165 protein-coding genes (1 of these 165 cut by a window edge) are annotated in these 167,540 nt (G+C 31.9%); 78 read left to right on the top strand and 87 right to left on the bottom strand.

Annotated elements, in window-relative coordinates:
* Both FHS04_RS11040 and FHS04_RS11035 read right to left on the bottom strand, forming a co-directional pair.
* On the bottom strand, positions 1–2,057 hold a 2,057-nt coding region (locus FHS04_RS11040), incomplete at its 3' end, for a PKD domain-containing protein (protein ID WP_183408375.1).
* Positions 2,058–2,092: 35 nt separating this feature from the next.
* Positions 2,093–2,566 (bottom strand): hypothetical protein, encoded by a 474-nt coding sequence (locus FHS04_RS11035; protein WP_106676810.1) that lies wholly within the window; start codon positions 2,564–2,566, stop codon positions 2,093–2,095.
* Positions 2,567–2,761: 195 nt separating this feature from the next.
* Between FHS04_RS11035 and folE the strand changes: the two genes are divergently transcribed.
* The 3 genes from folE to yidD are packed head-to-tail and all read left to right on the top strand — an operon-like array spanning position 2,762 to position 5,223.
* Positions 2,762–3,448, top strand: coding sequence for a GTP cyclohydrolase I FolE (folE, locus tag FHS04_RS11030; RefSeq protein ID WP_106676808.1), 687 nt, complete (start codon positions 2,762–2,764; stop codon positions 3,446–3,448).
* Between the two features lie 8 nt (positions 3,449–3,456).
* Positions 3,457–4,941, top strand: a complete 1,485-nt coding sequence (gene cysS, locus FHS04_RS11025; protein ID WP_106676806.1) for a cysteine--tRNA ligase — start codon at positions 3,457–3,459, stop codon at positions 4,939–4,941.
* A 42-nt stretch (positions 4,942–4,983) separates the two neighbouring features.
* Positions 4,984–5,223, top strand: coding sequence for a membrane protein insertion efficiency factor YidD (gene yidD, locus FHS04_RS11020; protein ID WP_027880160.1), 240 nt, complete (start codon positions 4,984–4,986; stop codon positions 5,221–5,223).
* 23 nt (positions 5,224–5,246) lie between these two features.
* Here the strand turns inward: yidD and FHS04_RS11015 are convergent, their stop codons facing one another.
* The 10 genes from FHS04_RS11015 to FHS04_RS10970 all read right to left on the bottom strand — a co-directional run bounded on the left by FHS04_RS11015 (position 5,247) and on the right by FHS04_RS10970 (position 18,122).
* Positions 5,247–5,762 carry a DUF192 domain-containing protein gene (locus FHS04_RS11015; protein ID WP_106676804.1) on the bottom strand — a complete coding sequence of 172 codons (516 nt, stop codon included), beginning with the start codon at positions 5,760–5,762 and terminating at the stop codon, positions 5,247–5,249.
* Positions 5,762–6,688: a prolipoprotein diacylglyceryl transferase gene (lgt, locus tag FHS04_RS11010; RefSeq protein ID WP_106676802.1), complete on the bottom strand. Its 927-nt coding sequence runs from the start codon at positions 6,686–6,688 to the stop codon at positions 5,762–5,764. Before lgt ends, FHS04_RS11015 begins: the two co-directional genes overlap by 1 nt.
* A 288-nt stretch (positions 6,689–6,976) precedes the next feature.
* On the bottom strand, positions 6,977–9,985 hold the full coding sequence (gene secDF, locus FHS04_RS11005) for a protein translocase subunit SecDF (RefSeq protein ID WP_106676800.1): 3,009 nt from the start codon (positions 9,983–9,985) through the stop codon (positions 6,977–6,979).
* A 128-nt stretch (positions 9,986–10,113) separates the two neighbouring features.
* Positions 10,114–10,740 (bottom strand): hypothetical protein, encoded by a 627-nt coding sequence (locus tag FHS04_RS11000; protein ID WP_106676798.1) that lies wholly within the window; start codon positions 10,738–10,740, stop codon positions 10,114–10,116.
* Between the two features lie 115 nt (positions 10,741–10,855).
* A complete protein-coding gene (locus FHS04_RS10995; RefSeq protein WP_181256100.1) occupies positions 10,856–11,509 on the bottom strand; it encodes a DUF4412 domain-containing protein in 654 nt (217 codons plus the stop codon).
* Between the two features lie 129 nt (positions 11,510–11,638).
* Positions 11,639–12,565, bottom strand: coding sequence for a malate dehydrogenase (gene mdh, locus FHS04_RS10990; RefSeq protein ID WP_027880166.1), 927 nt, complete (start codon positions 12,563–12,565; stop codon positions 11,639–11,641).
* 205 nt (positions 12,566–12,770) lie between these two features.
* Entirely contained in the window at positions 12,771–14,708 is a 1,938-nt protein-coding gene (gene gyrB, locus FHS04_RS10985) for a DNA topoisomerase (ATP-hydrolyzing) subunit B (RefSeq protein WP_027880167.1), read from the bottom strand.
* A gap of 317 nt (positions 14,709–15,025) precedes the next feature.
* Positions 15,026–16,690, bottom strand: a complete 1,665-nt coding sequence (gene asnB / locus FHS04_RS10980; protein WP_106676794.1) for an asparagine synthase B — start codon at positions 16,688–16,690, stop codon at positions 15,026–15,028.
* A gap of 186 nt (positions 16,691–16,876) precedes the next feature.
* Positions 16,877–17,425 (bottom strand): HNH endonuclease, encoded by a 549-nt coding sequence (locus FHS04_RS10975; protein WP_027880169.1) that lies wholly within the window; start codon positions 17,423–17,425, stop codon positions 16,877–16,879.
* A gap of 67 nt (positions 17,426–17,492) precedes the next feature.
* Entirely contained in the window at positions 17,493–18,122 is a 630-nt protein-coding gene (locus FHS04_RS10970; protein ID WP_106676792.1) for a 7-carboxy-7-deazaguanine synthase QueE, read from the bottom strand.
* 166 nt (positions 18,123–18,288) lie between these two features.
* Here FHS04_RS10970 and FHS04_RS10965 point away from each other — a divergent pair, with 166 nt between their 5' ends.
* From FHS04_RS10965 to rluF, 8 genes are all read left to right on the top strand, one after another.
* Positions 18,289–19,065: a hypothetical protein gene (locus tag FHS04_RS10965; RefSeq protein WP_106676790.1), complete on the top strand. Its 777-nt coding sequence runs from the start codon at positions 18,289–18,291 to the stop codon at positions 19,063–19,065.
* Between the two features lie 7 nt (positions 19,066–19,072).
* Positions 19,073–19,813: a hypothetical protein gene (locus FHS04_RS10960; protein WP_106676788.1), complete on the top strand. Its 741-nt coding sequence runs from the start codon at positions 19,073–19,075 to the stop codon at positions 19,811–19,813.
* 28 nt (positions 19,814–19,841) lie between these two features.
* Positions 19,842–20,534: a hypothetical protein gene (locus FHS04_RS10955; RefSeq protein ID WP_106676786.1), complete on the top strand. Its 693-nt coding sequence runs from the start codon at positions 19,842–19,844 to the stop codon at positions 20,532–20,534.
* Positions 20,535–20,620: 86 nt separating this feature from the next.
* The gene (locus FHS04_RS10950) at positions 20,621–22,138 is read left to right on the top strand and encodes a helicase HerA-like domain-containing protein (protein WP_106676784.1); all 1,518 of its coding nucleotides are present in this window, start codon (positions 20,621–20,623) and stop codon (positions 22,136–22,138) included.
* A gap of 15 nt (positions 22,139–22,153) precedes the next feature.
* The gene (locus tag FHS04_RS10945) at positions 22,154–22,705 is read left to right on the top strand and encodes a hypothetical protein (RefSeq protein ID WP_027880173.1); all 552 of its coding nucleotides are present in this window, start codon (positions 22,154–22,156) and stop codon (positions 22,703–22,705) included.
* Between the two features lie 55 nt (positions 22,706–22,760).
* Positions 22,761–23,135, top strand: coding sequence for a cupin domain-containing protein (locus tag FHS04_RS10940; protein ID WP_106676782.1), 375 nt, complete (start codon positions 22,761–22,763; stop codon positions 23,133–23,135).
* A 2-nt stretch (positions 23,136–23,137) separates the two neighbouring features.
* Positions 23,138–23,977 carry an alpha/beta hydrolase gene (locus tag FHS04_RS10935; RefSeq protein WP_221184978.1) on the top strand — a complete coding sequence of 280 codons (840 nt, stop codon included), beginning with the start codon at positions 23,138–23,140 and terminating at the stop codon, positions 23,975–23,977.
* 2 nt (positions 23,978–23,979) lie between these two features.
* Entirely contained in the window at positions 23,980–24,747 is a 768-nt protein-coding gene (rluF, locus tag FHS04_RS10930; RefSeq protein WP_106676780.1) for a 23S rRNA pseudouridine(2604) synthase RluF, read from the top strand.
* A 1-nt stretch (position 24,748) separates the two neighbouring features.
* On the opposite strand, the gene FHS04_RS10925 is transcribed toward rluF, so the two are convergent.
* From FHS04_RS10925 to FHS04_RS10910, 4 genes are all read right to left on the bottom strand, one after another.
* Entirely contained in the window at positions 24,749–25,444 is a 696-nt protein-coding gene (locus FHS04_RS10925; protein ID WP_106676778.1) for a YwaF family protein, read from the bottom strand.
* Between the two features lie 40 nt (positions 25,445–25,484).
* A complete protein-coding gene (locus FHS04_RS10920) occupies positions 25,485–26,375 on the bottom strand; it encodes a bifunctional 5,10-methylenetetrahydrofolate dehydrogenase/5,10-methenyltetrahydrofolate cyclohydrolase (protein WP_027880178.1) in 891 nt (296 codons plus the stop codon).
* 73 nt (positions 26,376–26,448) lie between these two features.
* Entirely contained in the window at positions 26,449–27,777 is a 1,329-nt protein-coding gene (gene ffh / locus FHS04_RS10915) for a signal recognition particle protein (protein WP_027880179.1), read from the bottom strand.
* A gap of 132 nt (positions 27,778–27,909) precedes the next feature.
* Entirely contained in the window at positions 27,910–30,306 is a 2,397-nt protein-coding gene (locus FHS04_RS10910) for a hypothetical protein (RefSeq protein ID WP_106676775.1), read from the bottom strand.
* A gap of 143 nt (positions 30,307–30,449) precedes the next feature.
* Between FHS04_RS10910 and FHS04_RS10905 the strand changes: the two genes are divergently transcribed.
* The 3 genes from FHS04_RS10905 to FHS04_RS10895 all read left to right on the top strand — a co-directional run bounded on the left by FHS04_RS10905 (position 30,450) and on the right by FHS04_RS10895 (position 34,212).
* Positions 30,450–30,965, top strand: a complete 516-nt coding sequence (locus FHS04_RS10905; protein ID WP_106676773.1) for an RNA polymerase sigma factor — start codon at positions 30,450–30,452, stop codon at positions 30,963–30,965.
* Positions 30,966–31,040: 75 nt separating this feature from the next.
* Positions 31,041–31,934 (top strand): FecR family protein, encoded by an 894-nt coding sequence (locus FHS04_RS10900; protein ID WP_106676771.1) that lies wholly within the window; start codon positions 31,041–31,043, stop codon positions 31,932–31,934.
* Positions 31,927–34,212, top strand: a complete 2,286-nt coding sequence (locus tag FHS04_RS10895) for a TonB-dependent receptor plug domain-containing protein (protein WP_106676769.1) — start codon at positions 31,927–31,929, stop codon at positions 34,210–34,212. The genes FHS04_RS10900 and FHS04_RS10895 overlap by 8 nt, the downstream gene beginning before the upstream one ends.
* 51 nt (positions 34,213–34,263) lie before the next feature.
* On the opposite strand, the gene FHS04_RS10890 is transcribed toward FHS04_RS10895, so the two are convergent.
* The 36 genes from FHS04_RS10890 to rpsL all read right to left on the bottom strand — a co-directional run bounded on the left by FHS04_RS10890 (position 34,264) and on the right by rpsL (position 56,624).
* Complete coding sequence (locus FHS04_RS10890) at positions 34,264–35,178, bottom strand: dimethylarginine dimethylaminohydrolase family protein (RefSeq protein WP_106676767.1); 915 nt, start codon at positions 35,176–35,178, stop codon at positions 34,264–34,266.
* A gap of 64 nt (positions 35,179–35,242) precedes the next feature.
* Entirely contained in the window at positions 35,243–36,529 is a 1,287-nt protein-coding gene (locus FHS04_RS10885; RefSeq protein WP_106676765.1) for a citrate synthase, read from the bottom strand.
* A 174-nt stretch (positions 36,530–36,703) separates the two neighbouring features.
* The gene (gene eno, locus FHS04_RS10880; protein WP_106676763.1) at positions 36,704–37,996 is read right to left on the bottom strand and encodes a phosphopyruvate hydratase; all 1,293 of its coding nucleotides are present in this window, start codon (positions 37,994–37,996) and stop codon (positions 36,704–36,706) included.
* Positions 37,997–38,142: 146 nt separating this feature from the next.
* Positions 38,143–39,249: a glutamine-hydrolyzing carbamoyl-phosphate synthase small subunit gene (gene carA / locus FHS04_RS10875; protein WP_106676761.1), complete on the bottom strand. Its 1,107-nt coding sequence runs from the start codon at positions 39,247–39,249 to the stop codon at positions 38,143–38,145.
* Positions 39,250–39,336: 87 nt separating this feature from the next.
* Positions 39,337–39,807, bottom strand: coding sequence for a 50S ribosomal protein L17 (gene rplQ, locus FHS04_RS10870; RefSeq protein ID WP_027880188.1), 471 nt, complete (start codon positions 39,805–39,807; stop codon positions 39,337–39,339).
* Positions 39,808–39,867: 60 nt separating this feature from the next.
* Positions 39,868–40,860, bottom strand: coding sequence for a DNA-directed RNA polymerase subunit alpha (locus FHS04_RS10865; RefSeq protein WP_027880189.1), 993 nt, complete (start codon positions 40,858–40,860; stop codon positions 39,868–39,870).
* 93 nt (positions 40,861–40,953) lie between these two features.
* Positions 40,954–41,559: a 30S ribosomal protein S4 gene (gene rpsD, locus FHS04_RS10860; RefSeq protein ID WP_027880190.1), complete on the bottom strand. Its 606-nt coding sequence runs from the start codon at positions 41,557–41,559 to the stop codon at positions 40,954–40,956.
* Between the two features lie 189 nt (positions 41,560–41,748).
* The gene (gene rpsK / locus FHS04_RS10855; protein WP_027880191.1) at positions 41,749–42,141 is read right to left on the bottom strand and encodes a 30S ribosomal protein S11; all 393 of its coding nucleotides are present in this window, start codon (positions 42,139–42,141) and stop codon (positions 41,749–41,751) included.
* 107 nt (positions 42,142–42,248) lie between these two features.
* On the bottom strand, positions 42,249–42,620 hold the full coding sequence (gene rpsM / locus FHS04_RS10850) for a 30S ribosomal protein S13 (protein ID WP_027880192.1): 372 nt from the start codon (positions 42,618–42,620) through the stop codon (positions 42,249–42,251).
* A 2-nt stretch (positions 42,621–42,622) separates the two neighbouring features.
* On the bottom strand, positions 42,623–42,739 hold the full coding sequence (gene ykgO / locus FHS04_RS10845) for a type B 50S ribosomal protein L36 (protein WP_010519235.1): 117 nt from the start codon (positions 42,737–42,739) through the stop codon (positions 42,623–42,625).
* A 4-nt stretch (positions 42,740–42,743) separates the two neighbouring features.
* Positions 42,744–42,959, bottom strand: a complete 216-nt coding sequence (infA, locus tag FHS04_RS10840) for a translation initiation factor IF-1 (RefSeq protein ID WP_007094967.1) — start codon at positions 42,957–42,959, stop codon at positions 42,744–42,746.
* Between the two features lie 10 nt (positions 42,960–42,969).
* Positions 42,970–44,319, bottom strand: a complete 1,350-nt coding sequence (gene secY / locus FHS04_RS10835) for a preprotein translocase subunit SecY (protein ID WP_027880193.1) — start codon at positions 44,317–44,319, stop codon at positions 42,970–42,972.
* Positions 44,320–44,332: 13 nt separating this feature from the next.
* Complete coding sequence (gene rplO, locus FHS04_RS10830; protein ID WP_027880194.1) at positions 44,333–44,785, bottom strand: 50S ribosomal protein L15; 453 nt, start codon at positions 44,783–44,785, stop codon at positions 44,333–44,335.
* 12 nt (positions 44,786–44,797) lie between these two features.
* A complete protein-coding gene (gene rpmD / locus FHS04_RS10825; protein ID WP_027880195.1) occupies positions 44,798–44,980 on the bottom strand; it encodes a 50S ribosomal protein L30 in 183 nt (60 codons plus the stop codon).
* 11 nt (positions 44,981–44,991) lie between these two features.
* On the bottom strand, positions 44,992–45,516 hold the full coding sequence (rpsE, locus tag FHS04_RS10820; RefSeq protein WP_027880196.1) for a 30S ribosomal protein S5: 525 nt from the start codon (positions 45,514–45,516) through the stop codon (positions 44,992–44,994).
* A 6-nt stretch (positions 45,517–45,522) separates the two neighbouring features.
* On the bottom strand, positions 45,523–45,879 hold the full coding sequence (gene rplR, locus FHS04_RS10815) for a 50S ribosomal protein L18 (RefSeq protein WP_027880197.1): 357 nt from the start codon (positions 45,877–45,879) through the stop codon (positions 45,523–45,525).
* Positions 45,880–45,889: 10 nt separating this feature from the next.
* Positions 45,890–46,432 carry a 50S ribosomal protein L6 gene (gene rplF / locus FHS04_RS10810; protein WP_027880198.1) on the bottom strand — a complete coding sequence of 181 codons (543 nt, stop codon included), beginning with the start codon at positions 46,430–46,432 and terminating at the stop codon, positions 45,890–45,892.
* Between the two features lie 19 nt (positions 46,433–46,451).
* Positions 46,452–46,850, bottom strand: coding sequence for a 30S ribosomal protein S8 (gene rpsH / locus FHS04_RS10805; protein WP_027880199.1), 399 nt, complete (start codon positions 46,848–46,850; stop codon positions 46,452–46,454).
* Between the two features lie 63 nt (positions 46,851–46,913).
* Positions 46,914–47,183: a 30S ribosomal protein S14 gene (rpsN, locus tag FHS04_RS10800; protein WP_027880200.1), complete on the bottom strand. Its 270-nt coding sequence runs from the start codon at positions 47,181–47,183 to the stop codon at positions 46,914–46,916.
* Positions 47,184–47,186: 3 nt separating this feature from the next.
* Entirely contained in the window at positions 47,187–47,738 is a 552-nt protein-coding gene (gene rplE / locus FHS04_RS10795; protein ID WP_027880201.1) for a 50S ribosomal protein L5, read from the bottom strand.
* A 2-nt stretch (positions 47,739–47,740) separates the two neighbouring features.
* Complete coding sequence (rplX, locus tag FHS04_RS10790; protein ID WP_027880202.1) at positions 47,741–48,052, bottom strand: 50S ribosomal protein L24; 312 nt, start codon at positions 48,050–48,052, stop codon at positions 47,741–47,743.
* Positions 48,053–48,064: 12 nt separating this feature from the next.
* Complete coding sequence (gene rplN / locus FHS04_RS10785) at positions 48,065–48,433, bottom strand: 50S ribosomal protein L14 (RefSeq protein ID WP_027880203.1); 369 nt, start codon at positions 48,431–48,433, stop codon at positions 48,065–48,067.
* A gap of 2 nt (positions 48,434–48,435) precedes the next feature.
* Positions 48,436–48,693, bottom strand: a complete 258-nt coding sequence (gene rpsQ, locus FHS04_RS10780; RefSeq protein ID WP_027880204.1) for a 30S ribosomal protein S17 — start codon at positions 48,691–48,693, stop codon at positions 48,436–48,438.
* A gap of 12 nt (positions 48,694–48,705) precedes the next feature.
* A complete protein-coding gene (gene rpmC / locus FHS04_RS10775; RefSeq protein WP_027880205.1) occupies positions 48,706–48,897 on the bottom strand; it encodes a 50S ribosomal protein L29 in 192 nt (63 codons plus the stop codon).
* Between the two features lie 12 nt (positions 48,898–48,909).
* Entirely contained in the window at positions 48,910–49,329 is a 420-nt protein-coding gene (gene rplP, locus FHS04_RS10770) for a 50S ribosomal protein L16 (RefSeq protein ID WP_027880206.1), read from the bottom strand.
* 20 nt (positions 49,330–49,349) lie between these two features.
* On the bottom strand, positions 49,350–50,069 hold the full coding sequence (gene rpsC / locus FHS04_RS10765) for a 30S ribosomal protein S3 (RefSeq protein ID WP_027880207.1): 720 nt from the start codon (positions 50,067–50,069) through the stop codon (positions 49,350–49,352).
* Between the two features lie 7 nt (positions 50,070–50,076).
* On the bottom strand, positions 50,077–50,484 hold the full coding sequence (gene rplV, locus FHS04_RS10760) for a 50S ribosomal protein L22 (RefSeq protein WP_027880208.1): 408 nt from the start codon (positions 50,482–50,484) through the stop codon (positions 50,077–50,079).
* 3 nt (positions 50,485–50,487) lie between these two features.
* Positions 50,488–50,766, bottom strand: coding sequence for a 30S ribosomal protein S19 (rpsS, locus tag FHS04_RS10755; RefSeq protein WP_027880209.1), 279 nt, complete (start codon positions 50,764–50,766; stop codon positions 50,488–50,490).
* Positions 50,767–50,772: 6 nt separating this feature from the next.
* Positions 50,773–51,597 carry a 50S ribosomal protein L2 gene (gene rplB / locus FHS04_RS10750; protein WP_027880210.1) on the bottom strand — a complete coding sequence of 275 codons (825 nt, stop codon included), beginning with the start codon at positions 51,595–51,597 and terminating at the stop codon, positions 50,773–50,775.
* A 10-nt stretch (positions 51,598–51,607) separates the two neighbouring features.
* Positions 51,608–51,898, bottom strand: a complete 291-nt coding sequence (rplW, locus tag FHS04_RS10745; RefSeq protein ID WP_027880211.1) for a 50S ribosomal protein L23 — start codon at positions 51,896–51,898, stop codon at positions 51,608–51,610.
* 8 nt (positions 51,899–51,906) lie between these two features.
* The gene (gene rplD, locus FHS04_RS10740) at positions 51,907–52,536 is read right to left on the bottom strand and encodes a 50S ribosomal protein L4 (protein ID WP_106676759.1); all 630 of its coding nucleotides are present in this window, start codon (positions 52,534–52,536) and stop codon (positions 51,907–51,909) included.
* Complete coding sequence (rplC, locus tag FHS04_RS10735) at positions 52,536–53,153, bottom strand: 50S ribosomal protein L3 (RefSeq protein ID WP_027880213.1); 618 nt, start codon at positions 53,151–53,153, stop codon at positions 52,536–52,538. Before rplC ends, rplD begins: the two co-directional genes overlap by 1 nt.
* A gap of 147 nt (positions 53,154–53,300) precedes the next feature.
* Positions 53,301–53,606 carry a 30S ribosomal protein S10 gene (gene rpsJ / locus FHS04_RS10730; RefSeq protein ID WP_010181931.1) on the bottom strand — a complete coding sequence of 102 codons (306 nt, stop codon included), beginning with the start codon at positions 53,604–53,606 and terminating at the stop codon, positions 53,301–53,303.
* Between the two features lie 11 nt (positions 53,607–53,617).
* The gene (gene fusA / locus FHS04_RS10725; protein ID WP_027880214.1) at positions 53,618–55,744 is read right to left on the bottom strand and encodes an elongation factor G; all 2,127 of its coding nucleotides are present in this window, start codon (positions 55,742–55,744) and stop codon (positions 53,618–53,620) included.
* A gap of 6 nt (positions 55,745–55,750) precedes the next feature.
* Entirely contained in the window at positions 55,751–56,227 is a 477-nt protein-coding gene (rpsG, locus tag FHS04_RS10720; RefSeq protein WP_027880215.1) for a 30S ribosomal protein S7, read from the bottom strand.
* A gap of 22 nt (positions 56,228–56,249) precedes the next feature.
* Positions 56,250–56,624, bottom strand: coding sequence for a 30S ribosomal protein S12 (gene rpsL, locus FHS04_RS10715; protein ID WP_008269190.1), 375 nt, complete (start codon positions 56,622–56,624; stop codon positions 56,250–56,252).
* Between the two features lie 220 nt (positions 56,625–56,844).
* On the opposite strand from rpsL, the gene FHS04_RS10710 reads away from it, so the two are divergent.
* The 5 genes from FHS04_RS10710 (at position 56,845) to rlmB (ending at position 65,076) form a co-directional block, all read left to right on the top strand.
* Positions 56,845–58,494, top strand: coding sequence for a ShlB/FhaC/HecB family hemolysin secretion/activation protein (locus FHS04_RS10710; RefSeq protein ID WP_106676757.1), 1,650 nt, complete (start codon positions 56,845–56,847; stop codon positions 58,492–58,494).
* A 118-nt stretch (positions 58,495–58,612) separates the two neighbouring features.
* Positions 58,613–61,915: a SusC/RagA family TonB-linked outer membrane protein gene (locus FHS04_RS10705; protein WP_106676755.1), complete on the top strand. Its 3,303-nt coding sequence runs from the start codon at positions 58,613–58,615 to the stop codon at positions 61,913–61,915.
* 16 nt (positions 61,916–61,931) lie between these two features.
* Complete coding sequence (locus FHS04_RS10700; protein ID WP_106676824.1) at positions 61,932–63,467, top strand: RagB/SusD family nutrient uptake outer membrane protein; 1,536 nt, start codon at positions 61,932–61,934, stop codon at positions 63,465–63,467.
* A 59-nt stretch (positions 63,468–63,526) separates the two neighbouring features.
* Positions 63,527–64,270, top strand: a complete 744-nt coding sequence (locus tag FHS04_RS10695; RefSeq protein ID WP_106676753.1) for a DUF1735 domain-containing protein — start codon at positions 63,527–63,529, stop codon at positions 64,268–64,270.
* Positions 64,271–64,341: 71 nt separating this feature from the next.
* Positions 64,342–65,076 carry a 23S rRNA (guanosine(2251)-2'-O)-methyltransferase RlmB gene (rlmB, locus tag FHS04_RS10690; RefSeq protein ID WP_106676751.1) on the top strand — a complete coding sequence of 245 codons (735 nt, stop codon included), beginning with the start codon at positions 64,342–64,344 and terminating at the stop codon, positions 65,074–65,076.
* On the opposite strand, the gene FHS04_RS10685 is transcribed toward rlmB, so the two are convergent.
* Positions 65,073–65,822, bottom strand: a complete 750-nt coding sequence (locus FHS04_RS10685; protein WP_106676749.1) for a rhomboid family intramembrane serine protease — start codon at positions 65,820–65,822, stop codon at positions 65,073–65,075. The genes rlmB and FHS04_RS10685 overlap by 4 nt on opposite strands.
* 274 nt (positions 65,823–66,096) lie before the next feature.
* Here FHS04_RS10685 and FHS04_RS10680 point away from each other — a divergent pair, with 274 nt between their 5' ends.
* Positions 66,097–67,374: a replication-associated recombination protein A gene (locus FHS04_RS10680; protein ID WP_106676747.1), complete on the top strand. Its 1,278-nt coding sequence runs from the start codon at positions 66,097–66,099 to the stop codon at positions 67,372–67,374.
* Between the two features lie 143 nt (positions 67,375–67,517).
* On the opposite strand, the gene FHS04_RS10675 is transcribed toward FHS04_RS10680, so the two are convergent.
* The 4 genes from FHS04_RS10675 to radC form a co-directional block, all read right to left on the bottom strand.
* Positions 67,518–68,312, bottom strand: coding sequence for a hypothetical protein (locus FHS04_RS10675; RefSeq protein WP_106676745.1), 795 nt, complete (start codon positions 68,310–68,312; stop codon positions 67,518–67,520).
* A 2-nt stretch (positions 68,313–68,314) separates the two neighbouring features.
* Complete coding sequence (locus FHS04_RS10670; protein ID WP_106676743.1) at positions 68,315–69,001, bottom strand: YjjG family noncanonical pyrimidine nucleotidase; 687 nt, start codon at positions 68,999–69,001, stop codon at positions 68,315–68,317.
* Entirely contained in the window at positions 68,991–70,292 is a 1,302-nt protein-coding gene (locus tag FHS04_RS10665) for a polysaccharide deacetylase family protein (protein ID WP_106676741.1), read from the bottom strand. The genes FHS04_RS10670 and FHS04_RS10665 overlap by 11 nt, the downstream gene beginning before the upstream one ends.
* A 90-nt stretch (positions 70,293–70,382) precedes the next feature.
* The gene (radC, locus tag FHS04_RS10660; protein ID WP_027880225.1) at positions 70,383–71,081 is read right to left on the bottom strand and encodes a RadC family protein; all 699 of its coding nucleotides are present in this window, start codon (positions 71,079–71,081) and stop codon (positions 70,383–70,385) included.
* A 63-nt stretch (positions 71,082–71,144) separates the two neighbouring features.
* Between radC and FHS04_RS10655 the strand changes: the two genes are divergently transcribed.
* The 4 genes from FHS04_RS10655 (at position 71,145) to FHS04_RS10640 (ending at position 74,068) form a co-directional block, all read left to right on the top strand.
* Entirely contained in the window at positions 71,145–71,597 is a 453-nt protein-coding gene (locus FHS04_RS10655; RefSeq protein ID WP_106676738.1) for a DUF1569 domain-containing protein, read from the top strand.
* Between the two features lie 107 nt (positions 71,598–71,704).
* The gene (locus FHS04_RS10650; protein ID WP_106676736.1) at positions 71,705–72,304 is read left to right on the top strand and encodes an FMN-binding negative transcriptional regulator; all 600 of its coding nucleotides are present in this window, start codon (positions 71,705–71,707) and stop codon (positions 72,302–72,304) included.
* Between the two features lie 4 nt (positions 72,305–72,308).
* Positions 72,309–72,668, top strand: coding sequence for a DUF1304 domain-containing protein (locus FHS04_RS10645; protein WP_106676734.1), 360 nt, complete (start codon positions 72,309–72,311; stop codon positions 72,666–72,668).
* 47 nt (positions 72,669–72,715) lie between these two features.
* Complete coding sequence (locus tag FHS04_RS10640) at positions 72,716–74,068, top strand: TrkH family potassium uptake protein (RefSeq protein ID WP_106676732.1); 1,353 nt, start codon at positions 72,716–72,718, stop codon at positions 74,066–74,068.
* A gap of 18 nt (positions 74,069–74,086) precedes the next feature.
* Here the strand turns inward: FHS04_RS10640 and FHS04_RS10635 are convergent, their stop codons facing one another.
* Positions 74,087–75,442 carry a UDP-N-acetylmuramate--L-alanine ligase gene (locus tag FHS04_RS10635; protein ID WP_106676730.1) on the bottom strand — a complete coding sequence of 452 codons (1,356 nt, stop codon included), beginning with the start codon at positions 75,440–75,442 and terminating at the stop codon, positions 74,087–74,089.
* A 166-nt stretch (positions 75,443–75,608) separates the two neighbouring features.
* Entirely contained in the window at positions 75,609–76,556 is a 948-nt protein-coding gene (locus FHS04_RS10630) for a tetratricopeptide repeat protein (protein WP_106676728.1), read from the bottom strand.
* A 177-nt stretch (positions 76,557–76,733) separates the two neighbouring features.
* On the opposite strand from FHS04_RS10630, the gene FHS04_RS10625 reads away from it, so the two are divergent.
* The gene (locus FHS04_RS10625) at positions 76,734–82,796 is read left to right on the top strand and encodes an alpha-2-macroglobulin family protein (protein WP_106676726.1); all 6,063 of its coding nucleotides are present in this window, start codon (positions 76,734–76,736) and stop codon (positions 82,794–82,796) included.
* A 61-nt stretch (positions 82,797–82,857) separates the two neighbouring features.
* On the opposite strand, the gene FHS04_RS10620 is transcribed toward FHS04_RS10625, so the two are convergent.
* The 3 genes from FHS04_RS10620 to FHS04_RS10610 all read right to left on the bottom strand — a co-directional run bounded on the left by FHS04_RS10620 (position 82,858) and on the right by FHS04_RS10610 (position 86,002).
* Positions 82,858–83,580: an SDR family oxidoreductase gene (locus FHS04_RS10620; protein ID WP_106676724.1), complete on the bottom strand. Its 723-nt coding sequence runs from the start codon at positions 83,578–83,580 to the stop codon at positions 82,858–82,860.
* 225 nt (positions 83,581–83,805) lie between these two features.
* Complete coding sequence (obgE, locus tag FHS04_RS10615) at positions 83,806–84,801, bottom strand: GTPase ObgE (RefSeq protein ID WP_106676722.1); 996 nt, start codon at positions 84,799–84,801, stop codon at positions 83,806–83,808.
* Positions 84,802–84,886: 85 nt separating this feature from the next.
* Positions 84,887–86,002, bottom strand: coding sequence for an adenylate kinase (locus FHS04_RS10610; protein WP_106676720.1), 1,116 nt, complete (start codon positions 86,000–86,002; stop codon positions 84,887–84,889).
* Positions 86,003–86,121: 119 nt separating this feature from the next.
* Between FHS04_RS10610 and FHS04_RS10605 the strand changes: the two genes are divergently transcribed.
* The 5 genes from FHS04_RS10605 to FHS04_RS10585 all read left to right on the top strand — a co-directional run bounded on the left by FHS04_RS10605 (position 86,122) and on the right by FHS04_RS10585 (position 91,088).
* On the top strand, positions 86,122–87,276 hold the full coding sequence (locus tag FHS04_RS10605) for a 5-(carboxyamino)imidazole ribonucleotide synthase (protein WP_106676718.1): 1,155 nt from the start codon (positions 86,122–86,124) through the stop codon (positions 87,274–87,276).
* A 1-nt stretch (position 87,277) separates the two neighbouring features.
* On the top strand, positions 87,278–87,763 hold the full coding sequence (gene purE / locus FHS04_RS10600; protein WP_106676716.1) for a 5-(carboxyamino)imidazole ribonucleotide mutase: 486 nt from the start codon (positions 87,278–87,280) through the stop codon (positions 87,761–87,763).
* A gap of 365 nt (positions 87,764–88,128) precedes the next feature.
* Entirely contained in the window at positions 88,129–90,159 is a 2,031-nt protein-coding gene (locus tag FHS04_RS10595) for a M3 family metallopeptidase (RefSeq protein ID WP_106676714.1), read from the top strand.
* A 119-nt stretch (positions 90,160–90,278) separates the two neighbouring features.
* A complete protein-coding gene (locus tag FHS04_RS10590) occupies positions 90,279–90,830 on the top strand; it encodes a sigma-70 family RNA polymerase sigma factor (RefSeq protein WP_106676712.1) in 552 nt (183 codons plus the stop codon).
* A 3-nt stretch (positions 90,831–90,833) separates the two neighbouring features.
* Complete coding sequence (locus FHS04_RS10585; protein ID WP_106676710.1) at positions 90,834–91,088, top strand: hypothetical protein; 255 nt, start codon at positions 90,834–90,836, stop codon at positions 91,086–91,088.
* Here FHS04_RS10585 and FHS04_RS10580 read toward each other — a convergent pair.
* Positions 91,068–91,895, bottom strand: coding sequence for a UbiA prenyltransferase family protein (locus FHS04_RS10580; protein WP_106676708.1), 828 nt, complete (start codon positions 91,893–91,895; stop codon positions 91,068–91,070). The two genes, FHS04_RS10585 and FHS04_RS10580, sit on opposite strands and share 21 nt — an antisense overlap.
* 174 nt (positions 91,896–92,069) lie before the next feature.
* On the opposite strand from FHS04_RS10580, the gene gcvP reads away from it, so the two are divergent.
* The 4 genes from gcvP to FHS04_RS10560 all read left to right on the top strand — a co-directional run bounded on the left by gcvP (position 92,070) and on the right by FHS04_RS10560 (position 97,487).
* Positions 92,070–94,919 (top strand): aminomethyl-transferring glycine dehydrogenase, encoded by a 2,850-nt coding sequence (gene gcvP / locus FHS04_RS10575; protein ID WP_106676706.1) that lies wholly within the window; start codon positions 92,070–92,072, stop codon positions 94,917–94,919.
* Between the two features lie 102 nt (positions 94,920–95,021).
* Entirely contained in the window at positions 95,022–96,080 is a 1,059-nt protein-coding gene (locus FHS04_RS10570; RefSeq protein ID WP_106676704.1) for a 3-oxoacyl-ACP synthase III family protein, read from the top strand.
* 23 nt (positions 96,081–96,103) lie between these two features.
* Positions 96,104–96,631, top strand: coding sequence for a class I SAM-dependent methyltransferase (locus FHS04_RS10565; RefSeq protein ID WP_106676702.1), 528 nt, complete (start codon positions 96,104–96,106; stop codon positions 96,629–96,631).
* A gap of 7 nt (positions 96,632–96,638) precedes the next feature.
* Positions 96,639–97,487: a glycosyltransferase gene (locus FHS04_RS10560; RefSeq protein WP_106676822.1), complete on the top strand. Its 849-nt coding sequence runs from the start codon at positions 96,639–96,641 to the stop codon at positions 97,485–97,487.
* Here FHS04_RS10560 and FHS04_RS10555 read toward each other — a convergent pair.
* The 3 genes from FHS04_RS10555 to FHS04_RS10545 all read right to left on the bottom strand — a co-directional run bounded on the left by FHS04_RS10555 (position 97,484) and on the right by FHS04_RS10545 (position 101,968).
* On the bottom strand, positions 97,484–98,296 hold the full coding sequence (locus FHS04_RS10555) for a DNA/RNA non-specific endonuclease (protein WP_106676699.1): 813 nt from the start codon (positions 98,294–98,296) through the stop codon (positions 97,484–97,486). The two genes, FHS04_RS10560 and FHS04_RS10555, sit on opposite strands and share 4 nt — an antisense overlap.
* A gap of 95 nt (positions 98,297–98,391) precedes the next feature.
* Positions 98,392–99,096, bottom strand: a complete 705-nt coding sequence (locus FHS04_RS10550; protein ID WP_106676697.1) for a hypothetical protein — start codon at positions 99,094–99,096, stop codon at positions 98,392–98,394.
* A gap of 235 nt (positions 99,097–99,331) precedes the next feature.
* On the bottom strand, positions 99,332–101,968 hold the full coding sequence (locus tag FHS04_RS10545) for a valine--tRNA ligase (protein WP_106676695.1): 2,637 nt from the start codon (positions 101,966–101,968) through the stop codon (positions 99,332–99,334).
* A gap of 184 nt (positions 101,969–102,152) precedes the next feature.
* Here FHS04_RS10545 and FHS04_RS10540 point away from each other — a divergent pair, with 184 nt between their 5' ends.
* Positions 102,153–102,578, top strand: a complete 426-nt coding sequence (locus FHS04_RS10540) for a DUF1573 domain-containing protein (RefSeq protein WP_027880253.1) — start codon at positions 102,153–102,155, stop codon at positions 102,576–102,578.
* Positions 102,579–102,627: 49 nt separating this feature from the next.
* Here FHS04_RS10540 and FHS04_RS10535 read toward each other — a convergent pair whose 3' ends face one another.
* A complete protein-coding gene (locus FHS04_RS10535; protein WP_036227443.1) occupies positions 102,628–103,965 on the bottom strand; it encodes an aspartyl protease family protein in 1,338 nt (445 codons plus the stop codon).
* A 127-nt stretch (positions 103,966–104,092) separates the two neighbouring features.
* Between FHS04_RS10535 and FHS04_RS10530 the strand changes: the two genes are divergently transcribed.
* From FHS04_RS10530 to FHS04_RS10485, 10 genes are all read left to right on the top strand, one after another.
* Positions 104,093–105,283 (top strand): pyridoxal phosphate-dependent aminotransferase, encoded by a 1,191-nt coding sequence (locus FHS04_RS10530; RefSeq protein ID WP_106676693.1) that lies wholly within the window; start codon positions 104,093–104,095, stop codon positions 105,281–105,283.
* Positions 105,283–106,296, top strand: coding sequence for a UDP-N-acetylmuramate dehydrogenase (gene murB, locus FHS04_RS10525; protein WP_106676691.1), 1,014 nt, complete (start codon positions 105,283–105,285; stop codon positions 106,294–106,296). The genes FHS04_RS10530 and murB overlap by 1 nt, the downstream gene beginning before the upstream one ends.
* A 46-nt stretch (positions 106,297–106,342) precedes the next feature.
* Positions 106,343–106,873 (top strand): RNA polymerase sigma factor, encoded by a 531-nt coding sequence (locus tag FHS04_RS10520; RefSeq protein WP_106676689.1) that lies wholly within the window; start codon positions 106,343–106,345, stop codon positions 106,871–106,873.
* 12 nt (positions 106,874–106,885) lie between these two features.
* A complete protein-coding gene (locus tag FHS04_RS10515) occupies positions 106,886–107,695 on the top strand; it encodes an anti-sigma factor (protein WP_106676687.1) in 810 nt (269 codons plus the stop codon).
* 111 nt (positions 107,696–107,806) lie between these two features.
* The gene (locus tag FHS04_RS10510) at positions 107,807–108,010 is read left to right on the top strand and encodes a hypothetical protein (protein WP_027880259.1); all 204 of its coding nucleotides are present in this window, start codon (positions 107,807–107,809) and stop codon (positions 108,008–108,010) included.
* A 6-nt stretch (positions 108,011–108,016) separates the two neighbouring features.
* Positions 108,017–109,132, top strand: a complete 1,116-nt coding sequence (locus FHS04_RS10505) for a glycosyltransferase (protein ID WP_106676685.1) — start codon at positions 108,017–108,019, stop codon at positions 109,130–109,132.
* Positions 109,123–109,668, top strand: a complete 546-nt coding sequence (locus FHS04_RS10500) for an RNA polymerase sigma factor (RefSeq protein ID WP_027880261.1) — start codon at positions 109,123–109,125, stop codon at positions 109,666–109,668. The genes FHS04_RS10505 and FHS04_RS10500 overlap by 10 nt, the downstream gene beginning before the upstream one ends.
* Before the next feature lie 103 nt (positions 109,669–109,771).
* Positions 109,772–110,650 carry a lipoyl synthase gene (lipA, locus tag FHS04_RS10495; protein WP_027880262.1) on the top strand — a complete coding sequence of 293 codons (879 nt, stop codon included), beginning with the start codon at positions 109,772–109,774 and terminating at the stop codon, positions 110,648–110,650.
* Complete coding sequence (gene gap / locus FHS04_RS10490; RefSeq protein WP_027880263.1) at positions 110,650–111,645, top strand: type I glyceraldehyde-3-phosphate dehydrogenase; 996 nt, start codon at positions 110,650–110,652, stop codon at positions 111,643–111,645. Before lipA ends, gap begins: the two co-directional genes overlap by 1 nt.
* A 46-nt stretch (positions 111,646–111,691) precedes the next feature.
* Positions 111,692–113,935 (top strand): ATP-binding protein, encoded by a 2,244-nt coding sequence (locus FHS04_RS10485; RefSeq protein ID WP_106676683.1) that lies wholly within the window; start codon positions 111,692–111,694, stop codon positions 113,933–113,935.
* Here the strand turns inward: FHS04_RS10485 and lpxK are convergent.
* Entirely contained in the window at positions 113,922–114,926 is a 1,005-nt protein-coding gene (gene lpxK / locus FHS04_RS10480; protein WP_106676681.1) for a tetraacyldisaccharide 4'-kinase, read from the bottom strand. The two genes, FHS04_RS10485 and lpxK, sit on opposite strands and share 14 nt — an antisense overlap.
* Before the next feature lie 90 nt (positions 114,927–115,016).
* Between lpxK and FHS04_RS10475 the strand changes: the two genes are divergently transcribed.
* The 3 genes from FHS04_RS10475 (at position 115,017) to msrA (ending at position 117,689) form a co-directional block, all read left to right on the top strand.
* Positions 115,017–116,111: a Nif3-like dinuclear metal center hexameric protein gene (locus tag FHS04_RS10475; RefSeq protein WP_106676679.1), complete on the top strand. Its 1,095-nt coding sequence runs from the start codon at positions 115,017–115,019 to the stop codon at positions 116,109–116,111.
* 3 nt (positions 116,112–116,114) lie between these two features.
* Positions 116,115–116,900 carry a zinc ribbon domain-containing protein gene (locus FHS04_RS10470; protein WP_106676677.1) on the top strand — a complete coding sequence of 262 codons (786 nt, stop codon included), beginning with the start codon at positions 116,115–116,117 and terminating at the stop codon, positions 116,898–116,900.
* 132 nt (positions 116,901–117,032) lie between these two features.
* Positions 117,033–117,689: a peptide-methionine (S)-S-oxide reductase MsrA gene (gene msrA / locus FHS04_RS10465; protein ID WP_106676674.1), complete on the top strand. Its 657-nt coding sequence runs from the start codon at positions 117,033–117,035 to the stop codon at positions 117,687–117,689.
* Here msrA and FHS04_RS10460 read toward each other — a convergent pair.
* Entirely contained in the window at positions 117,686–118,486 is an 801-nt protein-coding gene (locus FHS04_RS10460; RefSeq protein ID WP_106676672.1) for a class I SAM-dependent methyltransferase, read from the bottom strand. The two genes, msrA and FHS04_RS10460, sit on opposite strands and share 4 nt — an antisense overlap.
* An 89-nt stretch (positions 118,487–118,575) precedes the next feature.
* Between FHS04_RS10460 and FHS04_RS10455 the strand changes: the two genes are divergently transcribed.
* Positions 118,576–119,250, top strand: a complete 675-nt coding sequence (locus FHS04_RS10455) for a hypothetical protein (protein ID WP_106676670.1) — start codon at positions 118,576–118,578, stop codon at positions 119,248–119,250.
* Positions 119,251–119,376: 126 nt separating this feature from the next.
* Here FHS04_RS10455 and FHS04_RS10450 read toward each other — a convergent pair whose 3' ends face one another.
* Positions 119,377–120,762 carry a sensor histidine kinase gene (locus FHS04_RS10450; protein WP_106676668.1) on the bottom strand — a complete coding sequence of 462 codons (1,386 nt, stop codon included), beginning with the start codon at positions 120,760–120,762 and terminating at the stop codon, positions 119,377–119,379.
* A gap of 139 nt (positions 120,763–120,901) precedes the next feature.
* On the opposite strand from FHS04_RS10450, the gene kynU reads away from it, so the two are divergent.
* From kynU to FHS04_RS10400, 10 genes are all read left to right on the top strand, one after another.
* Positions 120,902–122,167, top strand: coding sequence for a kynureninase (kynU, locus tag FHS04_RS10445; protein WP_244906263.1), 1,266 nt, complete (start codon positions 120,902–120,904; stop codon positions 122,165–122,167).
* A complete protein-coding gene (locus FHS04_RS10440) occupies positions 122,168–122,518 on the top strand; it encodes a hypothetical protein (RefSeq protein WP_106676664.1) in 351 nt (116 codons plus the stop codon).
* Between the two features lie 26 nt (positions 122,519–122,544).
* Complete coding sequence (locus FHS04_RS10435) at positions 122,545–123,963, top strand: FAD-dependent oxidoreductase (RefSeq protein ID WP_106676662.1); 1,419 nt, start codon at positions 122,545–122,547, stop codon at positions 123,961–123,963.
* A 172-nt stretch (positions 123,964–124,135) separates the two neighbouring features.
* Positions 124,136–124,549, top strand: a complete 414-nt coding sequence (locus FHS04_RS10430; protein WP_106676660.1) for a RidA family protein — start codon at positions 124,136–124,138, stop codon at positions 124,547–124,549.
* A gap of 76 nt (positions 124,550–124,625) precedes the next feature.
* Complete coding sequence (locus tag FHS04_RS10425; protein ID WP_106676658.1) at positions 124,626–126,065, top strand: aldehyde dehydrogenase; 1,440 nt, start codon at positions 124,626–124,628, stop codon at positions 126,063–126,065.
* Positions 126,066–126,140: 75 nt separating this feature from the next.
* Complete coding sequence (locus FHS04_RS10420) at positions 126,141–126,923, top strand: SDR family oxidoreductase (protein ID WP_106676656.1); 783 nt, start codon at positions 126,141–126,143, stop codon at positions 126,921–126,923.
* 141 nt (positions 126,924–127,064) lie between these two features.
* Positions 127,065–127,556 carry a 3-hydroxyanthranilate 3,4-dioxygenase gene (locus tag FHS04_RS10415; protein ID WP_106676654.1) on the top strand — a complete coding sequence of 164 codons (492 nt, stop codon included), beginning with the start codon at positions 127,065–127,067 and terminating at the stop codon, positions 127,554–127,556.
* Between the two features lie 67 nt (positions 127,557–127,623).
* A complete protein-coding gene (locus tag FHS04_RS10410) occupies positions 127,624–128,709 on the top strand; it encodes an amidohydrolase family protein (RefSeq protein ID WP_027880277.1) in 1,086 nt (361 codons plus the stop codon).
* Entirely contained in the window at positions 128,709–129,350 is a 642-nt protein-coding gene (locus tag FHS04_RS10405) for an O-methyltransferase (protein ID WP_106676652.1), read from the top strand. The genes FHS04_RS10410 and FHS04_RS10405 overlap by 1 nt, the downstream gene beginning before the upstream one ends.
* A 5-nt stretch (positions 129,351–129,355) precedes the next feature.
* Positions 129,356–129,721, top strand: coding sequence for a nuclear transport factor 2 family protein (locus tag FHS04_RS10400; protein ID WP_106676650.1), 366 nt, complete (start codon positions 129,356–129,358; stop codon positions 129,719–129,721).
* Positions 129,722–129,770: 49 nt separating this feature from the next.
* Here FHS04_RS10400 and FHS04_RS10395 read toward each other — a convergent pair whose 3' ends face one another.
* From FHS04_RS10395 to FHS04_RS10385, 3 genes are all read right to left on the bottom strand, one after another.
* Entirely contained in the window at positions 129,771–131,291 is a 1,521-nt protein-coding gene (locus tag FHS04_RS10395) for a S8 family peptidase (protein WP_106676648.1), read from the bottom strand.
* Positions 131,292–131,550: 259 nt separating this feature from the next.
* On the bottom strand, positions 131,551–131,838 hold the full coding sequence (locus FHS04_RS10390) for a Sec-independent protein translocase subunit TatA/TatB (protein ID WP_036227460.1): 288 nt from the start codon (positions 131,836–131,838) through the stop codon (positions 131,551–131,553).
* Between the two features lie 32 nt (positions 131,839–131,870).
* The gene (locus FHS04_RS10385; RefSeq protein ID WP_106676646.1) at positions 131,871–132,839 is read right to left on the bottom strand and encodes a type I phosphomannose isomerase catalytic subunit; all 969 of its coding nucleotides are present in this window, start codon (positions 132,837–132,839) and stop codon (positions 131,871–131,873) included.
* Between the two features lie 115 nt (positions 132,840–132,954).
* On the opposite strand from FHS04_RS10385, the gene FHS04_RS10380 reads away from it, so the two are divergent.
* A complete protein-coding gene (locus FHS04_RS10380) occupies positions 132,955–134,718 on the top strand; it encodes an aromatic amino acid hydroxylase (protein WP_027880283.1) in 1,764 nt (587 codons plus the stop codon).
* Between the two features lies 1 nt (position 134,719).
* On the opposite strand, the gene FHS04_RS10375 is transcribed toward FHS04_RS10380, so the two are convergent.
* Positions 134,720–135,472 (bottom strand): enoyl-CoA hydratase/isomerase family protein, encoded by a 753-nt coding sequence (locus FHS04_RS10375; protein ID WP_106676644.1) that lies wholly within the window; start codon positions 135,470–135,472, stop codon positions 134,720–134,722.
* Between the two features lie 131 nt (positions 135,473–135,603).
* On the opposite strand from FHS04_RS10375, the gene FHS04_RS10370 reads away from it, so the two are divergent.
* Positions 135,604–135,915 (top strand): rhodanese-like domain-containing protein, encoded by a 312-nt coding sequence (locus FHS04_RS10370; RefSeq protein ID WP_106676642.1) that lies wholly within the window; start codon positions 135,604–135,606, stop codon positions 135,913–135,915.
* Here FHS04_RS10370 and FHS04_RS10365 read toward each other — a convergent pair.
* The 8 genes from FHS04_RS10365 to alaS form a co-directional block, all read right to left on the bottom strand.
* Complete coding sequence (locus FHS04_RS10365; RefSeq protein ID WP_106676640.1) at positions 135,910–136,509, bottom strand: DUF4230 domain-containing protein; 600 nt, start codon at positions 136,507–136,509, stop codon at positions 135,910–135,912. The two genes, FHS04_RS10370 and FHS04_RS10365, sit on opposite strands and share 6 nt — an antisense overlap.
* A gap of 323 nt (positions 136,510–136,832) precedes the next feature.
* A complete protein-coding gene (locus FHS04_RS10360; RefSeq protein ID WP_106676638.1) occupies positions 136,833–137,474 on the bottom strand; it encodes a response regulator in 642 nt (213 codons plus the stop codon).
* Between the two features lies 1 nt (position 137,475).
* On the bottom strand, positions 137,476–137,739 hold the full coding sequence (locus FHS04_RS10355; protein WP_106676636.1) for a hypothetical protein: 264 nt from the start codon (positions 137,737–137,739) through the stop codon (positions 137,476–137,478).
* A gap of 87 nt (positions 137,740–137,826) precedes the next feature.
* Positions 137,827–139,638 (bottom strand): ATP-binding protein, encoded by a 1,812-nt coding sequence (locus tag FHS04_RS10350; protein WP_106676634.1) that lies wholly within the window; start codon positions 139,636–139,638, stop codon positions 137,827–137,829.
* 147 nt (positions 139,639–139,785) lie between these two features.
* Positions 139,786–141,675, bottom strand: coding sequence for an outer membrane protein assembly factor BamB family protein (locus FHS04_RS10345; RefSeq protein ID WP_106676632.1), 1,890 nt, complete (start codon positions 141,673–141,675; stop codon positions 139,786–139,788).
* Between the two features lie 11 nt (positions 141,676–141,686).
* Positions 141,687–142,160 carry a YbjN domain-containing protein gene (locus FHS04_RS10340; RefSeq protein ID WP_027880291.1) on the bottom strand — a complete coding sequence of 158 codons (474 nt, stop codon included), beginning with the start codon at positions 142,158–142,160 and terminating at the stop codon, positions 141,687–141,689.
* A 77-nt stretch (positions 142,161–142,237) separates the two neighbouring features.
* Complete coding sequence (locus tag FHS04_RS10335) at positions 142,238–143,203, bottom strand: GSCFA domain-containing protein (protein ID WP_106676630.1); 966 nt, start codon at positions 143,201–143,203, stop codon at positions 142,238–142,240.
* 17 nt (positions 143,204–143,220) lie between these two features.
* Entirely contained in the window at positions 143,221–145,836 is a 2,616-nt protein-coding gene (gene alaS / locus FHS04_RS10330) for an alanine--tRNA ligase (RefSeq protein WP_106676628.1), read from the bottom strand.
* A 172-nt stretch (positions 145,837–146,008) separates the two neighbouring features.
* Here alaS and FHS04_RS10325 point away from each other — a divergent pair, with 172 nt between their 5' ends.
* From FHS04_RS10325 to FHS04_RS10300, 6 genes are all read left to right on the top strand, one after another.
* On the top strand, positions 146,009–146,980 hold the full coding sequence (locus FHS04_RS10325) for a M23 family metallopeptidase (RefSeq protein ID WP_027880294.1): 972 nt from the start codon (positions 146,009–146,011) through the stop codon (positions 146,978–146,980).
* Positions 146,980–147,309 (top strand): MerR family transcriptional regulator, encoded by a 330-nt coding sequence (locus tag FHS04_RS10320; protein ID WP_027880295.1) that lies wholly within the window; start codon positions 146,980–146,982, stop codon positions 147,307–147,309. The genes FHS04_RS10325 and FHS04_RS10320 overlap by 1 nt, the downstream gene beginning before the upstream one ends.
* Before the next feature lie 12 nt (positions 147,310–147,321).
* The gene (locus FHS04_RS10315) at positions 147,322–147,909 is read left to right on the top strand and encodes a LemA family protein (protein WP_106676626.1); all 588 of its coding nucleotides are present in this window, start codon (positions 147,322–147,324) and stop codon (positions 147,907–147,909) included.
* Positions 147,910–147,912: 3 nt separating this feature from the next.
* Positions 147,913–148,356, top strand: coding sequence for a TPM domain-containing protein (locus FHS04_RS10310; protein ID WP_106676624.1), 444 nt, complete (start codon positions 147,913–147,915; stop codon positions 148,354–148,356).
* Complete coding sequence (locus FHS04_RS10305; protein WP_106676621.1) at positions 148,353–149,186, top strand: TPM domain-containing protein; 834 nt, start codon at positions 148,353–148,355, stop codon at positions 149,184–149,186. Before FHS04_RS10310 ends, FHS04_RS10305 begins: the two co-directional genes overlap by 4 nt.
* A 92-nt stretch (positions 149,187–149,278) precedes the next feature.
* Positions 149,279–149,755 (top strand): TPM domain-containing protein, encoded by a 477-nt coding sequence (locus FHS04_RS10300; RefSeq protein WP_106676619.1) that lies wholly within the window; start codon positions 149,279–149,281, stop codon positions 149,753–149,755.
* Between the two features lie 158 nt (positions 149,756–149,913).
* Here the strand turns inward: FHS04_RS10300 and FHS04_RS10295 are convergent, their stop codons facing one another.
* Positions 149,914–152,697 carry an outer membrane beta-barrel protein gene (locus FHS04_RS10295; protein WP_106676820.1) on the bottom strand — a complete coding sequence of 928 codons (2,784 nt, stop codon included), beginning with the start codon at positions 152,695–152,697 and terminating at the stop codon, positions 149,914–149,916.
* Positions 152,698–152,812: 115 nt separating this feature from the next.
* Positions 152,813–154,120, bottom strand: coding sequence for a ribosome biogenesis GTPase Der (der, locus tag FHS04_RS10290; protein WP_027880301.1), 1,308 nt, complete (start codon positions 154,118–154,120; stop codon positions 152,813–152,815).
* A 110-nt stretch (positions 154,121–154,230) separates the two neighbouring features.
* Between der and FHS04_RS10285 the strand changes: the two genes are divergently transcribed.
* Positions 154,231–154,728 (top strand): GTP-binding protein, encoded by a 498-nt coding sequence (locus FHS04_RS10285; RefSeq protein WP_106676617.1) that lies wholly within the window; start codon positions 154,231–154,233, stop codon positions 154,726–154,728.
* A gap of 1 nt (position 154,729) precedes the next feature.
* On the opposite strand, the gene era is transcribed toward FHS04_RS10285, so the two are convergent.
* Together era and FHS04_RS10275 are read right to left on the bottom strand one after the other, a co-directional pair.
* The gene (gene era / locus FHS04_RS10280; protein WP_106676615.1) at positions 154,730–155,614 is read right to left on the bottom strand and encodes a GTPase Era; all 885 of its coding nucleotides are present in this window, start codon (positions 155,612–155,614) and stop codon (positions 154,730–154,732) included.
* A 27-nt stretch (positions 155,615–155,641) separates the two neighbouring features.
* Positions 155,642–156,100 (bottom strand): RNA methyltransferase, encoded by a 459-nt coding sequence (locus FHS04_RS10275; RefSeq protein ID WP_106676613.1) that lies wholly within the window; start codon positions 156,098–156,100, stop codon positions 155,642–155,644.
* Positions 156,101–156,691: 591 nt separating this feature from the next.
* Here FHS04_RS10275 and FHS04_RS10270 point away from each other — a divergent pair.
* From FHS04_RS10270 to FHS04_RS10225, 10 genes are all read left to right on the top strand, one after another.
* Positions 156,692–157,585, top strand: a complete 894-nt coding sequence (locus FHS04_RS10270) for a T9SS type A sorting domain-containing protein (protein ID WP_106676611.1) — start codon at positions 156,692–156,694, stop codon at positions 157,583–157,585.
* 331 nt (positions 157,586–157,916) lie between these two features.
* On the top strand, positions 157,917–158,501 hold the full coding sequence (locus FHS04_RS10265; protein ID WP_106676609.1) for a hypothetical protein: 585 nt from the start codon (positions 157,917–157,919) through the stop codon (positions 158,499–158,501).
* Positions 158,491–158,823 (top strand): hypothetical protein, encoded by a 333-nt coding sequence (locus tag FHS04_RS10260; RefSeq protein ID WP_106676607.1) that lies wholly within the window; start codon positions 158,491–158,493, stop codon positions 158,821–158,823. The genes FHS04_RS10265 and FHS04_RS10260 overlap by 11 nt, the downstream gene beginning before the upstream one ends.
* A gap of 201 nt (positions 158,824–159,024) precedes the next feature.
* Complete coding sequence (locus FHS04_RS10255; RefSeq protein ID WP_106676605.1) at positions 159,025–159,723, top strand: hypothetical protein; 699 nt, start codon at positions 159,025–159,027, stop codon at positions 159,721–159,723.
* Between the two features lie 173 nt (positions 159,724–159,896).
* Entirely contained in the window at positions 159,897–163,694 is a 3,798-nt protein-coding gene (locus tag FHS04_RS10250; RefSeq protein WP_106676603.1) for a hypothetical protein, read from the top strand.
* Between the two features lie 144 nt (positions 163,695–163,838).
* On the top strand, positions 163,839–164,567 hold the full coding sequence (locus FHS04_RS10245) for a hypothetical protein (RefSeq protein WP_106676601.1): 729 nt from the start codon (positions 163,839–163,841) through the stop codon (positions 164,565–164,567).
* Between the two features lie 118 nt (positions 164,568–164,685).
* Positions 164,686–165,816 carry a hypothetical protein gene (locus FHS04_RS10240; RefSeq protein ID WP_106676599.1) on the top strand — a complete coding sequence of 377 codons (1,131 nt, stop codon included), beginning with the start codon at positions 164,686–164,688 and terminating at the stop codon, positions 165,814–165,816.
* Between the two features lie 43 nt (positions 165,817–165,859).
* Positions 165,860–166,435 carry a hypothetical protein gene (locus tag FHS04_RS10235; RefSeq protein ID WP_106676597.1) on the top strand — a complete coding sequence of 192 codons (576 nt, stop codon included), beginning with the start codon at positions 165,860–165,862 and terminating at the stop codon, positions 166,433–166,435.
* A 91-nt stretch (positions 166,436–166,526) separates the two neighbouring features.
* Positions 166,527–166,955: a hypothetical protein gene (locus FHS04_RS10230; protein WP_106676595.1), complete on the top strand. Its 429-nt coding sequence runs from the start codon at positions 166,527–166,529 to the stop codon at positions 166,953–166,955.
* Between the two features lie 67 nt (positions 166,956–167,022).
* Positions 167,023–167,337: a hypothetical protein gene (locus FHS04_RS10225; RefSeq protein WP_146131286.1), complete on the top strand. Its 315-nt coding sequence runs from the start codon at positions 167,023–167,025 to the stop codon at positions 167,335–167,337.
* A gap of 16 nt (positions 167,338–167,353) precedes the next feature.
* Here the strand turns inward: FHS04_RS10225 and FHS04_RS10220 are convergent, their stop codons facing one another.
* A protein-coding gene (locus tag FHS04_RS10220; protein WP_106676591.1) for a hypothetical protein crosses the window boundary here: on the bottom strand, positions 167,354–167,540 show its end. 485 nt of this gene lie beyond the right edge of the window; 187 of the gene's 672 nt are visible here — the last part of the coding sequence; the start codon falls outside the window, past its right edge; the stop codon is at positions 167,354–167,356.

Below are 167,540 nucleotides of genomic sequence, written 5' to 3'. Positions count from 1 at the left end.
GGTCCGCCTACATAAGGACTCGTTAATGCGTTTGTGTCTGAATCTGCTTCTGCAAAACTATTATGATACGTCACTACATAATCTGAAGCTGGCTGTGTCCCTAATATTAATAGCGTCTGACTCTCTAAATCAAATGGCTCTACACCATCATTACTCGGATCATCACAAACTACCATATCTGACGCTGGATTGATTGTAGGTTGAGCTGTAATATTTAAAGTAAATGTTTCAGACTCATAACAACCTGTATTTAGATACTCTACTCTAACATAAATAGTTTGAGGATTACCTAAAGTAGCTGTTGTCGTATAAGTATCTGGTGTTGGTATTGGATTAGTATCAGCATCTGCGTCTGCCTGACTTTCATGATAAGTTATAACTAAATCTGAAGGGATTGCTGATGGCGCTAATATCGGAGTATCATTTTCTGTTAAATCAAAAATATAAGGTGGTGCTCCTGGATTACACATAAATAAATCATCTGGTTCTCCATTATCTACTTCTGGATAAACATCAATACAAACTGTCTCTGTATATTCACATCCAAAATCATTTAAAACTCTGTAAGTATAACAATGTTGACCAGGCGTAGAAGGCTGAACAGTAATATCGTTTCCTGACGTACTAACAATAGAAGGGTCTGAATCCCAAGCTTCTGATGTTGTTACTGGTGTAAAAGAATATTCTGGTGGTTGTAATGTAGGATCAAACTCTATACTCCATGAAAAAATATAACCATTATCAATTGATAAATTATCTATTATTTCTATACACCAATCTCCGTTTAAAGGACTTCCTAATAAGTCAGATAGATTTCCTTCAGGAAGATAAGTTCCTGGTGTAATAGAATTATTTGGAGGATTAGAACCAGCAGTAATTGTTGGTCCATTTTCTATAGTTACTGTCCCTGTACTAGAGAAACAGTAATCTGCACCTGTACCTGGTGTATTAGTTCCATCGTCATTTGCTCCTCCTAAATAAGTCCCATTACCTCCTGGGTAACCTTTAAGCACAGCTGTTTGACCATTTGGACTTATAATATTAATATCTAAATCTCCCATATAAGAATGCTCCATGTTAACACAAATTGCAACAATTTGATTTACATCCGTTAATGTTAATGAAGATTCGTAACAATCAACTGTTACACATGTTTGGTATGTTGCTCCTGAACCATCAGGTAAAAATGTTGTACCACTAACTGGCGGAGTACAATCATTAATAAATTCTACTTGATTTGCTACTCCCGTTAAGGTTACCTGTTCTCCAAAACATGCTGTTGAAGCAGAGGCTGCTGTACCTGTAAAGTCAGGCTCTGTACTTACTTGAATAACTTGATTGATTAAATTGGTATTACTACAACCTGATGGATCAGGATCTGTATTTGTATCTGTAACATTTAAATTCACAATATACACACCTGGATTAGGGTAAGAAAAAGTTGCTGTTTGACCAGAAACTGTATTTCCATCTCCTAAATCCCATTCGTACGTTGCTCCAGTACCATCTACAGAAAAGTTAGCACTTCCGTTTAATGTTATAGGATCTCCTGGACAAACTCTTATATATCCATCTCCATTTGGAGCTGGTGAAGATGAATCCAATTGCGAAACAATAGTTTGACATGGTTCATAACAAGATACATTTGCTTCCCAACCTGTTGTATTAGCAGAAGCATCTGATGTGAATTCGATAGTAAGACATCCTGTTGGATTGTTTGGTGTAGCAGAAACAAAACCTGGGTTTGCTGAAGCACCACCACCAGAGAATGTTCCAAAAGCATTTGCTGCTGTGCTATCGCCGTCATAAATCGTCATTTCATCAGTACCATTTTGGGTGCTAAAAGCAACAAAATCTAATTGTACCTGCTGTCCAGCAGTATCTGGACATATAGTTAATATAAAACTTTCATCATTAGCGTAGTTACCTGCACTTCCACCTGAATCATAAAATACGCCTCCACATTGACTTACAGTTGTGGTTTGCATAATTATGTCTTGAGAAAACACAAAGAAAACATTTAGTAATAGAGTTATAGTAAGTAAAAACTTTTTCATTTTGTAGTAGTTTGAAAGTAAAATCTAGCGACTAATTATTTTTTTAAATTTTGAGCCTTTATAACAATATAATATTGTGTATTATCAATTCTGTATATCGCAGAACCAACTTTAAAAAATTCTAAATTATATTTTAAAGGATTAAATGTGTTAATATCAAAAGATTGGTCTCTTTTAAGCTCTTTATTATAATTATTGAACAAACCAACCGTTGAAAGTAAAGTCACTTTACTTTTTGAATTATAATGAGGTAGCTTTGTAATTAATAATCTATTTCTTAATAAATGTTTTAAATCCTTAATTTTTTGTGGTCTACTCAAAACATATTTTTCTAATTTGTCTTGATAAACTTCTTCAAGCATCCCTAATTCTTTTGCAGTAAAAGGAGCTTCTAAATTATCTCCATATTTAACTGGCTGCGTTTTTAATTTTCTATTGTTTTGAGCATTAACGTTTTGCACAGTAAAAACAATCGCAAAAAAAGATATTAGCAATAATATACGTCTCATAGTATTTTCTGAAATAATAAATTAAGATGGAAAATTAAGAAATTTTTAATAAACATTATGTTAATTAAAGAATGTAATTTACTTTTCAATGCTATTAAGTTTAAAACTTGCTAATTATTAACTTTAATTAAACTATTAGATTTTAATAATTGATTATCTTTGCAAACTATTTTAAACATCACATTTTTTATATAAATGAAGATTGATAACTCTGTAGAAAACATAGACAATAATGATCCTATTGGCGAAAACCATATAGGCACAAGTCATGACACACCGCTTAGACCTGATGCTTTTGCAATTTCTGACAAAGAAAAAATAGAAAGTATAAAAAAAGACGTAACAAACATAATGAATACCCTAGGTTTAGACCTAACAGACGACAGTCTAAAAGGGACACCTAACCGTGTAGCAAAAATGTTTGTAAACGAAATTTTTGGTGGGTTAAACCCAGATAAAAAACCTAACGCATCAACATTTGATAACAAATATCAATATGGAGAAATGTTGGTTGAAAAAAACATCACTGTATACTCTACTTGCGAGCATCATTTGTTACCAATAGTAGGACGCGCTCATGTCGCTTACATTTCTAACGGAAGCGTAGTTGGGCTTTCTAAAATGAATCGTATTGTAGATTATTACTCAAAGCGACCACAAGTACAAGAACGTTTAACAATTCAAATAGTAAAAGAATTACAAGACGTTTTAGGCACAGAGGATGTAGCATGTGTTATTGATGCTAAGCATTTATGCGTAAACTCTAGAGGTATTAGAGATATTGAAAGTAGCACCGTAACTTCTGAGTTTGGAGGCGCTTTTAAAAACAAAGAAACTAAACGCGAATTTTTAGATTACATCAAATTAGAGACTAAATTTTAGTATCAATCATGCAACTTTACCAAAACCAAAATATTAAAATATACAACTCTTTAACAGGAGAAAAAGAACAATTTAAATCAATACATGAAGGTAGCGTTGGCATGTACGTTTGTGGACCAACCGTTTACAGCAATGTACACTTAGGTAACGTCAGAACATTTATGTCTTTTGATGTTATTTTTAGATATTTAAAATATTTAGGTTACAAAGTAAGATATGTACGAAATATTACAGATGCTGGACATTTAGAGAATGATGCAGATGTTGGTGAAGACCGTATTGCTAAAAAAGCACGTTTAGAAGAAATAGAACCTATGGAAGTTGTACAACGTTACACAGTAGATTTTCATAATATTCTAAATACTTTTAATTTTTTACCACCAAGTATAGAACCAACCGCAACAGGTCATATTATTGAGCAAATAGAACTTATTAAAACAATAATTGACAATGGTTTTGCTTATGAAGTAAATGGTTCTGTTTATTTTGATGTACACAAGTATAACGAAAGCAATGAATACGGCATTTTAAGTAAGCGTAAACTTGAAGATTTAATTCATAATACACGTGAACTTGACGGACAATCTGACAAGAAAAACCCTCAAGATTTTGCACTTTGGAAAAAAGCCGAACCTGCACATATTATGCGTTGGCCATCTCCTTGGAGCGATGGTTTTCCTGGTTGGCACTTAGAATGTACAGCAATGAGCACTAAATATTTAGGTGAACATTTTGATATACATGGTGGCGGAATGGATTTAAAATTCCCGCATCACGAGTGTGAAATTGCTCAAAATCAAGCAGCAAAAGGAAAATCACCAGTTAATTATTGGATGCATGCCAACATGTTAATCATGAATGGTAAAAAAATGGCAAAGTCTACTGGTAATTTTATTTTACCTAATGAAATTTTTACAGGCGACAATCCTCATATCACTAAAGCATTTACACCAAGTGTTGCTCGTTTCTTTATGTTACAAGCGCATTACAGAAGTGTTTTAGATTTTACAAACGATGGTTTATTAGCTTCAGAAAAAGGCTATAATAGATTAATGGAAGCTGTAAAATCTTTGTCAGAATTAAAAACTTCTGATAAAAGTAGCATCGATATTAATGCTTGGCAACAAAAGTGTTTTGAGGCAATGAATGACGATTTTAATACACCAATTTTAATCGCCAATCTATTTGAAGCCGTAAAATATATCAATCAAATAAAAGATGGTACAGTAACAATAACTAAAGAAGATTTAGAGACGCTTACAAAAACCATTAACGATTTCACTTTTGATATTTTAGGATTAAAAGATGATACTATTCAAACTAATACAGGTACTGACAAATTATCTGGCACAGTAGAGCTTTTAATAAAATTACGTCAAGAAGCAAGAGCTAATAAAGACTTTGCTTTGAGCGACAAAATTAGAGACGAATTAGCCGAAGTAGGCATAAAACTTAAAGATGGTAAAGACGGTACAACCTTTACTACAAATTAATATTAAATCCTCTCTACATGAGAGGATTTTTCATTTTTAACAATGAAAAAACTGATTATCAAACCTTTTTTATTTCTTATAAAAGTTTATCAAACTTTTATATCTCCATTTACACCAAATACATGTAGATACCAACCAACATGCTCACATTACACTAAAGAAGCTTTGATAACACATGGGTTAATAAAAGGTGGCTGGTTAAGTATAAAAAGAATTTTTAGCTGTCATCCTTTTGGTGGTAAAGGTTTTGATCCAGTACCTCCAAAAAAAGAAAAAGAATAACTACTCTATATAAAATTAACCTATTACTTAACAGGTATAGTATCTTTTACAATTCTATATTCGTAATAGTCCATTTTATCACCAACTTCAAGCAATAATTTTTCTGCAACACCAGCATTAACCTCTAATACAAATTGAGCTTTTGTTTGTGACGGTAAAGATGACTCATCAAAAGGTTGAGCGTTTTCTTGAAAACTAACAATACGCTTATTGTGATCTATAAAAATTAAATCTAAAGGAAAACGTGTGTTTTTCATGTAAAAACTACGTTCTCTCACATCAGGAAACACAAATAACATACCTTGGTTATCTTCCATTCCGTCGCGATACATTAAGCCTGTTTGGATTTGGTAAGGAGTTTTTGCTATCTCTATATCAAAGATTTTAATTATGGTATCTGTTGTACCTTTAAAGAAAGTTAGTTCTCCTTCTTTTTTAAATTCAACTTTAACTTGCTCTATTGTTTTCTTTTCTTCTTTACATGAAGTAATACAAATAGCAAAAACTATAATTACAATTAGTGGCTTGTAAAATCTCATTAGATATTAGTTTTTTTTGGTTTAAAAGTGAACATAAAATATAAGCCTATAATTATAAACGGAATACTTAATAATTGTCCTGTATTTAACAACCAATCTGCACGTTCTGGATTTTGGGCTTCTTTTACAAACTCTACAAAAAATCTTACTGTCCAAAGCAATACTAAAAACAGACCAAATAAGAAACCACGTTGTTCTCCTTTATTAGTTTTTAAATAAAAATATAACAGAATTAAAAACACAAAAATATAACTAAAAGACTCATATAACTGAGCAGCGTGGCGATACGGAACAGCTTCTAAAAGAGTGGCAAATTTTGGGTTATCTGTTACTGCTGCGTAAGCTTTTTTTACGTCTTGAATACCTGTTAGCTTTACAATTTCTGACTTGTGATAATAGTCTTGCACAAAGCGTACACCTAAGTTAGAGTCTGTTACTTTACCAATAATTTCTGAATTTATAAAATTACCTATTCTAATAAATATAGCTCCAGAAGCTACAGGTATTACAATACGATCTAAAATCCACATTAATGATTTGTATTTATATTTTTTACGGTATAAATACATACCTATAATAATACCTATTGCTGCACCGTGACTTGCTAACCCTTGAAAGCCTGTAAACTCGAATTCTGGTTTGGTGCGTATTGGTAGAAAAATGCTTAAAAAATCTTGACTAAATAGTTCTGGTTGGTAAAATATAACATGACCTAATCTTGCACCTAACATAGTAGCTAAAACTGTGTAAATAAATAAAGGATCAAGATATTCTAATTTTATTTTTTCGCGCTTAAAGATATAGCTCATTATTTTATGTCCTAAAACAAATGCTATAATCCACATTAAACTATAAAAATGAATTTTGAAGTTTCCTGCTATATCTATTCCTGTTATTGGATTCCAGTCAAATTTTAATGCGTACATACTATTTTTTTTGCGATTGTAAATATAGTATTTATGCTTTAGTTATAAATAGAATTAACGCAGGTTTATTAATTAATTGATTTTTAATTTATATTTATTAGGCTTAAGATTAAGTTGATCTATGCGTTAGGGATTGAGCTATTGTTGGAGCACATCTTTGATTGCGACTAGCGAAAGCCCGACGCACTTTTGCCCTAAAGCAAAAGTGGGTAACGCCCAAAGTAATTGCATAAAAAAAGCCTTTTTACTAATGCAAAAAGGCTTTTTTATTATTTGGAGTTTGAAGGACTATTTTACAACAGTCTCATCAATTACTTCTTCTTTCTTTTTTAAAGCGTCTGCTGCGCCTCCTTTTTTAGCAGTATCAAACATGATTGGTGTTGCGATAAATAATGATGAATATGTACCTACAATTACACCTACGATTAAGGCAAACATAAATCCTCTAATTGATTCGCCACCAAAAATAAAGATAGCTAATAACACTACTAATGTTGTTAAAGAGGTGTTTAATGTACGGCTTAATGTGCTGCTTAATGATTTGTCAATTACTTCTGTAAATGGCCAGTTGGTATGCTCGTTAAAGAACTCACGAATACGGTCAAATACTACCACGGTATCGTTTAACGAGTAACCGATTACGGTAAGAATTGCTGCAATAAATGCTTGATCAATTTCCATTGAGAATGGCATAAACTTGTATGTTAATGAGAATACACCTAATACAATAATAACATCATGGAAAACAGCCGCTACTGCACCAAGAGAGAATTGCCATCTTTTAAAACGGAATAAGATATATAAGAATACCACTACTAAAGATCCTAATACAGCCCAGAATGATGCTTGTTTAATATCATCTGCGATTGATGGACTTACTTTGTATTGATCCATAATTCCTATTTGCTTGTCTGCTTTAGAAAGGTCTTTAAACTCTTCAAAAGATTGACCGTTTAAATATGGCTGTAAAGCGTTATATAGTTTTTCTCTTACTTCTTCGTCTACTTCGTTAGCAGTTTCGTTAATCTTATATTTTGTAGAGATTTTTAAGTTATTCTCGTCTCCTACAGTTTTTACAGATGCACTTCCAAATACTTCTGGTGTTGCTAAAGCTTCTTCTACCTCAACAGCGCTAACTGGCTCTGCAAAACGTACTTGTGTTGTACGTCCTCCAACAAAGTCAATACCTTGATCTAACCCATTAGTAAATAAAGACCCTAAACTTGCAATTAATAAAGCTCCAGAAATAATATAAGCTACTTTACGCTTTTTAAGGAACTCGATATTAATGTTTCTGAACAAGTTTTTAGTTACACCTGTAGAGAAATCTAATTTCCCTCCTTTATTTACATACCAGTCAATTAATAATCTAGTAATAAAAATTGCTGTAAATAAAGATGTACCTATACCTATTAATAATGTAGTTGCAAAACCTTTAATTGGTCCTGTACCAAATACAAATAAGATTAATGCTGTTAAACCTGTAGTAATGTTAGCATCTAAGATTGACGATAAAGCATTACTAAATCCGTCATTAATTGCAGATTTTTGATCTTTACCTTTACTTAATTCTTCTCTAATACGTTCAAAAATAAGAACGTTAGCATCTACCGACATACCTATTGTTAATACGATACCAGCAATACCAGGTAACGTTAACACTGCACCAATACCCGATAAAATTCCGAAGATTAATAAGATATTGAATAACATTGCGATATCTGAGAATATACCAGCTTTACCGTAATAGAAAACCATCCATAATAATACTAACGCTAAAGCAATACCAAAAGACATTGTACCACTATCAATAGCTTCTTGTCCTAAAGATGGACCAACTATACTACTTTGAATAATATCTGCTTTTGCAGGTAATTTACCAGCACGTAAAACGTTAGCTAAATCTGTTGCTTCTCTTAAAGTAAAGTCTCCAGAAATTTCTGTACTTCCACCAGCAATTGCTCCGTTAGAAGCTGTAGGTGCAGAGTATACTGTGTTATCTAAAACTACTGCAATTTGACCTTGAGTTTTGTAAGCTTCTCCGGTCATTTCTTCCCAAATCTTAGCTCCTTTACTGTTCATTTGCATACTTACAACAACTTTGTTTGCTTGGTTGTAAGTTTGACGCGCGTCTGTAACTACTGCACCACTTAATGGTGGCTCTCCATCTCTGTTACCTTGTAAAACATATAAGTCTACAACTTCACTATCTTCTGCTACTTTACCAAATACAAATTTTGTGTAACGTAACTCTGCAGGTAATTTTGCTCTTACCTCTGGCATAGCTAAAAGTTTAGCTACCTGCTCTTTATCTTCTACTCTAACTTGTGCTAAAGTTGCCCCAAAACCAGGACCAACAAAAAGATCTAATAAAGGATTGCTTTCTACAACTGTTTCATCTTCTTCTCCTGTTAAGTCTGCAATAGCTTGCTCTTCTTCAGTCATCTCTTCTTCATCTGCAGTAGCTTGATCTGCTTTAGCTTCTCCTTCTTTTGCTTTCAACACTTCATTAGCATCAAGTAAAAATTGACTAAATAATTGAGAGTTTGAACCATACCAAAACTCTAATTGCGCTGTAGTTGTTATTAAATCTGTAGCTCTTTCTACATCTTTAACACCTGGTAATTCTAATAATACACGACCAGAGTTACCTAAACGTTGGATGTTTGGAGACGTTACACCAAACTCGTCAATACGCTTACGTAATACTTCAAAAGCAGAAACAATAGACTCGTCTATTTTTGTTTCTAAAACCACTTTAGTCTCGTCATCAGACATATTAAGATCAATCTCTCCTACTAAAGAACGTGTTGCAAAAATATCTGGAGATGCTAATTTTTTATCTCCTTTGATAGCGTCAAAAGCAACAAAGAAATCTTCTAAATATGTATTTTGGCTATTTTTCTGAATTTCATCTGCATCATCTAATGCTTTTCTAAAAGTTGGATCTGTACTTCCGTCTGCAAGACCAATTAAGATGTCTTTTACAGAAATTTGTAAGATAGCCTCTAAACCTCCTTTAAGGTCAAGACCTAACTTCATTGAGTTTTCTTTAACTCCAACGTAATCGCTTCCTAAGAAAACACTTTCTTTAGATGTTGCTAAAGAGTCTAAATATCTTGCTGCATATTCGTTTACTTTTGCGCTACGATCCTCTGCAGACGCATCTATTTTTTGTTCTGCTATCTGTGTAGCTTCGCTCTCTACCGCATTATTTTTAAATGTGAAAGACAGCTGGTAAATACTTACCAATCCAAATAAAACTGCAAATAGTTTTATTAATCCTTTGTTTTGCATTGTTTGTTAATTTTTGGTCAATTTTATAAATCGGGCAAATATAATTTTTCCCTTAATAATTGACAATTATAATGTTTAAAATGATTTTATTAAGCTGAAAAGCTTTTAAGGTTGAATTCCTTTTTTTATTAAGATTGAAATGAAAAAGGTCCAGCTCTAACCTCTGGTATAGTGTAAGTTTTATTACTAAAAGTCAAATGGTATTGACTTGAAATATTTTGTTTTAAAACCGAAATATTAAGAAAATCGATTGCTACAAAATCATCTAAGTAAAACGGAAGATTTGTATTAGAAGAACGATCGTAATCTTGCTTAGTTACAATTATACTTTTTCCAGCAGAATTATTTTGATTTTTTGAAGACGTTTTAATCTCATAAACATCAAAATCAAATCCTTTTTTGCTAGTTTTTTTAGGTAGATTACTTTGGTTTTCTTCTAGATTTAAATAGCCTGATGCTATTTCTATCTGTAATGCTTTTGAAAGTAAAGACTTAATAACAACAACATCTAACTTACTGTGATAACTTATTTTTAATTGTTTATTAGCGTCCTTTTCTACAACTATATTAGTAACATCAATAGCCTCCAATTGCTCTTGTATTAAAGCAATTGTTTGTTCTGATTGTTCTAACGTTACTGTTTGATCTTCAAAACGAATATGTACTTCTTGATTTGGTAAAGAAGCTTGGTTTTGTAAAACTCCAAATACAGCTAGAACAACAATTAGAGCACTGATGTACCATTTTGTTTTCATAAGTGCCAAATATAAAAAATTAAGTCTTTAAAAAGGCTGATTTTGAGGTTTTTTACAAATAAAAAAGAGCAACGAATGTTACTCTTTTTTTATTTAAATTTTATAAAATAAATCTTTACTGATCCTCCATTTTAGAATAACCTTCTGGTGGAGTTAAATCGAACATGTTATTTGGTACAGCTTCGCTTTTAACTTCTGTAACATCGTACAACAAGGTCATTTTCATACCTTGCTGAAGTACGTTTATTTTCATAAATAAAGGAAAACCATCTAACTCGTCTCCAAACTGAGACGTTTCTTGAGTCTGAGCTTTAATTTGATCTGTAGCAAATATCTCCATAGTCATATCTACACCATCAGCCTTCATTGTTACATTGTACTGTTGGCAATCATATCCTAAAATAGTTTTTGTTTGATCTCCTTTAGTAATTTTAATATCATCGCCTAAGTCTTCTGGTGCTTCATAATCGGTCATTGTATATTTTTTACCGTACATTGGAGAGCTTATTAAGGTTAAAACTTTTTCTTTTTGCTTATCTACTATTGTAATAGACTCACCAGACATTGGACTACTAGTTTCTGCTCTTACTCTATCTTCTGTAAAATATGTCGTAATTTTAGTTTCGCCCATCATTTGTAATTGCGAATTCATCTCTGCATTATCACTAGACATTGTCATTTTTGAAGAGATTACTCCTTCTTTTAATTCTTCTTGAGCAACACTTACTAAACTGAATGATGCTAGAAGTATAAAAATTAATTTTTTCATTATTTTATTTTTAATTATTGAATGTTGTAATGTACTGAAATTGTTTTTAATTAATACAGATTTTATAAAATAAAAAAGCCTCATAAAGTAAAAACTTTATGAGGCTTAGTTGTATTATTTAATAAAATCTTATAATTCTAATAAACCATTAGTTTTAGACACACCTTCTGCACTTTCTTTCATATGTGCTTTTTCTGCATCGCTAAGTTCAATCTCTACAACTTTTTCAATTCCGTTGCGTCCTAAAATTACTGGCACACCAATACATAAGTCATTTAATCCGTATTCTCCATCTAATAAAGTTGAACATGGGAACATTTTCTTTTGGTCACAAGCAATTGCTTGAACTAATCCAGATACAGCTGCTCCTGGTGCATACCATGCAGAAGTCCCTAATAACTTTGTTAATGTTGCTCCTCCTACTTTAGTATCTTCTTTTACTTGATTTAATCTTTCTTCTGAAATAAATTCTGAAACCTTAATACTATTTCTTGTAGCATGAGATGTTAATGGCACCATACCTTTATCTGAATGTCCTCCAATTACCATACCGTCTACATCGCTAATTGGACATTCTAAAGCTTCTGCTAGTCTATACTTGAAACGTGCAGAATCTAAAGCTCCACCCATACCGATAATTCTGTTTTTTGGTAAATCTGTAGTTTTGTGTACTAAGTAAGTCATAGTATCCATTGGGTTACTAACTACAATTATGATCGTATTAGGAGATTGCTCTATAAGACTAGAAGATACAGACTTAACAATACCAGCGTTGATGCCTATTAACTCTTCACGAGTCATACCTGGCTTACGAGGTATACCTGATGTAATTACACAAATATCACTATCTGCTGTTTTAGAATAATCGTTTGTTACACCTGTAATTTTTGTATCAAAACCATTTAAAGATGCTGTTTGCATTAAATCCATTGCTTTACCTTCTGCAAAACCTTCTTTAATGTCTAATAAAACAACTTCTGAAGCGAAGTTTTTAATAGCAATATACTCTGCACAACTTGCACCAACTGCACCTGCACCAACTACTGTTACTTTCATGTTATATATTTTTAATTGTGTTAATTAATTTATCCTACAAATTTAACAATTTAACCCGAAGAATTAACCGAAAACATCAAAATATTAGATTAAATTAAGCTTAAAACTAATCTGTTAACTTCTACCGAAAATTATTTTGTATAAAATAAAAAAAACACCTGAAATATAATTTTCAGGTGTTTTTAATATTCATTTAAATATCTAATTAAGCATCTATATTTGCATAAATAGCATTCTTCTCTATAAATTCTCTACGTGGCGGAACTTCATCTCCCATTAGCATAGAAAATACTCGATCTGCTTCTGTACCATTATCTATTTGTACTAGACGTAATGTTCTAAATTCTGGATTCATTGTTGTATCCCAAAGTTGTTCTGCATTCATCTCTCCAAGACCTTTATATCTTTGGATTTTTGAAGATTCACCAAATTCTTTAACGATTGCATCACGTTCTTTATCATTCCAAGCATATTGTTTCTTAGCACCTTTTTTAATTAAGTAAAGTGGCGGCGTTGCTATGTATACGTGACCAGCTTCGATTAATTCTTTCATGTATCTAAAGAAAAATGTCAAGATTAATGTTGCAATGTGACTACCATCAATATCGGCATCACACATAATTACAATCTTATGATATCTTAATTTAGAAAGATTTAAGGCTTTACTATCTTCTTCTGTACCTATAGTTACACCTAAAGCTGTGAAAATGTTTTTAATTTCTTCGTTTTCAAAAACTTTATGTGTCATTGCTTTTTCTACGTTTAAGATTTTACCTCTTAATGGTAGAATAGCTTGAAACTTTCTATCTCTTCCTTGTTTTGCAGTACCACCTGCCGAATCTCCCTCAACAAGAAACACTTCACATTGTGCTGGATCTTGCTCTGAACAGTCTGATAATTTACCAGGTAATCCACCAATACTCATTACTGTTTTACGCTGTACCATTTCGCGCGCTTTTTGAGCAGCGTGACGTGCTTGAGCTGCTAAAATCACTTTTTGCACTATGGTTTTGGCTGTATCTGGATGTTCTTCTAGATAATCGGTTAACATTTCTGACACTGCTTGACTTACAGATGCAGAAACTTCACGGTTACCTAATTTTGTTTTTGTTTGACCTTCAAATTGTGGTTCTGCTACTTTAACAGAAACAATAGCTGTAAGTCCTTCACGGAAATCGTCTCCTGCAATGTCAAATTTTAATTTATCCAACATTCCAGATTCATCTGCATATTTTTTTAGGGTATGTGTTAATCCACGACGAAAACCTGATAAATGTGTACCACCTTCGTGTGTATTAATATTATTTACGTAAGAGTGTAAATTCTCGGCATAACTTGTGTTGTAAATCATGGCAACCTCAACAGGCACTCCATTTTTTTCACCTTCAAAAGAAATAGCCTCTTGCATTAAAGGCTCTCTATTTCCATCTAAAAACTTGATAAACTCTTTAAGACCTTCTTCTGAATGGAATGTTTCTCCCTCAAAATTACCATCTTCTTTTTTGGCACGTTTATCTATTAAATGAATAGTTATTCCTTTGTTTAAGTAAGCCAACTCACGTAAACGGCTAGCTAAAGTATCATAACTATACTCTAATGTTTGTTTAAATATTTCTGGATCTGGTTTAAAGGTTACAATTGTACCTCTTTTATCTGTATCTCCAACAGCTTTTACAGGATAAAGTGTTTTTCCTCTTTCGTATTCTTGCTCCCATATTTTACCATCACGATGTACTGTTGCTTTTAAGTGTTCTGATAATGCGTTAACACAACTTACACCTACACCATGTAAACCACCTGATACTTTGTATGAGTCTTTATCAAACTTACCACCAGCTCCAATTTTTGTCATTACAACTTCTAACGCAGAAATCCCTTCTTTTTTATGAATATCTACAGGAATACCACGTCCGTCATCTTCTGTTGTAATCGAGTTGTCTTCGTTAATAGTTACTGTAATATTGTTACAGTGTCCTGCTAAAGCCTCATCAATCGAGTTGTCCACAACCTCGTACACTAGGTGGTGTAAACCTCGTACTCCAACATCTCCAATATACATTGAAGGACGCATACGTACGTGCTCCATTCCTTCTAATGCCTGAATACTGTCTGCGGAATACTGTTTTTTATTTTCTTCGCTCATATATCGAATTATTAGTTATTTGCTTTTTTAAATTTTCTTCTAAAAGAAAGTTATACACATAAAAAAAGACGCTTTAGCGCCTCTTATGAGTACAAACAAATATACGAAATAAAAGCCCTTTTTCAAGCTTTTTTATCTACTTAGCCTTAAAATTATCAACAATTGTTAAAAACCTAAAAACGTCTTAAAAGCGCTAAAAAGTGTCTTAAAATGGATTTTAGTCATTTTTTTTATTTCATTTTTTTCAAAAAAACACAAAATCCCGCAGAAGCGAGATTTTGGAGCTAAAAATAATTAATATTCTATACTTTTATTTATTAATATGCTGAGTTGTGAACGTTTGCTATTGCTCTTCCTGATGGTTCATTCATTTTTTTAAATGCTTCATCCCATTCTAAAGCTGTTGCTGTACTACATGCTACGCTTGCCTCTTGTGGTACACTTAATGCTGCAGCATCACTTGGGAAGTGTTCTTCAAAAATAGAACGATAATAAAACTCTTCTTTGTTTTGCGGTGTTTGGATTGGGAAACGGTATTTTGCATTTTCCATCTGCTCGTCACTTACTTCTCTTTCTACTACTTCTTTTAAAGTATCTATCCAGCTGTAACCAACACCGTCACTAAATTGTTCTTTTTGTCTCCACGCAACGCTTTCTGGTAACATATCTTCAAACGCTTTACGGATAATCCATTTTTCCATACGTTCTCCATTAATCATTTTGTCTTTTGGATTTAAACTCATCGCTACGTCCATAAATTCTTTATCTAAAAATGGAACACGTCCTTCAATACCCCAAGCAGCTAAACTTTTGTTTGCTCGCAAACAATCATACATATGTAATTTGTCTATTTTGCGAACAGTTTCTTCATGAAACTCTTTTGCATTTGGTGCTTTATGAAAGTATAAATAACCACCAAAAATCTCGTCTGCTCCTTCACCCGAAAGTACCATTTTGATTCCCATAGATTTAATTACTCTTGCCATTAAATACATTGGTGTTGAAGAGCGAATAGTGGTAATATCGTAGGTTTCTATGTTATAAATCACATCTTTTATGGCATCTAAACCTTCTTGAATTGTGAATTTAATTTCGTGATGTACAGTACCAATATGATCTGCTACTTTTTGTGCTGCTGCTAAATCTGGAGAGCCTTCTAATCCAACAGAAAAACTATGTAATTGCGGATACCATGCTGCTTGTTTATCATCACTCTCTACACGTAATTGTGCATATTTTTTTGCAATTGCAGAAGTTACAGAACTATCCAATCCACCAGATAATAAAACTCCATAAGGTACATCGCTCATTAACTGTCTTTTTACAGCAGCTTCTAAAGCTTCTTTTACTTTTATTATACTAGTTTCGTTATCTTTTACGTTATCGTAGTCTCTCCAATCTCTATTCCACCATTTAACAAACTCGCCATCTTTACTTGACATGTAGTGACCAGGAGGAAATAATTCTATTTTAGTACAAATACCTTCTAAAGCTTTTAATTCTGAAGCCACATAAAAGGTTCCGTTTTGATCCCAACCTATATACAATGGAATAATCCCCATGTGGTCTCTTGCTATAAAATATTCGTCTTTTTCAACATCATAAATTGCAAAACCAAATATTCCGTTCATTTCGTCTACAAAATCAACACCTTTTTCTTTGTAAAGCGCTAAGATGACTTCGCAATCACTTTCGGTCTGAAAGTTATACTTACCGTCAAATTGCTTACGTAACTCTCTATGGTTGTAGATTTCGCCATTAGCTGCCAAAACCAGTTTTTTATCAGGACTAAACAATGGTTGTTTTCCTGATGCTGGATCTACAATAGCAAGACGCTCGTGTGCCAAAATAGCTTTATCATCACTGTATATACCAGACCAGTCTGGTCCACGATGACGAATGGTTTTAGACATTTCTAATATTTGAGGTCTTAAATCTTCGCTTTTCTGTTTTAAATCGAAAGCACATACTATTCCACACATAATCTTAATATTTTAAATTCGTTAATTACTAATTGATATAACAAATATTAGTTTTATGTTTCAGTATTAAAACACAAAGTCTTATTATGCTTACAAAATGTAATTTTAATTTAAAAAATTAATAAAAAATGAAATTTTAAGATAGACTATTTCATTTTTTAGTTAAAATGTGTGAGTTTTAAAAGACTAAACTTTTAAATGTCCCCAATTTTCACCTGTTTTTATACGGTGTAATTGCATTTCTGAAACACCAAACTGCTTAGCTAAGATTTTTAAACGTGTTCGTCTATTAGGATCTAATAGCTTTTTCTTTAAGCGCATAGCTTGTGTTTCTGTTAACTTAGAGTATTTAATAACACTATTCTTAGCAATGTAATCGGGATTTTTGAATTGGTGAAGTTCTTTTTCTCGTTTAGTTGCCCATTTTAGGTTTTCTACTTTATTATTCATTTTGTTATAATCTAAATGAATAACATACTTAGCATCTTCAGGTTTTTCTAAAAAATGTTGAGCTACAATTTTATGGATGTATCTTGCTGTTTTTGTCCCTTTCTTTTTAACAACAGATACTGTATTATAACCGTTTATAGAATACTGTTTTTCTATTAAAACATCTTCACCGTTAACTACTTTTATTAGTCTACCGTAGTTAGATATTTTAAATGTCATTTGTTCGGAAATATCATTATCAAAAACAATGTCTTTCCATTTTTCGTTGTAGTGATTTCTAATCATATTGTATTACATTTACACACTTAATAATATACATTATGATTAATAGCTTGCTGCTAAGTTACTAATTTTAAGGGATATTGAGATACTTATGTGTTTGCAATGACACTTTCCATTTAGGATTTGCCATTACGTAATCTACAATTAATGGTATCATTTTATCTCTTTTACTCCATTCTGGTTGCATGTATAAAATGCAGTTATCGTTGACTTTAGCGGCTTGTTCTTCTGCAAATTTAAAGTCATCTTTATTGTAAATTATAACTTTTAACTCGTCAGCTTTCTCGTAAACTTTTTTTGTAGGTAATTTCATCTTTTTTGGAGATAAACATATCCAATCCCATTGTCCTGTTAGCTCATAAGCACCTGATGTTTCAATATGAATCTTACAACCTTCTTCTTTTAATTGTCTTGTAAGCTCCGTCATATCCCAAGTCAAAGGTTCTCCTCCTGTAACAACAACTGTATCGCTATATTTTTTTGCATTAGCAACAATAGTTTCAGTTTTTGTAGGTGGATGTAAATCTGCAATCCAACTTTCTTTAACATCACACCAATGACAACCAACATCACAACCACCTATTCTTACAAAGTAAGCAGCTGTGCCTTTATGATATCCTTCTCCTTGTATGGTATAAAATTCTTCCATTAAAGGAAGCATTAAACCTTTGTTTACTAAATCTTGAATCTCTTGCTTCATAGCGTGCAAAAGTAAGACAAATAGCTAAATATCTCTTGAAGATTTTTGCTTAATCAACATTTTATCTAATTATTCTTACAAATCAACGAAAAACCTGAAACCAAGGGGCTTGTAATTTCGTAAAAGGAATATGTAAGTTTATTTTTACAAACGCAAATTAATAGTCATGAAAAAAATTAACATCTTAGTTTTAGTTTTATTAACCTCAGTTTTATCTTTCTCTCAAGTTGGAATAAACACATCAACTCCTGACAATTCTTCAATTTTAGATATTGAAAGTTCTGATAAAGGTGTACTGTTTCCTAGAATGACTTCTGTAGAAAGAGATGCAATTACAAATCCTGCTAACGGACTTATTATCTTTAATACTGATGAAAACAAACTTCAGTTTAATATAGGAATAAGTACCGCTCCTATTTGGACATCTGTAAACAATAATCCAAGTGTAAGTACAGATGCTGGTAACCAATTAACTAGTGGATCTGACAATGGTGTTTATTTAGGAAGAACAACTCATTTTGGTAAATTTAGAATTACAGGTACAGGTAATGTTACCATTTCTGGTTTACCTTTTGAGCCTTCTCAAGTAAAATTTACAGCTCATGCCAATGTAGAAACTTATAATTTGGATTCTGACAACGGAACAAACAATAATAATGGTGGAATCCCTAATGCTTTTGGATCTATGAATGGTTATGTCACAAATTATAACAGTATTATAGACCAACAGATGATTTATGTCGGTGGATCTGGTAACTCTATTAATGATATCTCTAGATTTTCTTCTAGCTCACACTGTATAGGAATTAGATATTCAAACCAAAATGGTGATAGTTTAGGTATAACTTCTGCTTCAATTGTAAGCTTTAATGCTGACGGTTTTACTATTAATGTAGATCGATATGCAGATAATTTAGTTGTTATTTTTGAAGCCTACAAATAAGGAAATTATGAAAAAAATATTTTTTCAAATTGTCTTTATTTGTTTATCACCATTTGTATTTGCTCAAGTAGGAATAAATACTTCAAACCCTGATCAATCTGCAATTTTAGACATTAACAGTAATGAAAAAGGTATTCTTTTACCAAGGTTAACTAGTACCGAAAGAGATGCTATTTTAAATCCTGCAAATGGTTTGATTATTTACAACACGGATAGTGATGAAATTCAAATCAATACTAATACATCCGCAACACCTAATTGGGAAGCATTAAGTATTACAGCAACGTCAACAGCATCTCCTGGGCAATCTACTAAATACAGCAATGTAGATGTAACAACTAATGTTAATAATAATACATCTATACATTTACCTGTTTTTGGGCTTGCTGAATGGAACGATAATACTTCCCTTTACGTTATAGACAATGTAAATCATACAGTAACTGTTAATGAAACCGGAAGATATGAAATACTAGTTAATGCAAGTATTTTATCAACCAGTAATAGTGCAAGAAAAGCTCCAGAAATGTATATTTCAGTTAATGGCACTCAAGTAGGATCGTTTTCTTCTACTGGATACATGAGAAGAGCTAACGGTCATGAAGAAACGACTTTAAACCTGAATGAAGTTATACAAGTTAACGCTGGCGATGTTATTAGTATAGATATTTTAAGAACAGGAAACACTGGTACTGTTAACCTAAGATCATCAGGTAGCACTAATTTTTATATAGAAAAAATACTATAAATAAATCCCTCCAAATAGATTAATAGCAATGAAATCTTTTCTTATTATATTATTTTTTACAATTAATTTCACTTTATCCTTTTCTCAAGTAGGAATAAACACCTCTACTCCTGATGATGGATCTGTTCTGCAAATAGATAGTACTACTGGTGCTTTTGTACCACCAAGAATGACTAGTACAGAAATGAACGCTATACCTACGCCTCTAGAAGGAGCTATGGTATATAATACAACAACAAGTTCTTATTATGTATTTAAAAATAATGTCTGGTCTCCACAATCTAGTCGCACATTGATTATTAACAGAAACTTTCCAAATAGCAATAATGCTTTAGCTACACCAAATAACACTTATGTAAACTTTCCAATTGGTACAGCAGATGTAATATCTAATAATTCAGAAGTATTTAATGTTACTGGTAATGGTACAATAGAGATTTCTCAAGCTGGAAATTATTTATTTACAGCTTCATTATCTTCACCTAATATGCCTAACGGAAACACTAAATACATTTTAGCTCTAGAAGTAAACAACACTTTAGTTGGTTATTTAAACAGAGGTGTTGCAACATTACAAAGTACTGATTATTGGGGAACAAGCGGCGCTATTATGTATCCAGTAAACGCAAATGATGTTGTAACTATTAGATATGTAATTAATAATAACGGCACTACTATTAACGCTAGATTTGCAAATATAGGCATCACCAAACTGGACTAATAAAGCCTTACAAACTGTTAATATTTGCTTATTAGCTTATTTTTTTCTTCTTGTTTTTTCCTTTACTTTTATCCAAATTTAGTACTATGGGTAATCAAGAAGAATTTTTTAATCACATTGTCAACGGAAACACCTGTAAAGGTGATTTTATCACATTAGGATCTGCTATCTTAAATGGACAGACTTTACAAAACGCTTATGTAAACGTACCACTAAAAACCATGAACAGACATGGTTTAATTGCAGGAGCAACAGGGACAGGTAAAACAAAAACACTTCAAGTCTTAGCCGAAAATTTAAGCGAAAAAGGCGTACCTGTATTACTAATGGACATAAAAGGAGACTTAAGCGGTATTGCACAACCAAGTCCTGGTCATCCTAAAATTGACGAACGTATGGAAAAAATAGGATTACCTTTTGAACCAAAAAGTTTTCCTGTTGAAATTATGAGCCTTTCGGAACAAGATGGTGTAAGACTTCGTGCAACCATTAGTGAATTTGGTCCTGTTCTAATCTCAAGAATTTTAGATTTAACAGAAACCCAAGCTGGTATCGTTGCAGTAATTTTTAAATACTGCGATGATAACAAATTACCCTTACTTGACTTAAAAGATTTTAAAAAGATTTTACAATACGCTACCGACGAAGGTAAAGAAGAATTTAAAGAAGCATACGGAAGAATAAGCTCTGCGTCTACAGGTGCAATTCTTAGAAAAATAATTGAAATTGAACAACAAGGTGGCGATCTATTTTTTGGAGAAAAAAGTTTTGATGTAGAAGATTTAGTGCGTACAACACGAGATGGTCGTGGTTATATAAATATTATTAGATTAACAGATATACAAGACAAACCTAAGTTGTTTTCTACATTTATGTTAAGCTTATTAGCAGAAATCTACGAAACTTTTCCAGAAAAGGGTGATGCCGATAAACCAGAATTAATTATGTTTATAGACGAGGCGCATTTAATTTTTGACCAAGCCTCTAAAGCCTTACTTAATCAAATAGAAAGCATTGTTAAACTAATACGTAGTAAAGGAATTGGAATCTATTTTGTTACTCAAAACCCAACAGATGTACCAGAAGGTGTTTTAGGTCAATTAGGTTTAAAAATACAGCATGCTTTACGTGCATTTACTGCAAAGGATAGAAAAGCTATTAAATTAACTGCACAAAATTATCCAGATACTGATTATTATGACACTGCAGAAGTATTAACAGCTTTAGGAACAGGAGAAGCTTTAGTATCTGCTTTAAACGAAAAAGGAAGGCCAACACCATTAGCCGCTACTATGATGCGTGCTCCAATGAGTAGAATGGACGTTTTAACAAACACAGAATTACAAAATTTATTAGACGACTCTAAATTAGTTTTAAAATACAACGAAAACATTGATAGAGAAAGTGCTTACGAAATGCTTAACAAAAAAATTGAAAAAGCAGAAATAGCTAAAGCAAAAGAAGAAGAAAGAGAAGCAAAAGAAAAAGCATCTAGAAAAACCTCTACAAGAAGAAGTACAAGACAAAACCCAATTATAAAAGTATTAACCAGTGCAACTTTTATTAGAGCCGCTTTTGGTATACTAAAAAAAGTTATCAAATAAACATTTAAAATGTATATGAAAAAAACAATATTAGCCTTAAGTACCATTGCTATATTAGCAACTTCTTGTAAAAATGAAGCAGATCCGTTTTTAGTTAAAGAACAAAACATAGGAATGCTTACCGACAGTACTCAAATAAAAGATTTAGATATCATTTTTGCTAAAGACTCAATTGTAAAACCAATAGCTGGTGATGAGTTTGCTGGTTCTGTAAACACAATAGAAGTTTATGAAACAGGCGGAAAACATTTACTTTCAATAACTCCAAAACAAGTTTTAGATAGCACCTCAACTATTTCAATAGTAAAATTTAAAGACCCAAGATATCAAACAGAAAAAGGAGTAAATAACTTAAGTACTTTTGAAGATATAGAAAAAAATTACACAATTTCTAAAATTCAAAACTCGTTTAAAAGTGCTTCGGTTTTTGTAAAAGGAAGTAAAATGATGTTTTTATTTGATAAAAACGATTTACCTGCAGAATTTAAATTTGACATCACAAAAACTATAGAACCTGCTAACATACCTAGCAAAGCAAAAATCAAACATTTTATGATTGGATGGTAAACCAGTACTTCACCTTCTATAGAAATAAAATAAAACTTATATAAAACAAATCTAAATGTCTTCATCTAAAAAATACACCATACAAAACAGTCCCTTTATTGTTCCTACGACAGATGGAAAATTAATAGAAGAACATTTTGGACAAGCTACAGATGGTAGTAAAGACATTAGCATTGCGCATATGATCGCACCTGCTGGTTGGTTAGAACCTTTTCAAACTCCAGAATTCGATGAATTTACGTATATTATAAAAGGTAAAAAGCAATTTATTATTGAAGACGAAACCGTAGTTTTAGAAGCTGGACAATCTATTAAAATTGAAAGAAACACAAGAGTACAATACTCTAACCCTTTTACAGTAGCTTGTGAGTATCTTTCTATTTGTACACCAGCGTTTTCAATGGATTTAGTGCACAGAGAAGACCAATAAAAATGAAAAAAATAATCAAAAAAGCTTTGCCTAAAATAATTGGCACATCGCTAAATACCATTAGCTACATAGCACCAAAATATGCTAGTACAAAAGCATTAAACATATTTGCCACACCACGCAAAGGTCGTTTAAACCAGACGCATAAAAGCTTTTTAGAAAAAGCAGAGCAATCTACTTTAGAATACCAAGATTACACCATACAAACCTATCAATGGAAAGGAGAAAAACAAACCATTTTATTGGCACATGGTTGGGAAAGTAACACTTACCGATGGAAATCTTTAATTACTAAATTACATAAAGATGGCCACAATATTATTGCTTTAGATGCACCTGCACATGGACAATCTAGTGGTACTCAATTTAATGCTATTTTATATTCTGAGTTTATAAATGTTGTGGCGTCACATTATCAACCTAAAGTTATTGTTGGACACTCGGTTGGTGGTATGTCTACAGTATTTTTTCAATACAAATATCAATTAAAAAGCATCGAAAAATTGGTATTACTTGGCGCACCATCAGAGTTTACAAAAATTTTCAAAAACTATGTAAACATGTTAAGCTACAATAGAAAGATTGAAAATGGATTAAACCGCTTGGTAGTTGATAGATACGATAAAGAACCTGCATTTTTCTCTTCTGCTAATTTTTCAAAAGAAATAAAAGCAGAAGGATTAATTATCCATGATAAATCAGACAGAATTATAAATTATGATGAAGCTGAATTAATTGCAAAACATTATAAAAATTCAACTTTAAAAACTACAGAAGGTCTAGGACACAGTTTAAAACATGATAGTATAGACGACGAAATTTTAAACTTTATAAACAGCTAATTTTGGAAGAACAAAAACTAACAAGACTTAACAAATACCTTAGTGAAGCTGGTTACTGCTCACGTCGTGAAGCAGACAAACTTATTGATACTGGTCGTGTAACTATTAATGGAGAAATACCAGAAATGGGTACAAAAGTAGCCCAAAAAGATATTGTTGCTGTAGATGGAGAAATTATCAAAAACAACAAAGACAGTTTTGTTTATTTAGCTTTTAATAAACCTGTTGGTATTGTTTGCACTACAGATACTAAAGTTGAAAAAGACAATATTATAGACTTTATTAATTACCCAAAACGCATCTTCCCTATTGGTCGTTTGGACAAACCTAGTGAAGGATTAATTTTTTTGACTGATGATGGAGACATTGTTAACAAAATACTTCGTGCTAGCAACAATCATGAAAAAGAATACGTGGTTACCGTAGACAAACCAATTTCTCAAACATTTGTAAATAGAATGTCTAACGGAATACCTCTGGAAGAATTAGGTAAAACAACAAAAAAATGTAAAGTTAAAAAGTTAGATAGTCATACTTTCAATATAATTTTAACACAAGGTTTAAACCGTCAAATTAGACGTATGTGTACGTATTTAGGTTACGAAGTACAAACCTTAAAACGTGTTAGAATAATGAATATAAAACTAGACGTACCTGTTGGAAAGTATCGAGAATTCACTAACGATGAAATCAAAACTTTAAACACACTGTTAGAAGATTCGACAAAAACGTTTCAAGCAAAGCAATCTAGAAACAGACGTAAAAATTAATTTAGTTTTTCTTTCTACTTACGATATAAAAAGGAAAATAAATTAACATAAATGCAGGTACTAAGATTAACTGTACTTTGATAATATAATAAGGCCAATCTCCTAAATAATCTAACACAGATCCCGAGATTGGTTTTTTATTTAAATAAGAATAATTAGCTTCTAAAAAGTAATTTATAACCATTAAAACAACCATATACAGTTGTAATACAAAAAAGGATTTAAAAACACTTTTTAACTTAGGTTTCATCTTTAAAACTACAATTGCATAACTGATAATGGTTAGTAACCCTAAGTGAACAATCCAATATCTAAAATAGTCAAAAGAAGGAAAACCAACTTCTATATCTGGTGTAATAACACCTTGAGATGTACCTAAAATTATCCAAAACAATAATATCTCAAACAACCAGAACCTTCTTGATGTAGTAAAAATAAAAATGAATAATGCCATAAAACTACACAGAAACAAAGGTAAGTCTGAAGTAACATCATAATATCCAAAGCAAATCTGATATAAATGAAACACTGCTATAAAGCCAGAAACAAAAACACCTAAATATTTAAATATTTTGTTTTGGTTTATTGTATTTTGATTTAATGCAAATCGAATTAAAACAATTGTTGCTATTACAGCAATAGCAATAGGCAGTATATGTTCTAAACTTCCAAATAAAACACGTTGAGATAAAGGCATAAAAAAACCTGAATTAAATTCAGGTTTTAAAAATAGACATTTATTTTTTATTTATTTTTCTGTGTCGTTCTCGGGCTAATAAAGTGTTTTTAAGTAGCATTGCAATTGTCATTGGTCCTACTCCACCTGGAACAGGCGTAATAAAACTTGCTTTTTTACTTACATTTTCATAGTCTACATCTCCTGTAATAACATAACCCTTAGCAGCTTCTTCGTCCGGAACACGTGTAATACCAACATCAATAATTACAGCATCGTCTTTTACCATTTCGGCTTTTAAAAAATTTGGTACACCTAATGCAGAAATAATAATATCTGCTTGACTTGTAATTTGTGTAATGTTTTTAGTATGACTATGAGTTAGTGTAACAGTTGAATTACCAGGAAAGCCTTTACGTCCCATTAAAATACTCATCGGTCTTCCTACAATATGCGACCTCCCAATTACTACAGTATGCTTACCTTTTGTGTCTACTTGATAACGATCTAACAGTTCTAATATTCCAAATGGAGTTGCAGGAATAAAGGTTGACATATCTAAAGCCATTTTACCAAAATTCATAGGATGAAACCCATCTACATCTTTATCTGGGTGAACAGCCATCAAAACCTTTTGAGTATCTATTTGCGGTGGTAATGGTAATTGAATGATAAATCCGTCTATATCATCATTTTCATTTAACTCTTCTATTTTATCAAGTAATTCAATTTCGCTAGTTGTATTAGACATACGTACCATTGTAGATTCAAATCCTACACGTTCGCAAGCTCTTACTTTACTTCCTACGTAGGTTAAACTTGCTCCGTCATTACCTACAATTACTGCAGCAAGATGTGGCACTTTTTCGCCATTTGCTTTCATCTTATCAACTTCAGCTTTAATTTCGTTTTTTATGTCGTTACTTACCTTTTTTCCGTCAAGAATTGTCATGTTGTGTTGTTGTTATTTAATATTGGTAATTTAACTTATTTTACTGTTTGTTTTTAAAACAAAAAAACATGAGTTACCTCATGTTTTTCATTGCTTGCATCATACGTTTTCCGCCGCCACCTTGCATCATTTTCATCATTTTGCTCATTTGGTCAAACTGTTTTAGTAACTGATTGACTTCTTGAACAGATGTACCAGAGCCTTTTCCGATACGTTTTTTTCTACTTGCATTTATAATTGAAGGATTAGCGCGTTCTTTTGGAGTCATAGAATGAATTATTGCTTCTATACCTTTAAAAGCATCGTCATCTATATCTATATTTTTCATCATTTTTCCAGCTCCTGGTATCATTCCGATAAGGTCTTTCATGTTACCCATCTTTTTGATTTGCTGGATTTGTTTTAAGAAATCGTCAAAACCAAATTGGTTTTTAGCTATTTTCTTCTGTAATTTTCTTGCTTCTTGCTCATCAAACTGTTCTTGAGCTCTTTCTACTAAAGACACAACATCACCCATACCAAGGATACGATCTGCCATACGTGAAGGATAGAAGACATCTATTGCTTCCATTTTTTCACCTGTACCAATAAACTTAATTGGTTTATTTACTACAGATTTAATAGAAATTGCTGCTCCACCACGTGTATCACCATCTAATTTAGTTAAGATTACACCATCAAAATTTAAGACATCGTTGAAGGCTTTTGCTGTATTAACAGCATCTTGACCTGTCATAGAGTCTACAACAAATAGTGTTTCTTGTGGTTGTATAGCTTTATGGATGTTAGAGATTTCGGTCATCATCGCTTCATCTACAGCTAAACGACCTGCGGTATCTATAATTACCACATTATGTCCATTTGCTTTTGCATGCGCAATACCTGCTTGAGCAATTGCTACTGGATCTGTGTTACCTTTATCACTATAAACATCTACCTTTATTTGATCACCAACTACGTGTAATTGATCTACCGCTGCTGGACGATACACGTCACAAGCGACTAATAAAGGTTTTTTTGTTTTTTTGTTTTTTAAGTAATTAGCTAGTTTACCCGAAAAGGTTGTTTTACCAGAACCTTGTAAACCTGACATTAAAATTACAGTTGGCGCACCAGACATGTTAATACCTTCTGCATCACCACCCATAAGTTCGGTTAACTCGTCTTTAACGATTTTAACCATTAACTGTCCTGGTTGTAACGTTGTTAATACGTCTTGACCAAGTGCTTTTTCTTTTACTGTTTTAGTAAAATCTTTAGCAATTTTATAGTTAACATCGGCATCTAAAAGCGCACGTCTTACTTCTTTTAAAGTCTCTGCAACGTTTACTTCTGTAATGCTACCGTGACCTTTTAATACGTGTAATGCTTTATCTAACTTTTCACTTAAATTATTAAACATAATTTTCCTATTTTTTTAAGAAGCACAAAAATAGCAATTTGTAGCGTATTTGTAAAGTCTTAATGTGATTTAATTGAATAAAAAAAGACTGCCTTTTTTAAGACAGCCTTTCATATAATTTATAATTTGGATTTACATTTTTTCAATAACAAAAACAAATTCGTTGTTATTATCATCGTTAACATGATGCAATTCTAGTCTATTACTATTAACTTCTGTAATATACCAATCGTCATCCATTTGCCAGTAAGGAAAAATCCCTAAGTAGTTAATTACGTACCTTAAATTACTGTTTTCGTCTCTAACCACTTCGCCTTGTAAATTAGTTATAGTACCTGCATTGTTTGCTTGAATGTTTGCTCCTGCAGAAAAATTAAAAGTTATCCCTGAGTAATCTGATGTGTTATCTACGCCTTCCATAGTAGAGTATGTAATTTGCCAAACACCATCATATAACCAGTTTTGTATCTGATCAACATCTCCATCTGTGGTGTTATTACATTCTTTTTCTAACTTTAAAGTCGTACCATCTGCAGAGAAAATAATATAATTATCAGTAATGCTTGTTACTGTATAGTAGCCACCTAACCCTGAAGATGTACCTTGCATTGCAAATAACACTACTAATTGATCGCTAGCTGTATTTTCTGCAGACAAACTTCCGTAGTTAATAGTTTCTCCTTCTACTGCATAAACAAATTCATTTTCATTAAAAGTGAATGTTTGTCCAGCATATGTACTAGTTTGGTCTACACCTGCATTAATGTAGCTATATACTGTCCAATCGCACTCGGTTATTGTATTAAATAAATCTGCTTCTGTGTAACATGGTAATTGTTCTAAAACCATAGTTTCGTTGTTACCATTGATAAATTCTAATCGATCAGAATCACAATCTATTACCTTCCAATAATCTGTAATGGCTTGAATATTTGGACCTGCAACATTAGTTAATTCTAAAACGATATCTCCTGCTACATCTATTACACTCCAATCTCCTGAGTAAGTATTACCATCACTTGTATCTGTTATTGCAAGGTTTCCGTTGTCTTCAAAAGTTAAATTGAAGTTTAATAAATTGTCGCTTCCGTTAAGGTTTACAACATTCCACACACAGGTTTGTAAATATGAGTTTACATCTGATTCTGTGCAATTTAAACTACAATCTTCTAAGATTAAGCCTAGTTCTAAAATTTCAAATTGACTTGGATTATTTAGCACTTCTATTCTTACATAAATAGTTTGAGGACTTGAAATATTACTATATGCGGTTACATTTGGTATAGCATTAACATTAGTTTCTGCATCTACTATAGTTTCATGAAAGCTTACTTGTACGGGACTTGATATTGTACAACCATCAATATCACTTAAACCTTCATAAAGATTGAACGTTTCTAGTCCATCATTGTTTTCGTCGCACTTTACAATATCATTAGCTTCTAAACAACCTAATGGATTATTGCTAACAGTACAGTCTTGTTCTATTTGCATTGTGATTTGACCGTTATCTAAATTGTACTCGTCTTCATCATCACAATTAACAATTATCCAATCTCCTGCTAAGTCTTCCCAATCTGTTGTAAAATTTAAAGTTATGATTGCTCCGTCCTGAGTTACTGACCAACTACCATCATGAATTATATTACCAGCATCGTTTAAAACAGAAAATTGATAATTAGTATCAAAATCTATGTAATAATCGCTAAATACATTAGAATTGTTATAGTTTGAAATATCCCATAAACATTCTTTTAGGTTTAGTTCTACATTTTCGTCTGTACAGTTATTGTCATCGTCATTCCAATCGTAATCATCATCTTCGTCGCATGTACCATCTGCATCGCTAATTGCTACTTCTAATTCTTGGTTATTATTTACAATTACAGTGTTTCCTGAAGCGGTTATTAATGTTACAGGAAAGTCTAAACTTGCTAAAGTTGGTCCGTCTAAATCTTCTAAAAAGTTATATAAAGCTTCATCGGTATTTATTGTCACTGTATTGATAACCTGAAAATCTGTATTATAGATTGAAAAGGATACTGGATACACAAAGTCAATACATTCTATATCATCATCATCTTCGTTTTCTCCTAAACAATCGTCAATTAACTCTTCTAATTCTTGCTGACTAGTAATTTGAATTTCTGTATAATCGTTTAAAGTCACAGTAATTGGAAATGTAATATTTACCTGATCATCATCATTAGTAAAAGCATCTAAAATATTTTCTAATTGACTATAATCTGCTACACTTTGTATTGTAATTGTAACACCATTTGCTGTAACAGTTACAGGCAACACAACTTCTAAACAGTTGGCATAATCTATTATATTATCTTCAGAACCATCATTAGAGGCCATTCTTAACATTAAGTTAGCAGCTGTTGAGTCGCCTTCAATTATATCTTCATTTGAAGGATTGATAATTTCAGTTTCTTCGTTTTGACAAGACATTGTTAGCATTAATGCTAAAAACGACAAGTAAACAAAGTGTTTTAGTTTAAAAAAAATAATGGTCGATTTCATAATTGTAGTTTTTTAATTGATATTTTCTTTTCAAAGCTTGTTTTTCCCATGCTTCAATTATAAAACAGATATGTTTAAAAAATTCCTACCTTGGGTTTCTAAAAAATTTTTCTTTTTTTGAGAAATTACTAATAACCAATCTAATGTCTGAAGAGTTACATAAAAATATTTGCAATCAAAATTTATTTAAAGTCTTCTTTAAAAAGCATTCTAAAAATTTACATGACTTTTTATATTATAAGTTTGGAGAACGATTAAACCCGCAAGATAAAGTTCAAGACGCTTTTATTAAACTATGGGAAAACTGTAAAAAAGTACCACCAAATAAAGCAAAAAGTTACGTCTACACTATTGCTAATAACTTAATGCTTAACGAGGTTGCACACCAAAAAGTAGTTTTAAAACATCAAAAAAATAAACCGAAAGAGCATAGCAACGAAAGTCCTGAATTTTTAATGGAAGAAAATCAATATCGAAAAAAATTAGAAAACGCTATTGCAAATCTTACCGAAGCCGAACGTGTTGCTTTCTTGATGAATCGTACAGAAGGTAAGCGCTTTAAAGAGATTGCTGAAATTTTAGACATAAGTACAAAAGCAGTAGAAAAACGTATTTATGGAGCTTTAAAAAAACTAAGAAAAGAAATAGAAGGTTTATAAGATTATTAATTAAAAAGATTAAAGTGAAGGTAGGAATTTTAAAATCCAACTTGTTATATTATTGAAGTGAAATTTATGGAAAAAGAATATTTAATAAAAAAATGGCTAGACAATAGTTTAACTCCTAAAGAGTTAGAAGCTTTTAAAGCGCTTGAAGATTACGAAGCACTTACTAAGCTATCTAACTATTCTAAAGGTTTTAAAGCTACTGAATTTAATGAAGATGAAGCCCTAAAAATGGTACTACATAAAATAGAAACAAAAAAACAGAGCAACACCAATTGGTTACAACCTGTATTAAAAATTGCTGCTATCCTAGTTTTATGTTTTGGTGCATATTATTATACTACAACATTGGATACTACTTTTACTACAGATTTTTCAGAAAAAATTACTGTAGACTTACCAGATAATTCCAAAGTAAATTTAAATGCTTTATCTAGCATAACATTTAACAAAAACGACTGGAAAAACAACAGAAATATAACCCTTAAAGGGGAAGCCTTTTTTGATGTTGAAAAAGGAAGCTCATTTAACGTAAACACTAGAACTGGTACAGTAACAGTTTTAGGTACTGAGTTTAATGTAAAACAGCGTAATAACTTTTTTGAAGTAACCTGCTACGAAGGTTTAGTACAAGTCACTTATAAAAATAACAAAACCAAAATCAAACCAGGCGAGTCGTTTTTAGTATTAAACGATTTGGTTATTAATAATAAAACTGATTATAGCAAACCACAATGGTTATCTAATACAAGTGCATTTAAAAGTTTACCCTTAAAAGAAGTTATTGCCGAGTTTGAAAGACAGTACAACGTAAAAGTTGAAGCTAAAAACATTAATACCGACTTATTATTTACAGGTAGATTTACGCATAATAATCTTGACTTGGCTCTTAAATCAATAACTCAACCTTTACAACTTACTTACAAAAAATCTAATCAAACCATAATATTAAAGCGTGAGTAACAAGCTTAAAACTTATTCATATATAATCATATATTTTTTGTGTTTGTTTAATGGTTTTTCTCAAAACCAAAAACGACCTTTAACAGAAGTTTTATCCTTAATTGAAGCTAAACATAAAGTAAGTTTTTCTTACGCAGATAAAGATGTAAAAAAAATATTAATAGACATTTCTACAGAAAAATCTTTAGATCATATTTTAAATGAAATTTCTTTAAAAACCAATCTTCAGTTTAACAAAATTGATCAACAATTTTATACCATAGTTAAGTATGATAAAACAGAAGACACGTCTGTACAACAGTTAGAAGAAGTTACAATTACAAATTATTTAACGTCTGGTATATCTAAAAGCAACACCGGAAGCATAAATATAAAACCAAAACAATTTGGCATTTTACCAGGTTTAATAGAAGCCGATGTGTTACAAACTATACAAGCTTTACCTGGTGTTTTAAGCGTAGACGAAACTGTATCAAACATTAATGTTAGAGGTGGCACACATGATCAAAACCTATTTCTTTATGATGGAATTAAAATGTACCAATCTGGACATTTTTTTGGATTGATTTCGGCTTTTAATCCGCAATTAACACATAAAATTTCTGTGATTAAAAACGGGAGTAGTGCCAAATATGGCGATGGTACATCAAGCATTGTAGATATGCAACTATCAAACAAAATAAGTTCTGACAGCAATATTGGTATGGGACTTAATTTGATTAGTGCAGACGGATATGCTAAAATTCCGTTAGGCAAAAATACTGAAATTCAAATTGCAGCAAGACGATCTGTAACAGATGTTTTAGACACACCAACTTACAACAACTATTTTGATCGAGTTTTTCAAGATACTGATTTGACTAATACAGAAGATGCAGCAGTTTCTAAAGATGAACATTTTTACTTTTATGATACTGCTGTAAAATTTCTTTATGATTTAACTGAAAAAGATAAAATAAGATTCAACTTTTTAAATATTTATAATGCTTTAGATTATAACGAAGAAGCAACAATTAATACAACCAACGAAACTTCTAACAGTCAATTAAAACAACATAACATGGCTACTGGAATAACTTATTCTCGTCAATGGAATAAGAGGCTTAATACCTTTGCGCAAATCTATTATTCTAATTACGACTTGGATGCAACTAACTTTGATGTTTTAAATAATCAACGCCTGATTCAGGAAAATGAAGTAGTTGATGGAGGTTTAAAGTTACATGTTAATTATAACTTAAGTCCAAGTATTAATATTAATGGAGGTTTCCAATTTACAGAAGTAGGAATAAGTAACCTAGAAGATGTTAATAACCCTGTATTTAAAAGTTATATTAAACGTGTTATTAGGACGTATTCTGGTTTTGTAGAAGCTCAATTTCAATCTAAAAATAAAAATACTTCGGTTAGATTAGGAGTTAGAGATAACTATTTTAAAAAATTTAATTTACATCTAGTTGAACCTAGATTACACATAAACCATAGGTTTTTAAATTATTTTAGAGCAGAACTTTCTGCTGAATATAAAAGTCAAAGCACAACTCAAATTATAGATTTACAAAAAGACTTTTTAGGTATAGAAAAACGTCGTTGGGTACTAGCAAACAACACAACAATTCCGGTTGTAAAAAGTAAACAAGCAAGCTTTGGTTTATCATATAACAAAAATAAATTACTAGTCACTGCAGAAGCATTTATTAAACACGTAGACGGTATTACTACACGTAGTCAAGGTTTTCAAAATCAGTATCAATTTGTAAATGCAATTGGTAATTATGAAATTAAAGGTGTTGACCTTTTAGTAAATAAGCAATTTCAGAAATTTGGAGCTTGGTTAAGCTATAGCTACTCTAAAAACAATTACACTTTTGAGGATTTAAATGAAGGGGCTTCTTTCCCTAACAACTTTGACATTACTCATGTTATTGATTTTGCAGGTACTTTTACTCTTGATGATTTAAAATTAGCTTTAGGATTAAATTGGCATTCTGGTAGACCTTTTACAACACCAAATTATGAAGACTCAAACAATAGCACTATCATTTATAACTCTCCAAACAATAGTCGGTTAGATGATTATTTAAGAGCAGATTTTTCGGCAACATATCAGTTTAACTTAGGAACCAACAGAGCCATTTTAGGGGCTTCTATCTGGAATATTTTAAACAAAAAAAATACTATAAATACTTACTATACTATTAATGACGGAGAAATTTTAAAAATTGAAAATGAATCTTTGGGAATAACGCCTAATGTAAGTTTTAAGATTAGATTTTAGTCTTTAATACCTATAAAAAATAAGCACCTAAATTTAGGTGCTTTTTTAATTTTAATCTCTTATTAATGGCATTGTACTACAACGTAGTAAGCCTTCTTGTTTGGCTATTTCTGCGTAAGGGACTTCTTCTACAGTAAAACCTTTTTCTCTAAGCCAAGTATTTAAACGTGTAAAGTTTTTTTCTGAAATGATAACATCTTCTGAAATTGAAAAAATGTTGCTATTCATATTGTACATTTCTTCTTTAGTAATGATAAAACAGTTTTCTTTTCCGAAGAAATTTAGTAACCATTCAAATTCAGTTTCATCTCTAAACCCTTCTTTATGTAAGATCGCTTTATCTGTTCCTATGGGTTGGAAGCAACAGTCGAGATGTAACGCATTATCGTAAGGGTTAGTTTGAGATTTATTTAAGTCGAAACTCTTTACTTTTTTATGAGGAAATTTTTCTTTGATATAATTTACACCTGCTTCATTAGTTCTAGCAACTATATAATCTGAATAATCTTCTCCTCTGTAAGTGCCAATAAAAATATAGTCATTCCAAAGCATGACATCTCCTCCTTCTATATGAGCTTCTTCTGGTGGACGTATTACTTTATTTGGATCTATTTGATCTATTACATATTGTACTGCTTCTAATTCGTTTTCACGGTCAGGAAGAATATTTGCTTTAACAAACACATCGTCTATTACAAAAGCTATATCTCTAGCAAATATTTGGTTACAATTCTCTATTATTTCTGGTCTAAATACTTTTACATCATATTTTTCAAAAACTTTTGCGACAGCTTCCATTTCTTTTACCATATCTTCTTCAACTGGATATGTTCCTGCTTTAATATGCTCTAAAGATTTAGGGTCGTAAGCTTCGTCTATTTTTGGTGTTGGACCATTATTTTTTGCGGTGCCTAAAACTACAGCTCGAAGCCGAGATGTTTCGTTTTTTACGTTTAATTGTAGCATAAATTAAATATATAAAAAAGCTTCATAAATAATTATGAAGCTTGTTTTAAAAGTTATATTAGTTCTATCTTTCGTTAATAGATTTAAATTCTCTGTGGTTTTCACCAATGTAAATTTGTCTTGGACGTCCAATTGGTTCTTTACGTAAACGCATTTCTCTCCATTGTGCAATCCAACCTGGTAAACGTCCTAAAGCAAACATTACTGTAAACATTTCTACAGGTATGCCCATTGCTCTATAGATAATTCCTGAATAGAAATCTACGTTTGGATATAACTTACGTTTTACAAAGTAGTCATCGCTTAATGCTTCTTCAGCTAATCCTTTTGCAATATCTAATACAGGATCCTCTACACCTAAGTCTCCTAAAACTTCGTCTGCAGCTTTCTTGATGATTTTTGCTCTTGGATCAAAGTTTTTATAAACACGGTGACCAAAGCCCATTAAACGGAAAGGGTCTTCTTTGTCTTTTGCCTTAGCCATGTATTTTTTTGTATCACCACCATCTTCTTTAATTCCTTCTAGCATTTCTAAAACAGCTTGATTTGCTCCACCGTGAAGTGGTCCCCAAAGTGCAGATATACCAGCTGATAAAGATGCAAATAAACCTGCGTGAGAAGAACCTACAATTCTAACTGTAGATGTAGAACAATTCTGCTCATGGTCTGCATGTAAGATTAATAACTTATCTAATGCATTGATTAAAATATCATTTTGCTCATATGGTTTGTTAGGTTTTTCAAACATCATTTTTAAAATGTTTTCTACGTAACCTAAATCTTCACTACCATAATTTAATGGCAATCCTTGTTTTTTACGCATTGTCCAAGCTACAAGCACAGGAAATTTACCTAAGATTTTAACAATAGCATTGTACATATCATCTTCTGAATCTACATTTACAGAAGAAGGATTAAACGCTGTTAAAGCACTTGTTAAAGATGCTAAAACACCCATAGGATGAGCTGTCTTAGGAAAAGCATCTAATATTTTCTTTATATCATCATCTACTACAGATTCTTTCTTAATATCTGAATGAAATTTATCTAACTGCTCTTGTGTTGGTAAATTACCAAAAATTAGTAAGTAAGCAACTTCTAAAAAGTCTGCTTTTTCTGCAAGATCTTCTATAGCATAACCTCTATATCTTAATACACCTTCTTCACCATTTAGAAATGTAATAGCACTTTCGCAAGAACCAGTATTTTTGTATCCTGGGTCTATTGTTGTAACGCCACCGGTTACACCTCTAAGTGTTTTAATATCTATTCCTATTTCATTTTCTGTACCTACAATTAATGGAAATTCGTGTTTTTCACCATTAATCTCTAGAATTGCTGTATTTGACATATATAATATTTGTATAATTTAGTTAAAATAAGTGCTGTAAAAGTACGAAAACTAAGCCGTTTTTTAAAGCGTATTAACATGGATTTTGCTATATTGATATAGTTATTTATTATCAAAAAAAAACTCTCATCATTTTAGATGAGAGTTTTCTATAGTTTTTATGAGGAAAAGTAATTATTTATTTACTTTAAAAGCCTTTTCTTTTGGATAATAAGCTACATCTCCTAGCTCTTCTTCTATGCGAAGTAATTGATTGTATTTAGCCATACGGTCACTTCGAGATGCTGATCCTGTTTTAATTTGACCACAGTTTAATGCAACTGCTAAATCAGCAATTGTGTTATCTTCTGTTTCTCCTGATCTGTGAGACATTACTGAAGTATAACCAGCATTATGAGCCATATTTACAGCTGCAATAGTTTCGGTTAAAGTACCAATTTGGTTTACTTTAATTAAAATTGAATTGGCTATATCTTGGTCAATTCCTCTAGATAAACGTTCTACATTTGTTACATATAAATCGTCACCAACTAATTGTACTTTATCTCCAATTTTTTCAGTTAAATACTTCCAACCTTCCCAATCATTTTCGTCCATACCATCTTCTATAGAAATAATTGGATATTTGCCAGCTAATTCTGCTAAGTAGTCTGCTTGCTCTTGGCTTGTTCTTACTTTCCCTGTTTCGCCTTCAAATTTTGAGTAATCGTATTTTCCGTCTACATAAAATTCTGCAGCAGCACAATCTAATGCAATCATTACATCATCTCCTAAATTATAACCTGCATTTTTAACAGCTTTTGCAATTGTGTCTAATGCATCTTCTGTACCGTCTAGTGTTGGAGCAAAACCTCCTTCATCTCCTACTGCTGTACTTAAGTTTCTGTCGTGTAAAACTTTTTTAAGATTATGGAATATTTCTGTTCCCATTTGTAATGCATGTGAAAAGTTTTTTGCTTTTACAGGCATAACCATAAACTCTTGAAATGCGATAGGAGCATCACTATGTGATCCACCGTTAATGATATTCATCATTGGTACAGGTAAAGTGTTTGCACTAACACCACCTACGTATCTGTAAAGAGGCATACCTAATTCTGCTGCTGCTGCTTTTGCTACTGCTAAAGACACACCTAAAATAGCGTTTGCACCTAATTTAGATTTATTAGGTGTACCATCTATTTTACACATTAATGTGTCAATATAGTTTTGTTCAAAAACGTTAACACCAAGCAATTCTTCTGCTAAAATATTATTAACATTATCTACTGCTTTAGTTACACCTTTACCCATATATTTATCGCCACCATCTCTAAGCTCTACCGCTTCATGTTCTCCTGTTGAAGCACCAGAAGGAACTGCTGCTCTACCTAAAAACCCGTTTTCTGTTTCAACATCTACTTCTACTGTTGGATTTCCTCTTGAATCAAAAATTTGTCTTGCGTGAACATTAATTATAATACTCATATATTTAATTTTTAGTTAATTATCTTCAAATTTAAGTTTAAAATCTCACTATAAACAGCTTTAAAGTGAGAAATACATAAAATTTAATCTATATCGTTTTAGTAAAAGAAATAAGGCAACGAAATTTAATATTCGTTGCCTTTTTTTTATTTGTTTGATTTTATATTTTCTATGAATTGATCAAAAAGATATGTAGAGTCATTTGGTCCTGGACTAGCTTCTGGATGATACTGTACAGAGAATACATTTTTAGATTTCATTTTTAAACCTGCTACCGTATTGTCATTAAGATGTACATGTGTAATTTCTAGGTCTGGATGCGCTTCTGCTTCTTCTCTATTAACTGCAAAACCATGGTTTTGAGATGTTATTTCTCCTTTACCAGTATCTAGGTTCATAATAGGGTGATTTATACCTCTATGACCGTGATGCATTTTGTAAGTAGAAATTCCGTTGGCTAAAGCGATAACTTGGTGACCTAAACAAATTCCAAATAAAGGAAGATTTTTATCTATAATTTGTTTTGCTACTTCAATTGCTCCTTTTAAAGGTTCTGGATCACCAGGTCCATTTGATAAAAAATAGCCATCAGGATTCCAATCACTCATATCTTTAAAAGTACTATCAAAAGGGAAGACTTTTATATATGAGCCACGTGTTGCTAAATTACAAAGGATGTTCTTTTTTATTCCTATATCTAATGCAGCTATCTTTATAGGAGCATTTTCATCTCCTACATAATATGCTTCTTTAGTTGATACTTTAGAGGCAAGTTCTAAACCATTCATTGATGGTACTTTTGCTAATTGCTCTTTTAAGCCTTCAACATTATCAACTTCTGTAGAAATAACTGCATTCATCGCTCCGTTTTCACGTATGTATGTAACTAATGCGCGTGTATCTACATCAGAAATTGCTAAAAGATTGTGTTTGTTTAAAAAATCTTCTAATGATCCATCTGCTTTTACTCGGGAAAAATCATAACTAAAGTTACGACAAATTAATCCTGATATTTTAATTGAGTCAGATTCAACTTCTTCATCATTAACTCCGTAATTACCAATATGCGCATTGGTTGTTACCATTAATTGTCCATAGTAAGACGGATCTGTAAATATTTCTTGATAACCAGTCATGCCGGTATTAAAACATACTTCTCCAAAAGCAGTGCCTTCTTTGCCTACTGCTTTTCCATGAAAAATTGTTCCATCTTCTAATAAGATAAGTGCTTTTTTAAGTTTTTGATATTTCATTGTAATAATAAAGGTTTCACAAAATTGCATAAAAAAAAGGATAATCTAAAATAGATTATCCTTTATATGTTAAATGCTTATTAACATTTATTCTTCTTCGTTAGTTGCTGTGTTATCAACTTTAGCTGCAGCTGGTTTAGAACCACCACGTCTACTTCTTCTTGTTGATTTTTTAGGCTTATTACCAGCGTTATAAATTTCGTTATAATCTACTAACTCGATCATAGCCATATCAGCGTTATCTCCTAAACGATTACCTAATTTGATAATACGTGTATATCCACCTGGTCTGTCTCCTACTTTAGTTGCTACTTCTCTAAATAATTCTGTAACAGCCTCTTTTTGTCTTAATCGACTAAAAACGATACGTCTATTATGAGTAGTATCTTCTTTAGCTTTAGTAATCATTGGCTCTACAAAAACTTTTAAAGCTTTTGCTTTAGCAACAGTAGTGTTGATACGCTTGTGCTCTATTAAAGAACAAGCCATGTTAGCTAACATAGATTTTCTATGTGCTGTTTTTCTACCTAAGTGGTTTATTTTTTTTCCGTGTCTCATGACATTTTTGTTTTAACCATCATCTTGCTCTACCCTTTTTGAGGAGCAAAATATGAAGTGTTAGTCTTTATCTAATTTGTATTTTGAAAGATCCATACCGAAGTTAAGACCTTTAACATTAACAAGCTCTTCAAGCTCTGTTAAAGATTTTTTACCAAAGTTACGGAACTTCATTAAATCATTTTTATTGAAAGATACCAAGTCACCTAAAGTATCTACTTCTGCAGCTTTTAAACAGTTAAGAGCACGAACAGATAAATCCATATCTACTAACTTAGTTTTAAGCAACTGTCTCATATGAAGCGATTCTTCATCATAAGTTTCAGTTTGAGCTATCTCATCAGCTTCTAAAGTAATTCTCTCGTCTGAGAATAACATAAAGTGGTGAATTAACGTTTTAGCTGCTTCAGTTAAAGCATCTTGTGGATTTATAGAACCATCTGTTTGAATCTCGAAAACTAACTTTTCATAATCAGTTTTTTGCTCTACACGATAATTTTCAATGCTGTATTTAACATTTTTAATTGGTGTATAAATCGAATCTGTAAAAATTGTTCCTATAGGAGCTGTAGCTTTTTTGTTTTCTTCAGCAGGAACATAACCTCTACCTTTTTCGATAGTGATTTCCATGTTAATATTTACTTTTGGATCTAAGTTACAGATTACTTGATCTGCGTTTAATACTTGAAATCCTGAAATAAATTTTTGAAAATCTCCAGCAACGATTTGTTCTTGTCCAGAAATTGAAATTGAAACAGACTCATTATCTACATCTTCTATTTGACGCTTAAAACGAACTTGTTTTAAGTTTAAGATAATTTCTGTTACGTCTTCAACAACACCTGGTATTGTAGAAAATTCGTGATCTACACCTTCTATTCTAACTGATGTTATTGCAAAACCTTCTAAAGATGAAAGTAAAACTCTACGTAAAGCATTACCAACTGTTAAACCATAACCTGGTTCTAATGGTCTGAATTCGAATTTACCTTCGAAGTCAGTAGAATCAATCATGATTACTTTATCAGGTTTTTGAAAATTAAATACTGCCATATTGTTCTTCGTTTTAATTGTTATTTAGTTGCGCGGTTTATAAGTTTGAAGAGATACGAATAAACCCTTTGGCTAAATACCAATGTTAATTTATTATTTAGAGTATAATTCGACGATGAATTGCTCGTTAATATTTTCTGGTATTTGAATTCTTGCTGGTACAGACACAAAAGTTCCTTCTTTTTTCTCTGTATTCCAAGTAATCCATTCAAATACATTACTTGAATTTGAAAGTGATCTTTCTATAGCTTCAAGTGATTTAGATTTTTCTCTTACTGCAACAACATCTCCTGCTTTTAATTGGTATGAAGGAATATTTACTACTTCACCATTAACAGTAATATGTCTGTGAGAAACTAATTGTCTTGCTCCTCTTCTTGAAGGAGAGATACCCATTCTAAATACAACGTTATCTAATCTAGACTCACACAATTGTAATAAAACTTCACCTGTAATTCCAGGTGCTGCTGTTGCTCTTTTAAACATGTTTCTGAATTGCTTTTCTAAAATACCATAAGTATATTTAGCTTTTTGCTTTTCCATTAATTGGATTGCATATTCAGATTTTTTACCACGTCTTTTGTTTGCTCCATGTTGTCCTGGAGGGTAATTTCTTTTTTCGAAAGCTTTATCGTCTCCGAAGATAGCTTCGCCAAATTTACGAGCTATTTTAGTTTTAGGACCAGTATATCTTGCCATTTTTAAATTAATTAAAGAGTGATTATGAATTAAGGTCTTAATCTTATCCTTCGATAATCGTTAATCTCTTGTTATACTTGTTTATTAAATTTTTTCAGTTTGCAAATTTATGCAAAAAATTAATACCATCTGAAAAACAGATGATATTAATTTTATAATGTGTTTTATAACGTAAATTATTATACGTAATTAAACTCTTCTTCTTTTAGGAGGACGACATCCGTTGTGTGGTAATGGAGTAACATCTATTATTTCTGTTACTTCGATACCTGCATTGTGAATAGAACGGATAGCAGATTCTCTACCATTACCAGGACCTTTCACATAAACTTTTACCTTTTTTAAACCAGCCTCTTTAGCTACACCTGAAGCATCTTCTGCTGCTAATTGTGCTGCATAAGGAGTATTTTTTTTAGATCCTCTAAAGCCCATCTTACCTGCAGATGACCATGAAATTACGTCACCTTTTTTGTTTGTAAGTGAGATAATGATGTTGTTAAAAGAAGCTGTGATGTGTGCTTCTCCTACAGCATCAATAATAACTTTACGTTTTTTTGTACTTTTAGCGTTATTCTTTGCCATATTATTATTGTTCTTTGTTTTTAGTTAATAGTCGCTAGAATCCTAAACCTTTTATAATTTCAAACAGATTCCTTCCAACGTCTAAATACTAAAGACCAAATTGTTTATTAGCTTGCTTTTTTCTTGTTAGCAACTGTTTTTCTTCTACCTTTTCTAGTTCTAGAGTTGTTTTTAGTACGTTGTCCTCTTAATGGAAGACCTGCTCTATGACGTATCCCTCTGTAACATCCTATATCCATTAATCGCTTAATGTTTAATTGGGTTTCAGAACGTAATTCACCTTCAATAGTATAGTTACCAACAGCGTCACGGATTGCTCCGATTTGATCATCTGTCCAGTCTTGTACTTTGATGCTTTCGTCTACTTTAGCAGCTGCTAAAATTTCTTTTGCTCTACTTTTACCTACTCCGTAGATATAAGTTAAAGAGATTACTCCTCTTTTCTGTTTTGGTATGTCTACTCCTGCAATTCTTGCCATAATTACCCTTGTCTTTGTTTGAATCTAGGATTCTTTTTATTAATGACGTAAAGTCTACCTTTTCTGCGCACTATTTTACAATCTGCGCTTCTTTTTTTAATTGATGCTCTTACTTTCATCGTATTAGTATCTATAAGTTATACGAGCCTTAGTTAAATCGTAAGGACTCATTTCTAATTTTACTTTATCTCCTGGTAAAAGTTTAATGTAATGCATACGCATTTTACCAGAAATATGCGCAGTCACAATGTGACCATTTTCTAATTCTACTCGGAACATAGCATTAGATAATGCTTCTATAATTGTTCCGTCTTGTTCTATTGCTGCTTGTTTTGCCATGTTAAAAATATTAAGCTACTGCTTTTCTGTTTTTACCTGTTTTCATCAAGCCATCGTAATGTCTATTTAACAAGTAAGAGTTTACTTGTTGCATAGTATCGATTGCAACTCCAACCATAATTAATAATGATGTACCTCCAAAAAATAATGCCCATCCTTGTTGTACACCCATTAACTTAACTATAAATGCTGGGAACACAGCTATTAAAGCTAAGAATATTGAACCTGGTAACGTTATTTGAGACATTATCTTGTCTAGGTACTCTGATGTTTCTGATCCTGGACGAATACCTGGTATAAAACCACCGCTTCGTTTTAAATCATCAGCCATTTTGTTAGTAGGTACTGTAATTGCAGTATAAAAATATGTAAATATGATTATTAATAATGCAAATACTAAATTGTACCAAAAACCAAATATATCAGAGAAATTAGTTTGTAACCATAATCCTGCCGATGTATCTTCTAAGAAAGAAGATTTACCAATAAGTCCTGGAACAAACATAATTGCTTGAGCAAATATGATTGGCATTACACCTGAAGCGTTAAGCTTTAATGGAATGTATTGTCTTGACCCAAATACATTCTTTTCATAACCACCAGATGCTGTTCTTCTTGCGTATTGCACAGCTATTTTACGTACTGCCATTACTAGCAAGATTGATAATAAGATGATAGCAAACCAAATAACAACTTCAAATAGAATCATCATTACGTTATTACCATCTTGTAATCTTGAAGCAGCATTTTGTAAAAATGCTTTAGGTAAGGTAGCAATAATACCAACCATAATTAATAACGATATACCATTACCAATTCCTTTGTCAGTAATTTTTTCACCTAACCACATAGCAAAAATTGTACCTGTAACTAAGATTACTATAGAAGAAACATAAAACATTCCTCCTTGTCCTAATAAAAATGCTGAATTTGGAATACCAAACACTGGACCTAAGCTAGCTAAATAACCAGGAGCTTGTACTAAGCATATTGCTATAGTTAACCATCTTGTTATTTGTGTTATTTTCTTTTGTCCACTTGCACCTTCTTTTTGTAGCTTTTGTAAGTAAGGAATAGCTATTCCCATTAATTGTACTACAATAGAGGCTGAAATGTAAGGCATGATTCCTAGAGCAAAAACTGATGCATTTGCAAAAGCTCCACCAGTAAAGGCATTTAATAATCCAAATAAACCCTCACTAGTTTCAGTTTGTAAGTTAGATAACTGGGCAGCATCAATACCTGGTAATACCACTTGTGCTCCAAATCTATAAACTAATAACAAACCAACAGTAACGATGATTCTGTTTCTTAGTTCTTCGATTTTCCAAACATTTTTTAATGTCTCTATAAATTTCATGCGTCTATAATTCTTATAAAGTTACAGCTTCTCCTCCTGCAGCTTCAATAGCAGCTTTAGCAGTAGCAGTAAATTTATGAGCTGTTACGTTTAACTTTGATTTTAATTCACCTCTTCCTAAGATTTTAACTAATTCGTTTTTACCAACTAGTCCTAAACTTACAAGTGTTTCAAAATCTAAAGTATCATTAATTTTCTTATCGTCAACTAATTGTTGGATAGTGTCAAGGTTAACTCCTTGATACTCTTTACGATTTATGTTAGTGAAGCCAAACTTAGGCACTCTACGTTGGATTGGCATTTGCCCTCCTTCGAAACCTACTTTTTTAGAGTATCCTGATCTAGATTTAGCTCCTTTGTGTCCACGTGTTGCAGTACCACCTTTACCAGAACCTTGACCTCTACCTACTCTTTTTCCTTGACCTTTAACTGAACCTTCTGCAGGTTTTAAATTACTTAAATCCATTTTTCAGTATTATTATTTAATTTCTTCTACAGAAACTAAGTGATTTACTTTTGCTACCATTCCTAAGATATTAGGAGTAGCCTCGTGCTCTACAACTTGCCCAATCTTTTTAAGACCAAGAGCTTCTAAAGTTCTCTTTTGTCTTTGAGTTCTATTGATTGCGCTTTTAACTTTTTTTACTTTTATCTTAGACATTTCTGTTTTGATTAACCGTTAAAAACTTTTTCTAAAGAGATTCCTCTTTCACGAGCAATCGATTGTGGGTCTCTTAATTGTAATAAAGCATCAAAAGTAGCTTTTACTACATTGTGTGGGTTTGATGATCCTTGAGACTTAGATAATACATCGTGTACACCTACTGCTTCTAAAACTGTTCTAACAGCTCCTCCAGCAATTACTCCTGTACCAGGAGCTGCAGGTATGATGTTTACTCTTGCACCACCATATTTACCTTTTTGTTCGTGAGGTAATGTTCCTTTTGATATAGGTATACGTACTAAATTTTTCTTAGCATCTTCTATTGCTTTTGCTATTGCACTAGCAACATCTTTTGATTTACCTAGACCATGTCCTACTACACCTGCTTCATCACCAACCACAACGATTGCTGAAAATCCAAATGCTCTACCTCCTTTAGTTACTTTAGTAACTCTTTGCACTCCAACTAAACGATCTTTAAGATCTAATCCACTTGGTTTTACTAACTCTGCGCTTTTGTATTTTTGATACATAATTTCTTAGAATTTAAGTCCTCCTTCTCTAGCTCCTTCAGCTAATGATTTTACTCTTCCGTGATATAAATAACCACCTCTATCAAAAGAAATAGTTTCAACACCAGCCTTTAAGGCTTTTTCAGCGATAGACTTACCTACTAATGCAGCTATTTCTACTTTATTACCTTTTGAAGAACTAATATCTTTATCTCTTGAAGATGCAGCTACTAGTGTTTTACCTGTAACGTCATCTACTATTTGAGCATAAATTTCTTTATTACTTCTGAAAACAGATAATCTCGGTCTTGCTTCTGTACCAGAAACAATCTTACGAATTCTGCTTTTTATTCTTGATCTTCTTTGTGATTTTGTTAACGCCATAACTAAATTATTATGCTGATTTACCAGCTTTTCTTCTTAATTCTTCTCCAACAAACTTAATACCTTTTCCTTTGTATGGTTCAGGCTTTCTAAATCCTCTGATCTTAGCAGCTACTTGACCTACTAATTGCTTATCAAAAGATGAAAGTTTAATAATTGGATTTTTACCTTTTTCAGAAACTGTTTCAACTTTAATTTCTGGTGCTAAACTCATCACTATATTGTGAGAAAAACCTAAGGCTAATTCTAAAACATTACCTTGGTTACTTGCTCTGTATCCTACTCCGACTAACTCTAGTTCTTTAGTCCATCCTTTAGATACTCCTTCAATCATATTATTGATCAAAGAACGGTATAAACCGTGCTTAGCTTTATGTTGTTTAGTTTCTGCAGAACGTGTTACTAATACGTTTCCTTCTTCTACTTTTACTTCTACAGTATCAAAATCTTGAGTTAATTCCCCTAATTTTCCTTTTACCGTAATTGTATTATCTTTTACTGTTACAGTTACTCCTTCTGGAATGGCAACTGGATTATTTCCTATTCTTGACATTTTCTTTCTGGATTTTTAATTAGTAAACGTAACATAAAACTTCGCCACCTACATTCTCTCTTTGGGCTTGTTTACCTGTCATTACTCCGTGAGAAGTAGAAACAATTGCAATACCTAAACCGTTAAGAATTCTTGGCATTTCTTTAGAACCTGAGTACTTACGTAAACCAGGTTTACTAATTCTTTGAATTTTTCTAATTACTGGCTCTTTTGTCTCTTTATTGTACTTAAGAGCTATCTTGATAGTTCCTTGTACTGAAGAGTCATCAAATTTATAACTTAAAATATATCCTTGATCGAATAATATTTTAGTTATATCCTTTTTTAAATTTGAAGCAGGGATTTCAACTACTCTATGATTAGCACGCACAGCGTTTCTAATTCTAGTTAAATAATCTGCTATTGGATCTGTATACATATGTATTAATTTGCGGACTTGGTTTTTGCACTATTGCAAACCTTAATCCAATTTATAATAATTTTACCAACTTGCTTTTTTAACACCTGGTATTAAACCTTTGTTTGCCATTTCTCTAAACATTACACGAGAGATACCAAAAGTACGCATGTATCCTTTTGGTCTTCCTGTAAGTTTACATCTATTGTGCATACGAACCGGAGAGGCATTTTTAGGTAACTTCTGTAATGCTTCGTAATCTCCAGCTTCTTTTAAAGCTTTACGTTTCTCAGCATATTTAGCTACTGTTTTTGCTCTTTTAACCTCACGGGCTTTCATTGATTCTTTAGCCATAATTTAGTTTTTTTGAAAAGGCAATCCTAATTCTGTTAATAATGATTTTGCTTCTTTATCAGTTTCAGCAGAAGTTACAAATGTAATATCCATTCCGTCAATTTTATTAACTTTATCGATATTTATTTCTGGAAATATAATTTGTTCAGTAACTCCTAGGTTGTAGTTACCTCTTCCGTCAAAACCTGTAGCTTTAATTCCGTTAAAATCTCTTACACGTGGTAACGCTGTAGTGATTAAACGATCTAAAAACTCATACATTCTTTCTCCACGTAAAGTAACTTTTGCTCCGATTGGCATTCCTTTACGTAATTTGAAAGACGCAACATCCTTTTTAGACATAGTAGCAACAGCTTTTTGACCAGTAATAGTTGTTAATTCTTCTACTGCGTGGTCTACTAATTTTTTATCTGCTACTGCAGCACCAACACCTCTAGAAAGCACTATTTTTTCTAGCTTTGGTACTTGCATAACGTTACTATATCCAAATTCTTCTGTAAGAGCTGCAATTACTTTGCTTTTATACTCTTCTTTTAGTCTCGGTGAATATCCCATAACTATAATACTTCATTAGATTTTTTAGAAAATCTTACTTTTTTATCACCTTCCATTCTATAACCTACTCTAGTTGTTTCTCCTTTAGAAGTTAACAATGATAAGTTTGAAATGTTAATTGGTGCTTCTTTTTCTACAATACCACCTTGAGGGTTTTGTGCACTTGGTTTAGTATGTTTCTTAACCATGTTCACGCCTTCTACTATAGCTTTGTTTTTTTCGATAAGCACTTTTTGTACTGTACCTTCAGATCCTTTATGATCACCTGCTATAACTTTTACGGTATCTCCTGTTTTTATTTTAAGCTTTGCCATCTTATTTATCAATTAAAGCACCTCTGGTGCTAATGATACAATTTTCATGAATTGTTTATCACGAAGTTCTCTAGCTACAGGTCCAAATACACGTGTTCCTCTCATTTCTCCTGTTGGATTTAATAAAACACATGCGTTATCGTCAAATCTAATATAAGATCCATCTGGACGTCTAACTTCTTTTTTGGTACGAACAACTACTGCAGTAGAAACAGCTCCTTTTTTAACGTTTCCGTTAGGAGTTGCATCTTTTACTGAAACGACAATTTTGTCTCCTACAGAAGCATATCTTCTCTTAGTACCACCTAGAACACGTATAGTTAATACTTCTTTTGCTCCAGTGTTGTCTGCTACTTTTAATCTTGATTCTTGTTGTACCATAATTACTTCGCTCTTTCAATTATTTCAACTAATCTCCAACATTTAGATTTACTTAAAGGTCTTGTTTCCATGATCTTTACAGTATCACCAATGTTACAATCATTTGTCTCGTCGTGTGCTACGTATTTTTTAGTCTTTAATACGAACTTTCCGTACATTGGGTGTTTTACTTTTTTAACCTCAGAAACCACTATTGACTTCTGCATTTTGTTACTAGTAACTACACCTATACGCTCTTTTCTTAAATTTCTATTTTCCATCTTTAAGCAGAATTATTTTAAATCTCTTTTAGTTAATTCCGTAGCTATTCTAGCAACATCACGTCTTACTGAACGTAATTGAATAGGATTCTCTAAAGGAGAGACTGCATGAGCCATTTTTAAATCTACATAGCTCTTTTTTGTTTCACTAAGTTTCTCTTGTAACTCAGCTACAGATAATTCTTTAATTTCTGACTGTTTCATAATATTAATTAATTATGCTTCGTAATCTCTAGCGATTACAAACTTAGTTTTTACTGGTAATTTTTGAGCTGCAAGTCTTAATGCTTCTTTAGCAACGTCTAAAGGCACACCTCCAACTTCAAATAAGATTCTTCCTGGTTTAACAACAGCCGCCCAATATTCTACAGCACCTTTACCTTTACCCATACGTACTTCAAGAGGTTTCTTTGTAATAGGCTTGTCTGGAAATATTTTAATCCATAATTGCCCTTCTCTTTTCATGTAACGAGTAGCTGCAATACGAGCTGCTTCAATTTGACGTGAAGTTAGAAAGTTAGAATCTAATGATTTTATTCCAAAAGTTCCGTAAGATAATTGGTGACCTCTTCCAGAGTTACCTTTCATACGTCCCTTTTGTTGTTTTCTAAATTTTGTTCTTTTAGGCTGTAACATTTTTTCTGTGCTTTAAAAAATTACTTTCTACGACGTGATTTATTATCTCTCTTTCCACCACGACCACCTTTTCCTTGCTTCTTAGATAATCCAACAAGAGGAGAAAGCTCTCTTTTTCCATATACTTCACCTTTCATGATCCATACCTTAACACCTAGTCTACCATAAGTAGTGTGTGCTTCAACTAAAGCATAGTCAATATCGGCTCTAAAAGTTGATAAAGGAATACGTCCTTCTTTATAGTGTTCAGAACGTGCCATTTCAGCACCGTTTAAACGACCACTAATTTGAACTTTAATTCCTTCTGCATTCATACGCATTGTTGCAGCAATAGCCATTTTAATTGCTCTTCTGTAAGAAATACGATTTTCTATTTGGCGAGCAATACTTGATGCAACTAAAAACGCATCTAGTTCAGGTCTTTTTATTTCAAAAATATTAATCTGAACTTCTTTACCAGTAATTTTCTTAAGCTCTTCTTTTAACTTGTCTACCTCTTGACCGCCTTTACCGATAATAATACCAGGTCTAGCAGTAGTGATAGTAACGGTTACAAGTTTAAGAGTTCTTTCGATAATTACTCTTGATACACTAGCTTTAGATAAACGAGCATAAACATACTTTCTTATCTTATCGTCTTCGGCAAGTTTATCACCATAATCGTTTCCTCCGTACCAGTTAGATTCCCATCCTCTGATAATTCCTAAGCGATTTCCGATTGGATTTGTTTTTTGTCCCATATCTATCTTAGCTTTGTGTATTATTGTTAGCTCCTACTACGATTGTTACGTGGTTTGAGCGTTTTCTTATTCTGTGTGCACGTCCTTGAGGAGCTGGTCTTAATCTTTTTAACATAGATCCACCATCAACTCTTATCTCTTGAACAAAAAGTTCAGCATCTTCTATACTAGCATCTTCATTTTTTGCTTGCCAGTTAGCTATCGCAGATAATAATAATTTTTCTAAACGATTTGAAGCTTCTTTTTGGCTAAACTTTAAAATATTAAGTGCTTTCTCTACGCGTTCACCTCTAACTAAATCAGCAACTAAACGCATTTTTCTTGGTGACGTAGGACAGTTATTAAGCTTTGCAAAAGCTACTTGCTTTTTTGCATCCTTAATAGCGTCTGCCATTTGTTTTTTACGACTTCCCATAGCTTACTTTTTTCCTTTATTTTTAGCACCAGCATGTCCTCTAAAAGATCTTGTTGGTGAAAATTCTCCTAATTTATGTCCAACCATGTTTTCTGTAACATAAACTGGAACAAACTGACGACCGTTGTGTACTGCGATTGTTTGACCAACAAAATCAGGTGTAATCATACTAGCTCTTGACCATGTTTTGATTACAGTTTTTTTGTTAGCTTCTACATTAGCAGCTACTTTCTTTTCTAATTTATAATGAACGTAAGGTCCTTTTTTTAATGATCTTGCCATGTCTTATTATTTCTTTCTACGTTCTACAATGTACTTGTTACTTGCTTTTGTTTTAGAACGGGTTCTGTAACCTTTAGCAGGTACACCGTTTCTAGAACGTGGATGTCCACCTGCAGACTTACCTTCACCACCTCCCATTGGATGATCAACTGGGTTCATAACTACAGGTCTTGTTCTTGGACGTCTTCCTAACCATCTACTACGTCCTGCTTTACCAGAAACTAACAATTGATGATCTGAGTTAGATACAGCTCCAATTGTAGCCATACATGTAGACAAGATTAATCTAGTTTCTCCTGAAGGTAATTTGATCGTAACAAATTTACCATCCTTAGCCATTAATTGTGCAAAAGCACCAGCACTACGTGCCATAACAGCACCTTGACCAGGTCTTAACTCTACACAAGAAATAATTGTACCTAATGGTATATTAGCTAATGGCATAGCATTTCCAATTTCAGGAGATGCAGTTTCACCAGAAACAACAGTTTGCCCAACTTTTAATCCATTTTGAGCAATAATATATGCTTTTTCACCATCTTGATAGTTTAATAAAGCAATAAACGCTGTTCTGTTTGGATCGTATTGAATCGAAGCAACTTCAGCAGGAACACCTACTTTAGTTCTTTTAAAATCGATAATACGATACCTTCTTTTATGACCACCACCTTTGTAGCGCATAGTCATACGTCCTTGACTGTTTCTACCACCTGATCTTTTTTTCGGAGCTAATAAACTTTTCTCCGGCTTGTCAGTAGTAACGGCGTCAAACCCGTTTACTACTCTAAATCGCTGACCTGGTGTGATTGGTTTTAATTTTCTTACTGACATTTGTCTTTAATTACATGTTAGTGTATAAATCAATCATTTCACCTTCCGCCAGTTGTACAATTGCTTTTTTCATTGCATTTGTTTTACCATGTTGAATACCAGTTTTTGTATACTTAGTATTTCTATCTGGACGGACATTTATAGTACGAACTTTTTCTACAGAAACGCCATAAGCAGCTTCTACTGCTTTTTTAATTTCTACCTTGTTCGCCTTTGTGTTCACGAAGAAACTGTAACAGTTATTTAATTCACTGTTTGCAGTTGCTTTTTCTGTGATTATAGGTTTAATTAAGATACTCATTTTGTTTCTTATTTACTTAAGTTCGACTCAATTCCTTCTAAAGAACCCTCTAAAAGGATAACTTGATTTGCATTTAGTATTTTATAAGTGTTTAACTCTGAAGTAGTTACAACTTCAGACCCTTTTAAATTACGTGACGACAAATATACATTATTATTTGACGCACCCAAGACAAACAATGATTTTTTGTCTTGTAGGTTTAATGCGTTTAAGATTGCTGTAAAGTTTTTAGTCTTTGGAGTGTCAAAATTAAAGTCTTCTAAAACTATAATTGATTTCTCGTTTGCCTTGATACTTAATGCAGACTTACGCGCTAAACGCTTTAAGTTTTTATTCAATTTAAAAGAGTAGTTTCTTGGTCTTGGTCCGAACATACGTCCTCCTCCTTTAAACACTCCTGATTTGATACTACCAGCTCTGGCAGTACCAGTACCCTTTTGCTTTTTAATTTTACGAGTACTTCCTGCAATTTCTGCTCTTTCTTTAGACTTGTGCGTACCTTGTCTTTGATTTGCTAGGTATTGCTTTACATCTAAATATACAGCATGATTGTTAGGCTCTATAGCAAAAACACCATCAGAAAGGTCTGCCTTTCTTCCTGTTTCTTTTCCGTTTATATCTAAAACTGCTACTTTCATTACTTTCTGATAATTACATAAGCGTTTTTGTGTCCAGGTACACAACCTTTAACAACAAGTAAGTTCTTTTCTGGAACTACTTTTAAAACTCTTAAATTTTCAACTTTAATTGAGTCTCCACCCATACGACCTGCCATACGCATTCCTTTGAATACTCTTGCAGGATAAGATGCAGCACCAATAGATCCTGGTGCTCTTAAACGGTTATGTTGACCATGAGTAGCTTGTCCTACTCCGCCAAAACCATGACGTTTAACAACTCCTTGAAATCCTTTTCCTTTTGATGTTCCTGAAACATCAACAAACTCACCTTCTGCGAAGTGATCTACAGTGATTGCATCACCTAATTTGTACTCCTCCTCAAAACCTTTAAATTCGACAAGTTTGCGTTTTACAGAAGTACCTGCTTTTTTAGCGTGACCTAAGTCTGCTTTTGTAGCACTTTTTTCTGTCGCGTCATCGAAACCTAATTGTACAGCATTGTAGCCATCAACTTCTTCAGTTCTGACTTGGGTAACGATACATGGTCCAGCTTCGATTACTGTACATGGAATGTTTTTTCCATTTTCATCAAAGATGCTGGTCATACCGATCTTTTTTCCAATTAACCCAGACATATTTATTTATTTAATTATTAATTTATTTATTAAAATTCAAGGCTGAAAAATACGTTTCAGCCTTGAATTGTATTTTTTACCGTTTTTCCTTCGCTCGCAGCTCCGGACATGTTTCGTTTAAATTCCTTAAACGAATTTTAATCTTACTTACACCTTAATTTCAACTTCAACTCCACTTGGTAATTCAAGCTTCATTAAAGCATCAATTGTCTTAGAAGATGAAGAGTAAATATCTAATAATCTCTTGTAAGAGCTTAATTGAAATTGTTCTCTTGACTTCTTATTTACGTGTGGTGAACGTAATACAGTGAAAATCTTTTTGTGTGTTGGTAATGGAATTGGTCCAGTTACTACAGCACCAGTACTTTTTACTGTTTTTACAATCTTTTCAGCAGACTTGTCTACTAAATTGTGATCGTAAGACTTTAATTTTATTCTGATTTTTTGACTCATTTTCTTAAGATTTACGATTCAGCGCCTTTAGCAGCTTTTATTACTTCTTCTGAAATGTTAGATGGAGTTTCTGCATAATGAGAAAATTCCATTGTAGAAGTTGCACGTCCTGAAGATAATGTTCTTAATGTAGTTACATATCCAAACATTTCTGATAATGGTACAGTTGCTTTTACTGTTTTAGCTCCTGCTCTGTCACCCATATCACTAACTTGTCCTCTACGACGGTTTAAGTCTCCTACGATATCACCCATATTTTCTTCTGGAGTGATAACTTCTAACTTCATTATTGGTTCCATTATTACAGCTTTTGCAGCTTTTGCAGCAGCTTTGAAACCTAATTTAGCAGCTAATTCGAACGATAACTGATCAGAATCCACATCGTGGTAAGATCCATCTGTTAAAGTCACTTTCATAGCGTCTACTTCGTATCCTGCTAATGGACCATTTTTCATAGCCTCTTTAAATCCTTTTTCTACTGAAGGAACAAATTCTTTTGGTACGTTACCTCCTTTAATTTCAGAGACAAATTCTAAACCATCTTTTCCTTCTTCAGCTGGCTCTAATGTAAATACAATGTCTGCGAATTTACCACGTCCACCAGATTGTTTTTTATAAACTTCTCTGTGCTCTGCACGTTGTGTAACTGCTTCTTTGTACTCTACTTGAGGTTGACCTTGACTTACTTCAACTTTAAATTCACGCTTTAAACGATCCACAATAATATCTAAGTGAAGCTCACCCATTCCTGATATAATTGTTTGACCTGAAGCTTCATCAGTTCTTGCTGTAAATGTTGGATCTTCTTCAGCTAATTTAGCTAAAGCCATACCTAATTTATCAACATCTGCTTTAGTCTTTGGTTCTACCGCGATACCGATTACTGGATCTGGGAATTCCATAGATTCTAAAACGATTGGTGCATTTTCTGAAGATAAAGTATCTCCTGTTTTAATATCTTTAAAACCTACAGCTGCTCCAATATCTCCTGCTTCGATAAAATCGATTGCATTTTGTTTATTAGAGTGCATTTGGTAAATACGAGAGATACGTTCTTTTTTACCTGAACGATTGTTTAATACATAAGAACCTGCATCTAAACGTCCAGAATAAGCACGGAAGAATGCTAAACGTCCTACGAACGGATCTGTAGCAATCTTAAACGCTAAAGCTGAAAATGGATCTTTAGCATCTGGCTTACGAACAACAGAATCTCCTGTATTAGGATCTGTTCCTACAATATTATCTCTATCTAATGGAGAAGGTAAATAACGACATACAGCATCTAATAAAAACTGCACACCTTTATTTTTGAAAGAAGAACCACATACCATTGGTATAATAGCCATATCCATTACAGCAGCTCTAAGCGCAGCATGCACTTCTTCTTCTGTAATAGAATCTTCATCTTCCATGAATTTCTCTAATAAATTCTCGTCGTAAGTTGCAACTTCTTCAATTAAAAGTGCACGGTACTTACGCGCTTCTTCTTTCATATCTTCTGGAATATCGATAACATCAAAAGTAGCCCCTTGAGTTTCGTCATGCCATACGATAGCTCTGTTTTTTACTAAGTCTATGATACCTTTAAAGTCTGCCTCATCACCAATATTTAAAACGATTGGCACAGCGTTAGACTTTAACATATCTTTTACTTGCTGACATACCGCTAAGAAATTAGATCCTTGACGGTCCATTTTGTTAACAAATCCGATACGTGGTACTTTATAATTATCAGCAAGTCTCCAGTTAGTTTCAGATTGTGGCTCAACACCATCTACTGCACTAAATAAGAATACTAAACCGTCTAATACACGTAAAGAACGGTTTACCTCTACTGTAAAATCAACGTGACCAGGAGTATCAATGATGTTAAAGTGATAATCTTTAGTTTCTGGTAATGGTTGTGCGTTTTCCATTGGAAACTTCCACGTACAAGTTGTAGCAGCTGAAGTAATTGTAATACCTCTTTCTTGCTCTTGCTCCATCCAGTCCATAGTAGCAGCACCATCATGTACCTCTCCTATCTTATGAGAAACTCCTGTATAATAAAGAATACGCTCTGTTGTTGTAGTTTTACCTGCATCAATATGAGCTGCAATTCCTATGTTTCTTGTATATTTTAAATCTCTTGCCATTTCTTATTAAAATCTAAAGTGAGAGAATGCTTTGTTTGCTTCTGCCATTTTGTGCGTATCTATACGCTTCTTAACCGCTGCTCCTTCTTCTTTAGCAGCTGCTAAAATTTCTGAAGCTAGTTTTAAAGCCATAGATTTTTCATTTCTTTTACGTGCGTAGCTTATTAACCACTTCATTGCAGTTGATACTTTACGATCTGCACGTATTGGATTAGGAATTTGAAATGTTGCTCCTCCTACACGACGACTACGTACTTCTACGTGAGGCATAACGTTAGATAAAGCATCTTTCCAAATCTCTAAAGCTGTTTTTTCTTCATCTGTCTTTTTTGAGTCTACGATATCTATTGCATCATAAAACACCTTAAAAGCAACAGACTTTTTCCCGTCCCACATCATCATATTAACAAATCTAGTTACTAACTGATCATTAAAACGAGGATCCGGTAAAAGAGGTCTTTTTTTCGCTTGTCTTTTTCTCATGTCTTCTTCTTAAAGTTTTAAATTACTTCTTAGGGCGTTTTGCACCATACTTAGATCTACGTTGTGTTCTACCTGCAACACCTGCTGTGTCTAAAGCACCACGAACGATGTGATATCTAACTCCTGGTAAATCTTTTACCCTTCCACCTCTAACCAATACTATCGAGTGCTCTTGTAAATTGTGACCTTCACCACCGATATATGCATTAACCTCGTTTCCGTTTGTTAAACGAACCCTTGCCACCTTACGCATTGCTGAGTTAGGTTTTTTTGGTGTCGTTGTATAAACACGAGTACATACACCACGTCTTTGAGGACACGAATCTAAAGCAGCCGATTTACTCTTCTTGGTTATTTTGGCTCTTCCTTTTCGTACTAATTGTGAAATTGTTGGCATATAATTTATATATAATTTTTTCGTTACCTCTTCTTAGAGGGCTGCAAAGGTAGAAATTAAAATCAATAATTCAAATCTTAAACCATTAATTTTCAATAGAATTTACTTTTTTATAAAATTCAGTTATAAATGATTAACTTTTTAGGTTAATTTTACTCACCAAATAAAACATCATAATAATTTGCGTTTAAAACTTATTTTTCTCTACATATTTTCTCTTGTGATTTCACAAAGCTATTCACAAGACAAGAAACTTAATATTATTGGTGTTGATAGTACAGAGACCTCAATTATCAATAAGATTGGATACAACATTCAACATACTGATATTACATCGATAGAAAAAGAAATAAAAAAAGTTAGAACCAATATTATCAATGATGGCTATATCAACACAGAACTAATTAGCTTGGATTCAATTTCTAAAAACTTATTTATTGCAAAATTTCATCTTAAAAGTAAAATTGAAACCATTCACATATACACTAATAACATTTTTAATGAAAAGCTTAAAAAGAGTTTAAAAGAAAAAATCTCAAATGACACTCTTATTATAAAGTACAAAAATTTAGAAAAAACCTTAGAAAATCTAACTGAAAAATTATCTTCTGATGGTTACCCTTTTTTATCAATCAAACTTTCAAATATTTCAAACATAAATCAAAACAGTTTAAGAGCAGATTTAAAAATAAACATTGAAGGTTCGAAAAGAAAACTTAATAAAATAATAGTTAAAGGGTATGAGAGTTTCCCTAAGTCATATTTAAAACATTACTTAAAATTAAAACAGAATACCAACTTTAGTATAACTGAAATAAAGAAAAAAACAAAAGCTTTAAACAACCTTAGTTTCGCTAAACAAATTAAAAAACCAGAAATTTTATTTAGCAAAGACTCAACACAACTCTATCTTTATATAGAAAAAATTAAAAGCAACGCTTTTGATGGTTTTATCGGTTTTACAACTAATGAAGAGACAAATAAAATTAAATTTAATGGCTACTTAGACATCAAACTAACCAATAACCTTAATTACGGAGAAAGCTTATTAATCAATTATAAAAGCGATGAATCTGATCAAACAAATTTTAACATTGAAGCCAACCTACCCTACTTATTCAATTCTCCAATTGGCTTAAATACAGCATTAAAAATAGTTAGAGTAGATTCAACCTTTTCAAACACAACCCAAAAAGCGAATATCACATTCCAGCTTAATAGCGAGAATTTATTTTTTGGAGGCATAGAATCTAGCAACTCCACAAACTTATCCTCTAACAATACGATTAATAATTCGTTGATTGATAACTACAACGCTACATTTACCAATTTTGGTTATCAATATCTAAAAAGACAAAGTAATGCCCTATTCCCAATCAAAACTGATATTACATTAATTTACGGAACTGGGTTTAGGGACAACAACAATAAAACAAAACAGAACAAAATAAGCATTGACGCCAATCATATTTTTAATTTAAATGAAAGAAACAGTTTCTATCTAAGAGGGAAAGCTGAAATTTTATCCTCTAGCAATTATTTAGAAAATGAATTATATCGGTTTGGAGGTATAAACTCAATAAGAGGGTTTTCTGAAAATAGTATAATTGCCTCTAATTACTACCTTTTAAATACTGAATACAGATATAATCTAAGCTCAAACATTTATATTAACAGCGTTGTTGATATAGCTACATTTAAAAACGAAACTATAAACCAAAATCAAAACCTGTACGGATTTGGTTTTGGTTTTGGAATATTAACTAAATCAGGAATATTAAGTTTTGTATATGCAAATGGTAAAAATGAAGAATTACCATTCAAATTAAATAATTCGAAGATACACCTTAAATTATCCGCAATATTCTAATCGAATATTAAGATTTTAGGAAATATTTATAAAAAAATCAAAATTTTAACCCATAATTATTGTTTAATTAAGTTTTTATTATGATTTTTGGCGTAGACTAATTCAAATAAATTATAAAATGAAAACAAAGTTTAGTGGAATTTTAACGCTATTCCTAGCGTTTGTTGTGCAACTATCTTTTGCACAAGAAAAAACAGTTTCAGGAGTTGTTTCTGACGAAAATGGCTTACCGTTACCATCGGCAACAGTAGCTGTGAAAGGAACATCTAACGGAACTACAACAGATTTTGATGGTAATTACTCTATCAGCACAAGTACAGGTGATGTGTTAACATACAGTTATGTTGGATATAGCACCAAAGAAGTAACTGTTGGAGCTAGTAACAAAATTGATGTTACTCTTGAGCCAGACAATACTCTTGATGAAGTTATCGTAGTTGGTTACGGTACTACAACAGAAAGAGCAAACACTGGTACAGCTAAAGTTGTAAAAAGTGAAGTTTTAGAAGCAAAAAACTTTGCCAATGTAACTCAAGCTTTAACTGGTGAGGTAGCTGGTGTTAACGTAATTAACACATCTGGTCAGCCAGGTACTGTTGGTACAATAAGAATTAGAGGTTTTGGTTCTCCTAACGGAAACAGAGCGCCTTTATATGTTGTAGACGGAGTTCCTTTACAAGGTACTTTTGCTCTTAACACTATAAACCCTTCTGATATTAAAAGTACTACGGTTTTAAAAGATGCTACAGCAACTGCAATCTACGGTTCTAGAGGTGCTAATGGTGTTGTAATTATTACTACCAAAAGCGGAACTTCTACTGATAAATCTTATATTGAAGTTGACTTAAAAACAGGTATCAATAACCAAATTATACCTAGATACGATGTAATCGATTCTCCAGAACAATACGTTGGTCTTGTATGGGAAGGACTATACAATAGAGGTGTTGTAGATGGTAACCCAGATCCAGTTGGATTTGCAAACAACCGCTTATTAGGAAATAATGGTATCGGGGCTGGTTACAACATGTGGGATGTTGCTACAGGAGCAGAATTAATTGACCCTGTGACACGTTCAGTTAGACCTGGTGTAAACAGATTATTTACTCCAGAATCTTACGCAGACGAATCGTTTGGTACTGGTATTAGAACTGAAGCTAACCTTAGAATGGGTGGTGGAAGCGACAAATCAAGGTACTATGTATCTTTAGGATACCTTAATGACGAAGGTTATATCATAAATTCTGATTACAAAAGATATACAGGTTTAATTAATTTAAGTACAGATATCAAAGATTGGTTAAAAGTAGGGGCAAATGTAAACTACGCATACTCTGAAAGCACTAACAATGGTCAAACAGATGGATCAGAGAACATCTTTGAATTTGCTGATAAAATGGCACCAATATATCCTGTTTATGCAAGATTCCCTGGTACTGGAGAATTAATTCCAGATCCAATTTATGGAGGTGCTCAATTTGACTTTGGTTCTCCTACAGCTTTAGCTAACGGTTTTGATAGAGCTCGTCCAAACGCAAACTTACTAAACCCTGTAGGTTCTGCTATCTTAGATTTTAACGGAGGTGATAACCACTCCTTAAATGGAAACTTTACTACTGATATAAACATAACTAAAGATTTAAAAGCTGAAATTAGATATGGTGCTCAGTACAGATTCCAAAGATTCTACAACGTAGGTAATAACAATTATACGATAGCAGCTAACTCTAACGGTACGTTAACGGTTACTGACTCTCAACTTTGGAATACGAGTTTCTTACAGTTATTAAGATATAACAAGACTTTTGGAAATCACTCTATAGAAGCTTTAGTAGCACACGAATCTAACGAGCAAAGATCTGATGTATCTCAACAATTTAAGCAAAATGTATTCCAACCAGGCATCTACAATCTGTCTAACTATGCAGAAAGTACTTCTCCTGCAATTGGTACTACAACTGGTTCGGCAATCGAATCTTACTTTGGTCAAGTTAACTATAACTACAATGGTAAATACTATTTAACTGGTTCTTTAAGAACTGATGGATCTTCTCGATTTGTAAATGACAAATGGGGTGTATTCGGTTCTATTGGTGGAGCATGGGTAATGAGTGCTGAAGACTTTATGGCAGACAGTTACATATCTTACTTAAAGCTTAAAGGTTCTTACGGTATTACTGGTGACCAAGATGGTGTTTCTAACGTATCAGGTTATACAATCTACAGTAGAGAATTTATTGGTGGTGCAATTTCATTACCAGAAACTAGACCAGGTAATCCTGATTTAACTTGGGAAACCTCTAAAATGACTCAGTTTGGAATAGAATCTACAATTGGTAGATCTAGATTCTTAGATGTTAATATAGATTATTATAATAAGTATACAGATAACTTATTTTTCCCTCAAAGAAGAGGCCCTTCTATCGGGTTTGCTTCTATCTTAGTTAATGATGGAGAAATTTCAAACAGTGGTCTAGAATTTGATGTAACTGCTCATATAATCAAAAACAAAGATTTCCAGTTAGATATTTCTGCTAACGGAGAAATCATCAGTAATGAATTTAAGAAAATGCCAATAGATGTATCTACTGGTCAAGAAAAAATTCTTGATGTTCAAGGTTTATATGCTTGGTCTAAAGGAAGTTCTATTTATGACTTTTACATGAGAGAATGGGCAGGAGTTGACCCTGGTGATGGTTCTCCATTGTGGTACCAATACTATGATGATTTAAATAACAATGGTGTCTTAGATGCAGGTGAACCTACATCAACTGACAACTTTTACATAGGAAATGGTACTGAAGAATCTTTAAATGGTACAGGATCTCTTTTTGAATATAAACAAAAAGTAGGTAATGCTAACATCAAAAGAACAGTTACTAAAACATACGCTAATGCAACAGAAGTATACTTAGACAAGTCTTTTATACCTGATTTAAGAGGTGCATTTAGATTATCTGGTGCTTTCAAAAACTTTGATTTCTCTGCACAATTCACTTATAGCTTAGGTGGTTATGCTTATGACTCTCAATATGCTGAATTAATGAGTGATCGTTTTGGTGCAGCTGGTAACAACTACCACACAGATATCCTTAATAGATGGCAACAACCAGGAGATATAACTGATGTGCCTTTATTATCTGACAATGCTGTAGTTAACGGTACTTCTACATCATCTAGATTTATCATCAGTACTGACTACATAGCACTTAACAATGCTAGAATAGGATATACTGTACCTAACAAATTAATATCAAAATCAGGTATTGATGCATTAAACCTTTGGGTTTCTGGAGATAACTTAATGATTAAGACTAAGAGAGAAGGATTTAATCCATCTATTAGAGAAAACGGAAACTCAGGAAGACAAATTTATGCACCTGCAACAACTATTACTTTTGGTGCAAGAATTAAATTTTAAACAAAAAAAAGAAATTATGAAAAATTTATTTAAACAAACTTTAGCTATAGCAGTGATTGCTATGTCTTTCAGCTGTAGTGAAGAGTTCTTAGACAACACAGGTGTTGCTGGTGAAAGCCAACCAACAGCATCTTTTACTTCTGCTGATGCAGAACAGGCTACATTAACAAACACAAATATACCTGCAGCATTCGTAAATGGTATTTACGCTCAAATGATTCAAGCTGGGTCAGGAGGAACCGATCTTAACCATGATGACTTTGGTCAAAAAGGTTATGATATTTATGGTGATATGCTTTGTGGTGATATGGCACTTAGTGTAAGTACATATGGATGGTATAGAGCAGATATTACTGAATTCCAAGCGCCTCAAGATTTCACAAGAGGTCGTAACAGAATGGTATGGAGATATTACTATAGAATTGTAAGATCTGCAAACAACGTAATTGCTTCTTTAGGAGGTAATGACGCAGTACCTGAGATAGATGAAAACAAATATGCAATGGGTCAAGCCAAAGCGTTAAGAGCTCATTCTTATTTCTACTTAACGCAATATTTTCAAAAAGAGTATGTACCAAACGAAGCTATTTTACCTCTTCATATTGAACCTGATACTGAAAATAAACCAAAATCTACAGCAGAGGAAGTTTATAATCAAATGGAAGCAGATTTAACAGATGCTATTTCTCTTTTAGATGGTTTTAACAGAGCATCTAAAAACCAAGTTGACCAAAACGTAGCTAGAATGATTTACGCTTACGTTTTAGGAGCAAAAGGTGGAAGATGGCAAGACGTAGCTGACTTAACAAATGATGTTATCACAACTACAAATCACACAATGTTACAGCCTGCTCAAGTAACTGTAGTTCCTGCAGATGGTACAAGTAATACATTTAATGACGTTAACTTCACAAACAACTGGATGTGGGGAATTGACATTACAGAAAACAATGGTTTAGGTTTAGTATCTTGGTGGGGACAAGTTGATGCCTTCTCATATAGCTATGCATGGGCTGGAGATTACAAAGCTATAGATGCAAATTTATACGCTGCAATCCCTGCAAATGATGCACGTAAAGGTCAATTCTTAAACGACCCAGCAAACGGAAGACACTTACAACCTTTATTAAAGTTTGCAGCTTCTGGTACTATTGGTGGTGACTCCGAAGTAGTAACAGCAGATTACGTTTACATGAGAATTGAAGAAGCTTACCTATTAAATGCTGAGGCTAACGCTAGAATACCTAACGAAGCTGCTGCTAGAATAAGCTTAAAAGCTTTATTAGATTTAAGAGTACCTAGTTCTGCTTATGTAGATACTTTAACAGGTCAAGCACTAATAGATGAAATTTATTTACAAACTCGTATCGAGTTATGGGGTGAGGGTAAGAGTTATTTAGCTATGAAGCGTAACAAAGCTACTGTAACTAGAGGTTCTAACCACTTATCTTTTGTTGGACAACCAATTCCTTATAATGACGAAAGAATGCAGTTCGAAATTCCACAAGATGAAATTCAGAACAATCCATTTTTAAGTAACCAAAATCAATAATATAATTTCACACTTCTATGATCTATATTTCATAGAAGTGTGTTATAAAAATACAAATCATGAAAAAATTAAGATTATTTACATGTTTAGCTATTGGGGCAGCATTCTTTTTTTCAAGTTGTGAAAAAGAAGAAGTTGAAGCACCAGGAACAAACTATGTAGCTTTCTCAGGACAAGCTATAGATTTAGAAGTTGAAATTAGCGGTTCTAGTACTCAAAATGTATCACTTTATTCATCAAACGTAGCTGGTAATGACAGGACATATAATGTTGAAGTTATGTCTGCATCTACAATAGACCAAACTTATATTACAGTACCTTCAACTGTTACTATACCTGCGGGATCTAATAAAGGAGACTTAGCTGTTTCTATTAATGATTATGCTGGATTAGATGGTGAGCCTGTAACTTTAGTATTAAACGTTACAGAACCTAATGGAGACGGATCATCAATTGGTGAGCCTGCTACTATTAACGTTTTTAGAGAGTGTCTAGAAAACAGATTATTCTATTACACTGTTTTTGACGATTACCCAGAAGAAGTTTACTGGAGGATTGTAGACCTTAATGCTGGTGTTATTGTTGCTTCAAACAATTCTTCTCCTGCTTTTGGTGGTTATGCTGGCAGAACAGGATTTACTAACTTACCTATTTGTTTAAGCGATGGAGACTATAGACTTCAAGTTTTTGATCAATATGGTGATGGTGCTGGAGAAATTTATTTACTAGATGGAAACAAATCAACACTATACTACTCTGATGGAGACTATGGTGCCGGTTTTGATTTTGATTTTTCTTTATAAGACAATCATTTAAGAATAAAAAACAAAAAACAGCCTGAGAAATCAGGCTGTTTTTTTTATACCTTTACACCATGCAAAAAACAACACAAATTTTTGGCTTAAGAGCTATTATAGAAGCTATAAATGCCAATAAAAACATTGATAAAGTCTTTTTACAAAAGGGATTAAAAGGCGATTTATTTAAAGAGTTAGAGTCTTTAATAAATCATAATAGAATTAACGCTTCTTATGTCCCTATTGAAAAACTAAATAGATTAACACAAAATAATCACCAAGGTGCAGTTGCACAAATATCTCCTATTAAGTTTTATGATATTGAAGAGTTGCATGAACAAGTTTTAGAAAAAACTTCTACTCCACTCTATTTGCTACTAGATCAATTAAGTGATGTGCGTAATTTTGGTGCTATAATCAGAACTGCAGAATGTACTGGTGTAAACGGAATCATTATTCAATCTAAAGGTGCTGCTCCTGTTAACGGAGATACTATTAAAACAAGTGCTGGTGCTGTATTTAAAGTACCTATTTGTAGAGTATCACACATTAAAGATGCTGTGTTTTTTTTACAAGCATCTGGTGTTAAAGTCATTGCTGCTACCGAAAAAACAGAAGATACTCTTTACGATGTCGACTTTAAAGGTGCTTGTGCCATTATTATGGGATCTGAAGGAAGAGGCATTAATCCATCTGTTATTAAAGTTGCGGATTATAAAGCTAAACTACCCTTACTTGGTGACATAGAATCTTTAAACGTTTCTGTTGCTTGTGGTGCATTTTTATATGAAGCTGTAAGACAAAGACGTTAATCGTCTTTATTTTCTTTAAAAGTATATTTTATTTGTATTGAATTTTGAGCTGAAGACTTCTCTTCTACCTCAATATCTTCTTCTTTAGTTTCAATAAAATTACCATTTTCATCAAAGTGTTTTAAAAACTCATCTTCTTCTTCGTTATAATTTGGTTGTTCCCAAACATATCGCTTTGGTTTTGCTATTTGCTTTCTAAAAACTAAAGCAAAAAACAAACCTGTTATTAAACCTGATAGATGTCCTTCCCAAGAAACACCTTCTTTTAATGGTAAAACATCCCAAACCATACTTCCGTAAAGAAAGACAACCAGCATAGATAAAGCTACCAACCTATAATGTTTTGCAAAAACACCTTTAAAAAAAATAAAACTAGCTAAAACATATATTAATCCGCTAGCTCCAATGTGATAAGATGGTCGTCCAATACACCATGTTAAAAAACCCGAAAGTAATATACCGTATCCTAAAACTTTAAATGCTATCGGTCTGTAAAAATAGAATAAAGCTGCTGAAAGAATAAATAACGGTATTGAATTATGGTACAAATGACTAATCCCGCCATGTATAAAAGGACTAAATAAAATACCTTTTAAACCTGAAAGTTTTTGAGGATAAATACCTAATTTATTTAAACTGAAACCAAAACGAATTTCGATAGCAAAAATTAGCCACAATAGCATTACAAATCCTAACGGATAAAGTAATACTTCTGGACTGTAATTAAATTGTTCTTTTTGTTTCATTGTAGTGAATATAGCAAATAGTTAACCAACTTTGAAGTGATGTTAAATTGTCAGCTAATAAATGCATGAAAGATTATTCATTAATACTTATTTTTAATTTATGTATTCATGATTGCTTCGTAGTTGAGCAATTGTTAGAGCACATCTTTGATTACGGTTTACGAAATCCCGACGTTTTTTGATTTTTTTGTCAAAAAAAGGCACTCCATAACAAAGTTGATAAGTTGTTTGATTGTAATTATTGTTTTAAAAAAGTTTGATTTAATTTTACAAGATGAATACGCCTTTAGCCGAAAGATTAAGACCACAAACGTTGGATGATTACATTAGTCAGCAACATTTAGTGGGCAAAAACGGAACGTTAACTAGACACATCCAACAAGGGTTAATCCCATCGATGATACTTTGGGGACCACCAGGAATTGGAAAAACTACATTGGCAAACATCATTGCTAACATGTCTAATCGTCCGTTTTATCAATTAAGCGCCATTGCTTCTGGAGTGAAAGATGTTAGAGATGTAATTAATAAAGCAAAGGAAAGCGGCGGATTGTTTACGGCTAAAAACCCAATTTTGTTTATTGATGAGATTCATCGTTTTAGCAAATCGCAACAAGATAGTTTACTACAAGCGGTAGAAAAAGGTTGGGTAACGTTAATTGGCGCTACTACAGAAAATCCTAGTTTTGAAGTTATTTCGGCATTATTGTCACGTTGTCAGGTTTATATTTTAAAAGAGTTTGAAAAAACCGATTTAGAGGCACTTTTAAACCGTGCAATTGAAAAAGATGAGATTTTATCCAAAAAAAATATAAAGCTTAAAGAAACCAACGCTTTATTACGTCTTTCTGGTGGTGATGCTAGAAAACTACTTAATATTTTTGAACTCATTATTAACGCAGAAGATAGTGACAAGATTATTGTTACCGATAAAATGGTAATGGATAAAGTAGAAAGTAACACCGTACGTTACGATAAAACTGGCGAGCAGCATTATGATATTATTTCTGCATTCATAAAATCTATACGTGGTAGTGATCCCAACGCAGCAGTTTATTATTTAGCGCGTATGGTTGAAGGCGGCGAAGATGTAAAATTTATAGCAAGACGTATGTTAATTTTAGCTAGTGAAGATATTGGTAATGCTAATCCAACTGCTTTGGTTATTGCAAATAGTACATTTCAAGCAGTATCAACAATTGGTTATCCAGAATCTAGGATTATTCTTAGCCAATGTGCTACTTATTTAGCGTGTTCGCCAAAAAGTAATGCGGCGTATATGGCAATAAATAATGCGCAACAATTAGTCAAACAAACCGGAGATTTAAGTATACCACTTAACATACGTAATGCGCCAACAAAACTAATGAAAGACATTGGTTATGGCGAAGACTACAAATACAGTCATAATTACGCTAATAATTTTGCTGCACAAGAGTTTTTACCCAAAGAAATTGCAAATACACCATTATACCAACCTGGCAATAATGCTAGAGAAAACGCGCAACGTGAATTTTTAAAACAACGCTGGAAAGATAAATACGGGTATTAAAATGTTTTGGGCGTTACCCACTTTTGCTATTAAACAAAAGTGCGTCGGGCTTTCGGTAGTCGCAATCAAAGATGTGCTCCAACAATACCTTAATCCCTAACGCGAAATAAACTAAGTACTAATCTATTAAAAGATTAATGACATTAAAACTTAATATCAATAGATTTAATCTGTAAAGTACCATTGTCGTTGGTTGCAATTACCCAACTACCATTCATTTTATAAATAACAGCATCTTTACCTTTTACAATATAAAAGTCTTCTTTACCAGAATATAATATAGTGTATACCGTTTGACCTTGACTATTTTTTAATTTATAATTAATAACTCCAAATGCTTCGGCGGTAAGTGCATTATTTGAAGAGTTTTTATATCCTTCTTTTACTCGTATTTCAATTTCTTCATCTATTTCTTCTTCATCAACTTCTTCAACCAATGGTGCTTCTGTTACTTTAGGTAATGGAGTAACAATAACTTCTTCTACTTCATTTTCAGTTTCTTTTACTTCATAATTATGAGTGAAATTTGACAAACTACCAAAAGCTTGTCTTACAGCTTCATTGTATGCAACTATATATTTTTTCTCCCTAGATTCGCCTTCTTCTGTGGTATAAACCACTTTACCTTGACAATCTTTAAACTGAAATTTTATTTTAGTTTTAAACATAGAAGAATCGTCTATTGCTGTAGTTTTTAAAACTAAACAGTTATTTTTTATTGCATCCATAGGTAAGACTTCATCTTCTAGTAAAACATTAAAATTTTGCTTTTCTAACAAAAACTTGGTTAAACCATTAACACGGTATTGTCCTGCTTCTTTTTGAAATTTAAACTGATTTGGAACAACAATATATTTATAGTTGTTTAATTGGTCTTGCGCTAATAATGTTGTACAGCATAAAAGTGTAAAAATGGTTAGTATTTTATGTAATTTCATCTTTATAAATATTTTTTTAAGTCTAATAAATGATTGATAATTTTTATATCTGGAGCTATAGTTTCATTATGATAATTAAAGCAAATAGCATCCAAACCAATATTTAATGCGCCTAAAATATCGGCTTCATAATTATCGCCAATCATAATACTGTTTTTAGTTGTTGCATTGGCTAAATCTAAAGCGTGATTAAATATTTTAGGGTTTGGCTTTTTTACACCAACCATTTCTGAATTTGTTATAGTTTCAAAAAAATGAAATATGTTTGATTTTTTCATCTTATGATGCTGTACTTCTTCAAATCCATTGGTTATAATATGTAATTGATATTTTGGTTTTAGATAATCTAAAATTTCAAAAGTACCATCAAATAAATGGTTTTGATCACTTAAGTTTTCTATATAATCCTCTGACAGTTTATTAATTACTTCTGCCTCTAATTCTATATTTAAAGTATCAAAGGTATCTTTTAATCTATAAAATCTTAAATGTTCTTTGCTTACTTTTTCTTCTCTATAAAGCTTCCAATATTGCAAATTTAGCGGTTCGTAAACGCTCAAAAACTCAGGTAAATTAAGTTGTAGATTATTCTTTTTAAAAATAAAATCAAAAGTTAATGCCGAGTTCTTATCAAAATCCCAAAGTGTGTGATCTAAATCAAAAAAAATATGCTCTATATTATTGTTCATCTACTGAGTCTAAAATTGTATTAAATAGTGTTTTAAAATGTTGCCAACGTGGTATATTACTAAATGTATAATTATGAAAAACAGGTACAAAATTACCGTTTACAACTTTAACTTGTTTAATTAATTTATCTAAAGCTTCTTGTTTGTCTAATAACGAATTATACTTTAAAAATGCAAAATCTAAAGCATGATATGGTACTATTTTTAGTGGTGTTTGCACCTCGTAATCTAAATCATAAAACAAAAACGGAGTACAAGTTCCTGCTCTAAAGCCTAAATGATTAACGTAGCCCATTGTATAATCTTCAGGTATTTCTAATTCGACTAAATTACGATAAGATTCTGGTAAATTTACTTTAGAAAAAGAATGTCTAGAACCTGCTATATTTGTATTAATGATAGCTTCCATTCTACTCTTTTCAATCTTTAACAATTCAATGTCATTTAGAGCAAAAAATGAAGATTTTATACCTACTTTACAATAATCTGCAACGTGTTTTATTAAAGATTTAAACTTTTGTTTTTGACTATTTATATTTTTATCGTAGGTAGAAAAATCGCCAACTAAGAAGAAAAATATAAATTTAAAATTTCGTTTTTTTTGTCGATTAACAATGTATTTATATGTATCAAACGGGTCTTTTCTTGCTCCTAATAATACGCCAAAACGCTCATAAACATCTTTAAATCTAAATGCAAAAAAATCTTTAAAGGTCCCGCCAAATGTACGCATTACTCCTACCAATTTATACCTATAAGCTATAGGTACATCTATAACTGGTGTTACTGTATATTTTTTATCAGGAAATATATAATTAGGAAATTGTTCTTTTAATATGGTTTTAAATTTATATGCCCAAATATCTACTACTGGTTGTGTTAAAAACTGATTATTAAAGGCTAAACTTTCTTCTGCTGGAAAACGACCATAATTGTCCTTTACATGTGGTAAATACTCTTCATATCTACTAATTAAATAAAATGTTGCAGCAAAAATATCGTAGGGTAAAGCACTTTTATCTCCTGCAGGAAAAAAGCATTTAGTTTCTTCCCAATCATAAATATTAATGTCTATATCTGATAAGCCTTGCTCAAATAACAAATCGTTAGATCTAATAAAAACCTCGTTACTTAAAGGTTGTTTTGCATAAGATATTTTAAGGCTATCGTGAGCAATAAAATCTTCTATAGTTGTTGTAAATTCTACAGGAATCCCAAGTATTCTAGTACACACTTGTTTAAAAGTGTATTTAACACGTGGTGTAATTTTGTGTGTGTAAACTAGTAACATTAACGATTGAAATTATAAGGTTTAAAAGTACCAAATTCCTGATTTAAAAGTGTATTTTTTAAGATCAGTTTTAAAGAAATTAACATGAAATTACAGCAAAGCCTCGTCTGCAAAACTAAAATAAGCCGATTCTGTAATAATTAAATGATCTAAAACACGTATATCTAAACTTTGAGCAGCTAATTTTAATTTTTGGGTAATATCCTTATCGGCTTGACTAGGTTTTAAGGTTCCTGAAGGATGATTATGTGCCATAATTATTGCAACTGCACCTACTTGTAGCGCTTGTTTTAAGACTAAACGTGTATCTACTAAAGTGCCTGTAATTCCGCCTTTACTAAGCTGTAATTTATCAATTACTTTGTTAGAATTATTAAGATAAATAATCCAAAACTCTTCATGAGGCAACTCACCAATCATGGGTTGCATTAACTCAAAAACAGATTTACTAGATGTAATTTTAAATTGCTGCAACGCTTCTTCTGCTCGTCTGCGTCTTCCTAATTCTAATGCAGCTGCAATGCTTATGGCTTTAGCTTCGCCAATACCTTTAAACTGCATTAATTGTTTAATACTTAATTTTCCTAACTGGTTTAAATTATTGTCTACGCTAGATAAGATGCGTTTACACAAATCTACAGCGCTTTCTTCGCGGTTTCCAGATCCAATTAAAATCGCAACTAATTCGGCATCACTTAATGCTGCTTTTCCTTTTTTTAGAAGCTTTTCGCGTGGTTGATCATCTTCCGACCAGTTTTTTATTGAAAAAGATGGCTTTTTTTCAGACATTTGATAAAACTACACAATATTTTGTAATTTTTAAACTCCAAAAAACCAACTAATTATCTAAATATGAAATCTATTTTTGAAACCGAAGCTAAAGCTGAACTATTAAACCGTTTAGAAAACCTTGAAGCTGAATCGTCGGCTAAATGGGGAAAAATGAACGTGAATCAAATGCTGATACACTGTACAAAACCTATTGAATTAGCTTTAGGCGAAAGCACTATTAAAAAACCAAATTTTTTAATGGGTATGATGATGAAACTTGTTGCGCCAAGCCTTTACAACGACAAACCTTGGAAAGAAGGTTTACCAACCGCTAAAGAATTTATTATAGTTAACACTGAAGCTTTTAATACCGAAAAAGATAAATTAAAGTCTAAAATTGAAACCATGAGTACTTCTAAAAATTATTTTGAACCTAAAAAGAAACATCCTTATTTTGGAACCTTTACCGCAGACCAATGGGGAAAAAGCGCTTACAAACATTTAGATCATCACTTTAGACAATTTGGTGTGTAGTTTTGACTATGCTCAGCTACCAATTAGACTTCACTAAACTACCAAACAAGTTTTATTAGCTTAAAAACTTTAAATACTTTTCAATTCTAAATACCTTCAACTTAAAATTGTATCCACCAAAAAAACATCAAGATAATGACCAGCTTCATCATATTGAAGTGATAAAAACGTATCCGTTAGCTACATTAATTTCGGTAAAAGATAATCAACCTTTGATAACACATTTACCTTTAATTTATCGCGAAACCGATGGTAAACTTATTGGTCATATAGATATTTATAATCCGCAAACGGACTTGCTTCAGCATGAAAATGAAGTGACCATAATATTTTCTGGTCCACAATGTTATATTTCGCCAAGTATTTATACGACAACACAATTACCAACGTGGAATTACATTAAAGTACACCTTACCGGAACTGTTACCAGAATTGAAGACAAAGCTGCTTTAAAACAGTCTTTAATTACGATGACCGAGTTTTTAGAAGCGCCAGAACACAACTACGTTTTAGAGCCTGACAATCCAAGATTAGATAAAAATTTAGACTATATTAAACTGTTTGAAATAGATATTAAAACTTGGGAAGGCAAGTTTAAACTCTCTCAAGACAAACTACCAAAAGACAAAGAAAACGCAAGACAACAATTAATTAAAAGCAGTCAAGATAGTATTAAGGCTTTTTTAGACAAGGTATTTAAAAATTAAAATCATGAATATACTAACCAACATTATCATAGCCATAGTAGCCTTGCTTCACCTCTATTTTTTATATTTTGAAATGTTTGCTTGGGAAACCAAAGGACCAAAAATTTTTAGGCAGTTTCCTAAAGATTTATTTACACCAACCAAAGCATTGGCAGCAAACCAAGGATTATATAATGGGTTTTTAGCAGCTGGATTAATTTGGACATTTTTTATCACTAACCCAACGTGGCAATCTAACATTGCATTATTCTTTTTAGGTTGCGTTGCTGTTGCTGGTATTTATGGCGCACTAACCGCTTCTAAAAAGATATTTTTTGTTCAAGCTTTACCTGCTTTGATTGGGATTTTGTTGGTGTTAATATAGTTCAACAAAAGATCATTTATATCGTATCTTTGTTTAAAATTTAAGCTATGAGATCTAAATTACTTAAACAAGCAAAAAATTGGTATAGAAAATTTCAAATTAGTAAATCACCTCAAATGAATTTAGTTTGGGGTTTCTTTTTATATACTATTATTGGATTTTTCTTATTGAGTATTCCGTTTTTTCATAAAACTGATGTATCTCTTTTAGACAACTTATTTATTTCTACATCAGCCATTTCTACAACAGGTCTTGTTACTATTAGTATTTTTGACTCATATAATTACTTAGGTCAATTTGTAATCATGTGTCTTATTCAAATTGGAGGAATAGGATATATGACACTAACTACTTATTATTTAATTTTTACTACAAAAAGAATAACACGCTGGCATAGTAAATTAATTGGCGCAGAATTTACTTTACCTAATACAATTAAAATTAAAGATTTTATTAAAAGTGTAATTATATTCACACTAGTAATGGAAAGTATTGGAGCTGTATTGTTCTACATTGCTTTTACAAATTCTGGGATGGAAAACATTCAAGCTATTTGGTTTTCTATATTTCATAGTATTTCTTCTTTTTGCACAGCTGGCTTTGGGTTATTTAATGATGGTTTTGAAGGCTTTAAAGACAATGTTTTTATTAACACAATTATATCTTGCTTAGCTATAGCTGGATCATTAGGTTTTATCGTTATTACAGATCTATGGTACAGAATGACAGGCAGATCAAAAGAAGTTTCTTTTACAACAAAAATTATTATTTATGGGTTTATTGTTCTATTAGCAATAGGTACTTCTATTATTTACACCACAGAAAGCGCAACTATAACTGGTGATGATAGTCCTTTAATGATATCATTTTTCCAAGCCATGTCTGCAATGACCACAGTCGGTTTTAACACAGTACCTATTGGTGACTTTTCTCTACCGATTTTATTATTATTAACATTCTTAATGTATATTGGAGCATCTCCTTCTGGTACTGCTGGTGGTATGAAAATAACAACTCTTACAGCGATGTCAGCTATATTAAAAAGTAGATTGCTAGGTCAGAAAAAAATCACTTTCTTAAATAGATTAATTCCTTTTGAGAGGATTTATGTAGCTACTTCTACTTTTATGCTTTATACAAGTTTGATTTTTTTATTCTCCTTTTTATTATCCTACACAGAAAATTTTTCATTTGATAAAATTTTATTCGAAGCAGCTTCTGCTTTAGGAACTGTTGGATTAAGTACAGGCATAACAGGTGATCTCTCCAGCTTAGGGAAAATTTTAATAATAATGATTATGTTTATTGGTCGCGTAGGTGTTTTAACTTTTGGATTTGCTCTACTAAAACAGAAGCATAATTATTTAAACAAAATAAAAGAAGATGATTTAGCTGTTTAATTCTTCTAAAAAAACAGTTTATTTTATCAATCCTTTAACCTCATCAAAATCCAATCCGCCATAATTACCGCTACTCATTAACAATAAAGCTTTGTTATCAAAATTTTGAGAGAACAGATAATTTTTAAAATCGTCTGGATTGGTATAAATAATTAAATCGTCACGCTCAAAAGCATCTGCTATTTGTTGGTGTGTTACCGCGTCTAGTTTTTTAATTTCTACTGCATGTGGACTATAAAACACTAATGCAACATCTGCTGCATCTAAAGCACCTTTATATTCTTTTAAAAATTCGGCATTTAAACTGCTATAAGTATGCAATTCTAAACACGCTACCAAAGTACGATCTGCATATTGTTCTTTAACTGCTTTTGTTGTTGCACTTACTTTACTTGGCGAATGTGCAAAATCTTTATAAGCAACGCTATTATTGGTTTCGGCAATTTTTTCTAAACGCTTGCTTGCGCCTTTAAATGTTGAAATAGCTTCGTAAAAATCATCTTCATCTATTCCCATATGTTGGCAAATCCATTTTGCACCAGCCAAATTATTTAAGTTGTGCTTACCAAACACTTCTATTGGCATTGGTCCTTCAGGAGTTTCTAACAATGTTTCGCCATCTTCAACAGTATATTCTGGTGTATGATATGGTAATTTTCTAATTGGGTTTTCGCTAGCTTCTACAATACGTTTAACCGCTTCGTCTTCTTCGTTATAATTTATACTTCCGCCACGTACAATACTATCTACAAAGATTTTAAACTGTTCTTCATAATTTTCATACGTAGGGAAGACATTTATATGATCCCAAGCAATACCGCTTAACAACGCAATATTGGGTTTGTATAGATGAAATTTTGGTCGTCTATCTATCGGACTACTTAAATACTCGTCACCTTCTAAAACAATAAAATCATTATCCTCGGTTAATTTTACCATCACGTCAAAACCTTCTAATTGCGCGCCAACCATAAAATCTACATCACGATCATGATAATGCATAACGTGTAAAATCATAGATGTTATTGTGGTTTTTCCATGACTACCACCAATTACAACTCTAGTTTTATCTTTAGATTGCTCGTATAAAAACTCTGGATAACTGTATATTTTTAAGCCTAATTCTTGAGCTTTTAATAACTCCGGATTATCTGCTTTAGCGTGCATACCTAAAACGATAGCATCTAAACTTTCGGTAATTTTCTCAGGAAACCATCCAAATTGTTCTGGCAATAATCCTTTAGCTTCAAGACGTGATTTTGAAGGTTCAAAAATCGTGTCGTCACTTCCTGTTACTTGATATTCTTTGTTATGTAATGCTAATGCAAGGTTGTGCATTGCGCTTCCGCCAATAGCTATAAAATGTACGTTCATGGTTTATTTTTGAAGATGTTTCAAAGATAGTTGTTTTGATACTAATTCCCGAATTATTTAAAAACGGAAATTTAATTGTAGACTTAATAGAGCTTTTTAGTTTCTTACTAAGTTTACTTTGCTAAAAAACCTGAAAACTGAGACTGCGACTATCAACTAAAAAATCTTACTGCAAACTTTCCTTAAATTCTTTAAAGACTTCAATTTTTGGTAGTTCTTTTAAAGCTAAATCTATATGTGCTAAAGCTTGCTTATTGTCTTTTTTGTGTTTGTAGATTTGTGCTATACGGTAATTTGCCCAAGCTTTTGGCACACCATCTTTTGCAGAGTAGTTATGCAAATACACTTTTAAACATGTTAGACCTTTATCTAATTGTACATTATAATCTGCACATACTTTTCCTATTTGATAGTGTAGTGCATTTCTTTTATGTTTTACCTGTGATGCTTCAATATTACTTATGGCTTTTTCTGGTAGGTTTTCCTTTTCATATAACGCTGTTAGCTTGTCGTAACAAGTAATAGAGCCACCAATTTTAATAGCTTTTAGGTAATAATCTTCGGCAAGTTCTGGCTCGTCATCATATTCGTAAATATAACCTTTAGCTAAATAACCATCTACTTTAGAAAGTTTTTCAAGCTCGTTAGCATATTTTAAAGATTTACTTTTACTACCACCAATAATACCTGGTAACTGCATGTATAACTCTACTAAAGCCCAACGTGTGTCTATATGATTTGGATCTAATTCGGCTGCTTTTAAAAACGCTGCTTTAACGTCGTCTATAATGGTTAATGCTCTAATTTTACTTACAGACAAGGCTTTCATCCCTAAAGCGCCTCCATATTTGTAATGATAATTAGCTTCGGTTGGTTTGGCTTCAGTTAATTTTTTATATTGTTTTGCGGCTTCATCCCATTTTTTTTGATGTCCGTAAGCATCACCTAATAATTCTATTGCTTCTAAATCATTTTCATTATTATCAACAAAAGGTTTTAGCTCTGCTTCTGCTTTGCTAAACATTTTTTGTTTGATAAAGTCTTTTCCTTTTTCAACAGAGGTTTGCCCCATTAAAAAAAGCGGAAAGCAACATATAAAAATGATTAATCGCATATTTAGTATTTTCAATTTATACAAAAATAACATTCTGTTGGTATTGTTTTTGATTCTGTTGCGTTAATAATTGTTAACTTTAAATTTCTAACGTTTTACTCAACAAAACAATAGACTCACGCATTTTTAGTTTTAAGTCAAAATGTCTAAACTTATCTTGCTATTAAAAATAATTTTATGAAACAGATTTCAACCTTAATAATGATTTTACTTTTTGCTACTACTTACGCTCAAGATGACTATTCCAAACTTTGGAAGCAAGTCGAAACCCATGAAAAAGATGGTTTACCAAAAAGCGCTTTGGATGTTGTTAAGCAAATTGAAATATTGGCTAAAAAAGAGCAAAACAGTCCACAAGTTATTAAAACGCTTATTTTTAAAAGTAAGTATGCGCTAACCCTAGAAGAAGATGCGCAATTAAGCATTATCAAAGATTTTAAAACTGAAATAAACAACAGTCAATCACCTACCAAAAACGTATTACAAAACTTGTTGGCTAACTTATATTGGCAGTATTTTAATCAAAATAGATATAAGTTTTACAATCGTATAAAAACTGAAAGTAAAGTTGATGAAGAAGATTTTAGAACTTGGGATTTAGACACTTTATTTACCGAAATTCAAACACTTTTTAATCAATCTTTAGAAGACGAAAGCGTTTTAAAATCGACACCAATCCATCAATTTGATGCGATAATTAATAAGTCTAAAAACTCAGAAACATACAGACCTACGTTATTTGATATTTTAAGTCACAATGCATTAGACTTTTTTAAAACAGACGAGAACAGCATTACAAAGCCAGCATATAAATTTGAAATTGATAACGCAACCTATTTAAGTACTTCATCAAAATTTTCTACCCTAAAACTTGAAGCTAAAGACAGTACATCTTTACATCTACAGGCTTTAAAAGTGTATCAAAAACTGATTCAGTTTCATCAACAAAACAAAAATTATAAAGCGTTAGTTGATGTTAATATTCAGCGTTTAGATTATGTCTTACAACATGCGACTTTTAATAATAAAGATGAAATTTACCTTCAAACGTTAAAAGATGAAATTTTTAGTATAAAAACAGATGAAACAGCTGCGCTTTACGAGTTTGAAATTGCCGAAAAAACTTATCAAAACGGCTTACAATACGACTCTAAAACCAATACCGAAAATCGTTGGTTAATACAAGAAGCTTTAGCGATTGTAAACAATATTACTAAACGTTTTCCTGATAGTAAAGCTGCTAAAAACAGTACAATTTTAAAGCAACAAATTTTAAATAAAGAACTACAAATTACTACCGAAACGTATATACCAATTCAACAAAATAGCAGATTTCTGGTACGTTATAAAAATATAGAAAACCTAGAGTTTACGCTATACAATTTATCAAAAGATCAGTTAGAAACATACAACAAAACCTATCGTGAAGACGAGCGTTTAAAGTTCATAAAAACTTTAAAACAACACACGAATTGGAACAATGATTTAAAAAACGAAAACGACTACCAATCGCACACAACAGAAGTTGTCGTACCAAAATTATCTATTGGAAGCTATCTAATTCTTGCTAGAGCCAATAGCGATTTGTACGCTACGCAAACCTTTCAAATTACCGATTTTGCGTTAACCGAAATGGAAACCAACAACGAAGTTATTTTTCAATTAATAGACAGAAATAACGGGCAACCAATTCAAAATGCAACTTTAGATATTACGTACCGTAAAAATTACAAAAACAAATATCACAACTCAACATTAAAAACCGACGTATTTGGTAAAGCTACCTTAAAAAAAACACCAACTTATCTTTCAGACGTTAGTGCAGAAGTTAAACACAACAACCAAACTGCTTATTTTGGCAATTATTACGTTGGTAGAACATATGATAATAACTACAAAGAAGAAACGAGTTACAACGCGTTTGTATTTACAGACAGAAGTATTTATAGACCTAGCCAAACCGTTTATTTTAAAGCAATTGCCATTAAAACACTTAAAGAGAAATCTGAAGTGTTACAAAATGAAGCAGTTTACGCTATTCTGTATAATGTAAACAGCGAAGAAGTTGGTCGTTTAGAATTAAAAACCAACGATTTTGGATCGGTTGCTGGTGAGTTTATTTTACCAAATTCTGGTTTAAACGGACAATACAGAATTCAAATTTCAGGAAAAAATCACACCTTTGATAACGGCAGACATTATTTTTCAGTTGAAGAATACAAACTTCCAAAATTTGAAGCTAATTTTAATCCAATCACCGAAACCTTCAAAATTAACGATAGTATTACCATAAAAGGTAACGCAAAAGCCTACGCTGGTAGTAATATTAGCGATGCTAAAGTCACTTACACCGTAAAACGCAAAGTACAATATCCAACTTGGTGGTACTGGCGCAGACCGTATTTTAACAGCGAACCTCAAGAAATAACTCACGGTGAAACCAAAACAAATAATAAAGGTGAATTTGATATTACCTTTAAAGCCATACCAGACCAAAGTGTTGATCAAAAATCACAACCTGTTTTTAATTACGAAGTCACTGCAGACGTTACCGACATTAACGGTGAAACGCGAAGCACAACGACAATCGTCAACGTTGGCTATCATGCTTTAACAGCAACTATATCTGTAAAAAGTAAATTAGATAAAAGCAGTAAAGACCATACAATCCAAATCGATACTAAAAATTTAAATGGCGAATTTGTTCCTGCAAAAGGCACCATTAAAATCTACAAACTTAAAGCACCAAACCAAGTATTAAGACATCGTCCTTGGGACGCACCAGATTATCACAATTTAAGTGAAACAGAATTTAAAACGCTTTTTCCTCATGATGCTTACAAGAATGAAGATGATAGCAAATTTTGGAACAAAGGTGAACTTGTTTTTTCAGAAGAATTCAATACTGAAAACACTAAAGACGTTAAACTTGGTAACATCAGAAAATGGGAATCTGGTAAATACCTTATCGTTTTAGAAAGCAAAGATAAGTTTGGGCAATTAGTGAAAGATGAAACCAGAACAACACTTTACAGTGAAAAAGATAACACTGTTTCAGACAACCAATTGTTTACCATTACCACAAACAAAGACAGTTACCAACCTAACGACACTGCAATAATCACATTTGGTAGTGCAGCGACAAACCTTACTGTTTTTATTGATGTAGAAAAAGACAACCGTATTATCAATAGTAATAAATACGTAATAAATAACGAGAAAAAAACCATACGCATACCTATTACTAATAAAGATGTTGGCGGTTTTGCCGTACATTATAGTTTTGCTGCTTTTAATAGCTATACCGCTAACACTTTAGCTATTTCTGTGCCATATCCTAAAACAGATTTAGAGATAGAAACCACAACATTTAGAGACAAAATACAACCAGGAACGGACGAAACTTGGAGCTTTAAAATTAAAGGTCCAAAAGGTGAAAAAATCTCAGCAGAAATATTAGCCAGTATGTACGATGCGTCTTTAGACCAATTTAAATCACATAGCTGGGATTTTAACCCGTTATACAAACCCATTTACAATCCAAACCGAAACCAAAATAATGGAAACAGTTTTGGACAACGCGGATTTAGAGTCATAAATAACAACAAGAATTACTATAACTATCCAACACAACAATACGACCAAATTAATTGGTTTGGGTTGAGTTTTGGTAATAGTTATAGAAGGTTTTATAAACCAGAAGCGAAAGGTATTATAGTTGAAGAAGCCATGATGGACATTGCTGCTCCAAATGATGCTGAATTAGATGAAGTTGTCGTTGTTGGATATGGTACAACAACAGAAAAAGCCTATACAGGAACAGCAAAAATTAAAAAGGATACGATTAATAATAAACCAGAAAATAAAGAAATAGATTTCAACACTGTTACAGTTCGTAAAAATCTACAAGAAACAGCATTTTTCTTTCCGCAGTTACAAACAGATAAAGATGGTAATGTTAGTTTCAATTTTACAACTCCAGAAGCATTAACCAAATGGAAACTACATTTATTAGCGCATACAAAAACTCTGGAAAGTAAAGTTTCAACTTTAGAAACAGTGACGCAAAAAGAGCTTATGGTCATACCAAACGCACCACGTTTTTTACGTCAAGGTGACCAAATAACCATTAGCACTAAAATTGCCAACTTATCTAATAAAAATTTATCAGGACAAGCTAAATTAATATTAACTGATGCGGTTTCTGGTGAAGATATTACGTCTTTGCTTGTCAGTTCGAGCGCAGTCGAGAACTTCTCAGTAGACAAAGACAACAACACACAGGTCGCTTGGCAATTATCCATTCCGGATACGGTAAATGCTATTCAATATAAAATTGTAGCAAAAGCAGGAGATTTTAGTGATGGTGAACAAAATGCGTTACCAGTTTTAACCAACAGAATGTTAGTTACCGAAACCTTACCAATGTGGATTAGAAGTAACCAGACTAGAACATTTACATTATACAAGCTTAAAAACACCTCATCAAGCACTTTAAAACATCATAAATTAACGTTAGAAATGACTAGCAATCCTGCTTGGTACGCGGTACAAGCTTTACCTTATTTAATGGAATATCCTTACGATTGTAACGAGCAAACCTTTAGCAGGTATTACGCTAATGCGTTGGCTAGTCATATTGCAAATAGCAATCCGCGTATTCAAGAGGTATTTAATCAATGGAAAAATACCGATGCGTTGATTAGTAATTTAGAGAAAAACCAAGAGCTTAAATCTATTTTAATTCAAGAAACACCTTGGTTACGCGATGCGCAAAGCGAAACCGAACAGAAAAAACGTATTGCATTGCTTTTCGATTTAAATAAAATGAATAACGAATTGCAAAACGCCAAAAACAAACTAAAACAAAACCAAATGTCTAATGGTGCTTGGGCTTGGTTTAACGGCGGACGACCAAACCGTTTTATCACGCAACACATTATCACTGGTTTTGGACATCTTAAAAAATTAAATGTCATTCAAAGCGACAGCGAAGCATCTATGATCAAAAAAGCAATCCAATATTTAGATTCAGAATTTGTAGAAGAATATAATAACTTAACTAAATACAACAAAGATGTAGATTTAAGCAAAGACCATTTAAGTCATATGCAAATACATTATTTGTACATGCGTAGCTTTTTCCCAGAAATAAAAACGTCTAAAGAAGTAAAAACTATAATGGATTATTATCAGTCCCAAATTCAAAATTATTGGTTAAGCAGAAGTCTGTATAACAAAGGATTGATGGCGTTAATTTCTTATAGAAATAATGACACTAATACCACATCTAAAATTTTAAATTCATTAAAAGAAACCAGTATTACTAGTGAAGAATTAGGTATGTATTGGAAATCTAACGAAAACTCTTGGTATTGGTATCAAGCTCCAATTGAAACACAAGCGCTACTAATTGAAACATTTTCTGAAGCTGGTAATGTCATTCAAAATGAAACGAAGAATCTCGAAACCATAGATAATCTTAAAATCTGGTTACTTAAAAACAAGCAAACCAACCGCTGGAAAACAACCAAAGCTACTACCGAAGCTGTGTACGCATTATTACTTCAAGGTAGCGATTGGTTAAGTGTAACGGATATGGTAGACATTGTTTTAAGTAATCAAAAAATAGATCCTAATACTATGGAAGACGTTAAAGTTGAAGCTGGTACTGGCTATTTTAAAACGTCTTGGTCTGCTAATGAAATTTCGCCTAAAATGGCAGAAGTAAAAATCTCTAAAAAAGGAGAAGGAATTGCTTGGGGAAGTTTATACTGGCAGTATTTTGAAGATTTAGATAAAATTACCTCTGCGGAAACACCGCTTCAACTAAAGAAAAAATTATTCTTAAAAAACAATACTGATACTGGTAAGGCACTTACCGAAATTACTAAAGAAACCAAACTTAAAGTTGGCGATTTAGTAACCGTAAGAATCGAATTAAGAAGTGACAGAAATATGGAATTTATCCACATGAAAGATATGCGAGCAGCAGGTTTAGAGCCAACCAATGTAATTAGTCAATACAAAAGGCAAGATGGTTTAGGCTATTACCAAAGTACAAAAGACGCAAGTACAAACTTCTTTTTTGATTTCTTACCAAAAGGCGTTTATGTATTTGAATATGATTTACGAGTTAATAATGCTGGTAATATGAGTAATGGTATAACTACTATACAAAGCATGTATGCACCAGAATTTAGTAGTCACAGTGAAGGCGTAAGAATTGATGTTGAATAATAATGTAATTATTCAATACAAAAAAGGCTTCCAAATTTGGAAGCCTTTTTTGTATCTATAGTTATTTACTTGGCGGCGTTGTTGGTCGTACTTCAATTTTACTTGGTAATGTACGTGGATGCATTTTTAATAAATCAACCACTAACTCGCCAATATCTTCAATTTGAATTTTCCATGCGCCTTCATCACTTGGCTCGTTACCATTAAAGTAAGTCGAAACAGATCCTGGCATAATAGTACTAACCTTTATGCCGTATTTACGCAAATCTAACATCACCGCTTGGGTAAATCCGGTAACACCAAATTTACTAGCGTTGTAAGCAGATCCGCCAGCAAAAAAGTTAGTTCCTGCTAAACTTGAAATAGTAATGTAATACCCTTTAGTTTCTTTAAGTGCATCTACACTTGCTTTAATCGAATTAAAAACGCCAGTTAAATTGGTATCAATAACTTCGTTCCATTGTTGTGAAGTTAAATCTTCTATGCTACCAAAATGTCCTAATCCTGCATTAGCAATAACAATATCTAACTGTCCAAAGGTCTCAACAGTTGTTTTAACAGCTTGTTGCTGACTTTCTAATTGTCTTACATCTGCTTCTAGTCCAATTGCTTTTGCTGAAGATACATCTGCATTAAGTTGTTCTGCTGCTTTTTGAGCAGATTCTGCACTTCTACTGGTTACAGCAACGTTAACACCTTGTTGCATTAATGCATAGGCAATACCATATCCAATGCCTTTTGATCCGCCTGTTATTAAGGCGACTTTATTATTTAAATTGCTCATAGAATTTTATTTTTTTGGTTGAAATCCAAAGTTACAAAACCTACAACGCAAGTCGAATTTTAAAATGTTAGGATATTTATAAAATTGAAATAATCTCTAACTTGAACACTAGGACAGCAAACATACCGCGTTAAGGATTGAATGGCATGTTTGAGCTCTCCCAACTTTTTAGTTGGGAAGCGAGTAATGAAAGCCTGACCCTTTTAGGGTAACGCCAAAATAAAATTAATTAAGCATGTCCCATAATTTATCTTTAAGCGTTGTAATGCCTTGTTGTGCTACACTTGAGATAAATAAATATGGAATTGGCAAGGTTTGATCTAACTCTTGCTTTAGTTCGGCTTTAAGCTCATCATCCAACATATCACATTTTGAGACGGCTATCATGCGGTCTTTATCCAACATTTCTGGATTATAACGTCTAAGCTCGTCTAACAAAATTTCGTACTGTTTGTTAATATCTGGCGCATCTGCTGGAATTAAAAACAGTAATACCGAATTACGCTCTATGTGACGCAAGAAGTAATAGCCTAAGCCTTTTCCTTCGGCTGCACCTTCTATAATTCCAGGTATATCTGCCATTACAAAAGTTTGATAATCGCGATATTTTACAATACCTAGATTTGGCTTTAACGTTGTAAACTCGTAATCTGCAATTTTTGGTTTTGCAGCGGTCATTACAGATAGTAAAGTAGATTTTCCTGCGTTAGGAAAACCTACTAAACCTACATCTGCTAAAACTTTAAGTTCTAATGTTATGTCTTTTTCTTCTAACGGAATACCTGGTTGCGCATAACGTGGTGTTTGATTGGTACTGCTTTTAAAGTGCCAGTTACCTAAACCACCTTTTCCACCTTCGGCAACAATTTTTTCTTCACCTTGTTCGGTAATCTCAAAAAGGATATCGTTAGTTTCTGTATCTCTAATTACAGTTCCTAATGGTACTTCGATAATGTAATCTTCTCCATCTGATCCTGTGCTACGATTACTACTACCATCACCACCATGTCCTGCACGAATATGACGCTGAAATTTTAAATGTAGTAACGTCCAAAGGTTTTCGTTACCTTTAATAATTACGTGTCCGCCACGTCCACCATCGCCTCCATCTGGTCCACCTTTTGCGTTATATTTTTCGCGGTTAAGATGCGCAGATCCTTTCCCTCCTTTTCCTGAAGAGACATGCATTTTTACGTAATCTACAAAGTTACCTTCGGTCATTTATTTAATTTATTTGTGAATTTATGAATTCGTTTTATGAAGGTTTTTATTATTTCAAATTAACCTCCAAACGAATAAACTCATTTTAAAGTTTATCGATTACAGTACAAAGACGTTCTGTAATCTCTTCTATACTACCAACACCATCTACTCCAAAATATTTATCTTGAGCTGAGTAGTAATCTTTTAAGATAGCGGTTTTGTTGTAATATTCTTTAATTCTATTTCTAATAATAGATTCGTCAGCATCATCTGCTCTACCGCTTGATTTACCACGTTCTAAAAGACGTTGTACTAAAACTTCGTCGTCTACTTCTAAAGCGATCATTGCATTAATTTGAGAATCTTTAGTATCCATTAATTTATCTAAAGCTTCTGCTTGTGCGTTAGTACGCGGAAAACCATCAAATATAAATCCGTTAGCGTCTGCATTTTTTTCAACTTCTGCATTTAGCATGTCAATAGTTACTTGGTCTGGTACAAGCTCGCCTTTATCCATGTATGACTTAGCCAACATACCTAATGCTGTTTCGTTTTTGATATTAAATCTAAATACATCGCCAGTAGAAATATGTACTAAGTTATATTTTTCTTTTAAAAAGTTTGCTTGTGTGCCTTTACCTGCTCCTGGAGGACCAAATAATACTAAATTAGTCATGTGTTGTGTTGTTTTTAGTTGATATACTGCTGGCAAATCTCTACCTAACCCATCATAGTCTAATCCATATCCTACAATAAATTTGTTAGGTATTTCTATACCAACATAATGAAGTTTAAAGTCTTTTTTATAAGCTTCTGGTTTGTAAAACAGTGTAGCAATAACTAGTTGCTTTACATTTTCATTTTTAAAAATACGATGAATTTCATGTAATGTATTACCTGTATCTATTATGTCTTCTAAAATAACTACAGTTCTTCCTGTTAAATCTTGGGTTAAACCAATTAACCTTTGAATATCTTCTGTAGATTTAACGCCTTCATAAGACGCTAATTTTATAAAGGTAACTTCACAAGGTTTTGGGTATTTTTTCACAAAATCACTTACTAACATAAACGATCCGTTTAATATCCCTATAAAAACAGGTACTTCGTCTCCTAAGTCATTTGCAACATCTTGTGCCATTTTTGTTACAGCAGCATCTATTTGTTGTTCAGAAATAAAAGGTTTAAATTCTTTGTCGTGAAGCTTTATAGTTTTCATTGTAAAAAATTAAAAAGCAAATATAAGGATTTGTAGCAGCTTAACGATATTTGATTTAGATTTTTAAAGGCTATTTTACATTTAAAATGTATTTTTGTTGCACACAACTAATATTAAAAATGAATTATTTTTCTTCAAACTTTAAATTAGGTATTCTTGGTGGCGGACAACTAGGTAAAATGCTACTTTACAATACCCGAAAATTTGATATTCAAACCTTTGTTTTAGATAATAGTGATCAAGCACCAAGTAAAATTGCTTGTGATAAATTTGTAAAAGGCGATTTGTTAGATTTTGATACGGTTTACAACTTTGGAAAACAAGTTGATGTACTAACTATCGAAATTGAAAATGTAAATGTAGACGCTTTAGAACAACTAGAAAACGAAAACATAAAAGTATATCCGTCTTCAAAAACTTTGCGTCAAATACAAAACAAAGCCAATCAAAAACTATTTTACGTAGACCATAACTTACCAACAGCACCTTTTAGCAGATTTGCTTATTTATCTGAAATAGAAGATGCTATTAAAAATGGTGGTTTAGAATTACCTTTTGTTTGGAAAGCTGCTAGATTTGGATACGATGGTAATGGAGTAAAAATTGTAAGACAATTAAATGATTTAGAAGGTTTACCTGCTGGTGAATGCATTGCAGAAGAAATGATACCTTTTAAAAACGAACTTGCTGTAATTGTGGCAAGAAACGTTTCAGGAGACATTAAAACGTATCCCGTTGTTGAAATGGAATTTCATCCTGAAGCCAACCAAGTAGAATATGTAATATGTCCTGCACGTATTAATGATGACGTCGCAAAAAAAGCTCAAGACGTTGCTTTAAAAACAGCTGAAGCTTTTAACCATGTTGGGTTATTAGCAGTAGAAATGTTTCAAACACAAGACGACCAAATTTTAATTAATGAAGTTGCGCCAAGACCACATAATTCTGGACATCAAACCATAGAAGCTAGTTTTACTAGTCAGTTTGAACAACATTTACGCGCTATTTTAGATTTACCTTTAGGTGAAACTAAAAGTAAAGTTGGCGGTATTATGGTAAATCTTGTTGGTGCAGAAGGACATACAGGAAATGTTTTATACAAAAACATAGAAAATATAATGAATCTTGAAGGTGTTACACCACATATTTATGGTAAAAAACAAACACGTCCGTTTAGAAAAATGGGACACGTAACCATAGTTAATGAAGATTTAAGCAAGGCAAGACAAATTGCCGAAAAAGTAAAAAACACAATACAAGTAATAAGCGAATAATATGAGTAAAGTTGCCATAGTAATGGGAAGTAATAGCGATATGCCAGTAATGCAAGACGCTATTGATATTTTAAAAGGTTTTGACATAGAAATAGAAGTAGATATTGTATCTGCACATCGTACACCAGAAAAATTATTCGATTTTAGCAATAATGCACACAAAAGAGGAATTAATGTAATAATTGCAGGTGCTGGCGGAGCAGCGCATTTACCAGGTATGGTTGCATCTATGAGCCCATTACCAGTAATTGGTGTACCTGTAAAAAGCAGTAACTCTATAGATGGTTGGGACTCGGTACTATCTATTTTACAAATGCCAGGTGGTGTACCTGTAGCAACTGTAGCTTTAAACGGAGCTAAAAACGCAGGTATATTAGCTGCTCAAATTATAGGCGCTTCAGATCAATGTGTATTAGATAAAATTACGGCTTACAAAGAAGGCTTAAAACTAAAAGTAGAACAAGCTGCAAAAGATATTAAAGCTTAGAAAAAAAGCCTTGACTGAGAAGTCAAGGCTTTACATCGCTATTAATCTTTCTATATGAGTTTTACTCACATCAAAAAAACTTAAGTCAAAGGTCTTAGTTTTGTTGAAAATGAAAGAATTGAGGCGAAAATTATTTTGTTTTTAGATAAAATGCGTTTTTTATCGTTCAAAAACAAACTTACTGAGTATAAGACAGAAAAAAAGCCTCAAAAATTAATTTGAGGCTTTTTATCGCTATTAATCAATAATTTTTATGTGAGTAACCAGCTCACGGGAAAAAATCGAGTCAAAGATAAGAACAAAACTGTATCATTTTAAAAAAAAGTTATTTTTTTAATAAAAATTTCACCTAAAACGTTTTCGTAATGAATGTACTTCTTAATAAATTTAACACAAAATACAATTCGGCACCGTTTCAAGCCATTAAAAACGAACATTTTAAGCCTGCAATTGAAACGTTGATTAAAGAAACTAAAGCAGAAATAGAATCAATAGCAGGATCTAAGAATATTCCTACATTCAAAAACACAATAGAAGCTTTAGAATATGCTGGTCAGCAATTAGATAGAGTTACGAGTATATTCTTCAATTTAAATTCTGCAGAAACAAATGAAGAGATTCAAAAGATAGCTCAAGAAATTTCACCAATTTTATCAGAATTTAGCAACGATATAACTTTAAATGAAAAACTCTTTGCTCGCATCAAGGAAGTTTACAATCAAAAAGATCAACTAGATCTTACCGAAGAACAAAAAACTTTGCTTGACAAAAAATATAAAAGCTTTGCTAGAAACGGTGCCAATCTAACTGAAGACAAAAAAGAACAGTTAAGAGCTATTGATAAAAAATTAGCATCGCTTAAATTAAAATTTGGCGAAAATGTATTAGCAGAAACTAATGCTTTTGAAATGCATATTACCAATAAAGCAGATTTAGATGGTTTACCAGAAGGCGCAATTGAAGCAGCACAACAATTAGCCGAAAGTAAAGGGAAAGATGGTTGGTTAATCACTTTAGACTACCCAAGCTACATTCCTTTTATGACCTATGCAAAAAACAGAGCATTACGCAAAAAACTGTCGATTGCTTTTGGAAGTAAAGGATTTAATAACAACAAATTAGACAATCAAAATAATGTTTTAGAAATTGCCAAACTAAGACACCAACGCGCTAATTTATTAGACTATAAAACACATGCTCATTTTGTTTTAGAAGAGCGTATGGCTGAAACACCAGAAAAAGTAGAGAGTTTTTTAAATGATTTATTAGACAAAGCCAAACCTGCTGCAGAACGTGAGTTTGCTAACCTTCAGGGTTTTGCAAAAGAACTAGACGGTATTGACCATCTTGAAAAATGGGATAGTGCTTATTATAGTGAAAAGCTAAAACAAAAGCTTTTCAATTTAGATGACGAAAAACTTAAACCATACTTCAAATTAGAAAACGTTATTGATGGTGCTTTTAAAGTAGCCAATAAATTATTTGGATTAACTTTTAAAGAAATAGATACCATTGACAAGTATCATCCTGATGTATTGACTTACGAGGTTTTAGATGAAAATGGCGACTTAGTTTCAATCTTTTATGCAGACTTTTTCCCACGTTCAGGAAAACGTAATGGAGCTTGGATGACGTCTTACAAACCTCAATTTGTGCAAAACGACTTTAATGAAAGACCACATGTATCTATTGTTTGCAACTTTACTAAACCTACTAAAACAAAACCGTCTTTACTAACTTTTAATGAAGTTACCACGTTGTTTCACGAGTTTGGTCATGCATTACACGGTATGCTAGCAAACACCACTTACCCTAGTCTTTCAGGAACAAGCGTATATTGGGATTTTGTAGAATTACCAAGTCAAGTGTTAGAAAATTGGTGTTACGAAAAAGAAGCGTTAGAATTATTTGCAACTCACTACGAAACCGGAGAATTAATTCCGATGGATTTAGTAGAAAAAATTAAAGAAAGTGCCACTTTTAACGAAGGTATGCAAACCTTACGCCAAATAAGTTTTGGTTTATTAGATATGCATTGGCATGGTATTGACCCAACCGAAGTTACAGATGTAAAAGCACACGAAAACGAAGCGTTTAAAGACACGCAATTATATCCTGATGTAGAAGAAAATTGTATGAGCACAGCATTTTCTCATATTTTTCAAGGTGGTTATTCTTCTGGATATTACAGTTACAAATGGGCAGAAGTTTTAGATGCAGATGCATTTGACTATTTTAAACAAAACGGCATTTTTAATCGTGATATTGCTTTAAAATTTAAAGATAATGTACTTACAAAAGGCGGTACAGAAAATCCACTAATTTTGTATAAACGCTTTAGAGGTCAAGACCCAAAACCAGAAGCTTTATTAAAGCGTGCTGGGTTGATTAAGTAATAAAAAAAGCGGAAATTAAATATTTCCGCTTTCTTTTTAAACTCTTAGCATATTGTTAAATTAGCTAAAATCTTTTGTATTTTAGTTACTTTTGAAAATAGAAAAAGAAAAACCAACTAATGCCAAAACACACTTTAAATCCTAACAATTGGGTTGATCTTTATAGTGACTACCTATTTAATTACACAATAACGCGTGTAAATGATCGTGTTATTGCTCAAGATTTAGTGTCCGAAACTTTTTTGGCTGGGTTAAACGCTATGAAAAACTTTAAAGGTGAAGCGGCTGAGCGCACTTGGCTTATTTCAATTTTAAAGCGAAAAATTATTGATTACTATCGTAAGGTCAATTCTAATAAAGGAAAAGCCGAAGTTAGAATGACTTACAATGATTCTGAATCTGAAGGCGATTGGTTAGAAGAGCGTATTGCAGATCCTTTTGACAAAACAGCAGAAGATAGCATTGAAAACGAAGAATTAGCAGACGCAATACAAAGCTGTATTGCTAAACTACCTAAAAAACAAGCTGAAGTCTTTAAGAAGAAAACCATCTTAAATCAAGAAACAGAAACAATTAGTAAGGAACTAAACATTACAGCGTCTAACCTATGGGTAATTGTTCACAGAGCTAGAGTTGCTCTTGCAAGTTGCTTAGAAAAAAATTGGTTTTAAATCATGGGATTATTTTTTATTAAATGCAAAGAGGCTGGTCATGTTTGTGATAAACATCAATATGAAGAAGCTTCAATAACTGAAAAAATAAAACTTAAAATTCATTTAATGTATTGTTCTGCTTGCAGAAAACACTCTGCATCAAACAAAAAATTAAGTCAGTTATTAAATAAAATTAAATTTCAGTTTTTATCTTCAGAAGAAAAAGATAATATAAAAAAGTCTTTTGAAAAAGAATTAAAAAAGCATCAACAGTAGCCATAAAATAGGCAAAGCTTCAACCCAAAAAGAAGCGTAATATTTATTTCTGTTTTTTGTAGAAAACAAAGTAAATAGCATTAAAACAAAAGCCACAATTACTTCTTTGTAAAGAAAGTGAATTAATATTTCTTCTTTAAAAACATTTAAACCTAAAAAAAAGAAAAGTAGTAAAACACCAAGTATTTTGGTCTTTTTTATACCAATTTGTTGCGGGATTGTTGCTAGTTTTATACTATCATATTTTAGATCCCTTATTTCAAAAGGAATCATTAAAGCTAATACAAATACAAAATTTTGTAATACAGTTATCCAGACTTTAGTTTCTAACTCTTGATTGTTGTTTAATATAGGTAAAACAACTGTAGTAAATGCCCAAACAGCTGCTATTATATACACTTTTAATCCACTTATTTGTCTTAAATTTTGGTGTTCATCCAAATACATTTGTTTTGGCCAAAAGGGTATAGCATATAAAAAAGTTATAAGCCCTAACCCTGTTAAAACAACTATAACTTTAGGCTCTAATCTAAAAGCATAAAACAACATTAACAAAAAACTAAAAAACGAAAAGACCTGAATAACTTTTAACCATTTTGCCAAGCTACGATGATGCCATTTAGCAATACCAAAATACTTAACAAAATTATAACCTGTAATTGTAGCGTAAAAATTAAAATATAGGATGTTTTCGTCGTAAGGCAAGTTAAAAACAAGAAGCGTAATCCAACTTAAAGCATATACTGCTAAAGCCACATGTATACTGCTATTTATATAAAAATCTAAAAGCTGTTTGACTATCTTCATCACACAAAAATAATCAATCTGTTAATAAAGCTATTAAATGGTTAAAAACTTTCAAATTTTAACTAAAAAATGCTATAAGATTTCATTAATTTTGCAATCGCATAAAAATGCGTTTTAAAACGCTAAATTAATTTGTCATTCTCATGAAAATGAGAGCCTAACAACACAACACTAATGAACACAAACGCTTTTGCTTTGCGCCATATTGGTCCAAGAGAAAATGACATTAAAGAAATGTTACAAACAATAGGTGCAGAAAGTATTGAACAACTAATTTACGAAACTATTCCTTCTAACATTCGTCTTGAAAAAGATTTAGGTTTAGATGAAGCTATGACGGAATATGAGTATTCTACACACATTAATAATTTATCTAAACTTAACAAAACGTACAAGACTTACATTGGTTTAGGCTATCATCCAACAATTTTACCGGCTGTTATACAGCGTAATATTTTAGAAAATCCAGGTTGGTATACTGCTTACACACCTTACCAAGCAGAGATTGCACAAGGTCGTTTAGAAGCCTTATTAAACTTCCAAACCATGATTACCGATCTTACCGGTATGGAACTTGCAAACGCCTCTTTACTTGACGAAAGTACTGCTGCTGCAGAAGCTATGAGTCTTTTATTTGCTGTTAGAGAAAGAGCTCAAAAAAAAGAAAATGTAAATAAGTTTTTTGTTTCAGATGCAGTTTTACCTCAAACCATTTCGGTTTTAAAGACACGTGCGCTTCCTATCGGAATTGATTTAGTAATCGGAGATGAAAGCACATTTGATTTCTCTTCAGAATACTTCGGTGCTATTGTTCAGTATCCTGGTAAAAACGGACAAATTACAGACATTAAAACATTCATTGCTAAAGCAAATGAAAACAATATAAAAGTTGCAGTAGCAGCAGATATTTTAAGCTTAATCAAGCTTGAAGCTCCAGGACAATTTGGTGCCGATGTTGTTGTTGGTACAACACAACGTTTTGGTATACCAATGGGTTACGGTGGTCCTCATGCAGCTTATTTTGCAACAAAAGAAGCTTATAAACGTGATATTCCTGGTCGTATTATAGGCGTTACCAAAGACGCTAACGACAACCGTGCTTTACGTATGGCGCTTCAAACAAGAGAACAACACATTAAACGTGATAGAGCAACATCTAACATTTGCACAGCACAAGTTTTACTAGCGGTAATGGCAGGTATGTATGCTGTTTACCATGGTCCAAAAGGCTTAACGTTTATAGCAAATAAAATTCATAATAGTGCTTCTACCTTAGCGTCTACCCTTTCAAAAATGGGATTAGAACAAACAAACACATCTTTCTTTGACACTTTACAAGTCAAAGCTAATGCTGCTAAAGTAAAAGAAGTAGCAGAAAACAATGAAGTTAACTTCTACTATCAAGATGATAACACCGTTTTAATTTCTATTAACGAAACAACTTCAATTTCTGATTTAAATGAAATTGTTAAAATTTTCGCTGAAGCTGAAAACAAAAAAGCAATAGAAATTTCTGAATTATCAGAAACAAACAATATAGATACTTCCTTAAACAGAACAAGTGATTTCTTAACGCTTGACGTATTTAATAGCTACCATTCTGAAACCGAATTAATGCGTTACATCAAAAAATTAGAACGTAAAGATTTAGCATTAAACCATTCTATGATTTCTTTAGGATCTTGTACAATGAAGTTAAATGCAGCTTCAGAAATGTTACCTTTAAGTCAAACTAATTGGGGAAGCATTCATCCATTTGCACCAATAGAGCAGACTGAAGGTTACCAAAAGGTACTAAAAGCGTTAGAAGATCAATTAACAGAAATTACAGGTTTTGCAGCAACATCTTTACAACCTAACTCTGGCGCACAAGGTGAATATGCAGGATTAATGGTAATTAAAGCGTATCACGAATCTCGTGGCGATCATCATCGTAACATTTGTTTAATTCCAAGTTCCGCTCACGGTACAAACCCTGCTAGTGCAGTAATGGCTGGTATGAAAGTAGTTGTGACAAAAGCAGACGATAATGGAAACATTGATGTAGAAGACTTACGTAATAAAGCCGAATTACATGCAGACAACCTTGCAGCCTTGATGGTAACTTACCCATCTACACACGGTGTGTACGAGTCAGCAATTAAAGACATCACAAAAATTATCCATGATAATGGCGGACAAGTTTACATGGATGGTGCAAATATGAATGCCCAAGTAGGATTAACAAATCCTGGTAATATTGGTGCAGATGTTTGTCACTTAAACTTACATAAAACGTTTGCTATTCCACATGGTGGTGGCGGACCTGGTGTTGGCCCAATTTGTGTAGCTAAGCAATTAGCTCCGTTTTTACCTGGTAATCCAATTATAAAAACTGGTGGCGATAATGCTATTACAGCAATATCTGCAGCTCCTTTTGGAAGTTCTTTAGTATGTTTAATTTCTTATGGATATATTAAAATGTTAGGTGCTGAAGGACTAAGAGCATCTACAGAAATAGCTATCTTAAACGCTAATTATATCAAACACCGTTTACAAGGTGCTTTTGAAACTTTATATTCTGGCGAAAGAGGTCGCGCAGCTCACGAAATGATTATAGACTGCAGACCATTTAAAGCTAACGGTATAGAAGTAACAGATATCGCAAAACGATTAATGGATTACGGTTTCCACTCGCCTACTGTATCATTCCCTGTTGCAGGAACAATGATGATTGAACCAACAGAAAGTGAAAGTAAAGCCGAAATGGATCGTTTTTGTGACGCCATGATTTCTATTAGAAAAGAAATTGATGCTGTAACTAAAGAAGACGAAAATAACCCGCTAAAAAATGCACCTCATACTTTAGATATGCTAACAAGTGACGAATGGTTACTACCATACTCTCGTGAAAAAGCAGCATATCCTTTAGAGTATGTTAAAGAAAATAAATTTTGGCCTTCTGTACGTCGTGTAAATGATGCTTACGGAGATCGTAATTTAATCTGTACTTGTGCACCAATAGAAGAATATATGGAAGCATAATAGCTTTTGGGCATCGTATATAATATAAATTCAAATCTGTCTTTTTATTTAGTAGCTAGTATATTTGTATATTAGTAAAAAATAAAAAGGCAGATTTTTTTTATGACTATAAAAATTACCGGAACTGGAAGTTATATTCCAGAAAATATTGAAAAGAACGAAGACTTTCATCAACATGAGTTTTTAAATGTAGACGGTTCCCAAATCAATTCCCCGAACGAAGTTATTGTTGAAAAATTTAAAGCAATAACAGGTATTGTTGAAAGACGCTACGCAGACGATAAGTTAATAGCTTCCGATTTAGGTTTTCTTGCTGCAGAAAAAGCTATAGAAGACGCTAAAATTGATAGGGAAGATATAGATTACATTATCGTAGCACACAACTTTGGAGACGTTAAAAAAGATGCGATCCAAAGTGATATTTTACCTTGTTTAGCAACCAGAGTAAAACATAAACTCCGCATTAAAAACCCTAAATGTGTTGCTTATGACATATTATTTGGTTGTCCTGGTTGGATTGAAGGTACAATCCAAGCACAAGCATTTATAAAAGCTGGAATGGCAAAAAAATGTTTAGTCATTGGCGCCGAAACATTATCTAGAGTGGTAGATAAACACGATCGTGATAGCATGATTTACAGTGATGGCGCTGGCGCAACAATCATTGAAGCTACAGATGAAGAAGGTGGAATTTTAGCACACAATACCGCTAGTTTCACATACGATGAAGCCTATTATTTATTCTTCGGAAATTCTAACAATCCAGAATTAGATAAAGATACTAGGTACATTAAAATGCACGGTCGTAAAATTTACGAATTTGCATTAACAAACGTACCACTAGCTATGAAAGAATGCTTAGACGAAAGTGGCGTAGATATTAAAGACGTTAAAAAAGTATTGATCCATCAAGCTAACGAAAAAATGGACGAAGCTATCATAAAACGTTTTTACAGACTTTACAAAACTCCAGTTCCAGAAGGCATTATGCCAATGAGTATTCATAAACTTGGTAACAGTTCGGTTGCAACTGTACCAACACTTTTTGACTTTATAAGAAATAATAAATTAGAAAATCAGCAGATAGAAAAAGGAGATGTTATTATATTTGCTAGCGTTGGTGCAGGAATGCACATTAACGCTATTGTTTATAAATATTAATCCGCTGTTGCGGAAAACAACTAATGTACGAAAACACATTTCCGCATAAAAGATATAAGCTTACGTTTCAATTTTTAGAAAAACATATTTCTAAATCCGAAACCATTTTGGATTTAGGTGTAGAAAATCCGTTTACCAAAATATTAAAGGCTAACGGATTTTCTGTTAAAAACACTAAAGGTGAAGATTTAGATTTAGACACCTCAACTATAGAAAATTCCGATGCTACAGTAGTTACCGCTTTCGAAATTTTTGAACATCTACTATCGCCATTTACCGTTTTAAAAAGTATAAAAGCCAACAAATTAGTAATTAGCGTACCATTGCGTTTATGGTTTTCTTCTGCTTACAGAAGTAAAACCGATATGTGGGACAGACATTATCATGAGTTTGAAGATTGGCAATTAGACTGGCTACTAGAAAAAACAGGTTGGAAGATTATTGACCGACAAAAATGGACTAATCCAACCAAAAAATTAGGTATTAGACCAATTTTAAGATGGTTTACGCCAAGATATTATATTGTTTATGCTGAACGAATTTCAAAATAATTTAAAAATGAAATTCTGCATTATCATACCAGCACATAACGAAGAAGACTCTATTGGATTAACTTTAGATTCTTTGGTTAAACAATCCTTACTTCCGCAGGAAATTATTGTGGTCAATGATAATTCTACAGATAATACCAAAGCAATTGTTGAAGGTTTTCAGCAACAATTCAACTTTATAAAACTAGTTAATAATACCTCATCAAATCAACATTTACCTGGCACAAAAATCATTAATGCTTTTTATAAAGGTTATGATATTGCAAATAAAGATTATGATGTGATTTGTAAGTTTGATGCCGATTTAATTTTTCCGCTTAATTATTTAGATCAGTTAGCATTTCATTTTAAAAAAGATGAAACTGTAGGAATGGTTGCTGGATATTGTTATATCGAAAAAAATAACCAATGGGTTTTAGAGTCAATTACTGGTAAAGATCATATAAGAGGCGCTTTAAAAGCATATACAAAATCCTGTTTTGAAGCTATTGGACAACTTAAAACATCTATGGGTTGGGATACTATCGATGAGTTATTAGCAAAGTATTTTGGTTACAAATTAGTTTTAGATGATAATCTTCATGTTAAACACTTAAAACCAACTGGCGCAAGCTATAATAAAGCTGCAAAACACTTGCAAGGCGAAGCTATGTACAAAATGCGATACGGCTTTTTACTAACTTTTCTAACTGCTATTAAAATGAGTATAAAGAAGAAAAGTTGGCCATACTTTTACAATTATTTAGTTGGTTATTTAAAAGCTACTTTTAATAATCCTGAGCGTTTAATTACTAAAGATCAAGGTAAATTTATTAGAAACTTACGTTGGAAAGGCATTAAAGAAAAACTTTTTTAATCTCTTAAAGTCCAGGTTTTATAATCACTTAAAGCTTCTATTTTATTTTCAACTTCATCGTCTAATTCATGAAAGAAATCTATGCCAGTCAAAGATTCTATTTTATCTACTGAAGTTACAAATTTGTATAAAGGTTGACTAGATTCTTGATGTGGTAATAAAAATGCAATTACTTTAGTTTTTCCTGTATTATTATCTAATATTATTTTATAAAACTGGTTAGGCACAGCAACATCTTCTTCACCAATAGTCTTAAGATTATCTTTTAAAATTCCTCCTGTTACTACGAATACACCATCATATTTTTTTGCCCAATAACGTGTTTTTTGTTCTAAACGATTCCAGATTCCTGCATTAAAATCGTGATTTTGAGGTGATATATTACTGGTTAAAAATGTTTCATCATGTGCTTGTTTACTATACCTTCTATCTCCAGCAGGACATAAATGACCACGATCGTAACCGGATTGCTTATAGTTACGCCAATGTGCTGCGCCTGTTTTTACTGCGTTATCAATTTCAAAGTATGGTCTTTTGTGTTGCTTGCTACTAAGATGAGATTTTTTAAGCTCGTAGGCAACCCATTCTGCTTGTTCATGTAATTCACTATAACTTAAACTGTAACCATTATGGTGGATTATTTGACCTGTTGTACTGGTTGGTAAGAAGTATTCATTTGTATTATTTTTGACTTTCTTACCAATTTCAACATTAGCTTTCTTTTCTTGATTGTCTAAATAAAAATTATAAGAATATAATGCTATTAAAGCAATTGCTGTTAGTAAAGAAACTTTGGTTTTATAAGTCATTTAAATCTACATTTAAAAAAATCAAAAATAGTGATAAATAAAAAAAAGACCTTTTCGTTTTGAAAAGGTCTTCTAACTAACACAAATAGACAATACTATTTCTCTTCTTCGTAATCTGCAATTTTATTCAGTTTTTCTATCTCTCTTTTATATTTTCTATTAGCCTTTTCGAAGTTTCCTTTTTCTATTTGTTTATTGTATTTTTTTATTGCTCTTTCATTAACTTTCATGTATTCTTCAACTGTTTCAGTTAACTCTTCTTGTAAATCGGCATACTTTTCAGAAACTTCTTCTATGTTTTCTTTATTTTCTTTTTCTGAAACATTGGTCTCTGTCATTAACTCATTATATTCTTTTTGAATATCTGCAACATCTTCCATAACCTCTTCTGTTTTTAACCAGTCTGGAATACTATTATCTAAAGTTGCTATAACTCCTCTTAAATTTCCTACACGTTCTTTAGTGTAGATATTGGCTTTTTTCATTTCTTCTAACTCATATGTTAGAATATTAAATTGTTGCCATCCGTCAAAACCTACAATTCCAGCTTCTGTTGTTTGGTAGTTAATATTTCTACCATCATTCATTGCATACTCTTTAGACATGACTTGGTCTGATTGCATGATATAATCATTTTCTGATTTACTATCTGAAACGTTGTCCATTTCTTTTTCTAAATCGTTTACTTGCTCTTCTACAGTATCTACTTCTGTATCTTTTGTCTTATAATCATTTTTACAAGACATAAATGCTAAACCAGATACTACTAATGTTGTTGTTACTAACTTAATTGATTTCATAGTTTTTAGTTTTTTTGGTTTATATACCTCCAAAACTAATGGTAACTTTTATGTAGTAGAAATTTTAAAACATAAACTAATCCTAAAAATTTATTGAAAATTAACAGAAACAAACTAACCTTTAACTTTTTCTGAAAATATTATGTTAATACATAAATTATATTCAAATATCAGTCAAATAAAAAAGCTCTAAAAATAACTTTTTAGAGCTTTTAGTAAACTATATTTATTAAGTCTATTGCATGCTAGCTAAACTTGCTTTAATTGTTTCAATCTTAGCTAACGCATCTGCTTCTTTCTTTTTCTCACTAGCTACAACTTGTTCTGGTGCATTATTTACAAAACGGTCGTTGGATAATTTTTTCTGTACCGATTTTAAGAAACCTTCAGTATAATTTAACTCTTCAGTTAACTTTTTAATTTCAGCTTCAACGTCTATAGCGCCAACCATTGGCACAAAATATTCGTTAGATTTAACTCTAAAAGTTAAAGCACCTTCAACAGCTTCATCTACATACTCAATCGCTTCAAGATTACCCATTTTTTGGATAATCGCATCAAACGTAGTTGATGATTTTTCGTTATTTATTACCGAAAATCCAATCGCATCCTTAAACGCAATGTTCTTTTCTTTTCTAATAGTACGAATACCCGAAATCACTTCTGAAGCAAAATCAAATTCTGAAATCAAGGTTTCGTTTATTGCTTTTGCTGTTGGCCAACTCGCTACAATTAGAGCTTCTTCTGGCGTGCGATCTTTTATGTAATGCCATAAATCTTCAGTTAAAAATGGCATAAACGGATGTACAATTTTTAAGTTATCTTCAAAAACAGAAATAATTGCGTTATACGTTTTAGCATCTATTGGTTGTTGGTATGCTGGTTTTACCATTTCTAGTAACCAACCACAAAAATCGTCGTAAATTAACTTGTAAATCGCCATTAATGCATCGCTTAAACGATATTTGCTAAAGTGGTCTTCAATCTCGATTAATGCTTTTTGGAATTTAGATTCGTACCATTCTATTGCAATCTTACTTGCTTCTGGTTGTTCTATGCTTTCTGAAACTTCCCAACCATCAACTAAACGATAGGCATTCCAGATTTTGTTACCAAAACCTTTTCCTTGTTGGCACAATGATTCGTCAAACAATAAATCGTTTCCTGCTGCACTACTTAATAATAATCCAACACGAACACCATCGGCGCTGTATTCTTCAATAAGTTTTAATGCGTCTGGTGAGTTTCCTAAAGATTTACTCATTTTACGACGTTGCTTATCGCGCACCAATCCTGTTAAGTATACATTCTGAAAAGGCTTTTCATCTTTATACTCGTAACCAGCAATTATCATACGTGCTACCCAAAAGAATAAAATATCTGGACCAGTTACTAAGTCGTTTGTTGGGTAATAATATTTAATTTCTTTGTTTTCTGGATTACGAATACCATCAAAAACCGACATTGGCCACAACCATGATGAGAACCATGTGTCTAGAGCATCCGTTTCTTGACGTAAATCTTCAGCTTTAAGTGAAGAATTTCCTGTTTTATCTTGAGCAAGTTTTACTGCATCTTCAATAGTTTCAGCAACTACAAAATCTTCTTTTCCGTCACCATAATAAAACGCAGGAATTTGTTGTCCCCAAAGTAATTGACGCGAAATATTCCAATCACGGATGTTTTCCATCCAGTGACGATACGTGTTTTCGAACTTTTTTGGGAATAGTTTTATATCGGCATCTTCACCTAAAACCGCTTTTATTGCTGGTTTTACCAAGTCTTCCATTTTTAAGAACCACTGGTCGCTTAACCTTGGCTCTATAACTGCTTTGGTACGTTCTGACGTACCTACCTTGTTAATATGTGTTTCAGTTTTAACTAAAACACCATTTTCTTCTAACTCTTTAGCTATAGCTTTACGTACAGCAAAACGATCTTGACCTTCATAGTGTAAACCGTAGCTGTTTAAAGTTGCATCTTCATTAAAAATATCTACTACTTCAAGATTATGCTTATCACCTAGCATCTTGTCGTTTTCGTCATGCGCTGGTGTTACTTTTAAACAACCTGTACCAAATTCTAAGTCTACATAGTCATCTTCAATAATAGGGATTACACGGTTGCAGATTGGTACAATTGCTTTTTTTCCACGTAAGTGAACAAAACGCTCGTCATTAGGATTAATACAAATTGCTGTATCACCAAAAATGGTTTCAGGACGTGTTGTAGCAATAGTTAGCGTATCGTCGCTACCTTCAATTTTGTACTTTAAATAGTATAGATTTCCTTGCTTTTCTTCGTAGATAACTTCTTCATCCGAAAGTGTTGTTTTTGCTTCTGGATCCCAATTTACCATACGATAACCGCGATAAATTAAGCCTTTATTGTATAAGTCTACAAAGACTTTAATTACGGCTTCGCTCATATCGTCATCCATAGTAAACTTAGTACGATCCCAATCGCAAGAGCAACCTAGCTTTTTTAATTGCTCAAGGATTACGCCACCATATTCGTGCGTCCAATCCCAAGCATGTTTTAAAAACTCGTCTCTAGTTAAATCGTTTTTATCTATTCCTTGTGCTTTTAATTTTGCCACAACTTTTGCTTCTGTAGCAATAGATGCGTGATCTGTACCTGGTACCCAACAGGCGTTTTTACCTTGTAAGCGTGCACGACGTATTAATACATCTTGAATGGTATTATTCAACATATGTCCCATATGTAATACTCCTGTTACGTTTGGAGGCGGAATAACTATGGTATATGGTTCTCTTTCGTCAGGTTCTGAATGAAAGTAATTATGTTTCATCCAGTAGTCATACCACTTATTTTCTACGGATTTTGCATCATATTTTGATGGGATACTCATCTTTGGAATAGTTTTTGAATTATAGTTGGCAAAAATACTTATTATTCTGTTTTTGTGAAATTATATAGCAGATTAATGCACCGTTAAATTATTCAAAAGTATTTGTTTGAGTGTATTACATCTAATATTTTTGCTAGAGGAGTAAAAAGTGATTAAATTTACAAATCATTAAAATTTATATACAATGAAAAAATTAATGACATTATTATTTGTTGGCTTGATTAGTTTAACAGTTAATGCTCAAGAAAAAGTAGCAAAAATTGAATTTAAAGAAACTACAATAGACTACGGTACAATAGAAAAAGGAGCTAATGGTTTAAGAACTTTTGAATTTACTAATACAGGTGACGCGCCGTTAATTATATCTAAAGTAAGTTCTAGTTGCGGATGTACAGTCCCAAAAAAACCTGAAAAACCAATTATGCCTGGTGAAAAAGGTGAAATAGAGGTAAAATATGACACAAATAGAGTAATGCCAATTAGAAAAACAATTACTGTTTTATCTAATGCGGATACGCCAACAGTTTCTTTAAAAATTAAAGGAAACGTTATTGATCCTTCAAAGACAAGTGTGTTAGCTAAAAAAGAAAAGAGTGTTATGGAAAAATAACATTTAAAAAAATTTTATTAAAGCCGAAAACTAATGTTTTCGGCTTTTTTTATTCTAAAGGAGATTTTAATGTAATAGCAAACTTACGCTCTATTCCGTTTCTGATCACAACAAACTTTAACTCTTCTCCTGAATCTTTATAGAAATATCCTGTTAGTTTTTCTAAAGTCATATCTTGAGTACTTCTATTATTTATGTAAACAATCTCATCACCTCTTAATAATCCTGCTTTTTCTGCTGGAGAATTAGGTAAAACTTCATAAATAGTATAAACTGGCTTAAGATTATATTTATAATTAGGTTTTATAATGCTGTTAATGTTTATAGATTTTTCATCTCTAAAACTTACCGCTGAGTTTTGTTTTGCGTTAAGTTCCATAACCATTCTAACGCCACTATTTTCAACTAAAATCCCGCTTTTATTATAACTAAACTTATCCTTATAATAGCTATTAGGTTTTAACATTAACCGTGAATTTGAGTAATCAAACACAGAATTAAACCGTTTTAATATCTCTCCTCCTAAAGAGCCATTTCTACCCTCATAAGATCTCATAAAATTAACAGATAAAGTATCAGGAAATGCAACTGTTGGTTGTTCTATATCAAACACTCCTAATGTTATTTTTTTAATTTTAGAGCGCCTACCATAAACACTACCATTAAGTCCCGTACCAAGATAATCTATAAATGACTTTTGTTTTAGTTGTATATTATTAACCTTGTCTTCAAATAACCAAAGTGCATCACTATTACCTGAATCTAATAGTAAATTAACTGGTATATTTTTATTTGCACCAATATCTACATAAGACAAAACATAGGGTCTATTATTTTCTAAGTTTAAATCTAATACTTGGCACCTTCTACACATTCTTAATTTGTATTCTGATGGTCTTTTAATTTTAATAAACTTTCGATTATAATTAATTTCTATAATAAAATCTTTAAAAAAATCATAACCAATAATGCCATCTATAGGTATTCCTATTTTTGGCGCAAAATTTAGTTCTGGATCAAAAACGGCATAAAAAGCTTGGTCGCTATTTACTGCTTCACCAATTTTAAAAGTATTATGACTAGAGCGTAAAGCTTCTAAATCATTTCCGTTACCTAATCCTCTTACTTTTATTTTTTCTGCATTTAAAATTTGTAAAGAATCTGCAGCTTTTAAAAAATTAAAAACTATAGGCTTACTAACACCTGTATCCAATAAAAAAGTTAATTCTAAGCCATTAACTTCAACAGGAATTAATATGACGTTATTTATTAATTCAAATCTAATTTTATCAGACGTTTTACCTTCTGGAAGCTTATATATACTCTGTGAATAAAGACTTTGAAATAACGCAAATATTAATAATAATGTGATTTTAGCACTTTGCATTAGTAAATAATAAAAAATATGTCCTCTTAAATTTACAAATCTTTAATTACTTGATACTTTTTAGTTGGTATTATTTGAATTATTCTCTAATAATTTTTGCAAATTTGCAGGACAAATATTAATTAGTATGCCAGTAATTTCAAAAAAGGGGCAATCAATGCCTCAATCACCTATAAGAAAGTTAGTTCCTTACGCAGAACAAGCCTATAAAGAAGGTAAAACGGTTTACCATTTAAACATAGGACAACCAGATATAAAAACTCCTCAAGTTGCTTTAGACGCTGTTAAAGTTCACTCTTTAGACATTTTAGCTTACACAAGGTCTGAAGGGTCTGAAGGTTACCGTAAAAAAATAGCAGATTACTATGCTAAAAATGATATCCATGTAAAACATGATGACATAATTGTAACTACTGGTGGTAGTGAAGCTTTATTATTTGCTTTTGGTAGTATTATGGATGTTGATGACGAGGTAATTATACCAGAACCTTTTTATGCAAATTACAACGGATTTTCTACCGCTTCTGGTGTTAAAGTTGTACCTGTAATTTCAAAAATTGAAGACAACTTTGCTTTACCTGCTATAGAAGAATTTGAAAAATTAATCACGCCAAAAACAAAAGCAATATTAATTTGTAATCCAGGTAATCCAACAGGTTATTTATATTCTAAAGAAGAAATTAAAAAACTAGCAGATATCGTTAAAAAACACGATCTATTTTTAATAGCTGATGAAGTATACCGAGAGTTTGCTTACGACGGTGCAAAACACTACTCAATCTTACAAGAAGAAGGTTTAGAAGATTACGCCATAGTTATAGATTCTGTATCAAAAAGATATAGCATGTGTGGCGCACGTATTGGATGCTTAGTTTCTAAAAGTAAAGATGTTATAGCTACAGCATTAAAATTTGCTCAAGCGCGATTAAGTCCGCCAACATTAGCGCAAATTGCAAGTGAAGCCGCCTTACAAACACCACAAAGTTACTTTGATGAAGTAAATAAAGAATATGTAGAGCGTCGTAACGTTTTAATAGAAGAATTAAGCAAAATTGAAGGTGTAAAAGTAGCAAAACCTAAAGGTGCTTTTTATTGTATTGCCGAGCTACCTGTTAAAAATGCAGATAAATTTGCACAGTGGTTATTAGAGTCTTTTGATGTTGACAAAGAAACCATTATGGTTGCTCCTGCAGCTGGTTTTTACAGCACACCAAATGTAGGTTTAAACCAAATAAGAATTGCTTACGTATTAAATAAAGAAAGTTTGGTAAAAGCCGTTAACATTTTAAAAGAAGCGCTTAAAGTTTACAAAGATTAGTGCAAGTACAGCATAACATATCATTAAAACCCTACAATACTTTTGGTATTGATGTTAAGGCAAAGCATTTTATTTCAGTAGAAAATATAGACGATTTAAAAACTATATTTTCTACTGAAAAATTTCCTAATAAATTTATTATTGGTGGCGGCAGCAATATGCTATTAACAAAAGATGTTGATGCACTTGTCATTCATTTAAATTTAAAAGGAAAGAAAACAGTTTCTACAAACGACAACCATGTTTTTATAAAAGCTGAAGCTGGAGAAAACTGGCACGATTTTGTACTTTGGACTTTAAAACAAAATTATGGCGGTCTAGAAAACATGTCTTTAATACCTGGTAATGTTGGTACATCGCCCATACAAAATATTGGTGCTTACGGTGTAGAACTTAAGGATGTTTTTGAGTCTTGCGAAGTCTTAAATTTAGACACATTAACTATTGAAACTTTATCAAAAAAAGACTGTCAATTTGGGTACCGTAACTCGATTTTTAAAAACGAAGCTAAAGGCAAATACATTATTTTAAATGTAACTTTTAAGCTTACCAAAAACAACCACAATCTACACACTAATTATGGTGCAATACTTTCTCAATTAGAAACAATGAATGTTACAGACCCAACCATTCAAGATGTTTCTAAAGCTGTAATTGCAATTAGACAAAGTAAATTGCCAGACCCAAAAGAGATTGGTAATTCTGGTAGTTTTTTTAAAAATCCAATTATTTCAACTGAACAATTTAAAGAGCTACAACGTAATTTTCCTGAGGCACCTCATTATGTAATTTCAGAAACTGAGGTAAAAGTACCTGCTGGTTGGCTAATAGAAACTGCTGGATTTAAAGGAAAAACTTTTGATCATTACGGCGTACATAAAAAACAAGCACTAGTGTTGGTTAATTATGGTGGCGCAAAAGGCGAAGACATTCTTCAACTTTCAAAATTGATACAAAAAACAATTTATCGTATATTTAATATTTCTATTGAAGCCGAAGTAAATATTTTTTAATAATCACTTCAAAAGATAAAACTAACTAACTCTTAAAACTGCATATTTGGACTTTTCGATTGAAGACAGTATCATTAAGCATCTAAAAAATGGCGATAAAAAAGCCATTACTCTTCTGTATGAAAACTATGCAGATGCGCTTTTTGGTGTTATAAAAAAAGTAATTAGTGACGACGATTTAGCACAAGATGTATTACAAATAACCTTAATTAAAGTCTGGAAAAAAGGTAAAAGCTATGACCCAGAAAAAGCCAAATTATTTACTTGGTTATACCGTATTGCATACAACTCTGCAATAGATAAAGTTAGATCTGTAAATAATAAAGCAACAAAGGAAATCCAAATTGAAAATTCAAACGTATATAAACTGACTACCAAAAGTTTAAACGAAGATGTGATGGATATAAAAAAACACCTTCACACCTTAGAATTTAAATATCAAGAAGTCATTAACGCATTGTTTTTTGAAGGTATGACACAACAAGAAGCAAGTGAAGAGTTAAATATACCTTTAGGAACCATCAAATCTAGATTGAAAATTGCGTTACGTGAATTGAAAAAAATTTACAACCCTTAATTGTAAAAAGTGATGAATGTAAATGAACAAATAACTACTTTTTTAAAATCTAATTTATTAGATAAATACTTGATAGGTCAAACTACAGCTTCAGAAACTGAAGAGGTAGAACATTATATAAACACCTATCCAGAAGTTAAAAAAGTTTACGAAAAACTACAAGACAAACTAGAACTTTCAGCTCAAATAAATGCTGTAAAAGCCCCTAAAAATGCATTAGATAATATTTTAAATGCATTAGAAGAAGACACACCTGTTATACCAATACAGCCTACTCATAAACCAAAAAGAAAATGGTTTAGTCTAGCAATTGCTGCAAGTGTAGCAGCTTTACTTTTTGCTGGTAGTTCTGCATATTTATTCGTGCAAAACTCAAATCTATCTAACGAAAATCAAGTTATTGTAGACGAGATTTTTGACCTTAGAAGTGATATTGCAAAAAACAACAGTCGTTTAACTGATATATTAGAGCAATTTAAACAACTTAACAACCCAGAAACAGAAAAGTACGTATTAAAAGGCAACCGAAGTGCAAAAGACTTAAAAACTGTAGCTTACATCAATCCAAAAGAAAAAAAATCTATGATAGATGTAGTGTCTTTACCTCAATTACCAGACGATCAAGTCTATCAAATCTGGGCAGACATACAAGGTAAAATGGTTAGTTTAGGTATCCTAACAGAAGCCGATAGAAAACTTCAAGAAATACCTTATACAGAAGATGCTTTAGGTTTAAGCATATCTGTAGAACCAAAAGGCGGAAGCTTAGAACGATCTAGTGACACACCTGTTGCAGAAATCTCTTTAAAGCTTAACGACTAAAACATTTTAATTAATAAAAGTAAAAAGCCATACCAAAAAGTATGGCTTTCTTTTTGGTTTAATTTGTATTAAAATTAATATCTTTGCAACAACAAAAAAAGATACTTTATTTTGAAACTTTTATTAATAACATTATTACTTCTAGGATTAGGTATTGCTGGTATTGCTATAAAAATTTGGGCAAAAAAAGACGGTAAATTTGCAGGCACATGCGCTAGCCAAAATCCAATGTTAAATAAAGATGGTGATGCTTGTGGTTTTTGCGGAAAAACTCCAGATCAATTCGATTCGTGTAACGAGCCTCAACACTCTTAATAAAACATGATAATACTTGATATACTGTTCTACAGTTTTATAATTGTAGTTATCATTCAAGTATTATACTATGCTGTACTTTTTGGTAGTTTTTCTTTTTCAAAAACAGAATCAAAAGCTACTAAAAGCAACTTACCTATTTCGGTCATTATTTGTGCTAAAAATGAAGCCGAAAACATCAAACGTTTTTTACCTTCAATTTTAAATCAAGATTATCCAAACTTTGAAGTTGTTTTAATTAACGACGCTTCTATTGATGATACTTTAGATGTTTTTGAAGCTTTCGCTGAAAAACATAATAACATAAAAATTGTAAACGTAGAAAATAACGAAGCGTTTTGGGGCAATAAAAAATATGCCCTTACATTAGGTATTAAAGCAGCAAAACACAAACATTTACTATTTACAGATGCAGATTGCAAACCTATTTCTAATCAATGGATTTCTGAAATCGTTTCACATTTTACAGAACAAAAAACTATTGTTTTAGGTTATGGCGCTTATCAAAAAATTAAAAACTCATTTTTAAATAAACTTATTAGATACGAAACCTTACTTACTGCAACACAATATTTTTCTTTTGCTAAAATAGGCATACCATATATGGGCGTAGGTAGAAACCTCGCTTATCATAGTGATGAGTTTTTTAACGCTAACGGTTTTATAAACCATATAAAAATAAGATCTGGTGATGATGATTTATTTATTAATGAAGTCGCAACCGAAAAAAACACAACTATTTGTGTAAATCCGCAAAGTTTTACCTTATCTATTCCTAAAACTAATTTTAAAGATTGGTATAGACAAAAACGCAGACATGTATCTACTGCAAATCTTTATAAGTTTAAACACAAATTTTTGTTAGCGCTATTTTACATTAGTCAGGTTTTGTTTTGGCTTTTAGGAATAGTACTTATTTCAACACTTTATTTATGGCCATTTGTGTTAGGAATTATTATTTTAAGGTTTATCCTACAATTTTTAAGTATCGGATTTTCAGCAAAAAAATTAAAAGAATTTGACATAGTTTTTTTACTTCCTCTTTTAGAGACTTCTTTACTTGTCATACAATTCTGTATCTTTATAAATAATAAAATTTCAAAACCTAATTATTGGAAATAAAAGACGCTATAAAAAAAGCTAAAAACAACGACCAAAAAGCGTTTAAACAGTTACTAAACACTTATTGGGACCAAGTATATGGTTTTCAATTAAAACGTGTTGAAAACGAAAATGACGCAGAAGATATAACCATACAAACCTTCTCTAAAGCGTTTGATAAGATTGAGACTTTTGACGAAAAATATACATTTAGCACTTGGTTAATTACCATTTCTAAAAATATACATATTGACATTGTAAGAAAAGAAAAAAACTCAATCAAACATGCACTATCTAGGACAGATGAAGAAGTATATAATGTTTTAGACGAAACACCTTCTGTTGAAGACAAACTAATTACAGAACAAAACCTAGCTAAACTACTTAGAGATATAAAAAAGTTAAAGCCTCATTACCAAGAAGTAATTAACTTAAGATATTTTCAAGAATACAGTTATAAAGAAATTTCTGAAGAGCTTAACGAACCTATAAACAACGTAAAAGTTAAATTGTTACGAGCAAAAAAATTACTTGCAGAGATTATTCAAAAAAAATAAATTTCACAATTAAATTCTCATACAATTTGCTAAAATTAGTTAACCAAGCTAAAGTTTTAAATCACACTTATAACTCGTATCTTTGCAAGTAGAAAAATAAACTATGAATACAGAGAACGTTTCAAATATATTACCAGAAAGAAAACCTAAACCAAAATGGTTACGTGTTAAATTACCAACTGGTAAAAAGTATACCGAATTAAGAGGCTTAGTAGACAAGTACAATTTAAATACCATTTGTACTTCTGGAAGTTGTCCAAATATGGGCGAATGTTGGGGAGAAGGAACTGCTACTTTTATGATTTTAGGTAACGTTTGTACAAGGTCTTGTGGCTTTTGTGGTGTAAAAACAGGTAGACCAGAAGATGTAGATTGGGACGAACCTGAAAAAGTTGCTCGTTCTATCAAAATAATGAAAATTAAACATGCAGTTTTAACTAGTGTTGATAGAGACGATTTAAAAGACATGGGAAGTATCATGTGGGCAGAAACTGTTAAAGCTGTACGACGCATGAATCCTGAAACAACAATGGAGACTTTAATTCCAGACTTTCAAGGTATTGAAATGCATATTGATAGACTTATCAATGTTGCTCCAGAAGTTATTTCGCACAACATAGAAACCGTAAGACGCTTAACTAGAGAAGTACGTATACAAGCAAAGTACGACCGTAGTATGCAAGTTTTAAAATATTTAAAACAGCAAGGACAACGCCGTACAAAATCTGGTATAATGTTAGGTTTAGGTGAAACTAGAGAAGAAGTTATTGAAACACTTCACGATCTTAAAGAAAACGACGTAGATGTTGTAACTATTGGACAATACCTACAACCAAGTAAAAAACACTTACCGGTAAAACGTTTTATTATGCCTGACGAATTTAAAGAATACGAAGAAATAGGACTTAAATTAGGTTTTAGACATGTAGAAAGTAGCGCTTTAGTTCGTTCATCTTACAAAGCTCAAAAACATATTAATTAATGATAACGGTTGCTATTAACGGTTTTGGTCGTATTGGTAGACGTGTTTTTAGATTATTACATAATCATCCATCCATAAAGGTTGTTGCTATAAACGATTTGGCAGATGCTAAAACATTAGCTCATTTATTAAAATACGATAGTATACATGGTGTTTTTCCTGCTGAAATTTCTTCAACAGAAAATACAATAATAGTTAATAATAAATCTATTCCATTATTTAACAAAAAGCACCCTAAAGAAACCGATTGGTCTTTAGTTAATCCTGATTTTGTAATTGAGTCTACAGGAAAATTTAAAACGTCTGAAGATTTAGAATTTCATTTAAAGAACGGAGCTAAACGAGTAATTTTAAGTGTTCCTCCAACCGAAGATGATATTAAAACCATTGTTTTAGGCGTAAATGAAAGTAGTATTAATGGCGAAGAAAAAATAATATCTAACGCCTCTTGTACTACTAACAACGCTGCACCAATGATTAACATCATTAATGATTTGTGTGGTATAGATCAAGCTTACATTACAACAGTACACTCTTACACTACAGATCAAAGTCTACACGACCAACCTCACAGAGATTTACGTCGTGCCAGAGCTGCTGGACAAAGCATTGTACCAACCACAACTGGAGCAGCAAAAGCATTAACTAAAATTTTTCCTGAATTATCAGATGTTATTGGTGGTTGTGGTATTAGAGTTCCAGTTGCTAACGGATCTTTAACAGATATTACTTTTAATGTTAAAAAGACAGTGACAATTGAAGAGGTTAATCAGGCTTTTAAAAATGCTTCAAAAAACCAATTTAAAGGCGTTTTAGAATATACAGAAGACCCTATAGTATCTATTGACATTGTAGGCAATACACATTCATGTATATTCGATTCTCAAATGACCTCTGTCATAGGTAATATGGTAAAAATTATAGGTTGGTACGATAACGAAACTGGTTACTCTAGCAGAATTATTGACTTAATTAACTATTTATCGAATAAATAGTTAATTTTTTCTGATAAATATTTATATTTGTTTGATGTGTAATGCTATGAGTACCCTAACCAAAACATACCTACTATACTTATTTATAGGCCTATTTGGTCTTAATCTATTTGCTCAAGAAGAATTAACTCAAACTGAAATTGAGTCAATTCAAGAAAGTATAGATTTTGACATTAATTTTGCTCAAAAAAACATAGACAATAACGAGTATTACAAAGCTCAAGACGATTTAGAACAAGCACTAGAATTAGCACAACAAATTAATGACAATAAAAGTATTGGCTTAATCTACTCAAAAATGGGTAAATTGTATTACATACAAGAAAACCCAGAAGAAGCCACCAAAATTCTTGTAAAAGCTATAGAAAAACAACGCTTTGCCAAAGACAATATAAATATTGCAGAAACCTATAAAACCCTAGGATTAGTATATCTTAAGCAAAAAAAAGAATACAATAACGCTATAGATTACTTTAATTCTGCAGAAGTGATTTTTGAAAACGAAGATTTACACTCCTTTGAAGCAGAAACTAAAATGTATAAAGCAGACGCTTACTACATTTTAAAAAACTATGAAATGGCAGATGAGTTATATGAAGATGCTATTAGCCTTTCAAAAAGATATCAACACAATCAATTATTAAGTATAAACTACTTAAAATCTGGACTAACAAAAGCTGCTTTAAACAACATTGAAGAGGCAGAAGAACTAGCTGAGTTAGGATTTCAAATTGCAAAAAAAAATGGGTTTATAGACATTATAAGCACTGGTTATAAAATAAAAAGCGACATTAAAGAAGCAGCTGGCGACTATAAAACGTCTAATTCTTTACTAAAAAAACACCTTAAGTTAAATGACTCTTTACTTCAAGTAAAACGCTCTTATTTAGCAGAAGATAAAAAACTAGATTTTTTATATGAAAACCCAATAGAGTATCAAAAAGAAAGAGAAGCAGATTTACAAAAAGAAGCAAACTCTTCATGGTTAGAAAAATTAACTACCATATTAAGTATTGCTTTAATTACTATTCTTTCTTTATTAACATTATCGCTTTACAAAAACAATAATATTAGATTAAAATCTAACAACATTTTACATAAAAAAAATGCAGAGCTTACCGTTGCAATGGAAAAAGCTGAACTTGCTACAAAAACTAAAGCAAACTTCTTATCTACAGTAACGCATGAGTTAAGAACACCTTTGTATGCCGTTACAGGACTTACAAATATGCTATTAGAAGAAGACCCAAAACCTGAACAAATACAGCATTTAAAGTCTCTAAAATTTTCAGGAGATTATCTACTAACTTTTATTAATGACATCCTTCAAATTAATAAAATTGAAGCTAATAAAGTAGATGTAGAACCAGAAGTTTTCAACCTAAAAAAGAAAGTAGAGAACGTTATTTCTGCATTAAACAATTCTGCATTAGACAACAACATCAACATTCATTTTGAATACGACCGTAATCTACCAGAAAACTTTAACGCCGATCAATTAAAAATATCTCAAATTTTAATTAATCTTATTGGTAACTCTATAAAATTTACCAAAGACGGTGATATTTGGATTAGAATTATTCAACAAAAAGTATCTGGAGATAATCTTGAAGTTAGATTTGAAATTGAAGATAATGGTATTGGTATAAGTGAAGAGAAGCAACAAAATTTATTTGAAAGTTTCTCTCAAGGCTCTATTCAAATAAACCGTAAATATGGCGGTACTGGTCTAGGACTTTCTATCGTAAAAGGATTAATAGACATTTTAAAAGGAAAGATTTATTTAAAAAGCGAACTAGGAAAAGGAACCACTTTTTACTTTGAATTACCTTTAAAAAGAAGTCACGAAGAAGTAAAAGTAGAAAAAACGACTTACTTTAAAGATGTAGACGAAATAGAATTAAGTAACATTAAGATTTTAGTTGTAGAAGACAACAAAATTAACCAAATGATTACACGTAAAATTCTAAATAAAATGAATCTATATTGTGACGTTGTAGACAATGGTGAAGAAGCTGTAGATAAAGTTAAAACAGGAAATTACGATGTTGTTTTAATGGATATACACATGCCTGGAATAAGCGGTATTGAAGCCACAAGAATGATTAGAGCATTTGATAGAGAATTAACCATTTTTGCATTAACAGCAGTTACTATTGAAGATAAAATGCAAGAATTTGACGAAGCTGGTTTTACAGACATCATCCCTAAACCTTTTAAACAAGAAGATTTTGAGCGTAAACTTTACAATGCTTTAATGTCTGAAGGTTCTCAAATTAGCCAAGAGTAAACGCTTTAACTAAAGCATCAAATTGTTCTGAATTATCAATAACCGTTTTAATTGGTAAATAGTATAATTTACCTTTTAAAACAGCTTCATTTTTAAGACGCATATAATCTTTTTCTGTAGTTACAATCTTATCTAATTCTGAAAGCTTTTTTATATCGTTTTCAGTAAAATTATGATGATCTTTAAACTCGATATGATTAAAATCTAACCGCAGGGATTTTAGATAATTTACTAAAGGTTTTGCATTTGCAATACCTGTTACTAAAGTAAAAGATTCAAGTTTGTTTAAACTAACCTTTTGTGTTTCATTTAAAACAGAATTACCATAACCAATATGACTAAAAAACACATGTTGATATACCTTTGGTTTCAATTTTAAAACAATAGCTTTTTTTTCTAATTGAGTCAAAGATTCAGGACATTTAGTTACCACAATTATATTAGCTCTTTTTGCCCCTTTTTTTGGCTCGCGTAGATTTCCTGTTGGTAAAACAAAGTCATCTACATAAAGATTGTTATACGTTGTTAGTAAAATATTATAACCTGCTTTTACTTTTCTATGCTGAAACGCATCATCCAAAATAACAACTTCTGGTTTTGGTTTTATTGCTCTTAATGTTGATATGCCATGTTGCCTATCTTCATCAACTGCAACTGTAATTTCATTTTTAAATTTATGATAGAATTGAAATGGTTCATCACCTAATTCAGTCGCTGTAATATTGTCTTCTGCCAATAAAAATCCTTTTGTTTTTCTTCCGTAACCTCTACTTAAAGTAGCTAATTTGGTTTTATCTTTTAATAGTCTAATCAAATATTCAACCATTGGTGTTTTTCCTGTACCGCCAGCACTTAAATTACCAACACAGATTATAGGAAAATCATAGCTCGTGGACTTAAACCAACCTTTATCGTAAGCTAAATTTCTAAACCAAGTCACTAAAAAATAAATTGGCACAAAAGGAAAAAGTATGATTCTTATAAATTTCATTTTAAGATAAAATTTCTGTTTTGTTTTAACAGATTACAGTAACGAAAGTAAATATTTTATATTTGTTTTAAATTATTAAATCTAAAAAGTATGCTAATAAAAGACATTATTAACGCTTTAGAAGAAGATGCACCATTACACTATGCAGAAGATTTTGACAATGTTGGTCTTTTGGTTGGCAATAAAAATACCGAAGTAACTTCGGCTTTAATCACATTAGACACAACTGAAGATGTTGTAGAAGAAGCTATTGCAAAAAATTGCAATTTAATTATCAGTTTTCATCCTATCATTTTTAAAGGTTTAAAAAGCTTAACAGGCAAAAATTATGTAGAGCGCACTGTTTTAAAAGCCATAAAAAACGATATTGCTATTTATGCCATCCATACTGCTTTAGACAATTACAAAAAAGGTGTAAACGCTATGCTTTGTAATCAATTAGAACTTGTTAATCAACGCATTTTAATTCCGCAAAAACAAACTATAAAAAAACTAACAACATTTGTTCCTAAAGCAGAAGCAGAACAACTTCGAAATGCACTATTTAGCACAGGAGCAGGAAGCTTAGGCAATTATAACCATTGTAGTTTTAACGTAGAAGGTGTTGGCACATTCAATCCTAACGAAGACGCAAATCCTACTATTGGTAATATTGGTGAAACACATTACGAAAACGAAACAAAAATTGGCATTACATTTCCTAAACACTTAGAAAACAAAGTTTTAGAAACATTATTTAAATCACATTCTTATGAAGAGGTTGCTTACGAGGTAACTACTTTAGAAAACACAAATCAAAATATAGGAATGGGAATGATTGCTGAATTTGAAACCGCTATGACAGAAGTTGATTTTTTAAATCATCTTAAGCAAAAAATGAAGGTTTCAAACATTAGACACACTCAATTTTTAGAAAAACCAATCAAAAAAGTAGCGGTTTTAGGTGGTTCTGGTAGCTTTGCTATTGGTACTGCAAAAGCATCAGGCGCAGACGCTTATGTCACTGCAGACCTTAAATATCACGACTTTTTTCAAGCAGAAAACAACATCCTTTTAGCAGATATTGGACATTACGAGAGCGAACAATACACAAAAAACGGTTTAGTAGCAATACTTACAAAAAAAATTCCTAATTTTGCATTCGTTTTATCAAACACAAATACCAATCCTGTTAAGTATTTTTAAAATATGGCAAAGAAGAAAGAAGCAACAGTAGAAGAACGTTTAAGAGCATTATACGATCTACAATTAATCGACTCTAGAATAGACGAGATAAGAAACGTTCGTGGAGAACTACCTTTAGAGGTTAGCGATTTAGAAGATGAAGTTGCGGGATTAAAAACAAGACTAGAAAAATTAGAAGAAAGTCTTAATAATATTGATACTGAAATTTCTGATAGAAAAAATTTAATTGAAGAATCTAAAGCTTTAATTAAAAAGTACACAGAACAACAAAAAAATGTTAGAAATAACAGAGAATTTAACTCTTTAAGTAAAGAAGTTGAATATCAAGAATTAGAAATTCAATTAGCTGAAAAGCACATTAGAGAATTTAAAGCTCAAATCGAGCAAAAGAAAGAAGTAATTGCTAAAACTAAAGAGCATACTAAAGATCGTGAAACACACCTTAAACACAAAAAAGGTGAATTAGACGCTATTTTAAAAGAAACTGAAAAAGAAGAAAAAGCTTTAATTGAAAAGTCTGAAGAGTCTAAAGATAAAATCGAAGATCGTTTAGTAAAAGCCTACGAGAGAATAAGAGCAAACGTAAAAAACGGATTAGCTGTTGTACCAATTGAAAGAGGTGCATCTGGAGGATCTTACTTTACAATTCCGCCACAAGTACAAATGGAAATTGCGTCACGTAAAAAAATTATTACAGACGAGCACAGTGGACGTATCTTAGTAGATTCGGCTTTAGCAGACGAAGAGCAAGAAAAAATGAACAAGTTATTTGCTAAGTTATCATCTTAAGCTAAATAACAGAACAAATATTTTATCAGAGCCTTCAATAAATTGAAGGTTCTTTTTTTTTAAGACAATTTTATAAAAAAGAAATTAAGGCTTTAGTAATTTTTACGTCTAAAGATGAAAAAGAAATTTATTATGAAACGATTACTACCTATCCTATTACTTACGCTCCTTTTTAGCTGTAATAATCAAGCACAAACAAATCCAAAACAAGAAGCAGTAAAAAATGCCAAGCCTATTGAAGTACCTTTAAAAAACGGATTAGCTAAAGCATATTTTGCTAGTGGCTGTTTTTGGTGTGTAGAAGCAGTTTACGAAAGTGTTAAAGGTGTAAATGAAGCTATAAGTGGTTATTCTGGCGGATATACACAAAACCCAACTTACGAGAAAAGTAACACAGGATTAACGGGTCATGCCGAAGCTGTAGAAGTAATTTACGACCCTAAAGTTGTTAGTTTTTCAACCTTAGTAGATGTATATTTTGCTTCGCAAAATCCAACACAAGTTAATGGACAAGGACCAGATCGTGGATCTCAATACCGTTCTATTATTTTTTATCAAAATGATGCACAAAAGAAAATTATAGAAGAGAAAAAAGCTGCTTTAGCTAAACAATTAAATGCAACAATTGCTGCAGAAGTCTATCCATTCCAAAAATTTTGGAAAGCAGAAGATTATCACCAAAACTATGAGAAGCTACATCCTGAAAACCCATATATACAAAACGTTTCTATACCTCGTTTAAAAAAGTTTCAAGCTAAAATGCCTGAAGTTTTAAAGGAAAAACACTAAACTTTCCTAGCCTTTATCTCAAAAATTAAAGGATACAATTTATCTTTAGTAACGTACATTTCAGATTTAGTTTTTTCTAAATTTGGAAGTACGTTATAAGGACTTTCATCATACTCGTTTAAATAATCAATACGTAGACCAGCTTCGGTTAATGCGTTAATGACTTCGCTTAAACCATGGTTCCATCCATATTCTTTACTTATCATTTTAGAATCAGTATCTGCGTAAGTCCCTTCGTATTCTTCATAAATTGCTTCATCTTGCATGTAACCGTATTTCATTTTTGGTTGTCCGTCTAAATAATCAAACATCCAAACTATTGGATGAAACTCGACCATATAAAATGTACCTCCTTCTTTTAAACGCTCTGCAATCATTTTTCCCCAAGGTTTTAAATCAGGTAACCAACCTATTACTCCATAACTAGTAAAAACAATATCAAACTGCTCTTTTACATGTTGTGATGTATCCAAAACATTACAACATATAAAGTTGGCATCTAATTTTAATTGATTATTTAATTGTTGCGCAAGTTTTACACCTTCGTCACTTAAATCTACTCCTGTACACTTTGCGCCTAACCTACTCCAACTTAAGGTGTCTTGACCAAAATGACATTGTAAATGCAATAACGACTTACCTTTTACGTCTGGCAAAGCTTTTAATTCGTATGCATTAAGCGAGTTTTCACCATTTATAAATGCGTCTAATTTGTAAAAATCACTATTGGCGTGTGCTTTTACTTTTTTATTCCAAGTAGCTTTATTTGTACTAAAGGCGTCGTTTAGGTCTTTCATTTTTGTAAATTAATGATGCTAAATTTCATCTAAAATTAAACTAAAAAATTGATTCCGAATTTCTATTACGTATTTTTGCAAAAAAACTCATGAGATTACTTTATACAATTTCTATACTTTCAATTTTACTTTTTAGTTGTAAAAATGAAACTAAGCAAGTCCAAAAAGAAGAATCAAAACCAATTACTACTGCCGAGAAAATTGCTAACAACTATGGGTTTAAGCAGTTTAAAAACATTAAAGAAATAGCATTTACTTTTAATGTAGATAGAGATAGTTCTCATTACCAACGCTCTTGGATATGGAAACCTAAAAGTAATGATGTAACTTTAATTACTGCTAAAGATACAATTACTTACAACCGAAAATCTATTGATAGTACATCTATAAAAGCTGATCAAGGCTTTATTAATGATAAATTCTGGTTGTTAACTCCATTCCAATTAATGTGGGATAAAAATGCTTCAATATCAAAAGTTGTAAAAGCTAAAGCACCAATAAGTAAATTAGAAACTAATAAAATAACTATTACCTATCCTAATAATGGAGGATATACACCTGGTGATGCTTATGACTTTTATTTTAATGATAATTACCTTATTACCGAATGGGTTTATAGAGAAGGAAATAAAAAAGAGGCTTCATTAATTACAACTTTTGAAAACCACAAAGATTTTAATGGTATTAAAATTGCTTTAGACCATAAACAAGCAGATGTAAATTGGAATTTAAACTTTACTGATATAAAAGTTACCACAGAATAAACCTTTCGGTTTTTTAATCTTAATTTTGTCTTATATAATGTAAGTTTCACGTGGGTTTAAAACTTAAAACGTATAGCTTACATTTTCCGCCATATGGCGTCTATATATATTTGCGCTTTGATTATATCAAGGCGCTTTTTTGTAGTCTTCTAGTGTAAAGTAAATCTGGGTACCATGTCCTAAGGCACTTTCTATTTTTATTTTTCCTCCTAAGATATTTATATAAGCATTAGCAATGGTTAACCCAAGTCCTGTACCATGTAAAGCAGACTCATTATCTAAATCTACTTTATAAAAAGGCAATCTTACTTTATCCAGATCTTTGTCGGCTATACCAATACCCGTATCTTGAATTTTAAACTCTACTTTTTTATTGTTTAAAATATTACAAATTACATTTACTACTCCATAAGGTTTAGTAAATATAATAGCATTTTTCACTAAGTGTTTAAGTGCTTCATAAAGCTTTTCTTGGTCACTCAATAGCCTATAACCTTGCTTTATTTCTACAGTAATCATTAGTTTAACTTTATGCGCTTTAGCTAAAGGAGAAAGATCTGTTTTTACGTTTTCTAAAAGACTTTCTATATTTATAGACTCTTTATTAATAGTATATAAACCAGACTCTATTTTGGATACTTCTACAACATCATTAAATACTTTCAGTATTTTATTACTATTAGTTTCAATGATATTGAAGTATTCTTTATTTTTTTCATCAATATTTAAACTCGATTTTAATAACGCTGCACTACCCAAAACACTGTACATAGGTGTATTAATTTCATGACTCATGTTACCCAAAAAGGCTGTTTTTAACCTATCCGATTGCTCTGCTTCTTCTTTAGCTTTAATTGTTAATTTATTTTCTTCTATCAATCTATCCTGAAGCTCTGCTTCTTTAAGTAATGCTTTATTTAGCTGTTTAATTAAAAATGCCACACAAAACACAGTAAGTAAAGAGAATAATATATTATTAATAAATACAGTCATTAACCCTTCAAACGGACCTTCTACATAAAAATTAATTTCAATAATTTTAAAATATTTTATAACTAATACTAAAAAATAAAATAATGCTGTAAGTAAAACCGTATAAACACCTGCTTTTGTACCACTATAGAGTGTTACAAGTATGCTAACCATATAAAGTAAAATTGGTCCATTTCCTCCTAATCCTAAATCCAAAACCAGACAAAGTGATAGCACAAAAAAGTTAACAGTAAAAATTTGTTTTCTATGTTTTAAACTAAGTGGCTTATAGAAAAAAGCAAAAAACAATAAAATTATAGCTAACGTATCTATGTATAAAATAAACAATTTATCTAAAACTATTGCTGCTGTAATACTTGGCACATAAGCTACAGAGCCTAGCAAAACGGTTAAAGTTATTATTGAAATAAAAAGTTTATCCCTGTAATAAGATAAACGATCTGTTTCATTTTTATGATTTTGCATATCTAGATAAGAGATATACCATCTTTGATATTTACGTAGAAAATCTCTTATCATTTACGTTAAAGTTAGTTTCATAAAAAATCAATCAAAAAAATTAAACTACTAATGTAATTATAACAATTACAACGCTAGTAATCTTTAAGTACTTAATAAATTTATGTTATTTTTGTTAGCAACGCAAAAAAATATACAATTGACCAACTATAAAACCGGTCTTGATTACGCAAAAACACAAGACCAAAACGACACATTAGCGTATTACCGCAATCAATTTCATATTCCAAAAGACAAAGAAGGAAACGACTGGTTATATTTTACAGGAAACTCGCTAGGATTACAACCAAAAAGTACACAAAATTACATTCAACAAGAATTAAACGATTGGGCAAACCTTGGTGTAGAAGGTCATTTTGAAGCTAAAAACCCATGGATGCCATATCACGAATTCTTGACTGAAAGTATGGCAAAAATCGTAGGCGCAAAGCCTATTGAAGTTGTAGTGATGAACACGCTAACCACAAACCTACACTTGCTAATGGTTAGTTTTTACCAACCAACCAAAACCAAATACAAAATTGTTATAGAAAGTGATGCATTTCCATCAGATCGATATGCAGTACAAACACAATTAGATTTTCATGGTTTTGATGCAAATGAAGGTTTAATTGAGTGGAAACCTCGAGAAGGCGAAGAATTATTAAATATTGAAGATTTAGAAACAATCCTAGATCAACAAGGTGATGAAATCGCTTTACTTTTAATTGGCGGCGTTAATTATTACACAGGTCAATATTTAGATATAAAGCGTATCGCAGAGCTTGGTCACGCCAAAAACTGTATGGTTGGTATCGATTTAGCACATGGTGTAGGAAACATTCAACCAGAATTACACAACTCAGGCGTAGATTTTGCAGCTTGGTGTACTTACAAATATTTAAACTCTGGACCAGGTAGTTTAGGCGGACTTTTCGTTCACGAAAAACACGCACACAATAAAGATTTAAAGCGTTTTGCAGGTTGGTGGAGTCACAATAAAGACACGCGTTTTAATATGCGTCAACCGTTAGATGTTACACCTGGCGCCGAAGGTTGGCAACTTAGTAATCCGCCAATTTTATCTATGGCTGCCATAAAAGCGTCATTAGATATGTTTAATGAGGTTGGTATGGAAGCGTTACGCAAAAAATCAGAGCAACTAACAGGTTATTTTGAATTTTTAATTAATGAATTAAACAACGATAAAATAAAAATAATCACACCAACAGATCCAAAACAACGTGGTTGCCAATTATCGATTCAAGTTAAAGATGCCGATAAAAGTTTACATCACAAATTAACCAAAGCCAATATTATTACAGACTGGCGCGAACCTGATGTTATACGCTGTGCACCAGTACCGCTTTACAACAGTTTTGAAGATGTATTTAGAATGGTTGAAAAGTTGAAAGAAATTTTGTAGATGAAAAATTTTTTTTCACTAATAAAGGATGATAATATTTTACTCAAAATCAAGAAGAAATCTGAAGCAAGTTTTTGGGAATATCAAATTTTAGGACTGTTCTATTATCTTTTTAATTTAAGCTTTGACTATTTTATAATAACTGACAAAAAAATAGTTTATGTAATAAAAGATAAATTAATAAAAATTGCTGAATACAGTGATTTTTCAAACTTAGAATTTAATTCTAAAAACGATATTTTTTATTATAAAAGCATTGATAATCAAGAACAAAAATTAAATTTAAAAAGACTTAGATTATCATATGAAGAAATTCAAAAAATAAAGAAAGTATTGAATCATAATATTTAGACACTTGATTAAACAAGGATAAAATAATGAAACAAAAAGAAAACATATTAATCATTGGCGCAGGTTTATGCGGCTCACTTTTAGCACTACGTTTAGCACAACGAGGCTATAACGTTAATGTTTACGAAAGTAGACCAGATCTACGAACAACAGACATTTCTGCAGGTCGTTCTATCAACCTTGCCTTATCAGATCGCGGTTTCAAAGCCTTACGTTTAGCTAATGTTGAAGATAAAGCGCGTGAGATTTGTATCCCAATGAAAGGTAGATTAATGCACGATACCAAAGGTAACACCTTTGCATCCAACTATTCTGGTCGTGATAACGAATACATCAACTCTATTTCAAGAGGTGATTTAAACGGAATGCTACTAACCGAAGCCGATACATACGACAATCTAACCATTCATTTTAATTCAGAATGTGAAACGGTAGATTTAGACACCAATACCGTTCATTTTAAAAATCGTAATACAAATGAAGCGTTTAACGTCACTGCAGACGTTATTTTTGGTACTGATGGCGCAGGTTCAGAGTTAAGAAAAAGCTACTTTTTACAGCGTAAATTCTTGTTCAGTTTTTCTCAAAATTTCTTAACACACGGTTATAAAGAATTAGAAATTCCTGCAGCCAAAGACGGAAGCCATCAAATCAGTAAAGATTATTTGCATATTTGGCCAAGAGGCGAATATATGCTTATCGCTTTACCTAATTTAGACGGAAGTTTTACGGTGACGCTGTTTTTAAGCCATGAAGAAGGCACTTATAATTTCAAATATTTAGATACTGAAGACAAAATAAAAGCCTTTTTCCAAGCACAATTTCCTGATGCTTTAGCGCTAATTCCGAACATTGCTGAAGAGTTTGCAAACAATCCAACAGGTGCTTTAGGCACTATAAAATGTTCACCTTGGTATTATAAAGGCAACACCTTAATTCTAGGTGATGCGGCGCATGCTGTTGTTCCGTTTTACGGTCAAGGAATGAATGCCTCTTTTGAAGATGTAGCTGTTTTAGATAGCATTATCGATAAACATGAAGACGATTGGGAAACCATTTTTAAAACCTATCAATCGGTTAGAAAAGCAGATGCAGATGCTATTGGCGAGTTAGCCGAAGAGAACTATTACGAAATGCGTGATCACGTTGCTAACCCAATGTTCAAAACAAAGCGCCTGCTAGAAATGCAATTAGAAAAGCATTTCCCAGAGCACTATTTTTCAAAATACTCGATGGTCACATTCAATGAAAATATTGGCTATCACGAAGCTATGACCAAAGGTCGTGCGCAAGACAAAGCCATTTTAAACATGATTGCAGACAATGAGATATCGATAACAGCAGATATGACTTATGAGCAATTAGAAAAGGCTTTACAAAAAGTACAAGAAAAAACTAACGATATTATAGATGATGACAACGTTGCAAAAACAATGCATCACTAAATTCCTGCGAAATCGAAGATTCACGAAATCAATGAGCTTAAATAAGAATCAATGAGTAAAGCAGGAATCTCATAAAAAGAATAAACTGTCACTTCGAGCGCAGTCGAGAAGTCTCAGGAAAATAAAATAATCAAAAAATAGATTCTGAATCAAGTTCAGAATGACAACCAATATGAGCACAAACGCAGGAACTAAAGTAACACCAAGAGGCGCATATCCACATGTAAAAGTGGTAGGCGATTTCATTTTCGTATCAGGAACCAGTTCAAGGCGCGCAGACAATACAATTGCTGGTGTAGAACTTATTGACGAAATGAACACCAAAAAATTAGATATCGAAGTTCAAACCAGAGAAGTTTTAAAAAACATCGATAAAAATTTACAAACCGTTGGTGCCAGCCTTAAGGATGTAGTTGATGTAACTACCTTTTTAGTAAATATGAATGATTTTGCAGGTTATAACAAAGCCTACGCCGAGTTTTTTGAAAAAGAAACTGGACCAACCAGAACAACAGTTGCTGTACACCAATTACCACATCCAGATTTATTGGTTGAAATTAAGGTGATGGCGTATAAAAAACAATAAAACTGTCATGTCGAACGCAGTCGAGATATCTCATCATGTGATTTCTCACATTCGTTCGAAATGACTAATCAGAATAATGAACATACAAAATTACATTAACGGTCAATTTGAAAACCCATCATCTAACAGTTGGATTGACAACTACAATCCTTCAAATGGTGAAGTCTATGGACAAATCCCAAACTCATCAAAAGAAGATGTAGAGCAAGCTTACAAAGCTGCTAAATCTGCTTTTCCTAGTTGGAGTCAAACTACTTTAGAAGAACGTAGCAGAATTCTCATTAAAATTTCAGAATTATTAGAAGCTAATTTAGACCGTTTTGCAGAAGCCGAAAGTAAGGACAACGGAAAACCTGTAAGTCTTGCCAAAATGGTAGATATACCAAGAGCAGCAAGTAATTTCAGGTTCTTTGGTAATGCCATTACTCAATTTGCAAGTGAAAGCCACGAAAGCGTTGGTCAAAACGCTGTAAATTATACACTACGCCAACCTATTGGTGTTGTTGGTTGTATAAGTCCTTGGAACTTGCCATTGTATCTCTTCACTTGGAAAATCGCACCTGCAATCGCTGCAGGTAATTGCGTTGTTGCCAAACCAAGTGAAGTTACACCAATGACAGCGTATTTGTTAGGCAAAATTTGTAATGAAGCTGGCTTACCTAAAGGTGTGCTGAATATTGTTCACGGTTTAGGTACTACGACTGGTCAAGCTATTGTAGAACATCCAAATATCAAAGCCATTAGTTTTACTGGCGGAACAGCAACTGGCGCACATATTGCCAAAGTTGCCGCACCAATGTTTAAAAAGCTATCTTTAGAATTAGGTGGAAAAAACCCAAACATCATTTTTGCCGATTGCGATTATGACGATATGCTGAACACAACCGTACGCTCGTCGTTTGCTAATCAAGGTCAGATTTGTTTATGCGGAAGCCGAATTTTTGTAGAGGAAACTATTTATGACAAATTTAAAGCTGACTTTGTAAACAAAGTAAAAGATTTAAAGGTTGGTCATCCTTCTGAAACAGATACGAATATTGGCGCTTTGGTTTCAAAACCGCATCTTGAAAAAGTAAAAAGCTACATCGAAATTGCTAAAGAAGAAGGCGCAACTGTTTTATGTGGTGGAAACGAAGTTTCGGTTGAAGGTTACGAAAACGGCTACTATTTACAACCAACAGTTATTGAGGTTAAAACAGATGATTGTCGCGTGAATCAAGAAGAAATTTTTGGACCAGTAGTCACCATTATGCCATTCAAAACTGAAGACGACGTATTAGAAATGGCTAACAAAGTAAAATACGGTTTATCAGCAACACTTTGGACTAACAATCTAAAACGCACCATGCGAATGAGTAACCAACTACAAGCTGGTATCGTTTGGATAAACACTTGGATGATGCGCGATTTACGCACACCTTTTGGTGGCGTTAAAGCTAGCGGAGTTGGTCGCGAAGGTGGATTTGAAGCTTTACGCTTTTTTACTGAGGCTAAGAATGTATGTATAAAGTATTAATGTCATTCCTGCGAAAGCAGGAATCTCATTTAACAATATAAACTAAAAAGATTCCTGCCTACGCAGGAAGTTATTATGGACTTAAAACTAAACAACAAATACGCGCTAGTGTGTGGTAGCACAGCAGGAATTGGTAAAGCAACTGCTTTAGCTTTAGCTGAAGAAGGTGCAAATATCACACTAATAGCAAGAAACGAAGACAAGCTAAAGGCAGTTTTAGCTGAATTACCAAAACACAGAAACCACGATTATATCGTAGCTGATTTTTCTAATCCGATGGAATTAAAAGAAAAAGTTGAAAGCTACATCAAAAACAATCACGGATTTCATGTCTTGGTAAACAATACTGGCGGACCAGCTGGTGGACCAGTTTTTGATGCGAAAATTGAAGAGTTTGAAAGCGCTTTTACACAGCATTTAAAATGTAATCATGTATTGGCTCAAGCTGTTGTTCCGTTTATGAAAGCTGAAGAATTTGGACGTATTATTAATGTCATTTCAACATCTGTAAAACAGCCATTAGACGGACTTGGTGTAAGCAATACCATTCGTGGTGCTGTAGCCAATTGGAGTAAAACCTTGGCTAACGAACTTGGACAATTTGGCATTACCGTAAACAATGTGTTACCTGGCGCAACTGGAACAGAACGTTTAACCGAAATCATAAAAAACAAAAGTGCTAAAACTGGCAAAACAGAAGAAGAATCTGCTAACGCCATGAAAAGTGCTGTACCAGCAAAACGATTTGCAAAACCAGAAGAGTTAGCTGCTGCAATCACCTTTTTAGCAAGTGAAAAGGCGAGTTATATTAACGGAATTAACCTTCCGGTTGATGGTGGTAGAACAAAAAGTTTATAAGCCTAATATTTCAAAAATATTATTCTTAATTTTATTGAATTGATGAATCTGCGTTAAGGATTGAAAGGTTTGTTTGAGCTCCTCGCAGAGAGCGAGCCTTGAAAGCCTGACCCAATAGGGTAACGCCAAAAAAAGTATACAATGAGCAAATTATTTCCGCCTATTAATTTTAAAGCATGGATTGAAGAAAACCGTCATTTACTAAAACCACCTGTTGGTAATAAAGTGGTTTGGAAAGATGCCGATGTTATTGTTATGGTTGTTGGTGGACCAAACGATAGACAAGATTATCACTATAATGAAACACCGGAATTTTTCCATCAAATTGAAGGTGACATGGTCTTAAAAGTTATTGAAGATGGTAAACCAAAAGATATTCATATTAAAGAAGGTGAAATTTTTGTATTACCGCCAAAAGTACCACATTCACCTCAACGAAGTGCAAACACTGTAGGTTTGGTGATCGAATATCCTAGACCAGAAGGTGTTATGGATAAATTACAATGGTACTCGGATGAAGATACAAGTTTGATTTATGAAGAAGAATTTATGCTTGACAATATAGAAACTGATATGCCTGCTATTTTTGACCGTTATAACGATATGGTTAAAAAAGGGGCTTTTAAAAAATAAACCCAATTACATCTAACCAACACAAAAACAGTTACTAAAATTTAAAATTTGGTAACCCCTTAAACAAATGAGCAAACGCAAACTAAGAATTAACGGTCATTCACATTTACTGCCTTATCCGGAAGAAATTCCGCAATTTATGAAAGATAAAGGTATTTTTTGGGTAGATAAAGACCGTAAATACATGCTTCAAAAAGATTGGAATAGACCCATTACAGATTCTAGTTTTTTCTTAAATGAAAAATTAGAATGGATGGAACGCAACAAAATAGACCATGCAGTTGTGCTAAACTTATCTCAGTTATATGGTAATGGTTTACGTGTTGAAGAAATGAAGCAAGCCTTACGTTTTCAAAATGATTTTAACGCAAAAATTCAGCATGAAAATCCAAGTAAATTTACTACTGGGTTTGTAGTGCATCCAGGATTTGTACGCGGTGCTTGTTGGGAAATTGAACGTTGTGTGGAAGAATTAGGTATGCGTTTACTGTGTTTACCAACGCATTACATGGATACGATTGGGACTTGGCGTTGTATTTTTGATGAAGAAAACGAACCTATTTTTGAATTAGCCAATAAGTATAATTTAGCTGTTGAAATTCATCCCTATGATGGTGAAAAATTCATAAAGCTAGAAAACACGTCGTGGCGTTTTCATCTCATTTGGATGTTAGCACAATGTGCAGATGCGTATCACTTTTTAACCTTAAATGGCTATCAAGATAAGTATCCAAACATGCGAACTTGTTTTGCGCATGGCGGACAATTGGCACAGATTAATTTAGGACGACGTATACAAGGTTTTGATGGTAGACCAGATTTATTTGAAGGTAAACATCACCCAAGAAAAGCTGTAGCGCATCCAAATATTTTCTTTGATACATTGGTACACGATACTGGCGGACTTCAATTATTAATCAAAAATCAAACCTCTAAACAAGTCTTAATGGGATTAGACGATCCATATCCTTTAGGTGAAATGGAAAGCGTAAAACAAAGTTCTTATCCTGGTAAAATATTAGATCTGGCTATAGAAAGAGATATTATTAATGAAACCGAACGTGATGCAATTTGGGAAGACAATGTAATACGTTGGCTTTGCGGAAATGATCAAGCTGAAAAGGATAAGTTATATAAGCGAATTTTAGGATAATGTATTTTTTACCAGAAAAATTAGACGATTATGTTGTTGCACATTCTGAAGAAGAGCCAGAATTACTACAACAACTAACAAGAGAAACCTACCAAAAAATTTTACAACCTATTATGCTTTCTGGACCGTATCAAGGTCGTGTATTAAGCATGATATCTAAATTAGTACGTCCTAAAACTATTTTAGAGCTTGGTACTTTTACAGGCTATGCAACACTTTGTTTAGCTGAAGGTTTAGATAAAAATGGTCAAATACATACTATTGATATTAATGAAGAATTGCATGATTTTCAGCGTAAATATTTTGATAAATCGGCTTATGGAGATCAAATCATTCAGCATACAGGAAGTGCTTTAGATATTATTCCTGCTTTAGATATGACATTTGATTTAGTATTTATTGATGCCGATAAACCTAATTACGTAAATTACTTTCATTTAATTATTGAAAAACTAAATCCTGGCGGAATTATTCTATCCGATAACGTCTTATGGCACGGTAAAGTAGTTGAACCTTTAAACGAAAAAGACACATCTACAAAAGCTGTTTTAGAGTTTAATACACTTTTAAAAGACGACCATCGCATAGAAACTGTATTGCTACCAATACGTGATGGATTGACTATTAGTAGAAAAAAATAGTTAAGATGAATAGAAAAGAAATTGCAATAGATTTTTTAAAACTTGCTGGATTAGGTGGCGTTAATGCTGCTTTTAATAAATATGTATCTGAAGAATTTATTCATCATAATCAATACTTTGAAGGAAGTAAAGATGCTTTGTTAAAGGCTATGCAAGATGCGCATGATACAAACCCTAACAAGAGCATTGACATTAAGCAATGTTTTGAAGACCAAAATACTGTAATCACACATAGTCTTGTTTGTAAAGCAGAATTAGATATTGCGGTTGTCCATATTTTTAAATTTAATTCGGATAATAAAATAACCGAACTTTGGGATCTTGGTCAAATAATAGATAAAGATTCTCCTAATACAAATGGATTATTTTAAAAAACCTCTTCAATTTGAAGAGGTTTTTTTGTGACTTATTTCAATTTAATTATTGTACAGCTTGCAAAGCATCTATTGTTCCGTAACCAAAACTAGAATGTTTATTAGGATATAAATGTGCAGATTGCTTTAATTTATTCAGAACTTGACTTCTACTCCAACTTGGATATTTAGACCAAACTAATGCAGCAATACCTGCAGTTGTTGCTGTAGCTACAGAAGATCCGCCTGTATACTGTCTTTGTCCGTTATAAAATCCTAAAACTGGCGGATGTTTACTAGTATTATTATCACCTTCCATTACGATAGTAAAATCTATTTTATCACCTTCGTGACACACATCGCAAGTTTCATAATATGCGCCATCTGTAATACCAGTTACTGCAACTGTTTCGCTCATAGTTGCTGGAAAAATAACACCATACCAGTTAGTGAAGTTTGTAGATGTTCCGCCAGCAGCAAAAATTAATTTTCCTTTACTGTATGCGTATTTAACTGCATCTTTTATATTACCAATTGACCACGGATAACCTATTGACATCGAGATTATTTTAACATCACTTCTGTTTCCTAATTGAGTTAATGCATCACTTACACCTTTACGCTCGTGATAATCATTTAAAACTACATCTTCCGTAGCCCTGTAAGCCACAAGGTTTGCATTATAAGCAACACCAACTGGCATTCCATTATCGTTACGTGGAGCAGCAATGGTAGATCCCATTTGCGTACCATGACCACATTTATCATGTGGACCATCATAATTGCTACTCCACCACCAAGAAGAATCTATAAATGTCCCGTACTTTTGAACAAAACGACCGTTTGAATATCCGTCGTTAAATCCAGAACTATTTAATAAAGTTTGAGATTGAGATACACCTGTATCTATTAATCCTACAGTAATACCAGATCCTGTTGAATAGTTCCATGCTTGTGGAATATTGTGCTGATAGAAGTGCCAAGACACTTGCGCATTATTTGGAGCTACAGTAGAATAATGTGCAGAATTTATAGTTTCTCCATTTTTAGAACATCCAGAATCTGACAAAGATCGTTGACTACTTGTGTTGGTCGAATAATATTGATTATATCCGTTAGGCTCTAAATACCTAACACCATTGATTGATTTTAAGCGTTTTATTGTTTCAAAATTTTCAACCTGAACATCGACAACATTAATAATATCATGCTCTACTAATGTTTTTTCGCTTCGTTTATATCCTTCAGTAGCTTCTACAATTTGAAGAATTTTTTCTAGGTTTTGTTTTAGTCTTTCAGATTTTACTTCACTAAAATATTCATCTTCTTGACCGTAACCTATCGTTAAAATATTATTACCGTGTGTAACTGCACTCCAAAGTGTATGTGCATCTACTTGGCTCCAATCAAAATCACCTGTAGTTTCTAAACTTTCGGTTATTTTACTATTAATTTCTTGTACTGTTAAAGGATCTTTAACTTGTTGATCTGAAAAAGATTGATCTTCATGCACGTCTTCTTCTTGACAAGATTGCATAAAAACAATTGCTAAACAAAATATTGCTAGCTTAAAGGGAAAAGTTTTCATAATTATTGGTTTATCGGTTAATCAATTAAATATATAAATAATTAACAAATATTAACTCGTAAAATTATGAATTCTCTAAAAAAAACAGAAGTTTAGTGTAAAATTTAATATGTGTTTTAGCGATTAATCCCATTGAAGTATAATATACTATTGCACTAAAAAAGCTGAGGTTTAAAAATAGCTTTCTCTTCTACTTTCCTCTAAAATAAAAAGGATATAAAAGTATGGAGCGACACTTATTATAATATCCTAAAAAGTTTTATTTGTTACGTTTTATTGAACCTGTAAACTGCTCTAAATCGTCTTTTACTTTGTTTAACTCTTCGTTTACTTCTTTGGTAATGCTTGTATCTATACCATTATTTTCTGCAGATTTTGTAATCTCATGTTTAATATCGTTGGTAGCGTCTTTTAATGTACGCATACCTTTCCCTAACCCTTTAGCGATATCTGGTATATTTTTAGCTCCGAACAGCATAACAACCACCAAGAGTATGAAAAACACTTCGGTTGTACTAATAAATAATATTTGTGATGCTAATATCATGCTGCAAATATACTAAGATGTTTGTTTAGTCCTTAAAAATAAACCTCCAAAATTTGAGCGTCATCAGACTTTAACATAACGTCATTTACAGATGCTGGTAAAAGAATGGTTTCTCCTATGTTTATGGCATAATCTTTTTGCTGATATTGAATTACAGCTTGACCAGAAACACACATGTAAATCACAAAAGAATCTACATTACTGTAATCTTTTTTTACTTCTCCTTTAATTGGTAGAAAATTAGATTTAAAATATGGAGAATGAATTAATTTATTAGATGTATTTAATTCTTTTTGATAATCAGTCTTGTAGCTACTTTCTACATTAAAATCAAGCACTTCTGTAGCTTGTTCTGTATGTAACTCTCTTGTTTTACCTGTTGTTTTGTCTACACGATCATAATCATAAACACGATAAGTTACATCTGATGTTTGTTGTATTTCTGCCAACATAACTCCTGCTCCAATAGCATGTATACGTCCCGTTGGAATATAAAATGCATCTCCTTTTTTTACATTTTCATGATGCATTACATCTAAAACAGATTTATCTTCTAAATGCTGTTTAAATTGTGTTTTATCAATTTCTTTTTCAAAACCTACAATAATATTAGCGTCTTGATCTGCTTGCATGATGTACCACATTTCGTTTTTCCCAAAGGAATTATGATGTGCTTTTGCATATTCATTATTAGGATGTACTTGTATTGAAAGTGGTGTTTTAGCATCTATAAATTTAATAAGCAACGGAAAAGCTTCACCAAACTGTTTATACACGCTTTCTCCTAAAAATTCGCCTTTAAACTCTTTTATTAGTTGTTTTAAAGTGTAACCTTTTAATGATCCATCTACAACTACTGTTTCATCATTAGGTACATCAGAGATTTCCCAAGACTCACCAATAGATTCTGAATCGTAATCTTTATTAAGAACGGTTTTTAATTTGTTTCCGCCCCAAATTCTATACTTAAATAGAGGTTGAAATTTTAAAGGAGTTAGCATTTGTCTAATATTTTTAAACAAAATTAAAAATTTTTATTGACTAATATACTGTTTTACAGCATTCTATTTTTAGTGTAAATTTTAGTATTTTTACATAATAGCAAACCCTATTACAATGAGCTTAAAAAATATCGAAACTAATCCTATCTTAGAGCGCTTACCTAAGCACTTAACGCAATTTATAAAACCTCAAAACTATGAGGATTACAGTGCTATTGATCAAGCCGTTTGGCGCTATGCTATGCGTAAAAATGTAGATTACTTAAGCCAAGTTGCTCATCATTCTTATTTAGACGGTTTAAAACAAACAGGAATTAGTATTGATGCTATACCAAACATGTATGGTATGAATCGTATTTTAAAAGAAATTGGTTGGGCTGCAGTTGCAGTAGATGGGTTTATTCCTCCTAATGCTTTTATGGAGTTTCAAGCTTATAATGTTTTAGTTATTGCTAGTGATATTAGACAATTAGAGCACATAGAATATACACCTGCTCCAGATATTATTCATGAAGGCGCAGGACATGCTCCAATTATTGCAAATCCAGAATATGCAGAATATTTAAGACGTTTTGGTGAAATTGGTTGCAAAGCGATTAGTAGCGCAAAAGATTACGAATTATATGATGCTGTAAGACATCTTTCTATAATAAAAGAAGCGCCAAATACGCCACAAGACGAGATTGATAAAGCCGAAAAAAAAGTTGAAGATTTACAACAAAATATGGGTAAACCAAGCGAAATGGCTTTAATAAGAAATTTACATTGGTGGACTGTAGAATACGGTTTAATTGGCACACTTGAACAGCCTAAAATTTACGGAGCTGGATTATTATCTTCTATCGGGGAAAGTGCTTGGTGCATGACCGATAAAGTGAAAAAACTACCGTACTCTATAGAAGCTACTTTTCAGGATTTTGATATTACAAAACCACAACCACAACTATTTGTCACACCAGACTTTGCGCACTTAAGTTTAGTTTTAGAAGAATTTGCAAATACTATGGCATTACGTACTGGCGGCGCAAGCGCAGTAAATAAATTAATAGAAAGCAACGCACTAGGCACCATAGAATTAAGTACAGGTTTACAAATTTCGGGAGTATTTACTAATGTTATAGAAACTAACGGAAAAGTGCACTACATCCAAACCACTGGTAAAACTGCATTGGCTAATCGTGATAAAGAATTAGTAGGTCATAGTACTTTAGAGCATCCAGAAGGTTTTGGGTCTCCAATAGGAAAATTAAAAGGTATTAATCTTGCTATTGAAGATATGTCACCAAGAGATTTGCGTGCATATGATATTTATGAAGGTGAAACTGTAACGCTTGAATTTGAGGGTAATATTACCGTAACTGGCGAAATCATTACAGGAACTAGAAACCTACAAGGAAAAATTATATTAATAAGCTTTAAAAACTGTACCGTAAAACATAACGATACAGTTTTATTTAAACCAGAATGGGGACAATATGATATGGCTGTAGGAAAAGAGGTTATATCTGGATATTCTGGACCTGCAGATTTACATAGTTTTGATTTAATTTCTCATAAAATTAGTAGTAATACCATTCATGAGGAGAAATCGCCAGAGAAACTTGAACTTATTTCACTTTACAAACAAGTTAGAGATTACAGAGAAGGTACTAATAAAACCATTTCTAGAACTAAAGTTTTAGAACAGTTACAGGATAAATTCCCTAACGATTGGCTTTTACCTGTCGAGTTATACGAATTAGCTTTTAAAGGCAATGAAAAAGAATTATGTACTTCTATTTTAAACCATCTAGAAACTATTAAACAAAACCGACCTAAAATTGGTCATTTAATAGATGACGGCATTAAAATTGTAAATGAAGAAGCTGTTTTAAGTTAAACTACTTATAACTAGCTAGCTTTTCTTTTGTAAAACTACTTAGCACTAATTTACCGCTAATTTTGGCGCGTTCTTTTAGTAACGTGTCCCAATTTTCGGTGTTTTGCCAAAGTACGTTTTTAAGTTCTGATAACGCTTCTGGATTATAACTAGCTAATTTATTTGCGAGTTCGTTTACTGCTTGGTCTAATTCTTCAATGGTTTCAAAAACATTTGCATAAAGTCCTTTGTCTTTTGCGTATTCTGCCGAGTAAAAATTTTCGGCATCAATAGTCATTTGCGAAAATGCGGTTGCTCCTATTTTTTTAGAAACTGCTGGCTCGATTACAAATGGTCCAATACCAATACTTATTTCGCTTAATTTAATAGCTGCATATTTGGTTGCTAAACAATAATCTGTTGCACTAGCCAAACCAACACCGCCACCAACAGCTTTACCTTGTACGCGCCCAATAATAATTTTACCACAAGTACGCATGGCATTGATAACATTAGCAAAACCAGAGAAAAATAAATCTCCTGCTTCTAAATTATCTATCGCAATTAACTCTTTAAAGCTTGCTCCTGCGCAAAATGTACGGTCGCCACCACTTTTTAAAACAATTACTTTTACTTCATCATCGTTACCTGCATTGGTGATTACTTGCGCTAATTCTTTTAAAATAGGACTTGGCATTGCATTATGTTCTGGAGTAAAAAACTCGATAAATGCTATATTATTTTTGGTAGTTTGCTTTACGTAAGACTGAGCCATAAATGATTTTTTAGTTTGTGTAGTTACAAATTTAAGAGTTTAAACTATATCTTTAAGCAGAAGTAACAATTGTTACTAAGAACTATACTATGTTTTGTATTTTTACATCAATTAAAAACAGCTATTAGATTATGGGAATTTTCAGCTTTCTTTTCGGTAATAAAAATGAAAAAATTAAAGACTTTCAAAATAGAGGTGCAATAATTTTAGATGTTAGGTCTAAAGCCGAATATGATTCTGGAGCTATACCTGGCTCTAAACATATACCATTACCAAGCATACAAAGTAAAGTTGCCGATATTAAAAAATGGAACAAACCTGTAATTACATGTTGTGCTAGTGGTATGCGATCTGGAAGTGCTGCAGCTATTTTACGACAAAATGGTGTTGAGACTATAAATGGTGGCGGTTGGCTTAACCTTGCTAAAAAGTTAGACTTATAATTTTAAATCTTCTACTTTATCTATTACTTTTTGGTTGTATTGCAATGTCCAACCTAAACTATTGGTTAAAATATAGAATTTAGATAGCTCACTAACTAATCTATTCTCTGCATTTGATTTTAAATTAGATGCATTTATCTTTTTAGTTATTTGCTGTTTTACTTTTTTGTTGATAGCATTATAATCTTCAGCTTTAAAAGGATTTAAAAAGTCTGCTTGTACATCATAATATTCTAACTCAGGGAAAATTTTTATTTCTTGTTCTGGTAATTTTGTAATGGTTAGTGTTTTATTTTCTTCGTCTAAATTAAATTCAATTTTACTTAAATCGTAAGCAACCGTCACTTCTGCATTAACGACAACTAGTGCTTTTTTTTCAACCTCTATTAAATCTCCAAATACTGCTTTGCTATTTTTATAGCTAAAAACTTCGCTAAAGTTACCTTCGGTAACAACTAGCTTACTAACGTTTTTTATTTGCTTTTCTATTAATGTAGAATGTTCTTGAATAAGAATTTCTTCTTTATTAGAACATTTATTTATGATAAATATAACCATTAAAGTTATGCATATTCCTACTACTATTTTTCTCATAATTTAAAGGTAAATAAAAAAGCACCAATGTTTACAAAAAACAAAAGATGCTTTTTTTATATGTAGATTAATAGCCTTGCAAAAATAGATTTATATTATTGAGACTAAATAATTTAAATGTTACTAAATTGATAATAAAAAAACACCAGATTTAATAAACTTTTAATAAGTTTATTAATCTGGTGCTTATAGTGAAATATGATTAATAGCTTTATAAAATTAAAACTATCTTTGAGTTTGTATCTTTTTTTTCGACCAAAAGAACATATCTTAGTTTAAGATACTATTTGTAGATTTTATCTTACAAAACATACTGAAAACCTCTAAATCAGATTATTACGCCTTGCTTTTTGTACGGCTTCTAATTTTGAGTGTACTTGTAGTTTTGAGTAAATATTTTCTATGTGCTTTCTTACTGTAGAAGGTGATAAAAACAAATTATCTGCTATAACTTTATAGCTTAATCCTTTTGACAATTGCTCTAAAACCTCAACTTCTCTGTTGGTTAAATTAATTTCTTCTTTTGATACATCTTTAAAATCTACTGGATTACGGAGTAACTTTAATGTTTTTAATGCAATGGAAGGATTCATAGCTGCTCCACCATTTAAGGTATCTACAATACCATTAAATAGCTCATGTGGATTAACATCTTTTAATAAATACCCATCTGCTCCTGCTTTTATGGCGTTAAAAATATTCTCGTCATTATCAAAAACCGTTAGCATAATTATTTTTATTTGCGGATACTTTTGTTTTACAGCTAATGTTGTTTCGATACCGTTTAAGACAGGCATTTCTATATCCATTAAAAGCGCGTCTAAATTATGGTCTTTATCAAGTTTTTCTAATAAATCTGCACCATTATTGGCGGTATATTTTACCTGAATTTCTTCAAAAAAAGAGAGCTTCTCTTTTATAGAAGAAATTAAAAAACTGTTATCGTCTATAATAGCTATTTTCATTTTAGTTGCTCTCTTTATTAATTGAAATTTGTTTTAAAATTTCAATTTGATTTTTAATTATAGATATTTTAATGTTAATCCTTTTGATATTAATTTTTGAATTTTGTTTAGCCAAATACTCTTTTAGATTGGTTTGCTTGTCTAACTTATTTTGAAAATCATGAACAATTAAATTATGATGATGTATTTCTTTTTTAACAACATTAAAATGCCAAAAAAGTAATATTAAAGTAACTAAGAATAGTATAAAAATTGGATAGTTCATAACGCAAATATTGAACATTAGATGACTATCAAATTTAAAAAAGATTAATAGTTTTTAAAATAAGGCAATTGCCCTATTTAATAAAAATTACATTTTAAATTTTATGGTAATTTCTGTACCTTGGTCGGAAGATTTCATTTCAAAATCTGCATCAATTTCATTTGCTCTTTTCTTCATTGATGACAGACCATTACCAGCCTCTATAGTTGATTGATCAAACCCAATACCATTGTCTATAATCGAAATTTTCAAATCGTTATTTACTATCTCAAAATTAACTACAATTTTAGTTGCTTTTGCGTGTTTTACCGCATTATTTATTGCTTCTTGAATGATGCGATATACGTCTATTCCTTGAAGTGAATTAAGCTTAACATTATCTGTATCCTTAGGATAATTAAACTCAAAATCAATACCTAATAAAGAGGTTTTTGCTGCTTCTATAAAATTGGTGGTTCTTGTTTTAAGGTCTTCAAAAGTAATTTCTTCTTTATTCATTGCCCAAATCGTATCGCGTAAATCGGTAATTGTACTTCGGGTAAAGTTGCCTATAGAATCAAACTTATTGTAAAGTTTTTCTTTGGTGAAATCAAAATATTTCAAATTGTCTAAAGACGAAATTATAAAGGTTAACTGAGAACCGATATTATCGTGTAAATCTTTAGAAATAGCTAATCGCTGTTCTTGTAAATTATTTTGATTTTCAATTTTTATTAAAGCCTCTTTTAGTTCGTTTTCTTTAATTATTTGCTTGTTTTTTAAGCGTTGTTGTTTATAAACTAAATAACCTATTAATCCTAAAAAGAAAGCTAAACCAAATGCGTAATAAGTTAAGGTGGTTTTTCTCTTTATTTTTGCTTCTTTAATTAATATATCAGATTTTGCTTCTGCTAGTTGTTTTTCTTTTTTTTCGGTTTCAAATTGTATTTGGAGTTCTTCTATCTTATTCTGCGTTGCTACATTGTTTGTACTATCCTTTAAAGCTTGAAATCTTTCATTAAAGTCTAAAGCATCTTTGTATTTGTTTAGTTTTTTATAGCATGTAGCAATATTTTGATAACAGTATTTTTCTAAATGTTTGTACTTGTATTTATTAGCTAATTCTGCACAGGTTTTATAATTATCAATAGCTTTAATGTAGTTTTTTTCTTGTTGAAAAATTTCTGCTATATGCACGTAGTTTACAGTTATTCCATAATTATCTGCAATTTTATTTCGTATAACCGAAGAGCTATCTACGTAGGTTTTAGCTAATTCATAGTTTTGTTTTTCGGCAAACGTATTAGCTATATTTGCGTAGCTATAACCAAGCCCTATACTATCTTTTAACTGCTTCTTTATAGCTAAAGATTTATATTGATAGTATAAAGCGCTATCAAGTTTTTTGTCCATACTTAGCAATACGCCATAATTATCATATACTGGATTTAAACCTTCTAAATCATTTTCAATTTCTAGTAGTTTTATTCCTTTTTGCATGTAATAAAACCCTTTATCTAAGTCTCTAGTTTTTAAGTTGTAGCCTAAACCACCGTAAGCTATACCTGCTTTTGTATTATTTTTTTGATGTTCAAAAATTCTTATTGCTTGCAAAGTGTACTCTAACCCTTGATCAAATTTATTTTGATACGATTTAAGTTGACCGTATTTAAACATAATTTCGCCTAAAGCAATACTATCGTTTATACTTTTAGAAAGTTCTATCCCTTTATTAAATAATTGTTCTGACTTTTCTAGCTCTGCGACAAAACTTCCGTAGGGAATTTCAATAATAGTATTTAAAGCTTGTTTTGGCTTTTGGGTTTTAATTTGGTTGCTTATACTATCTAGATATGTGTTTTGATCTTGAGCGAAGAGATTAAATCCTATAAAAAAGAAAATGAAATAATAGCGATTCATTTATGTTGGTTTTAGTCTTATAAAGTAAAGTGATAAATATTAGATTTCAAAAAAAACTAAAAAAATAAACACCAACTTATAAGTAAAACTTATTTTAAATGTTGGTGTTTACAGATTGATTAATAGCGCGTTTTTAGTATTTACATACTATAATTTATATGCATAAATGGTGCTTTTATTGGCTTTATAAAATAGCACACCTGCTACTTCGTCTACTTGATATTCTGGTTTTTTGTCTTTAAGAATAATTTCTTTATCTACATTACCATTATCTTTATTTACTTTAACTAAACCAACGCCATCATCTAATTTAGTTAAAATGAATTGTGAGTTTTCTGTAGCTGCAGTTGCTTTAAAACGTTTTGACATGATTTTAAAAGACTCGTCTGCTATAGAGGCAAACATATCTGCAGCTCTTTTGTTTTCTTTTCCATAATCATTGTAGTTATCTAGATTATTAGCACTACCGTATCGTGTTTTATTTAAACCTGCTTGATAAGAATGCGCCATAGTTAGTGCTGTAGACGCTACAGCTACTACGCCAGATAAGGCTTTCATAAAACCGCTTTTTGATGGTGATTTATAGTATTTATGATACACTTCGTTACCATCTTTATCTAAAACCATCATATTTTGAGATGAGGCTAGGTAAATGTTACCGTTTCTCATCTCCATTTGGTTAGCGTCTTCTTTTTCGTCAAACTTTACTTTTGCAAAATCTTGTGTATCTCCAGAATTTGCATCAATACTAAAAATAGTACCATCTGCTGCAATTAAATATCTATTATTATCGGCATCAAAAGTTGACGCTACAGAAGCTGAATTTTTATATTTTAATGGCTTATCCCAAACTTGCTCACCTGTTTTTAGGTTAACAATATTTGCATCTTCGCTAGTTATATAAATTAATCCTTGAGGTGAATTTGCCATAACCATTATATTTTCTCCTGTTTTTAATGGTTTTTTAAATAACGTTTCTCCTTCAAAAGAAATCTTATTTATTCCTCCTTGCTGGATTCCGAATAAAATCCCATCATCCTGAACATAAAAGTGCTGCACATAACCTTTAGTTTTTGGTGCTTTTTCCCAAAGATCTTCTCCTGTACTAGCACTTAAAAAAGCGATTTCAGATTCGTTTTTTTGAGAGAATACACTTTTATCTCCGCCATCGCTTTTATTACTAACAACAGCTATACCTTGCGGTAATATTTCAAAATTAGATACGATTCCTTTTACTTTTCTATCGTCTTGCCATAGCTCTTTTCCATCTGCTCCAATTTTATGTATTCTTGTGTTTTTTCCGTTTGTTGTGGTTTCAAAACCATAAATTTCTTTTTCAGATTTATCAGACACCATCCAAGCTACTCTTTTAATCTTGTTTGTCCATAAATCTTCACCTGTATGAGATTTAGCAATTAAACCTTGAGCTGTTGGAATGATTAAAAAATCTTTTAATAATAATGGTAATCCTGTTACACTAAAATCTTTAGCTACGCCTACTCTACCTGGTTTATCTAAAAAGAAACTGTAATCTAATTGTTGTGTGCTTAAATCGTAAACTGCAACTTTAGGTGTCATTTTTTCAGCTTTTGTGCCTGTTTTTTGGATACCACTAACTACTAATTTATTGTCTGGTAAAAAGATATTACATGTGTAAACTTGATTCCAATTATCATTATCTGAGTTAAAAATCACTTTTCCTGTTATGTAATTAATAACTGCTCTTTTAGTTTTTGTAATACCTGCTAATTTAGAGCCTGCACCTTGTGATACTATGATATATGGCGAATCTTCTACAAAAATAGTTTCTTCTGGAGTTAACTTACCAAAATTATTAAATGTAAATGTAGGTGTGCTAGTTTCTGGATTTATTCCTACTAAACCATCATTTGTTGCGACTACTAAAATGCCACCAACAGTTAATGTCATTTCGTTAATTGTTGCGCCTAAATCGTAAGAATTGTTAGGTTGCTCTGCTTTTTGTGCCAATGATAATTGAACACAAAAAATAATTAAAAGTAGATTAATAGCTTTCATAACTTCTTTAATTAAAACACAGTCTTATTTACATCTTTTTGTAAAGCCAACGTTACTCCGCTTTGAAATAACTTTACAGCACTTACAAAGGTTTTGTCAGAAAACCCATTATCTATCCAAAAGTAATAGTAGAATGATACCGTATGAGCAGATTCGTTATAATAACATTTAATCATTATCACTTCTTTGTTTACGGTATTAAACACCTCTAAAATTTCGTCTTTTTTAGCGCCTTTTTTTACAGTATAAACACTATTAATACTTATATATCTTTGTTTAGGATCGATATCTAAGTACATTGTTTGGCTATCTTTTATTTTTATAAACGTGTCTTTAACGTCCAACACATCCATGTAGGCATTCTCAAAAATAGTTTCTAAGTATTTAGGTGTTACATTATCTGGAGATGATAATTGTCCTTGAGCAAAGGTTTGTGTTGCTATACACATTAAAAAAAGCAACATTAGTTGTTTTAAAGTTTTCATTTTGTTTCGATTTTAAATTATGATTCAAAATTGAAATAAAACAACAAAAATGTAAATACGTCATTTGGCGTATTTTACTAAAAATCAATAAAAGGGAAAGATTTTTTAAGTGTTTCTTTACGTTTTTTTAACTGAAGTAAAAACTGCTGATGCGCTTCTGATGAAGCATTAAAAGGTTTGTGAGACAACCCTTTTTGGATAGCTTCGACGTCTTCCATAGTTGATTTTGCACTAGAAGAAACCCAAGTATTTAAAAACTTATCCCAAATATAATCTACTGCTAATGGACTTGGATGTAACATATCTTGGTTGTAAAATCTATAATCTCTTAACTCGTCCATCATAATCTCGTAAGAAGGAAAATAGTTTAAGTTATGTTTTTTGGATTCATGATTTTTACTTAAAAACTCATGAATAGCAGTAATTAAGTGCGATTTACTTCTTGTATTTTCTATAAAACCATCTTTAATATGCCTAACAGGAGATACTGTAAAAATAAATTGAGTTTTAGGATTAACTAGACTAATTAATGAGACTAAGCTTTGTAGGCTTTTTTCTATTTGAACAGGTGATAGTAATTCTTTTTTGAAGTTTTTCTGCGGGATTTTATGACAATTTGCCACAACTTGTTGAGTTTCTAGAAAACGATATACCCAAGCAGTTCCTAATGTAATAATTATGTGTGAAGCTGATTTAAGTTTAAGTTTAGCATCAACTATCGTATCATTTAATGTAGAAAGAAGTTCTTCTTTAGAATGATTACTAAAAATTGAATGTGCATTTAAACAATGAAACTGTTCGTTATTAAATACTACATCTTTATCAGTAAATATCTGATCGGTTAATGCTTTTTTTATTAAAGTTTCAATCGCTAAAGGATGAAACAAAATACCTAAAGGATTAACAGTATACTGAAACTTATAATAGTTAAATTTTTCGGCAATGTTTTCTGCAAAACAAGACCCTAACAATACCACTTTAGAGTTATAATCTATTTGGTTATTAGGTATAACCTGAAGTGGTATGTTGGTTTGTAAGTTCATATATCTATAAAAGCAGATTATGCCAAATAAGCTTCTACAGCAGATAAAGCAGCATTAATACCATCAGGGTTTTTACCACCTGCAGTAGCAAAAAATGGTTGTCCGCCACCGCCACCTTGGATGTGCTTACCTAACTCTCTAACAATGGTTCCTGCGTTTAAACCTTTACTTTCTACTAGGTTTTTAGAGATATAACAAGATAAGATTGCTTTACCGTTATTTTCTGCTCCAAATAATAAAAACAGGTTATCAAATTGGCTACCTAATTCAAAACATAAATCTTTAATTCCGGATGCATCTAAATCTAATTTTTTAGCCAAGAAATTAACGCCATTAATTTCTTTAATTTCAGATTTTAACTGTCCTTTTATATTTTGAGCTTTATCTTTTAACAGCTGCTCTATTTGTTTTTTTAAGGCTGTATTTTCTTCTTGTAAATTTTGAAGTGCTTTAACTGGTTCTTTAGCATTATTAAGCAAATCTTTCATTTCAAAAAACGCACGATTATTATCATGAAAATAGCTTTTTACAGCATCGTTTGTTATAGCTTCTATACGTCTTATTCCTGCTGCAACAGCACTTTCTGATACGATTTTAAAATGCCAAATATCTGCTGTATTATTTACGTGTGTTCCACCACATAATTCTATAGACTGTCCAAATCTTATAGTACGCACTGCATCTCCATATTTTTCACCAAATAATGCCATAGCGCCTTCTTCTAACGCTTTTTCCATTGGTACATTACGTTGTTCTTGCAACGGTAATTTACTTTCTATTCTTGCGTTTACAAAGTTTTCTACGTCACGTAATTCTTCCACAGTCATTTTAGAAAAATGAGAAAAGTCAAAACGTAAGTATTTACTATGCACTGCACTTCCTTTTTGCTCTACATGATCACCTAAAATTTCGCGTAGTGCTTGATGTAATAAGTGTGTTGCTGTATGATTACACTCGGTTCTGTAACGTTGTTTAGCGTCTACAGTTGCCTTAAACTTCTCTGTAATATTAGCGGGTAAATTTTTAGTTAAATGTATCGCTACATTATTCTCCTTTTTTGTGTCTAAAATGTAAACCACATCGCCATGCTGATCTTCTAAATACCCTTTATCACCAACTTGTCCTCCACCTTCTGCATAAAATGGCGTTAAGTTAAATACCAATTGATACATCTCGCCATCTTTTTTAGAGGTGACTTTACGATATTTAGTGATTTTTACGTTAGTTTCTAAAGTATCATAACCAACAAATTCTTGTTCTTCGTCTTCAATTAAAATGGTCCAATCGTCAGATTTTAATTCTGATGCTTTTCTTCCTCTAGATTGTTGTTCTTCAAGACGTTTTTTATAGTCTTCTTTATTGTAAGTGAATCCCTTTTCACGTAAAATTAAATCGGTTAAATCTTCAGGAAAACCATAAGTATCTTTAAGCTCAAATACTTTAGAACCTGAAATTTCTATTCCTTTAGCAGTTTCAACAATACGATCTAGAATTGTTAAACCTTGCTCTAACGTACGTAAAAACGAAGTTTCTTCTTCTTTAATTACGTTTTCTATTAATTGTTTTTGAGCTTTTAGTTCCGGGAATGCTTGTCCCATTTTTTCAACTAAAACATTAACTAATCGGTAAATAAAAGGTTCGTTTTTATCTAAAAAAGTAAAGCCATAACGTACTGCACGACGTAAAATGCGTCTAATAACATAACCTGCACCATTATTACTTGGTAATTGCCCATCTGCAATAGAAAATGCTACAGCACGAACGTGATCAGAAATAACACGAATGGCAACATCTACCTTATCTTCTTTTCCATAATCTTTGTGCGTTATGGTTTCAATTTCTCTAATTAACGGTGTAAATACGTCTGTATCGTAATTTGAGGTTTTGTTTTGTAATACCATACATAAACGCTCAAATCCCATACCTGTATCGATATGTTTGTTTGGTAATTCTTCTAGGCTTCCATCTGCTTTACGATTGTATTGCATAAAGACAAGATTCCAGATTTCTACCACTTGAGGATGATCTTCGTTAACTAAAGACTTACCGTCTACTTTTGCTTTTTCTTCAGCAGAACGAATATCTACATGAATTTCGCTACAAGGTCCGCAAGGTCCTTGATCGCCCATTTCCCAAAAGTTATCTTTTTTATTTCCTTTTAAAATTCGGTCTTCGCTTATATATTCTTTCCAAATATCATAAGCTTCGGTATCCATACCTAAGTTATCTGCATCATCGCTACCTTCAAAAACAGTGACGTAAAGTATGTCTTTATCTATTTTATAAACTTCGGTTAATAATTCCCAAGCCCAAGCAATTGCTTCTTTTTTAAAGTAATCGCCAAACGACCAGTTACCTAACATTTCAAACAACGTATGATGATAGGTATCGTAACCAACTTCTTCTAAATCATTATGTTTACCCGATACTCTTAAACATTTTTGAGAATCTGCAATACGATTATTTTTTGGCTGTGCATTACCTAAAAAATATTCTTTAAAAGGTGCCATACCCGAGTTAACAAACATTAAGGTTGGATCATCTTTTAAAACCATTGGTGCAGAAGGCACAATGCTATGCTTTTTGTTTTTAAAAAAATCTAAAAAAGTAGAACGAATGTCTTGAGAATTCATATTTATATTTTAATACTTGCCTTTTTTAAAGCGTTTTACACTAAAATAAAAGACTTTAGTTTTATTTACTTAAATTTAAACTGAAATATTTTTGTAAGTTTGCTCGTTACTGTTTTGATTAAAGCCCAACTTAAATCATATTTTTAACAGCAAAAATAGTATAAATTAAGGAATGAGTAAGGTAAAATATTATTATGATTCTGAAACGCTTTCATATAAAAAAATAGAGCGTAAAAAAAGACGTACATTTAAGTTCATCTTATTGTTTCTTTTAGCTAGTGTTTTATTTAGCTTTTTACTTGTTTTTATAGCCGGTCATTACATAGAATCGCCTAAAGAAAAAGCATTAAAACGCGAGTTGGCGAACTTAGAATTTCAATACGAATTGTTGAATAAAAAAATGAGTCAAGCCGAAACTGTTTTAGCCAACATCGAAGAGCGAGACAATACCATTTACAGATTATATTTTGAGGCCAATCCAATACCAGAAGAACAACGCAAAGCTGGTTTTGGTGGTGTAAACCGTTATAAAAAATTAGAAGGTTTTGATAATTCTGAATTAATTATAAATAGCAACAAACGTATTGATAAACTTTTAAAACGTATTGTAGTGCAATCTAAATCTTTAGATGAAATTGCTGTTTTAGCTGAAGAAAAAGAAAAACTATTAACATCTATACCGGCAATACAACCAGTTAACAATAAAGATTTAACCAGAATGGCTTCTGGTTACGGTATGCGTTCTGACCCATTTACTAAACAACGTAAAATGCATTGGGGAATGGATTTTACCGCGCCAAGAGGCACACCTGTTTATGCTTCTGGAGATGGTGTTGTGGTAAGAGCAGACAGCAATAGTTCTGGTTACGGAAAACATATTAGAATAGACCATGGTTATGGTTATGTTAGCTTATACGCACATCTTTACAAGTATAATGTGCAAAAAAACCAAAAAGTAAAACGCGGAGATTTAATTGGTTTTGTAGGTAGTACTGGTCGTAGTGAAGCACCTCATTTACATTACGAAATCTTTAAAGATGACCAACGTATTAACCCAATAAACTTCTACTACGGTAGTTTAACTCCTGAAGAGTTTAGCAAATTGTTAGAACGTGCATCTTTAGAAAACCAATCTTTAGACTAATGATAATTGATTTACCTGAAAAAAGATATTATTCTATTGGTGAAGTCGCCAAAGCTTTTGACGTAAACACGTCTTTAATACGTTTTTGGGAAAAAGAATTTGAAGTTTTAAAACCCAAAAAAAACGCTAAAGGCAATCGTAAATTTACACCAGAAGACGTAAAAAACCTTCAGCTTATTTATCATTTGGTAAAAGAACGCGGGTTTACTTTGGAAGGAGCAAAAATTCATCTAAAAGAAGAAAAGAAAAAAACACTCGATAATTTTGAAATAATCGCTAAATTAGAAAGTGTAAAAAACCAACTTATAAAACTAAAAGAACAACTTTAAAACCAACATATCATGAAAAAATGGCTTGTACCAATTATCTTAATTGCACTAGCAGTTATTTTTGGAGTAAGAGTATACAACTCGACAATAGGATTAGAAGAAAATGTAGAAGAAGCATGGGCTAAGGTAGAAAGCTCTTACCAAAGACGTAGCGATCTAATTGGCAACCTTGTTAAAACAGTGCAAGGCGCAGCAGATTTTGAAAAAAGTACATTAGAGTCTGTAATTAATGCCAGAGCAAAAGCAACATCTATAAATATAGACCCAACAAATATTACTCCAGAACAGTTACAACAATTCAATCAAGCACAAAGCGGTTTAAGCAGTGCTTTATCTAGATTATTAGTAACTGTAGAACGTTATCCAGACTTAAAGGCTAATCAAAATTTTTTAGAACTACAAAGTCAATTAGAAGGTACCGAAAATAGAATTAATGTAGCAAGAGATAGATTTAATGAAACGGTAAAACCTTATAATAAACATATAAGAACTTTCCCTAACAATCTACTTGCTGGTTTGTTTGGTTTTGAGAAGAAAGCTTATTTTGAAGCAGAAGAAGGAAGTGAAAAAGCTCCTGATGTAGAATTTGATTTTAAATAAAACATGATACCTCTAGACGTAGAATCTTTTTTAACCGCTAGTGAAGAACAAGACATTGTTGATGCTATTAAGTTAGCAGAAAAAAACACGTCTGGAGAAATACGAGTACATATAGAAAACACTTCTAAAAATCATGTTGAAGAACGTGCTTTAGAAGTGTTTTCTGTTTTAAAAATGCACAACACCAAAAACCGAAATGGTGTCTTAATTTATGTTGCTGTAGACGACCATAAATTTAGCATTTACGGTGATCAAGGTATTAACAAAGTAGTGCCTGATAACTTCTGGGACGAGACAAAAGATATTATTCAAAAGCATTTTAGAAACGGTAACTTTAAACAAGGTCTTGTTGATGGCATTATACACGCTGGCGAAGCATTAAAAGCACATTTTCCTATAGAAGATGATGACACAAATGAGTTAACCAATACGATTTCTAAAGGATGAAAATAAGTAAACAGTTTATAAAAAACAGTGTATTTATTTTAGCACTATTATCGTTTAGTTTTGGATTTGCTCAGTTTGAAATCCCTAAAAAACCAGATTTTCAAACTAGTGTTTACGATTACGTAAACTTATTATCTGCATCAGAAAAAAACACACTAGAAAACAAACTAGTTAAATACTCTGATAGTACTTCTACACAAATTGTTGTTGCAATAATTGCATCTACAAAAGGTGAATATATTAATTATTTAGCGACAGAATGGGCGCATAAATGGGGAATTGGTCAAGCTAAAGAAGATAATGGTATATTTATTTTATTAGCCAGAGATGACCGTAAAATAATGATTGCAACGGGTTACGGCGTAGAGCACTTATTAACCGATGCAATGTCACGCAGAATTATAGAGCGAGACATAATCCCTTATTTTAAACGTAATGATTATTATGGCGGTTTAAATCGAGGTGCAGATGCTATTTTTGAAGTCTTAAAAGGCGAATATCAAGGTACACGAAAAAATTCTGGTGGTGGTTTTCCTATTGGTGTCATTTTCTTTTTGATTATCATCTTTATAATTATTCTTATTTCTATATCAAAACACAAACGCAATGGTGGTAATGGTGATCATTTTGGTGGTGGCGGAAATAGCACACGCGACATCTTAGAAGCCATTATTTTAAGCAATTCTGGTCGTGGTGGCTACAGACGTAGCTCTGGTGGATTTGGTGGTGGATTTGGAGGATCTTCTGGTGGTGGATTTGGTTCTGGTGGCTTTGGCGGCGGTTTTGGTGGCGGCGGTTTTGGCGGCGGTGGCGCTTCTGGTGGTTGGTAGTAAGGTTTACAGTCGCGATCGTATTTTTAGTTTCATTAGCAGACAACAAATTCAACTTCAACTAGTTCTAAATTTCAATATAAATTCTTTAGATGAAATATTTCACTTTTGTATTAGCCTTCGTTTTTTGTATTTCTTGTAAAACAAAACCTCAGCAAACCTTAAAACATAATCAAGCAGTTATTCAAGATTATGCTAATGTATTTTCTACAGTAGAAGAGGATTCGCTTACTAATTTCATTTTAAATTATGAAAAATTAACTACTAATGAAATTTGTGTAATGACCATAGATTCTTTACCCGCAAATACAAAAGCACTTAGACATGCAACAAATATTGCTCAAAACTTAGGTATAGGAAAAGCAGATAAAAACAATGGTCTATTACTTTTAATTGCTAAAAGTGATAGACAAGTTGCTTTTGCTACTGGTTATGGTACAGAATTGATTTTAACCGATAGTGTTTGTTATCATTTAATTGAATCTACACTAATACCGAATTTTAAAAATAAGCTGTATTATAATGGTGTAAGGCAAGTGTTAGATTCGGTTAAGACTAAATGGTATTAATTAGATAAACTAAATAGTTTATTTAAAAATCATATTTCTTCACTTTCATTTTTAATTAAAATAACAAAGAATGAAGATGAGTATTCTCTTAAAGAGCTTTCTCGTCGCTCATTCTTCGCTCTGTCGAAATGACATTTATTAACGCTAAATAAATGACATTAATCTATAAAATACATACTGCTATCTCCACTTTCTCCTTTTGGACCTAGGCTGTTAAACTTCCAACTAAAGTTAAGCATAAAATATTGCCTTAAAACGGTACTTTGCGTGTCTTCTATATAATCTAAAGTTGCGGTACGTCTTGCGTTGGTGTTTTGGTTTAATAAATCGTAAACTTTTAAGGTTAGCAATCCTTTGTCTTTTAGCACAGAATAAGACACACTTGCATTCCAGAACCAAGCATCTTTTTGAAATCCTTCGGCAACATTTGGATTGTAATTATATGCTATATCGTTTCGCCATTCAAAACCTTTAGGTAAGAAAAATGCAGTATTTAAATCTAAATTATGAGATGTAAAATTTCTGTCTTCAAATGCATCAATATCGTATTTATTATTTGTTAGCGATATACGGTAACGTGGTCTAAATTCAAACACATTATTATGGATGTAATCAAACCCTAAGTTTGGATTAAAGCCCAATCTTTTACTAGAATATTGTACATCGTTATTATAGTTTATGTTTTCAGAAAAATTTCCCCACATACCTACTCTAGCTCTAAAACTTCTTAAAGAATCTATTTTGAATTTCTTTCTGAAACTACCACCAAAATATCCGTTTTTGTTACCATTTACATTATCGTAAGTTGTTATTCTTGTTAAAGTTTCTGGATCAATGGTTGTTCTTGATACTACAGCATCATTAGTTATTGTAAAATTAGAATAGAAAAAGAAACCTGTTTTTTCTTGCCAATTAAACGAGTTAAAGTTAGCGTAAACACTATGAGAGTTTGTAGGACTTAAGTTTGGGTTACCTATTACTGTGTTTAAAGGATTAGAAACATCTTCAAAAGCTTGAAGTTGTCTTAGCGCTGGCGGTCTATTACTTAAATTATAACTAACATATACTGTAGAGTTTTTACTAAAGCTATATCTAAAGCTAGAGTTAAGCTCTACAGCCTTAAAGTCTCTTTCTACATTAAACTGCGGTCTTAAACCGTCGTTATTTTTTAACGTTCTTGCTACATAATCTGCACCAAATCTTGCAAACCATTTTTCTTTTCTAATACTTAACTCTATACCTGGTGAGTTTCTTGTATCTGTATACTCAAAGTCTGTACTTAATGCTAGATTAAAATCGTCATAAGCATTTGTAGCATTATTAAAATCGAATGTACTCTGCTTATTTTCATCCTTATTATTTTGGTATTGATAACCAAACTTCACAAAGATTTCTTTTGCTTTTATTGGTAATCTATACTCTAAGTCTGCTCTTAAATTTGTACTATTATTATCGCCATCTGTAAATTGATCCCTAACAATAGTTTCTGGGTTTGTTCCAAAAACTTCAGCAACTGAGTTTATGTAGTCATCACTTTCGTTATTGTTTATACTATTATCTAAATTTAATCTTAAAAACGCACCTTTGTTTCCAAACTTTTTGGTTGCACTAATTTCGTTTGTAAAATTATTTGCTTGATTTTCTACAAAGGAGTTTAATGATGATTGGTTTGTCAGTACTTGGTCTTCGTCTAAAGTTTCGTCGTTACTTACGTAATCTGTATTTGTTTTGGTGAAAGAAAAACGAGGTCTAACGTTAATCATAAACGTAGTGTCTATTTCAATTTCAAAATCTGCATTTGCGGTATGCGAATTAGATTCGCTTACAGATCTTGATCTAGAGTTTGTAAAAAACCTAGAGTCTGACAGAATAGTTTCTCTTTGAGAGTTAGATTCATTTTCTGAGCTGCTTCCTGAGTAAAAATAATCTGCAGATGCTTCTAATGCCTTGCCATAATTATCTGCAAAATTTGCTCCTGCTAATTTTGAGGTCGTTATACCTTGTCCGCCTCCAAATTGTCTTCCGTTAATACTAAAAGAGCCATTACTGTTCCATGATGTACTACCGCCACTTCCAAACATTTTTTCTATTTCTCCAAAACTAAATCCTGGAGAGTTAATGTTGTTACCACCTACTAACGCACTAAACCTTTGGTCGTTATTAAAATGATTAAACATACCTGCAAATTCGTAGCGTTTGTCTGTTCCTGCTCCTGCTGCAACACGACCAAAGACACCTTTATTGTTTTCTTCTTTTATAGTAAGATTTATGGTTTTATTTTCGGCATCACCTTCTTCTCCTGTAAAAGCTTCACTTTTAGTTTTTGTATCTACAACTTGAATTTTTTCAATAATTTCTTTCGTTAAGTTTTTTGTTGTAATTGACGGGTCATTACCAAAAAACGGCTTACCGTTTACTAGTATTTGGTTTACTTCTTTTCCGTTTACGGTAATTTTTCCTTCTTCATCTACTTCTACACCTGGTAATTGTTTTAGTAAATCTTCTACTGTTGCGTCTTTTTTGGTTTTAAAAGACTTTACATTAAACTCTAAAGTATCTTTTTTAATGGTTACTGGAGCTGATGTTTTAATTAAAACTTCTTCTAATGCGTTACTGCTAACTTTAAGTTTAATTTCACCTAACTCTATATTACTTTTGTTTATAGCTATCTTTTGTTTGTAAGATTGATAACCAACATAAGAAACTAGAAGGTTTAGATTTTGATCTGATGTTTTATCTTCTAATTGAAAACTTCCTTCTTTATCTGAAATAGTATATGAAACAAGACTACTATCCTTTTCTCTTTCTAAATAAACAGTTGCTGCTTCTAAAGGTGTATTATCTTCTTCGGCTACAATTTTTCCTGAAATTTTAAAGTCTTTAGATTGACTAAACGAAAGTAAACTACATAAAATAGTTACTGCAAAAAGTAATTTACGCATTTGGTTGTTTTTGATTGATAATAGCATGTCTAGTTAGGAATGCTAACTCTAAAAAAACGAAAATATACTTGTTGTAGTATTTAAGCTCTTAAAATAAACTTAAAATTTTAATAAATTATTTTTTACGCATGTATACACTTACTGGTACACCTTTAAAATCATAAATTTCTCTTAGTTTATTTTCTAAGTACCTTTTGTAAGGATCACGTACATATTGAGGTAAGTTACAGAAAAATGCAAATTGTGGCTGTGGTGTTGGCAATTGCATAATGTATTTAATCTTTACAAATTTACCTTTGTAAGCTGGTGGTGGATAACTCTCAATTATTGGAAGTAACGTTTCGTTAAGCTCGCTAGTTTTTATACGTTTTGCACGGTTATTATAAACTTCTACAGCTGTTTCTATAGCTTTATAGATACGCTGTTTTGTTAATGCAGAAATAAATACAATTGGTACGTCTGTAAAAGGTGCGATTTGCTCTTTTATATATTTTTCAAATTGAACGGTTGACTTATGGTCTTTTTCTACTAAATCCCATTTATTGACAAGGATTACAATTCCTTTTCTGTTACGCTCTGCTAACCAAAAGATATTTTGAACTTGCCCGTCAAATCCTCTATTTGCATCTACCACTAATAAACACACGTCTGAATGTTCTATAGCTCTTACACTTCGCATTACAGAGTAAAACTCTAAATCTTCTTTTACTTTAGATTTTTTACGTATTCCTGCAGTATCAACTAGGTTAAATTCAAAACCAAAACGGTTATATTTTGTATCAATTGCATCTCTAGTTGTTCCTGCAATATTGGTAACGATATATCTATCTTCACCGATTAAAGCATTTATAAAAGACGATTTACCAGCGTTTGGACGACCAACAACTGCAAATCTTGGTAAGATTTCTTCTCTTTCGTCTTCTTTAGGTTCTGGTAACGCTTCGACTAAAGCATCTAATAAATCACCTGTACCACTACCATTTATACTGGCAATTGTATAATAATCACCAAGTCCTAAACTATAAAACTCTACAGCATCTTCGGCACGTTTTCCGTTATCAACTTTATTAACAACTAAAAACACTGGTTTTTTAACCTTACGAAGTAGTTGTGCAACATCTTCATCCATTCCTGTTACACCAGATTCTACATCTACCATAAAGATAATTGCATCTGCTTCATCAATAGCTAATTCAACTTGCTTATCGATTTCAGCTTCAAAAATATCATCGCTACCAACTACATATCCGCCTGTATCGATTAATGAAAACTCACGACCATTCCAGTCTGTTTTCCCGTAGTGTCTATCTCTAGTTACACCACTTACTGCGTCTACAATCGCTTCGCGACGTTGAATTAATCTATTAAAAAAAGTGGATTTTCCTACGTTTGGTCTTCCTACTATAGCAACAATATTACTCATATCTTTATGTTTTAATCTGCATTACATATCCTGCAAGCGAGTGCAAAGGTAGTGTTTAAACTATTTACTATTCAATAAAAAACAGTATTTTAGTTTATTATGAATTAATTATGAACGAAAATTTAAACGAAGTCATTTTAAGACCACGATTTAAAATTGAATTAAATAAAGACAATATTTCTGTTTTAAATGCTTTTGAAGCTAAAAAAACATCTCAAAAAGAGTTTGTAGTCTCTAGAGTTGATGATCATGTTTTTATAAAATTCCCTAAGTCTAAACAACGGTTTTGGACGCCACAATTACATTTAGAAATCAACGAAACTGATGATCATAAAAGCTTGCTTTATGGTCTCTTTGGACCCAACCCAACGGTTTGGACGATGTTTATGTTTTTTCATTTTGCAGTTGCTGGCTTTTTTATTGCATTTGCCATATGGGCATATTCTAATTATGCTTTAAAAACCGATTACTACCTACAAATTTGGGGTATGCTTTTAATGATTATTTTATGGTTTATACTGTACTTTGCTGGTAGTTTTAGTAAAAACGCTAATCAAGATGAAATGACACAACTTTACACATTTATGAGTGATGTTTTAGATGAATAATCTACTTTTGATTATACCCAAAACGTTTAAGTTGTCTTTGGTCACTTCTCCAATTTTTGTTCACTTTTACATAAAGTTCTAAATGTACTTGCTTGCCAAAAAATTTCTCTAAGTCTTTTCTTGCTTCTACACCTACTTTTTTTAAGGCGCTACCTTTATGACCAATAATAATTCCTTTTTGAGTTTCGCGCTCTACCATAATTACAGATCGCATACGGATAATGTTTTCTTCTTCAAAAAACTCTTCTGTATCTACTTCTACTGCGTACGGAATTTCTTTTTTATAGTTTAGAAGAATTTTTTCACGAATGTTTTCATTTACAAAAAAACGTTCTGGCTTATCGGTTAATTGATCTTTTGGATAAAATGCTGGACTTTCTGGAAGCAGTTCGATAATTTTCTCAAAAACTTCTTTTACATTAAATCCTTCTAATGCAGAAATTGGATAAATTAAAGCATTTGGTACTTTTTCTGACCACAGTTTAACTTGTGCTTCTAACTGGTCTTGATTTGAAGTATCAATTTTATTGATTAATAATAGCACAGGAATTTTAGAATTGGTTATTTTTTTAAAAAAAGCTTCGTCTTTTAATTCCTTCTCGCCTATTTCTACCATGTACACTAAAACGTCTGCATCTTCAAAAGCAGATTTTACAAAATCCATCATAGAAGATTGCAGCTCGTAAGCTGGTTTTATAATTCCTGGTGTATCACTTAATACTACTTGAAAATTTTCACCATTTACAATTCCTAAAATACGGTGTCTTGTTGTTTGTGCTTTAGAGGTGATAATGGATAGTTTTTCTCCTACAAAAGCATTCATTAATGTAGATTTGCCGACATTAGGGTTACCAATTATATTTACAAAACCTGCTTTATGACTCATGTGTAATTATTGTTTTAAAGTGCAAAGTTACGACCTTGGTTTGTTTATTCCTCTATCATACATCACAATACTTCCTGCAACCGATACATTTAAGCTTAACTGCGACTTAAATTTAACTAAAAAATGGCTTTTTTCTACTGCAGCGTTTGATAATCCGTGATCTTCTGCTCCTAACAAATAAACACAACGTCTTGGATGATGGAAGGTTTCTAAAGATTCTGCTCCTTCAGTTAATTCTACACCAACTAGTCTTGCGCCCTTAGGTAGGTTTTTATAAAACTCTTCAAAATTTTCATAATGAAAATAAGGCATAGACTTTACAGCATTATGCGTGTCGCAAGCTTGTTTGGCGTAACGATTACCTATTGTAAAAATAAAACTTGCTCCTAAATTTTGGGCAGATCGCCATAATACACCAAGGTTTTCTGGTGTTTTTCCGTTAAGGATACCGATACCAAAAAATTCGTTTTCAAAATTATCAATCATACTGCAAAAGTAACTTTTTTATTAGCAACATTTAAAGCTATCTATAAGGTAAATTTGACTTTAAAGTATTCGATTTTTTTATAAAGAAAGCTAATAATTTAGAACTAAATATTGCAAATAAAATTGAAAGTAATTATCATTAAAAAAACCTCAGGTTATGAGTTTGACCTCTAAAGCCGAAAAACGCCTGTTTACAAGGCTTCCCAGAGCTACCGTATTCTAAATCGTATGCATAATCGTATGCACTTTTTTACCGTATTTGCGCTTCTGTTTTACAATAAATAATTACTCAAATCTACACATTTTTTTGATTAATTTTGATGAATTTTAGCAGTTTTTTAAAAACAGTTAATCACCTAAATATCAACATTTTAAAAATTTATAAAAATCTAATTGTGAAATTAATTTTTCATTAATTAGAATTGAAAATTTGAATAAAATTCCAACCTAAATTGAATACAAAAACGGTTTAAAAATCAGGAAATATTAAACTTTTTTTAAAATTTAAAAATTAACACTAAAAATTGAAGCTTTTATATACCTTTACGTTAGCAAAAAACAAATCGAAATTAATCTACTTTAAAACTACTTATGAAAAAAAACTACTTTAAAAACATTGCTACATGTATTACTGTAGCATTATTAACAACTACATCTATTTTCGCTCAAGTAAATGACGAAAATTTTGATGCCTTAACACCTGCTCTTAGAGGTCTGGATTATACGACAAACGGAATTAGATTTCAGCAAATTTCTCCAAACTCGATTAGTCAAATGGCTTCTTTATCTGAACCTTCTGATTTTATAATTACTCCAACACCTTCAGATCTTGGAATGTTATTTAATATAGATAACTCTGGCTCTATTAACGGACCAAATATTGGCGCATTTGATTACAGAATTGGAAGTGCAGATGGATCTGAATTCAAAATTGAAACTATGGAAGCCGATATGTCTGCTAAAAGCTCAGCTAACGGTTATGCTTTTACAGCAACTATCACTGGTTATAGAGATGGCGCAGCAATTACAACAGACAATATAGATTTTACGGTAAGTGACACTAATGGTTCTGTAACCTACACAAAAGATGCAAATCCTGCTGCAAATGGTGGTGTATTAACATTTAATGCCGCTTGGAGCAACATAGACGAAATTAGATTTACTGGCGGAAATTCAAGTTCAATATCACTTTTAATGATTGATGTTTTAGATTTTTCTTCACCAACATTAAATGTAGCAAAACAAAATATTGAAACTGATTTTTCGGTTTATCCTAATCCAACTAACGGACTTGTAAACTTAAAATTAGGAAACTCTAAAAACGTAAAAATAAAAGTTATTAATACTTTAGGTCAAGTTGTTTATAAAAAAGAAAATATAAACAGCTCTACTTTTAAGTTTGATTTAAACCAACCAGCAGGAATTTATTTATTGCAAATAGAATCTAAAGAGAAAAGCAAAACTATGAAACTTATTAAAAAATAAGTTTTAATACATTAAACAAAAAAGCGGATCACTGATCCGCTTTTTGTATTTTGATATATTCTGGTGATTAAAATTCATATTGTACCTAGTTATATTAATTACATCGATTAAATTATAATCATTGTACATTAATTACATTTGTTTTTCTATATTTATCTCAGCTATTAACAATAACCCTATTACGGATTACCGTAAAACAACAACTATTGTTTGTATTATTTTTGAGATTACCGAATATCTAGTATTAATTATTAGATATTAGGAATTATATGATTGATAATACGAGTTAGCTATAATTAAAACGCAATTTCATAAAAATAAGTGAATTAAAATGAAATTATCGAATATTCAAAAATTAACAATCCTATTTTTTATAATTGGACTTCTGATAATTGTAATTTTATATTATAATTTAAATGAGCCACAAAAAAATATTGTGAATTTTATATCAATTTTTGGAACATTCCTTTCTTTTTTTGGAATAATATTTGCCTTTTTACAACTTCAAAATTTAAAGGAAATCAATAACAACACTAACATTGAAGTTAAAAGATCTTTGAATAGAGTTAATGAAATTCTTTCAATTTCTGAATTATCAAAAGGAATAAAAACTATTCAAGAGATTCAAACATCTATACATAACGAAAAATACGAATTATCACTAATTAGAATGAAGGATTTAAAATATATTTTAATACAAACAAAACATAATCCTAAACTAATTGAGCTAACAAATAAAAATGATTATGAAGATTTAATCGTAGATTTAAGTATTGATATAAATAATATTTCAGACAGTCTTTTAAAAACAAAAAAGACAGTAAATTACTTGAAAGTCAATTCAAATTTGGAAAGTCTATCAACTAAAATATCTGAATTAGAAAATAAATTAAAATTTAAGGAAAATGAGAGATAAATTAAAAGAACTAATAAGACGTTTAACTGAAAAAAATCAATCAGATAAAATTATTTGGAAAAAAACAAGTACAGAAACTGAATTTAAAGCGACTATAGGAAATTCAACTATTACTGTCAATAATTTTGATGACCAAGATGGAGAGAATTATACCTTTACAATATATAATAAAAATGGAGAAAAAATTGAGGATATATTACTAATGGATTCAATGGGAGATAATAATATAATACTATTAAAAGAACTTTATTCAAGTGTAATTGAAACTTATTACCAAGTTGACAAAACGATTGATGATATTTTAGATGATTTAGAAAATTAACTATAGCTAACAACGTGTATAATTCATTGCTAGTTATAGCTTACTTACGAAAGTCCTCTCGGACTTTCTATCTATGATTTATTTGCGAACGTTAGTGCTTAAACCACGCAACTAATCTAATAAACCGTTATCAACAAAATACCTAACAAACGGTATTGCAGCTATAGAATCAAATTTTTAACTATACCAAAATTATAAATTATGAAAAATCTAAAACTATTTTTATTTGCAATAGGAGCCTACCTATTTTTAAGTAGCTGTTGCACAACAAAAGTTGTATATTGTACTGACAACCGACCTGTTACTTATCCTAAAAATCAAAAATGTGCCTTAAAAGCGTACAAAGAATCTGTAGCAGGATTTGAAGTAAACTTGGAATCAACAATCCAAGATATAATAGAAATTGGTAGTTTAACTGTTGGTAGTGAACCAAAATTATTGAGAGAAAAATTGAACAACGAAAGTGCAAGACATCAAGATGCTTTAAAAGCAAGTTTCATTGCATTAAGTACTGATCCTTGTATGAATTCTGAAAGGCATTATAAACTTGTAGAAAGTATTAACAAAAGGAATTATGACTTACAAGAACTACGTGCAAAACTCGAAAATAATGGTTTAGAAACTGTAAAAAACTACTTGTATGAGAGAGGAAAAATTGAAGGGAAAGCTATGAAGGAAATAATTGACTCATTAAAAAATTATTATGGAATAAATACTAAATATCCAGAAACTTTAGATGAGCTAAATGTGAATAATGCAATATTGACATTAGGAGAAAGTAGGTTAGATTATAAAATGACGAATGAAAAAACATTTGTACTGAAATTTGCAGGAGAGGACTATGCATTAGGTACAGAAGATGATAAAATTTACAAGGGTACGAATGATTTAATTCAATAAAAATTCTGTTACTAAGAATAGCTATAAGTAATTGCTTGTTTTAGCCTACTTCTGAAAATACTCTCGTATTTTCAGTTTGGTGTGTACTTACAAAGCTAAGTGCTAACCCACGCAACTACTCATAGTCGAGATCGTTGTGTGCAACCTAAAAAATGACAGACCAATAAAATTTAATGAAACTAGTAACCAGAGACAATATAGAAAGTTGGGCAGACACTACATTTTCAAAAGCTGCATTACCTTATCTAATTTCAAGGTTAGTTAGGGCAACTACGCCTGCAAGTACAAAAGCAAACTTACCTTCAGGGAGTGCAACATACATTGGTGGGTGGGATGGTATCGTTAACTGTGAGTCTGAAACTGCTTACGTACCAAAAGGGACTTCTTTATGGGAGTTTGGTACAAATTCAGATATTAAAGGAAAGGCAGATAGCGATTACAATAAAAGAAAGTGTAATCCAATTGGCTTCACTCCAAAGGATTCTGTATTCGTATTTGTTACTCCGAGACTTTGGTCAAAAAAAGATGAATGGGTCAAAGAGAAAAAAGCCGAAAACCACTGGAAAGATGTAATTGTATATGATTCTGTAGATATTGAACAATGGCTCGATATTGCTTTATCCGTTTCACGTTGGTTTGCAGCGCAAGATGGTGTAGGCACTTATCCTTTTGATGGGATAATGACAGCAGATGAATTTTGGGAAGAATGGTCTATTGGAGCAAAAGGCTTGGTTCTTTTACCTGAAAGCATCATTGCAGGAAGGGAGTACGAAAAGAATCAATTACTAACAACATTGCAAGGAGACCCAACAATTAAAGGAATAAAGGCATCTACTAAAAATGAAGCAATTGCCTTTATTATAGCAGCTGCAAAAACTTTCCCTGTTGATGACTCTGATAGGTTTTTCTCTAAAGCTCTCATAATAGATACCGAAGGGAATTTTAGAGGTGTTAGGATAAATACAAACACTTCTTTAAACCTCATACCAAGATTTGATGAAGCACAGCCACTTTACGCTGCTGTATCAAAAGGGCATCACGTTTTAGTTCCTTTAGGTGCAGATGATGATTTTAATCAAGAAACAATTACCCTTCCGACAATTGATAGAGACGGTCAAATTAATTCACTTATTAAAAGTGGAGTTTCAAAAGATGAAGCAGAGAAATTTTCAAGAGAATCAGGAAGAAATATTACTATTCTTAAAAAACTTCTTGGGTTTCCTTATAATAAAGCAAAATGGTTTTTTAAGGAGGATATTCGAGAAATCATACCAGCATTATTATTAGGTAGATGGAATGAAACTTTTGTTGGTGATATTGAGCTAATAGAACAATTATCAAATCAAAAATATGCCGATTATTTAATCACTCTCAATAAATGGAAAAATTTTGAAGAATCACCAATTATTCAAATTGGAGAAACTTGGCGTTTAACTTCTCCCTTAGATTTATGGACAAATCTATCAACCCACCTTACTGAGAATGATTTTAAAAACCTTCAACAATGTTTTTCACAAGCATTTAAAAATGGTAATCCAATTATTAAACCAAAGGATGAAAACGATTTTGCGGCCAGTTTTAATAAAAAGAGAAAATATTCGAATTGGTCAAGAGAAGGCTTAACTCAATCACTAATTCTTGTTGGCCGCTTGGGTGATAGCATCAATATACCGAACCTTAATAAACCCCAAAATTGGGTAGATAACATAGTACTTGATTTATTATATAATGCAACTGGAGAAACTTGGGTTTCTGTAGACCACGAATTACCTCTTATTTCTGAAGCCTCACCAGATAGTTTTCTAAAATCAGTGAATAATTCCTTAGTTAAGGGAAAGCCTGAAATAATGGAAATGTTTGAAGAAGAGGATGGTTTTCTTCACAAAACAAGTCACCATACAGGTTTACTTTGGGCTCTTGAAAATTTAGCTTGGTTGCCAGAATACCTCAGAGACACAAGTTTAATTTTATTGCAACTCTCAAGACTTGACCCTGGTGGTAATTTATCGAACAGACCATTAAATAGTATTACGGAAATTTTTAAACCGTGGCATTATCAAACTCTCGCATCTTATGATGAAAGAATGGCTGTCTTAAAATATATTACAGAGCGAGAACAAGAAACAGGTTGGTCATTGCTTATCCGTATGCTCCCCGAACATCACGGTGTTGCTCATCCAACGCATAAAATGCGTTGGAGAATGTTTGATAAAAATACCAATCTAAAATATACGTATCAGGAAATTTGGGATACGCATTCAACGATAATTGAAATGCTTATTGAGCTTTTTGATTATGATGAAAATAAGTTCTCCCAGTTAATAAATGAAGTTACAAATCTAAGCCCTAAAGATAGAGACAGGGTTTTGACTTGGGCAGATGAGGTATGCTTAAAAGTGGAGCAAAAGAGCTTTGCAACTTGGGCTACAATTAGAAAAATATTAAATCATCATAGGTCCCACCCCGACACAGATTGGGCATTACCTGAAGCTGAATTGAAAAGGTTGGAAGTCTTATACTATAAACTTCAACCATCTTCTACTTTAGAGAAATACATTTGGTTGTTTAATGACCATTGGCCTGAGTTTCCTGAAGGTTTTGTATATAAGGATAATGAGTCTGAAAAGCGTCACGAACAGCAGCAAAAAAGAATTGATGATGCAAGAAAAGATGCAGTTACAAATTTTACCTCTGAATTAGGATTAGAGAAAACCTTAGAACTCAGAAATGAAATTTCTCAATTGTGGGCTTTTGGCTATGCCTTAGCAGATGTGATTACTGAACAAGAAGGCATTTTCACTATAACTAAATGTCTTTATGATGACGAAAACAAAATCTCCTTTATTCATAGCTTTATTTACCGTAAATCTATTAAAGAGGGTTTTGATTGGATTAAAGCCTTGTTTAATGATTTGCAAGAAAAGGGTTATAGTTTTCAAGCACTCTCCAATGTTTTAATTCCTATTAACCAAAATCAGGAGCTTTGGGATTTCATTTCTGCTTTAAATGAAGAAATTCAGAATCTATATTGGCAAAATGTAAGGCCTCATTTTTATCATATTTCTGATGCTGAAAAAGTTTTTGGAGTAAAAATGCTTTTAACACACAAAAGGTTTTTCTCTTCAATTGATGTTGCTTCACATTTTCCTAAAGTTCTTCCAACCAATCTTCTTTCAGAAATGCTCCAAAAAGCAGGGACTGAAGAGTCAAGTGAGACCACACGCTTTAAGGGCTATGAAATTGAAAGAATATTTGAGGAAATAGATAACCGAGAAGATATTGAGAAATCAACCCTTATTCAGCTAGAATGGATATATCTCCCAATTTTAGATTCATATGGTACAAGAAGAAACCCGATAAACCTAGAAGAAGAATTAGCAAATAACCCTGAATTTTTCATTGATGTATTAAAATGGATTTATATTCCTAAGGATAAAACTTTATTAGAAGAGGAAAGAAAGGGAATTTCAGATGAAGTCATTAAAAATAGAGCGAAACAATCATATCACCTACTTAATTCTTGGAAAAAAATACCAGGAATGAAAGATGACAATTCTATAAATGAAGTAGAATTGAAAAGCTGGATAGACACAGTACGTGAACTTGCTAAAAGTGTAAGCAGATTAGAAGTTGCTGATATGCAAATTGGGAAGGTGTTAGCTCAATATCCTGAGAATATACCTGAATGGCCACAGGAAACAATATTTAAGATAATAGAAGAGATAAATTCAGATAGCATAAAAAGTAATTATTCATCGGCATTGTTTAACAAAAGAGGCTCTTCTTCAAGAGGAGCTTTTGATGGAGGAGACATAGAAAGAGAGAAAGCCGCCTATTTTGAAAAGTTAGAAAAAGACTATAAAAATAAATATCCTAACGTAGCTGAAATATTTAAAAGACTATCTGATGGTTATCTATTCGATGCCAAAAGAATGGATGATGAAGCTGAAAGACGAAGATTAGAATATTAAAAATAAAAGGCAGCACAAAACAATGGCTATAAGTAATTACTTGTTCTCGCCTACATCTGAAATCCTTGCAGTTTTAAATTTAAATATACTTCTAAGTTAACCATTAAAAAACTTATCTATTTATCGTCTTAAACGCTAATTAATATGACAAAAAAGCTAGTTATAATTTTCATTTCAGGATTACTACTTAATTCATGTAAGGACATAGAAAAAACAAATTCTAATGTTCAAATTTCTAATGAAAATAATTGGAGCATTCAAAAATTAAAGGATAGAGCTATTCAACATCTTGACTCTAGTAAATGGGATAAGGAATTGTTTATCCAAGATATTGAAACTTATAATAAATACTCGGATATTTTTAATAGCTATCCTTTAAATAAATCTCCTTTTCCAGTAGATAAATACGATTATGCTGTTTCAAGTATTCCTTTTACCATTGAGAAAGATTCTATAATTTTTAAAGGAGTAAGAATTGGAGAATATGAAAATCCTGAAAGCGAAAAAGTTATCGATAAATTGACATTACTTATCCTCTCAAACGACAAAGACTTGGAAGAAAACACATTAGTTGAATCTAGGAATTATCCTTATTTGACAGCGCAAGGTATATTTAAGGTAACCAACAACGAATATGATTGGGTATTTTTAGCAAGTCCAGATGGCTTTTCTACTTTGCTAATTAACATGAAGCTTTTTGATTTAAGATTTGGAGAAACTATTATTATTTATCCTCAAATGGATAAATCTTTTTTATATGATCAACTAGAAGAATCTCCTAATAATTATGAAGATTTTGAAGATTTCAAAAAAGTAATTCTAAATAATTCTATAATTAAACAACAAATAATTTCAGAAAAAAAAATCAAATAACAATTTTTATACTATTTATTTTAATTGATATTTCTAAATAGAGTATTTAAATTTTTAGAAATTTCAATTTTTAAAACCTAAAAAATCAACAAAAACTCCTTAAACTTAAATTAATCTTATGTTCAAAAAACTACTTATTGTAATCGTATTCTTAACATTCCAAAACACTTTTGCTAATACTAACCCTATTCTAGTAACTGAATCAACAATATCTTTAAATTTTGATGAAACAGAAGAACTTTTTTTCAGTTTTGCAGAGGGAGACATTATAGTTTTTGATTTTGAAATGCTAAAAGGAAAAAACTTAAAAGAAATTGAAGTTTATGAATTACCTAACAACAAAATATTCTCGGAATTTAAAGCAGAAAAATTTTCAAAAAAGCAAATTCACATAAGAAACAAAGGACTGTATAAATTTAAATTTTACAGCTCTTCACTTACAAAAAGAGTTTGTAAAGTGAAAATCTATCGAATTCCAGCAAACGAATCTACAAAGGACTTTAACACAAACTGGAAATGGGAAACAATTCGAGATACTATATACACACCTTATACAGTTGACAGCATTACAGGTTACAATACAATTAAGTACAAAGAAAAAGTTAGAGAACTTGTAAAGACCGAGAGTGTAGAAGACATTTTGTTTAATAAAAGTCAGAGAGTTCACTCTTACTATAACGAAAATAGGAGTTCAACCTTTTTGCGTGTTGATTTACCAAATCCAATTTCAACAGAATTAAAAGAAGAAAAGGTAATAGCTTGGGCTTATTGGATTGGTGTTGGACAGGAAGCTCAACAAGCATATCAAGAAAATGCTAAGAGTGTTGGAAAATTAGCAAACGGAATAACCTCAATGTATGGAACACCTCTTGCAGGTTTAGCAGTCGGCACAATAACCGAACTACTAATACCAAAAACAGGAGAAGATGTATTTTACACTTTTATTCCTGACCACGAAAATGCTGTAAAATTTGTGAATGGAGAACAATATTTACAATTTGACACTGGAAAAGGAATTGCTGCATACGGAAAAAATTCTAACAGAACTCAAGGGACTTTTTATATTGGACTTCATAATGACAACCAATTACAAGGTATTGATGTAGATGTTAAAGTCGTTGCTGTCAAAGAAGTAAAAACCTACGAATTTGTGGAATATGATAGAGAAAAACAAGAACCAATAACAGTAACCTTAAATAAAACCAGAATGAATGTTAAAGAAACAAAAATTAGAGTTCCTGTTGAATAAAATCCCACTTACACATAAAATAAAGTAAAACAAATAATCATTTATGAAAAAAACATTACTACCAGCTTTAATAATTAGCCTTATGACATGCAGTTGTAAAGCACAAGAAAATACACCTAATTTCAAAATTGAAATTGAAAAATGGACAAAAGAACTTATTGCTAATGGAGATGTCGGAAACCCTTGTAGAGAAGATGATGACTGGGAAAAATGGCAAAAAGAAAACCCAAAAGCTTATTTTGGTTTACAAGAAATAGAATCTAGTGAGTCTGATTTTAATTCTGACGGTATAAACGATGGACTTTTTTATTTTCCAGCAGAAAATTGTGTTGGCGGTAATGGTACTGGTTCTGATTTTGGGATGCTAGTTTATTCTAAAGAAAGTCAGTTTTTAACAAATAAACACATAACACAAACTATTGAAGAAGGAATAAAAGCTGAATTAGCAAAAATCAAAATTAATAATATTTATAAAATATATATTAAATATAAAGGACTTGGAAAAACTATAATTGGCGAATATTTTGCTTGGTCTAAAGAAGACGCAAATTGTTGTCCTAGCGGGAATGGTGTATTTGAATACAATCCCATAGAACTAACCACTGAAATTAAAAATTAAATAAACCTTTATATTTAAAATTTTCTGAAGAATATTAAATTCAAAACATTAATTTAGCGTAATTTATACGTTTAATTTACGCTAAATATCTATGTTAGAACCAAAACACTATACATGTAACTATTGCCAACAGGACTTTGTGCCTAAACGACGTCGTGTACAAAAGTACTGTAGTAATTCTTGCAGGTCTTCTGCATATCAATTAAGAAAAGGCATTAAAAATGATTTACTTGTTGCAAATAATAAAAAATCTGTTACTAATAAAAATGATAAAATCACGTTAGCTGGTGTTGGTAATGCAGCTGTTGGTTCAATGGTAGCAGATGGACTTGTAAAGCTTTTTACAAACGAAAAAAACAAACCAGCAACTAAAGGAGATATAGATTTACTTTTGCAAAAATTAGGAGGACGTTATCATTTAGTAAAAAATTTACAACCTAATTCGCAAGGTGCTTTACCCTATTATGATTTGATAGATGGTAATATTGTTTATCTAAATTATAAAACATATGACATTTAGTAATAAAAATTTATACATAAGGATAATCATACTAATAATAGCATTAATTGTAGCTATTTATTGTTTTATGATAAAACTACCTGTACCTTTTAGAAAAGTAGATACAGAATTACATGGTCTATTTTATTTCTCTGCAGCTGCTTTTATCAATATTCTATTCCTAATTAGAACTATTAAAGATCACATTTTAGTTTTAAGTCTATTGTTTTTGTTCAGTGCTTTAGTAGAATTTGCTCAAGAATATTCAAATACATTTTATACAAAAAGAATACATGGCAATTTTGACCCAATAGACTTAAAATTCAACTTACTTGGATTAGTATCTTTTTCAATATTTTGGTTCCTCTTTTATATCAGTTTAAAATCTCAAAATAAGAATTAAATTAGCTTGTAACCTGTTAATTTGGACAAACATATTTATTTATAATATAGTTAGTTATTGGTTTTAATGTTTTACCTGTTAATGGGTGCAACCCTAAACTAGAAAAAAAATTTATTTCCTTATTTTTATTTTTCCCATACCAATATCTAACCGATCCATCTTCATTAAAAAAATCTGAATCACAGTTTAATTCTACTTGTCTA

Origin of the sequence: Mesoflavibacter zeaxanthinifaciens subsp. sabulilitoris, assembly GCF_014191595.1 — a bacterium.
Classification (GTDB): Bacteria; Bacteroidota; Bacteroidia; order Flavobacteriales; family Flavobacteriaceae; genus Mesoflavibacter; species Mesoflavibacter zeaxanthinifaciens.
Note: the sequence above shows the minus strand (reverse complement) of the source record. Positions and strands in the feature narration are given on the sequence as shown.

Excerpts from the sequence above, each read along its gene's own strand:
- FHS04_RS11035 (WP_106676810.1), bottom strand. The coding sequence starts at position 2,566 with ATGAGACGTATATTATTGCTAATATCTTTTTTTGCGATTGTTTTTACT.
- folE (WP_106676808.1), top strand. The coding sequence starts at position 2,762 with ATGAAGATTGATAACTCTGTAGAAAACATAGACAATAATGATCCTATT.
- cysS (WP_106676806.1), top strand. The coding sequence starts at position 3,457 with ATGCAACTTTACCAAAACCAAAATATTAAAATATACAACTCTTTAACA.
- yidD (WP_027880160.1), top strand. The coding sequence starts at position 4,984 with ATGAAAAAACTGATTATCAAACCTTTTTTATTTCTTATAAAAGTTTAT.
- FHS04_RS11015 (WP_106676804.1), bottom strand. The coding sequence starts at position 5,762 with ATGAGATTTTACAAGCCACTAATTGTAATTATAGTTTTTGCTATTTGT.
- lgt (WP_106676802.1), bottom strand. The coding sequence starts at position 6,688 with ATGTACGCATTAAAATTTGACTGGAATCCAATAACAGGAATAGATATA.
- secDF (WP_106676800.1), bottom strand. The coding sequence starts at position 9,985 with ATGCAAAACAAAGGATTAATAAAACTATTTGCAGTTTTATTTGGATTG.
- FHS04_RS11000 (WP_106676798.1), bottom strand. The coding sequence starts at position 10,740 with ATGAAAACAAAATGGTACATCAGTGCTCTAATTGTTGTTCTAGCTGTA.
- FHS04_RS10995 (WP_181256100.1), bottom strand. The coding sequence starts at position 11,509 with ATGAAAAAATTAATTTTTATACTTCTAGCATCATTCAGTTTAGTAAGT.
- mdh (WP_027880166.1), bottom strand. The coding sequence starts at position 12,565 with ATGAAAGTAACAGTAGTTGGTGCAGGTGCAGTTGGTGCAAGTTGTGCA.
- gyrB (WP_027880167.1), bottom strand. The coding sequence starts at position 14,708 with ATGAGCGAAGAAAATAAAAAACAGTATTCCGCAGACAGTATTCAGGCA.
- asnB (WP_106676794.1), bottom strand. The coding sequence starts at position 16,690 with ATGTGTGGAATAGTATGTGCTTTCGATTTAAAACAGAAAAGCGAAGAT.
- FHS04_RS10975 (WP_027880169.1), bottom strand. The coding sequence starts at position 17,425 with ATGATTAGAAATCACTACAACGAAAAATGGAAAGACATTGTTTTTGAT.
- FHS04_RS10970 (WP_106676792.1), bottom strand. The coding sequence starts at position 18,122 with ATGAAGCAAGAGATTCAAGATTTAGTAAACAAAGGTTTAATGCTTCCT.
- FHS04_RS10965 (WP_106676790.1), top strand. The coding sequence starts at position 18,289 with ATGAAAAAAATTAACATCTTAGTTTTAGTTTTATTAACCTCAGTTTTA.
- FHS04_RS10960 (WP_106676788.1), top strand. The coding sequence starts at position 19,073 with ATGAAAAAAATATTTTTTCAAATTGTCTTTATTTGTTTATCACCATTT.
- FHS04_RS10955 (WP_106676786.1), top strand. The coding sequence starts at position 19,842 with ATGAAATCTTTTCTTATTATATTATTTTTTACAATTAATTTCACTTTA.
- FHS04_RS10950 (WP_106676784.1), top strand. The coding sequence starts at position 20,621 with ATGGGTAATCAAGAAGAATTTTTTAATCACATTGTCAACGGAAACACC.
- FHS04_RS10945 (WP_027880173.1), top strand. The coding sequence starts at position 22,154 with ATGAAAAAAACAATATTAGCCTTAAGTACCATTGCTATATTAGCAACT.
- FHS04_RS10940 (WP_106676782.1), top strand. The coding sequence starts at position 22,761 with ATGTCTTCATCTAAAAAATACACCATACAAAACAGTCCCTTTATTGTT.
- FHS04_RS10935 (WP_221184978.1), top strand. The coding sequence starts at position 23,138 with ATGAAAAAAATAATCAAAAAAGCTTTGCCTAAAATAATTGGCACATCG.
- FHS04_RS10925 (WP_106676778.1), bottom strand. The coding sequence starts at position 25,444 with ATGCCTTTATCTCAACGTGTTTTATTTGGAAGTTTAGAACATATACTG.
- FHS04_RS10920 (WP_027880178.1), bottom strand. The coding sequence starts at position 26,375 with ATGACAATTCTTGACGGAAAAAAGGTAAGTAACGACATAAAAAACGAA.
- ffh (WP_027880179.1), bottom strand. The coding sequence starts at position 27,777 with ATGTTTAATAATTTAAGTGAAAAGTTAGATAAAGCATTACACGTATTA.
- FHS04_RS10910 (WP_106676775.1), bottom strand. The coding sequence starts at position 30,306 with ATGAAATCGACCATTATTTTTTTTAAACTAAAACACTTTGTTTACTTG.
- FHS04_RS10905 (WP_106676773.1), top strand. The coding sequence starts at position 30,450 with ATGTCTGAAGAGTTACATAAAAATATTTGCAATCAAAATTTATTTAAA.
- FHS04_RS10900 (WP_106676771.1), top strand. The coding sequence starts at position 31,041 with ATGGAAAAAGAATATTTAATAAAAAAATGGCTAGACAATAGTTTAACT.
- FHS04_RS10890 (WP_106676767.1), bottom strand. The coding sequence starts at position 35,178 with ATGCTACAATTAAACGTAAAAAACGAAACATCTCGGCTTCGAGCTGTA.
- FHS04_RS10885 (WP_106676765.1), bottom strand. The coding sequence starts at position 36,529 with ATGTCAAATACAGCAATTCTAGAGATTAATGGTGAAAAACACGAATTT.
- eno (WP_106676763.1), bottom strand. The coding sequence starts at position 37,996 with ATGAGTATTATAATTAATGTTCACGCAAGACAAATTTTTGATTCAAGA.
- carA (WP_106676761.1), bottom strand. The coding sequence starts at position 39,249 with ATGAAATATCAAAAACTTAAAAAAGCACTTATCTTATTAGAAGATGGA.
- rplQ (WP_027880188.1), bottom strand. The coding sequence starts at position 39,807 with ATGAGACACGGAAAAAAAATAAACCACTTAGGTAGAAAAACAGCACAT.
- FHS04_RS10865 (WP_027880189.1), bottom strand. The coding sequence starts at position 40,860 with ATGGCAGTATTTAATTTTCAAAAACCTGATAAAGTAATCATGATTGAT.
- rpsD (WP_027880190.1), bottom strand. The coding sequence starts at position 41,559 with ATGGCAAGATATACTGGTCCTAAAACTAAAATAGCTCGTAAATTTGGC.
- rpsK (WP_027880191.1), bottom strand. The coding sequence starts at position 42,141 with ATGGCAAAGAATAACGCTAAAAGTACAAAAAAACGTAAAGTTATTATT.
- rpsM (WP_027880192.1), bottom strand. The coding sequence starts at position 42,620 with ATGGCAAGAATTGCAGGAGTAGACATACCAAAACAGAAAAGAGGAGTA.
- ykgO (WP_010519235.1), bottom strand. The coding sequence starts at position 42,739 with ATGAAAGTAAGAGCATCAATTAAAAAAAGAAGCGCAGATTGTAAAATA.
- infA (WP_007094967.1), bottom strand. The coding sequence starts at position 42,959 with ATGGCAAAACAAGCAGCAATAGAACAAGACGGAACAATTATAGAAGCA.
- secY (WP_027880193.1), bottom strand. The coding sequence starts at position 44,319 with ATGAAATTTATAGAGACATTAAAAAATGTTTGGAAAATCGAAGAACTA.
- rplO (WP_027880194.1), bottom strand. The coding sequence starts at position 44,785 with ATGGATTTAAGTAATTTAAAACCTGCAGAAGGTTCAGTTAAAGGTCAA.
- rpmD (WP_027880195.1), bottom strand. The coding sequence starts at position 44,980 with ATGTCTAAGATAAAAGTAAAAAAAGTTAAAAGCGCAATCAATAGAACT.
- rpsE (WP_027880196.1), bottom strand. The coding sequence starts at position 45,516 with ATGTATCAAAAATACAAAAGCGCAGAGTTAGTAAAACCAAGTGGATTA.
- rplR (WP_027880197.1), bottom strand. The coding sequence starts at position 45,879 with ATGGCGTTAACAAAATCACAAAGAAGATCAAGAATAAAAAGCAGAATT.
- rplF (WP_027880198.1), bottom strand. The coding sequence starts at position 46,432 with ATGTCAAGAATAGGAAATAATCCAGTTGCCATTCCAGAAGGAGTAACT.
- rpsH (WP_027880199.1), bottom strand. The coding sequence starts at position 46,850 with ATGTATACAGATCCAATAGCAGATTATTTAACTAGAATTAGAAACGCT.
- rpsN (WP_027880200.1), bottom strand. The coding sequence starts at position 47,183 with ATGGCTAAAGAATCAATGAAAGCCCGTGAGGTTAAAAGAGCAAAAACA.
- rplE (WP_027880201.1), bottom strand. The coding sequence starts at position 47,738 with ATGGGATATTCACCGAGACTAAAAGAAGAGTATAAAAGCAAAGTAATT.
- rplX (WP_027880202.1), bottom strand. The coding sequence starts at position 48,052 with ATGGCAAAGCTTAAAATAAAAACAGGAGATACCGTAAAAGTTATAGCA.
- rplN (WP_027880203.1), bottom strand. The coding sequence starts at position 48,433 with ATGGTACAACAAGAATCAAGATTAAAAGTAGCAGACAACACTGGAGCA.
- rpsQ (WP_027880204.1), bottom strand. The coding sequence starts at position 48,693 with ATGGAAAATAGAAATTTAAGAAAAGAGCGTATAGGTGTAGTTACTAGT.
- rpmC (WP_027880205.1), bottom strand. The coding sequence starts at position 48,897 with ATGAAACAGTCAGAAATTAAAGAATTATCTGTAGCTGAGTTACAAGAG.
- rplP (WP_027880206.1), bottom strand. The coding sequence starts at position 49,329 with ATGTTACAGCCTAAAAGAACAAAATTTAGAAAACAACAAAAGGGACGT.
- rpsC (WP_027880207.1), bottom strand. The coding sequence starts at position 50,069 with ATGGGACAAAAAACAAATCCAATCGGAAATCGCTTAGGAATTATCAGA.
- rplV (WP_027880208.1), bottom strand. The coding sequence starts at position 50,484 with ATGGGAAGTCGTAAAAAACAAATGGCAGACGCTATTAAGGATGCAAAA.
- rpsS (WP_027880209.1), bottom strand. The coding sequence starts at position 50,766 with ATGGCAAGATCATTAAAAAAAGGACCTTACGTTCATTATAAATTAGAA.
- rplB (WP_027880210.1), bottom strand. The coding sequence starts at position 51,597 with ATGTCAGTAAGAAAATTAAAACCAATCACACCAGGTCAGCGATTTAGA.
- rplW (WP_027880211.1), bottom strand. The coding sequence starts at position 51,898 with ATGAGTATCTTAATTAAACCTATAATCACAGAAAAAGCAACTGCAAAC.
- rplD (WP_106676759.1), bottom strand. The coding sequence starts at position 52,536 with ATGAAAGTAGCAGTTTTAGATATAAACGGAAAAGAAACAGGAAGAAAG.
- rplC (WP_027880213.1), bottom strand. The coding sequence starts at position 53,153 with ATGTCTGGGTTAATTGGAAAAAAGATCGGTATGACCAGCATCTTTGAT.
- rpsJ (WP_010181931.1), bottom strand. The coding sequence starts at position 53,606 with ATGAGTCAAAAAATCAGAATAAAATTAAAGTCTTACGATCACAATTTA.
- fusA (WP_027880214.1), bottom strand. The coding sequence starts at position 55,744 with ATGGCAAGAGATTTAAAATATACAAGAAACATAGGAATTGCAGCTCAT.
- rpsG (WP_027880215.1), bottom strand. The coding sequence starts at position 56,227 with ATGAGAAAAAGACAAGCGAAAAAAAGACCTCTTTTACCGGATCCTCGT.
- rpsL (WP_008269190.1), bottom strand. The coding sequence starts at position 56,624 with ATGCCAACAATTTCACAATTAGTACGAAAAGGAAGAGCCAAAATAACC.
- FHS04_RS10705 (WP_106676755.1), top strand. The coding sequence starts at position 58,613 with ATGAAAACAAAGTTTAGTGGAATTTTAACGCTATTCCTAGCGTTTGTT.
- FHS04_RS10700 (WP_106676824.1), top strand. The coding sequence starts at position 61,932 with ATGAAAAATTTATTTAAACAAACTTTAGCTATAGCAGTGATTGCTATG.
- FHS04_RS10695 (WP_106676753.1), top strand. The coding sequence starts at position 63,527 with ATGAAAAAATTAAGATTATTTACATGTTTAGCTATTGGGGCAGCATTC.
- rlmB (WP_106676751.1), top strand. The coding sequence starts at position 64,342 with ATGCAAAAAACAACACAAATTTTTGGCTTAAGAGCTATTATAGAAGCT.
- FHS04_RS10685 (WP_106676749.1), bottom strand. The coding sequence starts at position 65,822 with ATGAAACAAAAAGAACAATTTAATTACAGTCCAGAAGTATTACTTTAT.
- FHS04_RS10680 (WP_106676747.1), top strand. The coding sequence starts at position 66,097 with ATGAATACGCCTTTAGCCGAAAGATTAAGACCACAAACGTTGGATGAT.
- FHS04_RS10675 (WP_106676745.1), bottom strand. The coding sequence starts at position 68,312 with ATGAAATTACATAAAATACTAACCATTTTTACACTTTTATGCTGTACA.
- FHS04_RS10670 (WP_106676743.1), bottom strand. The coding sequence starts at position 69,001 with ATGAACAATAATATAGAGCATATTTTTTTTGATTTAGATCACACACTT.
- FHS04_RS10665 (WP_106676741.1), bottom strand. The coding sequence starts at position 70,292 with ATGTTACTAGTTTACACACACAAAATTACACCACGTGTTAAATACACT.
- radC (WP_027880225.1), bottom strand. The coding sequence starts at position 71,081 with ATGTCTGAAAAAAAGCCATCTTTTTCAATAAAAAACTGGTCGGAAGAT.
- FHS04_RS10655 (WP_106676738.1), top strand. The coding sequence starts at position 71,145 with ATGAAATCTATTTTTGAAACCGAAGCTAAAGCTGAACTATTAAACCGT.
- FHS04_RS10645 (WP_106676734.1), top strand. The coding sequence starts at position 72,309 with ATGAATATACTAACCAACATTATCATAGCCATAGTAGCCTTGCTTCAC.
- FHS04_RS10640 (WP_106676732.1), top strand. The coding sequence starts at position 72,716 with ATGAGATCTAAATTACTTAAACAAGCAAAAAATTGGTATAGAAAATTT.
- FHS04_RS10635 (WP_106676730.1), bottom strand. The coding sequence starts at position 75,442 with ATGAACGTACATTTTATAGCTATTGGCGGAAGCGCAATGCACAACCTT.
- FHS04_RS10630 (WP_106676728.1), bottom strand. The coding sequence starts at position 76,556 with ATGCGATTAATCATTTTTATATGTTGCTTTCCGCTTTTTTTAATGGGG.
- FHS04_RS10625 (WP_106676726.1), top strand. The coding sequence starts at position 76,734 with ATGAAACAGATTTCAACCTTAATAATGATTTTACTTTTTGCTACTACT.
- FHS04_RS10620 (WP_106676724.1), bottom strand. The coding sequence starts at position 83,580 with ATGAGCAATTTAAATAATAAAGTCGCCTTAATAACAGGCGGATCAAAA.
- obgE (WP_106676722.1), bottom strand. The coding sequence starts at position 84,801 with ATGACCGAAGGTAACTTTGTAGATTACGTAAAAATGCATGTCTCTTCA.
- FHS04_RS10610 (WP_106676720.1), bottom strand. The coding sequence starts at position 86,002 with ATGAAAACTATAAAGCTTCACGACAAAGAATTTAAACCTTTTATTTCT.
- FHS04_RS10605 (WP_106676718.1), top strand. The coding sequence starts at position 86,122 with ATGAATTATTTTTCTTCAAACTTTAAATTAGGTATTCTTGGTGGCGGA.
- purE (WP_106676716.1), top strand. The coding sequence starts at position 87,278 with ATGAGTAAAGTTGCCATAGTAATGGGAAGTAATAGCGATATGCCAGTA.
- FHS04_RS10595 (WP_106676714.1), top strand. The coding sequence starts at position 88,129 with ATGAATGTACTTCTTAATAAATTTAACACAAAATACAATTCGGCACCG.
- FHS04_RS10590 (WP_106676712.1), top strand. The coding sequence starts at position 90,279 with ATGCCAAAACACACTTTAAATCCTAACAATTGGGTTGATCTTTATAGT.
- FHS04_RS10585 (WP_106676710.1), top strand. The coding sequence starts at position 90,834 with ATGGGATTATTTTTTATTAAATGCAAAGAGGCTGGTCATGTTTGTGAT.
- FHS04_RS10580 (WP_106676708.1), bottom strand. The coding sequence starts at position 91,895 with ATGAAGATAGTCAAACAGCTTTTAGATTTTTATATAAATAGCAGTATA.
- gcvP (WP_106676706.1), top strand. The coding sequence starts at position 92,070 with ATGAACACAAACGCTTTTGCTTTGCGCCATATTGGTCCAAGAGAAAAT.
- FHS04_RS10570 (WP_106676704.1), top strand. The coding sequence starts at position 95,022 with ATGACTATAAAAATTACCGGAACTGGAAGTTATATTCCAGAAAATATT.
- FHS04_RS10565 (WP_106676702.1), top strand. The coding sequence starts at position 96,104 with ATGTACGAAAACACATTTCCGCATAAAAGATATAAGCTTACGTTTCAA.
- FHS04_RS10560 (WP_106676822.1), top strand. The coding sequence starts at position 96,639 with ATGAAATTCTGCATTATCATACCAGCACATAACGAAGAAGACTCTATT.
- FHS04_RS10555 (WP_106676699.1), bottom strand. The coding sequence starts at position 98,296 with ATGACTTATAAAACCAAAGTTTCTTTACTAACAGCAATTGCTTTAATA.
- FHS04_RS10550 (WP_106676697.1), bottom strand. The coding sequence starts at position 99,096 with ATGAAATCAATTAAGTTAGTAACAACAACATTAGTAGTATCTGGTTTA.
- FHS04_RS10545 (WP_106676695.1), bottom strand. The coding sequence starts at position 101,968 with ATGAGTATCCCATCAAAATATGATGCAAAATCCGTAGAAAATAAGTGG.
- FHS04_RS10540 (WP_027880253.1), top strand. The coding sequence starts at position 102,153 with ATGAAAAAATTAATGACATTATTATTTGTTGGCTTGATTAGTTTAACA.
- FHS04_RS10535 (WP_036227443.1), bottom strand. The coding sequence starts at position 103,965 with ATGCAAAGTGCTAAAATCACATTATTATTAATATTTGCGTTATTTCAA.
- FHS04_RS10530 (WP_106676693.1), top strand. The coding sequence starts at position 104,093 with ATGCCAGTAATTTCAAAAAAGGGGCAATCAATGCCTCAATCACCTATA.
- FHS04_RS10515 (WP_106676687.1), top strand. The coding sequence starts at position 106,886 with ATGAATGTAAATGAACAAATAACTACTTTTTTAAAATCTAATTTATTA.
- FHS04_RS10505 (WP_106676685.1), top strand. The coding sequence starts at position 108,017 with ATGATAATACTTGATATACTGTTCTACAGTTTTATAATTGTAGTTATC.
- lipA (WP_027880262.1), top strand. The coding sequence starts at position 109,772 with ATGAATACAGAGAACGTTTCAAATATATTACCAGAAAGAAAACCTAAA.
- gap (WP_027880263.1), top strand. The coding sequence starts at position 110,650 with ATGATAACGGTTGCTATTAACGGTTTTGGTCGTATTGGTAGACGTGTT.
- FHS04_RS10485 (WP_106676683.1), top strand. The coding sequence starts at position 111,692 with ATGAGTACCCTAACCAAAACATACCTACTATACTTATTTATAGGCCTA.
- lpxK (WP_106676681.1), bottom strand. The coding sequence starts at position 114,926 with ATGAAATTTATAAGAATCATACTTTTTCCTTTTGTGCCAATTTATTTT.
- FHS04_RS10475 (WP_106676679.1), top strand. The coding sequence starts at position 115,017 with ATGCTAATAAAAGACATTATTAACGCTTTAGAAGAAGATGCACCATTA.
- FHS04_RS10470 (WP_106676677.1), top strand. The coding sequence starts at position 116,115 with ATGGCAAAGAAGAAAGAAGCAACAGTAGAAGAACGTTTAAGAGCATTA.
- msrA (WP_106676674.1), top strand. The coding sequence starts at position 117,033 with ATGAAACGATTACTACCTATCCTATTACTTACGCTCCTTTTTAGCTGT.
- FHS04_RS10460 (WP_106676672.1), bottom strand. The coding sequence starts at position 118,486 with ATGAAAGACCTAAACGACGCCTTTAGTACAAATAAAGCTACTTGGAAT.
- FHS04_RS10455 (WP_106676670.1), top strand. The coding sequence starts at position 118,576 with ATGAGATTACTTTATACAATTTCTATACTTTCAATTTTACTTTTTAGT.
- FHS04_RS10450 (WP_106676668.1), bottom strand. The coding sequence starts at position 120,762 with ATGATAAGAGATTTTCTACGTAAATATCAAAGATGGTATATCTCTTAT.
- FHS04_RS10440 (WP_106676664.1), top strand. The coding sequence starts at position 122,168 with ATGAAAAATTTTTTTTCACTAATAAAGGATGATAATATTTTACTCAAA.
- FHS04_RS10435 (WP_106676662.1), top strand. The coding sequence starts at position 122,545 with ATGAAACAAAAAGAAAACATATTAATCATTGGCGCAGGTTTATGCGGC.
- FHS04_RS10430 (WP_106676660.1), top strand. The coding sequence starts at position 124,136 with ATGAGCACAAACGCAGGAACTAAAGTAACACCAAGAGGCGCATATCCA.
- FHS04_RS10425 (WP_106676658.1), top strand. The coding sequence starts at position 124,626 with ATGAACATACAAAATTACATTAACGGTCAATTTGAAAACCCATCATCT.
- FHS04_RS10420 (WP_106676656.1), top strand. The coding sequence starts at position 126,141 with ATGGACTTAAAACTAAACAACAAATACGCGCTAGTGTGTGGTAGCACA.
- FHS04_RS10415 (WP_106676654.1), top strand. The coding sequence starts at position 127,065 with ATGAGCAAATTATTTCCGCCTATTAATTTTAAAGCATGGATTGAAGAA.
- FHS04_RS10410 (WP_027880277.1), top strand. The coding sequence starts at position 127,624 with ATGAGCAAACGCAAACTAAGAATTAACGGTCATTCACATTTACTGCCT.
- FHS04_RS10405 (WP_106676652.1), top strand. The coding sequence starts at position 128,709 with ATGTATTTTTTACCAGAAAAATTAGACGATTATGTTGTTGCACATTCT.
- FHS04_RS10400 (WP_106676650.1), top strand. The coding sequence starts at position 129,356 with ATGAATAGAAAAGAAATTGCAATAGATTTTTTAAAACTTGCTGGATTA.
- FHS04_RS10395 (WP_106676648.1), bottom strand. The coding sequence starts at position 131,291 with ATGAAAACTTTTCCCTTTAAGCTAGCAATATTTTGTTTAGCAATTGTT.
- FHS04_RS10390 (WP_036227460.1), bottom strand. The coding sequence starts at position 131,838 with ATGATATTAGCATCACAAATATTATTTATTAGTACAACCGAAGTGTTT.
- FHS04_RS10385 (WP_106676646.1), bottom strand. The coding sequence starts at position 132,839 with ATGCTAACTCCTTTAAAATTTCAACCTCTATTTAAGTATAGAATTTGG.
- FHS04_RS10380 (WP_027880283.1), top strand. The coding sequence starts at position 132,955 with ATGAGCTTAAAAAATATCGAAACTAATCCTATCTTAGAGCGCTTACCT.
- FHS04_RS10375 (WP_106676644.1), bottom strand. The coding sequence starts at position 135,472 with ATGGCTCAGTCTTACGTAAAGCAAACTACCAAAAATAATATAGCATTT.
- FHS04_RS10370 (WP_106676642.1), top strand. The coding sequence starts at position 135,604 with ATGGGAATTTTCAGCTTTCTTTTCGGTAATAAAAATGAAAAAATTAAA.
- FHS04_RS10365 (WP_106676640.1), bottom strand. The coding sequence starts at position 136,509 with ATGAGAAAAATAGTAGTAGGAATATGCATAACTTTAATGGTTATATTT.
- FHS04_RS10360 (WP_106676638.1), bottom strand. The coding sequence starts at position 137,474 with ATGAAAATAGCTATTATAGACGATAACAGTTTTTTAATTTCTTCTATA.
- FHS04_RS10355 (WP_106676636.1), bottom strand. The coding sequence starts at position 137,739 with ATGAACTATCCAATTTTTATACTATTCTTAGTTACTTTAATATTACTT.
- FHS04_RS10350 (WP_106676634.1), bottom strand. The coding sequence starts at position 139,638 with ATGAATCGCTATTATTTCATTTTCTTTTTTATAGGATTTAATCTCTTC.
- FHS04_RS10345 (WP_106676632.1), bottom strand. The coding sequence starts at position 141,675 with ATGAAAGCTATTAATCTACTTTTAATTATTTTTTGTGTTCAATTATCA.
- FHS04_RS10340 (WP_027880291.1), bottom strand. The coding sequence starts at position 142,160 with ATGAAAACTTTAAAACAACTAATGTTGCTTTTTTTAATGTGTATAGCA.
- FHS04_RS10335 (WP_106676630.1), bottom strand. The coding sequence starts at position 143,203 with ATGAACTTACAAACCAACATACCACTTCAGGTTATACCTAATAACCAA.
- alaS (WP_106676628.1), bottom strand. The coding sequence starts at position 145,836 with ATGAATTCTCAAGACATTCGTTCTACTTTTTTAGATTTTTTTAAAAAC.
- FHS04_RS10325 (WP_027880294.1), top strand. The coding sequence starts at position 146,009 with ATGAGTAAGGTAAAATATTATTATGATTCTGAAACGCTTTCATATAAA.
- FHS04_RS10320 (WP_027880295.1), top strand. The coding sequence starts at position 146,980 with ATGATAATTGATTTACCTGAAAAAAGATATTATTCTATTGGTGAAGTC.
- FHS04_RS10315 (WP_106676626.1), top strand. The coding sequence starts at position 147,322 with ATGAAAAAATGGCTTGTACCAATTATCTTAATTGCACTAGCAGTTATT.
- FHS04_RS10310 (WP_106676624.1), top strand. The coding sequence starts at position 147,913 with ATGATACCTCTAGACGTAGAATCTTTTTTAACCGCTAGTGAAGAACAA.
- FHS04_RS10305 (WP_106676621.1), top strand. The coding sequence starts at position 148,353 with ATGAAAATAAGTAAACAGTTTATAAAAAACAGTGTATTTATTTTAGCA.
- FHS04_RS10300 (WP_106676619.1), top strand. The coding sequence starts at position 149,279 with ATGAAATATTTCACTTTTGTATTAGCCTTCGTTTTTTGTATTTCTTGT.
- FHS04_RS10295 (WP_106676820.1), bottom strand. The coding sequence starts at position 152,697 with ATGCGTAAATTACTTTTTGCAGTAACTATTTTATGTAGTTTACTTTCG.
- der (WP_027880301.1), bottom strand. The coding sequence starts at position 154,120 with ATGAGTAATATTGTTGCTATAGTAGGAAGACCAAACGTAGGAAAATCC.
- FHS04_RS10285 (WP_106676617.1), top strand. The coding sequence starts at position 154,231 with ATGAACGAAAATTTAAACGAAGTCATTTTAAGACCACGATTTAAAATT.
- era (WP_106676615.1), bottom strand. The coding sequence starts at position 155,614 with ATGAGTCATAAAGCAGGTTTTGTAAATATAATTGGTAACCCTAATGTC.
- FHS04_RS10275 (WP_106676613.1), bottom strand. The coding sequence starts at position 156,100 with ATGATTGATAATTTTGAAAACGAATTTTTTGGTATCGGTATCCTTAAC.
- FHS04_RS10270 (WP_106676611.1), top strand. The coding sequence starts at position 156,692 with ATGAAAAAAAACTACTTTAAAAACATTGCTACATGTATTACTGTAGCA.
- FHS04_RS10265 (WP_106676609.1), top strand. The coding sequence starts at position 157,917 with ATGAAATTATCGAATATTCAAAAATTAACAATCCTATTTTTTATAATT.
- FHS04_RS10260 (WP_106676607.1), top strand. The coding sequence starts at position 158,491 with ATGAGAGATAAATTAAAAGAACTAATAAGACGTTTAACTGAAAAAAAT.
- FHS04_RS10255 (WP_106676605.1), top strand. The coding sequence starts at position 159,025 with ATGAAAAATCTAAAACTATTTTTATTTGCAATAGGAGCCTACCTATTT.
- FHS04_RS10250 (WP_106676603.1), top strand. The coding sequence starts at position 159,897 with ATGAAACTAGTAACCAGAGACAATATAGAAAGTTGGGCAGACACTACA.
- FHS04_RS10245 (WP_106676601.1), top strand. The coding sequence starts at position 163,839 with ATGACAAAAAAGCTAGTTATAATTTTCATTTCAGGATTACTACTTAAT.
- FHS04_RS10240 (WP_106676599.1), top strand. The coding sequence starts at position 164,686 with ATGTTCAAAAAACTACTTATTGTAATCGTATTCTTAACATTCCAAAAC.
- FHS04_RS10235 (WP_106676597.1), top strand. The coding sequence starts at position 165,860 with ATGAAAAAAACATTACTACCAGCTTTAATAATTAGCCTTATGACATGC.
- FHS04_RS10230 (WP_106676595.1), top strand. The coding sequence starts at position 166,527 with ATGTTAGAACCAAAACACTATACATGTAACTATTGCCAACAGGACTTT.
- FHS04_RS10225 (WP_146131286.1), top strand. The coding sequence starts at position 167,023 with ATGATAAAACTACCTGTACCTTTTAGAAAAGTAGATACAGAATTACAT.